The following is a 175473-nucleotide window of genomic DNA, read 5'->3' on the forward strand; positions in this document are numbered from 1 at the left end:
ATGATCAACGAGCTGGTGATCAGTGGCAAGAAAGAGGTCTTTGACTTCAACGCAATCCCCAATACCAACTGGTATTACGGCATGATGGTGGATGAGGAAACCGCCTATCAGTCGGTGCGCAGCATGGTCACCTCCTCCCTCATCCAGGGGCTTATCACCATACTGATCGTGGCTGGCTTCTCCTATGTCGCCATCAACGGCTCGCTGGCCCCCCTGAAAACCCTGGGCGAAGCGATTGCCGATCTCTCACGCGGCAACGGTGATCTGACCCGCCGCATCAAGATTGAACGTGAGGATGAAGTAGGCGCGGTTGCCAAACACGTCAACACCTTCATCGAGCGGATCCATGTGATGGTGCAGGATATCTCCAACTCCTCCGGCCAGCTCAACCAGCAGGCCAAGTCGTCCCACAGCATGGCGGAGAAGGCCAATCAGGGTCTGGCACGCCAGCAAAACGAGATCTCCCAGATCGCCACTGCGGTACACGAGATGTCGGCCACCGCAGTCGAGGTTGCCAGCAACGCGGAGCAGACCGCCGAAGCGGCCCGCAGCTCCACCAGCAGTTGCGAGCATGGCAAGCAGGTGATCGCCCGCAACCAGCGCTCCATCACCGATCTGGCCACCCAGGTGGAACAGGCCTCCAACATCATTCAGGAACTGGAGAAAAACGCTCAGGAGATCAACACCATCCTCTCCACCATTCAGGGCATCGCCGAGCAGACCAACCTGCTGGCACTCAACGCCGCCATCGAAGCGGCACGTGCCGGTGAACAGGGCCGCGGCTTTGCGGTGGTAGCCGACGAGGTGCGCGTCCTGTCACAGCGTACCCACAGCTCCACCGTCGAGATCCGCAATATGATCGAAACCCTGCAACGCAATACCCAGGGAGCGGTCAGCACCATGCACGAAGGCCAGCTGCTGGCCCAGAACAGCGTGGATGACGCCAACAACGCCACCCACGCGCTGGAGCAGATCACCACCTCGATCAACCAGATCTCCGACATGGCGACCCAGATCTCCAGCGCGGCTGAAGAGCAGCGGGCCGTCACCGATGAGGTAAGTCGCAACATTCAGGCAGTGAAAGATGTCTCCGACGAACTGGCAGTGGATGCAGACAGCTCACGCCATCTCTCTGAACAACTTAAAAATATTTCGGGTGAACTGAGCAATCAGGTCGGCATGTTCCGCATTTGAGCATGAGCAAAAGGGGCCGTACAGGCCCCTTTTATTTTTCTAAATAGCGCTTAATTTTCAGTGAGTAATCTCACATTACCCATCAAATACCCCGCCTTGAAATCCTTGTGATTCGTCTGGAATTATCAGATCACCGCCGTGGTCACCGCCGCATTTCGGATTACCTATTTCTATCCGAATAGATGAATGCCAATAATTCTCATTAAAAAATTACAATAAAAAACTTAAAATTTTTTTCGCGAGTACCTAAAAAGAGAGGTGATTCGCATTTTATTGAAAGAAAACTACGTACAATCCAGAAGTTAAAGTACTCGTAGCTAGGTGTTCAACTGCTCAGTAACACCAAAAAATGACGATAATAACGACATTTTCATCCAGGGATTTGGGTGTTTTATAGAAAAATAACCAATAAAAAGGGAATAAAACCTAGCAGTTTGACTTGCATCAAGCCTGAATTTTTTTCATAGAGCAAAATCGTGCCCAGCAAATCTATCCCTAAGGAGGCAGATGTGGATATTATCAAGACCGATGTGGCCATCATCGGTGCTGGCGGTACCGGCTTACGCGCCGCTATCGCTATAGCCGAATCACAGCCAGACCTGGACATCGCCCTGATTTCCAAGGTTTACCCGATGCGCAGCCACACGGTTGCTGCCGAAGGCGGCGCCGCCGGTGTCGTCCGTGATGACGACTCCCTCGACAACCACTTCAACGACACCGTCTCCGGTGGTGACTGGCTGTGCGAGCAGGACGTAGTGGAATACTTCGTCAACAACGCAACCAAAGAGATGATCCAGCTGGAGCACTGGGGTTGCCCCTGGAGCCGCAAGCCGGATGGCAAAGCCAACGTGCGTCCGTTTGGTGGCATGAAGGTTCCGCGTACCTGGTTCGCCGCAGACAAGTCAGGTTTCCATATTCTGCACACCCTGTTCCAGACCTCCGTCAAATACCCGAGCATCAAGCGCTTCGACGAGCATTTCTGCCTTGATCTGATCGTGGACGACGGCCGCGTTCAGGGCGTACTGACCTTCGACATCCAGAACGGTATCACCCGCTTCATCCAGGCCAAATCCGTGATCGTGGCAACCGGCGGCGCTGGCCGTGTCTATCGCTACAACACCAACGGTGGCATCGTCACCGGCGACGGCATGGCACTGGCCTACCGTCACGGCGTACCGCTGCGTGATATGGAATTCGTCCAGTATCACCCGACCGGTCTGCCGGGCACCGGCATCCTGATGACCGAAGGTTGTCGTGGTGAGGGTGGCGTCCTGCTGAACAAGGATGGCTACCGCTACCTGCAAGACTACGGCTTGGGCCCGGAAACCCCGATCGGCCAGCCGAAGAGCAAATACATGGAGCTGGGTCCGCGCGACCGCGTTTCCCAGGCATTCTGGCAAGAGCAGCAGAAAGGCCGCGTCATTCAGGGCCCGATGGGCGATGTGGTTCACCTCGACCTGCGTCACCTTGGCGAGAAGTACCTGAAAGAGCGTCTGCCGTTCATCTGCGAACTGGCCAAAGCCTACGTCAACGTGGATCCGGCCAAAGAGCCTATCCCGGTACGTCCGACTGCCCACTACACCATGGGTGGTATCGAGACTGACAACAAGTGTGCCACCCGTCTGCCCGGCCTCTACGCCGCGGGCGAATGTGCCTCCGTCGGTCTGCACGGTGCCAACCGTCTGGGTTCCAACTCCCTGTCCGAGATCGTGGTATTCGGCAAGCTGGCCGGTGAGCAGGCAGGTGAATTTGCCAAGACTCAGAAGCATGGCAACACCGAAGCCCTGGCCGCCAAAGCCGAGGCGCTCATCAAGCAGCACCTCTCCCTGATGGACATAGACGGTACCGAAAACCCGGCCGATATCCGCAACGAGCTGGGCATGTCCATGGAAGCCGGTGTCGGTATCTACCGTACCGAAGAGCTGATGCAGGGCACCATCGACAAGATCAACGAGCTGAAAGCCCGTTACAAGAAGGTCAAGATCAACGACAAGTCCTCTGTCTTCAACACCGATCTGCTGTACGCCATCGAACTGGGTTACATGCTGGACGTGGCTGAAGCCATGGCGCACTCCGCCATCAATCGTAAAGAGTCCCGCGGTTCCCACCAGCGTCTGGATGGTTACGAAGAGCGCGATGACGTGAACTTCCTCAAGCACACGCTTTCGTTCTACAAAAATGGCGAAACGCCCTCCATCGATTACTCCGATGTGAAGATCACTAAGTCCCAGCCGGCAAAACGCGTGTACGGCTCCGAGGGTGAGAAACAAGACGAGGCTAAGAAGAATGGCTGAGATGATTGAAATTGAGATCCTGCGCTACCGTCCGGAACAGGATAACGAGCCCTGGATGCAAACCTTCCAGGTGCCATACCAGAGAGAGATGTCTCTGCTGGACGCCCTGCAGTACATCAAGGATCACCTGGACTCTACCCTGAGCTTCCGCTGGTCCTGCCGGATGGCGATCTGCGGCTCTTGCGGCATGATGGTCAACGGTGTGCCCAAGCTGGGTTGCAAGGCGTTCCTGCGCGACTACCTGCCGGGCAAGATGACCGTCGAGCCGCTCAACAACTTCCCGATCGAGCGCGATCTGGTGGTGGACATGTCCGACTTCATCGAGAAGCTGGAGAGCATCAAGCCGTACATCATCCCGAGCGAGCCGCGCAGCCTGTGTGATGGCGAGTACATCCAGACTCCGGCCCAGATGGCGCAGTACAAGCAGTTCTCCCAGTGCATCAACTGTGGTCTCTGCTACGCGGCCTGCCCGCAGTACGGCATCAACAAGAAGTTCACCGGCCCGGCGGCACTGGCTCTGGCCTATCGCTACAACGTCGACAACCGTGATGCTGGTGCCAAAGAGCGTATGCGCATCATCAGCCAGGACGAAGGCGTCTGGGGCTGTACCTTCGTGGGCTACTGCTCCGAAGTGTGCCCCAAGGGCGTCGATCCGGCGGCGGCCATCCAGCTTGGCAAGGTCGAAAGCGCCAAGGACTACATGATCGCCATGTTCAAGCCAGATTGAGAGCAGGATTGAGACCATGAACAACACTGATAGCAAACGTAAACCTTACGTCCGCGAAATGAAGAAAGACTGGTGGCTGAAGAACGCCTTCTACACCGGTTACATGATCCGTGAAGGCACCAGTATCTTCGTCTCCATCTACGCCGTTGTGCTGATGTGGGGCCTGATGCGCCTGGTTCAGGGTCAGGAAGCGTTCAACGGCTGGCTGGAATCCCTGCAAAGCCCGATCGCCATCCTGTTCCATGTCGTCGCTCTGGCGGCGTGCCTGTTCCATGCCAAAACCTGGTTCGCCCTGGCGCCGAAAGCCATGCGCATCTTCCGTGGTGAAGACCTGGTACCGGAGAAGCCGATCGTTCTCGCCCAGTATGTGGCGCTGGCGGTGGTGTCCCTGCTTGTCCTGATCATCGTGGCCTGAGGAGAAAACAATGAGACGTTCTGACGAACCAATTTACTGGGGTCTGTTTGGTGCGGGTGGCATGGTCGTTGCCATGCTGCTGCCGGTCATTGTCCTCATCACCGGTCTGCTGGTGCCCATGGGCATCATGGACGTGGAAACCATGAGCTATGACCGCGTGCACGCGTTCGCCAGCTCCTGGTGGGGTGCCTGCATCCTGCTGGTGATCATCGCCCTGCCAGTCTGGCACGGTATGCACCGTATCTACCACGGTCTGCACGATCTGGGGATCCACACCACCAAGCTGCACCACTATGTGTTCTATGGCTTTGCCTTCCTGGTATCTGCCATTACCGTCGGCCTGCTGATGGTACTGGTACTCCAGTAATCACATCTGACTGATTGACCAAACCGGGCCTCGTGCCCGGTTTTTTATTGCCCCGCTATCCCGCCCCTGCTTTTTATTCACTCAAACAATTCGATAAAAACCAGATTATCGTCCAAGCATATGGCGATCATAGTCACATAACCCCAATACATTCGTCATTTGTAGCAAACCATTTTGACCACCATCAATTTAGTGACATTCATATCAATTATAATTATTCAGATTAAATAATTATTCATATGGAGCTAGCTAATGACAGACAAAACACGCTCGGTGAGCCTAGGCAGTTACCTGGCACTGGCCTTCGCCGTGGTCTTCTTCTCCGGACTGTTGCAATCCGGCGAGTGGTACGGGGTATTCGATTTCACCACGCTGAACGGTTCGTTCGGTACCATGGTCCAGAGCGTCAGCGAGAATGGTGACGGTATCAAGACCGCCATGACCGACATGCGCGGCAAGGGGGGCAACGGGGCGCGAGATGGCTTTCTGTTCGCCCTGACCCTGATCCCCACCGTGATGTTTGCCCTCGGCATGATCAATGTGCTGGAGCACTACGGCGCGCTGGAAGCGGCCCGCAAGTTGCTGACCCCGCTGCTGCGTCCGCTGATGGGGATCCCGGGCAACACCGGCCTCGCCCTTATCGCCTCCCTGCAGAGTACCGATGCCGGTGCCGCCATGACCCGTCAGCTCAAGGATGAAGGGCTCATCACCAAGCGTGAAACCGACGTATTCACCATGTTCCAGTTCTCCGCTGGTGCCACCATCGTCAACTTCTTCTCCTCCGGCGCCGTGCTGTTCACCCTGACACTGGCAGATGGCAGCCCGGCGGTCAGCTCCTCCATCGGTCTGGCTGTCATCGTGATGTTCGCCTTCAAATTTGTCGGGGCCAACCTGTTTCGGGTCTACCTCAATATGAGCGAAGGCAAGCAGACCGATAACAACACCCAGCAGACCCTCAACACTCAGGAGCAAGCCAAATGAGCCAGGCCAACATCAAGAAACCCATCGTCACCGATATCTTCGTCGAAGGGGCCAAGAAGGGCTGGGTCATCGCCACCACCTCCACCGTTCCCAACGTACTGATGGCCTTTGTCATCATCAAGGCGCTGCAGATCACCGGCGCGCTGGATGCCATGGGCGCCATTTTCTCCCCCGTCATGGCCATCTTCGGGTTGCCCGGTGAGGCGGCAGCCGTGCTGATCGGCGCCTGGATGTCGATGGGCGGTGCAGTCGGTGTGGTCATCACCCTGTTCGATCAGGGGATCCTCAACGGCACCCACATCGCCATTCTGGCGCCAGCCATCTACCTGATGGGCTCCCAGGTGCAGTACATGGGCCGCATCCTCGGCTGCATCGGTACCGAAGGGCGTTACATCCCCATCATGGTCGCCATCTCGGTACTCAACGCCTTCGGCGCCATGCTGGTGATGAACATCCTTCTCTGACCCGAACCTGATAGTGGAGCAAGCAATGACTTTTTCTCTGGATCAATACCTGACCGAACTGGCCCCGCTGATCAATCTGGATTGCGGATCCCTGCACCAGCCGGGCATTGCGGCAGTGGCCGACCTGATGGCTGCCAAATATGAGGCGATGGGCGGCTGGCAGATCAAGCGGGTCGACTGTGGCGCAGCCGGGGTGGGACTGGAGATCCGCAACCAGCCTGATGCGGCGCAGATCGATGTAATGCTGATCGGCCATATGGATACCGTCTTCCCCCTCGGTACCGCCGCTGCCCGCCCGATGAGCATCGATGGTGAGCGCGCTTACGGCCCCGGTGTCTCCGACATGAAATCCGGCCTGCTCAACATCGTCTATGCCCTGCGTGAACTGCCCCGCGAGGTGCGCGATCGCCTGAGCATCTGCGTCTGCATGAACCCGGATGAGGAGATCGGCTCCCTCCACTCCAGCGACTGGCTGGCAACGGTGGCCAAACAGGCAAAACAGGTGCTGGTGGCCGAAGCGGCCCGCGCCGATGGCTCGCTGGTCAAGGCGCGCAAGGGGATGGCCCGTTATCGCATCGATTTCACCGGCAAGGCGGCTCACGCGGGCAACGAACCGCAGAAGGGGCGCAGCGCCATTACCGAGCTGGGCCACTGGATCCTGGCCATCAACGCCCTGACCAACTTCGAGAGCGGCACCACCCTCAACATCGGCATTGTCGAGGGGGGCAACGGCGCCAACATAGTGCCGGCACATGCCAGCGCCGTAGTGGATGTCCGCTTCTGGGACAATCAGGAGTACCACCAGATCGACGATCATCTGCTGACCCTGGCCGAGCGGCCGCATCTGGACGGTGTCACCATCCAGCTGACCCGCGAGGCCCACAAACCGGCCATGGTGCCGTCAGAGGGCACCCAGGCATTGATGCAGCTGGTGGAGGAGTGTGGCGCCGAACTGGGGTTACCGATCAGCTGGCAGGAGGTGGGGGGCGGCTCCGATGCCAACCTGACCGCCGCCCTCGGCATTCCCACTCTGGATGGTCTGGGCCCCATCGGTGCCGGTTTCCACAGTGACGAGGAGTATCTGGATCTGGCCAGCATTGCCCCGCGCATCGAGCTGCTGGTGAAGGTACTGACCCGTCTGGCAGCCTGACAAGCTCTCACGTAAAAGAGGGCCAGCCGGTTTGCACCGGCTGGCCCTCTTTTTATCTGCTCCCCCTGAATGACAGCAACCCTTCGCTATTACTCCATTGGCGGCAAGAAGCGGCGCATCACCTCATCCGTATGCCCCCCTTCCTGAAATGCCACCAGCGACTGATTGAGGATGTTCACCAGCTGGTGACCGCGGGGGGAGCCCTTGCTCACCAGCAGATAGAATCCCTTGCGGCTGGGCAGGGCGAGATTGAGCAACCCGCTCTCGCTGCGGTAGATGCCAAGGCTGATGCCAGCCACCAGAGGTTCGATTTCGCTCGGCAGAAAGTCGCAGCGATCCCGCTCCAGCATATCGAGCGCCTGCTGCAACTGTTTAACCCGGCGTGGCTCCTGCGCAAGCCCGTAGGGGGTGTAGTTGTAACCAATCACCCCGCACACCCGGGAACGATTGACCGTCTGCAGATCCGGCGGTTCGGGGTAGCGGCGCTTGAGATAGAAGAAACCGAGGTGGGTGTAGTAGAGGGGAACGCTGTAGAAGGCAAACTCGGCCCGCTCCGGCTTGTAGCTGGCATCCCAGGTCAGCTCGCACAGACCATTCTGGCGATAATCCGCCAGCTCCTGCTGCACCCGCGCCCAGGGCAGATAGCGGATCTGGTGCGAGAGCCCGCTCTGTTGCAATGCATCGAGCACCAGCGTCGTCGCCGAACCGGTCAGGCGGCTGGTATCGGGCACACCGTCCTTGCGCTCCCAGTAGGTAAAGGGGGCCCACTCGTTGCCCTCCCCCAGACAGATCTTCACTGGTGGCTCTTGCCCCCATAGCGCGGGGGACAAGATAGCCATCGCCAATCCCGCCCACCATGTTGCCGCTCGTCTCATCTCCCGCTCCCGAACTGTTTATCCCTCTTGCAGCTTAGCCCAGAAGAGATAGTGCTCACTTTGCAGGGGCGCTTTCATGCCACAACGTCAGCAAATTGGCCGGAATGGCACCATAACGAAGCTGCGGCGTCTGGTGCCAGTCAGCCAGCTTTTGCAGGGCTTTCGCCAGATCCTGTGCAAGCGTGCGGGTCACTCTCACACCAGCTTCCAGATAGAGGCTCTTGATCTCGAAGATCCCCTGCTGGCGATGGGCCTTGGCATCCATTCTGCCCACCAGCTTGCCGCGATGGAGCAAGGGCAACACGAAGTAACCGTACTGACGCTTCGGCGCCGGGGTATAGCACTCGATGCGATAGTCAAAGTTGAACAGTTCACTGGCCCGTTTGCGATCCCACACCAGCGGGTCAAACGGCGACAAGGCCGTGGTATGGGTTGCCTTGAGGGTGCCCGCCTGTGCCCTTGCCAGCTCATCGGCCAGCGAGGCGTGCACAAAAGCGCCGTGCTGCCACCCCTCCACCCGTACCGGCAACAGCTCCCCTTCGTCCGCCAGCTGATGGAGCAGGTCATCGTATTTGCCGCGCCGCAGCCGGTAGTAGTCCGCCACCCAACCGGTTTTGACCAGCCCCAGCGCCCGGCAGCTGGCGCGCACCATATCCCGCTGGGCCTGCTCGACGCTTGGCAGATCCCGCTGGTCACTCCACTCGGGGATGACCCGCTCGGCCAGGTCATAGACTCGCTGAAAGTTGCGCCGCTCCCGCACCATCAACTGACCGGTGGTAAACAATACCTCCAGATGGCGCTTCTCCGGCTTCCAGTCCCACCAGCCATTCCCCTTGCCGGTTGTGCGCCCAAAGTCAGCCGCCCGCACCGGGCCATGGTGGCGAATACGCTCGATCAGCTGGCCAATCTCCTGCTGATGGGTGGCTAGCCAGTTGGCCGAAAACTTCCAGCCCATGGCGACGGGGTCGAGCATCCGATGGCGCAACAGCCGGTAATCCTCGCGGGGCACAAAGCAGGCCTCGTGGGCCCAATATTCGAAGATCTCGCCGTCGGCCAGCAACTGCTCCAGCCAACGCGGTTCGTACTGGCCAAGCCTGCTAAAGAGCACCAGATAGGGGCTGCGCGCCACCACCGAGATGGTATCGATCTGCAGCAGCGCCATACGGCGAATGGTGGCCAGCAGATCAGCCGGGGTCGCCTTGCTGCGACGGGGGGCAAGCAGCCCCTGCGCCGCCAGTTGCAGATGACGGGCATCTTGCAGTGACAAATGGGTAATCGACATCAACAACCGCTCCCTGGTATCTGACCATCGCGCGACCGGCGGATGGCCAACAAAACCGGGGGAGGTCCCACGCTGGCATGCCTCCCCACCCTTTTTTTGCCTGCGCCGCTATGAGTGGGCCGGGGGCAAGACCAGCTGATTGACCACCAGCATGATCTCTTGATAAGTGGCCTCGACCGTCTCGGGGGTCGGCTCCAGAATAAGGTCATCGGCATAGCCGTTGATGAGGGAGGTGATCTGGCGCGCCAGTCGCCGGGCATCGCCCGCCACAAACTCGCCGCTGTCGATCCCCTTTTGCAGGATCAGCTCTAGCACCTCGCGCCACGCCAGAATGATTTTGCGGTAGCTCTCGGCAAACACAGGGTCGCGCAGTGACTCGTTCCAGGCATCGAGGTAGATGGCCCAGGAGGCATCCTGACTGGTCGGCAGGTTGTCCCGCACAAAGAGCGGCAACGCTTCGCGGGCTGGCAGCGGCAACAGCCACTCCCGCTGCTCGGCGATCTCCTGATAGGTGAAACGCTCCACGGCGCAGAGGCAGAGCTCCTTCCAATCCTTGAAGTAGTGGTAGACGTGACTGCGCGCCAGACCGGTGCGTTCGGCAATATCACGGGTTGACGATGCCGCCATCCCCTTCTCCCGAAACAGGGCCAATACGGCCTCGATGATCATCTCTTTGCGCTGTTCTGCTGATGGGCGTGCCATCTGACCTCCTGCGATATCAATCGATCTGCTTGACTTTGAGCAGTCGCTCAAACAAACTTTGAGCACTCGCTCAAACTTAGCGTTTCCGACATCTTAGGAGATAACCCATGACAACACCAACCACTTCGGCAGCCAGTTGCGACGAGCAGGCCACGCCGTTGCCACACTCGGCCGGTCGTTCGTTGGGGGCGATTGCACGGGCCAATCCCCTCAAGCTGGCGGGCACCTTCTCGCTGGTGGCCCTCGAAAACATCCTGCTGGTGGCTTATCCCCTGTTCGCCGGCTTTGCCATCGACGCCATCGTCAAGGGCCAGTGGCTGCAGGCCTCAAGCTACGCCCTCATCGTACTGCTGTTCTGGCTCATCGGCGCCCTGCGCCGGGCAGTCGATACCCGCACCTTTACCCATATCTATGCGGCACTGGCGGTGCCGGTGATCCTGACCCAGCGCCAGCAGCAGGAGGGGCAATCCACCATAGTGGCGCGGGTTACCCTGGCGCGGGAATTTGTCGACTTCTTCGAGAAACATATCCCGATCCTGGCCACCAGCCTCATCTCCATCGTCGGGGCGGCCGTGATGCTGATGGTGATCGAGTTCTGGGTCGGCATCGCCTGTATGGGGGTATTGCTGCTGTTCGGCCTGCTGCTGCCCGGCTTTTCACGCAAAAACCAGCTGCTGCACGAGCGGCTCAACGATCGGCTGGAACACGAAGTCAAACTGGTCACCCATGCCCAATCAGCCAGCCTCTCCCGCCACTACCGCGCGCTGGCCTGGCTGCGCATCAGGATTTCGGATCGGGAGGCACTCGCTTTTCTGGCGGTCGGCATCAGCGCCTCCCTGCTGTTCCTGCTCGCCATCACCATGCTGATGGCCCAGCCCCAGGTCTCGGCAGGCCATGTCTATGCTGTGATGACCTACCTCTGGAACTTTGTCACCAGCCTGGATGAGGGGCCCGGTCTTGCCGATCAGCTGGCCCGGCTGCGAGATATCGGTCGCCGGGTCAACACCGCCCAACCCGATGAACTGATTTGATATTTTGTATCTGTAACCGGAGTAGAAGATGAATCCGACCACCATTTGCCAACGAACGTTGACCATGTGCATCAGCTGTTTCTTCCTCGCCGCCTGCGGCCCCAAGATGAGCGACTTTGAGCCCAACACCAGCTACTGGTTCAAGGAGAAACCGGCAGAGGAGAGCGCCCCGCTGGCACAAGACATGAAGGTGGATATCGCCATCATAGGCGGCGGCTACAGCGGACTCTCCAGCGCCTGGCATCTGGCCAAGGCCAACCCGTCGCTCAAGATCGCCATCTTCGAAGCCAAGCAGGTGGGCAGCGGCGCCTCGGGCCGCAACGGCGGCATGGTGTTGCCGGGCTCCGAGGTGATGGATCTCTACGAGGGGGGGGAGGCGAGCAAGCGCCACTACGATCTCACCGTCGCCAGCATGCGCAAGCTGCAGGCGCTGGTCGCCTCAACCGGCGTCGAGGCCGACCTCAAGCTCGATGGCTATGTGGAGGCGATCCTCGATGAGGAGGATATCGCCGAGTACCGCGACTATGTGAAAACCGCCAATCGCCTCGGCATCCCGCTCCAGTACTGGAACGCCGATACCACCGAAGAGAAGCTCGGCACCGATCGCTACGTGGGGGCGGTCTACGACCCCAATGGCGGCCAAGTACACGCCATGAAACTGGTCAATGCCCTGCGCAAGGCGGTGGAGCAGGCAGGCGTCACCATCTACGAGCAGAGCCCGGTGCAGGGGATCAAGGAGGGCAAGCAGATCGAGCTCAATGTGGCCCACAAGTACAAGGTGACCGCCGACAGCATAGTGCTGGCGACCAACGGCTACACCTCCAAGCTTGGCTACTTCAGCGGGCGGGTTTTCCCGGTACACGCCCAGAGCGCAGTTACCGAGCCGCTCACACGGGATCAGCTTAACGCCATCCAGTGGCAGAGCCGGGTGCCCTACTACGACACCCGCAACATCCTGTTCCATCTGGTATTGACCCCGGATAACCGCATCGTCATCGGTGGCGGCAATGCCGAGTACGTCTTCAACGACGGCCTCAACTACAAGGGCGATCTTAACCGGGTCAGCGAGATGATGATGACCGAGCTGGTGACCCTCTATCCGGCCCTCAAGGGGATCAAATTTGAACAGGTGTGGGACGGGGTGCTCGGCATGACAGGCGACAGCACTGAAGCGGTGGGGGTGATGGGGGCTCACAAGAACATCTACTACGCCCTCGGCTACAACGGCCACGGCATCAATCTCTCCTTCCTGTTTGGCGACATCGTGGCCAGCCTCTATCAGGGCAAGGAGCACCCCTGGTTCAACCATGCCGAGCAGAGTCTGCCGATGTGGCTGCCGCCAGAGCCGTTCAAGTCAATTGGCGTAAAATCTGCCCTGATGTACTACCAGTGGCAGGACAAGGGCTACAAGGAGTAGCGCCGGGCGAACCCGACGAGTAACAGACGAAGGCACGCCTCAGGGCGTGCCTTTCTGCAATACCGCCACATCGGCGTGGGGGAAGCTGAGTTCGGCCTGCCAGCTGGCGGCCAACACCTGAAACGATGCCTCGGCAAAGAAGACGATGTGGGTCGGGTCGTGGCGATAGCGCCAGTTTTTAAACCGCTCGTCACCGAGCACCCGCTGGGTCTGCAACACCAGCAGGCCACCGGGCTTGAGGCAATCCCACAACTGCGCCAGCACCGTGCGCGGCTCGGCGATATGTTCTATCACCTCGGTACTGGTGATGAAGTCATACTGACGCGTCAGCAACTCGGGAAAGTCGGCATAGAACTTGTCATATCCCGCCATCTGGTAACCCGCCTCGCGCCCCATCGCCACCAGCGCCGGCCCCGGGCCACAGCCAAAATCGAGACCACTGGCAGGTAGCGGTACCCGCGCCAGCACCTCGCCAAAGGCCCGCATCAAAAAAGTGCGATAACGGGGATCATCCACCCGATTGTCGTGACCGTCATAGACCGCCTTCTCCGCCGCCTCATCCAGATGATCCGCCTCATCCAGCCAGACCAGCTCGCACGCGAGGCAGCGATGATAGCGCTTGCCAGCCACCGGCAGGGGATAACTGCGATGACTGGCACACAGGGGGCAGCTGACGGTGGATGACATGGCGGTTCCTCTTGGGGGCTTCCTGTTGGATAACAGCGGCGCAGATTGCCTGCCCGCAGCCTCGCTGACAACTTTTTTTGCTCCTTAAGGGTTTCTTAAGTTTGCCCTTTTACTCTCAAACCATCGCAAGAGAAGGAGTCACCCATGACCATCGAGATCCAGGCCCCCTACCGATTGCTGCTAGCCAAGTCCCCGCAGCAGGTCATGGCGCTGCAAACCTATATCCAGGCCGCCTACACCCTCGAGTTCAACGCCCGCATCCCCCATTTTCTCCCCTGTCTGCTGGGGCTCTATCGGGCGGACGGGACGCTGGTCGGTGCCTGTGGTCTCAATCATACCAGTGAGGGGCCTCTCTATCTGGAACAGTATCTGGAGCAACCCATCGAGGCCGCCATCAACACCCGCCTCGGGGTCTATCCGGCACGCAACCGCATTATCGAAGTGGGCAATCTGGCCTGCAGCGAACCGGGCAATGCCCGCCTGATGTTCGCGGCCCTGTGTCGTCTGCTGTGTGAAAACGCCCTCGACTACGTGGTCTTTACCGGCACTGCCAAGCTGCGCAACAGCTTTGCCCGCCTGCAACTCAACCCGGTGGAGCTGGCCCCTGCACAGGCCCATCAGGTGGGAGCCGACGCCGATGCCTGGGGTGAGTACTACCGCTGCCAACCCAAGGTGATGGTGGGTGACATCAATCAGGGGCGCGAGGTGCTGGCCCAGCGCAGCCTGCTGCTCAATCTGCTGGCCCCCATGCCAACCCTGTTTGACGATGCCGGTGAGAGCAGTGATAACCAGACCCATCAAAAAAGGTGCGCCCAATGAGCCTGTTCGACGCCATCGCCAAACATGCCCACGAGGCTCCGCAATCCCCTGCGCTGCTGAGCAGCCTGCAGCGTCTCGATTACCAGACCCTGTGGCAACAGATTCAGCGTCTTACAAGCCAGCTGCAACAGCTCGACATCAATCGTCTGGCTCTGCAACTGGACAACGGCCTGCCCTGGGCGCTGCTGGATCTCGCCTGCACCCGCGCCGGTATCGTGGTCATTCCGGTGCCCCACTTCTTCAGTCAGGCCCAGCAGGCCTGGTTGCTGGAGAGCAGCGGTGCCGATGCGCTGGTGGGCCCATATCATCAGGGGTGGCATGCCGCCGAGCCGCTCTCGCTGATCACCGGCGAGCTGCCGCTCTGGCGCCATACCCCGGCCAATCGACCGGCGCTGCCCAAGGGCACCGCCAAGATCACCTACACCTCCGGCACCACGGGCCAGCCCAAGGGAGTCTGCCTGTCACTGACCCAGATGATGGCGGTGAGCCATGCGCTGGCCGAGCGAGTCGCGTCAGCCAAGGTGGAAAAACACCTGACCCTGCTGCCGCTGGCGACCCTGCTTGAAAACATCACCGGCCTTTATGTGCCGCTGCTGACCGGCGCCTGCAGCCGCATTCCGTCCCTCGGTGAGCTCGGCTTCACCGGCTCCAGTTCGCTCAATCCAGCCATGCTGGGGGAGGCGCTGCTACGCTGGTCGACCCACAGTCTGGTGCTGGTGCCCGAACTGCTGCGCCTGCTGCTGGCGCTCTGCACCAGCACCCCGACGCTGGCCCAGCAGCTCAAGAGCCTGCGCTTTATTGCCGTCGGTGGCGGCAAGGTGGCCCCCGACCTGATCAAACATGCCCGCCAGCTCGGACTGCCGGTATATGAAGGTTATGGCCTCTCGGAGTGTGGCTCCGTGGTGGCGCTCAACAGCCCGGATGCTGACAAGCTCGGCAGCGTCGGCCGCCCCCTGCCCCACTGTCAGGTCACCATCGCCAGCGACGGCGAAATTATGGTGAGCGGCAGTGCCATGCTGGGCTATCTCGGCAGCAACGAACTGACTCCCGAACAGATCGCCACCGGCGATCTGGGTCATCTCGATGATGAGGGCTACCTCCATATCACCGGGCGCAAGAAGAATGTCCAGATCACCGCCTTTGGCCGCAACTTCTCGCCAGAGTGGGTGGAAGCCGAGGCCCAGCTCTGCCCCGCCATCGCCCGCATCGTGGTGTTTGGCGATGGTCAGCCTGCCAACGTGGCGCTGATCCAGCCCCTGCCGGGGAAAGAGGCGGATCTGCCACGCCAGATCGCAGGTCTGAACCAGCGGCTGCCCGATTATGCCCGGCTGCACCACTGGTTGCCGGTGGCACTGGATCAACATCCCGGCCTGCTGACCGCCAACGGGCGCCCCCGTCGCAACGAAATTTACCAACACTTTTCCCGGCAAATCAGCCAATGCCTTACAGGAGAATCGTCATGAGCTTCTATCAGACTCTGCAACAAGCCACTGCCAGTGAGCGTGAACATCTGTTCAACGCCCCCATTATCGAAGCCTGCCGCCGTGGCGATATCAGCCGTGACACCTATCTCGCCTTTCTGGCGCAGGCTTACTACCACGTGCGCCACACAGTCCCGCTGCTGATGGCAACCGGCGGCAAGCTGGGTCAGGAGTACGAGTGGGTGCGCGGCGCCATTGCCGAATACATCGACGAGGAGTATGGCCATCAGGAGTGGATCCTCAATGACATCCGCGCCTGTGGCGGTGATGCCGAGGCGGTGCGCCACGGCCAGCCCGGGCTGCCCATCGAGCTGATGGTCGCCTTCCTCTACGACCAGATCCAGCGCGGCAACCCCATGGGCTTCTTCGGCATGGTACAGGTGCTGGAAGGCACCAGCGTGGCCATCGCCCTCACCGTCGCCGACCAGCTGAAAAAGGGACTCGGCCTGCCACCCCAGGCGATGAGCTACCTGAGCTCCCACGGCGCCCTGGATCAGGAGCACCTCAAGTTCTTTGAATCCCTGATGGATCGGGTCGAGAGTCCGGCGGATCAGGCCGCCATCATCCACGGGGCCAAGGTGGTCTACCGCCTCTACGGCGAGATGCTCTACAACCTCACCGCCACACCGTAAGTTGGCAGCGGATCAGCAGACAGCAAAAAGGGAACCCACACCATGAACCTTGAAGGGAAACTCGTGCTGCTCACCGGCGCCAGCGGTGGCATAGGTGAGGAGCTGGCACAGGAGCTGGCGGCCCAAGGGGCACACCTGCTGCTGCACGGTCGTCGCGGCCCGGCACTGGAGCGGCTGTGCAAGTCACTGCCCCATCCCGAGCGCCATCAGGTGGTGCTCGCCGACCTCGGCTCTGCGCAGGAGCGGGCCAAGCTGTTGCAACACCCGGCGCTGGAGGACGGGATCGACATCCTGATCAACAACGCTGGCTGCAACCAGTTTGCCTGGCTGGAAGATCAGAGCTTCGAGCAGGTGGAGCGCCAGCTGCTGCTCAATATCGAGGCGCCCATCCAGCTCACCCGAGCCCTGCTGCCAACCATGCGCAAGCCGGGGATCATCATGAACATGGGGTCGAGCCTGGGCAGCATCGGCTACCCCGGTTACAGCGTCTACTGCGCCAGCAAATTTGCCCTGCGCGGCTTTAGCGAAGCGCTGGGACGGGAGCTGGAGGGGAGCGGCATCAAGGTGCTGCACTTTGCCCCCCGCGCCACCCGCACCAAGCTCAATTCTGAGGCCGCTTACGAGATGAATGCGGCGCTCGGCACCCAGACCGACAGCCCGCAGGAAGTGGCCGAAGAGGCGGTCATCGCCCTGTGCAACGAAACCCGCCGCAGCTGGCTCGGCTGGCCGGAAAAACTGTTCGTGCGGCTCAATGCCATGCTGCCCGGCATTGTCGACAAGGCGCTGGCCAGACAGCTGCCGATCATCAAACGTTATGCCCGTCATCTTCAGCCAGGGACGGCTGATGCTGGCGCCAACAGCGCGCCACAACCAGACTTGTCCCGCCCGATCCCGACCAAGAAGGAGCATTAATATGAACTTTTTCCGTCAATCAGTGACCTCTTGTGCCATCGCCATCCTGCTGGGATCCACCTCAGTCATGGCCGCGGGTGATGCCCTCGTCCCCATCCAGCAACAGTGGGCCGTCTGCCAGTATCAACAGAGCGGCAAGGCGAAAGAGAGCTGCCTCGAAACCCTGAGCACCCAGGCCGAAGCGGCCAGCGCCAAGGAGCCTTTTCGCGCCGATCTGCTGATCTGGTCGGCCATCGTCAAGAGCACCTGGGCGGGGGCCAAAGGGGGGCTGGGGGCACTGGGTCTGGTGAAAGAGGCCAAAGCCAAGCTGGAGCTGGCGCTCAAGCAGGATCCCAAGGCGCTGGACGGCTCTGCCTACACCAGTCTGGGCTCCCTCTACTATCAGGTGCCCGGCTGGCCGGTCGGCTTTGGCGATGACGAAAAGGCAGAGCAGCTGCTCAAGCAGGCGCTGGCCATCAATCCGGATGGCATCGACCCCAACTTCTTCTATGGCGACTTCCTGCTGGATCAGGGTCGCAAGGCCGAGGCCAAAACCTATCTCGACAAGGCGCTGGCCGCCCCGGCTCGCCCGGGCCGCGAAGTGGCCGACGAAGGGCGCAGAATGGAGATCCGCGATCGGCTGGCCAAGCTATAAAATCCTGATGGATCAAAGAACTATTTAAACTCTGCCCACCAGCTTGCATACTGGTGGGCAGGGTTGTTTATGCCACGGCACGCCCTGGCGCTGAGCCAGATCGCCACACCCAACAAACAGGGAGAAAAGAATGCGGATCCTGCTGGTGGAAGATGATGTGATGCTGGGGGATGGTATGCAGGATGCACTGCGCCATAGCGGCTACACGGTGGACTGGCTGCAACAGGGGTTGCCCGCTCTGGCAGCCCTCAAGAGCGACGAGTTCGCCGCCCTGATCCTCGATCTCAACCTGCCCGACATCGATGGCCTCAGCCTGCTGCGCAAGTTGCGGCGTGAAGGCCACCAGTTGCCGGTGCTGATCCTCACCGCCCGCGATGCGCTGGACGATCGGGTGGTCGGCCTTGATGCCGGCTCCGACGACTACATGGTCAAGCCCTTCGCCCTGCAGGAGCTCAACGCCCGCCTGCGCGCCCTGGTTCGTCGCAGCAAGGGGCAGGCTCAGGCGGTACTGGAGTATGGCGACATCCTCATCTATCCCGAATCCCAGCAGGTCACCTATCAGGGGGAAGCGGTCAAACTCACCCCCCATGAATACAAGTTGCTGCAGGAGCTGATCAGCCAGAGCGGCCGGGTGCTGAGCAAGGATCAGCTGCAACAGAGCCTCTACGGCTGGGATGAAGGGGCCGAGAGCAACGCGGTAGAGGTGCATATCCACCATCTGCGCAAGAAGTTCTACAGCGACCTCATCCGCAATATTCGCGGGGTCGGCTACATCATTCCCCAGCTCGAACAGCCAAGCCGGACACCCGCACGATGAAACGTCCCCGCTCCATTCGCCGCTTTCTGCTCACCGGTATCCTGACGCTGGTGAGCCTGAGTCTCACCATCAGCGCCTTTATCGGCTACATGGAGGCGAGCCACGAAATGGAGGAGCTGTTTGATGCCCGCCTCGCCCAGTCGGCCCGCATCACCAATCAGCTGCTTGCTCGCTACATGGCCCAGCAGGGGCAACTGCCCGCCAACGGCACCGTCTATCAGGAGTGGGAGGCGCAAAATCCCGATGAGTGGCAAAAAGACCCCAGTCTCAACCTGACCGGCGAGGATCGGGAGATCACCCCCTACGGCCACGAGTTCGAACGCAATCTCTACTTCCAGCTGCTCGATGAAAAGGGCGGCTTGCTGCTGCGCGCCCCCAGCGCCCCGGATCAGCCGCTGGTCACCCTGGCCATCGGCTTCGACACGGTCGAAAAAGATAATCACCAGTGGCGCACCTTCACTCTCTACAACCAGCAGGAGCAGACCTGGCTGGTGGTGGCCGAGCGGGACGACGAGCGCAGCGAACTGGCCAGCAAGATGGCCACCCTCACCATGCTGCCGCTGCTGATCACCCTGCCCTTCCTGCTGGCCCTGCTCTGGTGGCTCATCACCCGCGGGCTGGCCCCCCTGCGTCAGCTGGCCCAGGCCATCAGTGAACGTCACCCCGCCAACCTGAGCCCGCTCAGCCTCAAGATAAGCGCTCAGGAGCTGACCCCCCTCACCAACGAGATCAACCGGCTGATGCAGGCGCTGGCGGAGACCATAGAGCGGGAGAAACAGTTTACCAACGAGGCGGCCCACGAGCTGCGCACCCCGCTGGCGGTGCTGCGCATTCATAGTGAAAATGCCCTGGCTGCCGAAGATGAAGTAAGCCGCCAGCAATCCCTGCACAAGATGCTGCAAGCCCTAGACCGCAGCGATCGGCTGATCCGCCAACTGCTGACCCAGGCCCGTATCGACAACCAGCAGGGACTGGTATTGACCGAGCTGGAGATAGGCCACCTGCTGCAAGGCACCCTGGCGACCCTGGCCCCCATCGCGCTCAAGAAGGATCAGCAGCTGTCGCTGGAGTGTGAAGTGCCGCAGCTGGTGATGGGGCAGGCCACCCTGCTCGAACTGCTGTTTAGCAACCTGATCGACAATGCGCTGCGCTACACCCAGCCGGAGGGCGAGATCAGGGTGCGGGTTCAGCGAGAGGGCAATCGGGTGAGGGTGGATGTGAGCGACAATGGCCCCGGCATTCCCGCCAGCGCCTTGCCCCGGTTGTATGAACGCTTCTTTCGGGTCAATCCCCAGCAGGGGGATGGCGTGGGTCTCGGCATGGCCATCGTCTCACGCATCGCCCAGTTGCACGGCGCCGACCTCGATGTCCACAACCGGCCGAAAGGGGGGCTGGAGGTGAGCGTGCTGCTCCCGCTGCCGCCGGCAAGATAAGCGATAAGTAAAGAGCCCGCGATGCGGGCTCTTTACTTTCAATGACAATCTGGCTGCACGGTAAAGGTTCGACTGGAGTCCACCGGGCCCAGCTCCGCCAGCAGACGTCGGCCCAGCAGCACCGGATAGATCATCTTGCTGCGATCCCGCAGGGTGAACCACTCCTCATACACCTTGTCCCCCAGACAGATGGACATGGTCACCGTTGGCCGCTGCTCCATGCCGCCCGCCCCACGCACCGTCACGCTGCGCTCGACCCGCCGTTCGAACTGCTGCTTGACCAGTTTGCCGCTGTCGGCATCGGTCACCACCAGCATGAAGCGCACCCAGGGCTTGCCATCCCGTTTGAATCTGGTGATAGAGCGTGCATCGAGGGAAGAGGTGAGCGCCCCGGTGTCGAGTTTCATCTTCACCGCCACGCCGGTGGGCAAAATAAGTCCTTTCTCGATCCAGCCATAGCTGGTCGGGGTCTCTGCCAGCGCACTGCCACACAGTGCCAGCATCAGGGTGATCCCCACCATCATCTTGCCCATTTTACTGCCCTGCCTTGTCAATCCTGCGCCCAGATCTACCACAGTCCCATTGTGGGTCAATCCGATTTATTTCAGCTACTTGGATAATATCTGGCGGGTCAGGAGAGAGACGACAAAGAGTGGCCGAATGGCGGCCCAAGCGGGCGGGAATATCGTAGGAGAGCAAGGCACCGAACGGTGCTGGATGAAACTGGTGGTTAACCTCAGGTTGTGACGCCAAAGGCTACCACAACAATGAGCGAATTATCAGTCTTGTTCTGAAGGGATTTTTGCCTACACTGTTGTAAACCGGAGGGCCTGAAAACCACCGGTTTTTTTGCGCCTGCCGAAAATTTGCCACTGCAAAAGTGACTTTCAACAAGGCTCAATAAGGAATTTGTAATGCGTATCGAAGAAGACTTGAAGCTCGGTTTCAAGGATGTCCTGTTCCGCCCCAAGCGCTCTACTCTCAAGAGCCGTTCCCAAGTAAGCCTGACCCGTCAGTTCACCTTCAAACACACTCAGACCCAATGGCAAGGCGTACCCGTTATCGCCGCCAACATGGATACCGTCGGCAGCTTTGCCATGGCACGCACGCTGGCCGGTTTCGAGATGATGACCGCGGTACACAAGCACTACAGCCTTGAGCAGTGGCAAGCTTTCGTCAACGAGACCGACCCGGCGCTGCTGGGCCATGTGATGGTCTCCACCGGCACCTCGGCTGAAGATTTCGCCAAGACCCGCCAAATCCTCGCCATGTCCGAAGCGCTGCGTTTCATCTGTGTCGATGTGGCCAATGGCTACTCCGAACACTTCGTCGAGTTCGTGCGCAAGATTCGTGAAGCCTGCCCCAACCACGTCATCCTAGCGGGCAACGTGGTGACCGGCGAGATGGTCGAAGAGCTGATCCTCTCCGGCGCCGACATCGTCAAGGTCGGCATCGGCCCGGGCTCCGTCTGCACCACTCGCGTCAAGACCGGCGTCGGCTATCCGCAGCTCTCCGCCATCATCGAGTGTGCCGATGCGGCACACGGCCTCGGCGGCCAGATCGTCGGTGACGGCGGTTGCACCTGCCCGGGCGACGTCGCCAAAGCGTTCGGCGGCGGTGCCGACTTCGTGATGCTGGGCGGCATGCTGGCAGCCCACGAAGAGTGCGGTGGCGAGATCGTCGATGTAGACGGCGAACCCTTCATGAAGTTCTACGGCATGAGCTCCTCCAGCGCCATGGACAAACATGCCGGCGGCGTCGCAGAATACCGCGCCTCCGAGGGTAAAACCGTGCTGCTGCCATACCGCGGCCCGGTCGAGAACGCCGTGCGCGACATTCTGGGCGGCGTGCGCTCCACCTGTACCTACGTGGGTGCCAGCCAGCTGAAAGAGCTGACCAAGCGCACCACCTTTATCCGGGTACGCGAGCAAGAGAACAACGTCTACGGCAAGGAGTAACCTGCCGCAGCGACCGTCACACGCTGACGGTTAGAAGCCAGTCAACCGGTGTGCTACCCTGCGCACCGGTTTTTTTGTATCTGGGATCCCGCGCCATGACCACTCCCCTGCACCCGTTTGACTGGGACATCTTCTGCTGCGTCGTCGACAACTTCGGCGACATCGGCGTCACCTGGCGACTCGCCCGCCAGCTAAAGCGGGAGGGGAATATAGCGGCACATGGCGATGAGGTTCAGGTGCGGCTCTGGGTTGACGATCTGCCAAGTTTCGCCCGCATCTGCCCCGGGCTCGACCCGGCGCAGGATGGCCAGTGGGTCGAGGGCATCTATATCCAGCACTGGCATGAGACCCTGCCGACCGACATGACCCCGGCCAGAGTGGTGATCGAGGCCTTTGCCTGCGAGCTGCCCGACCTCTTCATAGAGCTGATGGCGAGCCAACCCAGCCCCCCCTGCTGGCTCAATCTGGAATACCTCTCGGCAGAGAGCTGGGTCGAGGATTGCCACGGCCTCGCCTCGCCCCAGCGGGTTGGCAATAAAAGCCTCAACAAATACTTCTTCTTCCCGGGCTTTACCGCTAAAACCGGCGGCCTTTTGTGCGAGCACTACCTCATCGCCGAACGGGAGCTGTGGCAGCAAGATGATGCGGGACTTACCGCCTACTGGGCCAGCCTCGGTTTGCCACCAAAACAAGAGAACGAGCTGCGGGTCAGCCTCTTTACCTACGAGAGCGATGCGCTGAAGAGTCTGGTCGAGAGCTGGTGCCAGAGCACCACGCCCGTCACCCTGCTGTTGCCGCTGGGGCGTTCTCTCAACGATGTGCTCACCGGCGCCGGTCTGGCAGATGCCATCCCTGCAGCCAAAGCGGGGGATCTGCTCCACTCGGGCAACCTCACCATCAAGCTGCTGCCGATGACCGATCAGGCCGGTTACGATCGACTGCTGTGGAGCTGCAATCTCAATCTGGTGCGCGGGGAGGACTCCTTCGTGCGGGCCCAGTGGGCCGCTCGCCCTTTCCTCTGGCATATCTACCAACAGGAGGAGGAGGCCCATCTGGTCAAGCTGGAGCAGTTCCTTGACCACTACTTATCCGATCTACCAGCCGAGTGCGGCCAATGGCTGCGCCGCTTTAATCTGGCTCTCAACCGTGGCGAAGATTGCGGCGAACTTTGGGCCCAATGGCCCCGATATAGCGCCATTTGGCAGCAACATGGGCGAAGCTGGTCACAGAAGTTGCTCCGGGATGGGGATCTCGTCACACGGTTGGTGAAATTTTTAGAAAGCCGTATATAATCTGGCAGTTTTTATCCGTCCGTTTCACGAACAGGAATTTTTTACATGAAAACCGCACAGGAAATCCGCGCTGGTAACGTAGTCATGATCGGCACCGAGCCGATGGTGGTTCAGAAGGCTGAATTCAACAAATCCGGCCGTAACTCCGCCGTGGTCAAAATGAAGCTGAAGGGCCTGCTGAACGGCAGCGCTACCGAGACCGTCTTCAAGGCCGACGACAAGCTGGACGTTGTTCAGCTGGAACGTAAAGAGTGCACCTACTCCTACTTCTCCGATCCCCTGTATGTCTTTATGGACACCGAGTACAACCAGTACGACGTAGAGAAAGACAACCTGGGTGACGTGCTGAACTATCTGGTAGACGGCATGGAAGACATCTGCGAAGTGACTTTCTACAACGAGAAAGCCATCTCCGTAGAACTGCCGACCACCATCGTGCGCGAAGTTGAGTACACCGAGCCGGCTGCCCGTGGCGACACCTCCGGTAAAGTGACCAAGCCTGCCCGTCTGAAAGGCACTACCTACGAGCTGGCTGTTGCCGCTTTCGTAGAGATCGGTGACAAGATCGAAATCGATACCCGCACCGGCGAATTCAAGCGTCGCGTCAACTAATTGACCGCTTTGAATTGATTACAAAAAAGCGAGCCACCGGCTCGCTTTTTTATTGCCTCCGAGTTGCCATCACACCGCCCGCCTTCAGAAAATCCCGCCGCCGCCGCTAACCCAGATAACCGGGGGAGCACACTATGGCCAGATTATCCTTATCACTGCTGTTATTGACCTTGCTGGCTGGCCATGGGGCAGAGGCGAGCGAGGTCGCCCCCCCCGTTGCCGAACCTATGCCCCTCGACCACTGGCAAGCCAGCGACTGGAAAGGGTTGCCCGATGCTACCCAGATCGACAAGCAGACGGTGCTGTTCGCCAAACATGACAGTGAAAACTATCTGGGGCTCGCCATTTTACTGCCCGACTGGCAGCGCAGCGGCCAACTCTGGCAACTGACTCGCGCCCTCAGCCGACTGGGCTTTGATACCCTGCTGCTGCTGCCCTCCCCCCAGCAGACCGAACTGGACCCAGCCGCCGAGAAAAAAGCGAAAAACAGCGATGAGTTTCGCAAGCAGTTTGCCGAGCGGATCAGCAAGCTGGCCGATGCCAAGCTGCAGGAGGGGGGCTTCAAGCTGATCCTGGCGCAAGGTACCGGCGCCGCCTGGACTGCCAATCTCATCGCCAGCGAACAGTTGCCCGCCCCCGACGCGCTGGTGCTGCTCGATGGCTTCTTCCCCAATCAGCAGAGCAACCAGACCCTGGCCAAACAGGTGGCTCAGGCGGCCATCCCCACCCTGGACCTCTATCAGGAGGATGGCGGTCGCTGGCCACTGCTGGCCGCCGAGGCCCGCAAAAGCGAGAGCCGGCGCAGCAACAAGCTCAACTATCGCCCCTACGCCCTGATGGAGCTGGAGGAGACCCCCACCCGCATTCAGGGCTGGCTCAACCATCTGGGCTGGCTCTAAACCAGCCGCCACCGTGGCGCAATAAAGCGCGCGCCAGCTCACATCTGCCGGATAAAGCCCAACCCTACCACGGCGACGATCTGGCCCTGACCGCATCCTCTTTGGCATCATGGCCTCTCGAACCTGAACAATGGCAGGAAGGTCCATGCAGCAGATTGTGTTTCTCGACAGCGATACCCTGGATGCGGGCATCACCCTGCATCACCCCGACTTCCCCCACCACTGGCAGAGCTATCCAAGTACTACCCCGGAACAGGTGGTGGAACGGCTCAAAGATGCCAGCATCGCTATCATCAACAAAGTACGGATCGGCGCCGCCGAACTGGCCCAGTTGCCTGAGCTCAAACTCATCGCCCTGGCCGCAACCGGCAGCGACAACGTGGATCTGGATGCGTGCCGCGCCGCCAACGTCGGGGTGTGCAATATCCGCAACTACTCGGGCCCCTCGGTGCCGGAGCACGCCATGGCGCTGATGCTAGCCCTGTCGCGCAACCTCTTCTGCTGGCGCCAGTCGCTGCTGGAGGGGCGCTGGCAACAGAGCGGCCAATTCTGCTTCTTCGACCACAACATCATGGATCTGCACGGCAAGCAGCTTGGCATCATCGGCAAAGGGACGCTCGGACAGGCGCTCGGCGAGCGGGCCAAAGGGATGGGGATGACAGTGCGTTACGCCCAGAGCCAGATCGGCGCCAGTCACGACGAGGACCGCTTGCCCCTCGACGAGTTGCTGCAAAGTTCGGACGTCATCAGCCTGCACTGCCCGCTCACCCCCTACACCCGCAACCTCATTGGCGAGCGGGAGCTGGATCTGATGAAACCGGGCGCCCTGCTGATCAACGTCGGCCGCGGTGGGTTGGTGGATGAGGAGGCGCTGCTGCAAGCGCTGGCCAACGGTCGCCTCGGTGGTGCCGGTTTCGATGTGGCGAGCGTCGAACCGCCGCCTCCCGACCATCCCTTGATGAAGGCGCTGCAATACCCCCACTTCATTCTGACCCCTCATGTGGCCTGGGCCAGCGAGGAGTCGATGCAGCGACTGGCCGACCAGCTGATCGACAACATCAACGCCTTTGCCGCCGGTCGCCGCCAGCACCGGCTGGTGTAACCGCACGAGCGAGTCACCGCAAAATCGAGTGACCACACCATGCAAAACGGGACCAACAGGCCCCGTTTTGCATCTTCCGCACTCACTGCACACGCATCAATCGTCGTCATGCCATCTGTGCTTCTTATGCTTTTTGTACTTCTTGTGGTGCTTGTGATGGTGATGATCGTCGTCATCATCGTAATAGCGATCCTGGCTCTTGTGGCCATCGCCGGTCTTGGCACCGATGGCCGAACCGCTCGCCCCGCCAACCCCGGCGCCGATCAGCTGACCGGTATCGCCACCGACACTCTTGCCGATAGCGGCACCGCCCAGCGCCCCCACCGCGCCGCCAAGGGCCGCTTCATTCTTGTTGCCCTTGTTGGCCGTCGCCGCACCACCGGCTGCGCCGCCCAATGCAGCCCCCACCAGCGCACCGGTATCTCCCCCCAACTCCTTGCCGATCATGGTGCCCGCCACCCCGCCTGCGCCACCACCGAGAATGGTGTTGAGAGTTTCCGAACCGTGGGCCGCAGTGCTGCCCAGCAATGACGCCCCCAACAGAGCCAGAGCACCGATGCCACGCGTACTCATATCCATGGATACTCCTGTCAAACCTGATTAATAATCAGCAGCACTATACAAAGAGCTATCAGGTTCGCCAGCCAGCAGAAAACAGGGATGCGACAGTCAATGGCAGTACAGTCACAGCCAACACAGGAAGAGTAGAATCAACCTATTGAATTAAAACGTGAAAATTAACATTGAACCAGACAGTCACGACAAAGTGACCGATAACCTGGCAGCCGCGTCCTGTCGAATAGTCAGCGCGCTGGGACAAAAGCTGTCAGTCAAGGGCCCCTGCCACCCCTTCAGCCAGATGCCAGCAGTTCCGGCCAGCCTCCTTGCTGCGGTAGAGGGCAGCATCAGCCCGCTCGAAGATAGGGCCGGCGGCAGGAGAATGGCAGGCGCCGCCGGCACTCAGGGTGATCGGCCCATGGTGTTCACGCCACTGTTGCTGACGCACCAGTTCAAGCAGACAACCGAGTTTCTCCGCCAACTCATCCTGTGGCTGTTGCAGCAGAGCGGCAAATTCATCCCCACCTATCCGGTAAACCGTACTCACCCCCAGCACATCAGCAAGACAGTTGGCCACCCGACACAGCACCTGATCGCCGAAGGCATGGCCCTGGCTGTCGTTGATCCCCTTGAAGTGATCGACATCAAACAGCAGCAGCCAGAAGCACGCCCCCCTCTGCTCCAGTGCCGCCTTGTGCTGCTCGAAGGCTCGTCGGTTCATGATACCGGTCAGGGGATCCCGCAACAGCGCATCCTGCCCCTTGAGAAAACTGGCCCTGACCTGATCGATCTCGTTCAGGCTACGCCGCACGAACCAGGTCTTGGGCTCACTGACAGGCGCTGAACGCTCCAGATCGCGCACGATGCCGGTCAATGAGCCCGACACCAGCTCCTGCTCCTGGCGGAAGATCCGCACCAGCAGACTCAGGCTGCAACACCAGATGGCAAACAGAGAGAGCAGTGGAAAAACCACCATCTGCAACGCATCGTAGAGGCTGTCACGAAACAGTACTGGCGGCAGATAGATGTTGAGATCCCAACCAATATCCGCCAGCTCGCGCTTGATATACGTCCCATGCCACAGCACATCCAGGCCGAGCCACTGCTGATTCTGATGCTGCTTGATGGTGTTGGCCGCCAGCAGATCCATATTGCTGCCTACTACCAGCTGATCAGTGTCACGCAAGGTCAGATAGAGTGCCGCCTGATTACTACCAACCGTGCGCTGCAGCGCCTGCTGCAGCGAGTCGAATGACATGTCAACCATCAGCAGACCCAGCAACTGCCCCTGCTCATCCCTCACCCGTTTGATCAGGCTGAGAATCAGCTCCTGAGTATTGTATTCAGGGTAGGGGCCAAACCAGACGGGCTCGTCGCCCGGCATGGCGGTCACCTGATACCAGGGGCGCAGCGCTGCCTTATAACCTGGGGGCGCGAGCCACTCCGGGTAACTGTCGATGCGATCCGCTTTCAGGTTGTAAAAGTAGATATAGTGGTTGCCGGGCTTGATCTGATGGGCAATAGCCCAGATGGGAGAGTCGGCCGGCTCGCCGCGGGCTATCTTCTCCTTGTCTAGGGAGCCCTCCAGCACTGCCAGTTGCCGCTCATTGACCTTCACCATCTCGTGGATCAAGGACGCCTCAACGGAGGAAGCCATGTGACCGAAGCCGGATACCGTCATGTCGATATCCCGCAGATAGCTGGCAATGGCCATGATGATCGTCACGATCAGGATCAACAAGCCAAGCAGTGCGGAGAGGGGGGCCAGCACATAGTAACGCTTGTTGAGATACGAGCGGCTCACATGACATCCGAACAGGGGAAAACATAGCGGGATTGTGCGAGAGAAAGGAGAGTGAATCATTGATTAATATCACTTCAACGCCCCTTTAATGACATTTCCAATACTAACAAAACATCAAGGTTCGCAAACGAATATCAACTGACAGGAAAAACGCTAGTTACCCCGGGTTAACCCCGCTCTGCATTGCGGGTGTTATAGTCTATACCTGACGCGGCCGGCGCTGGACACACCGTCCATCACCGGCTGCAACGCCAAGCAGAACAAGGAGATGTTATGAGCAGTCCGTTTATCGAACAGATCAAAGCACGTCGTACCATCTATGCCCTGGGCAGCCAGGTGTCCCATACACCGGAACAACTGACGGCCCTGATCCAGGATGCCATCAGGCACAGCCCCTCCTCCTTCAATTCCCAGAGCTCCCGCGCCGTCATCCTGTTTGGCGCCCAGCACCATAAGCTGTGGGATATCGTCAAAGCCGAGCTGAAAAAGATCGTGCCGCCGGAGGCCTACGCCCAGAGTGAGGCCAAGGTGGATGGCAGCTTCCGCGCAGGTTTCGGCACTGTGCTGTTCTTCGAAGACACCGACGTCATCAAGGATCTGCAGCAAAAGTTTGCCCTCTATGCAGACAACTTCCCCATCTGGTCGGAACATGCCACCGGCATCGCCCAGTTTGCGGTCTGGACCACCCTGGCCCAGGAGAAGATCGGCGCCTCCCTGCAACACTACAACCCCCTCATCGACGAGGCGGTACGCAAGGAGTGGAACCTGCCAGCCAGCTGGCTGCTGCGTGCCCAGATGCCCTTTGGCAGCATCCAGCAACCGGCCGGCGACAAGACCTTCATCGACGATGCCACCCGTTTCCGCGTTTTCAAATAACGGCCAGATAGCAAAACGCCCCCGCATCTCGGGGGCGTTTTTATTGCGACATCAAGAGTTCGGATAGCGATGGTTCATACCGCAATCTGCGGTCGTCACGCACTCGCACCACAGCTCAGGCGGGCAGCGTCACCAGCAGGGATGTCTCTCTAGGTTCCACCTTCACCTCGTGCCAGCCTCAGCCGTGCTGACTACTTAGCTGTTCGATAATGGTGGCGCGCAGCAGGGCTCGCCCTTCGTCGATGCGAGTTGATCGGGAGAGTCCTTTCGCCCACATCAGCGCCAGGGTTCGACTCAGCACTGGCTCGTGCAGCGCCACGACTTTCAGCTGGGGATCGCGCAGGTTCGCGGCATAGAGTCCGGGCAGGATAGCAACTGCCAACCCTGAGCGCACCAAGCCGTAAAGCGTCTCGACATAATCTGTGGTGTATCTGGGCTTGAGCCCGGGCAACTGGCTCTGGGCCAGTCCGTTGACCTGCCGGCTGACGTTGCCTCTGGCAAAGAGGGCGATGTCGCGGCGGGTCAGCGCCTGCCAGCTGATGATCTCTTCCGCTGCCAGCGGATCCTGCCGGTTGATCACCGCCACCAGCGCATCGTCCAGCAGCGGCGTCACCTCCAGCGAGTCGGGCAACTCGCCATCCAGCACGCCAATTCCCGCATCCAGAGCCCCCTCGGCCAGCGCCTGCAACAGACCGTCGTTGGTGTGATCCTGAAACTCGACCCGCAAGCCCGGAAATTGCTGCTGCAGACGGGCGGCCGCCAGCGGAAACATCAGGGTGCAGGCCGACGGGATCAGACCGATGCGCAGGGTGCCATCGCCCCCTTCGACCATCACCTGCTGCATATCGGAAAAAGCGGCGTGGGCTACATTGAGCAGCCCTTTGGCGTGGGGCAGGATCGCCTCCCCCTGTTCGGTCAGGGTAACCGCCTGCGCGGTACGGTGAAACAGTTTACCGCCAAGCACAGATTCAATCTGGCGCAGGGCACTGCTCAGGGCGGGCTGGCTGATGGCCATCTGATTGGCCGTTTCGGTGAAGTGGCGCAGCTGGGCCAGCGTGACAAAATACTGGATCTGCTTGAGAGAGAGCGCAGGCAGACGGCGCCAGGGTTCGGACATGAAATCGACAACCGGAGAAAAACGTTTGCAGCAGCATAACCCTTTCTTATCCAGTTATAAATTCTTTGCGCTATGCACGGGCCAATCCCCTCCTTAAAGTGGGCCCATTATTCCCCTTGTCAGGCCATCTCCTTCATGTGTGAACAAGATGCATCCCTCAACTTGCGCCGCCGCGCCGTGCAGGCAGCCCTCGGCGAAGCCCCCTTCGATCTGCTGCTGACCAACGCCAACCTGATCGACATGGTGACCGGCGAGATCCGCCCCGTCGACGTGGGGTTGGTCGGCCCGCTGATCGCCAGCGTCCATCCGGTCGGCACCTTCCAGCAGGCACGCGAGACCCACGATCTGGCCGGCGCCTATCTCTCGCCCGGTCTTATCGACAGCCATGTCCATGTGGAGAGCTCCCACCTGACGCCGGAGCGCTACGCCGATGTGGTGGTCGCGCAGGGCACCACCACCATCTTCTGGGATCCCCACGAACTGGCCAATGTGCTCGGGCTGGCGGGGGTGCGCTATGCCATCGACGCCAGCCGCAATCTGCCGCTGCGGGTCATCTGCGCCGCCCCCTCCAGCGTTCCCTCGACGCCGGGTCTCGAGATGTCGGGCGCCGACTTCCACGGCCCTGAGATGGCCACCATGCTGGAGTGGCCAGAGGTGGCGGGGATCGCCGAGGTGATGGACATGCAGGGGGTGCTGGGCGGCAGCGAGCGGATGACCGGCATTCTGCACGCCGGTTTGCAACGCAATGCCCTGATTGAGGGACACGCCCGGGGCCTCACTGGTCACCGGCTGCAAGCCTATCTCGCCGCCGGGGTCAGCTCGGATCACGAACTCACCTCGGCTGCCGATGCGCTGGAGAAGCTGCGGGCCGGGCTCACCCTCCAGCTGCGCGGCTCCCACCCCTACCTGCTGCCGGAGATCGTCGCTGCGCTGAAACAGCTGCCCCACCTCTCCTCCCAAATCACCCTCTGTACCGACGATGTGCCGCCCGACATGCTGCTGGAGAAAGGGGGCATGATTGCGCTGGTCAAGCTGCTGGCAGAGCTGGGGCTGGCGGTGCCCGACGTGCTGCGGATGGCCACTCTCAATGCCGCCATCCGGCTGCAGCGCAACGATCTGGGGCTGGTTGCTGCCGGCCGCTGCGCCGACCTGGTGGTGTTCGACAACCTCACCGATCTCAACCCGCTCTGGGTCTACAGCGGTGGTCAGCGGGTCGCCCGCCATGGCGCCATTCTCAAACCCTCCGAGCATGTCGCCGGTTGTCAGGCGCCGCGCGATACCATGCAGATCCCCCTGCGCACGCAGGAGGAGTTCATCATCCGGGTACCCGGGCTGACTGCGGGTCGGGCCCGCTTCAAGACCATCAAGGGGGCTCGCTTCACCCAGTGGAGTGAAACCGAGGTTGAGGTTCGGGATGGTCAGGTCATCGTGCCTGCGGGATTTAGCCTCATCTCGGTGCAACACCGCCATGGCCGCCATCAGGCGGGCACCCGGCTGGCGCTGCTGGAGGGGTGGGGCGAGCTGCAAGGGGCCATCGCCACCAGCTACTCCCACGACTCCCACAATCTGGTGGTGCTGGGGCGCGACCCGCAAGAGATGATGCTGGCCGCCAACACTCTGATCACCAGCGAGGGCGGCATGGCGGTCGTCCAGCAGGGTGAGGTGCTGGCCCACGTTGCCATGCCCATCGCCGGCATGCTCTCCGACCTGCCGGCCAGCGAGCTGGCCGCCAGCTTCCACGCTCTGCGCGAAGTGAGCGGCAAGGTGGTGGAGTGGGAGCCCCCCTACCGTGTCTTCAAGGCCATCGAGGGAACCTGCCTTGCCTGCAATGCGGGGCCCCATCTGACCGATCTCGGCCTCACCGATGGCCTGACCCGCGAGATTGTCGACCCCTTTATCTGCTGCTGGCCCCACGATGCCAGCCAAGCCGATTAACCTCGAGGAGAACAGCGTGAACCCTGTCGCCATTATTCTGGATACCGACCCCGGCATCGACGATGCCGTTGCCATCGCCGCCGCCCTGTTTCACCCCGGGATCGAGCTGGCGCTCATCACCACGGTCGCCGGCAACGTCGATGTCAGCAAGACCACCCGCAACGCCCTGCGCCTGCTGCACTTTTTCGGCCAAGAGGTGCCGGTGGCACAGGGGGCCAGCCAGCCCCTCGTGCGCCCCCTCGACAATGCCAGCCATATCCACGGCCACTCCGGCCTCGATGGTTACGAGTTTGCCGAACCCGGGCAACAGCCGATACCGGAGCATGCCGTCGAAGCCATGAAGGCCACCCTGCTCGCCAGCGAACAATCCATGACGCTGGTGCCCATCGGGCCGCTGACCAATATCGCCCTGCTGCTCACCCTGCACCCCGAGTGTCGGGAGAAGATCGCGCGGATCGTGTTGATGGGCGGCTCGGCCGGTCGGGGCAACCACACCCCCAATGCCGAGTTCAATATCTACGTGGATCCGGAGGCGGCTCACATCGTCTTCAGCAGCGGTCTGCCCATCGTGATGTGCGGACTCGATGTCACCAGCCGGGCCACCCTGACCGGCGAGATGATTGCGGCGCTGCCCGCCCTCAACCGCACCGGCGCCATGCTCCACGCCCTGTTCGGCCACTATCGCGGCGGCAGTATGCAGACCGGGCTCAAGATGCACGATCTCTGCGCCATTGCCTATCTGGTGCGCCCCGATCTCTTTATCACCCGGGCCTGCCATGTGGCCATCGAGACCCGGGGTGAGCACACCCTCGGCACCACCTCGGTGGATATCAACAACCGGCTCAAACGCCCGCCCAACGCCGAGGTGTGTCTCGATATCGACGTGCCCGGATTCAGGGCCTGGTGCATGGAGACCCTTGCCCGCGCCATCTGATCCCGAACCGCCAGCCCGCTGGCCCATTCACATCAAGAAGAGAGTGTTGGAAACATGCTGGAAATAATTGTCAGCACCCTGATCCTGGTCATCTGCGGCTATCTCATCGCCAAAAACTACGATGCCAAGATAGTGCTGTTTGGCGCCGGGCTGCTGCTGATGTTTGCCGCCGTCGGACTGGGCCACCCCCTGCTGCCTGCGGCGCAGAGCAGCGGCCTCAGCTGGCTTGATCCCTTCGTCCAGATCAAGCAGATCTTCATCAGCCAGATGGGCAATGTCGGCCTCACCATCATGGTGCTGTTCGGCTTCTCCAGCTACATGAGCCACATCGGCGCCAACGACGTCACCGTGATGCTGCTGACCCGCCCCTTGAGTCGCATCCGCTCCCCCTACCTGCTGGTGCCGGTGATTTTCCTCTTGGGCAATCTGCTCTCGCTGGTGGTGCCAAGCGCTGCCAGTCTGGCAGTGTTGCTGATGGCGACCCTCTATCCGGTACTGAAGGCATCGAACATGTCCTCCCTCACCGCGGGGGCCGTCATTGCCACCACTGCCACCATCATGCCCAGCCCGCTGGGGGCCGATAACGTGCTGGCCGCCCAGAAGCTGGGCATCCCGCTGGTGGAGTACATCGTCTCCTACCACGCCCCCATCTCGCTGCCGACACTGGCGTTGATGGCAGTGGTGCACTACTTCTGGCAGAAGGCGATGGACAAGCGGCAGCAGTCGCGCAGCGGACTGGAGGAAAAAGAGGAATCGCTCGCCGTGCCCACCGGCTTGCCACCCGCCTACTACGGCCTCTTCCCTGTACTGCCGCTGGTGCTGGTACTGCTGTTCGGCATCTGCTTCACCCATATCTCCCTCGGGCTGGTGGAGATCACCTTCGTCTGCCTGCTGCTCACCATAGGGGTAGAACTCTTGCGCAAAGGCAATATCAAGGAGACCAGCAAGGAGTTCGCCATCTTCTTCACCGGCATGGGGACGGGTCTGGCTCAGGTGGTCTCGCTCATAGTAGCGGCCAGCATGCTGGTGGAGGGACTGAAAGCCATCGGCATCATCGATACCCTGGTCGATAGCGTGAAACACATCGACGGCGTCGGCTCCATCTTGATGTTCTTCTTCTCCGGTACGGCGGCGCTGATCGGCTTTATCAGCGGCAGTGGGCTGGCAGTCTTCTACTCCTTTATCAACATCATTCCCGAGATCACTGAGAAGGTCGGCGTCAACAGTGTCGCGGTGGCCCTGCCGATGCAGCTCACTGCCAACCTGATCCGATCCATGTCGCCGGTCGCCGCGGTGATCATCGTCATCGCCTCGATCACCGGCAGCAATCCCATCGAGATCATCAAGCGCACCTCGGTGCCCATCATCTCGGGCATCATCTGCTGCATGACCCTCTCCTACCTGCTGTTCAGCTAAACCAGCTCCATCTGCAGGCGATCAATCCGGTCGCCTGCAGACGGTTTTTTACCTCCGGTTGAAAGTGAACCCACTACAGGTAAGCGCCCGGAAGATAATCGGTGGGGATCGTCTATAACTTTTGCGACCAAGAGCCACATACGCCTGAGTAACTGACCGCCAGCCATCAGGCTCAGCCCCCTAATTCAACTCCCAAAGCTCTCGTGCCGTCATTCTTGGTTGGCGCCCTGCATCGACAGCATCACCAGCAAGGACTCGCCTTTCCCTGACACCACTCTCACCTCGCGCCAGTCGCGGATCACCGCCACCACCGCCGGATTGAGCGGCGCATCGCCCCCTACCTGCACCACAGTGCAACCTGCACGCAGGGCACTCTCGATACCGGCCGGGGCATCCTCAAATACCAGACAGCGAGCGGGTGGCACGCCAAGCCGTACAGCGCCCAGCAGATAGGGCTCGGGATCGGGTTTGCCATTGACCACAGCTTCGGCCCCCACCAGCACGGCGGACAGCGGCAAAGCGGCACAATTCAGGCGGTGACGGGCAACCCGCTCACTGGCGGAGGTCACGATGGCCCAAAGCTCTGGCGGCAAACAGTGCAGCAACTCGCCAGCCCCAGCGATGGCGTCTCCGCCGGTATGCAGCATCTCCAGCTCGTCGAGCCGCGCCGCTTCCAGCTCCACATCCAGCTGCGGGGCCAACGCCCGGATCACCTCACGTGAGCGCATACCGTGGCACATCGCCAGTACCGGCTCGGGGGCAAGCTGATGATGCTGACACCAGAGCCGCCACACCTTCTCCACATCGCCTATCGAGCAGACCAGGGTGCCATCCATATCGAGCAGCAGGGCGGATACCGACAGGGTGATCGTGTTCATGCCGGTAATCATGCCGATACTCCCGCCAGCTCAGGCTCAGCCCCCTGCAGCGCATCGGCAAAAGCCTGCTGCTGGGCGGCACGTTCATAACAGGCGAGCGCCTGTTCGGCGCTGCCTGCCCACACCTGCAGCGGGCCGACCACAAACCCCTGTTGCAACAGGCTGGCGAGCAGCTCCCCCGTCTCCGGGGCCGCCAACGGCTGAGCCAGCACCAGCTTGCCCTTGATCAAAAAAAGATAACGTTGAGTGGACATGATATGGCTCCTTGTTCCGGTTCAGAGGAGGACGATTCCCCCCTTGCCGAGCTATTAGAACAAGGCGATTAGATAATTTATAATCAATAAATCGCCACTTTGGATAACCAATTGGAATGAAATTAGACTTGAGGCAACTGCAGGCGTTTGTGACGCTGGCCGACACCGCCAACTACCGGGAAGCGGCCAGCCGCCTCTTTATCACCCAGCCGGCCCTCACCAAGCAGATCCAGGGGCTGGAGCAGACGCTGGGCTGCACCCTGTTCAAACGGGGCCGCCACGGCGCCGAGCTGACGGCGCTCGGCGCCCAGCTGCTCACTCAGGCAAGCGCACTGGTCAAACACGGCAGGGAGTTTGAACGTCACGCGCTGGCGGTGGCGAGTGGCGTGGCCGGTCGGCTCAAGATTGGGTTTGGCCTGTCGAGTTTCGCGCTGGCCCCTGCGCTGGTGGCCCGCTTCAAGCAGCAGGTCACGGACGTGATGGTCCATCTGCAGGATATGCCCTCCGCGATCCAGCAGGAGCAGCTGCTCTCCGGCCAATTGCAGCTGGGCTTTATGCGCAGACCCCAGACGCCGCAGTTGCAGGAGCACAGATTGCTGATCGACCGGCTGGTGCTGGCGGTGCCGACACGAATGACCGAGCCAGACCCGGCCGCATTCGACGTCCAGCAGGCACTGACCCGTCAACCCCTGTTGCAGATGGTGGGCCACCGCTGCCCTGGGCTCAGCCAGCAGATCGCCGGTTTTCTCGGCGCCAATCGGCTGACCGGCATGGTTCAGGAGGCCGAAGATATCCAGACGCTGGTGGCGCTGGTCGCAGCGGGCATCGGCAACGCCATCCTGCCGCGCAGCGTCAGCTTTATCGCGGGCCCGGACGTCACCCTCTATCCCCTCTTTGGCCCCTGTTCCGAGTGGGAGATAAGTCTGGTGTGGAACCCCGCCTTTGCCGACCCGATCCGCGATCGCTTCGTGCAGCTGGTCCTCGATCCCCATCCCGCACCGCACCCAGCCACAATCGATCGCTGACCCAGCCAAAAACTCCCGCAGACGGAACCAGGAGAAGATAGCGCTCAGCAATCGAGATGAATTAATCGGGCCTTTGTGAATCAAAGCATTTCAATTAACACACCACTGATCTTCACAGGGGATGCCATCTCCTTCCCCATCCATCTTGGTACCAGGGCAGTTTTGTAAAAACCAGGTTGCCTCCTCGCAGGAGGTCATCTGGGAGCAATGTTGCCGACCATCACACTGGCGAATAAAGGTCGTTGCCTGTGGCGTGCTGACCTCCTCCTGATTGAAAGAGGAGACCGGCAATGGCGCCATCGACTCGGCCGAGAAACGGGAATAGATGGAAAAGAGGCCGACGAGCACCAGCAGAGGGATCAATTTGCCACTCCAGCTGCTCTTGCGACGTCGATAGGGGTTACTTCTCTCTCTGGTCAAGGTAGGTCGTGGCGGCTGACTTGCCGCCCGAAATGATGGCGCCGCTGATGATGCGGCCGATCTTGCTGCTGATGATTCGGCCGAGGGCACGGCATCCGCCAACGTGAGCGGGCGATCGGGGAAAAAGACCTGTAACGCCCTCGGTTTGCCATCCTGGCCACTGCCGATCAGATAGGTGACACGCTCCCCCGGCTCGGGCACGCGGCCATCTGATTGCAGCGCCGTAACGTGCACAAACAGCCCTGCACTGCGTGCTCCATTGATTGCCTGCTCGGCGCCATTTTGCTCCGGCGTAATAAATCCAAAGCCGCGCGCCTCGTTCCAGCTCGCGATCCGTCCCTGATAACGCATCTGTCCATCCTTGTTGTTGTCCATGTGAGCACCATATTGCCCGACAATCATGTTGCCCAAAAGCGCTGCGGCCCGACAGAGGGCCGCTGAGTCAATCTCAACACGGTGCTCGGGTGCTGCCTGCGTTAAGGATCAAGCCAGCTGGGACACCTTGATGATCTCGGCGATGCGCCCCAGCATCCGCAGCGAGGTGTGATGCTCGGTGGCATCTGCGGCGGCGCAGGCATCCTCCAGTATGGTGATGGCGTAGTCGCGATCGTGACCATCCCGCGCTGCCGCCTGAATGGCCCAGCTAGTGCTCACCCCGCACAGATAGAGGTGGTCGATGTGATTGGCCCGCAGCGCAGGCTCCAGCGCCGTGCCATAAAAGGGGCTCACTCTGGGCTTGGCCAACACCAGATCGCCGGGCTGCACATCCAGATCAGGATGAAAGTCGGTGCCGCTGTCAGCCAAAGAGAGCGCCCCCAACTGGTGAGCGCGACCAAACATGGGGGAGCCCTTAGGCTGCAGCTGATAGCCACCGTCAAAGCCCACCTTGATCAGCACTACCAGCCAGCCGTTGGCGCGGGCATGGGCCAGCGCCTGATTGGCATGCGCAACAGCATCCTGCTCCAGCACATGGGTTGCGGAGGCGGCAATGCGCCCGTCAGGGTGGGCGATGTCGTTGATAAAATCGATCACCAGCAGTGCCTTGTTCATCACCTTTGCTCCTTCGCGCATTCTGCCCGTGTTATCTGGTTCCTACCTGTCAAACCAGCCCCAGTGCATAGCGCAACGCCATCTCCTTGAGCGGGCCCGCCTTGTCCGCCAGATTGAGGGCCAGATTGCGGGCCAGCTTGAGGGGGCCAATCTCGTTGCTGAATACCCCGTAGAAGAGATCCATTCCCGACTGCATCAGCTGGTTGTCGGGGCGACGGCGTCGCTCGTAACGCTCGGCCAACGCCAGCTGATGCCAGTCGGCGCCAGCACCTTGCAGCAAGTCGACCCAGCAGGCCACATCCTTGAAGCCGAGGTTAACCCCCTGCCCCGCCAGCGGGTTGATGGTGTGGGCAGCATCGCCAAGCAGCACCACCCGACCGGCGTGATAGTCGTTGGCGTGGCGGCGCACCAGCGGGAAGCTCCCCTTGCCGGTGACGGTGAACCCGCCGAGCCGACTCGGGAAGTGGCGGCGCACTTCGGCGGCAAGCCCTTCGTTGCTCATGGCCGCCAGCGCCCGGATCCGGGCCGGGCTGTCATACCACACCAGAGAGCCGTGCTGGCCTGGTAGTGGCAGGAAGGCGCGCGGACCGCTCGGGGTGAACTGCTGCCAGGTGATATCTTCCTGCGCAAAGTCGGTGTCGATATTGATCAGCATGCAGTGCTGGCGGTACTCGAAGCGCGATACACCGATACCCGCCAGCTTGCGGGTGTGGGATTCGGCACCATCGCAGGCCAGCACCCAGCGGGCCGCCAGCTCGGTGCCGTCATCCAGAGTCAGCACAACTTCATCTGCACTCTGGCGCAGGCTGGTCACCGCCGCCGGGGTGTGGGTCTGGATGGTGGGAAAATCCTCCATCCGTTTGAGCAGGGCGAGCTGCACCAACCGGTTTTCGATGATGTAGCCGAGCTGGGGCAGACCGAGATCGGCGGCATTGAAGCGGGTGGCAAAACCGTCCAGCTCCCAGGTCTCCAGCCGGCGGTAGGGGCAGAGCCGCATCTGCTGCAGATGGTGCCAGGCACCGGCCTGCTCCAGCAGCGCCACCGAGGCCTGACTGATGGCAGAGACCCGCAGATCCAGCGGCTGCTCCGGCGCGTAAGGCTCCGGCAGCTGGGTCTCGATGACCCGCACCGAGAGGCCCTGAGCCGCCAGCAGACAGGCGGTGGCGGCACCCACCATGCCGGCGCCGACGATGGCGATATCACACTGTTCCATACATTTATTCCTGAAAGGGTGCGTCCGGCGACAGCGCCCGGACGTGAACCGGATGGCTGCATGATAGCGCAAGGGCGGCTGATAAACAGTGAGACAAACGGGGAATTGCTGCGTCAAATCAAGGAGAAAGCTTATTGAGCTTGCTGGCAACAGGTATCGGGTGAGCACCATTGCCAGCTGGATATTAGCTAGGCAGTATCCAGATTGCGGAGTAAAATGCGCGGTCCTTTGACCATGCCGATTTCAAAACAAGTCAAGAGAAGCAATGAGCAAGAAACTTCACATTAAAACCTGGGGTTGCCAGATGAACGAGTATGACTCGTCCAAAATGGCCGACCTGTTGGATGCCAGCAATGGCTACACCCTTACCGAAGAGCCCGAAGAGGCAGATGTCTTGCTGCTGAATACCTGCTCCATCCGCGAAAAGGCGCAGGAGAAGGTGTTCCACCAGCTGGGACGCTGGAAAAAGCTCAAAGCCAACAAACCCGGTCTGGTGATCGGCGTGGGTGGCTGCGTTGCCTCTCAGGAGGGCGATGCCATCCGCCAGCGCGCTCCCTATGTGGATATCGTGTTCGGCCCGCAGACCCTGCATCGCCTGCCCGCCATGATCAAGGAAGTGCAAGAGGGCCGTGGCGCCCAGGTTGATATCGCCTTCCCCGAGATCGAAAAATTCGACAGCCTGCCCGAACCGCGCGCCGAAGGGGCCACCGCGTTCGTCTCCATCATGGAAGGCTGCTCCAAATACTGTACTTACTGCGTGGTACCCTACACCCGCGGTGAAGAGGTGAGCCGACCGCTGGACGACGTGCTCTACGAAATCGCCCAGCTCGCCCAGCAGGGCGTGCGCGAAGTGAACCTGCTCGGCCAGAACGTCAACGCCTACCGCGGTCCGACCTTTGATGGCGGCATCTGCACCTTCGCCGAGCTGCTGCGTCTGGTGGCCGCCATCGACGGTATCGATCGCATTCGCTACACCACCAGCCACCCGATCGAGTTCACCGACGACATCATCGAAGTCTACAAAGATACCCCGGAAGTGGTCAGCTTCCTGCACCTGCCGGTGCAGAGCGGCTCCGACCGCATCCTGACCATGATGAAGCGCCCGCACACCATCCTGGAGTACAAATCCAAGATCCGTCGCCTGCGTGCCGCCCGTCCCGACATCACCATCAGCTCCGACTTCATCGTTGGCTTCCCGAACGAGACGGACGAAGACTTTGAAGCGACCATGAAGCTTATCGAGGATGTGGGTTTCGACATGAGCTTCAGCTTCATCTTCAGCCCGCGCCCGGGCACCCCGGCCGCCGACATGCCTGACGATGTCGATATGGAAGTGAAGAAAGCCCGTCTGGCCCGCCTGCAGCACGTCATCAACAACCAGGCGATGCAGATTGGCCGTGCCATGCTGGGCACCACCCAGCGCATCCTGGTGGAAGGGCCCTCCAAGCTCGACCCGATGCAGCTGTGTGGTCGCACCGAGAACAACCGGGTGGTCAACTTCGAAGGCCAGCACACCCTGATCGGCGGCTTTGCCGACGTTGAGATCACCGAGGTGCGTCCCAACTCCCTGCGCGGCAAGTTCATCCGCGGCGAGAGCGAGATGAACCTGCGGATCGCCACGGCACCGAGCGAAATCCTGGCACGTCGCCCGGATAACGTACCGGACGAGCTGGGCGTGGCCGCCTTCACACCCCATTAATCCCCTCCTCCCCATTCGCCCGGCGGATGGGGAGCGCCTTGAGACGAGGATATTTTGAGCCGACACATCTCGACCCTGAATCTGCATCTGGAGCCCGCCGACAACCAGCGCCTTGCCAGCCTGTGCGGCCCCTTCGATGACAACATCAAGCAGCTGGAGCGCCGCCTCGGCGTCGAGATCAGCTACCGTGACAGCCACTTCCAGCTGGTGGGCAAACCGGCCCAGCTGGATGCCGCCGCCGTCATCCTCAAGCACCTCTATGTGGAAACCCAGCCCCTCAAGGGTGGCAAGGTGACCGATATCACTCCCGACATGGTCCATCTGGCCATTCAGGAGTCGCGGGTGCTGGAGCAGGATGACGAACCGGCGCCGAGCATCCCCTATGGCAAGGAGGTGACGGTCAAGACCAAGCGCGGTCTCATCAAGCCACGCAGCCCCAATCAGGCCCAGTACATTGCCAATATCGTGCGCCACGATATCTGCTTCGGTATAGGCCCGGCCGGTACCGGCAAGACCTATCTGGCGGTCGCGGCGGCGGTGGATGCGCTGGAGCGTCAGGAGATCCGCCGCATTCTGCTGACCCGTCCGGCGGTGGAAGCGGGCGAGAAGCTGGGCTTCCTGCCTGGCGATCTCTCCCAGAAGGTGGATCCTTACCTGCGCCCGCTCTACGACGCCCTGTTCGAGATGCTGGGTTTTGAGCGGGTCGAGAAGCTGATGGAGCGCAACATCATCGAAGTGGCGCCGCTCGCCTATATGCGCGGAAGAACCCTCAATGACGCCTTTATCATTCTCGATGAGGCCCAGAACACAACCACCGAGCAGATGAAGATGTTCCTCACCCGGATCGGCTTCAACTCCAAGGCGGTGGTCACCGGCGACATCACCCAGGTAGACCTGCCGCGCAACGCCAAATCCGGCCTGCGCCACGCGCTGGAAGTGCTGCAAGGGGTCGATGGTCTGTCATTCAACTTCTTCGAGTCCAAAGACGTGGTGCGCCACCCGGTGGTGGCCCGCATCGTGCAGGCCTATGAGGCGTTCGACGCCAAACAGGCCGCCGAGAAGGTGGCCGGCCAAACAAACGCCAGCAAAGAGAGCGAGCAATGAGCGTAACCCTGGATCTGCAGCTGGCCAGCGCCAGCACTGACGGCCTGCCCACCGAAGCCCAGCTGCAAGGCTGGCTCGATGGCACCATTCTCGGCTTCCAGCAGGAGGCAGAAGTGACGGTGCGCATCGTCGACGAGGCGGAGAGCAACGAGCTCAACCTTACATATCGCGGAAAGGACAAGCCCACCAACGTGCTCTCCTTCCCGTTCGAGGCGCCACCCGGTCTGGAGCTGCCGCTGCTCGGCGATCTGGTGATCTGCCGTCAGGTGGTAGAGCGCGAGGCCGAGGAGCAGGGCAAGCCCCTCATGGCCCACTGGGCCCACATGGTTGTGCACGGCAGTCTGCATCTGCTAGGTTATGACCATATCGAGGATGAGGAAGCCGAAGAGATGGAGCAGCTGGAACGCGACATAATGCAAGAGCTAGGTTTTGCCGATCCTTATCTGAACGACGAAGAGTAAAGAACCGGATGGTCATCGTCTTGAAACAGCAGATGGCCATCCTTATATAACCCGAACTATTTCAAGTGTGTTCATACGAGTAACCAAGAGAGAAAATGACCGACGATCACCCTAGTACCGGCTCGCCGAAGAAAACCTGGCTCGACAAACTCAGCCAACTCTTCCAGGGCGAGCCAAAAGACCGCAATGATTTGGTAGACGTGATAGCCGATGCCGAAGAGCGCGACCTCATCGATCAGGACACCAAGGATATGATCGAGGGGGTGCTGGAGATCGCCGATCTTCGCGTGCGCGATATCATGATCCCCCGCTCCCAGATGGTGACCATCGAGAAGTCCCAGCCGGTGGATGCAATCCTGCCGGTGATCATCGAGTCCGGCCACTCCCGCTTCCCGGTGATCAACGAGGACAAGGATCATGTGGAGGGCATTCTGCTCGCCAAGGATCTGCTCCCCTTCGGGTTTGGCGGCCATCACGCCAGCGAGCCGCTGCAGCTCGAGAAAATCTTGCGCCCCACGGTGATCGTGCCTGAAAGCAAACGGGTTGACCGTCTGCTCAAGGAGTTCCGCGAAGAGCGCTACCACATGGCCATCGTGGTCGACGAATTTGGTGGCGTCTCCGGTCTGGTGACCATTGAAGACATTCTCGAGCTTATCGTCGGCGAGATAGATGACGAATTCGATGACATCGAGGATGAGCCGGACGAGATCCGCCGCATCAGCAAACGGGTCTTCTCGGTTAGTGCCCTTACCGAGATCGAGGATTTCAACGACTTCTTCGGCACCCAGTTCAGCGATGAAGAGGTGGATACTGTGGGTGGTCTGGTGATGCACGCCTTCAGTCATCTGCCCAAGAAGGGCGAGGAGATCGAGCTGGACGGCTACCTGTTCAAGGTGATGCATGCCGACCGGCGTCGTCTGCAGCAGTTGCAGGTGAAGATCCCCGAGCACCACGCGGCGGCGCAATCCGAGCCGCAATAAGCAGATCCGCTCAATGTGTGAAACAACGCCCCGACCTCGGGGCGTTGTGCTCTCTGCCACCGGCATCGAGGCTCGCCGTTGCCCCGCTTACAGGTTAAGATACCGGCCATTCGACCCCAGTTGCACACCAAGACGAGCACCATCGCCCGTGAGAATATCCCCTGTTACTTCCAAAATTCTGTTAAGCCTTAGCGCGCTGGCCTCTGGCGCCATCGCCGTGCTGGCCTTCTCCCCCTTCGGCTACTGGCCGCTGGTGATCCCCTCCCTGCTTGGCCTCTACGCCCTGCTGGACAAAGCCACGCCGAAACAGGCCGCCTGGCGCGGTTTTGGCTACGCCATGGGACTCTTTTTGCCGGGGCTATGGTGGATCCATGTCAGCATGACCGAGTTTGGCGGCATCCCGCTGCCGATGGCCTTCGTCCTGCTGGCCGGGCTCTCCGCCTATCTGGCCCTCTACCCGACGCTCGCCTGCTGGGTCTTTGCCCGCTTCTTTGGCGGCCGTCACTGGAGCCGCTGGCTGCTCGCCTTCCCGGCCCTCTGGTTGGTGGCTGACTGGCTGCGCGGCTGGGTGATGACCGGCTTCCCCTGGCTCTGGTTTGGCTACAGCCAGATCGACGGCCCCCTCAAGGGCTTTGCCCCCATTCTCGGGGTGCAAGGCATCACCCTTGCTCTGCTGTTCTCCGCTTCCGCTATCTGGCTGGTGTGGAAATCCCGCTCCCCGCTCTGGCTGGCGGTGCCTGCCCTGCTGGTTGCCGGTGCTCACGGCCTGATGCAACTCAACTGGGTGGCCCGTGGCGAACCGGTCAAGGTGGCACTGGTGCAGGGCAATATCGCCCAATCCCTCAAATGGGATCCGGAGGCGCTGGCCCCCACGGTGCGCACCTATCAGGACTTGAGCCGCGAGAATCAGGATGCTGACATTATCATCTGGCCGGAGTCGGCGATCCCGGCCATCGAGAAGGCGATGGGCCCCTATCTGGAGAATCTGGACAAGGCGATGAAGGTGAACGATACCGGCCTGCTGGCGGGGATCATTCACTACGACGAGCAGCAACAGCGCTTCTACAATACCGTGCTCGGCATGGGGGTGCAGGATGCGGATGGCAAGGAGTCCTACTTCTACAACCACTCCAACCGCTACAACAAGTACCACCTGCTGCCCATCGGCGAGTTCGTGCCGTTTGAAGATCTGCTGCGCCCCATCGCCCCCTTCTTCAACCTGCCGATGTCCTCCTTCAGCCGGGGTGACGAGGTGCAGCCCAACCTGATCGCCAAGGGGCTCAAGTTTGCCGCCGCCATCTGCTACGAGATCATCTTCCCGGAGGAAGTGCGCCGCAACGTCAATGCCGATACCGACTTCCTGCTGACCGTCTCCAACGATGCCTGGTTCGGCACCAGCATCGGCCCCTGGCAACATATGGAGATCGCCCGGATGCGCGCGCTGGAGCTGGCTCGTCCGCTGCTGCGCGACACCAACACCGGTATCACTATCGTTACCGAGATCGATGGCAGCATCATCGGCCAGATCCCGCAGTTTGAAGCGGGCGTGCTGCGCAGCGAAGTGCGTCCCGCCCACGGCGAGACCCCCTACATGCGCTTTGGCAGCTGGCCCCTCTACGGTCTGACCGTGCTGCTGCTGGGTCTGGCGCTGGCGCTGCGTCCCAAGGCTCATCCCTGGGCCCGCGAGCTGTAATGGCCATCCGCAATCCCTGATAAACAACGAGGCGCCCGCAGGCGCCTCGTTTTTTTCATCTTCAATCAAAGCGATATGCCTGAGAAGGACATAAAACCGAGGGACATCAGCCCCGCCACGATAAAGGTGATGCCGATGCCCCGCAGCCCCTCGGGGACATCGGCGTACTTCAGTTTCTGGCGCAAACCGGCCATGGCGACAATGGCCAGCAGCCAGCCAAGCCCTGAACCTGCGCTGTAGACCAGTGACTCAATGAAATCGTAATCCCGCTGCGCCATAAACATCACCCCGCCGAAGATGGCGCAGTGCACCGTCAACAACGGCAGATAGATACCGAGCGCCTGATAGAGCGCCGGAACGTACTTGTCGAGCACCATCTCCATCACCTGCACCAGCGCCGCCAACACCCCGATGTAGATGATGTAATCGAGAAATCCCAGATCGAATTCACCGAAAAAGGTACTGCCTGCCCGCAAGATATGGCGGTAAATCAAGTTGTTGAGGGGAATGGCGATCACCATCACCACCAGGATCGTCATGCCAAGGCCAAAGGCGGTGTTGATGTTCTTCGAGACGGCCAGAAAGGTACACATCCCCAGAAAGAAGGCCAGGGCGAGGTTTTCGACAAAGATCGAGTGAATAAACAGGTTGAGGTAGTAGTCCATAGGTGTGCTCACCAGGTGTTTGCGCAAAGAGAAAGTCTGCCTCTGGCCGATGGCCAGCAGCATGGACGACACAACAGAAAGCGCGGACGCAACTCCGGACGATAGAGCGCAGGCTGCAGGTGTCTGCCTGCCCCGTCAGTCAATCGGTAGCGTTAAAAGCCGTGTGAAAATGTGGATGAGCGTCCGCCAGCCGGGTGAGCTAGTCGCCTTGACAGAAACGATATTGCAGATGGTGGCCGCAGAGTTGCCGTTTATGCAGATAGCCAACGTGGCCACAAGCTTGTCTGACATAGATCAGCGGCACAAAGAACAGCAGGCCACAGAGCAGGCCGAGGATGTCGTGCTGGAACCAGGCCAGCAGCATCTGATAGAGATGGCCGTCCCGCGCTTTCGCCAACCGCCGCCCCTGCTCGACCCCGTGGCGCCACTGGTTGCCCGGCAGCAAGCCGACCGTGTCGACGAGACGCTGGTTGAGCGGGTCTTGCAGTGCCATCCCCGCCATCGCCCCGGCAGATGGCCCCTGCGAAACGGCGCTCAGCCCAGCTGCGGCAAAAGCAGCGAGCCACAGAATGCAGGCGATGGCAAAGGCCATTGCACCGTGCTGTATGCGGCTTGGGGTGAAGCGACTGGCAAGAGGCAAGGTTCGAGCTCCTTCAGGGATGACAGGAATGCGGGGATAAATATATCACAAGCAATCGCTTTATTGGATTTTGATATTCAATTAATCATTCAAATCAGCACTAAACACTCAATTATCACTGAACTGAGCATTTAAAAACCCAAACAAATGGGGGAGCATCTGCTCCCCCGTCCGGTCCCTGGCTCACCCTCAATGGCAATAGCCATCCTCTTCACATCGCCTGCAGGCAGCAGATCACATAGCCGTAACTACCCAGATATTGGCGGTGGATGGCCACTTCCCGGCTCAAGTCCTGCCAGGCGGCACTCTCCCCCAGCTCGTCTCGATAGCGCACCAGATTGACCTCGATAGGGGCCAGATAGTTGTTCCAGGCGCTCATCGGCAAGGGGGTGTGTGACAGGCAGCGGTAGCCTGCCGCTTGTACCGTCTCAAGCAGGCCCGCCAGCGTCTGCATGGCGGGATAATCCTGCTGCCAGAATGCCAACGCCGCCTCTGGCGGGTTATCGGTCAGCCAGACCACATCACTGAGCACGATGCAAGCCTGTGGGCTCGCGAGCAGTGGACGCCACGCCTTCAGTGCATTGGCAACCCCCATCACGTAAGCGCTCCCCTCTGCCCAGATGAGGTCGGCCGGGACCAGATCGTCCGGCAGTGCCGCCATGTTGGCGCAGAGGGTGGAGACATGCTCAAAGCCCGCAGCACGGGCGGAGTGCGCCACGGCGGCCAGCGCCTCCTCTTCCAGATCGATGGCCACAATGGCGGCATCAGTCACCTGAGCCAGCGCCATGGTCGAGGCACCGCGCCCGCAGCCCATGTCGAGGATACGGCGCGGCCGGATGGGCAAGGCGGCAAACTGCTGCTGAGTGAAGGCGCGATCCCCCGGCCCCCAGTAACTCATGCCATCCAGCAGCTGGATAAAGTCCTTGATGTAACGCTCATGTTCATTCATGTCTTTGCTCAACCATTGCAAGTGGTAGCGATCTTTCTCGCTAAAACCCTGTTTCATCACCCAAGCGAAGTAGGCCTCCGGTGCCTCGCGCTGCAGTTGCAGCTGCCAGGCCTTGAATTCCTCACCGGAGCGCGGGCGCAGCCCTGCCAGATCCGCCAACAGATCCCGGGCGCGCTGCATCCGCGCCAGCTCCTCATCCAGCTCCCTGACCCGGGCCAGCAATGCCGCCTGATCTATCTCGCCAGCCAGACAGGCGAGGCACTGCTTGAGGCTGAGGCCACCTGCCTGCAGGGCCTGAACCATCTGCAGTCGCTGCAGATCCCCCTCGTCATAGTGGCGATAGCCGTTGGCGGCCCGGGTACCGGTAATCACCCCCAGCTTCTCGTAATAGAGCAGGGTGGAGCGGGCGAGGCCGCAGCGGCGGGCCAGTTCGGATATTTTCATGGCAATCACTCACGGTGCGGGCCCTCAGGTGACCCGATAGAGACGAGCTTAAACTGTAAAGCTATAGACAGGTCAACGCCCTTTTCCAGAGATCTGCCAACAAAAACGGCCACCCGAGGGTGGCCGTTTTTGTTGGCGCTATCTGCGATAAAGCAGCGATGCTCCCAGCTCAGAGACCGGCTGCCTCCAGATGCTCCACCAGCAGCTGCACGCTGCGGTTGCCGCGCCACTCGTTGACATCGAGCCGGTAGACAAGCCGCACCCGCTTCACCGAGGCATCGGGCCAGCGCTTGAGATCGACGCCGAAGGCGATGGCATCCACCGCGTGACCAGAATCGGTTGTCAGCATCATCTTGAGGTGCTTCTCCCCCACCAGCCGCTGCTGCACCAGCACGAATTCGCCGTCAAACAGCGGCTCGGGGAAGGCCTGACCCCAGGGGCCGGAGGCGCGAATCAGCTCTGCCAGCTCGAGAGTGAGCTCGTCCGGCAGCAGCTCGCCATCGGTGAGCAGCACCCCGGTCAAGAGCTCCGGTGTCACCAGCTCGCTGATGACTGCCTCAAAGGCCCGACCGAACGCCTCGATGTTGGCCTTGGGCAGGGTCAGCCCCGCCGCCATGGCGTGGCCGCCAAACTTGCCCATCAGCCCCGGATGGCGGGTATCGAGCAGTTCCAGTGCATCGCGCAGGTGCACGCCGGGGATGGATCGGCCGGAGCCCTTGAGCTCGGTCTCGCTGCTCTCGGCAAAGGCAATGACCGGGCGGTAGTACTTCTCCTTCACCTTGGAGGCCACCAGCCCCACCACCCCCTGATGCCACTCGTTGCGGTGCAGCACTATGCCCGACGGCACCTCGCCATCGCGAAAACGGATCTGCTCCAGAGTGGCGAGGGCCTCCTGTTGCATCCCCTGCTCGATCTCCTTGCGCTCCTGATTGAGGCTGTCCATCTCGGCCGCAAGCTGGCGCGCCAAATTGAGATCATCGCAGAGCAGACAGGCAACCCCGAGGGACATATCATCGAGACGGCCCACCGCGTTGAGGCGCGGCCCCAGCGCAAAGCCGAGGTCGGCGGCGGTGAGGCGGCGACCATCGCGGCCCGACACATCCACCAGCGCCTGAATGCCGGGGCGACAGCGCCCGGCCCGGATCCGCTGCAAGCCCTGATGGACCAGAATACGGTTGTTGCCATCGAGCGCCACCACATCGGCGACCGTGCCTAGGGCCACCAGATCGAGGTAATCCGCCACATTGGGGGCGCGCAACCCTTGCCGTTCGTACCAGCCGAGCTGACGCAGATGGGTGTTGAGGGCCGCCATCAGATAGAAGGCCACCCCCACCCCGGCCAGCGACTTGGAGGGGAAATCGCAACCATGCTGGTTCGGGTTGACGATGGCATCGGCGTCAGGCAGCTCCTGACCCGGTAAATGGTGATCGGTAACCAGTACCTGCATGCCCGCCGCCTTGGCTGCCGCCACCCCGGCGATGCTGGAGATGCCGTTATCCACCGTGATAAGAAACTCGGCGCCACGGGCCACCGCCAGCTCGACAATTTCGGGGGTAAGGCCGTAGCCAAACTCGAAGCGGTTGGGCACCAGAAAATCGATGTGGCGACCGCCCATGGCGCGCAGGGCCAGCACACACAGGGCCGAACTGGTGGCACCATCGCAGTCGAAGTCGCCGACAATCAGGATCCGTTTCTGGGCAGTCAGAGCCTCCGCCAGCAGCGGCACCGCCTGCTCCATGCCATAGAGGCGCTGGGGCGGCAACAGCTGGCTGGCGCTGCGCTCCAGCAGGGCGGGATCCTCTACGCCACGGCTGGCGAAGATTTGGCGGAGCAGGGGATGCAGGGTGGCAGGCAGATGGGAATCATCAACTCGCGGACGACGACGGATTTGCAGGGACATCAATATGATCCAGTATCTTGAGCAGCTGTTCGGGGCTCTGATACCCGCGCACCAGATCCCCGTCGGAGGAGACCCAGGCCGGCAGTACCTTGACCCCCAACCATTGGCTCAGGCCAATATTTTGGATAAGGGTCTCACTACATGCCGTTTGAGGCAAATAGGCTTTGAAGGGATCATTCTGTAGCAGGGGATCCTGGCACCAGTGGGAAGCCTGTCCTGCATGTTCAATCACGGGGTAGAGCTCGACACTGACCCCGGACGCCTGCAGATGTTGCAGCGTGCCGGGCAGCTGGCGACGAGCGGCATCCTGCTCACCGAAAAAGAGCGCAACCCGATGACGCTCATTACTGGCCTGGAGCACGACCGGTGTATGGGTCACCTGGGACAAGCCCAGTCGACGCTGCTCGCGCATGCCCGAGATGGTGAGGTTCTTCATGTTATGAGTCATATCCAGCATGACCCCCTGCACCACATAGTTCCCCTTGGCATCGCTGTAGAGCACCCCTTGTGAAGTGCCCAGCATATAGAGCCCGGGAATGGGGGTCTGTTCCACCAGATAAACAGAGACCCCTAACCGGGCGGTAATGGTCTGTTTCAAGGTTTGGGTATCCATCCCCGCTCTGGCAGCAAATGTGCACAAAAGCATCATTCCCAGTAGTAAATACTTCACTTGTTTACTCACGCGGTATGAATGAATCGACCCAGCAAACTACAGCAGCACAGCTCATCATTCAACCAGCTACTTATCAAAAAATTAATATCACTTTGTACCAAAAAAATGGTTCCCCCCGATTGCCAAGGACTCATAACGCCCGCAAGCTAGTCAGGACGACAGGAATAACGCAGCTTAGCCTCTGTTTTTCCTGACAAGAGTTCGCCCTTTGGCCAGGGTAGTCAACGCGCTATCTTGTTTAATTTCGGAGGAAATAATGAGTCTGATTCAAGAGTTCAAAGCCTTTGCCGCCCGCGGCAACGTCATCGACATGGCCGTCGGTATCATCATCGGTGCCGCCTTCGGCAAAATTGTCTCCTCTTTTGTCGGTGACGTGATCATGCCGCCCATCGGCCTGATCCTGGGCGGCGTGGACTTCAGCGACCTGGCGGTCACCCTGAAGGCTGCAGAAGGGACAACACCCGCCGTGGTCATCGCCTATGGCAAGTTCATCCAGACCATCATCGACTTTCTGATCATATCTTTCGCCATCTTCATGGGACTGAAGGCCATCAACACCCTCAAGAAAAAGCAGGAAGAGGAAGCCGCCGCCCCGGCAGGCCCGACCAAGGATCAGGAGCTGCTGACCGAGATCCGTGATCTGCTGAAATCCCAGCAAGGGAAATAAGCGCCATCTCCTGTCGTGTAGAGATAAAAAAACCGCCTGCTGGCGGTTTTTTGTTTTTGGGAGGCCAGCCACTCAAGCTCTGGGGTGGTGCTCCCCGTGCAGCGCCTTGAGTCGCTCGTTGGCCACATGGGTGTAGATCTGGGTGGTGGAGAGATCCGCGTGACCCAGTAGCATCTGCACAACCCGCAGGTCGGCGCCGTGGTTGAGCAGATGGGTGGCAAAGGCGTGGCGCAAGGTATGGGGGGATAGCTCGCCGTTAATCCCGGCCCGCTGCGCGTAAAGCTTGATGCGGTGCCAGAAGGTCTGGCGGGTCATCATACGGGCCTGCTTGGAGGGAAACACCACATCTGAGCTGGTGCCCCCCAGCAGCAGGGTGCGGGCCTCGCGGTAGTAACGCTCCAGCCAGTGCATCGCCTCCTCGCCCATCGGCACCAGCCGCTCCTTATTGCCCTTGCCGACCACCCGCACCAAACCCTGACGCAAACTGACATGCTCGGCAGTGAGCCCCACCAGCTCGGAAACCCGCAAGCCGGTAGCGTAGAGCAGTTCCAGCATTGCCTTGTCCCGCAACTCCAGCGGGTCATCCACCAGCGGCGCACTCAGCAACGCATCCACCTCCGTTTCGCTTAAATCGGAGGGGAGTTTTTTCGGCAGCTTGGGCCCCTCCAGCAGCACGGTCGGATCATCGCTGCGCAGCTTCTCACGGTTGAGATACTGATAGAAACGGCGCAAGGCCGAGAGAAAACGGGCGGTGCTGCTGGCCGCAAACTGGTGATCGACCCGCCAGGCGAGGTAGTGCTGGATCTCGTCCATCCCCGCCAGCAGCAGCGAGCTCCCCTGCTCGTCGAGCCAGAGGGAGAACTTCTCCAGATCGCTGCGATAGGAGCTGACCGTGTTGTCAGACAATCCCCGCTCCAGCCAGAGAGCATCGAGAAAGGGTTCAATCAGGGGATGGGGGTCGGGCTTGCTCATGGTGCGCTGCAATCAGGGGAAAGATGGCCCATTGTAACGCGCCAACTCCTTGGAAAGACAAGGCACTTTCATTGGAAAGATAAGGCACGTTTGCCACCCCCCTTGCCGGGCGGTGAAGGTCGAATGGCAATCTGCTAGACTGGCGCCCTCCCCTTACGTTACCCATCGTGTTGCCAACATGGCGCAACCCACACGAGCATGAGAGAACGCGCCAAAGCAAGCGAGAAAGCGCCAACAGAGAGAAGAGCGATGAAGATTGGTCTGTTTTACGGTTCCACCACCTGCTACACCGAGATGGCTGCCGAGAAGATCCGCGCCCTCATCGGCCCCGAGCTGGTGGATATTCACAATATCAAGGATGTCTCCCTACGCCTGATGGAGGATTACGAGATCCTGATCCTCGGCATCTCCACCTGGGATTTTGGCGAACTGCAGGAGGACTGGGAGTCCCGCTGGGAAGATATCACTGATCTCCATCTGGAGGGACGCATCGTCGCCCTGTTTGGCCTCGGCGATCAGCTCGGTTATGGCGAATGGTTCCAGGACGCCCTCGGCATGCTGCACGATCAGCTGGTGCCAAAAGGGGTCAAGCTGGTGGGCTACTGGCCCAACGAAGGGTACGAATTCGATGCCTCCAAGGCACTGATCGACGATGGCCGTCACTTCGTCGGGCTGGCCCTCGATGATGCCAACCAATATGACCAGACCGATCCGCGCATCGAGCAGTGGGTCGAACAGATCCTGAGCGAAATCCACGCCCTGCTCTGATCTTTCCTACGTTTTGGCAAAACGACCCTGAGCGCCTGGCCCTGGCCGCCGGGCGCAGTTATCGCACCGATTTTCTCAATCGGTATCATCGCATGACGCTATAGCGACTTTTTTGTGCTGGTCTGCAACAATGGACTCGACATCCCATAACAATCAGAACCGGATGTCGGAAGCAAACGGACAGACCAGAAAAGGATATTCTATGACTCCATTCTCCCTGTTGGCCCCCACCATTGCCCGTGACGTGCTCGATCACGCGCTGGCGCTGGGTGCCGATTTTGCCGAGCTGTTTGTCGAGCGAAAGCGCCGCAGCCAGCTCAGCCTGCTCTCCAGCCAGATAGAGAACATCAGCGGCGGCCTCGATTTCGGTATCGGCGTGCGCCTCTGTTACGGCCACAAGGTGCTCTACGGCTACACCAATCTGGCCAGCCGCGACGAACTGCTGCGCATCGTCACCCTGCTGGCGGCCAAAGACCGCCGCGACCCGGTGGTGACCGCCACCGCCTTCGATTTCACCCGCCTGAGCGATCGCAACCCGGTGGCCCTGCCGCTGTCGGCAGACAAGCTGCTGGAGCAGAAGATCGCCTATCTGCACGCCATGGATGCGGTGGCCCGTGCCGAGAGCAGCAAGGTGAGCCAGTTCTCCGGCAACGTGCTGGGCTGGGAGCAGGAGGTGGAGATCTTCAACAGCGAAGGAGTGCAAGTGGCCGATCGCCGCCACTACAACCGCATCATGGCCCAGACCATCGCCATGGAAGGGAGCGAGCAGAGCGTCGGTTACGAGGCCCCCGGCGCCCTGATGGGCTGGGAGCATGCCGATCGCATCGATCCGCGCGAGCTGGCCCTCACCGCCACCCGTCAGGCACTGGTGAAACTGGGCGCGGCTCCCTGCCCGAGCGGCACCCTGCCGGTCATCATGGAGAACGGCTTTGGCGGCGTCATCTTCCACGAGGCGTGCGGCCACCTGCTGGAGACCACCTCGGTAGCCAAGAAGGCCTCTGTATTCCATGACAAGATGGGCCAGCTCATCGCCAATCCGGCAGTCAGCGCTGTGGATGAAGGCTTGCAGAGCAACGCCTGGGGCTCCATCAACGTCGATGACGAGGGGATGGCGACCCAGCACACCCAGCTCATCAAGGACGGCGTACTGACCGGTTTTCTGGTGGACAGAATGGGCGCCCTCAAGACGGGCTACGCCCGCACCGGCTCGGGTCGGCGCGAATCCTACAAGTACGCCCCCACCTCGCGCATGCGCAACACCTATATCGAACCGGGCAACCACAGCCTCGACGATATGCTGGCTACCGTCGAACATGGCATCTACGCCAAGAAGATGGGGGGCGGCTCGGTACAACCCGGCACCGGCGAGTTCAACTTCAATGTGCAGGAGGCCTACCTCATCGAGCACGGCAAGATCACCAGACCGCTCAAGTCGGCCACCCTGATCGGTACCGGCCCGCAGGTGCTGAAAGAGATCTCCATGGTAGGCCGCAATCTGGCACTGGCCGCCGGCATGTGCGGCTCGGTCTCGGGCTCGGTCCCCACCTCGGTGGGCCAGCCGGCCCTCAAAGTGGACAATATTCTGGTGGGAGGGAATGCCTGATGAGCCAACTCGACATGAACCAACTGCTCACCCGCCTGCTCGACAAGGTGGCCGACCTCGGCGCCGAGGCGGACATCATCGCTAATCAGGAGAAGGCCTTCTCCCTCAAGGCAGACAAGGGCGAGCTGGGTGAATACAAGGTCACCAGCAGCCAGCAGCTCGGTATTCGCCTGATCAAAGAGGGCCGAGTCGGCATCGCCTACTCGGAATCCCTCGATGAGCTGGCGCTTGATGCCATGCTGCAAGATGCGCTCGATGCCAGCCGCTTTGCCAAGGTGGATGCGGATCAGCGCATCTCGGTGGCCAATAGCCGGATCACCACAGATTGCGCCGAGATCAACCAGCCCGATACCACGCCGGTTGAGGAGAAGATCGCCCTGGCCCTGCGCCTCGAATCTGACATGCTGGCCATGCCCGATGTGAGCGGCGCCCCCTACAACAGCTTCTTCGAAGGTGAGAGCCAGCTCTGGCTCGCCAACAGTCAGGGTACCCTCTGCCAGCACGGCGAGTTCAGCGTCGGCTGCTACACCTCGGCGCTGGTGGAACGGGATGGCCGCCAATCGATGCACTCGCAGGGGCAGTATGGCCGTCGCTTCGACGAGCTGGATAGCCAGGCCCTGATCGAGCAGATCTACGCCATCGCCGATGGACTACTGCCCGGTGAAGCGGTACCGAGCGGTCGCTACAGCGTCATCTTTAGCACCAACTGCTTCGCCAGCCTGTTTGGCTGCTTTCAGGGCGTGCTATCAGGCAAGTGGGCCCAGCAGGGGATCAACCCCTGGCGCAGCAAGGTCGGCCAGAGCGTGGCGTCACGCTGGCTTACTCTGGAGAGCAAGGTCTATATGCCGGGCGGCATGAACATCAAGGCGTTTGATGGCGAGGGGGCGGCCAGCTCGGATCTGCTGCTGATTGGCGAAGGGGAGCTGAAAACCCTGCTCCACAACAGCGCCACCGCCCGCCACTTTGGCGTCGCCAGCAACGGCTCGGCCGCACGCGGTGCCCGCAGCGCCCTCGATGTGACCGCTCGCCATCTGGTGTTTGGCGCGGGCCCCCACTGCGAAGCGGAAGTGCAGAGCGGCGACTATCTGGAGCTGGTCAAGCTTGATGGCCTGCATTCGGGTGCCGATGCGGTGAGCGGCGACTTCTCCTTTGGCGCGTCAGGGTTCCTCTGCCGCGATGGAGTTCGCCTGCAGCCGGTGCGCGGCATCACGGTAGCGGGCAACTTCTACCGCCTGCTGGGCGAGCTGGAATCGGTCGGGGATACCCTGCACCACAACGACGGCAAGGGCTTCTACGCCCCGCAGATCCGTTTTGGCGGTCTCTCAGTCGCGGGCAAGTAAACGCCCCAACGAAACCTGCAAGTAAGAAAAAGGCGCCTGATGGCGCCTTTTTGCTCGTTATCTCGTCCGCATTGATGGCATGACTCAGGGCGAGAGCGGCTCGCGGTAATACTCGGCGCAGCCGCATTCGGGGCAGGTATCGAGCTGTTGTGGGTGTAGCACGGTATGGCGCCAGCCGCACTGGTCGCACACCATGACCCCCAGCCCCACCCAGTCACCCGCTTCGTAAACCCCCTTGTGCTCCAGTTCGTCGGCCAGCTCGCGCCACTCCACCTGGGCGCGGTCGGTCACATCCGCCAGCCAGGACCACGCGGTGTCTTTGAGGGCCAACATAAAGGCAGACTCTTCCACCTGCGCACTATCATCATGGCGCCCCTCGTCATAGTTGCCCAGATCCCGCTTCACGTACTCGGCGATGAGCGCCAGTTCGTCCTGAGTCAGGTCGCTGGCCGCCTCCAGATAGGCCTGCACCTTGGCAATCATCCGGTTGAGGCGCTCCCCCTGGAACTCTTCAGTCTCTTGCCACTGTTTTTGCAGCTCGGCAATGAAGGCTTCGTACCCTTTTTGACGTTTGTCCATGGCTCTAACTCCTCTACTAAACCCTGATCTGGCCCGGCTTAAGGCCCAAGGGACGCTGGCGGTTGTTGCCGCCGCAGGATATGGGTATTCTATTGCGATTTCCCAGCTGATTTATCTATTCATTTCACAGATCCGGATGTCACCAATGCAAGAGCAATACGTTCCCCAATCAATCGAACCAGCAGTGCAAAAGCACTGGGATGCCAAGAAAACCTTCAAGGCCGTGGAGAAGGTAGACAAGGAGAAGTTCTACTGCCTGTCCATGTTCCCCTATCCGTCTGGTCGACTACACATGGGGCACGTTCGTAACTACACCATAGGTGATGTGATCTCCCGTTATCAACGCCTCAATGGCAAGAACGTGCTGCAACCCATAGGTTGGGATGCATTCGGTCTGCCGGCCGAGAACGCCGCGATCAAAAACAATACCGCACCGGCGCCCTGGACCTACGAAAACATCGAATACATGAAGAACCAGCTGAAGATGCTGGGTCTGGGTTATGACTGGGATCGTGAAGTCGCCACCTGCAAACCGGATTACTACCGCTGGGAGCAGTGGTTCTTCACCAAGCTCTACGAGAAGGGTCTGGTCTACAAAAAGACCTCCTCCGTAAACTGGTGCCCGAACGACATGACCGTACTGGCCAACGAGCAGGTGGTCGACAACTGCTGCTGGCGCTGTGACACCCCGGTGGAGCAGAAAGAGATCCCCCAGTGGTTCATCAAGATCACCGACTACGCCGAAGAGCTGCTCAGCGACATCGACAATCTGGAAGGTTGGCCGGAGATGGTCAAGACCATGCAGCGCAACTGGATTGGCCGCTCCGAAGGGGTCAACATCAGCTTTGCCATCGAGGGTCAGGCTGAGCAGCTGGAGGTCTACACCACCCGTCCGGACACCTTCATGGGCGTCACCTATGTCGGTATCGCTGCCGGTCACCCGCTGGCGCTGCAAGCAGCCCAGAACAACCCGGAGCTGGCCGCCTTCATCGAAGAGTGCAAGAACACCAAGGTAGCCGAAGCTGAACTGGCCACCATGGAGAAGAAGGGCATGGCCACAGGCCTCTATGCCATTCACCCGCTGGATGGCCGCAAGGTACCGGTCTGGGTCGCCAACTTCGTGCTCATGAACTACGGCACCGGCGCCGTGATGGCAGTTCCGGCCCACGATCAGCGTGACTTCGAATTCGCCACCAAATATGGCCTCGACATCAAGGCGGTGATCAAGCCGGTTGATGGCGACGTCGACGTGAGCGACGCCGCTTATACCGAGAAAGGCGTGCTGTTCAACTCCGGCGAGTTTGACGGTCTCGACTTCCAGGGCGCCTTCGATGCCATTGCCAGCAAGCTGGAAGGGCTCGGCAAGGGCAAGCGCACCGTCAACTACCGTCTGCGTGACTGGGGTGTCTCCCGTCAGCGTTACTGGGGCGCCCCCATCCCGATGCTGACCCTGGCTGACGGTACCGTAGTGCCGACGCCGGAAGACCAGCTGCCGGTGCTGCTGCCGGAAGATGTGGTGATGGATGGTATCCAGAGCCCGATCAAAGCCGATGCCGAGTGGGCCAAGACCACTTACAACGGTCAGGAAGCGTTCCGCGAGACCGATACCTTCGACACCTTTATGGAGTCCTCCTGGTACTACGCGCGCTACTGCTCCCCAGACTACGACAAGGGCATGCTGGATCCGGCTGCTGCCAACCACTGGCTGCCGGTGGATCAGTACATCGGCGGTATCGAGCACGCCTGTATGCACCTGCTCTACGCCCGCTTCTTCCACAAGCTGCTGCGTGACGCCGGTCTGGTCAACAGCGACGAGCCGTTCAAGCGCCTGCTCTGCCAGGGCATGGTGCTGGCCGACGCCTTCTACTACAAAGACGAGAAAGGCGGCAACGTCTGGGTCAGCCCGACCGACGTCAAGGTAGAGCGTGACGAGAAGGGTCGCATCACCAAGGCCATCGACAACGAAGGTCGTGAGGTAATGCACTCCGGCATGACCAAGATGTCCAAGTCCAAGAACAACGGCATCGACCCGCAGCTGATGGTCGAGCGTTACGGCGCCGATACCGTCCGTCTGTTCATGATGTTCGCCTCCCCGGCAGAGATGACGCTGGAGTGGTCCGACTCCGGCGTAGAGGGTGCCCAGCGCTTCCTGCGTCGCCTGTGGCGCGTCACCTTCGAGCACGTCTCCGGTGGCGCCGTTGCCGCTCTGGATGTGGCTGCTCTCACCAACGAGCAGAAAGCGGTACGCCGTGAACTGCACAAGACCATCGCCAAGGTGAGCGATGACGTGGGTCGCCGTCAGACCTTCAACACCGCCATCGCCGCCATTATGGAGCTGATGAACAATCTCTCCAAGCTGGGTAGCGACGAGCAGGACCGCGCCCTGATGCAGGAAGCGCTGGAAGCCGTGGTGGTCATGCTCTACCCCATCACCCCGCACATCGGCTTCGAGCTGTGGAAGATGCTGGGCAAGGGCGACGACATCGATCACGCAGCCTGGCCGGTGGCCGATGAAGCGGCCATGGTCGAGACCGAGAAGCTGGTGGTGGTGCAGATCAACGGCAAGATGCGCGGCAAACTGACCGTGCCGGCCGAGATCAGCCAGGCCGATGTCGAGAAGCTGGCGATGGCCGATGCCTCCGTGCAGAAGTTCACCGACGGCCTGACCGTGCGCAAGGTGATCTATGTACCGGGCAAGCTGCTCAACATCGTTGCTAACTGATCGGTTGCCAACTGATCATTGCCAATCTGTGACAGCAAACGGATGATAACGGCGGGCCCTGCGCCCGCCGCTTTCCCTTAATGCAAAGAGGATTTTCTATGGGCACCATCTTCACCCGCTGGATGGCCATCGTGCTGGCTGGTCTGCTGCTGCAAGGCTGCGGCTTTCACATGCGCGGCAACGGCATTCCGAGCGAGCTGATGACCATGAAGGTCGTGGGCGACAACAAGAGCGACTTCTACCGGATGGTTACCACCCGTCTGAAGGCCTCTGGCGTGACCCTGGCCGACAAGGAGGGCATTCCGGTGCTCACTCTGGGCGGCGTAGGCAGCACCAGTCAGGTCGCCTCGGTCAACGCGCTGGGGACGGACACCGAATATGTGCTGGGCTTTGGTACCCAGTTCACCATCTCGGTACCGGGCAAGCCGACCCAGGTCTTCCCCATCAACTTCAACCGCAGCTTCCTCAACAAGCCGGATGCAGCGCTCGCCTCCTCCCGTGAGCAGGAGCAGCTCAACCGCGAAATGCAGGAGCAGGCGGCCAATCAGGTGATCCGGCAGTTGAGTCAGGTCAGCTTCTGATGCGGATTTACCCGGAACAATTTGGTGACCACCTCAAAGCAGGGCTTCGGCCCTGCTATCTCGTTTTTGGCGACGAGCCCCTGCTGCGACTGGAGGCCATCGACGCCATCCGTCAGATCGCCCGCAAGCAGGGTTTCGATGAGCGCCACACCTTCGTGGTGGAACAGGGGCTGGACTGGAATCAGGTCTACGATGCCTGTCAGGCCATGAGCCTCTTCTCCGCCCGTCAGATCATCGAACTGGAGCTGCCCGCCAAGGTGGACAAGGATCTGGCCGCCCGTATCAGCGAAATTGGCAAGCAGCTTCATCCCGACCTGCTGCTGGTGCTGAGCGGCGGTCGCCTCAACCAGACCCAGATGAAAGCAGCCTGGTTCGACAAGCTCTACCAGATTGGCACCTATGTGCCGGTCAACCATCCGGAGCCCAAGTTCTTCCCGCGCTGGATGAGCGCCCGTTTTGCGCGTTTCGGCCTCAAGGCGCTGCCCGATGCCATCAACTTCATGTGCCACTCCTACGAGGGCAACCTGCTGGCCGCCAGCCAGGAGATCGAGAAGCTGACCCTGCTCTCGCCGCCCCAGCCCATCAGCGTCACCTATCTGCAAGAGACCATTATCCGCCACGCCCACTTCACCCCGTTCCAGCTGGTCGATACCCTGCTGGAGGGCAAGGTGAACCGGGCCCAGCGCATTCTGGCCGCCCTGCGGGCCGAAGGCACCGAGCCGGGGATGTTGGCCTGGACCCTCTGCCGCGAGCTGGAGCAGCTGACCGAGCTGTCGCTGGTGATGCGCAACGGCCAGCCGCTGGGGGAGCACTTCAGCCGCCTGCGCATCTGGCAGAGCCGCCAGCAGCTCATTCAGCAAGCGCTGACTCGTCTCCCCTTCGCCAAGTTGCAACAACTATGGCAGCTGATGGCGCAACTGGATGGCGCCCAGCGCCGCTTTGATACCGAACAGGCGTGGCTGATGCTGCAGACCATTGCCCTCGGCTTTCGTGATGGCACCCCGCTGCCGCTGGTGATGGAGAGCAGCCCGTGCTGAAGGCGCCTGTCGGTTTGCTTGGCGGCACCTTCGACCCCATCCATATCGGTCATCTTCGCCCGGCGATCGAGGCGCGCGATGCTCTCGGGCTGGCCGAAATGCGGCTGATCCCGAACCATATCCCGCCCCACCGCGCCAATCCGTTCTGCTCCAGCGAACAGCGTCTCGCCATGGTCAAACTGGCGGCGGCAGAGAACCACCACTTTGTGGTGGATGAGCGGGAGCTGAGACGGGACAAGCCCTCTTACACCATCGATACCCTGATCGAGCTGCGTCATGAACTGCCCGATACGCCGCTCTGTTTTCTGATGGGGATGGATTCCCTGCTGAGCCTGCCAAGCTGGCACCGCTGGCAGGAGCTGCTCGACTATGCCCATCTGGTGGTGAGCGTGCGGCCGGGCTGGCAACCGGATTATCCGGCCGGGGTGGCACAGCTGCTGGCGCGCCATCACACCGCGGATGCCAACGCGCTGCATCAGCGTCTGGCCGGTCATATCTGGCTGGCGGACAACCAGCCCATCGAACTGTCAGCCACCCGACTGCGAGCCTTGCTGGATGCGGGACAAGACACCCGCTACCTCTTGCCCGAGTCGGTTGCGCACTATATTGATCAACAGGGGCTCTACCGCGCCAACCGCCGCTAGCCCCTGTCGTTATCCCGCCCCACCCGATGGGAAACGGGAGTGACCATGATATAATCCGCCGCCCTGACGCAAACGCTGCGCGCCGGAATACAGGAGAGACTCATTGCAAGGCCAAGAATTGCATGCCTTTATCATCGACAAGATCGATGACATGAAAGGCCGCGACATCATCACCCTCGATGTACGCGGCAAATCCAGCATTACTGACACCATGATCATCTGTTCCGGCAACTCCAGTCGTCACGTCAGCGCCATTGCCCACCATCTGGCCAGCGAGGCCCGCCACGCGGGTCTGGATCTGCTGAGCGTGGAAGGGCAACTGAGCGGTGAATGGGTGCTGGTAGATATGGGCTCGGTGATCGTGCATGTGATGCAGGATGAACACCGTGACTTCTACCAACTGGAAAAGCTGTGGAGCGGTGCCGCTCAAATGAATACGCAATAAGAGCACAAGTGTAACGACCATGAAGATCCAGTTGATTGCGGTGGGCACCAAGATGCCCGCCTGGGTAGAGCATGGCTTCGAAGAGTATCGTCGCCGCTTCCCCAAAGACATGCCGTTTGAACTCGTCGAGATCGGCGCTGGCAAACGGGGCAAAAATGCCGACATTCCCCGCATCCTGCAGAAGGAAGGGGAAGCCATGCTGGCGGCTGCGGGGCGCTCGCGCATCGTTACCCTCGACATTCCGGGCAAGCCCTGGACCACGGAGCAGCTGGCCACCCAGCTGGAGGCGTGGAAACTCGATGGCCGCGATGTGGCCCTGCTGGTCGGCGGACCGGAAGGCTTGTCCCCCGAGTGCAAGGCTGCTGCCGAACAGAGCTGGTCCCTGTCACCGCTCACCCTGCCCCATCCGCTGGTACGGGTACTGGTGGCCGAGAGCCTCTACCGTGCCTGGAGCATAACGACCAATCATCCGTATCATAGAGAGTGAGCCATGCGTCTCTGGAGTCTCACCTCTCATATTCACCCCTATCACAGAGAGTGAACAATGCAGTTCCTGCTCTTATTGCCCCCAAGGGTCTTGAGGTAAAGGCATGCTGAAACAACGCATCGAAATGCGCGATCACAGTGCCGAGGGCAATCTGTTCTTCCGGCGCACCCTGGTAGCCTACATCGGCATCGTCGTGCTGATGCTGGTGCTGCTGGGCAATCTCTATTATCTGCAGGTCGAGTCCTACGACACCTACCAGACGCGTTCCAACTCCAACCGCATCCGGGTAGTGCCGGTGGCGCCACCCCGGGGTCTCATCTACGACACCAACGGCGTGCTGCTGGCGGAGAACCGCCCTGTCTACAGTCTGGAAATCGTCCCGGAAGAGACTAGGGATCTTGAAAAAACCGCTGACCAGCTGATCGCCCTGCTGGGGCTGCCGGAAGGCACCAAAGAGAAGTTTCTGACCGAGGTGAAACGCCAACGTCGCTTCAAGCCGGTCCCTCTCTACGAAAAGCTGACCGAATATCAGGTGGCACTCTTCTCGGTCAACCAGCACAACTATCCGGGAGCCAGTATCGAGGCTTACCTCAAGCGCTACTACCCGTTTGGCGACACCCTGACCCATGCGCTGGGTTATGTGGCCAAGATCAACACCCGCGACGTGGAGCGTCTCGAAAAAGAGGACAAACTCGCCAACTATGCCGCCACCAAGGATATCGGCAAGCAGGGGGTGGAGAAGTATTACGAGGATGAGCTGCACGGGGTGGCGGGTTATCAGGAGGTCGAGGTCAACAACCGCGGCCGGATTGTCCGCACCCTCAAGTTCCAGCCTCCGGTTCCGGGCAAGGATATCTACCTCAATATCGACGTCCGGATGCAGCTCAAGGCCCAGCAACTGCTGGCCGGCCAGCGTGGTGCCATCGTGATGATGAACCCGAAAACCGGTGCCATCCTGGCGCTGGAGTCGAGCCCGAGTTATGACCCCAACCTGTTCGTGACAGGCATATCCAGCGCCAACTACTCGGCACTGCTCAACGATCCGGCACGGCCGCTGGTGAACCGCACCACTCAGGGCATTTATGCCCCTGCCTCCACCGTCAAGCCCATGATGTCCATCATGGGTCTCAACGAGGGGGCCATCACCCCGGGCTACCGCTATTTCGGCGGCCCGAGCTTCTCCATTCCCGGTACCACCAAGAAGTTTCGCGACTGGCGCCGCTGGGGTCATGGCTGGCTCGACGTCTATCGCGCCATCGAGGTCTCGGCAGATACCTACTTCTACGATCTCGCCTATCGGGTCGGCATCGACAAGATCCACAGCTATATGACCAAGTTCGGCTTCGGTCAGTACACCGGGGTCGATCTCTATGAAGAGACCAAGGGTGTCATGCCGTCTCGTGACTGGAAGATGGCCCGCTGGCGCCAGCCCTGGTATCAGGGTGACACCATCTCTGTCGGTATCGGTCAGGGCTACTGGAGCGCCACCCCGCTCCAACTGGCCAAGGCGATCAGCATCCTGACCCAAAACGGCCACGACGTGACGCCGCACTTGCTCAAGAGCACCGCTTCGCAGGCGGGGGTGGTCGATGCCCCGGTCAACCCCAACATCGCCCTCAAGCTCAAGAGCGACAGCTACTGGAAAGTAGCCCAGGACGGCATGTGGCGCGTCAACCATGGCAGTGAAGGCAGTGGCCGTCATGCATTTGCAAAGGCCCCCTACTCGTCAGGTGGTAAATCAGGCACTGCGCAGGTAGTCGGTTTGAAGGAAAATCAGGTCTACAACATCAAGACCGTCAAGGCGGAACATCGCGATAACGCCCTGTTCGTTGCCTATGCCCCCTTTGAGGCGCCCAAAGCGGTCGTCGCACTGGTGCTGGAAAACTCCATTGGTGGTGGTGGTGGCCGGGCTGCATCGCCCATTGCACGCCAGATGCTGGATGCCTATCTGCTGCCCCCAGATCCGCAACTGCCACCGGCACCGGAAAAGCCGTCCCAACCGAGTGAGGTCGCCCCCCATGAGTAATTCAGCCCGCCAGCAGAGTATCTGGTACAAGCTGCATATCGACCTGCCCCTGCTGTTGGGGCTGTTGGCCGTGATGACCCTCTCCATGGTGGTGCTCTACTCCGCCTCCGGTCAGGATATGGACTCCATCGTGCGCCAGCTGGTGCGCGGCGGTCTCGCCTTTGCCCTAATGATCGGCCTGGCCCAGCTGCCCCCCTCCCTCTACGCCCGCTGGTCGGTGCCGCTGTTCGCCGTGGTGGTGCTGATGCTGATTGCGGTGGACGTGTTCGGCCACATCGGCAAGGGGGCCCAGCGCTGGCTCGATCTGGGCTTTATGAAGTTCCAGCCCTCCGAGGTGATGAAGCTTTCCATGCCGATCATGGTGGCGGCCTGGCTCAGTCGCCACTCGCTGCCACCCAAGTTCAGCCATGTGGTGATCGCCCTCATCATGGTGCTGCTGCCCACCCTGCTGATCGCCGCCCAGCCGGACCTTGGCACCTCCATTCTGGTGGCCGCCTCCGGCTTCTTCGTGATCTTTCTGGCGGGGCTCAGCTGGTGGCTGATCGGCTTGGCGGTTCTACTGATGCTGGCCTTTATGCCGGTGCTCTGGTTCTTCCTGATGCACGACTACCAGCGCCAGCGGGTGCTGATGCTGCTCGACCCAGAGAAAGACCCGCTCGGCCGCGGCTATCACATCATCCAGTCCAAAATTGCCATCGGCTCCGGCGGCGTCTTCGGCAAGGGGTGGCTGCAAGGGACCCAGTCCCAGCTGGAGTTCCTGCCCGAGCGCCATACTGACTTCATCTTCGCGGTATTCAGCGAGGAGTTCGGTCTGGTGGGGGTTGCCCTGCTGCTGGTGCTCTACCTCTACGTCATCAGCCGCTGCCTGTTTATCTCGATGCAGGCCCAGAACAGCTTCGAGCGACTGCTGGGCGGCGCCATCACCCTCACCTTCTTCGTCTATGTGTTCGTCAACATGGGCATGGTGAGCGGCATCTTGCCGGTGGTAGGGGTGCCCCTGCCGCTGGTGAGTTATGGCGGCACCTCCATGGTGACCCTGATGGCCGGATTCGGTATCCTGATGTCCATCCAGACTCATAGAAGACTACTCGCCTGATGAGACGGGTTGGATTGCTGCTCTCGCTCGCCACCACGATGGCGACCGCCGCTGTGGCGCCGGATCGGTTGGCCCTGCTCGCCGAACAGCAACAGGTGCCGCTGGCGGAGTTGCAGGCCGCGGTCGCCCGCGCCCAGTTGCGCCAAGAGGTGCTCGACACCATCAGCAAGCCGTGGGAAGCCAAACCCTGGCATCGCTACCGGCCGCTGTTCGTTACCCCGGATCGCATCCGTGACGGCCAGCTGTTCTGGCAACAGCATGCCGCCACGCTGGCGCGAGCCGAGCAGACCTATCGGGTGCCCGCCTCGCTCATCGTGGCCATCATAGGGGTAGAAACCTTCTATGGTCGTCAGATGGGCCGTCATCCGGTGCTCGATAGCCTCTACACCCTGGGGTTTCACTACCCCGAGCGGGCCGACTTCTTTGCCAAGGAGTTTGCCCAGCTGGTGGTGCTGGCCAAAGAGGAAGGGTGGCAACTCGATACCCTCAAGGGCTCCTATGCCGGCGCTATGGGGATGGGGCAGTTCATGCCCTCCAGCTATCGCCACTACGCCGTCGATTTTGACGGGGATGGCAAGCGGGATCTGTTTGCCAACCCGGTCGATGCCATCGGCAGCGTGGCCAACTATTTTGCCAGCCACCAGTGGCGCTGGGGCGAATCCGTGGTGGAACCGGCCCAGATCGGGTTGATGGCAGTCGAACCTCTACTCAGGCCTGAGCCCGAGCTAACACAACAGTGGTCAGAACTGGCGGCGGCAGGGATTGAGCTCGCCACGCCGCTGGCCCCACAGACGCCGGTCAAGTTGCTGGCGTTTGCCCAAGCCGATGGACCGGAATACTGGGTCGCACGGCATAACTTTTATGTGATCACCCGTTACAATCGCAGCCCACTCTATGCGATGGCGGTGTATCAACTTAGCCAAGCCATTCAGGAAGCGTATGCATCTTCGTCACAAACTCCTCCCGCTCAGCCTGAGCTTGTTGCTGGCCGCCTGTAGCAGCCAGCCGGAACAGAGCGCCCCCATCGAGCCGCAAGCACCGGTCAGCAAGCCACCCGTTATCGAGATCCCGCAAGCCACCGGCGCCATTCCGCGCCCCGAGCCCCTGAGTGCCAGCGGCAACCGGGACTACTGGATCGGCAAGCAGAAGCACGAGGTGTGGCGCGACATCAAACACTACAGCGAAGAGGGCACCGCCAGCTGGCTGTCGCCGGATCTGGACGGCCAGAAGACCGCCAACGGCGATGTGCTGGACAGCAAGCTGTTCAGTGCCGCCCACCGCAACCTGCCCATCCCGAGCTATGTGAGGGTCACCAATCTGGACAACGGGCTGGAGACCATAGTGCGGGTCAACGATCGCGGCCCATTCAACAGCCCGCGCCTGATCGACCTCTCCTACGCAGCGGCCAAGCAGTTGGAGATGGTCGATAGCGGTGAAGCCCGAGTACGGCTGGAGCTGATCAGCGACACTCCGGATCAGATGGTGATCATGGAGCCAATGAAGCCCATCGAAATGACTCCGACCACTCCGGCTGCGGCCTCCAACACGCTGTCGCAAGATGGCTTCTTGGGTGAACCAACCGCACTGGCGATGGCCACTCCCGCTGCCGAACCAGCTCCCGTCAAGGCACCCGCCGCCAAGCCCGCCAAAGCGGCACCTGTCAATCCAGCGCCAGCCAAGGCCGCAGCTCCTGCCAGCAGTGGGGATGGCAAGATGATCCAGGTACTGGCCAGCGGCTCCCGGGATCGGGCCGAGGCGATGGGCAAGGTGATGACCCAGCGCCATGGTGTGCCCTACCGGATTGAAGCCCATGGCGCCATCTTCCGGGTCTTGATCGGCCCGGTGGAGGCGGATAAACAAGCCGCACTGCTGGAAAAAGTACGGCAAGGGGGACTGGAACAGGCCTTTATCGTACCCTGATCCCTCCTCTGACAGCGGCGGTGACCAATCTCCCGGCCCCGCCATCACGTCGCTTTATGGCGTGATGGCAGGGATTGATGGATAAAAAACCAGTCATGATCGCCATGTCGGACTATAACCTGCGGGCGCATCTGGTATAGTTAGGCCCGCATTTTATCCCCATCTGGCTCGCAGGAATTTCAAGATGTCCAAATTTGCCCGTTCAGTTCTTCTGGCCTCACTGATCAGCGTAACCGCTCAGGCCAATACGCCGGTGCCGACACCCACGCCGAACGCCAACCCAGTGGTGGTTCCCGCCGCGCCGGAGATCTCCGCCAAGGCCCATATCCTGATCGACTACTACTCCGGTCAGGTGCTGGCCGAGCAGAACGCCGACGAGCGTCTGCCCCCTGCCAGCCTGACCAAGATGATGACCTCCTACATCGTTGGCGACGAGCTGCACAAGGGGAACATCAAGGGCACCGACATGGTGACCATCAGCCAGAACGCCTGGTCCAAGAACTACTCAGACTCCTCCAAGATGTTTATCGAGGTGGGCAAGCAGGTCTCTGTCGATGACCTGAACAAGGGCATCATCATCCAGTCCGGCAACGATGCCTGCGTCGCCATGGCCGAACATCTGGCCGGCAGTACCGACTCCTTCGCCAGCCTGATGAATGCCTGGGCCGCCAAGCTCGGCATGAAGGACACCCAGTTCAAGAACCCCCACGGTCTGGATGAAGAGGGTCACTACAGTACAGCCCGTGATATGGCCCGCCTGGGTCAGGCACTGATCCATGATCAGCCGGAGGAGTACAAGATCTACTCCCAGAAATCCTTCGTCTTCAACGGTATCACCCAGCACAACCGCAACCGCCTGCTGTGGGATCAATCCCTGCAAGTGGATGGCATCAAGACCGGCCACGTCAGCCAGGTCGGCTATAACCTGGTCTCCTCTGCCACCAACAACGAAGGCATGCGCCTGATCGCCGTGGTACTGGGCGCCAGCAGCGAAGCCTCCCGCGCCGCCGAGAGCAAGAAACTGCTCACCTACGGCTTCCGCTTCTTCCAGAGCCTGACTCCGTACAAGGCAGGCACCGAGCTGGTCACCCAGAAGATCTGGATGGGCGACAAATCTGAAGTGAAACTGGGCGTCGACAAGGATGTCTCCGTGCTGGTCACCCGCGGTCAGGGCAACAACCTCAAGGCAGACTTCCAGCTCGACAGCGAGCTGAAAGCCCCGTTGGCCAAGGGTCAACGCGTTGGTACCGTGTTCCTGAAGCAGGGTGACAAAGAGATCAAGCAGGTACCGCTGGTCGCTCTGGAAGAGGTGCAGGAAGGTGGCTTGATGAGCCGTCTGTGGGACTACCTGGTACTGCTGGTCACCAGCTGGTTCAAGTAATCCGACGCACAATCCTCACCAAACAGCGGCGCCAACAGGCGCCGCTGCTGTCTGCGCCGGACAATGGCAGTGAATAACCCTGTAAACTGCAGGTTCCGCCTTACCCTGATTTGTGGTAAAAAGCAGCACTTCCATCCTTGTCTGACCGCTCCCGGCCTTGATCCCGGAGTGTGCGGCGCCCATATAGGGTTTAGCCGCCCCCATACAGACTTGAAATGGCGGCCTCCACGGGCCATCGGCCACTAGCCATCCAAGATGAAGTCATCATGCTGATGACGAAAAAGGTGAGTAAATGAATACCAAGTTTGATGAACTGCTGGAGTTTCCCTGCAAATTCCCGTTCAAGGTACTCGGCATCGCGGATCCTGCGTTGCCGGATATGGTGGTTGAAGTGCTGCAGCAGCACGCTCCGGGTACCTACAGCCCGACCGTCCAGCCAAGCTCCAAGGGGAACTACCACTCGGTTCGCGTGACCGTGACAGCCCAGAGCAAAGAGCACATCGAAGCGATGTACACTGCGCTTGGCAAGATCGAGCTGGTGAAATACGTACTGTAATTTCTCTCTCGCCCCGTTCTGCGGGGCGACTGTTTTTGGCCGCAGCACGCCACGAGGACACCATGTCATCCCAGATCCCCGCTCAGCACAGCCTGATAGTCAGGCAGCTGGGTCGCCGCCCCTACCAGCCGGTATGGGACGCCATGAAAGCCTTCACCGACAACCGCACCAGCGACACCCCGGACGAGTTCTGGGTGGTCGAACATGACCCCGTCTACACCCAGGGCCAGGCCGGCAAGGCCGAACACCTGCTCAATCCGGGCAATATCCCGGTGGTGCAGAGCGATCGCGGCGGTCAGGTGACCTATCACGGCCCGGGCCAGCTGGTACTCTACGTCCTGGTGGATGTCCGCCGCTGCAAATTCTCGGTCCGCGAGCTGGTGACCGCGCTGGAAACAGCCATCATCAACACCCTCGCCAGAAGCGATATCCAGGCCTATGCCAAGGCGGATGCCCCCGGGGTCTATGTGAAAAACGATCTGGGCATGGAGGCCAAACTGGCCTCGCTGGGACTACGCATCCGCAAGGGTTGCTCGTTCCACGGGCTGGCCCTCAACATCAACATGGACATGACCCCCTTCCTGCACATCAATCCGTGCGGCTATGCGGGCATGGCCATGACCCAGACCAGCGCCCTGGGCGGCCCGCAGAGCGTGGCCGAGGCGCAATCCATTCTGGTGGCCGAACTGGCCAGCCTGATTGGCTATCAGACAATAACAAACACCGAGAGTGAATCATGAGCAAACCCGTTCGTATGGAGCCGGGCGTCAAGCTGCGCGATGGCGACAAGATGGCCCTGATCCCGGTGAAATTCATGCCGGATCCCAACGAAGAAATCCTTCGCAAGCCGGACTGGATGCGGATCAAACTCCCCCCTTCCAGCCAGAAGATCGAACACATCAAGAGCACCTTGCGCAAGAACAAGCTGCACTCGGTCTGTGAAGAGGCCTCCTGCCCCAACCTGGCGGAGTGTTTCAACCACGGCACGGCCACCTTCATGATCATGGGCGCGATCTGCACACGTCGCTGCCCCTTCTGCGACGTGGCCCACGGCCGCCCGCTGGCACTCGATCCGGAAGAACCGAAGAAGCTGGCGCTCACCATCAAGGAGATGAACCTCAAGTATGTGGTGATCACCTCGGTGGACCGCGACGATCTGCGCGACGGCGGTGCCCAGCACTTCGCCGACTGCATCCGCGAGATCCGCGAGCACAGCCCGCAGACCCGCATCGAGATCCTGACCCCGGACTTCCGTGGCCGGATGGAGCAGGCCCTTGAGGTGTTCCGCGAAACGCCGCCGGACGTCTTCAACCACAACCTGGAAACTGCGCCGCGCATGTATCGCGTCGCTCGCCCGGGTGCCGACTACAAGTGGTCGCTGGAGCTGCTGCGCCGTATCAAGGAGATGCACCCCCATGTACCGACCAAGTCCGGTCTGATGATGGGCCTTGGCGAGACCAACGAAGAGATCGTCGAGGTGCTCAAGGATCTACGCGCTCACGGCGTCAACATGCTGACCCTGGGTCAGTATCTGCAGCCAAGCCGCCACCACCTGCCGGTCAAGCGCTACGTGCCGCCAGCAGAGTTTGACGAGCTGAAAGATGTCGCCATGGAGCTGGGCTTTACCCACGCCGCCTGCGGTCCTTTCGTACGCTCCTCCTATCACGCGGATCTGCAAGCCAAGGGCGAAGAGGTCAAGTAACCTCGCACGATAGAGCGGCCAGTAACCGCCACCCTCGCAATGAAAAAGAGCGCCTATTGGCGCTCTTTCTGTTGGTATCACTGACCGTTGCAGCTTGATCTACTCATCAGCCGTGGTCGAAGACCCCCTGCTGATGCCAGCGTTGCAACTGGGCCAACACCCGGGTCTCTCGCGCCGTCCACTGGGGACAGGGCCCCGCCAGCTGGGTCTTGTTGGTCTGCAGCGCTTCGTCGAGGCCAAACCAGCCGGGCACGAAGCCAAGGCGGATCTCGTAGGGCTGTGGCTGTGGCTCCACCAGTTGATCACCAATCCGGCACAAGTAGTACAGCGAGCGGATGCAGTAGGCATCGAACCCCGGCTCGCGGGCGGCGCGGTATTCCCGGGTCTCGCCAAGCAGGGTCCCTACTTCCAGCAACTCGGCACCGCACTCCTCCTTCAGCTCGCGGGCCAGCGCCACATGGTGGTTTTCCCCCGCTTCAACGCCGCCGCCAGGAAACATCAGATCACCGTTGACCCGGGAGTGGACCAGCAGCAACTCGTCGCCACGGAGTACTACGGCACGTACCGTAAGGCGTTCCAGGGTATGGCCATCGGTGATCACCTCGCCATGGACAAACGAGAGGGAAAAAGGTGCGGACCAGCAGCTGGCCGGGGATAGTGCAATCATCAGAGCCTCAGTGCCGATAGCTGCCGTGTTTCAGTTGATCGACTATTTCAGCCGCTCGCACGTCGTAGGCATCCTGATCTGTTTTGCTCAGGGTGTGATAAATACCAAAACGCCTGGCAGAGACCTCTGGCGCATCCTGAAAAGACTCACTCACCTTGCCCCACAGATAGGCCAGCCCGTACTGCTTCTGGCCCATATAGAGGGTGCTGAGGGAGGTGAGCAGGCGGCTGTTTATCTTGTCACCTTCCCGATAGAGGGAGAGGCCGTGATGCATGATGGAAATAGCTTTCTCGGGGTCGCTCTTGGCGTAGGCTCCGCCAAGGGCCAGCTGAAGTTCCGGTTCGTCGAGCACCTTGTTACCTTCCAGCGCCATAAACTGCTGACGGGCCAGCTCGTTGGTGTTGTTGGTCCAGTGCCAGAGCAGCAAGTAGGGATCCTGCGAGTTGCGGGTGGCCACATCGAGCTGGGTCAACTGTTCGCCAGCCGCCAGCATCCCCTCCACCCGTGGGCTCTTCTGCTCGCGGGCATTCTTATACTCGATGTTGGTAGAGCGCTCGGCACACTTAAGATAGCGCTCAAGGTTGCGCATCAGCTCGTACTTGCGCCGATCCGTTCCCTCCTCCTTGAGATAGAAGCGGCTGCGGATCACATCGGTACGCTCGTAGCGACACCAGCCATCGTCCACCAGATCCTGACAGAGCTCGGCATGGTTGCTGCAGATATTGTGGATCCGATCGTCATTGCAGCCAGCTACGGCAAGGCCGACTGAAAGCATGATGAAGGTCTGTCGCAGGGGGAAATTGGCCATGATTCACATCTTGTTGGTAACGCGGGTTGGTAACAACTGAAGCCTCTGTCGGCCACCACCGGCTAGCAAACCGGTTACATATCCATTACAATGCGCGCGCCATATAAGGCCGCGATTGCAGAATAATATAACGAAATATAGACCCCTACACTGATCTGCATTCGACGAATTTTCTATTTACACCAACAACGTGAAATAAAGGATCTGGTCAATGACCCACGAGCACTACTTGCAAGCGTGGCAGGAGAGCCAGGAGCTCGCCGAAGCCATGCAACCCTTGATTGGTCGCCTCTACCGACAACAAGGGGTCGAGATCACCCTCTACGGCCGCCCACTGCAAAACGCCTCCACCATCGATATCCTCAAGGCCCACCGGGTCGTCCGCCGCCACCAGGGCGCTCCCCTCCCCATCCAGCAAAGCTTCCCCCTGCTTCAGGCCATCGTTGCCCTCAAACCCACCGCTGCCGAGGTAGACCTTGGCAAGCTGGCAGTCGGCTACTGGCAGGATCATCAGGATGAGGCGGGGATCGAGGACTATCTGCAAGCGCGACTGGCACCGGCCCTTGGCCGCAACCAGATGCCGCAGCCGACCGACGTGGTGCTCTACGGCTTTGGCCGTATCGGCCGCCTGCTGGCCCGCCTGCTGATCGAGCGTACCGGCGCCGCCAATCCGCTGCGCCTGCGCGCCATCGTGGTACGCGGTGGTCGCGACGGGGATCTGGAAAAACGCGCCAGCCTGCTGCGCCGCGACTCGGTACATGGTCCCTTCAATGGCTCCATCGAGGTGGATGTGGAGCGCAGCGCCATCATCGCCAACGGCACCTTCATTCAGGTGATCTACGCCAATAGCCCGGCTGACATCGACTACACAGCTTACGGCATTCACGATGCGCTGATCGTCGACAACACCGGGGTCTGGCGCGATGAGGCTGGCCTCTCCGAGCACCTGAAAGCGCGCGGTGCTGGCAAGGTGCTGCTGACCGCCCCCGGCAAGGGGGAGATGAAGAACGTGGTGTTCGGGGTCAACCATGAGGTGATAGGCCCGGATGACAAGATCATCTCCGCCGCCTCCTGCACCACCAACGCCATCACCCCGGTGCTCAAGGTGATGCAGGAGCAGTACGGCATCCGCCACGGCCACGTGGAGACGGTCCACTCCTACACCAACGATCAGAACCTCATCGACAACTATCACAAGGGGGAGCGGCGCGGTCGCAGCGCGGCCCTCAATATGGTGATGACCAGCACCGGCGCCGCCAAGGCGGTGACCAAGGCGCTGCCGGAACTCAAGGGCAAGCTGACCGGCAACGCCATCCGGGTGCCCACACCCAATGTCTCGCTGGCCATCATCAACCTGTCGCTGGAGCAGGCCACCGATCGGGAGAGCCTCAACGCCTATCTGCAGCAGATGGCGTTAAGCTCGGCCCTCCATCGCCAGATCGACTTCAGCGCCAGCACCGAGCTGGTCTCTTCCGACATGGTGGGTTCCCGTTATGCGGGCATCGTCGACTCCCAGGCGACCATCGCCGAGGGGGATCATTGTGTGCTCTACGTATGGTATGACAACGAGTTCGGGTACAGTTGTCAGGTAGTGCGGGTGATGGAGCAGATGGCTGGCGTAGTCCGCCAGGATCTGCCTGCATAGACCGATAGAGTCTACCTGCATGACCCGTCAGATCCCGCAGTTTATGGCTCAATAGTTCAAGGAGAAGGCCGGATGTCGTTTCAACAGGGTGAGTTTTTGCAAGCAATCAGGCAGATGCCCGAAGAGGTGTACGAGCGGCTCAAGACCGCAGTCGAGCTGGGCAAGTGGCCCGATGGCAAGCCCCTCACCGACGAGCAGAAGGCCACCTCCCTGCAAGCCGTGATGGCCTGGCAGGCGATGCACCTCGACAATCCCGAGCACATGAACATCGGCCGTGACGGCGAGATTGTGATGAAGAGCAAGAGCGAGCTCAAGCGTCAGTATCGCGATGAGGAAGAGATAGTGCGGGTCGACCTCAACCACTGAGCCTGACCCGGCAGGCCGCTCGTGGCGGCCACAACAGAGAGGGGAGCCATGATGGCTCCCCTCTTTTTTCCTATCGATGCCGGGTGACTCATCCCCCTCATCCCCAACCCTTCTCCCGCCAGGGGGAGAAGGGAGCAGGCTCGCACCTGCGAACAGTGAACGGGCCACCTGCCAACGCTCTTCATGGCAAGCCTTGCGGCCAACCGCACCTCGAGCTATCCCCTCTCCCGCCGGGAGAGGGTTAGGGTGAGGGCCGCATCGCTTAGGGAGTCAGCTCCCCGCGCAGGGACTGCTGCATCAGCTCGCGAATGCGGTGGGATGGCAAGTCTTGGCTCAGCAGGAAGTGCAGCTTGGTGAGTGCAGCTTCAGCGGTCATGTCAAAGCCCGAGATCACCCCAGCCCGCGACAGGGCGTTGCCGGTGGCATAGCCCCCCATATTGACCTTGCCGTGCAGGCACTGGCTCAGGTTGACGATGATGACGCCGCGGGCCGAAGCCTCGGAGAGCAGCGCCAGCATGGCCGGGTTTTGCGGCGCATTGCCGACCCCGAATGACAGCAGGATCAGCGCCTTCACCGGCTGTTGCAGGATGTTGGCGATCACCTCGCTGGAGATCCCCGGATAGAGGGTCACCACGCCGATGGGCTGGGGGGTGATGTCGTGCAGCACCAGCGGCCGCTCGGAGGGCACGCCCAGCTCGCCCGCCTCCAGCGAGATGGCGATCCCGGCATTGAGCAGCGGCGGATAGTTGGGGGAGTCGAAGGCGTGGAAGCCGTCTGCATGCACCTTCTTGCTGCGGTTGCCGCGATAGAGCTGGTTGTTGAAGAACAGCGTCACCTCGTGGATCGGGTAGTTGGCCGCGATATAGAGGGCGTTGAGCAGATTCTGCTGACCGTCGGAGCGCAACTCGGCCAACGGGATCTGGGAGCCGGTGATGATGACCGGCTTGTGCAGATCTTCCAGCATGAAGGAGAGCGCCGAGGCGGTGAACGACATGGTGTCGGTGCCGTGCAGGATCACGAAACCATCGTATTTCTCGTAGTTGTCGCGAATATCCTCGGCGATGCGCTGCCAATCCGCCGGGGTCATGTCGGAGGAGTCGATGAGGGGCGCATATTCGTGGATATGGTAATCCGGCATCTCGGGGCGGTGGAACTCGGGCATCCGCGCCAGACAGTCTTCCATAAAGCCCGCCATCGGCACGTAGCCGTGATCGGAACGCTGCATCCCAATGGTGCCGCCTGTGTAGGCAATGTAGATAGACTTCTTCACACCCTCTCCTCTTGATGAAGTGAACACCGCCGGAACATGAACCATGTCGGGGTGAACCACAATGTCAACGCCCGCCAGCGCCTCTGCGTGCAGCGGAAACCGGCGAATTATAGAGACTGGCGCCCCAAATGACAGCCGTTCCATGCACCCTTTTCGGCTTTTCTGCCCTCTACCTACATAGTGCTAAATGTCACAATAAACCACTAAAACGAGCATTAATACGACAAAGATGGAATTAAACGATGCTTTTTGCTACAATCCGCCGGATTTTACTAAAATCTCATCTGGATGCCTGAGCATTTCAGGCCCGCACAAGCCCCATCTTTCCTGGGGCGGGGAGATGTTTCCCCTTCTTTGTTGGCGCATGAGCCACACTGTTTTCATCCCGGCTGAATCTGTAAGTCTTTTGCTATGAAAGACACAGCCAATCAACATGGGAGTACTGAATGTTACAACTTGATTCCTACGCAACGCTGGTCGCTGCCACTCTGGTATTGCTGCTTGGCCGGGTGTTGGTTACCCGAGTCGGGCTGCTGCGTACCTTCAACATCCCCAAACCGGTAGCCGGCGGCCTGGTGGTCGCGCTGGTACTGCTGCTGCTGCGCTCCACCCTGCAGATGGAGCTGCAATTTGATACCAGCCTGCAAACCCCGCTGATGCTGGCCTTCTTCGCCTCCATCGGTCTCTCCGCCGATCTCGCCAGCCTGAAACGCGGCGGCAAGGCGGTGGTTACCTTCCTGATGGTGGTCACCGGCCTGCTGCTGGTGCAGAACAGTCTGGGTGTCGGTCTGGCGACCCTGCTCGGTCTGGATCCCCATATGGGGCTGCTGGCCGGCTCCATCACTCTCTCCGGCGGCCACGGCACCGGGGCGGCCTGGAGTGCCACCTTCTCCGAGAAATACGGCGTGCAATCCGCTGCCGAACTCGCCATCGCCTGCGCCACCTTCGGTCTGGTGCTGGGCGGCCTGATCGGTGGCCCGGTGGCTCGCTATCTGGTGAAGAAAGTGCAGGTGCCCGGTGAGGAGCACAATCAGGATGAGGCCCCCCAGGGCTTCGAAATGCCAGATATGGAGCGCCCCCTCACCACTTTCAGCGTTATCGAAACGCTGGCATTGATAGCCATCAGCCTCAAGGGTGGCGAGCTGCTCTCGGCCTCTCTCAAAGGGGGCGCCTTCGAGCTGCCGATCTTTGTCTGCGTGCTGTTTGTCGGCGTGCTGCTGCGCAACGTCCTAACCCTGCTGAACTGGCATGAGGTGAGCGATCGCGAGGTCTCCCTGCTGGGCAACGTCAGCCTGTCGCTGTTCCTCGCCATGGCACTGATGAGCCTGAAATTGTGGGATCTGGCCAGCCTGGCCCTGCCCATCTTCATTCTGCTGGCCGCCCAGACCGTGGCAATGGCGCTCTACGCCATCTTCGTCACCTTCCGGGTCATGGGCAGCAACTATGATGCAGCCGTGCTGGCGGCAGGTCACTGCGGCTTTGGCCTCGGGGCCACCCCGACCGCCATCGCCAACATGCAGGCCATCACCCAGCGATTCGGTCCCTCCCACCTGGCGTTTCTGGTGGTGCCCATGGTGGGCGCCTTCTTTATCGACATCATCAACGCCATGGTGATCAAGCTGTTTATGGCGATGCCATTCCTGTAATTCCCTTTCCGTCAGACGTATATGATCAGAGCCCACCTTTCGGTGGGCTCTTTGTTTGTTATCGACTCGCCAGGTGACGCAGGCAGAGCCGGGGCTCGTATCCGCCACCAGGGTGACCCGCGAGCAACCCGGAATCCCTATATCCCGCACTTCCCCGAACAACAAAAAGCCCCGCACTCGACAGAGGGCGGGGCTTTTTTATCTCAGCCGGAACAGGCCGAGAGTTGCACCTTACAGGATAAAGGTCGACACCTGCTGGTTAAGGTCAGCTGCCCGTCCCTTGAGACTCTGGGCCTGATCCAGATCGCGCATGGCGGCGGCGGTGATCTCGTCACTCACATCCTTGATGGCGGTGGTGTTCTGGGTGATCTCGCCGGTCACCTGGGTCTGCTCCTCAGCGGCAGTGGCGATCTGGCCCGCCATGTCGGAGATGAGGGAGATGGCACTGGTGATCTCTTCCAGTGCGCGCACCGCCTGATCCGCATCCTGCACGCTGTTGTCCGCCAGCCCCTGACTGGTCTGCATCAGGCTCACCGCGCGGGCGGTGGTCTGTTGCAGGGTCTCGATGGTGGACTGGATCTGCTGGGTGGAGTCCTGAGTACGGCGAGACAGCACCCGCACCTCGTCAGCCACCACCGCAAAACCACGACCCTGCTCACCAGCACGGGCCGCTTCGATGGCCGCGTTCAACGCCAGCAGGTTGGTCTGCTCGGCAATCCCCTGAATGGTGGAGAGAATGCTGGTGATCGCCTGCGCGTGACGGCTCAGCTCGCCGATCACCTCGGTCGCCTGCCCCACCTCTTCAGCCAGACCATTGATGGACTGGCGGGTCTTGTTGACCAGCATCTTGCCCTGCTCACTGCTCTGGGCAGATTGCTGGGCAGCGGCGGCGGTGTTCTCGGCGTTGCCGGCGATCTCCATGGTGGCGCTCGCCATCTCGGTGACCGCAGTGGCGACCATGGTCACCTCCTGCTGCTGACGCTGCAGCTCGTCCACCGCGGCCTGGTTGGTCACCAGACTGCGCTCGGCATCGGCGTTCAGCTCGTTGGCCAGCTGGCGGATATTACCGATCAGCTGGTGCTGGCTGCCGACGAAGCGGTTGAAGCTGTTCGCCAGCTGACCCACTTCATCGTTGGCATCGATCTTGATGCGCTGGGTCAGATCGCCGTTACCATCGGCAATGCGTGCCAGTGCCTGGGAGACCTTGCTGAGCGGGCCCAGCAGCATGCTGACCAGCCAGGAGATAGCGAGGATACTGCCCACCAGCACCAGCAGCGCCATGCCCAGCTGGGTCATCAGCAGGGAGGAGAGCGGCGCTTCCAGCGCGGCCTTGTCCAGCACCAACACGAGTTCCCAGTCGGTGTCGGGGATATCGACCGCCCACAGCAGCTTGTCACGTCCTTCGTTGTCGAAGTAGGCCGCCACCAGACCGTTGCTGGCCTTGCTCTGCTCGATCAGCGCATTGGTCAGATCGTTGTCGATCTCGGTGGCCGGTTTCATCGCCTTGGCGGCATCCTTGTAGGCGATGATGGTGCCGTCTTTGTGCATCATGATGGCAAAACCATCGGCCGGCAGCTTCATCTTGGTGACGTCCTCCACCAGCGAGGCGATGGAGAGGTCACCACCGACTACCCCGCCAGAAACCGGCTGGGCCAGGGTCACCACCATGATGTTGTAAGCCACGTCGAGATAGGGCTTGGTGACAATCAGGCCGCCCTTGCCCATTGCTTCCTGATACCAGCCACGGGAGCGCGGGTCGTAGCCATCGCGGTTGATGGAGGGATCGGAGTCATTCATCTTGCCGCTGCTCTCACCGAAATAGGTGAGCTGGAAACGGCCGGAAACTTGTGCCTGTTGCAAGGCATTGAGGGGGTCGACACCGGCCTTGTTGCCAAGCGCCTGAATGACGTCGCGACGGGCGGCGAGCCAGTCGCTGACACGCTCGGCCTGCTGGGTGCCCAACCGCTGCAACTGCTCCTGGCTGCCTTGCAGCAACAGACTCTTCTGGCTGCTATAGCTCTGCCAGGAGAGCAACGAGATCACCAGCGAAAGGGCGATCACCACTGACAACAGTATCTTCTGCTTGAGTGACAGGTTTTTCATCATGTGTTCTTCTTATTGAGGTGAGGAGCGGGTTTTTCCCTAAATTGCACAACACTACACGTAGTCATTAGCGACCCGAATGGCCAAAACTGAACCTGAAAATGGGTCGGCGGGCGATATTTTCTACCGAGGTGGAGAAAAGTGCACCAGAAATTGACGGCATGAGCCGCACAAGCCAAGGCAACCCTGTTTATTCCTTCCACAATTGGCTAGAATATCCCGTTTTTAAATCACATCGACCCTGAGAGTTTTCACGATGTTCGAAGTTAATCCCGTATTAAATAAACTTAAGGAGCTGTCTGAGCGGACCGAGCTTCTTAGGGGGTACCTTTGACTATGACGCCAAGAAAGAGCGTCTAGAAGAGGTCAACGCCGAGCTGGAACAGCCGGACGTATGGAATGAACCCGAGCGCGCACAGGCGCTGGGCAAAGAGCGCGTCGCGCTGGAAAACGTGGTCGGCACCATCGACACCCTGACCCAGGGCGTGGATGACGTCGAGATGCTGGTGAGCCTGGCCGTGGAAGGAGAAGACGAAGAGACCTTCAACGAAGCTATCGCCGAATCCGAGCAACTGGAAGCCAAGCTGGTGGACCTCGAGTTCCGCCGCATGTTCTCCGGCCAGCACGACGGCTCCGACTGCTATATCGACATCCAGTCCGGCTCCGGTGGTACCGAAGCGCAGGATTGGGCCAACATGGTGCTGCGCATGTACCTGCGCTGGGGCGATGCCCACGGCTACAAGCCCGAGCTGATTGAATGCTCCGAAGGCGACGTGGCCGGTATCAAATCCGCCACCATCAAGTTCACCGGCGAATATGCATTCGGCTGGCTGCGTACCGAAACCGGCGTACACCGTCTGGTTCGCAAGTCTCCGTTCGATTCCGGTGGCCGCCGTCACACCTCCTTCTGTTCTGTGTTCGTCTACCCCGAGATCGACGACGATATCGATATCGAGATCAACCCGGCGGATCTGCGGATCGACGTCTACCGTGCCTCCGGTGCCGGTGGTCAGCACGTTAACCGAACCGAATCCGCGGTACGTATTACCCACGTTCCGACCGGTGTCGTGGTACAGTGCCAGAACGACCGTTCCCAGCACAAAAACAAAGACCAGTGTATGAAGCAGCTGAAAGCCAAGCTCTACGAGCTGGAAATTCAGAAGCAGAACGCTGAGAAACAAGCCCTGGAAGAGACCAAGTCTGATATCGGTTGGGGCAGCCAGATCCGTTCCTATGTGCTGGATGACTCCCGTATCAAGGATCTGCGCACCGGCGTCGAAACCCGTAATACCCAATCGGTGCTCGACGGTGACTTGGACAAGTTTATCGAAGCCAGCCTGAAATCAGGTCTGTAAACAAGCAGGAATCACCATGTCTGAACAAACCATCACTCCGGAAGTCGACCACACTCTCGAACTCAACAACGAGATGACCGAGCGTCGTTCCAAGCTGGCCGCCCTGCGCGCCCAGGGTAATCCTTTCCCCAACGACTTCCGTCGCGACAGCCTCTCTGGCGATCTGCACGCAGAGTTCGACGACAAGAGCGCCGAGGAGCTGACGAGCCTGGGTAAACGGGTGAAGATTGCCGGTCGCATCATGACCCGCCGGATCATGGGCAAGGCTTCTTTCGCCACCCTGCAGGACATGGCCGGCAAGATCCAGGTCTACGTCACCCGTGACGACCTGCCGGAAGGTTTCTACAACGAGCAGTTCAAGAAGTGGGATCTGGGCGACATCGTGGGTGTCGAAGGGACCCTGTTCAAGACCCAGACCGGTGAGCTCTCCGTTCACGTTTCCGATATCCGCCTGCTGACCAAGGCGCTGCGTCCGCTGCCCGAGAAGCACAAAGGCCTGACCGACCAGGAAGCCCGCTGCCGCCAGCGCTACCTGGATCTGATCGCCAACGAAGAGTCCCGCAAGACCTTCATGATCCGCACCCAGGTGGTTGCCGGTATCCGTAAATTCTTCAATGAAAAGCGCTTCATGGAAGTGGAAACCCCGATGATGCAAGTCATCCCGGGTGGTGCTTCCGCGCGTCCGTTTGTCACTCACCACAATGCGCTGGACATCGACATGTACCTGCGTATCGCTCCGGAGCTCTACCTGAAGCGTCTGGTGGTTGGTGGCTTCGAGCGTGTCTACGAGATCAACCGCAACTTCCGTAACGAAGGTATCTCGGTTCGTCACAACCCCGAGTTCACCATGATCGAGTTCTACATGGCCTACGCCGACTACATCGATCTGATGGACCTGACCGAAGAGCTGCTGCGCACTCTGGCGCAGGACATTCTGGGCGACACCAAGATCCGTTACGCCAAAGAGGGCGAAGAGGGTCTGACCATCGATTTCGGTCAGCCGTTCCAGCGTCTCACCATGGTCGAGTCCATCCTGAAGTTCAACCCGGATGTAACTCTGGACGATCTGGCGACCCTCGAGAGCGCCAAGGCCGTTGCCAAGCGTCTGCACATCGAGCTGATGAAGGGCTGGGAGCTGGGCCACGTGATCACCGCGATCTTCGAAGAGACCGTGGAGCACATGCTGCTGCAACCGACCTTCATCACCGAGTACCCGGCAGCCGTTTCTCCGCTGGCTCGCCGCAACGACGTGAACCCGGATGTAACCGATCGCTTCGAATTCTTCATCGGTGGCCGCGAGCTGGCCAACGGCTTCTCCGAGCTGAACGATGCTGAAGATCAGGCCAAGCGCTTTCAGGATCAGGTTGATCAGAAAGAAGCTGGCGACGACGAAGCCATGTTCTACGACGCCGACTTCGTCACCGCGCTGGAACACGGCCTGCCGCCGACTGCCGGTCAGGGTATCGGTATCGACCGTCTGGTCATGCTGTTTACCAACAGCCACACCATCCGTGACGTCATTCTGTTCCCGGCCCTGCGTCCGCAGAAGTAAGGTTCATGCCCGCCGGGATCCATCCCGAGCGCGATAGCTTGAAAACGCCCCGCAACAGCGGGGCGTTTTTCTATCTCCTTTACCGCAAAATCACTTTCAAAATTCAATAATGGAATAAAGAAGATATTTTTATTCTTTGTTGTTAGCCAACACGCCCTTTAATCTGGCCAAAAATCAGACCATGGAAGACGCGTGTGATGCAATTGAAGGATTCCCCATTCAACCTCTCCCCCCTCTCTGACGAGCAGCAACGTCAGCTGGGTCAGGTACTCTCGACCCTCAATACCCAGCAACTGGCTTGGGTGAGCGGATATCTCTACGGCCTCTCCCAGGTGGGCATCCAGCCCGTTGCGACCGCAGGCGCAGAAGTCGTGGCTCCCAGCGGTAGCCTAACTATTCTCTACGGCTCCCAGACCGGCAACGCCAAAGGTGTCGCTACTGCCATCAAGGCGCAGGCCGAAGCCCGTGGTCTACCGGCCACCCTCGCGTCGATGGCCGACTACAAACCCAAGCAGCTCAAGAAAGAGAGCCATCTGCTGGTGGTAGTGAGCACTTACGGGGAGGGTGAACCGCCGGAGAGCGCCGTCGATCTGTTCGAGCAGCTTAAAAAAGGCAAGATCGGCAAGCTGGACGGCCTCAAGTTCGCGGTGCTGGGGCTGGGTGACAGCTCCTACGAATTTTTCTGCCAGACCGGCAAAGATTTTGACAACTTCCTCGCCAGCGCAGGGGCCGAGCGCATTTATGAACTCGCCAGCCTCGATGTGGATTATCAGGATGCCGCCAAGGCGTGGGGCGAACAGGCACTCAACGCCATTGCCGCGACCCTCTCTACCGGAGCGGCCAGCAGCAGCGTAGCCAGCGCGGTGCAGCAGGCGGTTGGCCACAGCCAGTACAGCAAGGAGAACCCCTTCCCTGCCCGCCTGTCGGTCAATCAGAAGATCACCGGCCGGGATTCCACCAAGGATATCCGCCATATCGAGATCAATCTGGCCGACTCCGGCATCACCTATCAACCGGGTGATGCCCTCGGCGTCTGGTTCGACAACGACGCCGACCTGGTGGGGGAAGTGCTGGCCCTGACCGGCCTCTCTGGCGATGAAGCCACGGCCCACGGCACCTTGCGCGCCGCCCTGACCGGTCACTTCGAACTGACCCGGCTGCACGGCGGCTTTATCACAGGGCTCGCTGATATATCGGACAACGCGGCGCTGAAAGACTTGGCCGGTGACAAGGCCCAGGTAAATACACTGGTCGCCTCCGCTCAGGTGGTGGATGTGCTGAAACGCTTCCCGACCGCGCTCACGGCCGAGCAGCTGGTTGGCCTGCTGCGACCCCTCACCCCGCGCCTCTACTCAATCGCCTCCGCACAGAGCGAAGTCGAAGAGGAGGTGCACCTGACCGTCGGCGTGGTGCGCTACCCGCAGGAAGATGGCACAGTGCGCTCTGGCGCCGCCTCCTCCTATCTGGCGGATCGGCTGATTGAGGATGGCGAGGTGCGGGTATTCATCGAGCACAACGACAACTTCCGCCTGCCCGCCAATCCCGACACACCCGTCATCATGGTGGGCCCGGGCACCGGCATCGCCCCGTTCCGCGCCTTTATGCAGGAGCGGGAAGCTCAGGGCGCGGAAGGCAAGAACTGGCTCTTCTTCGGCAACCCCCACTTTACCCAGGATTTCCTCTATCAGGTGGAGTGGCAGCGTTATGTGAAATCGGGGTTGCTGTCGAAGATCTCCCTGGCCTTCAGCCGGGATCAGGCCAACAAGATCTATGTGCAGGACCGTCTGCGCGAGGCAGGGCTTGAGCTCTACCAGTGGCTGGAAGCAGGCGCTCACTTCTATGTGTGTGGTGACGCCAACAGGATGGCCAAGGATGTGCAGGAGGCCCTGCTGGATGTGATTGCCGAACATGGCCACAAGAGCCGTGAGGAAGCAGAAGAGTATTTGAGCGAATTGCGTCGTGCCAAACGTTATCAAAGGGATGTCTATTGATGAGCAAACAACCTCTTTCTCACCCAAAAGCGGGGCCGGTCGAAGGACCGCTGGCCGACAACGAACGCCTCAAGCGCGAGAGCAACTTTCTGCGCGGCACCATAGAGCAAGATCTGCAGGATCCGCTCACCGGCGGCTTCAACGGCGACAACTTCCAGCTGATCCGCTTTCACGGCATGTACCAGCAGGATGACCGCGACATCCGCCCGGAGCGCGCCGCCCAGAAGCTGGAGCCGCTGCACAACGTCATGCTGCGTGCCCGCCTGCCGGGTGGGATCATCACCCCGGCCCAGTGGCAGATCATCGACAAGTTCGCCGAAGAGCACAGCCTCTACGGCAGCATCCGCCTGACTACCCGTCAAACCTTCCAGTTCCACGGGGTATTGAAGCGCGACATCAAGCTGATGCACCAGACCCTCAACAGCACCGGCATCGATTCCATCGCCACCGCTGGCGATGTGAACCGCAACGTGCTCTGCACCAGCAACCCGGTGGAGTCCGAGCTGCATCAGGAGGCCTACGAGTGGGCCAAGAAGATCTCCGAACACCTGCTGCCCAAGACCCGCGCCTACGTGGAGATCTGGCTGGATGGTGAAAAACTGGGGCAGGACGAGGAGCCGATCCTGGGCTCCAACTACCTGCCGCGCAAATTCAAGACGACCGTGGTGATCCCGCCTCACAACGACGTGGATATCCACGCCAACGACCTAAACTTCGTGGCGATTGCCGAAGGTGGCAAGCTGGTGGGCTTCAACGTGCTGGTGGGCGGGGGTCTGGCCATGACCCACGGCGACACCAGCACCTACCCGCGCAAGGCGAGCGACTTTGGCTTTATTCCGCTCTCCCACGTACTGGAGGTGGCGGCTGCCGTCGTCAGCACCCAGCGCGACTGGGGCAACCGGGTCAACCGCAAGAACGCCAAGACCAAGTACACCCTGGAGCGCGTTGGCGTCGAGGCTTTCAAGGCAGAGGTCGAGAGCCGCGCCGGCATCCAGTTCGGGCCGGTTCGTCCCTATGAGTTCACCAGCCGTGGCGATCGCTTCGGTTGGGTCGAGGGGATCGACGGCAAGCATCACCTCACCCTGTTTATCGAGAATGGCCGCCTGCTTGACTTCCCGGGCAAGTCGCTCAAAACCGGCATGTTGGAGATCGCCAAGGTGCATCAGGGGGATTTTCGCCTGACCGCCAACCAAAACCTGATCATCGCCGGGGTGCCTGCCAGCGAGAAGGCCCGCATCGAAGGGCTGGCACGCCAATACGGCCTGCTGGATGACGGCGTGAGCGAGCAGCGCAAGCAGTCCATGGCTTGTGTGGCCCTGCCCACCTGCCCGCTGGCGATGGCCGAGGCCGAGCGCATGCTGCCGGCGTTTGTCACCGATATCGAAGGGCTGCTGACCAAACATGGGCTGGCGGATGACGCCATCATCTTCCGGGTCACCGGTTGCCCCAACGGCTGCGGCCGCGCCATGCTGGCGGAAGTGGGTCTGGTGGGCAAGGCGCCCGGCCGCTACAACCTCCATCTGGGTGGCAACCTGGAGGGCACCCGCATTCCGCGCCTGCACCTCGAGAACATCACTGAGCCGCAGATCCTGGCCGAGCTGGATCGACTGATCGGCCGCTGGGCCACCGAGCGCAATCAGGGCGAATGCTTTGGCGACTTCGTGATCCGGGTTGGGGTGATTGCACCCGTTATCGATTCTGCGAGGGACTTCTATGCAGCTTAATCTGCCGCTTAATGTCACTGAAGATGGCCGCCTTGACCTGCAGGCGCTGCTGGCCCTCGGCCGTGAGGAGCAAGTCGAGGCACTCGCGCCCCTCAACCGCGAGCTGGATACCATGAGTGCCACCGAGCGGGTGCGCTGGGCCCTGGCCAATCTGCCGGGGGAGCATGTGCTCTCATCCAGTTTCGGCATTCAGGCGGCGCTGATGCTCCATCTGGTAAGCCGCGAGCGGGCCGACGTGCCCGTAGTGCTGACCGATACCGGTTATCTGTTCCCGGAGACCTACCGCTTTATCGACGAGCTGACCGAGCGCCTCGCGCTAAATCTCAAGATCTATCGGGCCGAGCTCAGCCCGGCCTGGCAGGAGGCGCGATTTGGCCTCCTGTGGGAGCAGGGGGTGGAGGGGATCACCCGCTACAACCAGCTCAACAAGGTAGAGCCGATGGACCGCGCCCTGAACGAGCTGGGTGCCCGCACCTGGTTCTCCGGCCTGCGCCGGGAGCAGTCCGGCAGCCGGGGCAAGCTGCCGGTGCTGGCCATCCAGCGCGGCCGCTTCAAGTTCCTGCCGGTGATCGACTGGAGCAACAAGGACGTCTTCTACTACTTCAAGGAGTTCGACCTGCCCTACCACCCGCTGTGGGAGCAGGGCTACCTGTCGGTGGGCGACGTGCACACCACCACCAAGTGGGAGCCCGGTATGAGCGAGGAGCAGACCCGCTTCTTCGGCCTCAAGCGCGAATGCGGTTTGCACGAGGAAAATGGCGAGAACGACGGCTCAGGCATCTGAGCCAGGCTGTCCACCCGCACGGCTTTCATAAAAAAACGCCCGGCAACAGCCGGGCGTTTTAATTTGCGCAAAAGGGTGGCATTCCACCCCCCATTACTTGGCGGCGCGCGCCTGGGTCAGCCAGTCGTTCACCAGCACCTCGTGGCCCTTGAGCCAGGCGTCGGCGTGACGCTCCACATCCGCCGGCTTGTTCTGCCCCTTGTTCATCAGGCCGTTCTGCACGTTGATGTCATTGAGCGGAAGCTTGACGATGGAGAACAGCCTGGCGGCTGCCGGGTTGGCCTCGGCGAACTGCTTGTTGGCCACTATATGCATGGTGTTGACCGGGAAGCCATAGTTCTTGCCGTTCGGCAGCCGGGTCTTGGCCGCATCAGGGCCGTCGGCGGGCACCTCCAGCCACACCACGTCCTTGCCCGGCACCAGCTCGCTGCTGAGCCAGTAGGGGGTCCAGGTGTAGTAGAGCACCGGCTTGCCGGCCTGGTAACGGGCACGGGTATCGGCGATCAGCGCCGCGTAGTTGCCCTGCTTGTGAGTGACGGTCGGGGTCAGGCCAAACCCGGCCAGATGACGGTTGATCGCCTCTTCGCAGCCCCAGCCCGGATTGCAACCCACCAGGTCGGCCTTGCCGTCGCCATCGCCGTCAAACAGCGCCGCCAGCTTGGGATCCTTGAGCTGACCCAGATTGGTGATGCCGTAGCGAGTCGCGGTCTGCTTGTCGATGAGATAGCCCTGGGCGGCCCCGGCCACATAGGTGCCCTCACGGAAGAACACCTTGTCGCCGCCAGCCTGCTCATACTTGTTGTTTTGCAGCGGTATCCAGTTGAAGGCGAGGAAGGTGCCATCCCCCTGCGCCACCGAGGCGTAGGCCACGTTGTAATCCACCTCCTGGGCCGGCTGGACGTCATAGCCGAGGCGCGCCATCAGCTTGCTGACCAACAGGGTCTGAAAACTCTCCTCCGGCAACGAGCTCTGCAGGGGCTGGACGCGCACTCCCTCCCCCGGCAGCTCGGTGCTGGCCATGGCGAGCGGGCCGAGCAGTTGGGAGCTCAACAGCAGGGAACCCAGGGTCAGCGTCTTGGTAATGAGCCTCATGCATTTACTCCTTTGTAATCGATAGACTTGTCGCGGCCGAGCAGGCGCAGCAGCAGGGCGGCGGGGCCGCGCTGATACCAGCGGCCGGTACGACTGCGATCCGGCTGTCCCATCGCCTGGGTCAGGCGGTCGAGCACGATGGCCAGCAATACGATGCCGAGGCCGCCGATGGAGGCGAGCCCCATGTCGAGCCGGCCGATGCCGCGCAGCACCATCTGGCCGAGGCCCCCCACCGCAATCATGGAGGCGATCACCACCATGGAGAGTGCCAGCATCAGGGTCTGGTTGACCCCGGCCATGATGGTGGGCATGGCGAGCGGCAGTTGTACCTTGAACAGCAGCTGAGAGGGGCTGGCACCGAACGAGTGGGCCGCCTCAACCAGATCCGCAGGCACCTGGCGAATGCCCAGCATGGTCAGCCGGATCATAGGCGGCAGCGCGAAGATGACGGTCACCACCACCCCGGGCACGTTGCCGATACCGAACAGCATGACGATGGGGATGAGGTAGACGAAGGCCGGGGTAGTCTGCATCGCATCCAGCAGCGGCCGTGTCCAGCGCGACAGTCGCTCGCTCCTCGCCAGCAGGATGCCGACCGGCAGCCCGATCAGCACGCAGAAGAACAGCGAGGTCAGCACCAGCGACAGGGTCACCATGGCATCGGACCAGGCGCCGATAAGGCCCACCACCACTAGCGAGAACAGGGTTCCCAGCGCCATGCGAGCGTTCACCAGTTGCCAGGCGATCAGGGTCAGCAGACCGATCATCAGGGTGGAAGGTACCGTCTGCAGCAGATGGGTCATGCCGCCCAGCGCCAGCTCCACCGGTGCACGGATCAGCTGAAACACGGGACGCAGGTTGTCCACCAGCCAGCCGATGCCATCCTCGACCCAGCTGTCCAGTGGCACCAACGCCTGCTGGAAGGGATCCAGCCAGTCGACGGCAGCTGTGGTATCCACCGTCTCGATCTGGTTCTGCCAGTCGGTGGCGGCGGTGGCGGTATCACTCCAGGGATCGGCCACCTCGGTGGCACTAGAAGCCGTGGCGCCCCAAGGGTCGGCCGCCACCTCATCGGCACGCAGGGCGGGGCTCGCCAGCAGCACCAGGGCCAGCAGCCCGCTCAGTAAAAAATTGGGATTCATCAGCTTCATGCCGGGGTACTCCTGTCCAGGGTGTTCAGCAGGTTGGCCTTGGAGATGAGGCCCAGATAAGTGCCATCCTCCTCGACCACGGGCACCTGACAGGGGGCGGCCGCCACCTGGCTGATCAGTTCGTTGAGGGCGGTGTCCGCCATAATGGGCCGGATGTCCGCCAGCAGCGCCTGCTCCAGGCTGCCTTTGGCCCTGACTGCATGACCGAGCGACTCCACCGAGACGACCCCGATGAAGCGACGCCGGCGATCCACCACGTAACCGAACTCCCGCTCTTGCTCCTTGAGCTGGCGCAGGGCGTTGCCCGGCCCGTCGGTGGTGTGCTTCTTGATGAGCGGCATCTGCTTGCGGCTGGCCACGTCGCGGGCGCTGAACACGTTGGCCAGATCCACCCCGCGAAAGAAGGCGCGCACATAGTCATTGGCGGGCTGGTTCAGGATCTCGTCCGGGGTGCCGACCTGCACCAGCTGGCCGTCCTGCATGATGGCGATGCGATCGCCGATACGCATCGCCTCGTCCAGATCGTGAGAGATGAAGACGATGGTGCGCTGCTGGCTGGCCTGCAGCTTGAGCAGCTCGTCCTGCATCTCGGTGCGGATCAGCGGATCCAGCGCCGAAAAAGCCTCGTCCATCAGCAGGATGTCAGGGTCGTTGGCAAGCGCCCTAGCCAGGCCGACCCGCTGCTTCATGCCGCCGGAGAGGGCATCGGGGAAGGCATCGATCCACTGACCCAACCCCACCTGATGGAGCGCCTGGCGGGCGCTCTGCTGGCGCTCCGCCAGCGGCACACCGGCCAGCTCCAGCCCGAAGGCAGTGTTTTCCAGCACGCTCAGGTGCGGCATCAGGGCGAAGGACTGGAATACCATGCTGATCTTCTTGCGCCGCACCTGACGCAGCTCGCCGTCGGAGATGGCGGCGATGTCCTCACCATCGATCAGTACCTGGCCGCGGGTTGGCTCGATCAGCCGGTTGAAGAGACGCACCAGGGTGGATTTGCCCGAGCCGGAGAGGCCCATCACCACGAAGATCTCCCCTTCGTCGATGGCCAGATTGACATCCTGGACCCCCAGGGTCTGCCCGGTTTTTTGCAGGATGCTGGCGCGGTCATGCCCTTTCGCCAGCAATTTGAACGCTTTTTCCGGCTGATCGCCGAAGATTTTGTAGAGTGATTTAACCTCGAGTTTGACTGTCATATTGTCCTTTTTTCTTGGCCGACGACTTGCCAGGCAAACCGTCGAACGCGAACCAATTACTTATTACACTAAGCAACAGACAACCAAAACAAAAGAACCAATAGAGTCCCAGCAAGCTAACGCCAAAATAAGCATTTGATTTTAATCAGTTATTTATATCGACAAAAAACGGACAAAGTCTGGTTTTATCCATAAAATTTTCCATATAAAACGAAGATTCACTGGGGAAAATCATCAAAAACAATCAAAAAAGAGCAAGCAAAGGCAGTTTGATGGAGGTAAAAGCATGACATGCCACCCAGATAAGCAACAGCGACCAAATAATTACATATCTAACCATTTATTGGTCACAATGAGGATAGATTGGGGGACAAGAAAAGGAGCAGAGGAGGGGCAGAGCAGAGGATGAAGGTGCATTCACACGCCGTGATGAGATCGCCCTGCCACCTCTGGACCATCGGCCTGCTGGCACGGAGCTTCTGGCAAATAGCCCGTGCGAAAAAAGCCCCTTGTGCAACACAAGGGGCTTTTTAGTGGCTATCGATTAGCGCATGCCATAATTCACCGGCGTTGCCAGGTCTCGAAGCGGTAGGGATAAGCATTCCGCTCATCAGCTAAATGAGACTCTTCTTCCAATAGCTCCCAGTCGGTATGATCCAACACTGGAAAATGGGCGTCGCCCTCAACTTCAAGTTCAATCTGGGTCAGATAGAGGCGTTCAGCCTTCGGCAAGAGCTGTTCAAACAGATGACCACCACCGATCACCATCAGCTCCTCCACAGCTTCGTCATGACTCAATAGTTCTAATGCAGCCTTAACAGAATCAATTACTTCTACACCATCAACCCGATACTCAGGATTACGGCTGATCACCAGATTACGGCGCCCGGGTAGTGGACGACCAATGGATTCGAAGGTCTTGCGTCCCATCAGCACCGGCTTGCCGAGGGTGATCCGCTTGAAGTGGGCCAGATCGGCCGGCATATGCCAGGGCATCTGGTTGTCCTTGCCGATCACACGGTCTTGAGCCACGGCGGCAATCATGGAAATCTTCACGGTATCAATCTCTCACTTCACCATTCATATAATGGGGCGGTTACGATACACGACCAAGGAAGGAATCGCTAGACCGAAACTGAGGGCGCCGACGATAAACAGCGCCTTGAGGCCGTTCTCCACCGCACTCTGGATCAACTCCATGGTCACGCCGTTGATGTTGAGCTCTACCACCGCAATCATGGTCTTGAAGGCATAACTGCCCGGGATCATCGGAATGATGGAGGCAACGCTGAACACCGGACGCGGCGCCAGCAGACGGCGCGACCAGTAGACGCAGACAAAGCCGACCGTGGTGGCCGCCGCCAGCGTCGCCCACTCGATGGGCATACCATAGTGGATCAGCAAGGTACGCAGGCTGTGGGCCAGCGCGCCGCCCATGGCGCAATACTTCAGCATCCGTGGTGGCACATTGAACAGCATGGCAAACCCCACCGCCGGAATGGAGGACCAGAAGGCATCCTTGGCCAGTAGCCAGAGCAAATCCATCATACTTTCCACCCCCAGATACCGGTGACCGACATGGCCAAAATGATACCTATGGCGGCGCTGATGGTCAGCAGGGTCGCGGTCCCCCAGCGGGCCAGCCCCATGTTGAAGTAGCCCTTCACCATGTCTGAGACCGCATTGATCAGCGGAAAGCCCGGCACCAGCAGCAGCACGCTGGCCGCCATGGCGAGATAAGGCTGGTCACCCCAGTTAAAGAAGGTGGCGCTGGAGGAGAGCAAGGTGGCGATAAAGCCGGTAGCGGCAAAGTTGATGAGCGGGCTATGGTGATGGCGGGCCATCAGCTGGCGCACCCGCATCGCCACGGCAGACGAGAAACAGGTCACCAGGAAGATGGGCCAGTCACCGCCAAACAGCAGGCTAAAGGCACCACATGAGAGCCCCACCATGGGGACCACCAGCCAGGGGTGATAGTGAAAGGGGACGATGGCCTCGAGGCGCTGGCGCACTTCACGGGCACCGATCAGCTCTTTCTCCGCCATGATGCAGATCCGCTGGATCTCGCACACCACCTGCATGTTGATGCCATGTTCGCGCACCCGCCGGGTAGTGGTAACACAGCCCCCCTGATAGAGGCTGGTGAGCACGATGGCACTGGAAGAGATGGCCATCTCGACACTCTCCAGCCCCAGCGCCATCCCCAGCCGCACCGTGGTCTGCTCGATGATCCTGCTCTCCGCCCCGAACTGGGCCAACATCTGACCCACCTTGACGATAATGCGGGTGATCTCTGTCTGTTGCTCCCGCGACAACACCCGTCTTGGTGTGATACTTCTCATAATCCCTTCGAGTCGTAGCAATAAAAATTTCGGCCATATTAGCCTAACTTTTACTGTTATTCATCCACCCCTATCACAACCTGACTAATTAGTTATTACAAGAAGGAGAAAAGAAATTACATCACAAATACATTACGACTAACATTAAAAATCATAACAATCAGGTCGCCAGCAATTCCCTTTATTATGGCCTCACCGATTTGGCTGAAATATCAACCAAGGGGGTTATTGCAGATTATTTGCGACGTCGATAGTCAGCCAGATGGATTATTTTACCACTGCCATCGCTTTCAGGCGGAGGGTCCCCCTCTTCTCTGAACTGGCTCATTTCGCTGCGCATCAAATAAAAAGATTCCCGCATCATGTTGGTAATCCGGATACAGCTATCAAGATTGTTTTTCGCCAGACGGCGCTGACCATCAATCTTGAACTGCAACCCGCGCAGACGGCGCTGCTGATCGGGGCTCGCTCGGGCCATCAACTGGTCGATCTGCTGCTCCAGAATCGCATCCAGCCGGGAGGGCTCACTCGCGGCCAACTCCTTCAGGGTGTCAAAATCAGGCAACTCCATATGCCCTCCTTGGCGACTATTGCTGGCTCTACAACTTGAGGAACCAGCCATATAAAACTTTATATACGACCGAGCGGCAAAGAGCTCACCACACCACTCAGGTAATCGTTATTAAAATGGCAACCATGATGAAAATCATCCATTGAAATAACATGCAGAAACAAACATTTGCTTAAAAAAGAAAGAGCATGCAAAACACTTAGACATTTTAGGCTGCTTTTTTATGTTTTTTATTTCCAATAAAAGTCGGGATAAATTAATTTTGCTTCATTCGACTCTTTATCATCCATAAAATGACCAGTAGCTCCTTCCGACGATTTAACATATCTCACTGATTATGTTATTTTAATTGCCACTTTTATCGGACATTCAAGAGCAGACCATGAGCAAGGCAAAAATCGGTATCGTCACCGTCAGCGATCGCGCCAGCGCGGGCATCTATGAAGACCTCTCCGGCAAGGCCATCATCGACACCCTGAACGCCTATCTGACCTCGGAGTGGGAACCTGTCTATCAGGTGATCCCCGATGAACAGGATCAGATTGAAGCGACCCTGATCCGGCTGGCGGATGAAGAGCAGTGTTGTCTCATCGTCACCACAGGCGGCACCGGCCCGGCCAAGCGGGATGTCACGCCGGAAGCGACCGAAGCGGTGTGTGATCGCATGATGCCGGGCTTTGGCGAGCTGATGCGGGCCGAATCCCTCAAGTTTGTGCCGACCGCCATTCTGTCGCGCCAGACAGCCGGACTGCGCGACGACACCCTGATCGTCAATCTGCCGGGCAAGCCCAAATCGATCCGCGAGTGTCTGGATGCAGTATTCCCCGCCATCCCCTACTGCATCGATTTGATGGAAGGGCCGTATCTCGAGTGCGATGAAACTGTCATCAAGCCATTTCGGCCGAAAAAATAGCAAAGCCGACCATAAAAAATAATGGCGAGCCACGGCTCGCCATTATTTTTAGCTCATCTGTTCGTGCAGACAAAATGCATCGATTATTTACGGCCGAATACTTTTACGCCCGCTTTGCTGCGCTCTGAATTACCGTACACTTCGATCTTTTTCACACAACGACGCGAACCCAGTGATTTCCACTCGGTCTCTTTATCACTGCTCATCTCCCGATCGAAGCGAATGGTTTTGGTACGATCACCACCATAGGTCACCACCACCCGATCCAGGGTCAAATCACGTTCCGCCTTCACCTTGATATATTTGGTCTGACGGCAAATCACCAAAGGAATTGTCGCACCATGATCACCGGCCCCCAGCAAAATAGTCCGCCCCAGCGTGAACTGATCATCGCCAGCATGGCTGGCTGACGCCACCACCAGCAAGACACCACCCAGCAGGGTGCGCGCGGAAAAACGGGAATTCCAGATAGACATCAGGGACATAACACCTCCAATAAAAAACGGAGTGCAATAATACGGACCGAACCATAACGGAAGCTGTACCCGAACGCGCATTTGCGGCGAAAGAGGGGCGATTGCCTGAGAAAATGAAGGAATTTGCCGGTAAAAATGTGAAGGGCCGCATATTGCGGCCCTGACTGCATATGAGCGCTCAACGCTCCATGATCTGGGTCACATCTTCTTTATTAATCATCACCTCACGCCCTTCATGATCGTAATAGCGATACATACCGGTACTCTCGTCCAGCTTGGGCTTGCTCTCTGTGGTGATCATCTTGCCATCCTTGGTGCTCATGATGTATTGGGAGCTGCATGCTACCAGCCCCAGGGCGCACACCAGGATCATCATCAGTTTTTTCATAGGCGCACTCTTCTCCTTTCACCCTCACCACGAGGGTGTCATATCCAGCCTACTCCAATCCGGCAGGCAGTCGGAAACTTGCACAATAAAGTGAGATCACCATCAAAAATCAGTTACTTGCGACCACCCGGTTTGCCACTGCTACCGGTACCGGAACCACAGCCAAGTGCCAGCCGATCTGCCGCGCCTCTGGCCTGCACCAGACCATAGCCATAGCTGTTGTCCCGTCCGACAGCCCCCAGATCCTGGGCGCTGCTGCGCAGGGTCTGGCGCAGTTGATCATTGCTGCACTCCAGCCGCTGTGACCAGGCCAGGGTGGCGACCCCGACCACATGAGGGGTCGCCATCGAGGTACCGCTGTAGCTGGCGTAACCACTCGGCACGGTCGACAGCACAGCAACACCGGGGGCCGCCAGCTCCACCTGATCGTTGCGTTGCGAGAAATAAGCCAACTGCTTGCTGCTATCGATAGCAGCCACGCTCACCACACTGCTGTAAGAGGCGGGATAGGACTTGCTGGTGTTGCCCGCATTGCCCGCCGCCGCCACACTCAACACATTCTGGCTGTAAGCCTGATTGAACGCCTGCTCTTCCGTCTTGCTGGGCACATTGCCCCCTAGGCTCATGTTGATGACCATGCGAGTAAAGCCACGACTGCTCATCCCCTGCTTGCAGGCATTGAGAGCCCCCACCAGGTTGGAGGTATAGGCCCAGCCGTTGGCGCCAAACACCTTGATGATGTGCAGCGGGACACTCTGATTCGGCAAGACACCGACCACGCCCATGTCGTTCCCCCCAATGGCGGCTATGGTGCCTGCCACGTGGGTGCCGTGACCGTTTTCGTCACTACTCCAGCTGCCTGTACCTGCGTTGTCACTACCCTGCACCTGCGCCCCATGGGGCAGATCCGGGTGATTGCCGCTATAGCCAGAGTCAATGATACACACCAGCACCTCTCCGGCCATACCATCGCTCAGTTGTGGCGCCTGTACCATGGGAATGCCATAAGGCAGGGTCTCGGCACTGGCATAACGCTTGGCATCCGGCTCCACCCACAGCACGTTGGGGTTGCGCGCCAGCGCTGTCGCTGCAGCAGCTGGCAACCAGAGCGCCAGCGCATGCTGCTCGGGCAGTTGCAGGGCCAGCTCGCCCCCCATCCCTTTGCTTTGGGCCAGCACAGCGGCCTCCGCCCCCGGCTTGAGTTGCACCAGATAACGAGCCCGTTCGGCAGCCATTACCCCCTGTGCCAGTACGCCTGCCACCAGCAGGCCTGTCCATATCCGTCTCATCAGTCACTCCTTCCATCGACCTGATAGCCACCAGCAAAGTGTAGTGGCAGGCTGGCGCAGGTCCGAGCGGATACAAAAAGGCCGGACATCTGTCCGGCCTCTTCTTTCAAGCGCAAGCGCGCAATCATGACTTGGCGGGCTGGCGCTCACCGGTCACGGTCGGGTTCTTGGGATCGGAACTCCACTCATACCAACCGCCGTCGTAGACGCTGATCCGTTTCCAGTCCATCAGCCAGGCGTAGAAGAAGGCCTCGGAGGCGCGCCAGCCGGTACCGCAGTAGAATGCGGCCTGCTGAGTTGGCTCGATGTTCCACTGGTCCCACATGGCGAGGATCTCGCGGGCCGGCTTCATGGTGCCGTCCGGGTTGTGGAAGTCGCTCATGCTGTTGGCATCCACCCCACCGTGACCCCACTTGGCCCCCGGGATATCGCCCTTCGGCTTGATGTAGCTGTAGCCAGAGGTGTTGCCGACAAACTCGTCCCAGGTACGCACACTGACCAGTGCGCTATCGGGCTGCTTGAGCAGTTCTTTCGCCTGACTTAGCGTGGTGTAGTACTCGGGGTGAGCGGGAATGGCCACGCCAAACTCCTTCACCGGCTCATATTTGTTGGGCAGACCGGTTTCGGTACGCAGGTGCTGGATAAACCATGCATCCAGACCACCGTCCAGCAGGCGTACATCTTTCACCCCCGCGTACATCATCAGGTGCGCGGCACGGGCAGCCGCCATGGTGTTGCGACCATAGAGGATGACGGTGGTGTCGTGACGGATGCCGTTATCCAGCAGCAGCTTCTTGAGCGCTTCGTCAGAGACCTTGTTCCACAGCGGCTCCTCTTCGAGGCTGTTGGTATCGATATAACCGGCCCCCGGGATGTGGCTGATGAGGTAGGCCTTGGGTGAACCCCAATCAACTTCAAACAGCTTCCAGTCACCCTTGGGCGCTGCGGCGACCGGCTTGCCCTCTTGCAGATCCGCCAACCAGCGCGGATAGACCAGCTGCTGCCAGCGTGCCAGCGACTCGCGCGGTGCGGCTTGCCACCCTTGCAGCTCGAACAGCTGCTTGATCCCCTGCTTGCGCAGCAGACGGGCCACCTCGGCCACTTCGCGGGACGCACCGTAGAGGGCAACCGGACGATCGGCCTTCAGCCCCTTGATCTCGAGCGCCTTTGGCCACTCTTCATCGCTGTATTTCCACTCGGCAGAGAGGTTCTCGGCGCCCGCCACATGGCCGCCCTGCTTCTCCCCTTCCATCGGCCACCCCTGATAGAAGTAGCTGGCGCGGGTATCCAGGATGACAGCCTGTTTGGCCTTGGCATCGGCCAGCGAGAACGGTGGCAACTCCCCTGCCACGGCGGGCAGGGCACACCAGAGCAGTAAGGTCGCCAACGCGGCCTGCAGGAAGCGAAGATGTCGTTTCATGGTGATTTCTCGATTCATAGTGAACAAGGTTAAAAAATGGAGCGACCCAGCCGCTCGGCCAGCTGCTCCAGCGCCGCCGTGCCCGCCAGCGAGTTGCCGGCTTTGTTGAGCTCGGGCGACCAGACACAGACGCAGAGCTCGCCCGGGATCAGGGCAATGATACCGCCGCCGACACCCGATTTGCCCGGCATGCCGACCCGATAGGCAAAATCGCCCGCCTCGTCATAAAGGCCGCAGGTGGCGAGCAGGGCGTTGACCTGCTTGGTGGTGCGGGCTGGCAACAGTGGCACGCTCTCGCCCAGTGGCACACCACGGTTGGCCAGATAGATGAATGCCCGCGCCAGATCGACGCAGCTCATGCGAATGGCACAGGCATTGAAGTAGCTTTGCAGCACCTTGTCCACTTCGTTTTCGAAGTTGCCATAGGCCTTCATCAGATAGGCGATGGCGGCGTTGCGGGCAGAGTGCTGATATTCGGAGCGGGCGACCACCTGATCCGCCATGATGGCCGGATTGCCGGAAAGGCGGCGCACCAGCTCGAGGGTACGCTGACGGGGCGCAGTGAGGCGGGTCTCCAGCAGATCGCTCACCACCAGCGCCCCGGCATTGATAAAGGGGTTGCGGGGGATCCCCTGCTCGAACTCGAGCTGTACCAGCGAGTTGAAGGGCTGGCCGGAGGGCTCCTTGCCAACCCGGGCCCAAATCTCCTCCTCCTGATAGAGGGTGAGTGCCAGGGTCAGGCTCAGGGCCTTGGAGATACTCTGGATGGAGAAGGGTTCGAAAGCGTCACCGGCGGTGAACAGCTCCCCCTCGACGGTACAGACTGCGATACCAAGCCGATCGGCCGGTACCTGAGCCAGTGCCGGAATGTAGTCGGCCACCTTGCCTTGTCCCAGCAACGGGCGCACCTCTTCAAGGATGCTGGCCAGTAATTCGGATGACAACACCATAAGCAATAAGCGATTCCATGACTAAAACAGCGGTGGAGATCCCATCCCCACTGACAAAAATCCCGCCAGCGGCGGGATTTTTCAGTTACCCACAACAAGGCGCCAGATGCGGCAGCCTTGTATCAGGCCGGTTCACCGTACCAGAGATCGAACAGCTCGGTAACGACCACGGCTTCCATCCCCTTGCCTTCCAGCCAGGATTTGACGGCGGCGCGGTCTTCTTCGGTACACTTGCCCAGTTGCTGGGTGCAGATCATCCCTTCCCAGGCCAGGTGACCGGAGCCGGCAAAAGCCAGTTTACGGGGTTCAACAACCTCATCGATCATCGCATCGACTACCGCATCGATGGTCTCTTCGGCAGTGCCGACCGGGAAGTTGAAACTGATGTCGAAACCCATTTCCTGGAATTCATCGACGCGCAGTTTCTTGCGCAGGCGGCGGCTACGATTGGCCATGATAGCTCCTCAAGTTAGTTGATACGCTAGGTGTGTTGACGTGCCAGCTTAGCTGACACGCTTGAAAATCAGATCCCAAACCCCGTGGCCGAGACGGTGGCCACGTTGTTCAAATTTGGTCAGCGGACGCCAGTCCGGACGAGGCATCCAGTTGCCGGTGGCAGAGGTATTCTCGTAACCCTCGGCGGCGCTCATCACTTCCAGCATGTGCTCGGCATAGTTTTCCCAGTCGGTCGCCATGTGGAACATGCCACCGATGGCCAGCTTCTGACGAATATCCTGGGCAAATGCAGGCTGTACGATGCGACGCTTGTGGTGACGGCTCTTGTGCCAGGGATCCGGGAAGAAGAGCTGCAGGCAGGAGAGTGAACCGTTCGGGATCATGTGCTCCAGCACTTCCACCGCATCGTGGCAGATCACTTTCAGATTGGTGACGCCCGCTTCCTGAGCGGTGCCCAGACAGGCACCCACGCCCGGGGAGTGCACTTCGATGCCGATGAAGTTCTTCTCGGGGGCATTCTTGGCCATCTCCACCAGAGAGGCGCCCATACCAAAGCCGATCTCCAGCACCACAGGTGCTTCACGGCCAAACAGTGCGACCAGATCGAGCTGCTTTGGCTCGAAATCGATGCCCATGACCGGCCAAAGCTCTTCCAGGGCCTTCTCCTGCCCTTTGGTCAGGCGGCCTTCGCGACGGACAAAGCTGCGGATCTTGCGCATGAACTTGCCGTCTTCGTTAAATACATCTTGGGTCACAGGCATAATGGTCTCGTTATTTCATCAATCCGGGTAATACATCTTGTGTCCGATCCCTAGCGGGACCGCTCGCGGCTCGGCATTTCATCGACCCGCGAAAACAGGGGAGCGAATTATCCCAAGATAGGCCCAAGGCGCAAGTGTTTCGCGAAACAAATCCCTCATCTCTCTCCATTTCATTGACAACAGTTGACAAATGCCGACCCGTTCACAGAATCGGTCACGCGTCGAGTACATGCTGCCTGCGCAAATAAAACCATACACAACAAAGGATTGCAGTATGAAATACAGAGCATTGGCGTTTGCCATCACCACTTTGCTTGCGGGATGCGACACATCAACAAATGACTCACAAACCCCTGCTGCCGCCGAGCAGGCCTATGAGTATCTGGTGCAGTTGAGCTCAACCGCAGAAGGGATTGGCGCGCGCCCCACGGGGACAGAGGCAGAAACTCGTGCCGCGGCATGGATCCAGGACCATCTGACCGGTTGGGGCTACGATGTGCAACGCCAACCCTTCACCTACACCAAAAGCGGCGCCAGTAAAAACTCCCAAAACCTGATCGCTGAGCTCAAGGGCACAAGTGACAAGGTGATCCTGATCGGCGCCCACTACGACAGTACGGGCGACAAGAAAGGTTCTGAAGGAGCCACCGACAACGGCGCTGGCGTCGCAGCCTTGCTGGCAGTGGCTGAGGCGCTTAAAGGACAAACCTTGCCCTACACGGTTCGCTTTGCATTCTTCGGGGCGGAGGAGAACGGTCTCAACGGCTCCAAAGCCTATGCCGCCAGCCTCGACAGCACCGCCGTCGCCAAGCTGCTGGCGATGGTGAACTACGACACCATCGCCGGGGGCGACATCGTCTACGTCCACTCAGCCCACTCGGACGTCGCCGAATACAACTGCACAGATCCGAGCCGCTACAGCTTCGATCCCAAGGTGCGGGATCGCCTGCTTACCCTCTCCAAACAGACTGCGACCCCGTTTGCCATTCATCCCAGCTACAGCGGTTATCCGGAAGGGGAGACTGGCAGCTGGTCAGATCACGCTCCCTTTGCCTGCCTGGGGGTGCCGATCGCCTACGTTGAAGCGACCAACTTCACCATCAACGGCGCTGATGGCTATGACGGCTACTCCCAAAGCACCAATCCAGCGCTGTGGGACTGCTATGACGCCACCACCAAGAGCGCCTGCGATCGTGACAGCGAAACCCAGTGGGGAAAAATCTGGCACACCCAGTACGACCGCCTCGACAAGATGGCGGAACTATTCCCAGGCAGAGTAGAAAGCCAACTTGGCGCCAACACCGACCTGATGATCCGCTTCCTCAAGGAACCGGGTTTGTAAGGTCAGTTGCTTGTCCACAAAACAAGATCGCCCTAACTCATTTCAATTCATGGGAGCCACACGGGCAGGTAAAATTCGGGCAGGTGCCAAACCTGCCTTTTTTGGCGATTTTTGTGACAATCATTGCCTCATTTCTGAAATCTGATACAAACGGATAACCTGGCGGTCGAATGGAGCGACCGCCCACATGCCGAGAGAATTGTCTATGCAGCCGTTTTTTGCCCAGCGCTTCGAGAAGGTCGAGCCTTCCTTTATCCGTGAAATCCTCAAAGTTGCCGCCAATCCGGAGATCATCTCCTTCGCCGGTGGCCTGCCCAATCCCCACCTGTTTCCGGTCAAGGCGATCGATCAGGCCTGTCAGGATGTGCTACGCGAGCAAGGGGCTGCCGCCCTGCAATATGCGGCGACCGAAGGCTTCGCCCCGCTGCGCCAATATATTGCCGACCGCTATCTGACCCGCCACGGCATGCAGGTCAATCCGGACAACATCCTCATCACCAGCGGCTCCCAGCAGGCGCTGGATCTGCTGGGCAAGGTGCTGATCGACGAGGGTCAGGATCTCATCATCGAAGAGCCGGGTTACCTTGGCGCCATTCAGGCTTTCTCTGTCTATCAACCCACCTTCAAGCCGATCACCCTTGAAGAAGAGGGTCTGGATCTGGCGGCGCTGGATGCGCTGCTGGCAAGCGGATCCAATGCCAAGCTGCTCTACGGCGTGCCCAACTTCCAGAACCCGAGCGGTGTCTCCTACAACCGTGCCAACCGCGAGGCACTGGCCGAGCGACTGGTGCGCCACGAGCTGTTGATGGTGGAAGATGATCCCTACGGCGAGCTGCGCTTCGAAGGGGAGCATCTGCCCCCCATTGCCAAGCTGGCGCCAAACAATACCGTGCTGCTCGGCTCGTTTTCCAAAACCGTGGTGCCCGCCTTCCGTCTGGGCTGGATGCTGGTGCCGGAGTGGCTACGCAAGAAGGTGACCATCGCCAAGCAGGCCACCGATCTGCACAGCAACGCCTTCAGCCAGCAGGTGCTGCACCGCTTCCTGACCGACAATTCACTGGATGCCCATCTGGAGAAGATCAAGGAGGTCTATGGTCGCCAGCGTGCTGCCATGGAGGCTGCACTGGCCCGTCACTGCCCGCCCGGCGTCAGCTACACCAGACCGGAAGGGGGCATGTTCCTCTGGCTGACTCTGCCAGCCCACATCAGCGCCATGGCCCTGTTTGATGAGGCGATCAAGGAGAAGGTAGCCTTCGTGCCCGGCGCCCCCTTCTATGTACGCCCCGAAATCAAGAACACCCTGCGCCTGAGCTTCTCCTGCGTCGATGAGGCGACCATCGAGGAGGGGGTCAAGCGGCTGGCCCGCGCCCTCCAGCGGATGCTCTGAACGCCCAAGCCAAACCGTATTAACAAAAAACCAGCGAGCGCTCGCTGGTTTTTTTTATGCTCCCCATTCACCCGTTCAGCCAAACAGGGTCTTGCAAAACTGCTTCATCGGAATGGGGCGGCCGTAGCGATATCCTTGCAGATAGTCAACGTGGCGAGCCCGCAGGTAGTCCGCCTGCGACTGCTTCTCGACCCCCTCCGCGATCAGGATCAATTCAAGTCGCTTCGCCAGATCAATCACGTTTTCAACGATATGGCTGGAGAGTGCATCCGTACCGATCATCTCTACAAAGCTACGGTCAATCTTGATTGCATCGACCTGAAACTGCTGCAGATAGGTCAGACTGGAGTGACCGGTGCCAAAGTCATCGATAGCGATCAACACGCCCAGTTTGCGCAACTCGGCAAACATCCGGGCGGTTGTCTCATCAGCCACCAGCAGCTCCCGCTCCGTCAGCTCCAACCCCAAATCAACGGGATTGTCCTTAAACGCGTCGAGAAAGGCCTTGCAGTCAGCCAACAGGTCGAGATCCTGGAAGTGCTTGGCGCTGATATTGAAGCAAAAATGAAACTTTGCCGGCAGCTTGCGGGCATAAGGGGAGAAGTGGTCACGCACCTCGGCCATCAACAGGCTGGTCATGGGCACGATCAGGCCGCTATCTTCCGCCAGCGGGATAAAGCGATCCGGCGAGATCATCCCCTGCTTGGGATGCTGCCAGCGCATCAGCACCTCACAGCCACGCCACTGCTCATCCTCACCGGAGACCACCGGCTGCAGGTAGGGGATAAACTCCTCCTCGATCAACGCCCGCTTGAGCTCCTCCGCTGGTGAGCTGCTACGCCCCATCAGCCTGAAGGTGCCGAATCCAATCAGCAGCGCCAGCAGTGGAGAGAGGATCAAGGTATCTCTGGAGTAGCGCCATGCGTGGCTCAAGTAATCATGCACCGTGATCCGGGTGACGACCTGATAGGGGAAATCGGCCGAAGCGAGGGCAATATAACCCTCTTCTGCCGGAGAGGGCGCCGCCCCGAACTGACCTGAGCCAAACAGTGCCCTCTGCCCCACCACCAGAGCCATCGGGGAGTTCTTGCTGGAGATCTCCAGGGTATTGCGCAGGTAGTAGCCATCCACACCGATCAGCACACTCCCCTTGTCCGTTTCGTGGCGCAGCACGATCAGGGGGCGATCCGGTGTGACCTCATTGCCTGGCAGCAGTTGCAGCCTGCCATCCACATAACTGTCAGGGTTGAAGGGGCCATCGTAGTCACCATAGAGCGAGGTGCAATAGATACGATTTCCTATAGCCAGATTGGCAGAGCGGACATCAGGCACAGTGGCCACCTGTTCGCGCAGCAGTTGTGCCGCCTCCTTGCAGGGGTGACCAAGCATCCCCTCCACATTGATGGCCGCTTGCCGGGCATGGCCGATGGAGCGATCAAACATCATCCGGGCATGCTGCAAGCGTGAATCAGAATCATGCTCTATCTCGGTCACTGTCTGCCAGATAACGGCAACAACCCCCAGCAGCAGGATCCCGCCCCCCATCAGTAGTGCCACCAGAATCCTCGAGTAAAGCTGGCGAAGTTTCAAACGACGAAATGGCATGGCGGCCTCTTTGATGCTCGGATGGTGGGTGACAGCCCCGGTGGACAGGCGAAAGGGTCGCCATAATAGCGATTGAACAACAAATGTCCACCCGACAAAAATCAATCAATTCAAACTATTGTTCAACAATATGTCGCAAGAAGAGGATAGAGTTAACATCAGTCGAATGAACAAAACGTGTCAAACTCGTCCACTTGTTGAAGGAGGACGACGCCATTAGAGTAGAGCAAACGGCAGCAGGAGCGTGCAACGATGAAGATTCTGATTACCGGAGGAACCGGCTTTATCGGCCGCAAGCTGGTTGCCCATCTCAAGGTCAATCACGAGGTCGTGGTATTGAGCAGGCAGGGGAGCCGCGCCTACTCCCTGCTCGGTCACGATATCAAGGTATTGGATAACCTTGACCGGCTCGATGACCTCAATGACGTGGACGCAGTGATCAATCTGGCGGGTGAACCCATCGCCGCCGGACGCTGGAGCGAATCGCGTAAACAGCTGCTCTGCGACAGCCGCTGGCTGCTGACCGAGCAGCTGGTTGATCTCATCAAGCTCTCCACAACGCCGCCCAAGGTGCTGATCAACGCCTCCGCCATCGGCTGGTATGGCAGACAGGGCACCGAAACCCTCGACGAGCAGTGCCGCTCTCCCAACGACGAGTTCACCCACCAACTCTGCCAACAGTGGGAGACCCTGGCACTGGAAGCACAAAGCAAGCAGACCCGGGTCTGTATCGTGCGGATCGGGCTGGTGCTCGGCATGGATGGGGGAGCGCTACCCAAAATGCTCCCCCCATACCGACTCGGACTCGGCGGCCCCATGGGGTCGGGCAGCCAGATGATGAGCTGGATCCATGTGCAGGATCTGGTGCGCGCCATCCTGTTCATACTGGAGCACGAAGAGTGCAGCGGCATCTTCAACGGCACTGCGCCCCATCCGGTCAGCAACCGGGAGTTCAGCCAGACCCTTGCCACCACGCTGCACCGTCCACACCTCTTCTTCGTCCCGGCGCCGCTGTTGCAACTGGTGATGGGGGAGGCGGCAGATCTGCTGCTGACCGGACAAAAGGTGATACCAGTTCGGCTACAACAGGCCGGTTTCCACTTCAGCTATCCCGAGCTGCCGAGTGCCCTCGCCAATCTGCTGCGCGAGCCCCGCTAACTCACACCTGTTCGCTGCGTCCACTCGTCAGCACCTCGCATAGCAAGCAGCCCGACCAAGGCCGGGCTGCTTGCTTATTGCGGCTGCGCTATTGCACCTTGTGTGTATCGGCTCGCGCTGGCCGGATTACAACAGTCCCTGACCCAGCCCCCGCAGCCGATCGCTCAGGGTGCCAGCCAGCAGCTGGCGCTGCATCCCCTGCCCCGCCAGCGTCACCAACAGCGCCCCCAGAGTCGGCAGGCCAAGCCAGATGGCCCAGTGGAACTGCCACACCCCCTCGAACCACCACCACTGCAGGCCAAAGGAGCAGAGCTCCACCACCATGGCGGCGCAGAGCCCCGCAAGCGCACCACTGGCCACCAGCTCCCAACGCAGCATCTTTTTCAGCAGTTCGCTGCTGGCACCCAGGGTGCGCATCAGCAGCAGTTCGCGCCGACGCTGAGCCATGCTGGCCTGGGTCTGGGTCAGCAGCACCAGCAGCGCGGCCACTGTCACCAGCCCCAGCATCAGCGCCAGTGCCCGGCTCACCTGCTCCGATACCTGAGTGAGCCGCGCAATCAGGTCATCCACATCGATAAGACTCACCGTGGGGTGGCGGCGGATCAACTCCACCTCGGCAGTGCGCCCCGCCTCGGGCAGCCGGTAGCTGCCAAGCCAGGTACGGGAGAAGGGTGCCAGCAGATCCTCGGAGAAGATCATGTAGAAGTTGGGCCGCATATTGTCCCACTTGATGCTGCGCAGACTGGTGACCCTGGCGCCGAAGCTGCGCCCCTCGATAGTAAAGGCGAGCATGTCCCCCAGCTTGATATCGAGTCGCTTGGCCAACTCGCTATCCACCGACACCTCGCCGGACCCGGCAAGCCACTTCCCGGCCACCAGCTTGTTGTCGGTTGGCAGGGTAGCCGTGGTGGTGAAGTTGAGCTCCCGATCTACCCCCTCGCGGCCACTGCTGGCCCCCTCGCCCACCGCCTCACCGGCAATATGGGTCAGCCTGCCGCGCACCATGGGATAGAAGTCGGAGGTGGTGGCCCCGGCTGCCGCCAGCTCGCTCAGGATCCCCTCCCGCTCATTCTCGGCCACATTGACCAGAAAACGGTTGGGTGCATCGACGGGAAGACGAGCCGAAAACTCATCCAGCAGATCGACCCTTGCCGCCCAGAGCAAGCCAAACAGCATCAATGCCAGCGCAAAGCCCGCCAGTTGGAACAGGCCGCTGCTGCGCTCGCGCGACAGGTGGGCCAGCGCCAACCGCAAGGCATGAGGCCCGTTCACGTTTGCTCCCAGCCGCAACATCAGCGCCGCCAGCAGGGCCAGCAGCCCCATCAGCAAGCCCATGCCACCCACCAGACCCAGCGCCAGCCGCACATCGGCGGTAAAGCCCCAAACCAGCGCAAACAGCCCGAGCAACCCGACCGGCAGGGCCAGCCAGGGGGGAATGCCCGCCTCCAGCTCCCGACGCAATACCCGCAGCGGCGGCACTTTCAGCAGCCGCAAGAAGGGCACAAAAGCGAGCAGCAGGGTGATAAAGAGCGCCACCGCTACTCCCAGGGCAAAGGGGCGCCAAGAGGGAGGCGGCAGATCCGGCGGCAGCAGGTCCCCCAGCAGTTGCAAGGTGATCCACTGCATGGCCGTACCCGCGACCAGACCCAGCAACGCGCCGATCAGCGTCAACGACAGCAGCAGGGTTCCCATCAGTTGCCAGAGCGAGCGACGGGATGCCCCCAGGGTTTTGAGCAGCGCCACCATATTGGTCTGGCGCTCGGCAAAGTGGCGCACCGCGATCCCCATCGCCAACGCCCCCAGCAATACCCCGCTTAGGGAAGCAAGCCGGAAGAAACGCTCGGCATTGGCCAGCGAGCGGCCGACACGGGATTCGCTGTCATCCGGTTTGATCCACTTCTGTCCGGCCTGCAACTGCGGCAATAACCACTGTTCGTAACGAGCAAGCGGCTCCCGCGGCCCCTTGAACAGATAGCGCCACTGCTGGCGGCTGCCGGGGAGCAGAGCGCCGGTCGCCTCGATATCTGCGCTATGGATCAGTGCACGCGGCGCCAGCAAGAAGGGGCTGAAACCCTGATCCGGCTCCTCGCCAAGCAGACCAGCCACCTTGAGCACCGTATTGCCCACCTCCAGCTCATCCCCCGTTTTGACCTTGAGCAGCTGCATCACCCGGGCGGAGAGCCAGATCTCGCCGGGGGCCGGGGCGCGGGCCGGTTCCAGAGTGAGCTTGCCATAGAAGGGAAAACCATCGGGCACCGCCCGAATGGAGGCGAGCTGCAACGCATCGCCGTGAAACAGCATGCTGTTGAAGCTGACGGTGGTCTGCACCGCCAAGCCATCCAGTTTCGCTCGGGCCAGCCAGCCATCCGGCAGGGCGGCGGCGGTGCGCAGCACCCGATCCGCCCCGATAAAGTCGCGGCCTGACGCCTTGAGTCCGGCATCGAGCCGATCCGCTACCAGCGCCACACTCAAGACGCACGCCACGCTCAGGGCCAGCGCCAGCACAAACCAGCGCAGCTCGCCGCTGAAACCTTCCCGGCGAAGCAGCCGCCATCCCAATCGCCACTGCATCATCCCTTGTATCTCCCGCCTGATCCGCAGCTCACCCCGTTACACCACATCATGGGCCACCTCGCGATCCAGTCTGCCCGCCGTCATGACCAGTTGCCGCTGGCAACGCTCGGCCAGCTGATGATCATGGGTCACTACCACCAGGGTGGTGCCGTGCTTGCGATTGAGTTCAAACAGCAGCTCGATCACCTTCTCGCCGGTCTTGCTGTCGAGGTTGCCGGTCGGCTCATCCGCCAGCAGCAGGCTGGGACGGGTCATAAAGGCGCGAGCGATGGCCACCCGCTGCTGCTCGCCGCCGGAGAGCCGTGGCGGCAGATGGTGCAACCGCTCGCCAAGCCCGACTGCCGCCAACAGCTCGCGGGCCCTCGGCTCGCAGTGGCGCTCGCCACGCAGCTCGGCAGGCAGCATCACATTCTCCAGCGCAGTCATGGTCGGGAGCAGCAGAAACGACTGGAACACAAAACCGATCTGTTCGGCGCGCAATCGGGCCCGCCCCTCTTCATCCAGCTCGCCAAGGGATTTGCCGAGGATTTCTATATTCCCCTGACTCGGCAGATCGAGTCCTGCCAGCAATCCCAGCAGGGTGGACTTGCCGGAGCCTGAGGCGCCGACCAGGGCCACCGTCTCGCCGCTATTGACTTGCAGATCGATCCCTTCAAGGATGGTGAGGCTTTCCTGGCCGAGGCGAACCGATTTGCCGAGGCCCTTGACGACAATAATGGGGGTTGAACTCATGCTCTGTATCCTTTGTTCCAATCCCTTGATGACAATCCATAGCGGGAGTTGAATTGATGGTGCGTATTCTGTTTGCCTTGTTGGTTGGCCTCGGCAGCCTGCTCTCGTCGGCTCAGGCCCAGACCCTGCTGGTGCTGGGAGACAGCCTGAGCGCCGGCTATCAGATGCAGGTTGAGCAGAGCTGGCCTGCCCTGCTCAACCAGAAATGGCAGGAAGAGGGGGGCAAACACACCCTGCTCAATGCCAGCATCAGCGGTGAAACGACACAAGGGGCGCTGGCCCGTCTGCCCGCTCTGCTGAAGGAGCACAAGCCGGACTGGCTTCTGATCGAACTGGGGGGCAACGATGGCCTGCGTGGCTTCGCGCCGACCATTACCCGCCAGAATCTGGCCAGCATGATCGCGCTCGCCAAGGAGCAGCAGACCCGTGTGGTGTTGACCCAAATCCAGCTGCCCCGCAACTACGGTGCCCGCTATCTGCGCCAGTTCGAACAGATCTTTCCCGAGTTGGCCCAGGCTAACGATCTGCCCCTGCTACCCTTCTTCATGGATGATATTGCGCTGCGCCCTGAACTTATGATGAACGATGGTATTCATCCCACCCCTGCGGCCCAGCCCAAGATCCGCGACAAGGTAGCCGGTTTTATTGAGCCCCTTATGGAGCCATAAGAAACATCTCCCCCTGTTTAACTCAGCAGCAGGCTGTTCATCAGGGCCCGCAGTTTGAGTGGTTTGACCGGTTTGCTGATGTAGCCATACCCCCGCTCGCGGATCTGCGCCTGCAGCTCGCTCTTGCGATCGGCGCTGATGATGATGCCTCCCAGTTCATCGCCACACACTCGTTGCAGCGCAGCGAGCGCCTCCAACCCGGTCTTGCCATCGTCGAGGTGGTAGTCAGAGAGCACCAGTCTCGGTACAAACCCCTCCGCCACCAGCGCCTCGGCTTCGGCCAGATCGACGGCGCAGCGCACCTCGCAGCCCCAACGGCAAAGCAGGGTGCTCATGGCGGTCAGAATGTCCCGCTCGTTGTCGATGCAGAGCACGGCCACCCCCTCCAGCTGGCTGTCGCGCGCCACCGGCGCCGCCAGCTGATGGGCCGTGACCGGCCGGGTCGCCAGATTGAGGGTCACCGCAAAGACCGATCCCTTGCCCGGCCAGCTCTGCAATGTGAGCTGATGACCGAGCACCTGCGAGATGCCACGGGCGATGGCGAGCCCCAGACCCAGCCCCTGCTCCTTGGCGGTGCGGGAGTGATCGAGGCGGGAGAACTCGTCAAAAATAGCCTCCTGCTTGTCCTGCGGGATGCCGGGGCCGTTGTCCCATACCTCGATGCGGATCTTCTCCCCCATCCGGCGACAACCGAGCAGCACCCGGCCACCCGGGTTGTAGCGAAACGCATTGGTGAGGAAGTTCTGCAGCACCCGACGCAGCAGCCGCACATCGCTGTGTACCGCATGCTTGCTCTCCACCACCGAGAAGTGGATCCCCCCCGCCTGCGCCAACACGCCAAACTCAGCCTTGAGGTTGTCGAGCAGATCGCGCAGGGCAAAGTCGAGCTTCTTGGCCTTGAACTTGCCCGCTTCGAGCCGCGAGATATCAAGCAGATCGGTGATGAGATCCTCGGTCGCCCCCAGCGCATCGTCGATATGGCGGGCGATGCGGGCCTGCTCGCCAGCATCTGGCAACATCTCCAGCAGGGAGGAGGTAAACAGCTTGGCAGCATTGAGGGGCTGGGTCAGATCGTGGCTGACCGCCGCCAGAAAACGGCTCTTGGATTGATTGGCCCGCTCCACCTGCTGGTTCACCAGCAGCAGCTGGCGGTTGAGTTCGGAGAGCTCACGGGTGCGCTCGGCCACCCGTGCCTCCAGATGTTCGTTCGCTTCGCGCAGCACCCGCTCCGCATCGCGAAACGGGGTGATGTCGGTAAAGGTCATGACGAAACCACCGGCGGGCATGGGGTTGCCCTGCATCTCGATCACCCGCCCGTCCGGGCGCTCCCGCGCCGAGATATGGGCGCTGCCGCGTTTCATAAAGGCGACGCGCCGCGCCACGTGATCCTCGATATCGCCGGGGCCGCAAAGCCCCTGCTGCGCGTTGTAGCGGATGATCTCTTCAATGGGGCGCCCTGCCTGAATAAGCCCCGGCGGATAGTGGAACAGCTCGATGTAGCGGCGGTTCCAGGCGACCAGCCGAAGCTCCCTGTCCACCACCGAGATCCCCTGCCCGATATGCTCAATCGCCCCCTGCAGCAGGCCGCGGTTGAAGCGAAACACGTCGGAGGCCTCATCGACGATGGTGGCGATCTCCTCGAGCTGCATGTTGCGCCCCTGCAGGGCAGAGGCAAGCACCAGCCGTGCCGACGAGGTGCCAAACACCCCCGCCAGCAGCCGTTCGGTGTGGGCAATCAGCTCGGCCGAGGCCTGCATCTGCGGAGCAAGGGTGCCGCCCCGCTCACCGGCGAAGCGACCAAAAGCGCGCTTGACCCGGCTTGAGCCGACAAAACGAGCCGCCAGCATCTCCAGCTCCTTGACCGAGACCCGCGCCTGATAGAGGGCGGCGGTATCGCGGCTCGGCTTGCCGACAAAGTTGGCCGCCTGCAGCCGCTCGCTCACCGCAGGGCGCGACAGAAGCGAGCCTGCCACATAGCCGAGCAGGTTGAAGAGCAGGCTCAGGAAGATGCACCAGGCCCCGAGACTCAGCTCGCGAAACGCGGGCCAGTCCGGCGGCGCCAACAGTTCAGCCAGCGGTGAACCGGCCAGCAGCCCGCTCTCCACCAACAGGGTGACGAACCAGAGGCTCACCCCGAGGCTCAACCCAAGATAGACCCCCTTGCGATTGCCGTGACGCCAGTAGAGACCGAGCAGCAGGGCCGGCGCAAACTGGGCCACCGCGCCAAAAGAGAGATAGCCGATACGGGAAAGACTGGTGAGATCGCCGAGCCAGAGGTAGAGCCCCCAGGCCGCCAGCAAGATCAGCAGGATGGCGCCACGGCGCACCTGCAACAGCAGCCGTACCAGCCGCTCGTCACGCCCCTGCCGCCAGAAGCGGCGCAGCAGCACCGGCAGCACCAGATCGTTGCTCACCATGATCGCCAACGCGATGGTGCAGACGATCACCATGCCGGTGGCCGCCGAGGTGCCGCCGAGAAACGCCAGCATCGCCATGCCATCGAACCCGAGTGCCATCGGCAAACTGATCACATAGGTGTCGGAGGCCATGTCGGCCCCCACCCACTGCTTGCCCGCCAGCGCCAGCGGCCAGATAAAGAGCCCCATCACGAACAGGTAGAGCGGGAAGATCCAGCGCGCCCAGTGCAGATCCTGCCCCTGATTGTTCTCCACCACAGTCACATGAAACTGGCGCGGCAGGCAGATGACGGCGCACATCGCCAGCACCGTATAAATGGCAAGCTCCAGCAGGTTGCCGGGGCTTACCGCCACCACCTGCGCAAAAAAGTCGCGGGTCACCTGTTCGTGAGCTTCGCCCGGTTTGCTCAGGATCAGCCAGAGGGCGAAGCCCCCCACCGCGATAAAGGCCAGCAATTTGACCACCGACTCGAAGGCGATGGCTACCACCATCCCCCTGTGATGCTCGGTGGCATCGAGATGGCGGGTGCCGAACAGGATGCTGAACAGCGCCAGCAGCAGAGTGACCCCGAGCGCCAATTCGCTGGTGTTGCTGGTCGGGCTGATGCCGCCGCTGTTGACCATCAGCAGATCCAGCCCGGTAACGATGGCTTTGAGCTGCAACACCAGATAGGGGAGGATCCCCATGATGGCGATGAGGGCGATCACCATGGCAAGCCGCTGGGATTTGCCGTAACGGGCGGCGATAAAGTCGGCTATGGAGGTGATGTGCTCGCGCTTGGCCACCAGAATAAGGCGGGCCAGTAGCCGCCAGCCAAACAGAAAGACCAGCATGGGGCCAAGGTAAATGGGCACCGGTGACCAGGGGGATTCACTCGCCTGCCCCACTGTGCCGAAGAAGGTCCAGGAAGTGCAGTAGACCGCCAGCGACAGGCTGTAGAGCAGCGGTTGCCCCTTGAGACGGTGCCGTTTGTGCTTGTCTGCCACGAAGGCGATCAGAAACAGCAGCCCAAGATAGGTGAGCGACAATCCGATCAGCAGCCATCCCTGGTGCATCGATAACCCCTTGTAGATGTTGAGCTTTTGTATACAACCTCGCCAGTCTAGAGAGGCGACAGCCAAAAGTCATCCCCCTGCAGTCAGATTGAATTTATCGTTTTTCAATAAATTTAGCCTTGACACTATATCGTAAAACGATAAACACTAGCGCCGGTTTATTGATAAACAATAATTTCATGCGCGCACGCTCCAGCTTTCTCTTTCAAGCAAGAGGTGAAACGATGAAACACCACACGCTCGGACACATCAGCGACCTCATCGAATGGTTCCTGCTGCTGACCCTGCTGGCAGCACCGTTCATGGCCCTAATCTTTCTGTCACATTCCATCTGGAGATAAACGATGAAACACAACAAGCTCGAACGAATGAGCGGCCTGATCGAGTGGGTTCTGCTATTTGCACTGGTGGCCACACCACTTATGACCGTCATGGGAGCCTGGTCACACCTGTTGGGTGGCAACGACTATCTGCATCAGGAGCTGGTCGATGCCCTGGCAGTGAATGACGGTTCCACACTCAGCAATGTCCCACTGAACATGCCCTCGCCAGTAGTGACCACTCCGGCCCCCTCGATTGCCGACTACTCCCTCAGTATGGGAACCCGCCTGCTGGCGACCCTGGTCATGCTGCTGCCTGATGTAGTTTTCATGCTCATCCTGTGGCAACTGCTCCAGCTGTTTCGTGGCTATCGACGCGCTATGCTGTTCACCTTCGGCCAGATCCGTCGTTACAAGATGATCGGACTGCTGCTGTGTGCCAGTTTCATCGCCGAGATCATCACCACGCCACTGCTGGATATAGTGCTCACTCTGCATGGCCCTGAACTGTACTGCACCATCAATATCAGCTCCTCAAACTTTCAGCTGCTGCTGGGTGGATTGATCGTCTCGGCGCTGGCACGGGTCATGCGCGAGGCCAAACTGCTGGCCGATGAACAGCAACTGACGGTGTGAGGATCCTATGCCCATTATCATCCGCCTCGATGCCCTGCTGGCAGAGCGCAAAATGACCGCCCGCGAACTGGCCCAGCGCATCGACATCACCGAGGCCAACCTCTCGATCCTCAAGAATGGCCACGCCAAGGCGGTGCGCTTCTCCACTCTGGAGGCCATCTGCCGTGAACTCAATTGCCAGCCCGGCGATCTGCTGGGCTACGAGCAGGAGCGCTAACCCTCTTATGAGTCGTCATATCACCCTGTTTGCCCTGTGGCTGCTGCCGCTGTGGGCCTGCGCTGGCAATGACGCGAGCGGCCCCCGCTATCTTATCGAGCAGGGCGCCAGCGCCAATGTGCTGCAAGTGCGCCTCTCCATGCAGGGCAAATCTCCCTTTACCCTGCTCCCCGCTCGTCAGTTGCCGGGCAGTGCCACGCCGGTTTCCCCCGCGCTGATCTGCCTTGCAAACAACCAGCCGGTTGCCCTCAACCAGCCCTTCTCTTGCAAAGAGATCGGCTGGCAGATCACGCTCACACCGGCTCCGGCAGAGGGTGCTGATGCCTCGGCCCAACAGTCGCTGCTGTTTGCTCCCAATCAGTGGCTATTGGCCGAGTGGGGTAACTTTGTGCGCCAGATGGGGAGTCGCCAAGGAAAGGTTTGTCTGCCGGATGGCAGCTGCCAACCACTGCCGGATGTCAACCAGCCGCCGCTGATCCTGCCGTTTGGTCTGGACACAGTGCCCGTCACCAAGCCAGATCCGCGGCTGGTGCTGAGCCATGACGAGACCGCCAACCAGCTCGATCTGCCGGCCTTGCAGCAGCAACTGAATGAGATCATCGACTATCTGGCCTTCCAGCTCGATGTGGATCCGCCCACTCACCCGTGGCAACTGGTGTGGCTGGGGCGGGATGTGGCGACCCGCTCCCTTGGCGGCGCAGCCGGAGATCAGGTGTTTGTCGCCAACTACCCCACCGAGGCTGGCAAGCCGACGCCACAGGCCCCCTTGCGCCTGCTGCGCACCTCGGCCCACGAGGCGGTGCATATCCTCAGCGCTCGCCGTACTGCTCCACAGCCCACCTGGGTCAACGAGAGCCTCGCCGAATACCTTGCCATCAAAGCGCTGCGCCGCTTTCGGCTGCATCAGGTCACGGCGGTCAACGAGCTGGCCGAGCGGGGCAAACAAATGCCCCATCGCGAGAGTGGTCTCTATCGGGCGGCTCGCGAGGTGCTGGCGGGCGATCGCTCCTACTACCCGCTCTTTTACGTCAAGGGGAGCGCCTTCTGGGAAGCGCTGGAGCGGGAGCTGCAACACAATGACGTGACGCTGGCGCAACTGCTGCCCCAACTGGGCTGGCTGCCGGATGGCCGCTTTGATGCTGCATCCAATGAGCTGCTTGCTGGCACCATCGGCTCGGATACCTGGCGCCGCCTCAGCCGCCTCTATCTGGGCGAGCAGCAGTAACAGCGCAACCGCGACAACGAAAAAGGGAGAGCCGTGGCTCTCCCTTTTGTTAGGTGATGATTCAAATAGACAAATATCAGGCTGGAGCCCTCTCCTGCGCAGACGGCGCAAAGGGGCGCAGCCGCAGGAAGAACACCGGCAAGACCACCAGCACCATCAGGAAGAAGATGCCGCCGCCGAGAGGCTCGAACAGCACGCCGCAGAGTGCCATCAGAGCCGCCACCGTCATGCCGAGGCCTAGGGCCGCATAGAGCGCCTGGGTCGGGATCAACTGCTCGGCGGGCAGCTGGCGAGTCATAAAACGCACCGCCCCGAGATGACTCATGCCAAACGTCACCGAGTGGAGCAACTGCCCCAGCACCAGTACCCACAACTCGGTCGAGGCCCCCAGCAATACCCAACGCACCACACAACCGATGGCACCGGCGATAAAGAGACTCTGGGCGCCAAAGCGTTGCAGGAAACGCTTGTCGGCGGCGAACATGCAGATCTCCGCCACTACCCCGAGCGCCCAGAGATAGCCGATGATAGTGCCGCTATACCCTTGCGCCTTCCAGTAGATGGCGCTGAAACCGTAATAGGCGGCGTGGCTCCCCTGCAGCAGAGCTGTCAGCAGCAGGAAACGGCGCACCGATGGGCTGCGCAGGGTTGCCAGCAAGGATGCCTTGGCGCGCTCGCCCTGACTATCCTGTGGCGCCGGATAGAGCGGCAGCCAGCTGAGCAGCAGCATCAGCGCCAGCCCCGCCACCATGGTGTGCAAAATCCAGTCACTACCGAAGTTGCCCACCAGCGCCCCCACCAGGGTAGAGGCGACAATAAAGGCAAAGGAGCCGCACAGCCGCACCTTGCCGTAATCGAGATGGGCCTGCACCACCATGCGGGTCGCCAGCGCCTCCCCCACCGGCATCAGGGTCGGATAGATAAAGTTCGCCAGCAGGGTCAAGCCCACCAGCCACCAGAGGTTATGACTGAGATAGAAGCCGAGAAACGCCAGCAGACTGAGCAGGGAGAGCAACCGGGTAACCGGCAACAGATGGCCCGCCCCCTTGATCTGCCCCATCACCATCAGGTTGCCGGCAAAGCGGATCGCCATCCCCGCCCCCAGCAGGAGACCTATCATCTCGGCGCTGACGCCCACCCCCTCCAGCCAGAGCGACCAGAACGGCAAGTAAGCACCGTAGACAAAATAGAAGGCGCCGAAAAAGAGCGCTAACCAGGAAAACGCGGGCATAGATCCTCTGCAATCGGATGACGGGAGCAGAATGATAACCCATCCTCCCCCGCAGATCCCGATGGAAACCCTGCGCAGAAAACGAAAAAACTTCAATAAAATTGAACTATTACCGAAGAGGTGGGGTCTACCTGGTAACACCTCCTCCTGGTTAGTGTTGCAATCCTTCCACCCGCCCATGGCGGGTTTCTTTTTATTTGCTACAGCCGACCTTGCGGATAATTTGACCATTGTCACAAATAATAGAATGGCTAGCTACCCCCCTACCACACACGAAGATGGGGCTGAAATTGATACAGCAGGAAATATACACTAAAGTAACGCAAACCAGACAATTTGCCGATACCGGTGTCTGGTAATCACTAGAATCGAACTCTTATTTTATTCGCATCTGCCCTAGTTATATTTCCCCATTAAATATTTCTTTACTGCCGAAGCGGCATTAAATCTATAACTTCCATCACCGGTACCATCTTCTGTTCCATAAAAAGATGCATCATTATTTTTTTCTTTATCAAGCACATAAATCCCGCTTTTGTTTTTTTTATACATCGTCACCTGATAATCTGTTTGATCTATCCCCTCAGCCTGATGTTTGTTATACCAAGAAACGATTGTGCCAATATAGTTTACACCTCCCAACCTAGCAAAAAAAACACTCCTAACATTTGGAAAATCACCATTGATACATAACTTATCCATAACATAGGATGTCTTATTGCCAGATACGATTAGGTTTACAGGACAATCTTCATCGCTACTTTTTTCAACACTAATAGAATCAGTGTCATGACTTATTTTATAGGGACCTTGTATTACCTCTCCCGCATAAGAAAAAAAGCATACAAAAGAAGTGCAAATAACAAAAAGACATTTACGTATACTCATGAAAACCACCATTCTATTCATTACTTTTCTTTATACCAATTACAGAAGCAACAGAATTAAATCTCATTAGTCTATCAGCATATCCATTCTTCCCACCATTTACAATTTTAGTTACCTCACTAACAGTCCCTGTAGAAGCGACCTTATTTAAATCTTTTTTATATACAAACCAGAAGAAAAATGCTGATTCGGTAGCATATCTAAGTTCAAGCACATCATCAGGAGAAAGCACAAAATCTTTTAAATCCTCAGGGTTTCTTTTATTGTGCTCTTTTGTGAATTTTTTATATGCATCCTTGAATGTGATTTGAATTAATCCCCTGCCGCGATATTTATAACCATCACCCGATGCTTCATCACCATTACCGCTTCCCTCTCTACTAGCATAAACATAACTTCCTAGAGCCTCTGGGTTAAATGCATACTTGCTCTCTTCTGTCCAGAGTTTCGGTCTTAACCTTCCCTCAGTAGCATCATCCTTCAAAGGATCATAATTTTTGGGCCCACCTTTGCAACCAAAAATCCTCCTCATACCCTTAGGACTATATTTTAAATTCTCACTAATTGGAACAAAGTTAGATTCATGGCCGACTTGAGATAAGAAGTGAGCAAGCGTTCTCATATCTCTTAAATTATAAATTCGAGCGTATTCATTTAAGTATGGAAGAATTTTTTCACAATTAACTCGCCCTTGGTTCAAATTGGCAGCAAATACCATTTCAAATGTGATAAGGTTGTTTTCTATCTTATTCATCAATCCGATTATACACATCGGATGAAAATGCCATATGTTTTCTCCAAGCTTTAATTTAGCTGCACTCTGCATCCACTCCAGCTTATCGATACGCTGCTTTTCATGATCAACTAATAAATCAAAGTCTGGCAGGCCAATCTTGGTCATAAGATTATCCAACCATTCATAGCTACTGGCTGATGATTTTTCGTACCATTCACTGGGATGCTTCACAATTAGATTATGAAGTTGTTCGGCATTACCGTTATTTTGTAGAGCGGTCTGTATCTCTTCGCTGCTAAGCTCACCACTCTTATCAGTATCGAAACTTTTTACCAATTCGGTAAAGAAGGTAGAGGGCGCGTCAGGATCCAGATAGCCGTCGGAGTCTGAGCCATCGACCTTTTTAAAACCGATCTTCAACCAGTCATGCTGACTCAATAACTCAACTTGCTCTTTCTTGACATATTTATCTGATGAGACACAGACCCACTCCTGCTTGGCAGCATCCTTTTCCAGCTTGGGTGATTCAACCAGCACTTCCTTGCTTTTATCCTTGGTCGCCATCCACTTGGCTTTGCCTGCCTCACTCTTCTTCTCATGGAGGATCAAATCGGCAGGCACTTTGGCATAGGTTACACCACCTTTCGTTCCCGCCTTGTTGGCCAGAACATCGTCCAGACGGGGATCCTGGGTGAACACCTCAAGATGGACCTGATGCTTGCTTTGCTTGCCCCCAATCAGGGACCCCGGTGTTTCCACCAAGCCGAGATAGCCTATGGTTTCACCCGCAGCAATTGCCACGGGAGATGGCAGCACATATAGCTCGTCGAGATGGGAGGGGGGAAGCCTTTTAGCTTTGATAAATTCATCTTCAACGCACACCCAGGCGAGACCACAATTCCCCTGAGCGCCACTCCCACTCGGCATGACATATTTGCATCTGGCCATTTTGCGCGCTTTATCACCAATCCAATGGAATTCGAGTTGGTGGGCATCATACTGCAACTTGGTGCCAGCAGGCAGTGAGACATTGCCACTGCCAGCCATCAAGCGACCACTTTTATCATCCAAGACAGGATCTGCACGCCCAGTCATGTCCTTCAATAGCTCTGCATCTATCTGATCGAATAGCCAGGTGGGCACATTGGGCTTGATAAAGGTCACGGCATCCGGGCTATTGGCGATCCAGACTGAACTCCCTTCACTGACCAGTACACCCGCCTTTTCAGCCTCTTTTATCTGGGCATTGGACAGCTTGCTCTTGATGGTCACCTTGATGAAATCATACTCCTTCCCCCCAACACTCCCCTTTTTGGAGGGAGTGCTGTTATCCATCTCCAGTTCAGTATCCTTAGGCAAAGTGAAACGGGGCAAGGCAGCATCGGCACGTAGCTGCTCTGCATCAGGATTCGAATGGGGGACGGAATTGCGAGCATTCCAACCCTTTTTCAACACCAGCTTCTCGGTGCTTTGGTACTTATCCCAAGGCAACAGGTGCATATAGAGCGAATAAAAGGTGAACTCGTTTTTAGCTTTTGTTTCTGCATTGATTTCACAATATTCGTGTTGGACCAAGCAGAAGCAGTTGGAATAACGCAGTGACTCTCCCTGAAACTCAGAGGTCAGATAATCCTTCATCATCCGAAAAGCAACGACTTTGCCGTCAGCAATGGCTCTGACAGGATATTTATCCTTGCACCAGGGGGCACTCTGATCGCTGATATGAATACCTCCATGCCATTTGTTGTGATTGCCAAGGAGATAATGACCGGACTTTTCGCCATTAATAAGTACTGTCAGCGCTTTGACATCTTTGAACTCTTCCCCTGTGGCTGTGAGGATGGGAAATGCAAACTTCATGCTTTCTCCTTATTCAGAAAAGAGATAGAACGCAGCGGGCTTCTCTTCTTTCAAAAGTGCCTCCATCGCCTTCTCGGTGGCAATCGCCTTGACCAGTTCAACCAGTTCCGGAGCTTTGACCACCTCGACCCCTTTGGGAGCAACGGGAGCCTGACCTGCCCAGCCAGAGCCTGCTCCTGGGCTGCCGCCGGCATTGAGTTTGATGGCGGGGCCCACCAGCTTGATGCCGCTCGGGTCAACTTTCACAAAGCTGCCCCCCCCCTTGAGGGTGATCTCGGAGCCCGCCTCTAGCACCAGCTTGTCACCCACCTTGATATGCACCTCTTCACCCGCTTCCACCAACAGGGATTGACCCAGTTTCTGGTGCAGGGAGGTATCCACCGTGAGCGAATAGTCCGCCTTGATGTGATCGCGTTTTTCACCTTCAACTGTCAGGTGGTCATTGCCGAGGCCGGGCGGAGCGCCATCCTTGCCCGGCACTTTTCTGATGCGAGTGACTCGCTCGTTGTCGATGTCACGATGCTCATCATGCTTGATGTGCCAAGCGGCATCGTTCTCGATGAGAACATTCAGGTCTTTCTGACCGTGGATATAAATCTCTTCCTGTCCCGCCTGGTCTTCAAAACGCAGCTCGTTAAAGCCCTCGCCCTGGTGGGTTTCGGTGCGCAGCACGGTGCGGGTCTTGTTAGCCGGTAAGTCGTAAGGTGGCCGGTTGGTGGCGTGATAGGTGCGCCCGGTCACGATAGGCTGGTCGGGGTCACCTTCCAGAAACGAGACGATAACTTCGTGGCCGATGCGCGGAATCGCCATCATGCCGTACTGGCCACCGGCCCAGCCCTGACTCACCCGCACCCAGCAGGAGCTCTGGTCGTTGGAGCTGCCGTAGCGGTCCCACGGGAATTGCAGTTTCACCCGGCCATGCTCGTCGCAGTAAATCTCCTCCCCCTCGGGACCCACCACCATGGCAATTTGCGGGCCATCCACCATCGGCTTGTGAGGTGCTTCCGGACTGCCGATACGGGCGCGCCAGGTGGTGCTCGCTTTCACTACGCCAAATTCGTTGTGGTAGACGGTAGGGCCGCTGCCGCCTTCTTCTTCCAAGGCTTGTGGCTGCTCACCGGTGTGGCAGATATGAACGATTTGCCAGTCGGTGTTGAGGCTGCCGTTCGGATGCTCGGTGAGTGAGAAGTGTTGACCTGGTAGCAATGCGGCGCTGTTGGATTTGCCACTGCCCACCACCGCATCATTGCGCAACGCATCGAGCCGGTGCTGGGCAAACGCCTTGCCGCTCGGGTCCTGCTTGTAGCGGCCCGGGTAGTCAAAGTGCTGATAGGTATCGCGCTGATGCTCGAGTTCTGCACCCTGCTTTTTATGGGAGAGACCATAGGCCGGCGTCTTGAAGCTGTAGTCTTTCAGCTCCACATCCGAGGGGCGCACCGCCTCGCGGTAGTGGAACTGGCGCACATAGGGGCCCTGCTCAAGCGAGCGGTTACCGAGGTTGAAGAAAAGCTCGGGGCCAGCGGTCAGGGCTGCCGCGTCGTCGGCAAAGACGATGCGGTGTTTGCCCTGCTCGAATTCGTGGAAGTAGAACAAGCCCTCTTCGGCTGCGAGACGATTCACGAAATCGAGGTCGGTCTCGCGATACTGGACGCAGTATTCCCGCTGGGCGTGTTCGTTTTTCAGGGCAAAGGCGTAATCGGTAATGCCATTCTCTTGCAGCAGGATACTGAGAATTTCATCGGGCTTTTGCGCCTGAAAGATGCGGGAGTTCTGGCGCAGTCCCAATCGCCACAGGGCAGGTTTGACTTGAAGGCTGTAACGGGTGCGGCGAAAGCCGCTGTCCCCTTGGGCAAACTCGCTCACTACCCCGCAGACCCGGCGTTGCAGCTCGCCGTTGTACCACACCATCAGCTCGCATGGCTGGTCCAGTACGGCGCCAAAGTCGACATCGGGCTGGCTACTTGCCACCTCCAGCTGCAGATTGAACGGCCGGTTCAGCCCCTCATCCAGCTGGAAACTCGCCACCACGAAGGTGCTCTCGGGCAACGCCCCCACCTTGACGGTAAATTGCAATCCGGTTTGATTAGCCATGGCTTTCCCCTCTTGTCACGGCCAAGCAGTGCCTGAGCCCTTGCCAACTCTCGCGCCCATACACGCCCTCGCCGCGCAGCCACGCTACCGCCCTCTCCGGTAACGCAAGGGCCACCAAAGATAAAGGGGTTAACAGGTTACGAGCGGTTCGGGTCTGCATCACAGGACACCCTTTAGTGCTTTGCCATCCCTCCGCACTCACCAGCAGGGCATCAAACCCCGGCAGGGGGATGGCAAAACAGAAAAGCTCCAGCCAACCCGTTGGCCAGGCTGGAGAAAATGCACAGTACAAGAAGCCGGTTGAACAACCGGCTCAAAGACACATTACTACTTACAAGGAATACCAAAGTACCGAAGCAAGGCTTACGCCTCGATGGGCGCGCGCCAGTCGTCCGCACCGGAAGTACCGGCAACGGTGTGCTCCCAGTCAATCTTGCGGTAAGCCATGGAGACCTGGATAAGCTGGGTGAAGTCAGACTTCGCCGGGTCCTGGCAGTGCGGCATCTGGCAGTCGATGTCAACGATGGTGGCATCGGTCAGCACGGTAGAGAAGAAGTGCTCCTGCTTGCCCTCAACGGAGGTGCGGTACCACTTCAGGGTCACTTTCGGCAGCATCTCGCCGGACGCCAGTGCGTTGTACATCAGCGGTACGGCTTTGTTCAGCGCAACGGTGAACTTGAACGGCTTGTGGACACGCTGACCAGCCGGCTGACCGGATTGCGGGTCAGTCGGGACGGTGACAACGTGCTGGAACTCTTGTACCAGCATCTCGTCTTCGTGGCCTTGTACGAAGATGTTGCCGACGGAGTCAGAGGTGAAGGCACCAGCGGTGATATTGCCCTGGGTTTTACCTTCGATGCTGATATAACATGGAGTTGGCATGTGTATGCTCCTAAATAGATTGGTTAAACGAGATAGCACTCGACCAACCTTTAGCAGCGACCATGCCACTTATTTTTATTCTTATTTTTCAATTAGTTAAATAAAAGACAATTCTCGCACGATTCCTTCATATGCAATAAATTGCGCAACATCATCAAACTCACTGGCAAAACTGTCATTTTAAGTGATTTTATCTGTGTAATGAGCAATTTTTTGCGTTAGACAGCATCATGCACTGTCATCATCCACATTTTCAATCTGTGCCGTGTCAATGTTCAGTCTGACAATACCCTGCATCAGCGCCCATGATATCGCCTGATTTTTGCTGCTTGCCCCCAGCTTCTCCGCTATCCGTTCAAGATGGAAAGTGACGGTTCTGGGCTTGATCCCCAGGATCTGGGCAATATCACTCACTTGCTTGCCTTCGGCAGCCCACTGGCACACTTCCTGCTCCCGTAACGTCAGCTCTTCCTGAGGCTGCCTCACACAGAGACAAACACGGGCTACCGCTTCAAAGACATGCACAGCCAGCCAGCTTAAAAAAGGAGTGGCACTCAACCATTGATGCTCGGTTCGTGGGGCGCGAGTGATCAATGACAGCAAGCCAACATGGCCATTAGCCCCATGCCAGGGAATTGTGATCCCGTCGCGCAGCCCCATCTCATATGCCTGCCGCATCACCTCCAGCCCCACCATATCTTGCCGCTCACAACACTCGGTGATCAGGCTGCCCCAGAGGATGGGGGTGCTCTGCTTCATCCCTTTTCTCACAACGGGATCCACCGTAAAGAAACGTTGTTTGTCGTAGCTCTGCACCCACTCGGCAGGGCATCCGTTAAAAATCCTCACATCAGGACGCTGAATCGAACTGGGAAAGATGAATCCCAGCCGGAAGTGGTCAAAACCCATCTGCTGGCTAAGGGTACGCAGCAGGGCCACTATGGTCTGCTCGTCAGAGGCCTCATTGAAGCGGGTAATCAGCTCAAGAGCGTCGGCGGTGTCGAGGAAAAAGTTCGATGTCGAAGTCAAAAGCTAGGCACACCAGTTGTAAAGAATTACTAAATGTCATTAACAATAAATCAAATAGCATAATATCTCGCCAACACAAAGAAAAAGGCGAAGCCAATGAATAACATGGTGTGAGCGGGTCACCTCACACCTGGCTACATGTATAAAAAATCCCCGCCTGTCAGGGCGGGGATCCGGTGCGGGCAACAGCCCGAGATCACTGCGTGTGTTGTCTTTTTAGAATACGTATTTGACCCGTGCACTCAGGTTGCGACCCGGTTCGGTCATCAGGCTGTTGTCGGAACCTGCATCACGACCGGCGATGCGCTCGTAGCTGGTGTACTCCTTGTCAAACAGGTTGAAGACCCCGACGTTGAGCTGCAGATCGCTCATCGGGTTGAACTGGGCGTACATATCTACCACACCCCAACCGGCGCTCTTCACGTAATCGTTGCCTTTGCTGTCTTTACGGACTTTGTCCATGTCGTCAGCAAAGCGCAGCGCGGTATTGAAGTTCCACTGGGACTGTTCCAGACGCACACCGACCGAGCCGTTGAGCGGGCTCAGGCTGTTGATGTAGTTGCCATCCCCATCCTTGCCTTCGATGTAAGCAAGGTTGCCCCAGACATTGACGATGTCGTTGAGCCAGTAATCCGCCTTGGCTTCGACCCCTTTGGTGGTCGCCTTGCTCAGGTTCTGGTACTGGTAGACGGCGGTGCGCCCCTCTTTGCCCACTTCCACCATCTCGATGAAGTCTTCAAACTTGTTGTAGAAGCTGGCTACTTCATAGCTGAAGCCGTTGCTGTTGCCACGCACGCCGAGATCGATGCCGTCGCTGCTCTCCGGATTGAGGTTCGGGTTGGGCTCGATGCGATAGCCGTAAGCCTGATGGTTCAGGGTGGAGAAGGCGCTGTCATACATGGGGGCCTTGAAGCCATGGCTGTACTGGGCGAACAGGTTGGCCGCCTCGTGGGCCTTGAACACCAGACCCAGCTTGGGTGACAACTCCCCTTCGGAGAACTTGTGCAGCTTGTCGCCTGTGTAAGCCGGATCGTTGTCCGGGGTCATCCGGTAGTAGTCATAACGGGCACCCGGGGTCAGCACCCAGCGCTCGCCAAACTTGATCTCGTCAAAGGCCCACAGGGCGCTACGCTCGCTGGTGGTAGCCGGGAAGCTCAGCTCGTTGTAGCCGACAAAATCACCGGGAGTCGTCGGCCCCTTGTAACGGGTACGTTCGTTGTCGGTGTGCTCGTATTCAGCCCCCCAGGCCAGGCGGTGGTTGGCGACCGCCTTGTGGAACTGCAGCTGGGCGCCGATGTTCTTCTGATCGAACACGTTGTGATCCAGCGAGTTTTTGGTCACATAGGGGTTGCCGGGGCTGACCGGATACTTGGATGAGGCGTACTGATCCAGTGTCTGCTTGGTGCGGGCGAAGTAGACCTTGCTATCCATCCGATCGGCCCAGCCTTGATTCAGCGCGATGCCGTGATCCAGCACCACAGAGAGGTTGTCGGTCTGCTTGTCGGTGATAGGCTGATCAAAGACACGGGCAGTACCGGTACCGACCTTGTTGAGCTTGACCGCATCCGGCTCCTCGCCATCGGTCAGGTAGTCAACGGTCAGCTTGAGGAACTGCTCATCGGAGAGGTTCCACTTGCTCTTGAGCAACAGGGCGTGGGTACCGATATCGAAGTCGTTCTTGGTGGAGTCGAAATTCTGGGTCACACCGCCATCGCGCCAGGTGTAGCGCAGCAGGTTCTCCACTTCACCAGTGCGCAGGGCGCCGGTAAAGCCAGCCATCTTCTGGTGGCTGCTGGAGGCGTAACCGCTTGTCACGTCCAGATAACTATCCTTGCCCTTGAGGAAATCGCTGGCATCCTTGGTGGTGATGGCAATCACGCCACCCAGCGCATCGGAGCCGTAGGCGGCAGACGCCGGCCCCTTGGCCACCTCTACCTGCTTGATCATGTCGGTATCGAAGTAGCTCTGACCGACACCGCCCTTGCTGTAGGCATCGTTCTGGCGCACACCGTCGCGCACCACCTTGACCCGGTTTTCACCCATGCCGCGGATGATGAAGGTCTGCGCATCACCCTGACCGCCGAGCACGGTCACACCGGGTTCGTAGCGGAACAGGTCGGCGACGTTGGTGACGACCTGCTCTTCAATCTGCTTGGCGGTGATCACCGAGATGGGGCCGGAGACATCTTCCAGTTTTTGCTCCATCCGTGAGCCGCTGACGACCACGACTTCATCCGCCTTCTGGGTGGCAGCAAAGACCTGGGAGGAGAGACCGGCCGCCACGGCGAGGGCAACCAGAGAGAGTGCGTTATGATGGGTCACAGCGAATCCTTATTGAGAACTGTTATCAAACAGGCCGCATATTACCCGGCTCTCGACAAAGATCAACAAGAAACGAAATCATTCTCATTTGTTTTGAACCAAATTGGTTTTACACTGTCGCCCTGTGTTGCCCTTATTCTCTATTAGCCCCCCGAGATGCACCGGCATCCGGACATATCAGCCGTGAGATCCCATGATTAGACGACTTCCCCTGCTCGCCCTGCCGCTGCTACTGGCAGCCTGTGCCACCCCCACCCAACCGACCCAGTCATCACAGTTGCAGACGCTCTATGACTACCGGCTAAGCGGCGAAAGAGAAGCAGACCTGACGCTGGAGCAAGCAATCGCGCGCATTGCCGACGCCGACATCATTCTGGTGGGTGAGCTGCACAGCCATCCCGCCGTGCATCTGTTGCAATCGCGCCTGCTGAGCGGGCTCTACACCGCAGGTCAGCAGCACGGTCGGCCATTGGCCCTCTCCATGGAGCAGTTCAGCCGCGCCGATCAGAAGACGCTGGATGCCTATCTGGCGAACCAGATTGGTGAAGCGGCCTTGATCCGCGAAGGCAACGCCTGGCCCAACTATCCGAGCGACTACCGCCCGCTGGTAGAGTTTGCCAAGGCTCACCGGATGCCGGTGATCGCCGCCAACGCCCCCAAGCCGCTGGTGAGCTGTGTCGGTCAGGAGGGGGCTGAGTGGCTCGACAAACTGCCAGCCACACGTCGCAGCCAGCTGGCCCGCCAGCTGACGCTGGGGGATGACCCCTATCGCCAGAAATTTATGGCCTCCATGCACCACGGCGATGCCGACAGCAACGCCCGCCGCTTCGCAGCCCAGACCAGCTGGGATGACACCATGGCCGAGAGCATGGTGGATTATCTCGCCAAGCACCCGGGCCAGCAGATCATGCATATCGCCGGCAATTTCCACGTCGAGGGGGGGCTTGGGCTCGCCAGTCGCATCGCCAGCCGCAATCCGGCCCTCAAGGTAGCGCTGGTCGTCCCCCGTACAGATGAGACCTCTGTTGCAGATCCCGCAGCCGATGTGCAGGTAACCATCATGCCGCTGCCTAAGCGCTGGCAAAACAGTGACGAGATGAAGCAAGATATGGGCGCGCTGCATCAATCCCGCAGTCGTGACTGCAGCCAGTGGCTGCAACCCTAATCTTCCAGGAAACGGCGGGTAAAATATGGATGTGTTACTGATCATCGATGTGCAGCAAGGCTTGTTCAACGAGCCCCGTTACCGCCAGGAGCAGGTGCTGGCCAATATCAATCGGGCTGCGGCCCATGTCAGGCAGCAACAGGGACGGGTCATCTATATCCAGCATGACTCGCCCCCCGGTACCGAACTGGAACCGGGCACCCCGGGTTGGCAGTTGCACAGTGCGCTGCAACCGGCCAAGGGAGAGAGCCGGGTGCGCAAAACGGCCTGTGACAGCTTTCTCGATACCGAGCTTGCCTTCCTGCTGGCCGAGCAGCCGGTCGATCGACTCATTCTCTGTGGCTGTGCCACCGATTTTTGCGTCGACACCACGGTGCGCAGTGCCGCCTCCCATGGGTACGAGGTGCTGGTGTTGAGCGATGGTCACACCACCGCTGATCGCCCCCATCTGAGCGCGGCCCAGATCACCGAACACCATCACTGGATGTGGCGCCACCTCAGCCTACCGGAGGGGCGCAGTGTGACCCTGCTCACCACCGACGAGCTGCTGGCAGTAACACCCGCCCTGCAGCCGTGCTAATCTGCGAGCCTCGCCTCGTTTCTCACTGGAGTCTGTCGTGCGCCTGTTGTCTGCCACCCTGTTGTTGATTGTTCCCCTGCTGTCGGCCTGCTCCAGCTTGCCCGGCCAGAAGTATGACGGGCCGGAACCCCTGTTTCTGACCCACATCAACGAGGAGGGGAGCAAGCGGTTCACCTTTGAAGCCGCGCCCAACGACACCTTGCCGCGCGGCCTCTCGGCGGCCCAAAGCCAGCGGCTGCTGGAACAGCGAGAGGCGTTACAGGAGAACCTGCTGACCGAGACCCTGGCGACCAAGCAGTATTGCCGCCAGGGCTACATAGTGCTGAGCCAGACCTCCTGGAAAGTGCGGGGGGAGTGCAACGAAACGGCCACCGACGCCGATCGTCGCGCTTTTCCCAACAAGGCCAGCTGGCAGGATTGAACTGGCGGATGAGATAACGCAATAAAAACGGGCAGCCAATTGGCTGCCCGTTTTGTTATGACGGCTGTCGTGGTCGACAGGGATCGTCAGACCGGCGCATCGGCCGGGCTGGTGAGCTCGGCACCGTTGTCGATGCGCTTGTGCCCTTCCACCAGATGGACGAAATCCACCAGCTCGTCACCGGAAACTGCGAACGCCTGTCCGAAGCCCTTGACGAACAGCCCCTGTTCCGGCTTGAGGCGGAACAGTTTGAAATCCTTGAGGTTGGAGAGACCCTTGATGATCTCGCCAAAACGCCCTTCCAGCGCTGCGACCGCCTTGCTCCAGCGAGCGTCGTCACGGGCAACGACTTCAGCCACCGCATCGAAGGTCAAGCGCTTGCGGGCAAACAGCTCGCGGGCACCGCTCTCATCCTCGATCAGCATCAGGGATACCCGGGGCACCTGTTGCAGGTTGCGGGCGTGGCGGGCGATCTCGGAGATCAGCACATAGTAGCCATCTTCCTGTAGCACGAACGGGGCATAGCTGGCGTTGGGATTGCCTTCGCCATCGACGGTGGCGAGCTGCAGGGTGCGGCAGCTGTCACGAAACTCGCGGATCTCCGGTTGCAGGCGGTTCTGCAGACGCTCCTGACGTTCACTCATGCTTTGACTTCCTCTTGAGAGTTGTGGCGCAGCGCCATGAAACGGGTGACCTGATCGGCCAGCAGCTGGCGTTTCTCGTCGCGACCCAGATAGACCTTGAAAATGCAGCGGCCGGAGTGACCGAAGAACTGGAAGGAGTGCCCCTCCTTGCCCATGAACAGCTTGCTGACCAGCGCAATCCCCGCCACGTTGTCGAGCTTGAGGTGACCATGCAGCTCACCGTCGCGGCCCATCAGGTTGTAGTAACCGCGTGCATCCTTGCCTTTCGGGAAGGGGGCTTTTACCTCGAAGATGGAACCTTCTGATTCGACGATGGTGGTCACCGGGCCCCAGTCGGCCAGATCTTCCAGCAGACCTTGTGCGCGATCGGCGGGCAGCAGGGTCACCAGCTCGGCGGGCAGATGGCGAACCACCTCCCATTCGCTGATGGCGAGCTGGGCCGCCAGGGTGGACGGATGAGCGCCGGGATCCTGCTCCAGCAGCGCGTGAATGCGTTGTGCAATGCTCATGTTTTCTCCCTTTGCGGGACCATGTTGTCCCGCTGTTTATCATGGCGGCTACTCTAATAAAGCACCGGAATCAATGCAATTGATAATTGCTATCATTATCAGTGCATTTTTTCCAAAGCCTTGATATTCTCGGCGGCACACCCGTTTCATTCACCCCTTCGGAGGTTAGCATGGGCCGTCGTCTTGCCCTCGCCATCACCCTGCTCTGCAGTTCACTGTCCCCCTTCTCTGCCGTTGCCACCGACGGACAGAAAGAGCGTATCGTCAGTATCGGCCCCGCCACCACAGAACTCATTCTGGCCCTTGGCGGTGAATCGAGCCTGATCGCCACCGATGTCAGCAGCCCCTTGCCAAAAGGGTTGCCCAAGGTGGGTTATCACCGGGCGCTGGCCGCCGAAGGGATCCTGAGCCTCTCCCCCACCCGACTGGTGGGCAGCGACGAGATGGGCCCGGCCCCGACCCTGGATCAGCTGCGTCGTGCCGGGGTCAAGGTGGAGGTGCTGGATACCGCGCCGACTCTCGCCAACCTCAACCAGCGTATCGACACCCTCTCCAGCCTGCTGGGCGATAAAGCCGCTGGCGATCGCCTGAAGGCAGAGATCCAGGCTCAGACCGATCAGCTGGCGGCGCAAGCCAAACAGAACAAACCGCTCAAGGTCGCCTTCCTGCTGCTGCACAAGGGGCAACCCACCAGCATCGCCGGGGGGGACACCACCGCCAGCGCGCTGATCTCGCTGGCGGGCGGCATCAATCCGGTCGCCGAGTTGCGCAACTACAAGCCGGTATCCGCCGAATCCCTCATCGAGATGCAGCCCGATCTGGTGCTGGTCAGCGGTCGTGACTGGCAGCAATATGCCGATCCGGCCAAGGTGCTGGCAGAAGTGCCCGCCCTGGCGGCTACCCCAGCAGGCAAGCGCAACGCCATTCACGCCATCGACGGTCACGCCCTGCAAGGGGGCCTGAGCCTCAACTCCCTGCAACAGGCGAACCAGATCGCCCAGTGGATCAAGCAGGGGTCATGATGCGGTTACCCCTCTCCTGGCTGCTGGCCTTTACCACGGCCGCACTGGCACTGTTGCTGCTCGGTTCGCTGGCAACCGGCCCCATGACCCTCACCCTGGGCGAGAGTCTGCGGGCGCTGTTTGCCGGGCAGGAGAGCGGGATAGAGTCACACAAGCTGCTGATCGTGCAGGAAATTCGCCTGCCGAGAACCCTGCTCTGCATCGCAGTGGGGGGGATTCTCGGGCTCTGTGGCGCCGTGATGCAGGGGTTGTTTCGCAACCCCCTGGCTGACCCCGGCATCATAGGTGTCTCCGGCGGTGCGGCGCTCGGCGCGGCGCTCGCCATCGTGCTGCTGGCCCCCCTCGGCCAGCAGCTGCAAGCCACCATCGGGGTTGGTCTGCTGCCGCTGCTCGCCTTTCTCGGCGGCGCGCTCACCACCACTCTGGTCTATCTGCTCGGCACCCGTGAGGGGGGCACCTCGGTCACCGTCATGCTGCTGGCCGGGGTCGCCATCACGGCGCTCTCCGGTGCGGTGATCGGCCTGCTCACCTATCTGGCGGACGATCAGATGCTGCGCAACCTGAGCCTGTGGCAGATGGGAACGCTGGCGGCAGGCAAACCGGCCGATGTGGCGCTGGCCCTGCTCACCCTGGCGGCCCTGCTGTGGCTCTTTATGCGCGATGCCAATCCCCTCAATGCCCTGCTGCTGGGTGAAGGAGAGGCCCGTCATCTTGGGGTCAATGTGCAATCCCTCAAGCGCCGCCTGATTCTGCTCACCGCAGCGGGCGTAGGGGTGGCGGTGGCGGTATCGGGGATGATCGGCTTCGTCGGGCTGGTGGTGCCCCATCTGGTGCGCCTGCTGGCGGGCCCCAACCATGTCAGGTTGCTGCCGCTCTCGGCCCTGCTTGGCGCCGCCCTGCTGCTGGCAGCCGATATGCTGGCACGCACCCTGCTGGCCCCGGCCGAGCTGCCGGTGGGCATCATCACCGCCCTGCTCGGCGCCCCCTTCTTCATCTGGCTGCTGGTAAAAGGCCGCCGCGCCCTGTGATACGGACTGTTATGCAACCACTCTCATCCTCACTCTCCTCCCCCCTGTTGAGCTGCACCCGACTCAGCCTGCGCCGTGGCCAGCGCCAGATCCTGGATGGGCTCGATCTTAGTCTCGAGAGCGGCACCCTCACCGCGCTGCTCGGCCCCAACGGGGCGGGCAAGAGCTCGCTGCTCAAGTGCCTGACCGGCGAGCTGGAATATGAGGGTTCCATCACCCTGTTTGGCGCAGATCGCCAGCAGTGGGACAGCAGCCAGCTTGCCCACCGGCTCGGGGTATTGCCGCAAAGCTCCTCCCTCAACTTCCCCTTTCTCTGCGAAGAAGTGGTCGCCATGGGGCGCTTGCCCCACAGTGAACCGGCGGCGCGGCGTGACGAAATTGTGGCGGCGGCCATGACCCATGCCGGGGTCGAGCATCTGGCCAAACGGCTCTATCCGGGGCTCTCCGGCGGCGAGCGGCAGCGGGTGCAGTTTGCCCGGGTGCTGGCGCAGATCTGGCAGGCCCCCTCCCCGACCGAGCAGACCGAGCAACCCCGCTTGCTGCTGCTCGACGAGCCTACCTCGGCGCTGGATCTGAAATACCAGCACCAGCTGCTCACCATGGCGCGCGCCCTCGCCAGCCGCAATACTGCAGTGCTGGTGGTACTGCACGACCTCAATCTGGCGGCGCGCTATGCCGATCGGCTGGTGATGCTGGAACGGGGCAAGCTGATGGCCGATGGCACGCCTGCCGAAGTGCTCACCCCTGAGCTGATTGCCCGTCTCTATGACTATCCGGCACAGGTGATCCACCACCCCGAGAGCGGCCTGCCGATGGTAGTGTGACAAATTCAGAGTGCGGTAACGGCAGGAAGCGCGCTATTCATCTCGGAAACTGCAGCGTATAAACCGGTTTTTCACACCCCATATCGCCCTGCTAACATTCATCATCGCCAGATATGTGGTGTGAATATCCTCACACTTTGCTCAGGCAAAACCCCCGCAGCATCACCGTCTACTTATAATGACGCCGCCTCACAGAAGGCATAACTCATTGATGCTACGGAATAATTACAATGAAGAATATCAACAAGACCCTACTGGCTGCCGCCATCTCCCTCGGGATGCTGGCTGGCTGCAACAGCGACAACGACTCAAAGGCAGCTGATCCCATGGTTCGTTTTGCCACCTTCAACCTCTCTTTTGACCGCACTGCCGCCGGTATGCTGACCGGTGAGCTGGCACTGACCCGCACCGAGCAGGATGCCCTGCTGGCCCGCCTCGCCGAAGGGAGCCTGAGCGGCGCCACGGAAACCAAAGCCAAGAACGTGCAACAGATCCGCAACGTGGCGGAGATCATCCAGCGAACCCGCCCGGATGTGTTCCTGCTCAACGAGTTCGACAACGACGGCAAAGGCGAGAGCACCGCCGATCTGAAAGCCTTCAACGACAACTATCTGGCCCACGCCCAGCACGCAGAGGTGACGGCCATCAGCTATCCGGTGCTGCAGAATTTCGCCACCAACACCGGCCTGATGAGCGGTTATGACCTCAATCTGGATGGCAAGGTCAACAGCGGCCCCGACGATGCCTGGGGCTTTGGCAACTACCACGGCCAGTACGCCTTTGCGGTAATGTCCAAATACCCCATCGACACCAAGCAGATCCGCACCTTCCAGAACTTCAAGTGGAAGGATATGCCGGGCGAGCAGAATCCCATCATCGATGACTGCAACAATCCCAAGGTCAAGATCCCGGCCAGCCGCCAGTGTGGCGATGCCTGGTATTCAGACGCAGCCTGGCAGCAGTACCCGCTCTCCTCCAAGAACCACGCCGATGTGCCGGTACGGATCAAGACCGAGAAGGGGGAAGAGGTGATTCACTTCCTGATCTCCCACCCGACCCCGCCGATCTTTGCCAACGCGGCGCGTCACACCGTCAAGCACAACCGCGCCGAGATCGCCTTCTGGAACGACTACGTCAAGGGTCTCAACTACATGACCGATGACAAGGGCACCAAGGGGGGGCTGGACAAAAACGCCAAGTTTGTTATCGCGGGTGATCTCAACGCCGATCCGCTCACCGGTGACGGTGACCTGACCGCCATTCAGGATCTCCTTAACAACCCGCTGATGAATCAGGCCATCACCAATGGCACCCTGATCCCGGTCAGCGAAGGGGGACCGGAGTGTGTCAGCAAGGGGACCGACTGCAAACGCAACCTCACTCGCCCCAACCCGGAACGGATCACCAACTCCAGCGTGCTGCAGCTGGATCACGTCATCCCCTCCGCCAACCTCAACGCGGTCAAAAGCGGCGTCTTCTGGCCTGCCAGCTTCGAGGCCGGTTATCACCTGGTCTATGATGCGAAACTCGGCATCGCCAAGGGAGTCAGTTCGGATCACCGCATGGTGTGGGTCGATCTCAAACTCGACTAACTCTGCCATGACCCCGCTGCGGCGGGGTCTTTTATTGGCGCAGGCAGGCGAGTTGACCACGGTTCATTAATCCACTGCTTGGCATGGCATCACCCATCCATAACAGTTGAATGGGCCTCGCGATCACAGAACCACCTCGCCAATGGTGGTAGCATGCTTCCTCTTGCCATCCGGCCGCACGGCGGCTCCGGTGGCCCTCCCTCCTCCGCTTTCACTTTTTGAGGACATATCTGATGGAACTGCTTCTGCTTAGCAACGGTAAAGCCAACGAATTTCCGGGTCTGCTCGGCTGGGCCCGAGATCGGGTTCAAAGCCTGCTGGCTCGCAAACAGGTCAAGCGCATTCTGCTCATCCCCTATGCGGTGATCCGCAGCGACTGGGATGCCCGTGCCAACGAACTTACCGAGAGCCTCGGGATCGAGACCATCAGCATTCATCACTTCGATGATCCGGTCGAGGCCGTCAATCAGGCCGACGCCATCTTTATCAGCGGCGGCAACACCTGGCGCCTCAACCAGATGTTGCATGAAAATGGCCTGATCGTGCCGATCCAGCGTGCCGTGCGCGAACGGGGCGTCCCCTATGTGGGCTGGAGCGCCGGTTGCAACGTGGCGACCCCGAGCATCCGCACCACCAACGACATGCCGGTCTGCAACGCCGCCGTGCTGCCCGCGCTGGGCCTGTTTCCGCTGCAGATCAACCCGCACTATCTGGATGCCAGCATCAGCGGCCACATGGGCGAGACCCGCGACGAGCGTCTGGCGGAGTTCTGCGCCATCAACCCGAGCGAATACGTGGTGGCCCTGCGCGAAGCGAGTCTGCTGCAAATCACCGGAGAAAACGGCAGCGAGCGTCTGGAGTACTGGAGCGCCCGCGAGCAGGACTTCAAGATCTTCAAACAGGGCCAGGAGCCGCAAGCCTTTATGGACGCCGCCCCGCTGGCCGAGCTGACGCCGTTCAAGGTGCGCTGAGAGCCACCGGCAAACGGGTCACTCACAACACCGTAGAAACAAAAGAGGGATGGCTCAATGCCACCCCTCTTTTTTATCGTCATCTTTCAGCTGATTGCAGCCTGATTACTCACCCTGCAGGGTCACCAGCACCTTGCGGGCACCGCCATCGATGCGATGCTCGCCAAGCCAGATCCCCTGCCAGGTGCCGAGCGCCAACTGACCATCGCGGATCGGCAGTTGCAGGCTCACCCCGAGCAGGGAGGATTTGATGTGGGCGGGCATGTCATCCGGCCCCTCATAGGTGTGGCGATAGTAGGGGGCATCTTCCGGCGCCAGCCGGTGCAGATGGGCCTCCATATCGCTGCGCACACTCGGATCGCAATTCTCGTTGAGGGTGAGCGAGGCGGAGGTGTGTTGCAGCAGCAGGTGCGCCATGCCAATCCGGTAATCCGCCAGCATTGGCAGCTTGGCCACCAGTTCGTCCGTCACCAGATGAAAGCCCCGCGAACGGGGCTTCAACGTCAGCAGGCACTGCTGCCACATCAGACGTACTCCATAAAGACGCGGGAGGTGAGCTTGGTGATGAGCTCGTAGGGGATGGTGCCAATCTCGTCGGCCACCCGCTCCACCGGCAACCCCTCGCCCCACAGTACCGCCTCGTCACCGGCCTTGTCGGTTGCGCCGGGCCCAAGATCTACCGTGCTCATATCCATGGAGACACGCCCCACCAGCGGCACGATGCGGCCGTTGATCAGCACGGAAGTGCCATTGGGCGCCATGCGTGGATAACCGTCACCGTAGCCGATGGCGATCACGCCAAGGCGGGTATCGCGATCCGCCACCCAGTTGGCGCCGTAGCCCACCGGCTCGCCCGCCTTGTGATCCCGCACCGCAATCAGCTGGGTCTTCAAGGTCATCACCGGCTGCAGGTCATAATCGGCCGCCAACGTGTTGGGGAACGGGGAGACGCCATAGAGGATGACACCGGGGCGAACCCAGTCGCAGTGGGAGTCCGGCCAGGCCAGAATGCCCGCCGAGTTGGCCATGGCCCGCTCGCCCGCCAGCGGTACGGTCAACTTGCTGAAGAGGTCGATCTGCTCGCGGGTGGTGGGCTGCTCCAGCTCATCGGAGCGGCTGAAGTGGGTCATGATGTTGAACGGCTGCACCACGTTCTTGCACTTGCCGAGTCGTTCGATAAAGGCGGGCATCTCGTCGGCCCGCACCCCGAGCCGGTGCATACCGGTGTCGAGCTTGAGCCAGGCCACCACGGGGGCTGGCAGCTCGACCTGCTCCAGCGCTTCGAGCTGCTCCCAGGTGTGAACCGCCGTCTGCAGATTGTTGGCCGCCAGCACCGGCAGGTCATCGGCGGAGAAGAAGCCCTCCAGCAGCACGATGGGCTTGACCACGGCGCAGGAGCGCAGCATCAGCGCCTCTTCGATACGGGCCACCGCATAGGCATCCGCATCCACCAGGGTGCGGGCGACCGGCAGCAGTCCATGGCCATAGGCGTTGGCCTTGACCACAGCGATGATCTTGCAAGCGGGAGCGTGGCGCTTGACCACGGCGAGGTTGTGGCGCAAGGCCGCAGTGTTGATTTGGGCAGTAGCCGCTTTCATGGTTTTCCCTTACGAGGGCACAAATGGTCTCCCCCTCATCGGGCAGAAGACCGCCACTCACTTATCGTCGTCGAAGGCCGGACCGGCATAATTGTCGAACCGGGAAAACATGCTCTGACGGGCTGCCTCTCAATAAATGGCAAACGGGTCAGAGCGGTAGTGGCAACCCTGACCACAGGATTGCCCTGATTGTTACTTATCAATAATCGTCGTCAAACGCCGGGCCGGCGTAGTTGTCGAACCGGGAGAACTGACCCTGGAAGGTGAGACGCACCCGGCCGATGGGGCCGTTACGCTGCTTGCCGATGATGATCTCGGCAATCCCCTTGTCAGGGCTGTCATCGTGATAAACCTCATCACGATAGATAAACATGATCAAGTCCGCATCCTGCTCGATGGAGCCCGATTCACGAAGATCCGAGTTGACCGGACGCTTGTCGGCCCGCTGTTCCAGGCTTCGGTTGAGCTGGGAGAGCGCCACCACCGGGCACTGCAGCTCTTTCGCCAGCGCCTTGAGGGAGCGGGAGATTTCACCGATCTCCAGAGTCCGGTTGTCGGAGAGGCTGGGAACCCGCATCAGCTGCAGGTAGTCCACCATGATCATGCTGATGCCGCCGTTGTCCCGCGCCACCCGACGGGCGCGCGAGCGCACTTCGGTCGGGGTCAGACCGGAGGAGTCATCGATATACATCTTGCCCTTCTCCAGCAGCAATCCCATGGTGGAGGAGAGACGGGCCCAATCCTCGTCGTCGAGCTGGCCGGTACGCACCTTGGTCTGATCGATACGCCCCACCGAGGCAAGCATACGCATGATGATCTGCTCGGAGGGCATCTCCAGCGAGAAGATAAGCACCGGCTTGTCGGCGGTGAGGGCCGCGTGCTCACAGAGGTTCATGGCAAAGGTGGTCTTGCCCATGGAGGGACGGGCCGCCACGATGATCAAGTCCGAACGCTGCAAACCAGCCGTCATCTTGTCGAGATCGTTGTAACCGCTCGATACCCCGGTCACCCCGTTGTGGGGGGTCTTGAACAGCTCTTCAATCTTGTCGACGGTCTGCTCGAGGATGAGCTTCAGGGGCTGGGGCCCCTCGTTGGCGCTGGTGCGCTGCTCGGCGATCTGGAATACCTTGCTCTCGGCCAGATCGAGCAGATCGTTGGAGGTACGGCCCTGTGGCTCGTAGCCCGCTTCGACGATCTCGTTGGCGACCGAGATCATCTCCCGCACTACCGCCCGCTCGCGCACGATTTCGGCGTAGGCGTTGATGTTCGCGGCACTCGGGGTGTTCTTGGCGATCTCCACCAGATAGGCGAAGCCACCTGCCTCCTCCAGCTGTTCGGAGCGCTCCAGCTCCTCCTGCAGGGTGATGAGGTCGATGGGGTTGCCCGCGTTGGAGAGGCGGGTCATGGCCTGGAAGATCAACCGATGCGGACGGCTGTAGAAATCCTTGTCGATCACCCGCTCGGCGACTCGATCCCAGGCGTCGTTATCCAGCATCAGACCGCCCAGTACGGACTGTTCGGCCTCAAAAGAGTGGGGAGGAACTTTCAGCTGTTGTGTCTTGGCGTCTTTTTTCGCCGTCACTTGCTCTGCCATACACATAAAAACCGCAGCGGGAAGGGGACGGGAATTTTACAAAAGAAAGCCAACTACGGCGAGCCCTATCTGGCGGCTCATACCACCATAAAGGGCCAAACCAGAGTCTGCTCTACCTTGACCATTTTGATTTTGCTTCGCATTTTGCGCTCCTTGCGACTCAATCTTCTGCTTTTCATCCGGTTTACTCCTCTTGTTTGACGCCGCATCGCGGCAACCTCGTTCATGAATAATTCATGCCAGAGGTGATATTGATGAATACAAGCTGCGACACAATTAGGGACAGGCAGCCTGCCATGCGCCTTGCTGAGCTTGCCAAAGCGGAGCATGCCCCACCCACAGACGAGAGTGAAAAGAGTCAAAATGAAAAAGATGCTGACCCTGTTTGCCGTGATCCTGGCCATTGGCCTGGGGGCACCTCACGCCGAAGCCAAGAAATTTGGCGGCGGCAAATCCTTTGGTAAAAGTTACAAAACTGCGCCGGCCCAGCCTGCGGCCAAACCGGTCGACAACAAGAATCCGACACTGAATGCCCAGACGCCGCCGAAAAAGAGCGGCATGATGGGTGGCCTGCTGGGCGGCCTGCTGGCTGGCGGCCTGTTTGCCTACCTGCTGGGCAGCGGTGCCTTTGAAGGTCTGCAAGGAATGGACTTCCTGCTGATCGCCCTGCTGGCGCTGGGGGCAGTCTTCCTGATCCGTACCCTGCGCAAGGGCAAGGTCGCGACGCCACAGCCACAACAGGCGGCCTATGCGGGCTATCAGCCACCGCAATCCGCGGCCCCGCAGCAGTTTGAGCAGAGCAACAGCGCACCGCAAGCCACCGGCTTTGCCGACAGCGACGTCCCGTTCCGCCTGCCGCCAGGCTTTGACATGAACAGCTTCCTGGCCGGTGCCCGCGATCACTATCGCACCCTGCAAGAGGCGTGGAACAAGAACGATCTGGAAAAAGTGCGCGAATACGTCAGCCCCGAGCTGTTTGAACAGCTCAAAGCCGAGCGCGCCGAACTGACTGGCGACCAGCATACCGAAGTGATGTACGTCGATACCCAGCTGGTACGTGCTGACTATGGCAGCGACTGGGCTCAGGTGAGCGTGCGCTTCAGCGGCCGCTACATGGACCGTCAGGAGCAGGTCGAAGAAGACATCAAAGAGGTGTGGCACCTCGAGCGCGATCTGGCCAAAAACAATGCCCCCTGGCATATAGTTGGTATCGAACAGCTGTAAGGTTTAGATTGTCACTACGCAAGAGGCGGCCAACGGGCCGCCTCTTTTCATTTCATCCCCTCACCTGACCTCATACAGGCGATTGCTATCGTCATTGATGATTGAAGAGTTGTAACCGCCACCCAAACAACGACAAAGGGCAGCCACCGGCTGCCCTTGGGGATCACATCTGGAGCTAAACGCACCGCTGACGAATCAGTTGCACCCTTCGGCAGATGTTGAGTTCAGATAGCTCACCTCATTGCCTGGCTGATAATCCGCAACGTTGATGGTCTTCTTGATCTCGATGAACTCTTTCAGCACGGCTGCATCCACCAAGCCGGCATTGATGGTATCGATCTTCGGATAGCCGTCACCACCGGAGGCGCTGAAGCTCGGGATCGCGAAGCTGTAAGTTGCTGCCGGATCAAACGCCTTGCCACCGATACTGGTGATATTGACGCTCTTGGCCTGGCAATCCACCGCCATGTTGATACCGCCAAACTGGGCATAACCACCGGTATTGCGGGTCTTGCTTGCCACCTGGCCCAGATAGGTCGCCAGCTCGCTTCCCTTCATGACAGCCTTGTTGACCGTGTTGCCAAACGGGTGCACCAGCAGCACGCTGCGGTAAGTGATATCACCGGCCGGGATGCTGTCACGCACGCCGCCTGAGTTGACGATACCAAAGTCGACCCCCAGCTTGCTGCTGGTCGCCGTGGTGATGAGGCGACCCAGGTTGGTCTGCTTGTTGCGAACCGAGTTGCGATCACCAACCAGCAAGCCATCTGCCGAGCCAATGACGACATTCAGCTCTTGCTGACCTTTCTCCTGATAACCCAGCAGGGTGTTATACAGCTCGGGATCCTTGGTGATCTCGTCCTGTACGAACTGCATCTTGGTCGGGTCCTTGGTTACGACGCCGTTGGCATCGATCGCCTCGCCCTTGGCGTTGCGCTTGATCAGGTTGACCGGGATCAGCTCATAGCTGGTCAGGGTCAACTTGCCATTCTGATACTCAAACTGGGCACGGCCCACATACTTGCCCCACTCGTGAGCCTGCATGATCCAGGTGCCGTTTTGCTGGTCCGGTTGGCAGTTATCACCCGGTTTGAAATTGGCGTACTTGTTGGTGGTGCCCGGTTCCATACAGACCGGATTCTGGGAGTGGCCACCAATGATGGCATCCAGAGTCCCTGCCGGCAGTGCACGAGCCATCTCTACATCGCCCGGCGCATTGCTGCCGTGCTGACCATTCTCGTAATGGCCCATGTGGGTGATGGCGAAGACCAGATTGGCCTCCTTGTTGCTGCGGATCTGCTGGCCCAGTTTGGCCGCTTCCGTAGTCGGATCGCGGAACTCCAGAGTCTGCACGTTGTTGGGGTCAACCAGCTGGGCGGTATCTTCGGTGGTCAGGCCCAGTACGGCGACCTTGAGACCGCTCTCCAGCTTGAACACCTTGTAGGGGTCAAAGTAGTGTTTGCCACTCGCCTTGTCATAGATGTTGGCCGAGAGCATGGGGAACTGGGCCCACTTGCGCTGCTTCTCCAGTACGCTGAGGGGGTTGTCGAATTCATGGTTGCCCACTGCCATGGCATCGTAGCGAATGTTGTTCATCGCCATGAAGTCAGGCTCGGCATCCTGCAGATCGGACTCCGGCACCCCGGTATTCACGTCACCACCAGATAGCACCAACACCTCGCTGCCAGCAGCCTTGGCCTCGCTACGCAGCTGCTCGACCAGAGTCTTCTGGGCAGCCATACCATACTCATTTTCAGCGTTGTGCCAGAAACGGCCGTGGGTATCGTTGGTGTGCAGGATGGTCAGTTTGCAGACATTTTCGGTGCAGGGTGCAACGGTGTCATTGCTCGAGGTATTACAGCCAGTCAGTGCAGCAAGCACGGCCAGTGCCACGCCGCCTTTGATAAAGTTATTATTCATTTCCATATCACCTTGATTGTTTTGTTATTTATCAACCCTGTCCAGCGGGTCGGGCGCCAATATAACAAACAACAGATGACCGTTTTTCATCGATGACTCACAAATTCTGCTAATTGTGATCTTCGGCCCAACATCCGGCTTCCTGCTGATTTGTCAGGTTTTTTGTTGAGCTGTCACTCACTTGATCCCCTCCCGCACCAAGGAGACGCCACCCGGACGTGCCTTTATGGCATACTCCCCAGCCAGCCATGCCCGAGGAGATGATTTGATGGCCAAGTACGACAAGATTTCCCCCGAGACCCAGCAGGAGGCGATGAAAATTGCCCGTGCCAACCAGAAGCCGGGGCAGACCAAGGAACAGACCCAGCTTATCGCGCAAGGGATCCAGAAAGGCATCGACGAATACAAGAAACAGATGAAGGCGCGGGCCCGCGAAGCGAGCCGCCAGAAAAAAATGCAGGCCAAAGCCAGGCAGCCACAGGGCGCGCCACAAACCGAAGAACAAGACGATCAGCTGGAGCTGGTTGAAGTAAGCCATCAGCATCCCCTGCCCTGGATCTTGCTAGTGTTGAGCTGGCTGGGATTTGCAGCAGCCTGGTTCTGGTCGCACTAAGACGCGCTAGCAAACCTTTATCCGGGATCCTCTTCACAGCCCGGGCCCGGGCTGCTGGTGATTACCTGCGAAGAGTGGTTAAATCCCGCGCCTCTTGCACCGGACTCCCTGTTTTTTGACGATCAGTTTTCAGGAAAGATGTTATGAACCCCGCTCCGCTCTATCTGCTGGCCCCTTTTGTTCTGTTCCTTGTGACCATGCTGCTCTATCGCATTTCGCCGCTGCGGGCGGTCGCCGCCGGCGGGGTACGCTGGTTTATCCTCCCCGCCTTCACCCTGTTTATTTTGCTGATCATCATCAATGGAGCCGCCAATCCCGCCCTGCGCGATCCGGCATTCCACTGGTTGATGCCGGGGCTTGGCTTTGCCCTGAGCCTGTTTCCGGCCCTGCCCAAGGCGCTGGTGCCACGGCTCGCCATCAAGGAGGGGGCCTTTGCCGCCCTCGGCCTGATGCTGATGAGCCTGGCCATGGTCTACTGATCGGCTGGCACAACCGTTAGCATGGCTCAAGGGGCGCTCTGTGACGGGCGCCCTTGTACAAACAATGGCCTGCAGGCATCTTGGTGACAGGATAACCAGCAAGGAGGCCAAATGGACAATCCGCCCGATTTCATGGCGCTGTGGGATTATCAGGATCCCGCCGCCAGTGCCCTTCGTTTTCACACCCTTCTTCCCGAAGCGCGCGCCGCCGCCGACCTGCAACTCGAACTGGAGTTGCTGACCCAAATTGCCCGTACCCATTCGCTGCAGCGCCAGTTTGCCGAAGCCCACCAGCTGCTCGACGAGATAGCGCCTCGTCTCACAGATACAACCCCCAGAGCGCGGATCAGGGCCCTGCTGGAGCGAGGCCGCACCTTTAACTCGGCGGGCGACAAAGCCAGTGCCAAACCGCTGTTTGAACAAGCTTGGCAATGGGGGCTCAAGGAGAAGGAGACCTATCTTGCTATCGACGCCGCCCACATGATCGCCATCGCCGCACCGCTGGAAGAGCAGAGCCGCTGGCATCAACTGGCGATGGAGCTGGCGGAACGCAGCAGTGACGAGAAGGTGCGCGGCTGGCTGGCCCCCCTTTACAACAATCAGGGCTGGACCCTGTTCGAACTGGGCCGCTTCGAGGAGGCGAAAATCCAGCAACAGAAGTGCCTGGCCTGGCATCTGCAACATAACCAGCCGGCCAAGGCGTTTATCGCCCGCTGGAGTCTGGCTCGCCTGACCCGGGCCCAGGGTCAGCACCAGCAGGCGCTGGCAGAGCTGCACCAGCTCAAGGCCGATATGGCCGAGGCTGGCGAACCTGAGGATGGTTATCTGTTCGAGGAGCTGGGGGAGAATGCCTTGGTGCTGGACGATCCGCTGGCCGCGGAATACTTCTCCCGCGCCTGGTTTCTGCTGTCACAGGACCGCTGGTTCAGCGCCAACGAGGGGGAGCGGCTGACCCGCCTCAAGCGCCTCGCCAAACTCTGATCCCCAAAATAGCAAGGGCGGCACGCTAGCCGCCCTTTCTGCTGGCAAGATGGTTCAGGCCCGATTGGACTCTTCCCACCCCTGCTTTTTACGGTAAATGGTGGAGGGGCTGATCTCGAGCAGGGCCGCCGCTTTGGGAATGTTGCCGTCACAGCTGGCGATGGCCTGTTCGATCACCTCTTTTTCCACCAGCCAGAGCGGGCGGATAGGCCCGTTGGCCACTCCGGTGGCGGCCGGAGCAGATGCCACCGCTGCCGCAATCGCAGCCGGCAGTTGGGGGCGAACCCCATTGAGCGGTGGCGGCAGAATATCCGGGCTCACCAGCTCCTTGTCGTTGAGCACCACGATATTGCGCACCACGTTTTGCAGCTCGCGTACGTTGCCAGGCCAAGGGTAGTCGAGCAGCACTCGCGCCGCCTCGACATCGAAATCCTTGAAGCGTTTGTTCTCCTCCTTGGCGTAGCTCTGCAGCAGGGTACGCGCCAGCAGCAGGATATCCTCGCCCCTCTCCCGCAGCGGCGGCAGAGTGAGGGGAATGACGTGGAGCCGATAGTAGAGATCCTCGCGAAAACGGCCCGCTTTCACCTCCACCAGCGGATCCCGGTTGGTGGCGCAGATAAAGCGCACATCCACCGTCTCGAGCTTGCCGCTGCCGACTCGCTGCACTGTGCCGGTCTGGATGAAGCGCAGCAGCTTGCTCTGCAGATCCAGGTCCATCTCGCAGATCTCGTCGAGAAACAGGGTGCCACCATCGGCCAGACTGGCCGCCCCCTTGCGATCCCCCTGGGCGCCGGTAAAAGAGCCCTTCACATGACCGAAGATCTCGCTCTCCATCAAATCGTGGGGAATGGCGGCGCAGTTGAGGGCAATAAAGGGCTGTTCGCTGCGGGGACTGCACTGGTGAATCGCCTCGGCACACACCTCTTTGCCGGTGCCGCTTTCGCCAGTGATAAAGACGGTCGCCTTGCTGGGCGCAGCGCTCTCGATGATGCGATAGACCGCCTGCATCGACATGGAGGCACCGATAAAGCCGAAGAAGGAGCTACGCTCGAAGTTCTCCCGATAGTGGGCAACCAGCGAGCTCAACTGCTGGTGTTTCAAGGCATTGCGAACGGTGGCGCAGAGCCGCTTACTGTCAAACGGCTTGGTCAGAAAATCGAAGGCACCGAGGCGCATCGCCTCCACCGCCACATCCACCGAGCCGTGGGCGGTGATCACCACCACCGAGCAGGGCAACTGCTGTTCGGTGATCATCTGCAGAATATCCATACCGGACATATCCGGCAGCTCCAGATCCAGCAGCACCACGGGGGGAGGACTTGCCAGCAACTGCGCCAACGCCTGCTGACCACAATCGGCCAGCACCACCTCATACCCCTCCTGGCGCAGGTACTGTTCATAGACCACCGCCAGACTACGGGTATCTTCCACCAGCAGGACACGCGATTTATTTTCAGCCACTGGACTCATCCTTGTATTTGATTCTGCGATCTATTTTGCCTTATTTTCGCGCGCAAACCCAACGCCAAGACAGCTCTGTTATCCCGCGATTGCAGGGAATACACAAGTAAAAACGGCTCCTTAAGGAGCCGCTTTTTAACTACAAGAAGGGATTACTTCTTGGCGTCGTCTGCAGTCGGCTTCTCGATAGCCAGCAGCTCAACGTCAAACACCAGCACGGCGTTCGCCGGGATGGAGCCTGCACCGTGCTCGCCATAAGCCAGCTTGGACGGCAGGAAGAACTTGAACTTGGAGCCAACCGGCATCAGCTGAACACCTTCAGTCCAACCCGGGATAACCTGGTTGAGCGGGAAGGTAGCCGGCTCGCCGCGATCGACGGAGCTGTCGAACTTGGTGCCGTCGGTCAGGGTACCGGTGTAGTGAACCTTGACGATATCGGTAGATTTCGGCTTGGCGCCAGAGCCCATCTTCTCGACCACGTATTGCAGGCCGGATTCCGTGCTCTTCACACCCTCTTTCTTGGCGTTGGCAGCCAGGAACTCTTCGCCCTTCTTCAGATTCTCAACGGCGTCTTTCTCGGCCTTGGCCTTGGTCAGCTCGTTGATCTTGGCGTCATAATCCTGCAGTACCTTCTGGATCTCTTCATCAGTCATCTTGGCTTCTTTGCCCAGACCGTCAGTCACCCCTTTCAGGATCACGGCGTTGTCCAGTTTGATGCCCAGTTCCTGCTGACGCTCCAGGGTATTGGCGATGTAACGACCCATGGAGAGGCCAATTGCGTAGCCAGATTGCTCTTCAAAGCTCTTGGCTTCGGCCTTGGTCGCCTCTGCCGGCTTGCTGGCTTCTGCCTTCACTTCGGCGGTATTGGCCGCAGCAGGCTTCTCGTCTTTTTGGCAAGCAGTCAGACCGACGGCAACGGCCGCCGCCAACAGGGACACCTTCAGAAATTTGTTCATCAGTTTCTCCAAACTCCAAATACCGCTCTCGGTTCCATCGTGAAATGAGAGGTTTATCGTGATAAGCGCCTTATACTAACGCCGTGATCGCAGGTAACAAAAGCGTGAGACCGCAAAAATGATAAAAAGTGCCATTTATCTGGTGAGCCTCTGTTTAATGCTCACCGGTTGCGAGCAGAGCTCCCAACCCAACCAGCAAATGACCCTCGCCAGCACGGGTCTGCTGACCGCAGATCTCTCCAGTGATGGCAAGCAAGCCATCGTCTCCAGCATCAGCCAGGGCATCATCGTCTGGGATCTGGAACAGAACCGTCAACGCTGGCGCTGGAAGCAATCCGACTCGGCGGATGATCTGGTATTCATTACCCGCTTTTCCGAAGGCAACAGCCATGCCGTCACCGCCACCCCCGACACCTTTGCAACCTGGCGGCTGAGCGACGGGCAATCACAAGGCTACTACTCACTTCCTGAATCCAGGCTGAGGGACATCGCGCTCTCTGCCGACGGTCGTTATGTGCTGATAGGTCGGGAAGATGGCAAGGCCGAGTGGCTCGATACCCGAAGCGGTCGTCGCCTGCAGTTTCTGGGGCACACCGAACAGGTCAATACGGTGGATCTCTCCGCCAACGGTCGCTACGCCCTGACCGGCGGCAACGACTACAGCGCCTATCTGTGGGATACCCGTAGCGGGCAGGTGATCTGGCGCTTCAACCATGGTGGCCGGGTGATCATGGCCAGACTAGAGCCGAGCGGCCGCTACGCCTTCACCGCCGACAGCAGCCGGGCCAGCATCTGGGATCTGAAAACCGGCAAGGAGGTGAGTCAGCTGCAATATGATCACCGCTTCGAGGTCTACACCAGCGCCCGCTTTGCCAACGATGGCAAGTGGCTCATCACTGGCGCCCCTTCCCGTCAGCTCTCCCTGTGGCAAGTGAGCGATGGTGCCCTGCTGCAGAGCTGGCGCGTCTCGCCGCAACCCAAGGTGAAACCGCCCAGCGCAGTGGTCTACGGCGTCGCTTTGCGCGACAATAGCCACCTTGTCAGTGCCAGCTCCAGTGGTCTGGCCGAAATCTGGACAATCAAGTAAGGACCCGAAGGCCCATGAGTCAGCAACTTAACGATCGCATCGAAACCCTGGAAACCCGTCTCGCCTATGCGGAATACACCATAGAGCAGCTCAACGACGAGGTGACCACCCAGGGCCGTGAAATCGATCGACTCAAATACCAGATCCAGCTGCTGATCGACAAACTGCAAAGCGTACAGCCCAGCCAGATTGCCAGCATGGCCGAAGAGACCCCGCCGCCGCACTACTGATCCGGTGCCATCTCTGGTCAGGCAACATGGCTTGGCATAGCTGTCAGCCAATAAAAAAAACCCGCGTTCACGCGGGTTTTTTTATCATCGGCATGGCCGTGATCAGTGGTGATGGCCCTTGCCACCACAACCGCCGCCACCGCAGCAGCCGCCGTGGCCGTGATCCTCATCGTGGTCGTGACCATGACCACCACAGCAGCCGCCGTGATCGTGGTCATGACCGTGATCGTGACCGCAACCACCGGCACCGTGAACGTGGCCGTGGGCCAGCTCTTCGGCAGTGGCGGCACGCACGTCCTTGATCTCGACCTTGAAGCCCAGGGTTACGCCTGCCAGCGGATGGTTGCCATCCACTTTGACGAACTCTTCGGACACTTCAACCACGGTCACCGGACGGTGACCATCGTCGGTTTCAGCCACAAAAGTATCCCCTTCGGAGACTTCCATGCCGTCGAACAGCTCGCCCGGTACTTCTTGTACCAGTGTCTCGTCATATTCGCCGTAGGCCTGGCTCGGTGCCAGAGTCACTTCGAAGGCTTCACCTACCGCGCGACCTTCCAGCTCGGCTTCCAGGCCAGAGACCAGGTAACGGGTGCCGTGCAGATAGACCAGCGGCTCTTTGCCGACAGTGCTGTCGATGACTTCACCGTGCTCGTCGGTGACTGTGTATTCCAGCGTAACCACGCTCAGAGGAGCTACTTTCATGTCAGGATCCTGCGGATAGAAAAAAACGGGCTCAGAATACCCTAAAAAGCGGGCCGCGCATATGCCGTGCGGCGCCACGGAGTGACGAAAAAAACGGCAACAGCGTCAGCGAGGAGACCCGCACTCCACCCGCCGTTGCCACATCAGGGGCGAAACACCCCGATCACCTCTTCCGCCTCGCGAGTCTGCTTGTCGACCTCGGCAGGCGTTTGTACCTGGGTATCGCCACAGGCGACGCAGGTCACCTTCTCGACTCCATGCTCCAGATACAGCATCATGTTGTCCAACTTGCCGCACGCCGGGCAGACTGCACCGGCAATGAAGCGTTTTTTACGTCTGGTTTCCATATTTGTTACCTCCAGGCAGCATCATATCAGGGTTTTTACATGCATCACGCCATCGAGTATCACCATTTTTCCTGCCAGGGCCTGCACGCCGGCAACCGCAAACGAACTCCGGTCGGGCAGCTGTTGCGGATCACCCGGGGCGCCGCGCTGCTGAGACTGGGCCAACATGAGCTGTTGCTGCCGGCAGGCAGCAGCTTCTGGCTCTGCGCCGATGCCCTTGCGGCCTTCAGCCCCCTCAGCGGTTGCGAGTACGATCAGCTGAGCGTCTCTTTGCGCGTGGCTCAGCCGCAGCAGGCAGGCTGGCTACAAGCCACTCCGCTGCTCGATGCCCTGCTCGACTCTCTGGCCCGGTGGCAACGTCCGAAAGAGTGGCAAGGGGCCTACGGTCAGCGACTGCAGGTGATCCTGGATGAGCTGCAACAGTGCGCCATCAGCCAGCAGGGTTACGGTAAGCTGCAAGCCTGTTGGCAAGCGCTGGCCAATGGCCAGCCGGAGTCTCTGCAACTGTGGGCACAACAAGCCGATGTGCCGGTGGAAGGGAGTGAATTGCAACAACAGTGGCAACTGCTGCAGGCGCTCAGATTGCTCAAGGGCGGCAGCAAACCCGCGCAGGTGGCCAGCAAGCTGGGTTATGCCGATGAGGCCACATTGCAAGCGACCTGCCAGCTGTGGGGTGTTGGCGAAGATGGAGCTCAATAACCGGACACAGGTATGAATGCGCCAACTAAATTGGCTGAACGAGTCCAGTTTTTTGCCAGATGGTCGTTAACAAGGAAGGGCCATCCCCCCCGTAATCCTTTATGCTAAAGGCCTGAAGTGACTGCCAACCTTTCGACCAACAGGACATCTGCCATGACGAGCAAAGCCAATCAATCCCAGGGCATGTTGCTGTTTCACCTTTCAGCCCAGCAATCCTTTGCCATAGGCACCCTCAAGGTAAAGGAGATAGTCCCTTACACCCAGCTGACCGCCATGCCGCACTCGCATCCGACCGTGCTGGGGGCCGCCAATATGCGCGGCGCCACTATTCCGGTGATCGACATGGCGATGGCGGTGGGTTATCGCCCCATCAGCAAGGAGGAGATGCCCCACTGCTTCATCATCATCACCGATTGCCGCCGCACCCTGGTGGGCTTTCTGGTGCGAGGCATCGACAAGATCACCGAGTGCAACTGGCGCGATATCGAGTCACCTCCCGCCGCCCTCGGCCACAATGTGTTTGTGACTGGTGTCACCCGGGTCAATGACCAGCTGATCCAGCTGCTGGATGTGGAGCTGATCCTCTCCCGGGTCTATCCGGACGATCCGAGCCACCTCTATCCGGTGCTGACCGATGTGCAGCGGGAGCGGATCAAGCCGATGCGGATCCTGCTGGTTGATGACTCCTCGGTCGCCCGTCGCCAGCTGATGGCAGCCCTCGATTACATCAATATCCCTTATGAGGTCTGTACCAATGGCAAGGACGCACTGACCCTGATGCAACAACGTGCCAGCCAGCAGACCCCCATCGATATTCTGGTGAGCGATATCGAGATGCCTGGGCTCGATGGCTACGAGCTGGCCTTCGAGGTACAGAGCGACAGCAAACTGGCGGGGGCCTACATCATCCTGCACACCTCCCTCTCCAGCGAGATCAGTGTGGAGCGGGCCCATCAGGTGGGCGCCCATGAGGCGCTGACCAAGTTCGAGGCCAACGAGCTGATCCAGGCCATGTTGCGCGGTGCCGAACATCACGATCGCCTGCTGAAATAAGCCAATGACTGGCGGGAGCTGAACACCTCTCGCCCCTCTATCTTCGACCCAGACCGACGACGCCATGCTGACCGAAAGCCACTTCCACGCCCCCTGGTGGGCCCGCAATCCTCATCTGCAGACCATATTGCCCAAATGGCTGCGCCGGACTCCGGCCCGATTTGTGGCCGAGCGCTTCGAACTGACTGACGGGGATTTTGTCGATCTCGCCTGGAGCGGCGAGATCACGACAGATTCGCGACCACTGGTGGTGGTCTTTCACGGGCTGGAGGGGAGCATTCACTCCCACTATGCCAAGGGATTATTCACCCATCTGCAGCAAGAGGGCAGAGAGGCCGTGCTGATGCACTTTCGTGGCTGCAGCGGCGAGCCCAATCGCCACCTGCATGCCTATCACTCCGGCGCCATCGGTGATGCGCAGGAGCTGATTGCCGAGCTGAGCCAACGCTTCCCGGGCAAACCGCTGATCGCCATCGGCTTTTCACTGGGTGGCAATATGCTGGTCAACTTGCTGGCACGGGCCTGTCCTGCGGCATTGAAAGCGGCAGTGGTAGTCTCAGCCCCGCTGCAACTGGCCAGCTGTGCCGAACGGGTCAATCAGGGTTTCTCAAAGGTCTATCAGAACTATCTGCTGCGTACCATGCGCCGCAATTTGCTCAGCAAGATCAGCCAACAGCAGAAAGCGAGTGAACGCTGGCAGCCCCGGCAAGTGGAGCAGATTGCCACCCTGCGCGATTTTGACGAACTGGTCACCGCTCCGCTGCACGGCTTTCACAGTGCCAGCCACTACTACCAGAGCTGCTCGGGACTACCGCTGCTGGCTCAAATCCCCATCCCGACCCTTATCCTGCACGCCGCCGACGATCCCTTTATGTCACACGCGGTCATTCCCCGGCCGGATCAACTCTCGCCCACGGTGCGCTATGAGCTGAGCCAGCGCGGCGGCCATGTCGGTTTTCTGCACGGCACCCCCTGGCGGCCAAAGTTCTGGTTGGATGAGCGGATCAGTCACTGGATTGCCGAACAGACTCAGGGTGCGGTGCAGAACTGATTGCGACCCCCAGCCTTGGCCATGTAGAGGGCCTGGTCGGCCCGCGCCAGTAGCTGCTCACCACTCTCCCCGCCTTCCAGTGTCGCGATCCCCTGACTGATGGTCACCCGACTGGCAACATCGGATGCCAGATGCTCAAGCTGCAATTCGGCCAGCCCATCCTGCAGCCGCCGCGCTACCGCAGCGGCGCTCTGCCTGTCGGCATCGGGCAGTAGCAACACAAACTCCTCGCCGCCATAACGGGCGGCCAGATCCGCCTCACTGCGCACCGAACGCATCATCAACTGCGCCACCTCCCGCAGGCAGACATCCCCCGCCTGATGGCCATAGTGATCGTTAAAGCGTTTGAAGTAGTCCACATCGATGAGGATAAGGGCAAGCGGGGCGCCGCTCGACTGACTATGGGCTTTGCAGCGTTCGAGCTCCTGACTGAAGTGGCGCCGATTGGCAAGACCAGTCAGTGGATCCTGCTTGGCCAGTGCATCGAGGCGCCGCAACAGGGCCAGATTGTCATGCTCACGCATCACGGCCAATTCAAACCAGCGATGCAGCATCCGGCGACCAACCTCCAGCGCCATTATGGTACATACCACCTCAAGCAGATAAAGCTGCGGAAAATCCACCTCCAGCCACCACAAACGCGCAACGCCAAATAGCAACGGTACACTGAGATAGGCATACAACACGCGTCGGTCGGGATAAAACGCGATCAGCGCAGCCAGTAAATTGAGGCGCATGATCCCGTTGGCATAACTTGCCCCTCCTCGCAGCTCAACTTCACCAATGGTGAAGATATGCAGCGTCCAGACGCCCCCCCAGACCAGCATTACGACCAATGCGCACCATAGCCAGACTCGATCCTGCAGATGATTGCAGAGCAGGGCTGCAACCGGCAGCAGCAGCAGCACGACCATGACAAAGCCCAGCTCACTCTGAAAGCGCCATGGCAGAGTACCGTCACTGGCCAGGCCTGCCTGGCTGTAGACCTGGTAGCGTATCGCCAGAAACAGCACAACCAGCCAGTTCAGCAACCAGAACCAGACCATGCCGCGACTGATGGCCTGGCGACAAGCAAGATCCATGTGAGCCGATATCGTTGAGGGGGCCCGGCGTTGCTCTTCAGACAACATGTCTCACACTCCACGAAACGCGTAAAAAGAGGTTGCACTCATTTTATTGCGCACAACAATAGCTGACGGTTATACCCTTTTGCATCGAGATCCCTTCATGATAATCCCCTGGCAAGCGTTGGATGCCGATACCCTGACCAACCTGATCGAACAGTTTGTGCTGCAAGAAGGCACCGAATATGGCGAGCATGATGTTTCGCTTGAAGCCAAAGTCGCTATGGTAAGGACTCAATTACAGCAAGGCATCGCCGTGATCGTCTATAGCGAGTTGCATGAATCGGTCAATATTGTGCCACGCGATCGTTTCAATGAGCCGTCTTGACCATCTCGGGTTCACGCCCGTATAACGAAACTCCCAAGGAAGAGAGCATTCTATGTCGGCCAAGCATCCCATTATCGCCGTCACCGGGTCGTCCGGTGCCGGTACCTCTACCTCCACCATCGCCTTTCGATCCATGTTCCACCAATTGGGTTATCAGGCAGCCGTGGTGGAAGGTGACAGTTTTCACCGCTACACCCGCCCCGAGATGGATGTGGCAATCCGCAAGGCGCGTGAACAAGGACGCCACATCAGCTATTTTGGCCCCGAGGCCAATGACTTCGGCTTGCTGGAGAGCTTTTTTCAGGGCTATGGCCAGGATGGCACCGGCCAGTATCGCCGCTATCTGCACAGCTTTGACGAGGCGGTCCCCTTCAACCAGATGCCCGGCACCTTCACCCCCTGGCAGCATCTGCCGAGCGACACTGACCTGCTGTTTTATGAAGGGCTGCACGGTGGTGTGGTCACTGAGGATCACAACGTAGCCCGCCACGTGGACTTTCTCATCGGCGTGGTGCCCATCGTCAACCTGGAGTGGATCCAGAAGCTGATCCGCGATACCTCGGAGCGCGGCCACTCCCGTGAGGCCGTAACCGACTCCATAGTCCGCTCCATGGATGATTACATCAACTTCATCACCCCGCAGTTCTCGCGCACCCATATCAACTTCCAACGGGTGCCGACAGTGGACACCTCCAATCCCTTCAGTGCCAAGGTGATCCCGAGTCTGGACGAGAGTATGCTGGTGATCCGGTTTCGCGGCATAAAACAGGTCGATTTTCCCTATCTGTTGTCGATGATCGACGGCTCATTCATGTCACGAATGAATACCATCGTCGTGCCGGGTGGCAAGATGGGGTTTGCCATGGAGTTGATCCTTAAGCCACTCATCCAGCAACTACTTGAAACCGGCAAGATCACTTAAGCCAAGGAGTTCACAATGCGGTTAGCGTTTATCTCTGTGGTATTGGCCGCCCTGCTTGGCGGCTGCAGCAGCGGGCCGACGGCCCCCACGCTGGAGTCCGGCACCATGCTGGTTCGTCCGATTGGCAACTGGACCTATGGCGCAACCCCGCGCTACGCCCTGGCCGAGCAGTATCAATTCGCCGGTGAGCTGGCGGAAGGGTGGCTGGAGCCGATGCAGCAGGCGGTGAGCCGGGAGCTCAATGGCAAGGGGTGGCAGAGTGCGCCGCTCGACGAGGCGGATCTGTGGGTCGCCATAGGCGTCGCGGGCGGCAAGGATATGAGCGATGGCGAGATTTTCGCCCGCCTCGGCATGACGCCCGGGGTCTATGCCTCGGCCAACCAGCGCAAAGGCTCGCTGGCCATAGTGCTGCTCGATCGCAAAACCCAGAAAGCAGTCTGGAGCAGCATCATCCAGCTGACCAGCGATGTAAGCATTGCTGATAGCCAACGTCAGGCGCTCAGCCAGCAGCTCGCTGCCGAACTGCTTCATAGCGTCCCGACCAATTAACAGTTAATGCTGGCTTATTGAAAAGGGATGGATAGAAAAACGGCTTGCCTCCCGGCAAGCCGTTTTTTGTGGTCTCACAGTTTTGTCCCAGTCTGGTCTTGGCCAGACTGGGACACGAAGCTGCACGCCTTCAGATATCTGTGGACACTTATTTGAGCGTACAGGTCAGCAGCGTAACCCCTTTCTGGGTGAGGAGCGCCTGTTTCTCCTGATTCCAGAAGGTGGTCAGGCCGTCAGAATATTTGGCGCCAGACTCTGACTCCACACGCGCCAGTTTGTGGTAAACCCCGGCATAGGGGAACTGCACCATGTCAGCCTGGGCATCATAGGTAATGGCCAGCATCTCTTCGCCACACTGGTATTGGCTGTATTGATACTGGGTAGGTTGCGGGCTGCTGCACGCCGCCAGACCCAACAGGGGAAGCAGAGCGATCAATTTTTTCATTGCACTTTCCTTATGTGATGGCCTTATGTAATGGCCTTGTGCAGAGGCCTCATGTGACGGCCTTATGCCAGGGTACCAACGAAACAATCGTCAGTTATCAAGCTTCAACAATTTGATAACTATGGGTAATTTGTACCGCTTTTTCCAACATCAGGGAAACAGAACAGTATTTTTCCATCGACAGATCGACCGCTCTGGCCACCTGTTTCTCTGCCAATCCCTTGCCTGTCACCACGAAGTGCAGATTAATCTTCTCGAAAACCCGGGGCACGCTATCAACCCGTTCGCCACTGACCTCGACATGACAAGCGGTCACCGACTGGCGCGCTTTTTCTAGGATGGAGACCACATCAATAGAGCTGCAGCCACCGACCGCCAGCAGGATCATCTCCATCGGGCTGGCCCCCTCACCGGGGTTGGCTCCATCCAGGATCACCTTGTGACCGGATTCACTCTCACCCACAAACTTCATCCCTTCCACCCAGCTGACCTTGGCTTTCATCTCGCACTCTCTCCTGTTAATCGTGATGATGGATCCCTAGCATAACCCAGTCGCTTATCTCTGCCGAACAGGGGGAGTTGGGATGGAAATAGATCAAAATCAACATCTCCGACCTCTATCTTCCCTAGAATGGCCGAAGCAGCGCAGCAGGCATTACCCAAAGGGCTCTTGCAAAAGGGCGCAAAGCCTTGTCAGCACAGACAAAGGCTCTTATCCTACTGCGACTAATACAAGGAATGGCAAGATTGGCAGCTTGCCCGGACGCACAAGTCCATAAAAAGACACTACAGAGGAATTCTCATGGTTATTGGCAAACCGCAAAGCGATCCCACCCTGGAATGGTTCTTGTCGCACTGCCACATTCATAAGTATCCCGCGAAGAGCACCCTGATCCATGCGGGTGAAAAAGCGGAGACCCTCTACTACATCGTCAAGGGCACTGTGGCCGTCTTGATCAAGGACGATGAGGGCAAAGAGATGATCCTCTCCTATCTGAACCAGGGTGACTTCCTGGGCGAGATGGGGATGTTCGAGGAGAACGAGAATCCCGAGCGTTCCGCCTGGGTTCGCGCCAAAGGCTCTTGCGAAGTGGCCGAGATCTCTTACAAGAAGTTCCGCCAGCTGATCCAGGTCAACCCGGACATTCTGATGCGTCTCTCTGGCCAGATGGCCAAGCGCCTGCAGCACACCAGCCAGAAAGTGGGTAACCTCGCCTTCCTGGATGTGACCGGCCGGATCGCCCAGACTCTGCTCAACCTGGCCAAGCAGCCAGATGCCATGACCCACCCGGATGGGATGCAGATCAAGATAACCCGTCAGGAGATCGGCCAGATCGTCGGCTGCTCCCGTGAAACCGTGGGCCGCATCCTCAAGATGCTGGAAGAGCAGGAGCTCATCTCTGCTCACGGCAAGACCATTGTGGTATTTGGCACTCGCTGATGACCCGTCCGCAGGGCTGACTGAGGCCTTGGGATAAAAAAGGCTGCTACGGCAGCCTTTTTTGATCCTCTCCCCTATAATCCCGAACGCCCTTCACTGTTCCGGCATTCGCCCAGAGAGTTACTATGCACCTTCAATGTCCCCGTTGCCGCAGTCCGCTCCATCTTCATGAAGCCTCCCAGGGGCGCTATTGCGACAACAAGCATCACTTCGATCCGGCACCGGAAGGTTATCTGGATCTCATCCCCGGCAAGAAAAACCCCAAAGACAGCGACAGCCGTGCCCTGATGCGCGCCAAGCACCATTTCCTGGAAGCCGGCCACCAACTGCCGCTGGTCGAGGCCATGGCCTCCCTGCTCGCTCCCCTTGCCCCACAAGAGCTGGTTCATCTGGGATGTGGTGAAGGCTACTACTGCCGCGCGCTGGCAGAGCGCCTGCCCGGCTGGCAGTTTGCTGGGGTTGATATCGCCAAGAACACCATCTTTGCCGCCAAAAAAGCGCAGCCGGACGGCCAGTTTGTCATTGCCGATCCCGCTCGCGCGCCGTTGCAACCGGGCTCTGCTCAGGTGCTGCTGGTCAACGATCTCAAGGTCAAGACGGAACAGCTGGTCAGCTGGCTGGCCCCCGGTGGCTATCTGCTCTATCTGCAGCCGGGCCCGCGTCATCAGTGGCAACTGCGGGTCAGCCTCAATCCGGTGAGTATGGAACACCCTTTAAGCTGGCCCTCGCTTGCCGGTCTCCGGCTGGTAAGCCAGGAGCGCTGCCAGTTCCCTATCTCTATGGATCAGACCATGCGCGCCTTTATTCTGGAGACAAGCCGTCTCGGCTGGCGCGCCAACGGCGAACAGCGCCATGCCTTTATCCAGCAAGGTCCGGCACAGCAGGAACAGGATTTGCTGATGACACTGTGGCAAAAAGCAAGCTGACCGCCTGACAGGAGCACGGCAAGTGCTCCTGTCCCATTTTCCTCCCGCCACTCTTCTCCCCCTTCGTGATTCGCCTCACAACTTGAGTCATCGACCTTATTGGTCAGGCCAGCTTTAATGTCAAAACAGCCAATAGAGAATAATTCATTGAATTTAATCTCTTTTTAACCTGTCAAAAAACGTCATATCCAGTATCAACAGCGCCCTTCAGCACCAAATTAAACGACGACAGATTCAGGCCCAGTCAAGGTTCAAGCGCCTACCGTGTGGCTATCGGACCCTTTCCGATTTCCATAGAACCGACCACAGGTTCGGAAGTGTTTACATCAGAGGAAATAAGGATATGAAAAAGTCTGCACTGACTATGGCCATCTCCAGCTTGCTGCTGGCCAGTGGCGCCCACGCTGCTACCGTTTACAACCAGAACGACACCAAGCTGGATATCGGTGGCCGTGCCCAGGGTGCCTACTACGGCACTGACAACAACAGCGCCGAAGGAGATCAGAGCTACTTCCGTCTGCACGTTGCTGGCGAGACCAAGATCGCTCCCGAGATGAAGGCATTCGGCTTTGCCGAATACAACCTGCCGACCTCCGGTTCTGACAACGATGAACTGCGTTACGCCTATGCCGGCATCCAGCACGATCGCTTCGGTGCCTTCAGTTATGGCCGTCAGGATGGTCTGTTCACCAAGGCCGTAAACAACTATACCGACGTACTGCCCGAATGGGGTGGTGATGGCCTGGGCAAAGATACCGAAGTATTCGGTACCGGCCGTACCAACGGTCTGGCTCAGTACATCTTCAACTACGAAGGTCTGACTCTGGGTGCCCAGTTCACTGGTAACAATAACCCGCAAAATGCTGGCCGCAGCGCCATTGCCGAGTCCTTCAACGGTAACCTCTACAACGGTGAGAGCTGGAACAGCACTGGTTCCAAAGAGGGCTTTGCCTTCTCTGCCAACTATGACTTCGATATGGGTCTGAGCCTGGGCGCTGCATACAACCAGGCTGGCAAAACTGCCGAACAGGCCCGCTACGCAGCCTTTGGCGGCGAGAAAGATGCCAAGCTGATGGGCTTCGGTGCCAAATATGCTGCAGGCGACCTCTATCTGGCGGCAACCTATTCCCACGGTGAGAACCACCTGTTCGTCAACAACGGCTACGCCGAGAAGATGGATGGTTACGAAGCCGTTGCCCAGTACACCATCGGCAAGTTCAAGCCTTCTCTGGCTTACCTGCGCACTGACGTCAAAGATACTGCCCACGGCATTGACGACACCTACACCGAGTACGTATCCATCGGTGCCTGGTACAACTTTACCGAGAACTTCAACGCCTACGTTGACTACAAGCTGAACCTGCTTGACTCTGTTGATGGCAAGTCCACCAACTCTCTGGGCAAGAACACCGACGACGTTGTTGCTGTCGCCCTGCAGTACAACTTCTAAAAGGTTGACTGTCGGTTATACCCTGTGAAACCAATGTCTACTGTTTGAATTTCTTCCGGCCGCTCTGCGGCCGGTTTTTTATTGCGCGTTTTCAGCACCTTGCATATAACTATCGAGCGGATAGCTGTAATTTCAGCCCGTTGGACAAGCAAGGATGCGCAAAGAGGGGAGCAGGGATGACAGAGTTACTCGGAAAACGGTGGGGGCCACTGTGGCCAGTGTTACTGTTGCTGGTGAGCATCGGCTGGAGCGGGAATAGCGCCGCCAGTAGTGAGCGCAACCTCTATCAGCAGCTTGGGCTGGCCGGCAAACTCGACAGACAAACCTTTCAAAAAGCCCTTGTCAGCTATCAAAGCGTACGCAGCAAGCAAAAATCCATCCTGACCATCATTGATTACAGCAAGCCTTCGACTCAGCGCAGGCTGTTCGTCATCGACATGAAACGTCACAAACTGCTTTATCACACCTGGGTAAGCCATGGCCGCAACTCAGGTGAACTAGCCGCAGAGCGCTTTTCCAACCAGCTCAACTCCCGACAAAGCTCCCTCGGCGTCTATCGTACCGCAGAAACCTACTTGGGCAAGCATGGCTACTCCCTGCGGCTGGATGGGCTCAGCCCCGGCAAAAACTGCAATGCCCGCAAACGTGCCATCGTGGTGCATGGCGCCGCCTATGCCAGCCCAAACCATCTGCGCAAATATGACAAACTGGGCCGCAGCTGGGGCTGTCCCGCCCTGCCAAAGGAACAAGCCAGGGCCATCATAGATACCATAAAAGGGGGCAGTGTCATCTACGCCCACGGCTAGCGGGCACAACACCATAAAACACAAGGCCAGCAATCGCTGGCCTTGTTTGTCACGCTCTCATACTAAACGGGACGAGTTATTGGCGCACCACCAGGACCGGGCACGGAGCATGACGCACCACGGATTCGGCAACGCTGCCTACCAGCAGATGGCTGATGCCGGAGCGGCCGTGACTCCCCATAACGATCAGTTCAACCTCGTCTTCCTTGGCCTGGATAATGATTTCATCCGCTGCCCTACCAAAGCGAATATCAAACGTTGCCGGAATAGGCAGGGTGGCAATCAGCTCTTTGAGTTGGGCTCTGGCCTGACGCTCCATTTCGTGAGTGATCTCAACGGCTGTCATATGAAGAATTTTGTAACTGTCAAAGCCGTGCAGTTGGTCTACGACATGGATCAGCTTGAGCTGGGCCTCATGGCTCTGCGCCATGAATACGGCATAGTCGAGTACCGCCCGGGACATTTGGGAAAAATCGACAGGACAAAGCAGAGTTTTGATCGATGGCATAATGCAGTCTCCTCTACTGATTGGGGTACTATTGAATCTTGAGTTCATCATAACCATCAGATTGAAAATAACTCTCGACCCTGTCGCAAAATGAACATCAGGGATTTTTTCTGTACGCCGTCGCCATCAATGCCATGGTATAAAGTAGGGTATCAGTGTTTTTTCCTCTGCCCCAGCGAGGCCAGCTCTGACCATGCTACGCATCTGTCTGTTGCTCTGTTGTCTGTTCACTGCGGCGAATTGCCGGGCAGAGTCTATTGACGTTTATTGCGATGATTGGCCCGGTTTTTGTCAAAAGGATGGCAAAGGCCTCTATCTGGATCTGGTGCGAGCCATCTACCAGCCTCACGGCTATCAGGTAACCCCCCATATTGTGCCCTATAAGCGCGCTCTCGCTGTCATTGCAAAAAAAGGGGGAGATATCGCCATGGGGGTATATCGCGATGAAGTATCCGGCGTCCAGCAATCTCGCTATCCGGCATCAGCGGATGACCTGACCGTGTTCATGCTCAAGAAATGGCAACCCCAGTGGCAAGGGGAGAAAAGTCTGGAAGGGCAAACCGTGATATGGCGGCGGGGCTGGGCATTCGACAAGTACATTGCGGTCACCATGCAGTGGCATGAAATTGACAGCGATGAGCTGGCCCTGCAACTGCTTGGTAAAGAGCGATATCGCTTTTACCTCACTGCCGGCGTGCTCTATGTGGATGAGGCTATCCCTCCCGAGCTGCATCGCGTCTTCCTGCGCTGGATCCCGACCTATCCCATTTTTGCCGATACCCAGCAAGGCAACCGGATGTTACAGCTCTGGGATAAGGGAATGGTTGAGTTGATCCGCAGCGGGGGTCTGGCAGAGATCTATAAGCACTATCAACTCTATGACTACTATCAGGGTTTTATCGAAGAACTGGAACAGAAAGTGGCTGCCAGTCCTGCAGACTGAATGATAACGTTGCGCTAATTACTCTCCCCTCATTCCCTTGGCCAAGCGGTCGTAGAGGATCACATTGACCGAGGCCGCCAGATTCATACAGCCACTGGTCGGCACATAAACCACATCTTTCACCGCGCCATAGAGGGCAGGATCGAGCGTACCATCCTCCGGCCCGAAGATATAAAAAGCGCGTTCCGGATGGACATAGTCGGGGAGCGGTGTAGCGCCGTCGATCAGATCGACCACCACGGGCACGCATCCCTGCGGGATAAACGCCATCAGATCATCCACCCCGAGCAGCGGGATCTTCTCCACCATCTGCTTGGTATCAGTGGCAAAGCGGCGCGCCAGCTCGAAGCGGTTGCCGGTGTAGTAGACCTCGTCCACCCCGTAACAACCCGCAGCCCGCATCACGGAACCGACATTTTCCGGGGACTTGGGATTGACCAACCCCACGCAGCAGAATGCACTCTTTTCCATCATCTCTCCTCATCTTGCGACGGCCATTATAAGCCGTTGCAGGGCCACCGACCCGTTAAAAGTCCCCTCCCCGGCTAAACCGCTTGCCAACCCAGCTTTGAATGTCGATTTTTTGTGCGCAAGCCGACAAATTTTGTACAAGCCGATAGCCAGCAAACGTTTCCCAGCAATAATGGACAAACGTTTGTAAATGGATGTTTGTCTATGACTGAGCGTGAACAAGAGATCCTAGCCCTGCTGCGTCAGGATCCCATGATTGCCCAGCAGGATCTGGCCGATCGCCTCGGCATCAGCCGCTCCGCGCTGGCCAGCCACATCTCCAGCCTGATCCGGCAGGGATATGTGCAAGGCAGAGGTTATGTACTGCGAGAAGGCCCCTACGTAGTGGTGATCGGCGGTGCCAATATGGATATTTGTGGCACCAGCCATGACAACCTGCTGCTCGGCGACTCCAACCCGGGCAAGGTGCGCACCTCGGCAGGTGGTGTTGGCCGCAATATCGCCGAGAATCTGGCGCGGCTCGGCAGCGACACCCGGCTGCTTACAGCGGTCGGCAACGACCAGTATGGTCATCATCTGCTGGAGGTAAGCCAGCGGGCCGGCGTCGATGTGCGCCAGACCCTGGTGCTCGATGGCCACACTACCTCTTGCTACCTCAGCCTGCATGATGGCAGCGGCGAAATGAGCTGCGCCATCAACGACATGGCCATCATAGAGCAGCTCACCCCTGCCCGCCTGACCCCGCTCGGTGGCTTTCTCGGCGGTGCCCGGCTTTGGGTGCTCGACACCAATCTGGCCATCCACACCCTCGACTGGCTGTTCGAGCGGCAGGGAGAGCACGCCATCTTTGTCGATACCGTTTCGGTGGCCAAGGTGGAGAAGATCCGCCCCTGGCTCGGCAAGATCCACACCCTCAAACCCAATCGCAGTGAAGCCGAGCAGTTGTGCGGCATGACCATCGCCGGGCCCGAAACCTGGCCCATGGTGGCCGCCTGGTTCCACCGCGCCGGGGTCAAGCGACTGTTCCTCAGTCTGGGTGAACAGGGGATCTTTTACAGCGATGGCGAGCAACAGGGCCACCTGCCTGTGCTGGGTAGTCCGGTGCTCAACGTCACCGGCGGCGGGGATGCCTTTATGGCTGGCCTCGCCCACGCCTGGCTGCAAGAGCTCGACATTGCCCAAACCACCCGCTTTGCCTTGGGCTGCGCCGCCCTCACCGTCAATTGTTCCGATACCGTTTTTTCCGGTCTGAGCAAGACCGCCGTTGACCGCATACTGGAGGAGTACTCATGCTGAACGCTTACCTCGATATCCAACCGGAAGTGGCTGCCGCGCTAGCTGCTGGCAAACCGGTGGTTGCCCTCGAATCCACCATCATCTCCCACGGCATGCCCTATCCGCAGAACGTGGAGACGGCCCGTCAGGTGGAGCAGGTGGTGCGCGATAACGGATCCATTCCAGCCACCATCGCCATCCTCGATGGCCGCCTCAAGGTGGGACTGGATGCCGGTGCGCTGGAGGCCCTCGGTCGGGCTGGCCATGCGGTTACCAAGTGCAGCCGCCGCGACATTCCGTTCGTGCTGGCACGCAAGGGGATGGGGGCCACCACGGTCGCCTCCACCATGATCATCGCCGCCATGGCGGGGATCCGGGTCTTTGCCACCGGCGGGATCGGCGGGGTACATCGCGGTGCGCAGGAGACCTTCGATATCTCAGCCGACCTGCAGGAGCTGGCACAAACGCCGGTGGCCGTAGTCTGCGCCGGAGCCAAGTCGATACTCGATATCGGGCTGACCCTGGAGTATCTGGAGACCCAGGGCGTACCGGTGATCGGCTATCAAACCGAGGAGCTGCCAGCCTTCTACACCCGCGAGAGCGGCTTCAAGGTCGATTATCGCCTCGATACCCCGGCGGCCATCGCCGAGGCGCTGCGCCTCAAGTGGGAGCTGGGACTGGCGGGCGGCGCCGTGGTGGCCAACCCCATCCCGACCGCACACGCCATGCCGAAAGCTGATATCGACGCAGCCATTGCCCAAGCGCTGCGTGAAGCGGATGAGCAGGGGATCAAGGGCAAGGCGTCAACCCCCTTCCTGCTGGCCCGCGTCTGCGAGCTGACCGGCGGCAACTCACTGGCGGCCAACATTCAGCTGGTACTGAACAACGCGGCGCTTGGCGCCCGCATCGCCGCCGCGCTTTAATTGCACACCGATACCTCGCCATGTAAAAGAGGGCCTCGCGGCCCTCTTTGTTGTTTTTGCTATCTGCAGCGCTATTGCAACGCTGTGTTATTGCAGTACCACGCGCCCATTGAGGGGCTGCACCGGTCGGTTGTTGGGGTGGTGCATCACCGCCTTGAAGGCGTCGATCTGGGCCTGACTGACCTCAACCGGCTGCTTCATCACCAGCCAGCGCACCCCTTCCGAGCAGGGAGGCGTTGTAAGGGAACCGCTGAAGCGATAGTAGTCATGGCTTTCCGGCAGCAGTTGCTCAGCAGAGAGCGGCGCCTTGAGGGCCTGGATCTCCCCCACCTTGGCAGGTAATGCACTCCAAGCTGCCGCCAGCGCAGGATTGGCCTTGCCAGCCTCGAACATCACCGCCACCACGGCGATCTCTTCCTTGTCACTGACGTGCACCAGATGCCCTTCCAGCGGATAGGATTTGCCCTCGATGAGGTTTTCACTCGGGGCGTGGAAGTGGAACTGCTTGAGCTCAAACCTGGTGCCATCGAGTTGCAAAATGCTGCCCGGGGCATAACCGACCTGCACGGTATGACCATTGTTGACCACTGTGTTGCCACCCGCCTGATAGTGGAGTACCAGCGGGGCCAGTTTGGCCTCGACCAATCCGTTCAGGTCAACCGGCGACTGATTGCTACCCGCACACTGGCCAAACTCAGGGGTCAGCTTGGCCCAGTGGGTAGGCCCCGCCTCACCGCTATATTCCCAATGGGGGGTGGCAGCAAACACGACAGGGCACAGCAACAGGGAGCAGGCCAACAGAGACTTTCTCATCATACATCCTTATCTTGATTGAAAAGCACGACCATCCCCTACCCCGGATTGCGGGGCATGCAGAGATGGCATATCTGATACGCGGGATACAGAGCGGTAGAGCGACTTTCTAATGGTAACGAGCACGAGTTGGTCAATCGGTTTGACCGCGGCTCAATACAGAGTCGTTTGGCAAGTATATGGTGAGGGATCGGCAGAAACAGTGAAAGAGGGGGAAATTAATCAGCCGGCTATCCACTCATCGTCTGGCAGGCGCGGGGCAAGGTTCAGGGCGTCACGCTTTCATAACAACCATCCATAACAATCATCGCGGGAGTCCGGACTCCCGCGATGATTGCCGATAACGACAATTAACGGTCGCGATTCAACGCGATCAGACGATCAAGAATCTCTTCACCATCGGCGCGCAAACCGTTGTGCTCATATTCATTGGTGATCCAGGCACGACTGTTGCCAAGGCCACGCAGAGTTTCGCGACTGTAGTCAAACTCCACATACATATCCTCGGGATAGACGGCGCAGGCTACCGGCACCTTGTTGCGGGCAAGCTGTGCCGAGTCATAGAGCGCCCCCCAGTCAGCCTTGTTGGCCAACTGATGGGCAGCCTCTTTCAGGGGCAGCAACTCGCGGAACTGCTCGAACATCCAGGGGTAAACCATCTCGCCGGTGAAGGCGAAATCCTTGCCGGGTGCCCAGTTCACCGCCGGGAATTCCCCCCTGACCCGGGCGGCGGCCCAGCGAGTCGCCTCCCCTTCGGCATAGATAGCTTCGTGCAAGATGGCAAACAGCGGGTTGGTATTGAATGGCTGCATGCTCTGCACCTGATAGAGAAAGGCCGGGCTCAGCTTGTCACCGATAAAGGCCTCCTCCAGCAGGTAATAAAGCTCCTCAAAGGCACCCGTAGCGCCGAGATCCAGCCCTTGCTGCTGGAACTGCTCCACCGTCAGGCGCTGGCCGTTGGGCAGTCGCACATCGTGCTGGTGCAGATGGTTGGCCAGCCGGTTGGCAATCCCCTGAGCGTGGGGGAAGCGGGCGAAGAAGGCGCGGTTCTTGTCGGCCACCCGCTGGTAGGTGGCGCGGTAAACCTCCTCGGCACTGCGGCCGATCGGCGCGATACCGCCGGTGATATAGACCTCCCGCAGACTGTCAGGGAAAAACGAGAGATAGGTCAGGCAGCAAAAGCCGCCAAAGCTTTGCCCCAGCAGGCTCCAGCGATGCTTGGGGCTGAGCTCCTGCCGGATGAACTCGGCATCTTGCACTATGCTGTCGGCGCGAAAATGGCTGAGATACTCCGCCTGCTCGGTCGGTGTCATTTTGGCCAGAATATGCCCATGGATGGGGCTCGACATCCCGGTGCCACGCTGATCCAGCAGCAGCACTCTGAACTCCTGCAACGCCCGCTTGAGCCAACCACTGTTAGCCGTCGGGCGCGGCGCCCCGAATCCCGGCCCACCTTGCAAAAACAGCAGCCAGGGCAACTTCTCATCGAGTTTGTCTTTGCAGCAGAGGGTGCGGGCAAACAGGGTAATGCTGTCACCATCCGGCTCCTCATGATCGAGGGGAACGGTAAAAAAGTGCGGCTCGCAATGAATGCCGTCCAGTACATAGCTCAAGGGGCTGTTCATCTGGGATCTCTCCGTCAGGATGGGAACATCATTGACCCCATCATATCCTCGCCCAGCCACAGGGTCACTCCGGTTTTCCAAAATGTTAACAATGGCTTAAAGGTCGAAACATCACCAGACAAGCAGCTCTTCAACGGTGCTGAATTAATTGTTTTGCGGGGGAGATTGACGCCATGGCGCCATTCAACAAAGATGGCTCGCCTGCACAGGAGTGCAGCCATTCAGGCCGACAAAATAGATAAGGGAATGTGATGAAACCGAAGTGGATCAGGGCCAGAAAAAGAGAGAAGAAGCCATGCCCTGGCAGCATGCTGCAGACCGGAATGCTGCTGTTCAGTGCCACCTGTAGCGCGACGCTCTTTTTGGCAGCATGCAACAGCAACTAGAAATGAAAAAGCCCGCTCAATTGAGCGGGCTTTTCGAATTTGGCTCCTCCTACTGGACTTGAACCAGTGACATACGGATTAACAGTCCGCCGTTCTACCGACTGAACTAAGGAGGAATTGTGGTGCCCAGAGACGGAATCGAACCGCCGACACGGGGATTTTCAATCCCCTGCTCTACCGACTGAGCTATCTGGGCAACGGCGCGCATTAAACCCTTTCCAGCGCAGAGTGTCAACCATGATGGCACGATAAAAAGCACGTTCGCTCAACAACTGAACGCAATGAACGGTTATTAGCCGTTTCGGAGCAGAAATCTGCCTAACCGTGACCCGTCTCATATATGAATGATCACCAAACCGCGGGAAATCACGGCCTCTATAGCTTTGCCACATTGAGCCGAATCCACTCTGCGAGTATGCTTTGCCGCAATGATACCACCTGGAGGCAACATGAGTCTGAATATGCAAGAGTGGCGTGAAGAGACCACCGAGATCGTCAACGAACTGCTGGCCGATGGCAGCAATCCCGATGCGGATTACGACATCGAGCACCACTTCGCCTGCCAGGATTTCGACCGTCTGGAAAAAGCAGCGGTTGACCTGTTCAAGGCCGGTTTTGAAGTGACCGATGCCGAAGAGATGGAACTGGATGACGGCGCAACCATCTTCTGCTTCGATGCCACCATCGAGTGCAAGCTGGATGTCGAAGCCATCGTTGCCGATATCGAAAAGATGCTGCCCATCCTGGAAAAATACGGGGTGGACTACGATGGCTGGGGCACCTACTTTCAGGATTGATCCCTGCCACAAACAGAGAGGCCACCTGCGGGTGGCCTCTCTGTTATTGCAGACTGTCACAAATAACTGGCGGCAAACTGCTCGGGCGGCAACGGGGGGCTGAACAGATAACCCTGTAGCCGATCACACCCCGCCTGGGTCAGCCACAACTGTTGCTCGACGGTTTCCACCCCTTCTGCAGTAATGCAGATCCCCAGCTCATGGCCAAGTCCGATGACCGATCTCACGATGGCGGTGGTGGCACTGTTGCTGACCAACCCCTGGGTGAAGCTGCGATCCAGCTTGAGCGTGGCGACCTTGAGCCTTGGCAGATAGGCCAGCGAGCAATACCCGGTACCGAAATCATCGATGGCCAGTTGAAAACCGGCGGCGATCAGGTTATCCAGGTTGGTCTCGATCTCATCGGCATTCTCCATCAAGACTCCTTCAGTGATCTCCAGCTCCAGCTGGCCTGCATTCAGACCATGACGGGCAATGCAGCCCTGCACCTGCTTGCAGAGCGCCGGATCACGAAACTGCAACGGCGAAAGGTTGATGGAGAGTACCATATCCGGCTGATCGGTTTGCCACTGGGCCAACTGAGCACACCCCAACTCCAGCATCAGTTGACCAAGTTGGCCGATGATCCCCATCTCTTCGGCCAGTGGAATAAATTCTTCCGGCGAGATCATGCCAAGTTCAGGATGCGGCCAGCGGCAAAGCAATTCTGCACCACAAAGCTGATGGGTTGTGCTGCTGATAATGGGTTGGTAGACGGCAACCAGCTGGGATGACTTGATGGCGAGCGGTAACTGGGCGGCGATCAGTTGACGCCGCTTGAGCCGGGCGTGCAGCGCCGGATCAAACAGAGTGCAGTACTGCTGCTGCCGCTTGCCCTGCGCCAGCGCCGCTTCAGCATGGCTGAGCAACCGCTCGGCATCGCTTGCCCGCCCCTGAGCCAGCCCCAGAAACACCGGGATCTGGATACGATGCTCTTCCACCTGATAGTACTCCATCAACTGCTGCTGCAGATGCTGGTTCCACTCCTGCAACGGCTCGTTGAAATCGGGGAGTAACAGACAGAAGTCATCGGCAGCCACCCGGCAGAGCAAGGTTCGCGGCGGAACCAATTGCTGTAGTCGCTTGGCCACCTGGCTCAGCAGGCGATCAGCAATCCGGATCCCGAAGCGATCGTTAACCTCACGAAAGTGGTGCAGATCGACCAGCACCAGTGTGGCGCTGCGGCCCCCCAAATGGCGGCTGGTCTGCAAGAAACGGGAGAGTTTGAGCAGCCCGGTGAGGCTGTCGTAGTGCTGCTCCTGCTGCAACTGTGCCTGAGTGGTGCGCAAGCCAGTGATATCGCGCCCCAGCGTCAGGATCCCGAGGGAGTGACCATCCCCATCGGGGACATCGACCCGGGTGATCTCCATGTGCCGTCCCTGCCCTCTGGCATCCAGCAGACAACATTCGCCGTGGCCCATCCCTTGGGGTGCCGCCAGCCGGAACGGCAGCTGCTGACCCAGCACCTCATTCGCCCCCTGACCAATAAAGTCGAGAAACGCCTGGTTGCACTCCAGCAACACACCGTTGTGATCATCGAAACGGATCAGGTCAGGGATGGCATCGAGCAGAAAACGCTGCAACACCTGCTGTTTTTTGACCGTCTGTTCCAGGTGCTTGCGCTGGGCAATCTCGTTGACCATTCCGAATACGGCATATGGCTCACCCTGAGCCGTGTAAAGCGGGATCTTGTGCACCTCCATCCAGCAGGTCTCACCACCCCGATTACAGTGCAACTGTTGATGAAGCAAGGGAACGCCCCCCGTCAGCAACTGCGCGTCCTCGGTACGAAATACATCGCCCCATGGCATCTCTGCATCACTCTTGCCGACCACCTCGGCGGGTGAACCCAGCTTGGCCTCAATGGCAAATTCACGATTGGCAAACAGGTAGCGACCATGCCTATCACGACAGAAGATACTCATTGGCAACTGGTCGATGATCTGCTGAAGCAGATCCGGGGTAAGCATGTTGGTCACAGGGGCGCTTATGGAGGAATTTCGAGCAAATCTATGATAGCAAACCAATTTTGTAAAGCACCCCCGGTAACCCCTCCATTTACACCGATGCAGCACGCATGCTGACAGAGGTTGTCGCTCAGGTGATAATAGGCACCGGTTGGCCAATGGCCTGATAAATGGACGAGAGAAGCAAGATGAAAAAGATGATGGGGTGCGCATTGGCGCTGCTGCTGGCAGGTTGTGCTGGCGACAATAACGGTGGTGAGGAGTATCGCTACAACCCGCCGGTCGCCAAGGCGACCAACAATACCCAGGAGATGGCGATCCCGGTGGATCTGGTGTGGGCTCGCGCCGAAAAGTGGTTCACCGACCACGGCCTCACCATCGAAAACAGTCAGCGCGGTGCTGGCCTGATGACCGCCAATGTCAACCAGTCGGCCGACGGACTTGAGTGGCTGGACTGCGGCACCATGGGTTCCAAAGTAGCACTGGGCAACCCTGACCTGCAGATCAACCTGATCATCACCCAGAGCGGCAACAGCAGCGTGGCCACCGTCAACGTCAAAGGCAACACCGAGCTGTTCTTTGTGGAATCCTCAGGCGAGCGCGTATCAGCCCCGTCCATCAAGCCGGTCTGCGTCTCCCGCGGCACCCTTGAGCAGAGCCTGTTTGCCACACTCGGCAACTAATTTCGCCTCCCTGCCAAGATAAAAAAAGCGGCAGATTGCTCTGCCGCTTTTTTACTGTCCCGAGTTGGGCTTACTTATCGATATCGAGCATGTTGTTGGTCAGCATGTAATCGATCACTTGGTTGGCAGTAGTACCTGCCCCCCCCGTCAGGCTATCGAAAGTATGGTTCATCAGCACTATTTCCTGAGTCACCGACGCAGTACTGCTCTCCTTGACCTGTAGATGTACCCCTTCATTGTCCTGGAACACCGACAGCAGGCTCTTCAGATCGTTCTGGTTACGAGAACCGTCGTGATCCAACAGGTCGCTCAGATCCAGCTTGTCACCTTCCGCCTTGGAGAAGTCGACCACGTAATCCTTGGCAACGCTGCCTGCGGCGGTATCGCCCTGCAGCCAGGTGAAGGTATCGGCACCGCTATCCCCCTTGAGAATGTCATTGCCAAGCCCGCCAACCAGGATGTCATTGCCCAGACCACCGATCAGGTTATCGTCGCCAAGACCACCAAACAGGGTATCGTTGCCGCTGCCACCGTACAGGGTATCGTTGCCGCTCTCGCCATACAGGGTGTCGTTGCCGGCACCACCGAACAGGATGTCGTTGCCGGCACCACCGAACAGGAAGTCATCGCCACCCTGACCGAACAGGATGTCGTTGCCATCCCCGCCAATCAGCACGTCCGCCTTGTCATTGCTGGAGGACTGATCGAACTCGCTGGCATGGTCCGTGATGTAGTCATGGACCTGGGCATCGGTCACCGAGCCTGCGCCCAGCTTGCCGGCCACATACTGCTTGATGGCCGCGTAGCCTTCACCGTTGATACCGGCGAAGTGGATGGCATCCCCGAACAGGATGTCGTCGCCAGCACCGCCGTCGATCCGGTCACTGCCCGGCAGGTTATTCACCGAGGTGCCCAAGATGGCGTTGGCCAAATCGCTGGCGTTGACGCCGGTCATGATGACGCCGTCAGAGTCATAGGACTTGAGATCGTTGTAGGAGATGTTGGCCCCCAGTCCGATCGCTTCTACCGTAACCCCCATCCCAGTAAGCAGCCCAAAACCTGCTACCGAGTTATTGATAGTTGAGCTGGAGGTAGTGCCGCCATCACCATCCAGTGTTGAGTAGGTATATCCCCCCCTACCATCCGGACGCATAAAACCGATCGGGTTGCTGTATCTACCATCGGCATACACTCGGCCAGCGCTGTCGATGATGGTGTAGCCATTGGAGCTATATACCCGACCCGGAATATAGGTGCCACCAAGCAGACTGTTGAGATAGACGTCATAGCTGCTACCTGAGAAATTCAATACCCTCGGGTTGGAGCCTTCGTTACCGAGGTAATAAGTTGGCTGACCATCGGTAATGAAATAGGACAGATTCTTGGCATTACTGTTACTTTGAGCCGTAGAACTACTGAACCAGTTAGCAACCGTCTTGAACACATCTTCATAGTTGGTCCCCCCTCCGCTACTCATGGAATCGATTACAGCCTGCAGCTGATTCAAGGCATTGCTGTCTTTCAGGTTCACACTAATACTGGCATTCGACAGAGCATCAAAGTCAACCAGCATGATGTTGACTGTACCAGCCCCTTCGCTACCTGCGCTCGCTTTGAGGCTGGCGAAGATCTGTGCCAACTGGCTCTTGATGGTGTTCATGGCGCTGGTGCCGATACTGCCCGAGCTGTCGACCATAAAGGCGATGTTGTAGTTCTGGCCCGGCAGTACCACGCTGCCATCCAGATCCCCGACCACGATATTGTGCTCGTTGCCATAGGTGCGGTTCTGATCGCCCGGCTCCCCTTCGGTGGAAAGGAAGTAGCTCATGCGGATCGAATCCTGATCCGATGCACTGCTGGTCTGATCGGTCGCCACTTCCTTGGCAATGGCTTCTACCTTGAGGTCGAACTGGCCGGCACTGCTGCCCGGCACCCGCAGGGTCAGACCGGTCAGTTTGACGTCCAACGCGCTCTGGTTCCACAGACCGGTCAGCGTCAGCGTGCCATCGGCCCCCACGGTACCTAGCACGGTGGAGCCCTGATAGAGGGTCGACCCCATCGGCATGCCGGTCAGCACCAGGCTGTCGAACTGCTCGCTACCATCACGGTCGGTCAGGGAAGCAGTGATCTCGAGCGGGTAATCCACCACACTCGGCTGTACCGCCGTCAGGGTGCCGTCGGTCTGGTTGAACTGGTAAATGCCGTCATCAAACTGCACCAACTCGATGTCGTAGAGCGACTTACTGATGGTGACGCCGTTCTCCTTCACCAGGAAGTTGAAACCGCCGTCACTTCTGCGCTCGATGACATAGTTGGCACGCGAACCCATCAGTACGGCCAGGTCGGTACCGGCGCCGCCAAACAGGGTGTCGCCACCCAATCCGGCCACCAGGATATCGTTGCCGGTACCGCCGTCGAGGGTGTCACCTGAGGTGGAGTTGCCACCGACCAGCACGTCATTGCCAGCACCGCCGACGAAGTAATCGCCGCCGCCCTTCACGCTGACGATATAGTCATTGCCGTTGCCGCCCACCACTTGATCCTGACTGGTGGTGCTGTCGGTCAGACTATTGGTGATGCCAAAGTTGCCCTTGTTGAAGTTGCCGCTCTGGAACGCCCCGGTGGAGATGCCGGACGACGGGTACTGGGTATAAAGCGGGACGCCGTTGCCGGTCAGGCTGATGTCGACCACCGGCTTGTCCGCGACCGCCGTGATATCGATCACCAGCTTGCCTGAGTTACTCAGGTTGGCACCATCGCTGATCTGGTAACCCAGAGTGGCGTAGTCCCCTTGCTGGTTGCCCGTCGTCGTACCGCCACCATTGAGGGCATTGCTGCTGGATTCATTGAGACTAGGCACAAAGCGCAGATGGCCGCTGTCGATATCGGCGTAGGAGACAAGATCCCCCACCTTCACTGCAATCCACTGGCCAGCAGCGTTCAGGTATTCCAGCTTGCCGCTCAGCGGCAGGGTGTTGATCTGCACGCTCAGGTCAGAAGCGGCCTGATCATCGCTGGCACCAAACTGGGCCCACTTCAGCACCAGTGGCGCGTCCTCCTTGCCGGCACTGTAGCCACCCGTGGTCACCGGCGCCCGATCGTTGTCCACTATGGTGCCGGTCCCGCTCTGCCCACCGATGGTCACCGAGAGGGTCTCGTTCGTTTCGACCAAGCGATCGTTCACCGTCGGGATGGTCACAGTGAAGTCCGACACGCCGGCTGGTACCGTGATCTTGCCGGTAGTGCTGTTATAGGTCACACCATTGCTGAACTGGGCATTGCCCCAATCCTGGTTGGAGGCGGAGTTGTTACCCGAACCACGAATGGCGAAATCGTATTCAGTCGCTTCCTGGGTCGCATCTGACAGGGTGACTTTGTGCAGCAGATTGCCCCCTTCGGTTACGCTCTCGCTGGAGACTCCCTGAACCAGCGGCGTGAAGAGAGGCTTGGTTGCAAAGGAGCCAATGCTGGCGTCGCCGTCACCATCCACCACCCGGACCTGGAAGTCGATGTCGCCATCACCCAGAGGTTTGGACATGCGCTGATACTGGAAGAACTCCCACTTGCTTGTGGCCGGCGTAAACTCCAGCTTGAAGATGAGGTTGCCGTCCGCATCCTTCCCGACCAGGGTATTAGCGCCGCTGGCGGTGATGGCGATGGCAGAACCGGAAGCCGTTCGCAGACCATTTTCGAAGGTTGCCGGGTCCATTACCAGCCCGATGGAGCCCTTGCCATCCGCCCCCCACTGCGGGGTCACGGTGCCAGAACCATAGGCAATTGCCTGCGCCGTGTTGGAACCGAGGAACTCGATGCTCTGTACGGTGAAGTCGCTGTTGTCGGAGGTATTGGTGCTGCCGTTGTTGGTCGCCTTGATCACCATGGTATCAAAGCCACCCTGCTGCACCTGGAAGTTCTGGTTGAACTCCCCACCCGATGCGTTGGAGTTGAATACCAGGGTACTGATCAGTACACCACCGCGATAGAACTCCACGACCCCGCTCTCCAGCTCGCCGCCAAACATCTTGCTGAACTTGATGTTGGCGCCGTAGGCAACCTTGCCCGCATCCAGCCTGACGATCAGCTGCTCGGAGGCGGACGATCCGTCGGCAAAGTGACGGAAGTCAATCTCGTTGGCGAGGTTGTGGTAAGGCGCAGCTCCGCTGGCCACCCCCAGCCCCGAGCTGGAACCGTTGACCACCGCCGTTACCAGTGAGGAGTCTGTTGCCGACTTGAAGCCCAGGGCGCTGATAGTAAAGCCCGCCATGTTCAGAGTGCTCTGGTTGCCACTGTACTTGGTCAGGTCAAAGAGCCCGGTCAGCACGTTCGGAATATCGGTCTTCACCACGGAAACGGCATCGCTGTTGTCAGCAATGGGGGAGTCGTCCTCAACACTGACATCCAGCTTGTCCTTGGTGACGCCGCTGCCATCGGAGACCTCCACATCCAGCTGGAACGACAACTTGTCTTCCGAGGTCGTATCCCCGTGGTCGAGGGGACCTTTGAGGGTCACGTCATAGGTCCACTCACCCTTTCCACTGGCATTGGGTGCCGTCAGCTTGACCTCGACCACAGCCTTGTAATCGGCGCCGCCAATCACCCCTGTGTAGCCAACCAGCGTCTTGCTGCCCGCATCCCAGCTCCACTGGACCTTTGCCCCACCGGACGTCAGCCCGGCCGGTCCATTCAAGGAAATGTTGAGTGTGCTGCTGTCGATGTCGCCCACCGAGAGGGTACCGGACGCCTTGATGGCATTGGTGGTATCCGGATTGCCGACCGTGTCGGCAATGCCGTTTGCCAACCCCTCTTCAGAGACGACAACCCCGTTGGAGATGGTCAGCGTCGGCAGATCGTTGACCGCATCCACCTTGATGGTCACGGTTGCGGGACTCGCATCCACGGCGCCGTCGTTGTCTACCGCCGCATAGTTGAAGCTGGTGTTGCCGTTCCAGTTCGTATTCGGTGTGAAGGTGAGGTTGCCGGCGTCCGCTACCGCAATGCTCTGATCCACTGTCACCGCAACCCCGTTCAGATAGAGGATGCCGTTGGCAGGCAGGCTCTTGATGGTGAAACTCACCACGTTGCCATCAATGTCGCTGCCACTGAGGGTCGGAATGGCGATGCTGGCTGCATCTTCCTGGCCGTTTGCCTGCTTGTTCGCCGTCTCCGGCGCTTCATTCAGGATCTGCGCGTTGTCGCTGCCCGGCTGTGAGACGTTGCCCGCCTTGTCGGTCTGGGTCGCCGTCACCGTCAGCGACTTGCCGTTGGCCGGGGTCGTTTCCGTCCAGCTGATGGTGCCGTTCTGATAGCCGTAGCTCTTGCCATTGCTTGACAGCAGGGTGCCATCGGCCTTGAGCGTCAATTGGACAGTGCTGTTCACCCCGCCATTGTTGATAGTCAGCGTCACCTTGCCGCCCGCAACCAGGTCTGCGTGATTGATCCCGGCACGTAACTGGATCTGATCATTGCCAATCTCGGCCTTGGTCAGCATTTGGTCATTATTGGTGTCATCAACGATGGTCACGGTCGGTGCTGAGGAAGCTACGCTGTCCAGGATCGCCTCTTCCTTGTCGCTCGCCGGGTTGCCCGCCTGGTCGGTCACGTCCGCCTTCACGGTGAAC

163 protein-coding genes and 2 tRNA genes (1 of these 165 cut by a window edge) are annotated in these 175473 nt (G+C 59.5%); 95 read left to right on the forward strand and 70 right to left on the reverse strand.

All coding sequences use genetic code 11. The annotated features are described in order from the left end of the window. From G5533_RS07320 to G5533_RS07355, 8 genes are all read left to right on the forward strand, one after another. Positions 1-1194 carry the 3' portion of a methyl-accepting chemotaxis protein gene (locus G5533_RS07320; RefSeq protein ID WP_421208790.1) on the forward strand. Its footprint begins 684 nt before the window's first position, so the window shows 1194 of its 1878 coding nt (coding positions 685-1878); the start codon falls outside the window, past its left edge; its stop codon occupies positions 1192-1194. A gap of 509 nt (positions 1195-1703) precedes the next feature. After that, positions 1704-3488, forward strand: a complete 1785-nt coding sequence (gene frdA, locus G5533_RS07325) for a fumarate reductase (quinol) flavoprotein subunit (RefSeq protein WP_421255645.1) — start codon at positions 1704-1706, stop codon at positions 3486-3488. Next, on the forward strand, positions 3481-4215 hold the full coding sequence (locus tag G5533_RS07330) for a succinate dehydrogenase/fumarate reductase iron-sulfur subunit (RefSeq protein WP_005335057.1): 735 nt from the start codon (positions 3481-3483) through the stop codon (positions 4213-4215). Before frdA ends, G5533_RS07330 begins: the two co-directional genes overlap by 8 nt. 16 nt (positions 4216-4231) lie before the next feature. Beyond that, positions 4232-4630, forward strand: coding sequence for a hypothetical protein (locus tag G5533_RS07335; RefSeq protein ID WP_005335058.1), 399 nt, complete (start codon positions 4232-4234; stop codon positions 4628-4630). A gap of 10 nt (positions 4631-4640) precedes the next feature. Next, positions 4641-4997, forward strand: coding sequence for a fumarate reductase subunit FrdD (gene frdD, locus G5533_RS07340; RefSeq protein ID WP_040066869.1), 357 nt, complete (start codon positions 4641-4643; stop codon positions 4995-4997). 252 nt (positions 4998-5249) lie between these two features. Next, on the forward strand, positions 5250-5978 hold the full coding sequence (locus tag G5533_RS07345; RefSeq protein WP_158109835.1) for a nucleoside recognition domain-containing protein: 729 nt from the start codon (positions 5250-5252) through the stop codon (positions 5976-5978). Next, the gene (locus G5533_RS07350) at positions 5975-6442 is read left to right on the forward strand and encodes a YjiG family protein (RefSeq protein WP_005335063.1); all 468 of its coding nucleotides are present in this window, start codon (positions 5975-5977) and stop codon (positions 6440-6442) included. The genes G5533_RS07345 and G5533_RS07350 overlap by 4 nt, the downstream gene beginning before the upstream one ends. Before the next feature lie 25 nt (positions 6443-6467). Continuing rightward, positions 6468-7592 (forward strand): M20 family metallopeptidase, encoded by a 1125-nt coding sequence (locus G5533_RS07355; protein ID WP_128835120.1) that lies wholly within the window; start codon positions 6468-6470, stop codon positions 7590-7592. Between the two features lie 89 nt (positions 7593-7681). Here G5533_RS07355 and G5533_RS07360 read toward each other — a convergent pair whose 3' ends face one another. The 3 genes from G5533_RS07360 to G5533_RS07370 form a co-directional block, all read right to left on the reverse strand. After that, positions 7682-8431, reverse strand: coding sequence for a substrate-binding periplasmic protein (locus tag G5533_RS07360; protein WP_103250772.1), 750 nt, complete (start codon positions 8429-8431; stop codon positions 7682-7684). A gap of 91 nt (positions 8432-8522) precedes the next feature. After that, a complete protein-coding gene (locus G5533_RS07365) occupies positions 8523-9749 on the reverse strand; it encodes a winged helix-turn-helix domain-containing protein (RefSeq protein ID WP_441254660.1) in 1227 nt (408 codons plus the stop codon). A gap of 108 nt (positions 9750-9857) precedes the next feature. Then, positions 9858-10451, reverse strand: a complete 594-nt coding sequence (locus G5533_RS07370; protein ID WP_109867214.1) for a TetR/AcrR family transcriptional regulator — start codon at positions 10449-10451, stop codon at positions 9858-9860. Positions 10452-10558: 107 nt separating this feature from the next. On the opposite strand from G5533_RS07370, the gene G5533_RS07375 reads away from it, so the two are divergent. Together G5533_RS07375 and G5533_RS07380 are read left to right on the forward strand one after the other, a co-directional pair. Further along, positions 10559-11482, forward strand: a complete 924-nt coding sequence (locus G5533_RS07375; protein WP_441254661.1) for an ABC transporter six-transmembrane domain-containing protein — start codon at positions 10559-10561, stop codon at positions 11480-11482. A 28-nt stretch (positions 11483-11510) separates the two neighbouring features. Next, the gene (locus G5533_RS07380) at positions 11511-12899 is read left to right on the forward strand and encodes an NAD(P)/FAD-dependent oxidoreductase (protein ID WP_441254662.1); all 1389 of its coding nucleotides are present in this window, start codon (positions 11511-11513) and stop codon (positions 12897-12899) included. Between the two features lie 39 nt (positions 12900-12938). Here the strand turns inward: G5533_RS07380 and G5533_RS07385 are convergent, their stop codons facing one another. Beyond that, positions 12939-13586, reverse strand: a complete 648-nt coding sequence (locus tag G5533_RS07385) for a class I SAM-dependent methyltransferase (RefSeq protein WP_150389506.1) — start codon at positions 13584-13586, stop codon at positions 12939-12941. 144 nt (positions 13587-13730) lie between these two features. Between G5533_RS07385 and G5533_RS07390 the strand changes: the two genes are divergently transcribed. The 7 genes from G5533_RS07390 (at position 13731) to G5533_RS07420 (ending at position 20314) form a co-directional block, all read left to right on the forward strand. Beyond that, a complete protein-coding gene (locus tag G5533_RS07390) occupies positions 13731-14405 on the forward strand; it encodes a thermostable hemolysin (protein ID WP_216950294.1) in 675 nt (224 codons plus the stop codon). Beyond that, on the forward strand, positions 14402-15868 hold the full coding sequence (locus tag G5533_RS07395) for an AMP-dependent synthetase/ligase (RefSeq protein WP_150389508.1): 1467 nt from the start codon (positions 14402-14404) through the stop codon (positions 15866-15868). Before G5533_RS07390 ends, G5533_RS07395 begins: the two co-directional genes overlap by 4 nt. Continuing rightward, the gene (locus G5533_RS07400; RefSeq protein ID WP_005362310.1) at positions 15865-16518 is read left to right on the forward strand and encodes a TenA family transcriptional regulator; all 654 of its coding nucleotides are present in this window, start codon (positions 15865-15867) and stop codon (positions 16516-16518) included. The genes G5533_RS07395 and G5533_RS07400 overlap by 4 nt, the downstream gene beginning before the upstream one ends. A gap of 42 nt (positions 16519-16560) precedes the next feature. Beyond that, the gene (locus G5533_RS07405) at positions 16561-17430 is read left to right on the forward strand and encodes an SDR family oxidoreductase (RefSeq protein ID WP_421298834.1); all 870 of its coding nucleotides are present in this window, start codon (positions 16561-16563) and stop codon (positions 17428-17430) included. A 1-nt stretch (position 17431) separates the two neighbouring features. Continuing rightward, positions 17432-18064 carry a tetratricopeptide repeat protein gene (locus G5533_RS07410; RefSeq protein ID WP_216950292.1) on the forward strand — a complete coding sequence of 211 codons (633 nt, stop codon included), beginning with the start codon at positions 17432-17434 and terminating at the stop codon, positions 18062-18064. Between the two features lie 130 nt (positions 18065-18194). After that, on the forward strand, positions 18195-18881 hold the full coding sequence (locus G5533_RS07415) for a response regulator (RefSeq protein ID WP_005335091.1): 687 nt from the start codon (positions 18195-18197) through the stop codon (positions 18879-18881). Continuing rightward, positions 18878-20314: an ATP-binding protein gene (locus G5533_RS07420; protein WP_441254663.1), complete on the forward strand. Its 1437-nt coding sequence runs from the start codon at positions 18878-18880 to the stop codon at positions 20312-20314. Before G5533_RS07415 ends, G5533_RS07420 begins: the two co-directional genes overlap by 4 nt. A 38-nt stretch (positions 20315-20352) precedes the next feature. Here G5533_RS07420 and rloA3 read toward each other — a convergent pair whose 3' ends face one another. Beyond that, positions 20353-20847 carry a retropepsin-like aspartic peptidase RloA3 gene (rloA3, locus tag G5533_RS07425; protein ID WP_081990717.1) on the reverse strand — a complete coding sequence of 165 codons (495 nt, stop codon included), beginning with the start codon at positions 20845-20847 and terminating at the stop codon, positions 20353-20355. A 381-nt stretch (positions 20848-21228) separates the two neighbouring features. On the opposite strand from rloA3, the gene G5533_RS07430 reads away from it, so the two are divergent. From G5533_RS07430 to G5533_RS07450, 5 genes are all read left to right on the forward strand, one after another. Continuing rightward, positions 21229-22272, forward strand: coding sequence for a GMP reductase (locus tag G5533_RS07430; RefSeq protein WP_005348017.1), 1044 nt, complete (start codon positions 21229-21231; stop codon positions 22270-22272). Between the two features lie 95 nt (positions 22273-22367). Then, the gene (gene earP / locus G5533_RS07435) at positions 22368-23564 is read left to right on the forward strand and encodes an elongation factor P maturation arginine rhamnosyltransferase EarP (RefSeq protein ID WP_421263037.1); all 1197 of its coding nucleotides are present in this window, start codon (positions 22368-22370) and stop codon (positions 23562-23564) included. 45 nt (positions 23565-23609) lie between these two features. Further along, positions 23610-24176, forward strand: coding sequence for an elongation factor P (gene efp, locus G5533_RS07440; protein WP_005362323.1), 567 nt, complete (start codon positions 23610-23612; stop codon positions 24174-24176). A 134-nt stretch (positions 24177-24310) separates the two neighbouring features. After that, complete coding sequence (locus G5533_RS07445) at positions 24311-25075, forward strand: DUF3530 family protein (RefSeq protein ID WP_164536241.1); 765 nt, start codon at positions 24311-24313, stop codon at positions 25073-25075. A gap of 145 nt (positions 25076-25220) precedes the next feature. Next, positions 25221-26177, forward strand: a complete 957-nt coding sequence (locus G5533_RS07450) for a D-2-hydroxyacid dehydrogenase (protein ID WP_421221899.1) — start codon at positions 25221-25223, stop codon at positions 26175-26177. Between the two features lie 96 nt (positions 26178-26273). Here the strand turns inward: G5533_RS07450 and G5533_RS07455 are convergent, their stop codons facing one another. Next, complete coding sequence (locus tag G5533_RS07455) at positions 26274-26756, reverse strand: YMGG-like glycine zipper-containing protein (RefSeq protein ID WP_421221898.1); 483 nt, start codon at positions 26754-26756, stop codon at positions 26274-26276. 247 nt (positions 26757-27003) lie between these two features. Next, positions 27004-28539, reverse strand: a complete 1536-nt coding sequence (locus tag G5533_RS07460; protein ID WP_216978190.1) for a sensor domain-containing diguanylate cyclase — start codon at positions 28537-28539, stop codon at positions 27004-27006. 273 nt (positions 28540-28812) lie between these two features. Between G5533_RS07460 and G5533_RS07465 the strand changes: the two genes are divergently transcribed. Beyond that, entirely contained in the window at positions 28813-29415 is a 603-nt protein-coding gene (locus G5533_RS07465; protein WP_216953036.1) for a nitroreductase family protein, read from the forward strand. 178 nt (positions 29416-29593) lie between these two features. Here G5533_RS07465 and G5533_RS07470 read toward each other — a convergent pair whose 3' ends face one another. Further along, complete coding sequence (locus tag G5533_RS07470) at positions 29594-30532, reverse strand: LysR family transcriptional regulator (protein ID WP_421255403.1); 939 nt, start codon at positions 30530-30532, stop codon at positions 29594-29596. A 135-nt stretch (positions 30533-30667) separates the two neighbouring features. Between G5533_RS07470 and G5533_RS07475 the strand changes: the two genes are divergently transcribed. Genes G5533_RS07475 through dcuC form a run of 3 tightly spaced genes read left to right on the forward strand, consistent with a single transcriptional unit; the run spans position 30668 to position 34817 of the window. Continuing rightward, positions 30668-32467 (forward strand): adenine deaminase, encoded by a 1800-nt coding sequence (locus G5533_RS07475; protein WP_421202800.1) that lies wholly within the window; start codon positions 30668-30670, stop codon positions 32465-32467. A 16-nt stretch (positions 32468-32483) separates the two neighbouring features. Next, on the forward strand, positions 32484-33401 hold the full coding sequence (gene rihC / locus G5533_RS07480; RefSeq protein ID WP_421172108.1) for a ribonucleoside hydrolase RihC: 918 nt from the start codon (positions 32484-32486) through the stop codon (positions 33399-33401). Between the two features lie 54 nt (positions 33402-33455). Next, a complete protein-coding gene (gene dcuC / locus G5533_RS07485; RefSeq protein ID WP_227342077.1) occupies positions 33456-34817 on the forward strand; it encodes a C4-dicarboxylate transporter DcuC in 1362 nt (453 codons plus the stop codon). Between the two features lie 209 nt (positions 34818-35026). Here the strand turns inward: dcuC and G5533_RS07490 are convergent, their stop codons facing one another. Together G5533_RS07490 and G5533_RS07495 are read right to left on the reverse strand one after the other, a co-directional pair. Beyond that, positions 35027-35695 (reverse strand): HAD-IA family hydrolase, encoded by a 669-nt coding sequence (locus G5533_RS07490; protein ID WP_441254664.1) that lies wholly within the window; start codon positions 35693-35695, stop codon positions 35027-35029. A gap of 8 nt (positions 35696-35703) precedes the next feature. Next, positions 35704-35949, reverse strand: coding sequence for a hypothetical protein (locus tag G5533_RS07495; protein ID WP_309506852.1), 246 nt, complete (start codon positions 35947-35949; stop codon positions 35704-35706). A gap of 116 nt (positions 35950-36065) precedes the next feature. On the opposite strand from G5533_RS07495, the gene G5533_RS07500 reads away from it, so the two are divergent. Next, positions 36066-36974: a LysR family transcriptional regulator gene (locus G5533_RS07500; protein ID WP_441254665.1), complete on the forward strand. Its 909-nt coding sequence runs from the start codon at positions 36066-36068 to the stop codon at positions 36972-36974. Between the two features lie 90 nt (positions 36975-37064). Here the strand turns inward: G5533_RS07500 and G5533_RS07505 are convergent, their stop codons facing one another. The 3 genes from G5533_RS07505 to G5533_RS07515 form a co-directional block, all read right to left on the reverse strand. After that, a complete protein-coding gene (locus G5533_RS07505; RefSeq protein ID WP_441254688.1) occupies positions 37065-37745 on the reverse strand; it encodes a cold shock domain-containing protein in 681 nt (226 codons plus the stop codon). Positions 37746-37877: 132 nt separating this feature from the next. Then, complete coding sequence (locus G5533_RS07510) at positions 37878-38444, reverse strand: cysteine hydrolase family protein (protein ID WP_263716948.1); 567 nt, start codon at positions 38442-38444, stop codon at positions 37878-37880. 49 nt (positions 38445-38493) lie between these two features. Further along, positions 38494-39657: an FAD-dependent oxidoreductase gene (locus G5533_RS07515; protein ID WP_441254666.1), complete on the reverse strand. Its 1164-nt coding sequence runs from the start codon at positions 39655-39657 to the stop codon at positions 38494-38496. A gap of 265 nt (positions 39658-39922) precedes the next feature. On the opposite strand from G5533_RS07515, the gene miaB reads away from it, so the two are divergent. The 5 genes from miaB (at position 39923) to lnt (ending at position 45594) form a co-directional block, all read left to right on the forward strand. Further along, positions 39923-41356 (forward strand): tRNA (N6-isopentenyl adenosine(37)-C2)-methylthiotransferase MiaB, encoded by a 1434-nt coding sequence (gene miaB / locus G5533_RS07520; RefSeq protein ID WP_005335132.1) that lies wholly within the window; start codon positions 39923-39925, stop codon positions 41354-41356. 54 nt (positions 41357-41410) lie between these two features. Then, positions 41411-42460, forward strand: a complete 1050-nt coding sequence (locus G5533_RS07525; RefSeq protein ID WP_005335135.1) for a PhoH family protein — start codon at positions 41411-41413, stop codon at positions 42458-42460. Further along, positions 42457-42921: an rRNA maturation RNase YbeY gene (gene ybeY / locus G5533_RS07530; RefSeq protein ID WP_058058877.1), complete on the forward strand. Its 465-nt coding sequence runs from the start codon at positions 42457-42459 to the stop codon at positions 42919-42921. Before G5533_RS07525 ends, ybeY begins: the two co-directional genes overlap by 4 nt. Positions 42922-43016: 95 nt before the next feature. After that, entirely contained in the window at positions 43017-43901 is an 885-nt protein-coding gene (gene corC, locus G5533_RS07535; protein ID WP_203118663.1) for a CNNM family magnesium/cobalt transport protein CorC, read from the forward strand. Positions 43902-44049: 148 nt separating this feature from the next. Continuing rightward, entirely contained in the window at positions 44050-45594 is a 1545-nt protein-coding gene (gene lnt, locus G5533_RS07540; protein ID WP_421255396.1) for an apolipoprotein N-acyltransferase, read from the forward strand. 65 nt (positions 45595-45659) lie between these two features. On the opposite strand, the gene nqrE is transcribed toward lnt, so the two are convergent. From nqrE to G5533_RS07565, 5 genes are all read right to left on the reverse strand, one after another. After that, a complete protein-coding gene (nqrE, locus tag G5533_RS07545; RefSeq protein WP_227342072.1) occupies positions 45660-46259 on the reverse strand; it encodes an NADH:ubiquinone reductase (Na(+)-transporting) subunit E in 600 nt (199 codons plus the stop codon). 199 nt (positions 46260-46458) lie between these two features. Continuing rightward, the gene (locus G5533_RS07550; protein WP_421255394.1) at positions 46459-46899 is read right to left on the reverse strand and encodes a hypothetical protein; all 441 of its coding nucleotides are present in this window, start codon (positions 46897-46899) and stop codon (positions 46459-46461) included. A gap of 211 nt (positions 46900-47110) precedes the next feature. Then, the gene (locus G5533_RS07555) at positions 47111-48292 is read right to left on the reverse strand and encodes a MerR family transcriptional regulator (RefSeq protein WP_421205128.1); all 1182 of its coding nucleotides are present in this window, start codon (positions 48290-48292) and stop codon (positions 47111-47113) included. 169 nt (positions 48293-48461) lie between these two features. Continuing rightward, positions 48462-50192 carry a single-stranded-DNA-specific exonuclease RecJ gene (gene recJ, locus G5533_RS07560; RefSeq protein ID WP_216978180.1) on the reverse strand — a complete coding sequence of 577 codons (1731 nt, stop codon included), beginning with the start codon at positions 50190-50192 and terminating at the stop codon, positions 48462-48464. Continuing rightward, positions 50158-50805, reverse strand: coding sequence for a disulfide isomerase DsbC N-terminal domain-containing protein (locus G5533_RS07565; RefSeq protein WP_441254667.1), 648 nt, complete (start codon positions 50803-50805; stop codon positions 50158-50160). Before G5533_RS07565 ends, recJ begins: the two co-directional genes overlap by 35 nt. A gap of 316 nt (positions 50806-51121) precedes the next feature. Here G5533_RS07565 and mscL point away from each other — a divergent pair, with 316 nt between their 5' ends. After that, positions 51122-51532 (forward strand): large-conductance mechanosensitive channel protein MscL, encoded by a 411-nt coding sequence (mscL, locus tag G5533_RS07570; protein ID WP_042054731.1) that lies wholly within the window; start codon positions 51122-51124, stop codon positions 51530-51532. Between the two features lie 72 nt (positions 51533-51604). On the opposite strand, the gene xerD is transcribed toward mscL, so the two are convergent. Further along, on the reverse strand, positions 51605-52504 hold the full coding sequence (xerD, locus tag G5533_RS07575) for a site-specific tyrosine recombinase XerD (protein WP_042061134.1): 900 nt from the start codon (positions 52502-52504) through the stop codon (positions 51605-51607). 249 nt (positions 52505-52753) lie between these two features. Here xerD and fldB point away from each other — a divergent pair, with 249 nt between their 5' ends. From fldB to G5533_RS07590, 3 genes are all read left to right on the forward strand, one after another. Then, entirely contained in the window at positions 52754-53272 is a 519-nt protein-coding gene (gene fldB / locus G5533_RS07580) for a flavodoxin FldB (protein ID WP_069554118.1), read from the forward strand. Between the two features lie 202 nt (positions 53273-53474). Then, positions 53475-54875, forward strand: a complete 1401-nt coding sequence (locus tag G5533_RS07585) for a TldD/PmbA family protein (protein WP_441254668.1) — start codon at positions 53475-53477, stop codon at positions 54873-54875. Next, positions 54875-56215 (forward strand): TldD/PmbA family protein, encoded by a 1341-nt coding sequence (locus tag G5533_RS07590; protein WP_441254669.1) that lies wholly within the window; start codon positions 54875-54877, stop codon positions 56213-56215. The genes G5533_RS07585 and G5533_RS07590 overlap by 1 nt, the downstream gene beginning before the upstream one ends. Before the next feature lie 84 nt (positions 56216-56299). Here G5533_RS07590 and G5533_RS07595 read toward each other — a convergent pair whose 3' ends face one another. Next, entirely contained in the window at positions 56300-56794 is a 495-nt protein-coding gene (locus G5533_RS07595; RefSeq protein WP_421327542.1) for a zinc ribbon-containing protein, read from the reverse strand. Between the two features lie 145 nt (positions 56795-56939). On the opposite strand from G5533_RS07595, the gene leuS reads away from it, so the two are divergent. The 14 genes from leuS (at position 56940) to lipA (ending at position 71391) form a co-directional block, all read left to right on the forward strand. Continuing rightward, a complete protein-coding gene (leuS, locus tag G5533_RS07600; RefSeq protein ID WP_441254670.1) occupies positions 56940-59516 on the forward strand; it encodes a leucine--tRNA ligase in 2577 nt (858 codons plus the stop codon). Positions 59517-59614: 98 nt separating this feature from the next. Beyond that, positions 59615-60097 carry an LPS-assembly lipoprotein LptE gene (locus G5533_RS07605; protein WP_005335160.1) on the forward strand — a complete coding sequence of 161 codons (483 nt, stop codon included), beginning with the start codon at positions 59615-59617 and terminating at the stop codon, positions 60095-60097. Continuing rightward, positions 60097-61134 carry a DNA polymerase III subunit delta gene (gene holA, locus G5533_RS07610; RefSeq protein WP_421255390.1) on the forward strand — a complete coding sequence of 346 codons (1038 nt, stop codon included), beginning with the start codon at positions 60097-60099 and terminating at the stop codon, positions 61132-61134. Before G5533_RS07605 ends, holA begins: the two co-directional genes overlap by 1 nt. Next, entirely contained in the window at positions 61128-61778 is a 651-nt protein-coding gene (nadD, locus tag G5533_RS07615) for a nicotinate-nucleotide adenylyltransferase (RefSeq protein ID WP_216953018.1), read from the forward strand. The genes holA and nadD overlap by 7 nt, the downstream gene beginning before the upstream one ends. A 103-nt stretch (positions 61779-61881) precedes the next feature. Continuing rightward, positions 61882-62223, forward strand: a complete 342-nt coding sequence (rsfS, locus tag G5533_RS07620; RefSeq protein ID WP_005335165.1) for a ribosome silencing factor — start codon at positions 61882-61884, stop codon at positions 62221-62223. A gap of 19 nt (positions 62224-62242) precedes the next feature. Beyond that, on the forward strand, positions 62243-62710 hold the full coding sequence (gene rlmH / locus G5533_RS07625; protein WP_005335166.1) for a 23S rRNA (pseudouridine(1915)-N(3))-methyltransferase RlmH: 468 nt from the start codon (positions 62243-62245) through the stop codon (positions 62708-62710). Positions 62711-62813: 103 nt separating this feature from the next. Further along, positions 62814-64736 carry a penicillin-binding protein 2 gene (mrdA, locus tag G5533_RS07630; protein ID WP_216953017.1) on the forward strand — a complete coding sequence of 641 codons (1923 nt, stop codon included), beginning with the start codon at positions 62814-62816 and terminating at the stop codon, positions 64734-64736. Next, positions 64729-65832: a rod shape-determining protein RodA gene (gene rodA, locus G5533_RS07635; RefSeq protein WP_005335170.1), complete on the forward strand. Its 1104-nt coding sequence runs from the start codon at positions 64729-64731 to the stop codon at positions 65830-65832. The genes mrdA and rodA overlap by 8 nt, the downstream gene beginning before the upstream one ends. Continuing rightward, positions 65832-66830, forward strand: coding sequence for a lytic murein transglycosylase B (gene mltB, locus G5533_RS07640; RefSeq protein WP_304520590.1), 999 nt, complete (start codon positions 65832-65834; stop codon positions 66828-66830). The genes rodA and mltB overlap by 1 nt, the downstream gene beginning before the upstream one ends. Continuing rightward, a complete protein-coding gene (locus G5533_RS07645) occupies positions 66772-67752 on the forward strand; it encodes a septal ring lytic transglycosylase RlpA family protein (RefSeq protein WP_421255389.1) in 981 nt (326 codons plus the stop codon). Before mltB ends, G5533_RS07645 begins: the two co-directional genes overlap by 59 nt. A 184-nt stretch (positions 67753-67936) precedes the next feature. Then, positions 67937-69133, forward strand: coding sequence for a D-alanyl-D-alanine carboxypeptidase family protein (locus tag G5533_RS07650; protein ID WP_216953014.1), 1197 nt, complete (start codon positions 67937-67939; stop codon positions 69131-69133). 292 nt (positions 69134-69425) lie between these two features. Then, positions 69426-69689 (forward strand): DUF493 family protein YbeD, encoded by a 264-nt coding sequence (gene ybeD / locus G5533_RS07655; protein ID WP_005348100.1) that lies wholly within the window; start codon positions 69426-69428, stop codon positions 69687-69689. 62 nt (positions 69690-69751) lie between these two features. Next, on the forward strand, positions 69752-70429 hold the full coding sequence (gene lipB / locus G5533_RS07660) for a lipoyl(octanoyl) transferase LipB (RefSeq protein ID WP_441254671.1): 678 nt from the start codon (positions 69752-69754) through the stop codon (positions 70427-70429). After that, a complete protein-coding gene (gene lipA / locus G5533_RS07665) occupies positions 70426-71391 on the forward strand; it encodes a lipoyl synthase (protein ID WP_139740976.1) in 966 nt (321 codons plus the stop codon). The genes lipB and lipA overlap by 4 nt, the downstream gene beginning before the upstream one ends. A gap of 106 nt (positions 71392-71497) precedes the next feature. On the opposite strand, the gene G5533_RS07670 is transcribed toward lipA, so the two are convergent. Together G5533_RS07670 and G5533_RS07675 are read right to left on the reverse strand one after the other, a co-directional pair. Then, the gene (locus G5533_RS07670) at positions 71498-72058 is read right to left on the reverse strand and encodes an NUDIX hydrolase (protein ID WP_441254672.1); all 561 of its coding nucleotides are present in this window, start codon (positions 72056-72058) and stop codon (positions 71498-71500) included. A 7-nt stretch (positions 72059-72065) separates the two neighbouring features. Beyond that, positions 72066-72866 (reverse strand): DUF2989 domain-containing protein, encoded by an 801-nt coding sequence (locus G5533_RS07675; protein WP_441254673.1) that lies wholly within the window; start codon positions 72864-72866, stop codon positions 72066-72068. A gap of 211 nt (positions 72867-73077) precedes the next feature. On the opposite strand from G5533_RS07675, the gene G5533_RS07680 reads away from it, so the two are divergent. Then, positions 73078-74511, forward strand: a complete 1434-nt coding sequence (locus G5533_RS07680; RefSeq protein ID WP_421205092.1) for a glyceraldehyde-3-phosphate dehydrogenase — start codon at positions 73078-73080, stop codon at positions 74509-74511. A 72-nt stretch (positions 74512-74583) separates the two neighbouring features. After that, complete coding sequence (locus G5533_RS07685; protein WP_005335194.1) at positions 74584-74877, forward strand: YeaC family protein; 294 nt, start codon at positions 74584-74586, stop codon at positions 74875-74877. Between the two features lie 262 nt (positions 74878-75139). Here G5533_RS07685 and ansA read toward each other — a convergent pair whose 3' ends face one another. Further along, complete coding sequence (gene ansA, locus G5533_RS07690; RefSeq protein WP_005335195.1) at positions 75140-76147, reverse strand: asparaginase; 1008 nt, start codon at positions 76145-76147, stop codon at positions 75140-75142. 446 nt (positions 76148-76593) lie between these two features. Here ansA and gltS point away from each other — a divergent pair, with 446 nt between their 5' ends. Beyond that, complete coding sequence (gltS, locus tag G5533_RS07695; RefSeq protein WP_108614086.1) at positions 76594-77793, forward strand: sodium/glutamate symporter; 1200 nt, start codon at positions 76594-76596, stop codon at positions 77791-77793. Positions 77794-78024: 231 nt separating this feature from the next. Here the strand turns inward: gltS and G5533_RS07700 are convergent, their stop codons facing one another. After that, positions 78025-79896, reverse strand: coding sequence for a methyl-accepting chemotaxis protein (locus tag G5533_RS07700; RefSeq protein WP_201946356.1), 1872 nt, complete (start codon positions 79894-79896; stop codon positions 78025-78027). Between the two features lie 256 nt (positions 79897-80152). Between G5533_RS07700 and prfB the strand changes: the two genes are divergently transcribed. From prfB to G5533_RS07725, 5 genes are all read left to right on the forward strand, one after another. Continuing rightward, positions 80153-81251, forward strand: a protein-coding gene (gene prfB / locus G5533_RS07705) for a peptide chain release factor 2 (protein ID WP_100645262.1) whose coding sequence is annotated in 2 segments (ribosomal slippage) — positions 80153-80227 and positions 80229-81251 — 1098 coding nt in all. Because the reading frame shifts where the segments join, the coding sequence is not laid out codon by codon here. Between the two features lie 16 nt (positions 81252-81267). Continuing rightward, positions 81268-82803 (forward strand): lysine--tRNA ligase, encoded by a 1536-nt coding sequence (gene lysS / locus G5533_RS07710; RefSeq protein WP_216975654.1) that lies wholly within the window; start codon positions 81268-81270, stop codon positions 82801-82803. Positions 82804-83000: 197 nt separating this feature from the next. Continuing rightward, positions 83001-84794 (forward strand): assimilatory sulfite reductase (NADPH) flavoprotein subunit, encoded by a 1794-nt coding sequence (locus G5533_RS07715; protein WP_216978164.1) that lies wholly within the window; start codon positions 83001-83003, stop codon positions 84792-84794. Further along, positions 84794-86518 carry an assimilatory sulfite reductase (NADPH) hemoprotein subunit gene (cysI, locus tag G5533_RS07720; protein ID WP_441254674.1) on the forward strand — a complete coding sequence of 575 codons (1725 nt, stop codon included), beginning with the start codon at positions 84794-84796 and terminating at the stop codon, positions 86516-86518. The genes G5533_RS07715 and cysI overlap by 1 nt, the downstream gene beginning before the upstream one ends. After that, positions 86508-87302 carry a phosphoadenylyl-sulfate reductase gene (locus G5533_RS07725; protein WP_441254675.1) on the forward strand — a complete coding sequence of 265 codons (795 nt, stop codon included), beginning with the start codon at positions 86508-86510 and terminating at the stop codon, positions 87300-87302. The genes cysI and G5533_RS07725 overlap by 11 nt, the downstream gene beginning before the upstream one ends. 93 nt (positions 87303-87395) lie before the next feature. Here G5533_RS07725 and proX read toward each other — a convergent pair whose 3' ends face one another. From proX to G5533_RS07760, 7 genes are all read right to left on the reverse strand, one after another. Beyond that, entirely contained in the window at positions 87396-88394 is a 999-nt protein-coding gene (proX, locus tag G5533_RS07730) for a glycine betaine/L-proline ABC transporter substrate-binding protein ProX (protein ID WP_227342055.1), read from the reverse strand. After that, positions 88391-89545, reverse strand: a complete 1155-nt coding sequence (gene proW / locus G5533_RS07735; RefSeq protein WP_216953006.1) for a glycine betaine/L-proline ABC transporter permease ProW — start codon at positions 89543-89545, stop codon at positions 88391-88393. The genes proX and proW overlap by 4 nt, the downstream gene beginning before the upstream one ends. Continuing rightward, entirely contained in the window at positions 89542-90738 is a 1197-nt protein-coding gene (proV, locus tag G5533_RS07740; protein ID WP_216953005.1) for a glycine betaine/L-proline ABC transporter ATP-binding protein ProV, read from the reverse strand. Before proV ends, proW begins: the two co-directional genes overlap by 4 nt. 561 nt (positions 90739-91299) lie before the next feature. After that, positions 91300-91794 (reverse strand): type 3 dihydrofolate reductase, encoded by a 495-nt coding sequence (gene folA, locus G5533_RS07745; protein WP_227342053.1) that lies wholly within the window; start codon positions 91792-91794, stop codon positions 91300-91302. A 24-nt stretch (positions 91795-91818) separates the two neighbouring features. Beyond that, complete coding sequence (locus G5533_RS07750; protein ID WP_026035076.1) at positions 91819-92286, reverse strand: threonine/serine exporter family protein; 468 nt, start codon at positions 92284-92286, stop codon at positions 91819-91821. Next, complete coding sequence (locus G5533_RS07755; RefSeq protein WP_005348133.1) at positions 92283-93080, reverse strand: threonine/serine exporter family protein; 798 nt, start codon at positions 93078-93080, stop codon at positions 92283-92285. Before G5533_RS07755 ends, G5533_RS07750 begins: the two co-directional genes overlap by 4 nt. 235 nt (positions 93081-93315) lie before the next feature. Continuing rightward, positions 93316-93651, reverse strand: a complete 336-nt coding sequence (locus tag G5533_RS07760; protein WP_021229719.1) for a DUF3135 domain-containing protein — start codon at positions 93649-93651, stop codon at positions 93316-93318. Positions 93652-94033: 382 nt separating this feature from the next. Here G5533_RS07760 and mog point away from each other — a divergent pair, with 382 nt between their 5' ends. Continuing rightward, positions 94034-94564 carry a molybdopterin adenylyltransferase gene (mog, locus tag G5533_RS07765; protein ID WP_005354170.1) on the forward strand — a complete coding sequence of 177 codons (531 nt, stop codon included), beginning with the start codon at positions 94034-94036 and terminating at the stop codon, positions 94562-94564. 83 nt (positions 94565-94647) lie between these two features. On the opposite strand, the gene G5533_RS07770 is transcribed toward mog, so the two are convergent. From G5533_RS07770 to trmB, 7 genes are all read right to left on the reverse strand, one after another. After that, a complete protein-coding gene (locus G5533_RS07770; RefSeq protein WP_129503427.1) occupies positions 94648-95049 on the reverse strand; it encodes a DUF2541 family protein in 402 nt (133 codons plus the stop codon). A gap of 169 nt (positions 95050-95218) precedes the next feature. Beyond that, positions 95219-95428, reverse strand: a complete 210-nt coding sequence (locus tag G5533_RS07775) for a YgdI/YgdR family lipoprotein (RefSeq protein WP_129503426.1) — start codon at positions 95426-95428, stop codon at positions 95219-95221. 113 nt (positions 95429-95541) lie between these two features. Beyond that, complete coding sequence (locus tag G5533_RS07780; protein ID WP_441254676.1) at positions 95542-96717, reverse strand: S8 family peptidase; 1176 nt, start codon at positions 96715-96717, stop codon at positions 95542-95544. A 124-nt stretch (positions 96718-96841) separates the two neighbouring features. Further along, positions 96842-98137, reverse strand: coding sequence for a sulfurtransferase (locus tag G5533_RS07785; protein WP_441254677.1), 1296 nt, complete (start codon positions 98135-98137; stop codon positions 96842-96844). Between the two features lie 29 nt (positions 98138-98166). After that, positions 98167-99087, reverse strand: a complete 921-nt coding sequence (gene glsB, locus G5533_RS07790; RefSeq protein WP_421172131.1) for a glutaminase B — start codon at positions 99085-99087, stop codon at positions 98167-98169. A gap of 122 nt (positions 99088-99209) precedes the next feature. Next, positions 99210-99542, reverse strand: coding sequence for a YggL family protein (locus G5533_RS07795; RefSeq protein WP_005348158.1), 333 nt, complete (start codon positions 99540-99542; stop codon positions 99210-99212). 48 nt (positions 99543-99590) lie between these two features. Further along, on the reverse strand, positions 99591-100304 hold the full coding sequence (gene trmB, locus G5533_RS07800; protein WP_421172132.1) for a tRNA (guanosine(46)-N7)-methyltransferase TrmB: 714 nt from the start codon (positions 100302-100304) through the stop codon (positions 99591-99593). A 274-nt stretch (positions 100305-100578) separates the two neighbouring features. Between trmB and G5533_RS07805 the strand changes: the two genes are divergently transcribed. Together G5533_RS07805 and G5533_RS07810 are read left to right on the forward strand one after the other, a co-directional pair. Next, the gene (locus G5533_RS07805; protein WP_144714311.1) at positions 100579-101646 is read left to right on the forward strand and encodes a M28 family metallopeptidase; all 1068 of its coding nucleotides are present in this window, start codon (positions 100579-100581) and stop codon (positions 101644-101646) included. A 205-nt stretch (positions 101647-101851) separates the two neighbouring features. Further along, positions 101852-103033: an aminotransferase-like domain-containing protein gene (locus tag G5533_RS07810; RefSeq protein ID WP_144714308.1), complete on the forward strand. Its 1182-nt coding sequence runs from the start codon at positions 101852-101854 to the stop codon at positions 103031-103033. Positions 103034-103108: 75 nt separating this feature from the next. On the opposite strand, the gene G5533_RS07815 is transcribed toward G5533_RS07810, so the two are convergent. Further along, on the reverse strand, positions 103109-104638 hold the full coding sequence (locus G5533_RS07815) for an EAL domain-containing protein (protein WP_201946350.1): 1530 nt from the start codon (positions 104636-104638) through the stop codon (positions 103109-103111). A gap of 252 nt (positions 104639-104890) precedes the next feature. Here G5533_RS07815 and G5533_RS07820 point away from each other — a divergent pair, with 252 nt between their 5' ends. Beyond that, positions 104891-105796: a TIGR01777 family oxidoreductase gene (locus tag G5533_RS07820; RefSeq protein ID WP_216953000.1), complete on the forward strand. Its 906-nt coding sequence runs from the start codon at positions 104891-104893 to the stop codon at positions 105794-105796. A 126-nt stretch (positions 105797-105922) separates the two neighbouring features. Here G5533_RS07820 and G5533_RS07825 read toward each other — a convergent pair whose 3' ends face one another. Both G5533_RS07825 and G5533_RS07830 read right to left on the reverse strand, forming a co-directional pair. Further along, positions 105923-108370 (reverse strand): ABC transporter permease, encoded by a 2448-nt coding sequence (locus G5533_RS07825; protein ID WP_421312761.1) that lies wholly within the window; start codon positions 108368-108370, stop codon positions 105923-105925. 36 nt (positions 108371-108406) lie between these two features. After that, entirely contained in the window at positions 108407-109102 is a 696-nt protein-coding gene (locus tag G5533_RS07830) for an ABC transporter ATP-binding protein (protein WP_421312760.1), read from the reverse strand. A 56-nt stretch (positions 109103-109158) separates the two neighbouring features. Here G5533_RS07830 and G5533_RS07835 point away from each other — a divergent pair, with 56 nt between their 5' ends. Continuing rightward, entirely contained in the window at positions 109159-109770 is a 612-nt protein-coding gene (locus G5533_RS07835) for an arylesterase (RefSeq protein ID WP_421312759.1), read from the forward strand. Between the two features lie 17 nt (positions 109771-109787). Here the strand turns inward: G5533_RS07835 and G5533_RS07840 are convergent, their stop codons facing one another. Further along, positions 109788-113243 carry a hybrid sensor histidine kinase/response regulator gene (locus G5533_RS07840; RefSeq protein WP_421312758.1) on the reverse strand — a complete coding sequence of 1152 codons (3456 nt, stop codon included), beginning with the start codon at positions 113241-113243 and terminating at the stop codon, positions 109788-109790. Positions 113244-113587: 344 nt separating this feature from the next. Here G5533_RS07840 and G5533_RS07845 point away from each other — a divergent pair, with 344 nt between their 5' ends. From G5533_RS07845 to G5533_RS07855, 3 genes are read left to right on the forward strand one after another with little or no spacing between them, the layout of a single operon-like run. Further along, positions 113588-114199 carry a DUF2975 domain-containing protein gene (locus G5533_RS07845; RefSeq protein ID WP_441254678.1) on the forward strand — a complete coding sequence of 204 codons (612 nt, stop codon included), beginning with the start codon at positions 113588-113590 and terminating at the stop codon, positions 114197-114199. 7 nt (positions 114200-114206) lie between these two features. Then, a complete protein-coding gene (locus tag G5533_RS07850) occupies positions 114207-114416 on the forward strand; it encodes a helix-turn-helix domain-containing protein (RefSeq protein WP_005348179.1) in 210 nt (69 codons plus the stop codon). 7 nt (positions 114417-114423) lie between these two features. Beyond that, on the forward strand, positions 114424-115641 hold the full coding sequence (locus G5533_RS07855) for a hypothetical protein (RefSeq protein WP_441254679.1): 1218 nt from the start codon (positions 114424-114426) through the stop codon (positions 115639-115641). Between the two features lie 76 nt (positions 115642-115717). Here G5533_RS07855 and G5533_RS07860 read toward each other — a convergent pair whose 3' ends face one another. The 7 genes from G5533_RS07860 to G5533_RS07890 all read right to left on the reverse strand — a co-directional run bounded on the left by G5533_RS07860 (position 115718) and on the right by G5533_RS07890 (position 126680). Beyond that, positions 115718-116872 (reverse strand): 3-phenylpropionate MFS transporter, encoded by a 1155-nt coding sequence (locus tag G5533_RS07860; RefSeq protein WP_376902368.1) that lies wholly within the window; start codon positions 116870-116872, stop codon positions 115718-115720. Positions 116873-117268: 396 nt separating this feature from the next. Next, the gene (locus G5533_RS07865) at positions 117269-117760 is read right to left on the reverse strand and encodes a hypothetical protein (RefSeq protein ID WP_441254680.1); all 492 of its coding nucleotides are present in this window, start codon (positions 117758-117760) and stop codon (positions 117269-117271) included. Between the two features lie 13 nt (positions 117761-117773). Continuing rightward, positions 117774-120356 carry a glycoside hydrolase family 19 protein gene (locus tag G5533_RS07870; protein WP_309506818.1) on the reverse strand — a complete coding sequence of 861 codons (2583 nt, stop codon included), beginning with the start codon at positions 120354-120356 and terminating at the stop codon, positions 117774-117776. Between the two features lie 9 nt (positions 120357-120365). After that, a complete protein-coding gene (tssI, locus tag G5533_RS07875; protein WP_441254681.1) occupies positions 120366-122447 on the reverse strand; it encodes a type VI secretion system tip protein TssI/VgrG in 2082 nt (693 codons plus the stop codon). A 363-nt stretch (positions 122448-122810) separates the two neighbouring features. Continuing rightward, positions 122811-123329: a type VI secretion system effector Hcp1 gene (gene hcp1 / locus G5533_RS07880; RefSeq protein ID WP_010634242.1), complete on the reverse strand. Its 519-nt coding sequence runs from the start codon at positions 123327-123329 to the stop codon at positions 122811-122813. Positions 123330-123557: 228 nt separating this feature from the next. Then, on the reverse strand, positions 123558-124268 hold the full coding sequence (locus tag G5533_RS07885; protein ID WP_441254682.1) for a LuxR family transcriptional regulator: 711 nt from the start codon (positions 124266-124268) through the stop codon (positions 123558-123560). A 306-nt stretch (positions 124269-124574) separates the two neighbouring features. Continuing rightward, positions 124575-126680 (reverse strand): TonB-dependent hemoglobin/transferrin/lactoferrin family receptor, encoded by a 2106-nt coding sequence (locus tag G5533_RS07890; protein ID WP_441254683.1) that lies wholly within the window; start codon positions 126678-126680, stop codon positions 124575-124577. Positions 126681-126873: 193 nt separating this feature from the next. On the opposite strand from G5533_RS07890, the gene G5533_RS07895 reads away from it, so the two are divergent. Genes G5533_RS07895 through G5533_RS07905 form a run of 3 tightly spaced genes read left to right on the forward strand, consistent with a single transcriptional unit; the run spans position 126874 to position 128846 of the window. After that, positions 126874-127845, forward strand: a complete 972-nt coding sequence (locus G5533_RS07895) for a ChaN family lipoprotein (RefSeq protein ID WP_441254684.1) — start codon at positions 126874-126876, stop codon at positions 127843-127845. 25 nt (positions 127846-127870) lie between these two features. Beyond that, entirely contained in the window at positions 127871-128425 is a 555-nt protein-coding gene (locus G5533_RS07900) for a cysteine hydrolase family protein (protein WP_005348211.1), read from the forward strand. Between the two features lie 37 nt (positions 128426-128462). Further along, positions 128463-128846 (forward strand): hypothetical protein, encoded by a 384-nt coding sequence (locus G5533_RS07905; RefSeq protein WP_005335256.1) that lies wholly within the window; start codon positions 128463-128465, stop codon positions 128844-128846. Positions 128847-128932: 86 nt separating this feature from the next. On the opposite strand, the gene hutZ is transcribed toward G5533_RS07905, so the two are convergent. After that, on the reverse strand, positions 128933-129490 hold the full coding sequence (gene hutZ, locus G5533_RS07910; protein WP_005335257.1) for a heme utilization protein HutZ: 558 nt from the start codon (positions 129488-129490) through the stop codon (positions 128933-128935). Then, positions 129487-129999, reverse strand: coding sequence for a heme utilization cystosolic carrier protein HutX (gene hutX, locus G5533_RS07915; protein WP_005362516.1), 513 nt, complete (start codon positions 129997-129999; stop codon positions 129487-129489). The genes hutZ and hutX overlap by 4 nt, the downstream gene beginning before the upstream one ends. Before the next feature lie 170 nt (positions 130000-130169). Between hutX and G5533_RS07920 the strand changes: the two genes are divergently transcribed. The 5 genes from G5533_RS07920 to pepE all read left to right on the forward strand — a co-directional run bounded on the left by G5533_RS07920 (position 130170) and on the right by pepE (position 135436). Beyond that, positions 130170-131021, forward strand: a complete 852-nt coding sequence (locus tag G5533_RS07920) for a heme/hemin ABC transporter substrate-binding protein (protein WP_270905329.1) — start codon at positions 130170-130172, stop codon at positions 131019-131021. Beyond that, positions 131018-132049 (forward strand): FecCD family ABC transporter permease, encoded by a 1032-nt coding sequence (locus G5533_RS07925; RefSeq protein ID WP_005335261.1) that lies wholly within the window; start codon positions 131018-131020, stop codon positions 132047-132049. Before G5533_RS07920 ends, G5533_RS07925 begins: the two co-directional genes overlap by 4 nt. Positions 132050-132060: 11 nt before the next feature. Beyond that, complete coding sequence (locus G5533_RS07930) at positions 132061-132873, forward strand: heme ABC transporter ATP-binding protein (RefSeq protein ID WP_335830799.1); 813 nt, start codon at positions 132061-132063, stop codon at positions 132871-132873. Positions 132874-133103: 230 nt separating this feature from the next. Further along, positions 133104-134465, forward strand: coding sequence for an endonuclease/exonuclease/phosphatase family protein (locus G5533_RS07935; RefSeq protein WP_335830800.1), 1362 nt, complete (start codon positions 133104-133106; stop codon positions 134463-134465). A gap of 233 nt (positions 134466-134698) precedes the next feature. Next, entirely contained in the window at positions 134699-135436 is a 738-nt protein-coding gene (gene pepE, locus G5533_RS07940) for a dipeptidase PepE (RefSeq protein WP_335842320.1), read from the forward strand. A 105-nt stretch (positions 135437-135541) separates the two neighbouring features. Here the strand turns inward: pepE and G5533_RS07945 are convergent, their stop codons facing one another. The 3 genes from G5533_RS07945 to dnaB form a co-directional block, all read right to left on the reverse strand. Further along, positions 135542-135961 (reverse strand): secondary thiamine-phosphate synthase enzyme YjbQ, encoded by a 420-nt coding sequence (locus G5533_RS07945; RefSeq protein ID WP_042052785.1) that lies wholly within the window; start codon positions 135959-135961, stop codon positions 135542-135544. Beyond that, positions 135961-137034 (reverse strand): alanine racemase, encoded by a 1074-nt coding sequence (alr, locus tag G5533_RS07950; RefSeq protein ID WP_441254685.1) that lies wholly within the window; start codon positions 137032-137034, stop codon positions 135961-135963. The genes G5533_RS07945 and alr overlap by 1 nt, the downstream gene beginning before the upstream one ends. Before the next feature lie 199 nt (positions 137035-137233). Next, positions 137234-138628, reverse strand: coding sequence for a replicative DNA helicase (gene dnaB, locus G5533_RS07955; protein WP_088868601.1), 1395 nt, complete (start codon positions 138626-138628; stop codon positions 137234-137236). 363 nt (positions 138629-138991) lie between these two features. Here dnaB and G5533_RS07960 point away from each other — a divergent pair, with 363 nt between their 5' ends. After that, positions 138992-139852 carry a Tim44 domain-containing protein gene (locus G5533_RS07960; protein ID WP_005335275.1) on the forward strand — a complete coding sequence of 287 codons (861 nt, stop codon included), beginning with the start codon at positions 138992-138994 and terminating at the stop codon, positions 139850-139852. 195 nt (positions 139853-140047) lie between these two features. Here the strand turns inward: G5533_RS07960 and ushA are convergent, their stop codons facing one another. Continuing rightward, positions 140048-141772 carry a bifunctional UDP-sugar hydrolase/5'-nucleotidase UshA gene (gene ushA / locus G5533_RS07965; RefSeq protein ID WP_421255368.1) on the reverse strand — a complete coding sequence of 575 codons (1725 nt, stop codon included), beginning with the start codon at positions 141770-141772 and terminating at the stop codon, positions 140048-140050. A 268-nt stretch (positions 141773-142040) separates the two neighbouring features. Between ushA and G5533_RS07970 the strand changes: the two genes are divergently transcribed. From G5533_RS07970 to G5533_RS07980, 3 genes are all read left to right on the forward strand, one after another. Further along, positions 142041-142385 (forward strand): DUF2956 domain-containing protein, encoded by a 345-nt coding sequence (locus tag G5533_RS07970; protein WP_206877835.1) that lies wholly within the window; start codon positions 142041-142043, stop codon positions 142383-142385. A gap of 143 nt (positions 142386-142528) precedes the next feature. After that, entirely contained in the window at positions 142529-142864 is a 336-nt protein-coding gene (locus tag G5533_RS07975; RefSeq protein WP_107684268.1) for a hypothetical protein, read from the forward strand. 111 nt (positions 142865-142975) lie between these two features. Then, positions 142976-143845: a hypothetical protein gene (locus G5533_RS07980; RefSeq protein ID WP_421255367.1), complete on the forward strand. Its 870-nt coding sequence runs from the start codon at positions 142976-142978 to the stop codon at positions 143843-143845. 54 nt (positions 143846-143899) lie between these two features. Here the strand turns inward: G5533_RS07980 and G5533_RS07985 are convergent, their stop codons facing one another. Then, entirely contained in the window at positions 143900-145306 is a 1407-nt protein-coding gene (locus G5533_RS07985) for a sigma-54-dependent transcriptional regulator (RefSeq protein ID WP_005348258.1), read from the reverse strand. Between the two features lie 152 nt (positions 145307-145458). After that, positions 145459-146262: an FKBP-type peptidyl-prolyl cis-trans isomerase gene (gene fkpA, locus G5533_RS07990; RefSeq protein WP_216952987.1), complete on the reverse strand. Its 804-nt coding sequence runs from the start codon at positions 146260-146262 to the stop codon at positions 145459-145461. A 118-nt stretch (positions 146263-146380) separates the two neighbouring features. Between fkpA and G5533_RS07995 the strand changes: the two genes are divergently transcribed. Beyond that, complete coding sequence (locus G5533_RS07995; RefSeq protein WP_043820853.1) at positions 146381-147349, forward strand: vegetatible incompatibility protein HET-E-1; 969 nt, start codon at positions 146381-146383, stop codon at positions 147347-147349. A gap of 14 nt (positions 147350-147363) precedes the next feature. Beyond that, positions 147364-147579: a SlyX family protein gene (locus tag G5533_RS08000; protein WP_216952985.1), complete on the forward strand. Its 216-nt coding sequence runs from the start codon at positions 147364-147366 to the stop codon at positions 147577-147579. Positions 147580-147681: 102 nt separating this feature from the next. Here the strand turns inward: G5533_RS08000 and slyD are convergent, their stop codons facing one another. Beyond that, positions 147682-148284 (reverse strand): peptidylprolyl isomerase, encoded by a 603-nt coding sequence (gene slyD, locus G5533_RS08005; protein ID WP_160881135.1) that lies wholly within the window; start codon positions 148282-148284, stop codon positions 147682-147684. Between the two features lie 143 nt (positions 148285-148427). Beyond that, entirely contained in the window at positions 148428-148631 is a 204-nt protein-coding gene (locus tag G5533_RS08010; protein ID WP_005335287.1) for a YheV family putative zinc ribbon protein, read from the reverse strand. A 39-nt stretch (positions 148632-148670) separates the two neighbouring features. On the opposite strand from G5533_RS08010, the gene G5533_RS08015 reads away from it, so the two are divergent. The 3 genes from G5533_RS08015 (at position 148671) to G5533_RS08025 (ending at position 151434) form a co-directional block, all read left to right on the forward strand. After that, on the forward strand, positions 148671-149330 hold the full coding sequence (locus tag G5533_RS08015) for a hypothetical protein (RefSeq protein ID WP_227342037.1): 660 nt from the start codon (positions 148671-148673) through the stop codon (positions 149328-149330). Between the two features lie 153 nt (positions 149331-149483). After that, entirely contained in the window at positions 149484-150383 is a 900-nt protein-coding gene (locus G5533_RS08020) for a chemotaxis protein (protein WP_227342036.1), read from the forward strand. Positions 150384-150447: 64 nt separating this feature from the next. Next, positions 150448-151434: a hydrolase gene (locus G5533_RS08025; protein ID WP_227342035.1), complete on the forward strand. Its 987-nt coding sequence runs from the start codon at positions 150448-150450 to the stop codon at positions 151432-151434. Here the strand turns inward: G5533_RS08025 and G5533_RS08030 are convergent. Next, the gene (locus G5533_RS08030; RefSeq protein WP_337072492.1) at positions 151413-152516 is read right to left on the reverse strand and encodes a GGDEF domain-containing protein; all 1104 of its coding nucleotides are present in this window, start codon (positions 152514-152516) and stop codon (positions 151413-151415) included. The two genes, G5533_RS08025 and G5533_RS08030, sit on opposite strands and share 22 nt — an antisense overlap. Positions 152517-152661: 145 nt before the next feature. Between G5533_RS08030 and G5533_RS08035 the strand changes: the two genes are divergently transcribed. From G5533_RS08035 to G5533_RS08045, 3 genes are read left to right on the forward strand one after another with little or no spacing between them, the layout of a single operon-like run. Then, a complete protein-coding gene (locus tag G5533_RS08035) occupies positions 152662-152886 on the forward strand; it encodes a YheU family protein (RefSeq protein WP_216952980.1) in 225 nt (74 codons plus the stop codon). A gap of 52 nt (positions 152887-152938) precedes the next feature. Next, a complete protein-coding gene (locus tag G5533_RS08040) occupies positions 152939-153808 on the forward strand; it encodes a phosphoribulokinase (protein WP_157162054.1) in 870 nt (289 codons plus the stop codon). A 15-nt stretch (positions 153809-153823) separates the two neighbouring features. Further along, positions 153824-154357, forward strand: a complete 534-nt coding sequence (locus G5533_RS08045) for a DUF4136 domain-containing protein (RefSeq protein WP_216952979.1) — start codon at positions 153824-153826, stop codon at positions 154355-154357. 148 nt (positions 154358-154505) lie between these two features. Here the strand turns inward: G5533_RS08045 and G5533_RS08050 are convergent, their stop codons facing one another. Further along, on the reverse strand, positions 154506-154802 hold the full coding sequence (locus G5533_RS08050) for an MliC family protein (protein WP_216952978.1): 297 nt from the start codon (positions 154800-154802) through the stop codon (positions 154506-154508). Between the two features lie 97 nt (positions 154803-154899). Then, positions 154900-155304 (reverse strand): OsmC family protein, encoded by a 405-nt coding sequence (locus tag G5533_RS08055; RefSeq protein WP_216952977.1) that lies wholly within the window; start codon positions 155302-155304, stop codon positions 154900-154902. A gap of 300 nt (positions 155305-155604) precedes the next feature. On the opposite strand from G5533_RS08055, the gene crp reads away from it, so the two are divergent. The 4 genes from crp (at position 155605) to G5533_RS08075 (ending at position 159425) form a co-directional block, all read left to right on the forward strand. Further along, positions 155605-156243 carry a cAMP-activated global transcriptional regulator CRP gene (gene crp, locus G5533_RS08060; protein ID WP_005335304.1) on the forward strand — a complete coding sequence of 213 codons (639 nt, stop codon included), beginning with the start codon at positions 155605-155607 and terminating at the stop codon, positions 156241-156243. 125 nt (positions 156244-156368) lie between these two features. Further along, positions 156369-157169: a putative RNA methyltransferase gene (locus G5533_RS08065; RefSeq protein ID WP_441254686.1), complete on the forward strand. Its 801-nt coding sequence runs from the start codon at positions 156369-156371 to the stop codon at positions 157167-157169. Positions 157170-157512: 343 nt separating this feature from the next. Continuing rightward, entirely contained in the window at positions 157513-158619 is a 1107-nt protein-coding gene (locus G5533_RS08070) for a porin (RefSeq protein ID WP_216952975.1), read from the forward strand. 176 nt (positions 158620-158795) lie between these two features. Then, complete coding sequence (locus G5533_RS08075; RefSeq protein ID WP_216952974.1) at positions 158796-159425, forward strand: murein L,D-transpeptidase catalytic domain family protein; 630 nt, start codon at positions 158796-158798, stop codon at positions 159423-159425. A 76-nt stretch (positions 159426-159501) separates the two neighbouring features. Here G5533_RS08075 and G5533_RS08080 read toward each other — a convergent pair whose 3' ends face one another. Continuing rightward, positions 159502-159933, reverse strand: a complete 432-nt coding sequence (locus tag G5533_RS08080) for a universal stress protein (protein ID WP_216952973.1) — start codon at positions 159931-159933, stop codon at positions 159502-159504. A 193-nt stretch (positions 159934-160126) separates the two neighbouring features. On the opposite strand from G5533_RS08080, the gene G5533_RS08085 reads away from it, so the two are divergent. Further along, positions 160127-160876: a substrate-binding periplasmic protein gene (locus G5533_RS08085; protein ID WP_216961110.1), complete on the forward strand. Its 750-nt coding sequence runs from the start codon at positions 160127-160129 to the stop codon at positions 160874-160876. A gap of 18 nt (positions 160877-160894) precedes the next feature. Here the strand turns inward: G5533_RS08085 and G5533_RS08090 are convergent, their stop codons facing one another. Beyond that, positions 160895-161347, reverse strand: a complete 453-nt coding sequence (locus G5533_RS08090; RefSeq protein ID WP_216954310.1) for an RNA methyltransferase — start codon at positions 161345-161347, stop codon at positions 160895-160897. A 204-nt stretch (positions 161348-161551) separates the two neighbouring features. Here G5533_RS08090 and G5533_RS08095 point away from each other — a divergent pair, with 204 nt between their 5' ends. Continuing rightward, positions 161552-162643 carry a PfkB family carbohydrate kinase gene (locus G5533_RS08095; RefSeq protein ID WP_216961106.1) on the forward strand — a complete coding sequence of 364 codons (1092 nt, stop codon included), beginning with the start codon at positions 161552-161554 and terminating at the stop codon, positions 162641-162643. Beyond that, a complete protein-coding gene (locus tag G5533_RS08100; RefSeq protein WP_216952970.1) occupies positions 162637-163545 on the forward strand; it encodes a pseudouridine-5'-phosphate glycosidase in 909 nt (302 codons plus the stop codon). Before G5533_RS08095 ends, G5533_RS08100 begins: the two co-directional genes overlap by 7 nt. 87 nt (positions 163546-163632) lie before the next feature. Here G5533_RS08100 and G5533_RS08105 read toward each other — a convergent pair whose 3' ends face one another. From G5533_RS08105 to G5533_RS08120, 4 genes are all read right to left on the reverse strand, one after another. Beyond that, on the reverse strand, positions 163633-164358 hold the full coding sequence (locus G5533_RS08105; protein ID WP_216954309.1) for a carbonic anhydrase: 726 nt from the start codon (positions 164356-164358) through the stop codon (positions 163633-163635). 350 nt (positions 164359-164708) lie between these two features. Further along, positions 164709-165983 carry an alpha/beta hydrolase gene (locus tag G5533_RS08110; protein ID WP_421255363.1) on the reverse strand — a complete coding sequence of 425 codons (1275 nt, stop codon included), beginning with the start codon at positions 165981-165983 and terminating at the stop codon, positions 164709-164711. A 426-nt stretch (positions 165984-166409) separates the two neighbouring features. After that, positions 166410-166485 (reverse strand) — tRNA-Asn (locus tag G5533_RS08115). Between the two features lie 4 nt (positions 166486-166489). Continuing rightward, a tRNA-Phe gene (locus tag G5533_RS08120) sits at positions 166490-166565 on the reverse strand. A gap of 265 nt (positions 166566-166830) precedes the next feature. Here G5533_RS08120 and rraB point away from each other — a divergent pair. Next, positions 166831-167166: a ribonuclease E inhibitor RraB gene (gene rraB, locus G5533_RS08125; protein ID WP_216954308.1), complete on the forward strand. Its 336-nt coding sequence runs from the start codon at positions 166831-166833 to the stop codon at positions 167164-167166. Between the two features lie 56 nt (positions 167167-167222). Here rraB and G5533_RS08130 read toward each other — a convergent pair whose 3' ends face one another. After that, positions 167223-169175, reverse strand: a complete 1953-nt coding sequence (locus G5533_RS08130; RefSeq protein WP_421255407.1) for a sensor domain-containing protein — start codon at positions 169173-169175, stop codon at positions 167223-167225. Between the two features lie 185 nt (positions 169176-169360). Here G5533_RS08130 and G5533_RS08135 point away from each other — a divergent pair, with 185 nt between their 5' ends. Then, positions 169361-169855 carry a hypothetical protein gene (locus tag G5533_RS08135; RefSeq protein WP_216952967.1) on the forward strand — a complete coding sequence of 165 codons (495 nt, stop codon included), beginning with the start codon at positions 169361-169363 and terminating at the stop codon, positions 169853-169855. A gap of 70 nt (positions 169856-169925) precedes the next feature. On the opposite strand, the gene G5533_RS08140 is transcribed toward G5533_RS08135, so the two are convergent. After that, on the reverse strand, positions 169926-175454 hold the full coding sequence (locus tag G5533_RS08140; RefSeq protein WP_441254687.1) for a type I secretion C-terminal target domain-containing protein: 5529 nt from the start codon (positions 175452-175454) through the stop codon (positions 169926-169928). Positions 175455-175473: the final 19 nt, after the last annotated feature.

Origin of the sequence: Aeromonas sp. A600620 (genome assembly GCF_029479985.1) — a bacterium.
GTDB lineage: Bacteria > Pseudomonadota > Gammaproteobacteria > Enterobacterales > Aeromonadaceae > Aeromonas > Aeromonas veronii_A.

Excerpts from the sequence above, each read along its gene's own strand:
- G5533_RS07330 (WP_005335057.1), top strand. The coding sequence starts at position 3,481 with ATGGCTGAGATGATTGAAATTGAGATCCTGCGCTACCGTCCGGAACAG.
- G5533_RS07335 (WP_005335058.1), top strand. The coding sequence starts at position 4,232 with ATGAACAACACTGATAGCAAACGTAAACCTTACGTCCGCGAAATGAAG.
- frdD (WP_040066869.1), top strand. The coding sequence starts at position 4,641 with ATGAGACGTTCTGACGAACCAATTTACTGGGGTCTGTTTGGTGCGGGT.
- G5533_RS07345 (WP_158109835.1), top strand. The coding sequence starts at position 5,250 with ATGACAGACAAAACACGCTCGGTGAGCCTAGGCAGTTACCTGGCACTG.
- G5533_RS07350 (WP_005335063.1), top strand. The coding sequence starts at position 5,975 with ATGAGCCAGGCCAACATCAAGAAACCCATCGTCACCGATATCTTCGTC.
- G5533_RS07355 (WP_128835120.1), top strand. The coding sequence starts at position 6,468 with ATGACTTTTTCTCTGGATCAATACCTGACCGAACTGGCCCCGCTGATC.
- G5533_RS07360 (WP_103250772.1), bottom strand. The coding sequence starts at position 8,431 with ATGGCTATCTTGTCCCCCGCGCTATGGGGGCAAGAGCCACCAGTGAAG.
- G5533_RS07365 (WP_441254660.1), bottom strand. The coding sequence starts at position 9,749 with ATGTCGATTACCCATTTGTCACTGCAAGATGCCCGTCATCTGCAACTG.
- G5533_RS07370 (WP_109867214.1), bottom strand. The coding sequence starts at position 10,451 with ATGGCACGCCCATCAGCAGAACAGCGCAAAGAGATGATCATCGAGGCC.
- G5533_RS07375 (WP_441254661.1), top strand. The coding sequence starts at position 10,559 with ATGACAACACCAACCACTTCGGCAGCCAGTTGCGACGAGCAGGCCACG.
- G5533_RS07380 (WP_441254662.1), top strand. The coding sequence starts at position 11,511 with ATGAATCCGACCACCATTTGCCAACGAACGTTGACCATGTGCATCAGC.
- G5533_RS07385 (WP_150389506.1), bottom strand. The coding sequence starts at position 13,586 with ATGTCATCCACCGTCAGCTGCCCCCTGTGTGCCAGTCATCGCAGTTAT.
- G5533_RS07390 (WP_216950294.1), top strand. The coding sequence starts at position 13,731 with ATGACCATCGAGATCCAGGCCCCCTACCGATTGCTGCTAGCCAAGTCC.
- G5533_RS07395 (WP_150389508.1), top strand. The coding sequence starts at position 14,402 with ATGAGCCTGTTCGACGCCATCGCCAAACATGCCCACGAGGCTCCGCAA.
- G5533_RS07400 (WP_005362310.1), top strand. The coding sequence starts at position 15,865 with ATGAGCTTCTATCAGACTCTGCAACAAGCCACTGCCAGTGAGCGTGAA.
- G5533_RS07405 (WP_421298834.1), top strand. The coding sequence starts at position 16,561 with ATGAACCTTGAAGGGAAACTCGTGCTGCTCACCGGCGCCAGCGGTGGC.
- G5533_RS07410 (WP_216950292.1), top strand. The coding sequence starts at position 17,432 with ATGAACTTTTTCCGTCAATCAGTGACCTCTTGTGCCATCGCCATCCTG.
- G5533_RS07415 (WP_005335091.1), top strand. The coding sequence starts at position 18,195 with ATGCGGATCCTGCTGGTGGAAGATGATGTGATGCTGGGGGATGGTATG.
- G5533_RS07420 (WP_441254663.1), top strand. The coding sequence starts at position 18,878 with ATGAAACGTCCCCGCTCCATTCGCCGCTTTCTGCTCACCGGTATCCTG.
- rloA3 (WP_081990717.1), bottom strand. The coding sequence starts at position 20,847 with ATGGGCAAGATGATGGTGGGGATCACCCTGATGCTGGCACTGTGTGGC.
- G5533_RS07430 (WP_005348017.1), top strand. The coding sequence starts at position 21,229 with ATGCGTATCGAAGAAGACTTGAAGCTCGGTTTCAAGGATGTCCTGTTC.
- earP (WP_421263037.1), top strand. The coding sequence starts at position 22,368 with ATGACCACTCCCCTGCACCCGTTTGACTGGGACATCTTCTGCTGCGTC.
- efp (WP_005362323.1), top strand. The coding sequence starts at position 23,610 with ATGAAAACCGCACAGGAAATCCGCGCTGGTAACGTAGTCATGATCGGC.
- G5533_RS07445 (WP_164536241.1), top strand. The coding sequence starts at position 24,311 with ATGGCCAGATTATCCTTATCACTGCTGTTATTGACCTTGCTGGCTGGC.
- G5533_RS07450 (WP_421221899.1), top strand. The coding sequence starts at position 25,221 with ATGCAGCAGATTGTGTTTCTCGACAGCGATACCCTGGATGCGGGCATC.
- G5533_RS07455 (WP_421221898.1), bottom strand. The coding sequence starts at position 26,756 with ATGGATATGAGTACGCGTGGCATCGGTGCTCTGGCTCTGTTGGGGGCG.
- G5533_RS07465 (WP_216953036.1), top strand. The coding sequence starts at position 28,813 with ATGAGCAGTCCGTTTATCGAACAGATCAAAGCACGTCGTACCATCTAT.
- G5533_RS07470 (WP_421255403.1), bottom strand. The coding sequence starts at position 30,532 with ATGTCCGAACCCTGGCGCCGTCTGCCTGCGCTCTCTCTCAAGCAGATC.
- G5533_RS07475 (WP_421202800.1), top strand. The coding sequence starts at position 30,668 with ATGTGTGAACAAGATGCATCCCTCAACTTGCGCCGCCGCGCCGTGCAG.
- dcuC (WP_227342077.1), top strand. The coding sequence starts at position 33,456 with ATGCTGGAAATAATTGTCAGCACCCTGATCCTGGTCATCTGCGGCTAT.
- G5533_RS07490 (WP_441254664.1), bottom strand. The coding sequence starts at position 35,695 with ATGAACACGATCACCCTGTCGGTATCCGCCCTGCTGCTCGATATGGAT.
- G5533_RS07495 (WP_309506852.1), bottom strand. The coding sequence starts at position 35,949 with ATGTCCACTCAACGTTATCTTTTTTTGATCAAGGGCAAGCTGGTGCTG.
- G5533_RS07500 (WP_441254665.1), top strand. The coding sequence starts at position 36,066 with ATGAAATTAGACTTGAGGCAACTGCAGGCGTTTGTGACGCTGGCCGAC.
- G5533_RS07505 (WP_441254688.1), bottom strand. The coding sequence starts at position 37,745 with ATGCGTTATCAGGGACGGATCGCGAGCTGGAACGAGGCGCGCGGCTTT.
- G5533_RS07510 (WP_263716948.1), bottom strand. The coding sequence starts at position 38,444 with ATGAACAAGGCACTGCTGGTGATCGATTTTATCAACGACATCGCCCAC.
- G5533_RS07515 (WP_441254666.1), bottom strand. The coding sequence starts at position 39,657 with ATGGAACAGTGTGATATCGCCATCGTCGGCGCCGGCATGGTGGGTGCC.
- miaB (WP_005335132.1), top strand. The coding sequence starts at position 39,923 with ATGAGCAAGAAACTTCACATTAAAACCTGGGGTTGCCAGATGAACGAG.
- ybeY (WP_058058877.1), top strand. The coding sequence starts at position 42,457 with ATGAGCGTAACCCTGGATCTGCAGCTGGCCAGCGCCAGCACTGACGGC.
- corC (WP_203118663.1), top strand. The coding sequence starts at position 43,017 with ATGACCGACGATCACCCTAGTACCGGCTCGCCGAAGAAAACCTGGCTC.
- nqrE (WP_227342072.1), bottom strand. The coding sequence starts at position 46,259 with ATGGACTACTACCTCAACCTGTTTATTCACTCGATCTTTGTCGAAAAC.
- G5533_RS07555 (WP_421205128.1), bottom strand. The coding sequence starts at position 48,292 with ATGAAAATATCCGAACTGGCCCGCCGCTGCGGCCTCGCCCGCTCCACC.
- recJ (WP_216978180.1), bottom strand. The coding sequence starts at position 50,192 with ATGTCCCTGCAAATCCGTCGTCGTCCGCGAGTTGATGATTCCCATCTG.
- G5533_RS07565 (WP_441254667.1), bottom strand. The coding sequence starts at position 50,805 with ATGGATACCCAAACCTTGAAACAGACCATTACCGCCCGGTTAGGGGTC.
- mscL (WP_042054731.1), top strand. The coding sequence starts at position 51,122 with ATGAGTCTGATTCAAGAGTTCAAAGCCTTTGCCGCCCGCGGCAACGTC.
- xerD (WP_042061134.1), bottom strand. The coding sequence starts at position 52,504 with ATGAGCAAGCCCGACCCCCATCCCCTGATTGAACCCTTTCTCGATGCT.
- fldB (WP_069554118.1), top strand. The coding sequence starts at position 52,754 with ATGAAGATTGGTCTGTTTTACGGTTCCACCACCTGCTACACCGAGATG.
- G5533_RS07585 (WP_441254668.1), top strand. The coding sequence starts at position 53,475 with ATGACTCCATTCTCCCTGTTGGCCCCCACCATTGCCCGTGACGTGCTC.
- G5533_RS07590 (WP_441254669.1), top strand. The coding sequence starts at position 54,875 with ATGAGCCAACTCGACATGAACCAACTGCTCACCCGCCTGCTCGACAAG.
- G5533_RS07595 (WP_421327542.1), bottom strand. The coding sequence starts at position 56,794 with ATGGACAAACGTCAAAAAGGGTACGAAGCCTTCATTGCCGAGCTGCAA.
- leuS (WP_441254670.1), top strand. The coding sequence starts at position 56,940 with ATGCAAGAGCAATACGTTCCCCAATCAATCGAACCAGCAGTGCAAAAG.
- G5533_RS07605 (WP_005335160.1), top strand. The coding sequence starts at position 59,615 with ATGGGCACCATCTTCACCCGCTGGATGGCCATCGTGCTGGCTGGTCTG.
- holA (WP_421255390.1), top strand. The coding sequence starts at position 60,097 with ATGCGGATTTACCCGGAACAATTTGGTGACCACCTCAAAGCAGGGCTT.
- rlmH (WP_005335166.1), top strand. The coding sequence starts at position 62,243 with ATGAAGATCCAGTTGATTGCGGTGGGCACCAAGATGCCCGCCTGGGTA.
- mrdA (WP_216953017.1), top strand. The coding sequence starts at position 62,814 with ATGCTGAAACAACGCATCGAAATGCGCGATCACAGTGCCGAGGGCAAT.
- rodA (WP_005335170.1), top strand. The coding sequence starts at position 64,729 with ATGAGTAATTCAGCCCGCCAGCAGAGTATCTGGTACAAGCTGCATATC.
- mltB (WP_304520590.1), top strand. The coding sequence starts at position 65,832 with ATGAGACGGGTTGGATTGCTGCTCTCGCTCGCCACCACGATGGCGACC.
- G5533_RS07645 (WP_421255389.1), top strand. The coding sequence starts at position 66,772 with ATGCATCTTCGTCACAAACTCCTCCCGCTCAGCCTGAGCTTGTTGCTG.
- G5533_RS07650 (WP_216953014.1), top strand. The coding sequence starts at position 67,937 with ATGTCCAAATTTGCCCGTTCAGTTCTTCTGGCCTCACTGATCAGCGTA.
- ybeD (WP_005348100.1), top strand. The coding sequence starts at position 69,426 with ATGAATACCAAGTTTGATGAACTGCTGGAGTTTCCCTGCAAATTCCCG.
- lipB (WP_441254671.1), top strand. The coding sequence starts at position 69,752 with ATGTCATCCCAGATCCCCGCTCAGCACAGCCTGATAGTCAGGCAGCTG.
- lipA (WP_139740976.1), top strand. The coding sequence starts at position 70,426 with ATGAGCAAACCCGTTCGTATGGAGCCGGGCGTCAAGCTGCGCGATGGC.
- G5533_RS07670 (WP_441254672.1), bottom strand. The coding sequence starts at position 72,058 with ATGATTGCACTATCCCCGGCCAGCTGCTGGTCCGCACCTTTTTCCCTC.
- G5533_RS07675 (WP_441254673.1), bottom strand. The coding sequence starts at position 72,866 with ATGGCCAATTTCCCCCTGCGACAGACCTTCATCATGCTTTCAGTCGGC.
- G5533_RS07680 (WP_421205092.1), top strand. The coding sequence starts at position 73,078 with ATGACCCACGAGCACTACTTGCAAGCGTGGCAGGAGAGCCAGGAGCTC.
- G5533_RS07685 (WP_005335194.1), top strand. The coding sequence starts at position 74,584 with ATGTCGTTTCAACAGGGTGAGTTTTTGCAAGCAATCAGGCAGATGCCC.
- gltS (WP_108614086.1), top strand. The coding sequence starts at position 76,594 with ATGTTACAACTTGATTCCTACGCAACGCTGGTCGCTGCCACTCTGGTA.
- G5533_RS07700 (WP_201946356.1), bottom strand. The coding sequence starts at position 79,896 with ATGAAAAACCTGTCACTCAAGCAGAAGATACTGTTGTCAGTGGTGATC.
- lysS (WP_216975654.1), top strand. The coding sequence starts at position 81,268 with ATGTCTGAACAAACCATCACTCCGGAAGTCGACCACACTCTCGAACTC.
- G5533_RS07715 (WP_216978164.1), top strand. The coding sequence starts at position 83,001 with ATGCAATTGAAGGATTCCCCATTCAACCTCTCCCCCCTCTCTGACGAG.
- cysI (WP_441254674.1), top strand. The coding sequence starts at position 84,794 with ATGAGCAAACAACCTCTTTCTCACCCAAAAGCGGGGCCGGTCGAAGGA.
- G5533_RS07725 (WP_441254675.1), top strand. The coding sequence starts at position 86,508 with ATGCAGCTTAATCTGCCGCTTAATGTCACTGAAGATGGCCGCCTTGAC.
- proX (WP_227342055.1), bottom strand. The coding sequence starts at position 88,394 with ATGAGGCTCATTACCAAGACGCTGACCCTGGGTTCCCTGCTGTTGAGC.
- proW (WP_216953006.1), bottom strand. The coding sequence starts at position 89,545 with ATGAAGCTGATGAATCCCAATTTTTTACTGAGCGGGCTGCTGGCCCTG.
- proV (WP_216953005.1), bottom strand. The coding sequence starts at position 90,738 with ATGACAGTCAAACTCGAGGTTAAATCACTCTACAAAATCTTCGGCGAT.
- G5533_RS07750 (WP_026035076.1), bottom strand. The coding sequence starts at position 92,286 with ATGATGGATTTGCTCTGGCTACTGGCCAAGGATGCCTTCTGGTCCTCC.
- G5533_RS07755 (WP_005348133.1), bottom strand. The coding sequence starts at position 93,080 with ATGAGAAGTATCACACCAAGACGGGTGTTGTCGCGGGAGCAACAGACA.
- G5533_RS07760 (WP_021229719.1), bottom strand. The coding sequence starts at position 93,651 with ATGGAGTTGCCTGATTTTGACACCCTGAAGGAGTTGGCCGCGAGTGAG.
- mog (WP_005354170.1), top strand. The coding sequence starts at position 94,034 with ATGAGCAAGGCAAAAATCGGTATCGTCACCGTCAGCGATCGCGCCAGC.
- G5533_RS07770 (WP_129503427.1), bottom strand. The coding sequence starts at position 95,049 with ATGTCCCTGATGTCTATCTGGAATTCCCGTTTTTCCGCGCGCACCCTG.
- G5533_RS07775 (WP_129503426.1), bottom strand. The coding sequence starts at position 95,428 with ATGAAAAAACTGATGATGATCCTGGTGTGCGCCCTGGGGCTGGTAGCA.
- G5533_RS07780 (WP_441254676.1), bottom strand. The coding sequence starts at position 96,717 with ATGAGACGGATATGGACAGGCCTGCTGGTGGCAGGCGTACTGGCACAG.
- G5533_RS07785 (WP_441254677.1), bottom strand. The coding sequence starts at position 98,137 with ATGAAACGACATCTTCGCTTCCTGCAGGCCGCGTTGGCGACCTTACTG.
- glsB (WP_421172131.1), bottom strand. The coding sequence starts at position 99,087 with ATGGTGTTGTCATCCGAATTACTGGCCAGCATCCTTGAAGAGGTGCGC.
- G5533_RS07795 (WP_005348158.1), bottom strand. The coding sequence starts at position 99,542 with ATGGCCAATCGTAGCCGCCGCCTGCGCAAGAAACTGCGCGTCGATGAA.
- trmB (WP_421172132.1), bottom strand. The coding sequence starts at position 100,304 with ATGCCTGTGACCCAAGATGTATTTAACGAAGACGGCAAGTTCATGCGC.
- G5533_RS07805 (WP_144714311.1), top strand. The coding sequence starts at position 100,579 with ATGAAATACAGAGCATTGGCGTTTGCCATCACCACTTTGCTTGCGGGA.
- G5533_RS07810 (WP_144714308.1), top strand. The coding sequence starts at position 101,852 with ATGCAGCCGTTTTTTGCCCAGCGCTTCGAGAAGGTCGAGCCTTCCTTT.
- G5533_RS07815 (WP_201946350.1), bottom strand. The coding sequence starts at position 104,638 with ATGCCATTTCGTCGTTTGAAACTTCGCCAGCTTTACTCGAGGATTCTG.
- G5533_RS07820 (WP_216953000.1), top strand. The coding sequence starts at position 104,891 with ATGAAGATTCTGATTACCGGAGGAACCGGCTTTATCGGCCGCAAGCTG.
- G5533_RS07825 (WP_421312761.1), bottom strand. The coding sequence starts at position 108,370 with ATGATGCAGTGGCGATTGGGATGGCGGCTGCTTCGCCGGGAAGGTTTC.
- G5533_RS07830 (WP_421312760.1), bottom strand. The coding sequence starts at position 109,102 with ATGAGTTCAACCCCCATTATTGTCGTCAAGGGCCTCGGCAAATCGGTT.
- G5533_RS07835 (WP_421312759.1), top strand. The coding sequence starts at position 109,159 with ATGGTGCGTATTCTGTTTGCCTTGTTGGTTGGCCTCGGCAGCCTGCTC.
- G5533_RS07840 (WP_421312758.1), bottom strand. The coding sequence starts at position 113,243 with ATGCACCAGGGATGGCTGCTGATCGGATTGTCGCTCACCTATCTTGGG.
- G5533_RS07845 (WP_441254678.1), top strand. The coding sequence starts at position 113,588 with ATGAAACACAACAAGCTCGAACGAATGAGCGGCCTGATCGAGTGGGTT.
- G5533_RS07850 (WP_005348179.1), top strand. The coding sequence starts at position 114,207 with ATGCCCATTATCATCCGCCTCGATGCCCTGCTGGCAGAGCGCAAAATG.
- G5533_RS07855 (WP_441254679.1), top strand. The coding sequence starts at position 114,424 with ATGAGTCGTCATATCACCCTGTTTGCCCTGTGGCTGCTGCCGCTGTGG.
- G5533_RS07860 (WP_376902368.1), bottom strand. The coding sequence starts at position 116,872 with ATGCCCGCGTTTTCCTGGTTAGCGCTCTTTTTCGGCGCCTTCTATTTT.
- G5533_RS07865 (WP_441254680.1), bottom strand. The coding sequence starts at position 117,760 with ATGAGTATACGTAAATGTCTTTTTGTTATTTGCACTTCTTTTGTATGC.
- G5533_RS07870 (WP_309506818.1), bottom strand. The coding sequence starts at position 120,356 with ATGAAGTTTGCATTTCCCATCCTCACAGCCACAGGGGAAGAGTTCAAA.
- tssI (WP_441254681.1), bottom strand. The coding sequence starts at position 122,447 with ATGGCTAATCAAACCGGATTGCAATTTACCGTCAAGGTGGGGGCGTTG.
- hcp1 (WP_010634242.1), bottom strand. The coding sequence starts at position 123,329 with ATGCCAACTCCATGTTATATCAGCATCGAAGGTAAAACCCAGGGCAAT.
- G5533_RS07895 (WP_441254684.1), top strand. The coding sequence starts at position 126,874 with ATGATTAGACGACTTCCCCTGCTCGCCCTGCCGCTGCTACTGGCAGCC.
- G5533_RS07900 (WP_005348211.1), top strand. The coding sequence starts at position 127,871 with ATGGATGTGTTACTGATCATCGATGTGCAGCAAGGCTTGTTCAACGAG.
- hutZ (WP_005335257.1), bottom strand. The coding sequence starts at position 129,490 with ATGAGTGAACGTCAGGAGCGTCTGCAGAACCGCCTGCAACCGGAGATC.
- hutX (WP_005362516.1), bottom strand. The coding sequence starts at position 129,999 with ATGAGCATTGCACAACGCATTCACGCGCTGCTGGAGCAGGATCCCGGC.
- G5533_RS07920 (WP_270905329.1), top strand. The coding sequence starts at position 130,170 with ATGGGCCGTCGTCTTGCCCTCGCCATCACCCTGCTCTGCAGTTCACTG.
- G5533_RS07925 (WP_005335261.1), top strand. The coding sequence starts at position 131,018 with ATGATGCGGTTACCCCTCTCCTGGCTGCTGGCCTTTACCACGGCCGCA.
- G5533_RS07930 (WP_335830799.1), top strand. The coding sequence starts at position 132,061 with ATGCAACCACTCTCATCCTCACTCTCCTCCCCCCTGTTGAGCTGCACC.
- G5533_RS07935 (WP_335830800.1), top strand. The coding sequence starts at position 133,104 with ATGAAGAATATCAACAAGACCCTACTGGCTGCCGCCATCTCCCTCGGG.
- pepE (WP_335842320.1), top strand. The coding sequence starts at position 134,699 with ATGGAACTGCTTCTGCTTAGCAACGGTAAAGCCAACGAATTTCCGGGT.
- G5533_RS07945 (WP_042052785.1), bottom strand. The coding sequence starts at position 135,961 with ATGTGGCAGCAGTGCCTGCTGACGTTGAAGCCCCGTTCGCGGGGCTTT.
- alr (WP_441254685.1), bottom strand. The coding sequence starts at position 137,034 with ATGAAAGCGGCTACTGCCCAAATCAACACTGCGGCCTTGCGCCACAAC.
- dnaB (WP_088868601.1), bottom strand. The coding sequence starts at position 138,628 with ATGGCAGAGCAAGTGACGGCGAAAAAAGACGCCAAGACACAACAGCTG.
- G5533_RS07960 (WP_005335275.1), top strand. The coding sequence starts at position 138,992 with ATGAAAAAGATGCTGACCCTGTTTGCCGTGATCCTGGCCATTGGCCTG.
- ushA (WP_421255368.1), bottom strand. The coding sequence starts at position 141,772 with ATGAATAATAACTTTATCAAAGGCGGCGTGGCACTGGCCGTGCTTGCT.
- G5533_RS07970 (WP_206877835.1), top strand. The coding sequence starts at position 142,041 with ATGGCCAAGTACGACAAGATTTCCCCCGAGACCCAGCAGGAGGCGATG.
- G5533_RS07975 (WP_107684268.1), top strand. The coding sequence starts at position 142,529 with ATGAACCCCGCTCCGCTCTATCTGCTGGCCCCTTTTGTTCTGTTCCTT.
- G5533_RS07980 (WP_421255367.1), top strand. The coding sequence starts at position 142,976 with ATGGACAATCCGCCCGATTTCATGGCGCTGTGGGATTATCAGGATCCC.
- fkpA (WP_216952987.1), bottom strand. The coding sequence starts at position 146,262 with ATGAACAAATTTCTGAAGGTGTCCCTGTTGGCGGCGGCCGTTGCCGTC.
- G5533_RS07995 (WP_043820853.1), top strand. The coding sequence starts at position 146,381 with ATGATAAAAAGTGCCATTTATCTGGTGAGCCTCTGTTTAATGCTCACC.
- G5533_RS08000 (WP_216952985.1), top strand. The coding sequence starts at position 147,364 with ATGAGTCAGCAACTTAACGATCGCATCGAAACCCTGGAAACCCGTCTC.
- slyD (WP_160881135.1), bottom strand. The coding sequence starts at position 148,284 with ATGAAAGTAGCTCCTCTGAGCGTGGTTACGCTGGAATACACAGTCACC.
- G5533_RS08010 (WP_005335287.1), bottom strand. The coding sequence starts at position 148,631 with ATGGAAACCAGACGTAAAAAACGCTTCATTGCCGGTGCAGTCTGCCCG.
- G5533_RS08015 (WP_227342037.1), top strand. The coding sequence starts at position 148,671 with ATGCATCACGCCATCGAGTATCACCATTTTTCCTGCCAGGGCCTGCAC.
- G5533_RS08020 (WP_227342036.1), top strand. The coding sequence starts at position 149,484 with ATGACGAGCAAAGCCAATCAATCCCAGGGCATGTTGCTGTTTCACCTT.
- G5533_RS08025 (WP_227342035.1), top strand. The coding sequence starts at position 150,448 with ATGCTGACCGAAAGCCACTTCCACGCCCCCTGGTGGGCCCGCAATCCT.
- G5533_RS08030 (WP_337072492.1), bottom strand. The coding sequence starts at position 152,516 with ATGGATCTTGCTTGTCGCCAGGCCATCAGTCGCGGCATGGTCTGGTTC.
- G5533_RS08035 (WP_216952980.1), top strand. The coding sequence starts at position 152,662 with ATGATAATCCCCTGGCAAGCGTTGGATGCCGATACCCTGACCAACCTG.
- G5533_RS08040 (WP_157162054.1), top strand. The coding sequence starts at position 152,939 with ATGTCGGCCAAGCATCCCATTATCGCCGTCACCGGGTCGTCCGGTGCC.
- G5533_RS08045 (WP_216952979.1), top strand. The coding sequence starts at position 153,824 with ATGCGGTTAGCGTTTATCTCTGTGGTATTGGCCGCCCTGCTTGGCGGC.
- G5533_RS08050 (WP_216952978.1), bottom strand. The coding sequence starts at position 154,802 with ATGAAAAAATTGATCGCTCTGCTTCCCCTGTTGGGTCTGGCGGCGTGC.
- G5533_RS08055 (WP_216952977.1), bottom strand. The coding sequence starts at position 155,304 with ATGAAAGCCAAGGTCAGCTGGGTGGAAGGGATGAAGTTTGTGGGTGAG.
- crp (WP_005335304.1), top strand. The coding sequence starts at position 155,605 with ATGGTTATTGGCAAACCGCAAAGCGATCCCACCCTGGAATGGTTCTTG.
- G5533_RS08065 (WP_441254686.1), top strand. The coding sequence starts at position 156,369 with ATGCACCTTCAATGTCCCCGTTGCCGCAGTCCGCTCCATCTTCATGAA.
- G5533_RS08070 (WP_216952975.1), top strand. The coding sequence starts at position 157,513 with ATGAAAAAGTCTGCACTGACTATGGCCATCTCCAGCTTGCTGCTGGCC.
- G5533_RS08075 (WP_216952974.1), top strand. The coding sequence starts at position 158,796 with ATGACAGAGTTACTCGGAAAACGGTGGGGGCCACTGTGGCCAGTGTTA.
- G5533_RS08080 (WP_216952973.1), bottom strand. The coding sequence starts at position 159,933 with ATGCCATCGATCAAAACTCTGCTTTGTCCTGTCGATTTTTCCCAAATG.
- G5533_RS08085 (WP_216961110.1), top strand. The coding sequence starts at position 160,127 with ATGCTACGCATCTGTCTGTTGCTCTGTTGTCTGTTCACTGCGGCGAAT.
- G5533_RS08090 (WP_216954310.1), bottom strand. The coding sequence starts at position 161,347 with ATGGAAAAGAGTGCATTCTGCTGCGTGGGGTTGGTCAATCCCAAGTCC.
- G5533_RS08095 (WP_216961106.1), top strand. The coding sequence starts at position 161,552 with ATGACTGAGCGTGAACAAGAGATCCTAGCCCTGCTGCGTCAGGATCCC.
- G5533_RS08100 (WP_216952970.1), top strand. The coding sequence starts at position 162,637 with ATGCTGAACGCTTACCTCGATATCCAACCGGAAGTGGCTGCCGCGCTA.
- G5533_RS08105 (WP_216954309.1), bottom strand. The coding sequence starts at position 164,358 with ATGAGAAAGTCTCTGTTGGCCTGCTCCCTGTTGCTGTGCCCTGTCGTG.
- G5533_RS08110 (WP_421255363.1), bottom strand. The coding sequence starts at position 165,983 with ATGAACAGCCCCTTGAGCTATGTACTGGACGGCATTCATTGCGAGCCG.
- rraB (WP_216954308.1), top strand. The coding sequence starts at position 166,831 with ATGCAAGAGTGGCGTGAAGAGACCACCGAGATCGTCAACGAACTGCTG.
- G5533_RS08130 (WP_421255407.1), bottom strand. The coding sequence starts at position 169,175 with ATGCTTACCCCGGATCTGCTTCAGCAGATCATCGACCAGTTGCCAATG.
- G5533_RS08135 (WP_216952967.1), top strand. The coding sequence starts at position 169,361 with ATGAAAAAGATGATGGGGTGCGCATTGGCGCTGCTGCTGGCAGGTTGT.